The 201,250-nt window shown below is 57.8% G+C and carries 192 protein-coding genes, 4 tRNA genes and 2 riboswitches (1 of these 198 running past the window's edge); of the genes, 94 read left to right on the forward strand and 102 right to left on the reverse strand.

Annotated elements, in window-relative coordinates; all coding sequences use genetic code 11:
• The 3 genes from AC2FH6_RS12070 to AC2FH6_RS12080 form a co-directional block, all read right to left on the reverse strand.
• On the reverse strand, positions 1-554 hold the 5' end (the start) of the coding sequence (locus tag AC2FH6_RS12070) for a hypothetical protein (RefSeq protein WP_496702805.1). It extends 667 nt beyond the left edge of the window; 554 of the gene's 1,221 nt are visible here — the first part of the coding sequence; it begins with the start codon at positions 552-554; its stop codon lies off the left edge, out of view.
• 30 nt (positions 555-584) lie between these two features.
• The gene (locus AC2FH6_RS12075) at positions 585-1,322 is read right to left on the reverse strand and encodes a hypothetical protein (protein ID WP_496702807.1); all 738 of its coding nucleotides are present in this window, start codon (positions 1,320-1,322) and stop codon (positions 585-587) included.
• A 782-nt stretch (positions 1,323-2,104) separates the two neighbouring features.
• Positions 2,105-2,365, reverse strand: a complete 261-nt coding sequence (locus AC2FH6_RS12080) for a helix-turn-helix transcriptional regulator (RefSeq protein ID WP_496702809.1) — start codon at positions 2,363-2,365, stop codon at positions 2,105-2,107.
• A gap of 56 nt (positions 2,366-2,421) precedes the next feature.
• Between AC2FH6_RS12080 and AC2FH6_RS12085 the strand changes: the two genes are divergently transcribed.
• The 6 genes from AC2FH6_RS12085 to AC2FH6_RS12110 all read left to right on the forward strand — a co-directional run bounded on the left by AC2FH6_RS12085 (position 2,422) and on the right by AC2FH6_RS12110 (position 4,679).
• Complete coding sequence (locus tag AC2FH6_RS12085; RefSeq protein ID WP_496702810.1) at positions 2,422-2,658, forward strand: hypothetical protein; 237 nt, start codon at positions 2,422-2,424, stop codon at positions 2,656-2,658.
• A complete protein-coding gene (locus AC2FH6_RS12090) occupies positions 2,655-2,846 on the forward strand; it encodes a hypothetical protein (protein WP_496702812.1) in 192 nt (63 codons plus the stop codon). The genes AC2FH6_RS12085 and AC2FH6_RS12090 overlap by 4 nt, the downstream gene beginning before the upstream one ends.
• 62 nt (positions 2,847-2,908) lie before the next feature.
• Entirely contained in the window at positions 2,909-3,400 is a 492-nt protein-coding gene (locus AC2FH6_RS12095; protein ID WP_496702814.1) for a hypothetical protein, read from the forward strand.
• A 111-nt stretch (positions 3,401-3,511) separates the two neighbouring features.
• Complete coding sequence (locus AC2FH6_RS12100; protein WP_496702816.1) at positions 3,512-3,997, forward strand: Panacea domain-containing protein; 486 nt, start codon at positions 3,512-3,514, stop codon at positions 3,995-3,997.
• Between the two features lie 85 nt (positions 3,998-4,082).
• Positions 4,083-4,382 (forward strand): MAG6450 family protein, encoded by a 300-nt coding sequence (locus AC2FH6_RS12105; protein WP_496702992.1) that lies wholly within the window; start codon positions 4,083-4,085, stop codon positions 4,380-4,382.
• Between the two features lie 224 nt (positions 4,383-4,606).
• Positions 4,607-4,679: transfer RNA gene (locus AC2FH6_RS12110), tRNA-Ala, on the forward strand.
• Positions 4,680-5,139: 460 nt separating this feature from the next.
• Here the strand turns inward: AC2FH6_RS12110 and AC2FH6_RS12115 are convergent.
• A tRNA-Lys gene (locus tag AC2FH6_RS12115) sits at positions 5,140-5,215 on the reverse strand.
• A 212-nt stretch (positions 5,216-5,427) separates the two neighbouring features.
• Between AC2FH6_RS12115 and dapF the strand changes: the two genes are divergently transcribed.
• Together dapF and mtaB are read left to right on the forward strand one after the other, a co-directional pair.
• Positions 5,428-6,270: a diaminopimelate epimerase gene (gene dapF, locus AC2FH6_RS12120; RefSeq protein WP_496702818.1), complete on the forward strand. Its 843-nt coding sequence runs from the start codon at positions 5,428-5,430 to the stop codon at positions 6,268-6,270.
• Positions 6,267-7,523: a tRNA (N(6)-L-threonylcarbamoyladenosine(37)-C(2))-methylthiotransferase MtaB gene (mtaB, locus tag AC2FH6_RS12125; RefSeq protein ID WP_496702820.1), complete on the forward strand. Its 1,257-nt coding sequence runs from the start codon at positions 6,267-6,269 to the stop codon at positions 7,521-7,523. The genes dapF and mtaB overlap by 4 nt, the downstream gene beginning before the upstream one ends.
• 79 nt (positions 7,524-7,602) lie before the next feature.
• Here the strand turns inward: mtaB and AC2FH6_RS12130 are convergent, their stop codons facing one another.
• The 3 genes from AC2FH6_RS12130 to petA are packed head-to-tail and all read right to left on the reverse strand — an operon-like array spanning position 7,603 to position 10,333.
• Positions 7,603-8,388: a cytochrome c1 gene (locus AC2FH6_RS12130; RefSeq protein ID WP_142640228.1), complete on the reverse strand. Its 786-nt coding sequence runs from the start codon at positions 8,386-8,388 to the stop codon at positions 7,603-7,605.
• 17 nt (positions 8,389-8,405) lie between these two features.
• Positions 8,406-9,737, reverse strand: a complete 1,332-nt coding sequence (gene petB / locus AC2FH6_RS12135) for a cytochrome b (protein ID WP_142640230.1) — start codon at positions 9,735-9,737, stop codon at positions 8,406-8,408.
• A gap of 11 nt (positions 9,738-9,748) precedes the next feature.
• On the reverse strand, positions 9,749-10,333 hold the full coding sequence (gene petA, locus AC2FH6_RS12140; RefSeq protein WP_142640296.1) for a ubiquinol-cytochrome c reductase iron-sulfur subunit: 585 nt from the start codon (positions 10,331-10,333) through the stop codon (positions 9,749-9,751).
• Positions 10,334-10,818: 485 nt separating this feature from the next.
• Between petA and AC2FH6_RS12145 the strand changes: the two genes are divergently transcribed.
• Complete coding sequence (locus AC2FH6_RS12145) at positions 10,819-11,262, forward strand: c-type cytochrome (RefSeq protein ID WP_142640232.1); 444 nt, start codon at positions 10,819-10,821, stop codon at positions 11,260-11,262.
• A 13-nt stretch (positions 11,263-11,275) separates the two neighbouring features.
• Here AC2FH6_RS12145 and AC2FH6_RS12150 read toward each other — a convergent pair whose 3' ends face one another.
• Positions 11,276-11,890, reverse strand: coding sequence for an FMN-binding negative transcriptional regulator (locus tag AC2FH6_RS12150; RefSeq protein ID WP_496702822.1), 615 nt, complete (start codon positions 11,888-11,890; stop codon positions 11,276-11,278).
• Between the two features lie 54 nt (positions 11,891-11,944).
• Positions 11,945-12,090, forward strand: a riboswitch (FMN riboswitch).
• Between the two features lie 128 nt (positions 12,091-12,218).
• Here AC2FH6_RS12150 and AC2FH6_RS12155 point away from each other — a divergent pair.
• The 5 genes from AC2FH6_RS12155 to cobO all read left to right on the forward strand — a co-directional run bounded on the left by AC2FH6_RS12155 (position 12,219) and on the right by cobO (position 16,146).
• Complete coding sequence (locus AC2FH6_RS12155) at positions 12,219-12,659, forward strand: 6,7-dimethyl-8-ribityllumazine synthase (protein ID WP_496702824.1); 441 nt, start codon at positions 12,219-12,221, stop codon at positions 12,657-12,659.
• A gap of 94 nt (positions 12,660-12,753) precedes the next feature.
• Entirely contained in the window at positions 12,754-13,854 is a 1,101-nt protein-coding gene (aroC, locus tag AC2FH6_RS12160; protein WP_496702826.1) for a chorismate synthase, read from the forward strand.
• Complete coding sequence (locus AC2FH6_RS12165) at positions 13,838-14,500, forward strand: HD domain-containing protein (protein WP_496702828.1); 663 nt, start codon at positions 13,838-13,840, stop codon at positions 14,498-14,500. The genes aroC and AC2FH6_RS12165 overlap by 17 nt, the downstream gene beginning before the upstream one ends.
• 54 nt (positions 14,501-14,554) lie before the next feature.
• On the forward strand, positions 14,555-15,490 hold the full coding sequence (locus tag AC2FH6_RS12170; protein WP_142640242.1) for a DMT family transporter: 936 nt from the start codon (positions 14,555-14,557) through the stop codon (positions 15,488-15,490).
• Between the two features lie 56 nt (positions 15,491-15,546).
• Positions 15,547-16,146, forward strand: coding sequence for a cob(I)yrinic acid a,c-diamide adenosyltransferase (gene cobO, locus AC2FH6_RS12175; RefSeq protein ID WP_496702830.1), 600 nt, complete (start codon positions 15,547-15,549; stop codon positions 16,144-16,146).
• 104 nt (positions 16,147-16,250) lie between these two features.
• Here cobO and AC2FH6_RS12180 read toward each other — a convergent pair whose 3' ends face one another.
• The 3 genes from AC2FH6_RS12180 to AC2FH6_RS12190 form a co-directional block, all read right to left on the reverse strand.
• Entirely contained in the window at positions 16,251-16,616 is a 366-nt protein-coding gene (locus AC2FH6_RS12180) for an SPW repeat domain-containing protein (RefSeq protein WP_496692648.1), read from the reverse strand.
• A gap of 109 nt (positions 16,617-16,725) precedes the next feature.
• The gene (locus AC2FH6_RS12185) at positions 16,726-17,676 is read right to left on the reverse strand and encodes an AraC family transcriptional regulator (RefSeq protein WP_496702832.1); all 951 of its coding nucleotides are present in this window, start codon (positions 17,674-17,676) and stop codon (positions 16,726-16,728) included.
• 125 nt (positions 17,677-17,801) lie between these two features.
• On the reverse strand, positions 17,802-18,668 hold the full coding sequence (locus tag AC2FH6_RS12190; protein ID WP_282022321.1) for a branched-chain amino acid aminotransferase: 867 nt from the start codon (positions 18,666-18,668) through the stop codon (positions 17,802-17,804).
• Positions 18,669-18,828: 160 nt separating this feature from the next.
• On the opposite strand from AC2FH6_RS12190, the gene AC2FH6_RS12195 reads away from it, so the two are divergent.
• The 6 genes from AC2FH6_RS12195 (at position 18,829) to dxs (ending at position 24,085) form a co-directional block, all read left to right on the forward strand.
• On the forward strand, positions 18,829-19,341 hold the full coding sequence (locus AC2FH6_RS12195; protein WP_142640252.1) for a MarR family winged helix-turn-helix transcriptional regulator: 513 nt from the start codon (positions 18,829-18,831) through the stop codon (positions 19,339-19,341).
• Complete coding sequence (locus tag AC2FH6_RS12200) at positions 19,338-20,039, forward strand: response regulator (RefSeq protein ID WP_142640254.1); 702 nt, start codon at positions 19,338-19,340, stop codon at positions 20,037-20,039. The genes AC2FH6_RS12195 and AC2FH6_RS12200 overlap by 4 nt, the downstream gene beginning before the upstream one ends.
• 68 nt (positions 20,040-20,107) lie before the next feature.
• Complete coding sequence (locus AC2FH6_RS12205; protein WP_496702834.1) at positions 20,108-21,034, forward strand: histone deacetylase family protein; 927 nt, start codon at positions 20,108-20,110, stop codon at positions 21,032-21,034.
• A complete protein-coding gene (locus AC2FH6_RS12210) occupies positions 21,031-21,273 on the forward strand; it encodes an exodeoxyribonuclease VII small subunit (protein ID WP_142640258.1) in 243 nt (80 codons plus the stop codon). The genes AC2FH6_RS12205 and AC2FH6_RS12210 overlap by 4 nt, the downstream gene beginning before the upstream one ends.
• Positions 21,274-22,140: a polyprenyl synthetase family protein gene (locus tag AC2FH6_RS12215; RefSeq protein WP_496702836.1), complete on the forward strand. Its 867-nt coding sequence runs from the start codon at positions 21,274-21,276 to the stop codon at positions 22,138-22,140.
• Between the two features lie 16 nt (positions 22,141-22,156).
• Positions 22,157-24,085 carry a 1-deoxy-D-xylulose-5-phosphate synthase gene (gene dxs, locus AC2FH6_RS12220; protein ID WP_496702838.1) on the forward strand — a complete coding sequence of 643 codons (1,929 nt, stop codon included), beginning with the start codon at positions 22,157-22,159 and terminating at the stop codon, positions 24,083-24,085.
• A gap of 223 nt (positions 24,086-24,308) precedes the next feature.
• On the opposite strand, the gene AC2FH6_RS12225 is transcribed toward dxs, so the two are convergent.
• A complete protein-coding gene (locus AC2FH6_RS12225; RefSeq protein WP_496699288.1) occupies positions 24,309-25,505 on the reverse strand; it encodes a BCCT family transporter in 1,197 nt (398 codons plus the stop codon).
• A gap of 139 nt (positions 25,506-25,644) precedes the next feature.
• On the opposite strand from AC2FH6_RS12225, the gene AC2FH6_RS12230 reads away from it, so the two are divergent.
• The 3 genes from AC2FH6_RS12230 (at position 25,645) to msrA (AC2FH6_RS12240) (ending at position 27,572) form a co-directional block, all read left to right on the forward strand.
• Positions 25,645-26,523: a DMT family transporter gene (locus AC2FH6_RS12230; protein ID WP_282022323.1), complete on the forward strand. Its 879-nt coding sequence runs from the start codon at positions 25,645-25,647 to the stop codon at positions 26,521-26,523.
• 93 nt (positions 26,524-26,616) lie between these two features.
• Positions 26,617-27,066 (forward strand): peptide-methionine (R)-S-oxide reductase MsrB, encoded by a 450-nt coding sequence (gene msrB, locus AC2FH6_RS12235; RefSeq protein ID WP_496692641.1) that lies wholly within the window; start codon positions 26,617-26,619, stop codon positions 27,064-27,066.
• Positions 27,063-27,572, forward strand: a complete 510-nt coding sequence (msrA, locus tag AC2FH6_RS12240) for a peptide-methionine (S)-S-oxide reductase MsrA (protein WP_282022325.1) — start codon at positions 27,063-27,065, stop codon at positions 27,570-27,572. The genes msrB and msrA (AC2FH6_RS12240) overlap by 4 nt, the downstream gene beginning before the upstream one ends.
• Positions 27,573-27,593: 21 nt before the next feature.
• On the opposite strand, the gene AC2FH6_RS12245 is transcribed toward msrA (AC2FH6_RS12240), so the two are convergent.
• From AC2FH6_RS12245 to AC2FH6_RS12280, 8 genes are all read right to left on the reverse strand, one after another.
• Positions 27,594-29,597 (reverse strand): hydantoinase/oxoprolinase N-terminal domain-containing protein, encoded by a 2,004-nt coding sequence (locus AC2FH6_RS12245; protein WP_496702840.1) that lies wholly within the window; start codon positions 29,595-29,597, stop codon positions 27,594-27,596.
• A gap of 72 nt (positions 29,598-29,669) precedes the next feature.
• Positions 29,670-30,707 (reverse strand): tRNA epoxyqueuosine(34) reductase QueG, encoded by a 1,038-nt coding sequence (queG, locus tag AC2FH6_RS12250; protein WP_496702842.1) that lies wholly within the window; start codon positions 30,705-30,707, stop codon positions 29,670-29,672.
• Positions 30,708-30,783: 76 nt separating this feature from the next.
• A complete protein-coding gene (gene fzlA, locus AC2FH6_RS12255) occupies positions 30,784-31,449 on the reverse strand; it encodes an FtsZ-binding protein FzlA (protein ID WP_496702844.1) in 666 nt (221 codons plus the stop codon).
• 58 nt (positions 31,450-31,507) lie between these two features.
• A complete protein-coding gene (mtgA, locus tag AC2FH6_RS12260; protein WP_496702846.1) occupies positions 31,508-32,242 on the reverse strand; it encodes a monofunctional biosynthetic peptidoglycan transglycosylase in 735 nt (244 codons plus the stop codon).
• Positions 32,243-32,281: 39 nt separating this feature from the next.
• Positions 32,282-33,196, reverse strand: coding sequence for a Hint domain-containing protein (locus AC2FH6_RS12265; RefSeq protein ID WP_496692636.1), 915 nt, complete (start codon positions 33,194-33,196; stop codon positions 32,282-32,284).
• A 185-nt stretch (positions 33,197-33,381) separates the two neighbouring features.
• Positions 33,382-37,914 carry a glutamate synthase large subunit gene (gene gltB / locus AC2FH6_RS12270; protein WP_496702848.1) on the reverse strand — a complete coding sequence of 1,511 codons (4,533 nt, stop codon included), beginning with the start codon at positions 37,912-37,914 and terminating at the stop codon, positions 33,382-33,384.
• Entirely contained in the window at positions 37,911-38,345 is a 435-nt protein-coding gene (locus AC2FH6_RS12275) for a GFA family protein (protein WP_496702850.1), read from the reverse strand. The genes gltB and AC2FH6_RS12275 overlap by 4 nt, the downstream gene beginning before the upstream one ends.
• Before the next feature lie 23 nt (positions 38,346-38,368).
• The gene (locus tag AC2FH6_RS12280; protein ID WP_271951679.1) at positions 38,369-39,802 is read right to left on the reverse strand and encodes an NAD(P)-dependent oxidoreductase; all 1,434 of its coding nucleotides are present in this window, start codon (positions 39,800-39,802) and stop codon (positions 38,369-38,371) included.
• 230 nt (positions 39,803-40,032) lie between these two features.
• Here AC2FH6_RS12280 and AC2FH6_RS12285 point away from each other — a divergent pair, with 230 nt between their 5' ends.
• On the forward strand, positions 40,033-40,836 hold the full coding sequence (locus tag AC2FH6_RS12285) for an undecaprenyl-diphosphate phosphatase (RefSeq protein WP_142640289.1): 804 nt from the start codon (positions 40,033-40,035) through the stop codon (positions 40,834-40,836).
• Here the strand turns inward: AC2FH6_RS12285 and AC2FH6_RS12290 are convergent, their stop codons facing one another.
• Positions 40,837-41,820 carry a complex I NDUFA9 subunit family protein gene (locus AC2FH6_RS12290; protein WP_496699306.1) on the reverse strand — a complete coding sequence of 328 codons (984 nt, stop codon included), beginning with the start codon at positions 41,818-41,820 and terminating at the stop codon, positions 40,837-40,839. It lies immediately after the preceding gene.
• Between the two features lie 198 nt (positions 41,821-42,018).
• Here AC2FH6_RS12290 and AC2FH6_RS12295 point away from each other — a divergent pair.
• A tRNA-Leu gene (locus tag AC2FH6_RS12295) sits at positions 42,019-42,105 on the forward strand.
• Between the two features lie 133 nt (positions 42,106-42,238).
• Here AC2FH6_RS12295 and mutT read toward each other — a convergent pair.
• Genes mutT through AC2FH6_RS12310 form a run of 3 tightly spaced genes read right to left on the reverse strand, consistent with a single transcriptional unit; the run spans position 42,239 to position 44,713 of the window.
• Positions 42,239-42,637: an 8-oxo-dGTP diphosphatase MutT gene (mutT, locus tag AC2FH6_RS12300; RefSeq protein ID WP_496692631.1), complete on the reverse strand. Its 399-nt coding sequence runs from the start codon at positions 42,635-42,637 to the stop codon at positions 42,239-42,241.
• Positions 42,634-43,860: a bifunctional glutamate N-acetyltransferase/amino-acid acetyltransferase ArgJ gene (gene argJ, locus AC2FH6_RS12305; protein ID WP_496702853.1), complete on the reverse strand. Its 1,227-nt coding sequence runs from the start codon at positions 43,858-43,860 to the stop codon at positions 42,634-42,636. Before argJ ends, mutT begins: the two co-directional genes overlap by 4 nt.
• Before the next feature lie 4 nt (positions 43,861-43,864).
• A complete protein-coding gene (locus tag AC2FH6_RS12310; protein WP_496698758.1) occupies positions 43,865-44,713 on the reverse strand; it encodes a peptidylprolyl isomerase in 849 nt (282 codons plus the stop codon).
• Positions 44,714-44,889: 176 nt separating this feature from the next.
• Here AC2FH6_RS12310 and secA point away from each other — a divergent pair, with 176 nt between their 5' ends.
• From secA to AC2FH6_RS12325, 3 genes are all read left to right on the forward strand, one after another.
• Positions 44,890-47,607, forward strand: coding sequence for a preprotein translocase subunit SecA (gene secA / locus AC2FH6_RS12315; RefSeq protein ID WP_496692629.1), 2,718 nt, complete (start codon positions 44,890-44,892; stop codon positions 47,605-47,607).
• A gap of 100 nt (positions 47,608-47,707) precedes the next feature.
• Entirely contained in the window at positions 47,708-48,634 is a 927-nt protein-coding gene (locus AC2FH6_RS12320) for a hypothetical protein (RefSeq protein ID WP_142637323.1), read from the forward strand.
• Positions 48,635-48,659: 25 nt separating this feature from the next.
• Positions 48,660-50,216, forward strand: a complete 1,557-nt coding sequence (locus AC2FH6_RS12325; protein WP_496702855.1) for a phosphate ABC transporter substrate-binding/OmpA family protein — start codon at positions 48,660-48,662, stop codon at positions 50,214-50,216.
• Between the two features lie 3 nt (positions 50,217-50,219).
• Here the strand turns inward: AC2FH6_RS12325 and radC are convergent, their stop codons facing one another.
• The 13 genes from radC to dnaK all read right to left on the reverse strand — a co-directional run bounded on the left by radC (position 50,220) and on the right by dnaK (position 61,817).
• A complete protein-coding gene (gene radC / locus AC2FH6_RS12330) occupies positions 50,220-50,975 on the reverse strand; it encodes a RadC family protein (RefSeq protein WP_282022167.1) in 756 nt (251 codons plus the stop codon).
• A gap of 35 nt (positions 50,976-51,010) precedes the next feature.
• On the reverse strand, positions 51,011-51,745 hold the full coding sequence (locus tag AC2FH6_RS12335; RefSeq protein WP_496702857.1) for an ABC transporter permease: 735 nt from the start codon (positions 51,743-51,745) through the stop codon (positions 51,011-51,013).
• Positions 51,742-52,470 (reverse strand): ABC transporter ATP-binding protein, encoded by a 729-nt coding sequence (locus AC2FH6_RS12340; RefSeq protein ID WP_496702859.1) that lies wholly within the window; start codon positions 52,468-52,470, stop codon positions 51,742-51,744. Before AC2FH6_RS12340 ends, AC2FH6_RS12335 begins: the two co-directional genes overlap by 4 nt.
• On the reverse strand, positions 52,467-53,141 hold the full coding sequence (tenA, locus tag AC2FH6_RS12345; protein WP_496702861.1) for a thiaminase II: 675 nt from the start codon (positions 53,139-53,141) through the stop codon (positions 52,467-52,469). Before tenA ends, AC2FH6_RS12340 begins: the two co-directional genes overlap by 4 nt.
• Positions 53,138-54,073, reverse strand: a complete 936-nt coding sequence (locus tag AC2FH6_RS12350; RefSeq protein ID WP_142637333.1) for an ABC transporter substrate-binding protein — start codon at positions 54,071-54,073, stop codon at positions 53,138-53,140. The genes tenA and AC2FH6_RS12350 overlap by 4 nt, the downstream gene beginning before the upstream one ends.
• A 19-nt stretch (positions 54,074-54,092) precedes the next feature.
• Positions 54,093-55,058, reverse strand: a complete 966-nt coding sequence (locus AC2FH6_RS12355) for a ThiF family adenylyltransferase (protein ID WP_496702863.1) — start codon at positions 55,056-55,058, stop codon at positions 54,093-54,095.
• The gene (locus AC2FH6_RS12360) at positions 55,055-55,651 is read right to left on the reverse strand and encodes a thiamine phosphate synthase (protein WP_281995832.1); all 597 of its coding nucleotides are present in this window, start codon (positions 55,649-55,651) and stop codon (positions 55,055-55,057) included. The genes AC2FH6_RS12355 and AC2FH6_RS12360 overlap by 4 nt, the downstream gene beginning before the upstream one ends.
• Positions 55,648-56,412, reverse strand: a complete 765-nt coding sequence (locus AC2FH6_RS12365; RefSeq protein ID WP_281995831.1) for a thiazole synthase — start codon at positions 56,410-56,412, stop codon at positions 55,648-55,650. The genes AC2FH6_RS12360 and AC2FH6_RS12365 overlap by 4 nt, the downstream gene beginning before the upstream one ends.
• 2 nt (positions 56,413-56,414) lie before the next feature.
• Positions 56,415-56,609, reverse strand: coding sequence for a sulfur carrier protein ThiS (gene thiS, locus AC2FH6_RS12370; protein ID WP_496702866.1), 195 nt, complete (start codon positions 56,607-56,609; stop codon positions 56,415-56,417).
• Complete coding sequence (locus AC2FH6_RS12375; protein ID WP_496702868.1) at positions 56,593-57,570, reverse strand: FAD-dependent oxidoreductase; 978 nt, start codon at positions 57,568-57,570, stop codon at positions 56,593-56,595. Before AC2FH6_RS12375 ends, thiS begins: the two co-directional genes overlap by 17 nt.
• Positions 57,567-58,370 carry a bifunctional hydroxymethylpyrimidine kinase/phosphomethylpyrimidine kinase gene (gene thiD, locus AC2FH6_RS12380; RefSeq protein ID WP_496692624.1) on the reverse strand — a complete coding sequence of 268 codons (804 nt, stop codon included), beginning with the start codon at positions 58,368-58,370 and terminating at the stop codon, positions 57,567-57,569. The genes AC2FH6_RS12375 and thiD overlap by 4 nt, the downstream gene beginning before the upstream one ends.
• Before the next feature lie 44 nt (positions 58,371-58,414).
• A riboswitch (TPP riboswitch) is annotated at positions 58,415-58,521 on the reverse strand.
• Between the two features lie 165 nt (positions 58,522-58,686).
• A complete protein-coding gene (gene dnaJ, locus AC2FH6_RS12385) occupies positions 58,687-59,835 on the reverse strand; it encodes a molecular chaperone DnaJ (RefSeq protein WP_496692623.1) in 1,149 nt (382 codons plus the stop codon).
• Positions 59,836-59,909: 74 nt separating this feature from the next.
• Positions 59,910-61,817, reverse strand: coding sequence for a molecular chaperone DnaK (gene dnaK, locus AC2FH6_RS12390; protein WP_281973405.1), 1,908 nt, complete (start codon positions 61,815-61,817; stop codon positions 59,910-59,912).
• A gap of 211 nt (positions 61,818-62,028) precedes the next feature.
• Here dnaK and AC2FH6_RS12395 point away from each other — a divergent pair, with 211 nt between their 5' ends.
• Complete coding sequence (locus AC2FH6_RS12395) at positions 62,029-62,631, forward strand: alpha-ketoglutarate-dependent dioxygenase AlkB family protein (RefSeq protein WP_496692622.1); 603 nt, start codon at positions 62,029-62,031, stop codon at positions 62,629-62,631.
• On the opposite strand, the gene AC2FH6_RS12400 is transcribed toward AC2FH6_RS12395, so the two are convergent.
• On the reverse strand, positions 62,628-63,449 hold the full coding sequence (locus tag AC2FH6_RS12400) for an ABC transporter permease (RefSeq protein ID WP_496692621.1): 822 nt from the start codon (positions 63,447-63,449) through the stop codon (positions 62,628-62,630). The two genes, AC2FH6_RS12395 and AC2FH6_RS12400, sit on opposite strands and share 4 nt — an antisense overlap.
• 122 nt (positions 63,450-63,571) lie before the next feature.
• On the opposite strand from AC2FH6_RS12400, the gene cysQ reads away from it, so the two are divergent.
• From cysQ to AC2FH6_RS12435, 7 genes are all read left to right on the forward strand, one after another.
• Positions 63,572-64,369, forward strand: a complete 798-nt coding sequence (gene cysQ / locus AC2FH6_RS12405; RefSeq protein ID WP_496702870.1) for a 3'(2'),5'-bisphosphate nucleotidase CysQ — start codon at positions 63,572-63,574, stop codon at positions 64,367-64,369.
• Positions 64,369-65,169, forward strand: a complete 801-nt coding sequence (locus AC2FH6_RS12410; protein WP_496692620.1) for a 3-deoxy-manno-octulosonate cytidylyltransferase family protein — start codon at positions 64,369-64,371, stop codon at positions 65,167-65,169. The genes cysQ and AC2FH6_RS12410 overlap by 1 nt, the downstream gene beginning before the upstream one ends.
• A 48-nt stretch (positions 65,170-65,217) precedes the next feature.
• Positions 65,218-66,201 carry a UDP-glucose 4-epimerase GalE gene (gene galE, locus AC2FH6_RS12415; RefSeq protein WP_496702872.1) on the forward strand — a complete coding sequence of 328 codons (984 nt, stop codon included), beginning with the start codon at positions 65,218-65,220 and terminating at the stop codon, positions 66,199-66,201.
• A complete protein-coding gene (locus AC2FH6_RS12420; protein WP_496702874.1) occupies positions 66,161-67,255 on the forward strand; it encodes a glycosyltransferase family 2 protein in 1,095 nt (364 codons plus the stop codon). The genes galE and AC2FH6_RS12420 overlap by 41 nt, the downstream gene beginning before the upstream one ends.
• Positions 67,256-67,401: 146 nt before the next feature.
• Positions 67,402-68,388 carry a glycosyltransferase family 2 protein gene (locus AC2FH6_RS12425; protein WP_496702876.1) on the forward strand — a complete coding sequence of 329 codons (987 nt, stop codon included), beginning with the start codon at positions 67,402-67,404 and terminating at the stop codon, positions 68,386-68,388.
• Complete coding sequence (locus AC2FH6_RS12430; protein ID WP_496690220.1) at positions 68,385-70,085, forward strand: DUF5927 domain-containing protein; 1,701 nt, start codon at positions 68,385-68,387, stop codon at positions 70,083-70,085. Before AC2FH6_RS12425 ends, AC2FH6_RS12430 begins: the two co-directional genes overlap by 4 nt.
• 6 nt (positions 70,086-70,091) lie before the next feature.
• Positions 70,092-71,537, forward strand: coding sequence for a nodulation protein NodH (locus tag AC2FH6_RS12435; protein ID WP_496698723.1), 1,446 nt, complete (start codon positions 70,092-70,094; stop codon positions 71,535-71,537).
• Here the strand turns inward: AC2FH6_RS12435 and AC2FH6_RS12440 are convergent.
• From AC2FH6_RS12440 to hslO, 8 genes are all read right to left on the reverse strand, one after another.
• Positions 71,521-72,039 (reverse strand): L,D-transpeptidase family protein, encoded by a 519-nt coding sequence (locus AC2FH6_RS12440; protein WP_142637369.1) that lies wholly within the window; start codon positions 72,037-72,039, stop codon positions 71,521-71,523. The two genes, AC2FH6_RS12435 and AC2FH6_RS12440, sit on opposite strands and share 17 nt — an antisense overlap.
• 58 nt (positions 72,040-72,097) lie before the next feature.
• The gene (locus AC2FH6_RS12445; protein WP_496702994.1) at positions 72,098-72,883 is read right to left on the reverse strand and encodes an ion transporter; all 786 of its coding nucleotides are present in this window, start codon (positions 72,881-72,883) and stop codon (positions 72,098-72,100) included.
• A gap of 20 nt (positions 72,884-72,903) precedes the next feature.
• The gene (locus AC2FH6_RS12450; protein WP_496702879.1) at positions 72,904-74,133 is read right to left on the reverse strand and encodes a class I SAM-dependent RNA methyltransferase; all 1,230 of its coding nucleotides are present in this window, start codon (positions 74,131-74,133) and stop codon (positions 72,904-72,906) included.
• Positions 74,134-74,171: 38 nt separating this feature from the next.
• Positions 74,172-76,004: an ABC transporter ATP-binding protein gene (locus AC2FH6_RS12455; RefSeq protein WP_496702881.1), complete on the reverse strand. Its 1,833-nt coding sequence runs from the start codon at positions 76,002-76,004 to the stop codon at positions 74,172-74,174.
• Positions 76,001-77,839, reverse strand: a complete 1,839-nt coding sequence (locus AC2FH6_RS12460; RefSeq protein WP_496702882.1) for an ABC transporter ATP-binding protein — start codon at positions 77,837-77,839, stop codon at positions 76,001-76,003. Before AC2FH6_RS12460 ends, AC2FH6_RS12455 begins: the two co-directional genes overlap by 4 nt.
• 190 nt (positions 77,840-78,029) lie before the next feature.
• A complete protein-coding gene (locus AC2FH6_RS12465; RefSeq protein WP_496702996.1) occupies positions 78,030-79,181 on the reverse strand; it encodes a CCA tRNA nucleotidyltransferase in 1,152 nt (383 codons plus the stop codon).
• A complete protein-coding gene (locus AC2FH6_RS12470; protein ID WP_496692611.1) occupies positions 79,181-79,786 on the reverse strand; it encodes a CoA pyrophosphatase in 606 nt (201 codons plus the stop codon). The genes AC2FH6_RS12465 and AC2FH6_RS12470 overlap by 1 nt, the downstream gene beginning before the upstream one ends.
• Positions 79,770-80,747 (reverse strand): Hsp33 family molecular chaperone HslO, encoded by a 978-nt coding sequence (gene hslO / locus AC2FH6_RS12475; protein WP_496692610.1) that lies wholly within the window; start codon positions 80,745-80,747, stop codon positions 79,770-79,772. Before hslO ends, AC2FH6_RS12470 begins: the two co-directional genes overlap by 17 nt.
• A gap of 76 nt (positions 80,748-80,823) precedes the next feature.
• On the opposite strand from hslO, the gene AC2FH6_RS12480 reads away from it, so the two are divergent.
• A complete protein-coding gene (locus AC2FH6_RS12480; RefSeq protein ID WP_496692609.1) occupies positions 80,824-81,267 on the forward strand; it encodes an NUDIX hydrolase in 444 nt (147 codons plus the stop codon).
• Here AC2FH6_RS12480 and AC2FH6_RS12485 read toward each other — a convergent pair.
• Positions 81,264-82,535, reverse strand: coding sequence for a PP2C family protein-serine/threonine phosphatase (locus AC2FH6_RS12485; protein WP_496690215.1), 1,272 nt, complete (start codon positions 82,533-82,535; stop codon positions 81,264-81,266). The two genes, AC2FH6_RS12480 and AC2FH6_RS12485, sit on opposite strands and share 4 nt — an antisense overlap.
• Positions 82,536-82,691: 156 nt before the next feature.
• On the opposite strand from AC2FH6_RS12485, the gene AC2FH6_RS12490 reads away from it, so the two are divergent.
• Complete coding sequence (locus AC2FH6_RS12490) at positions 82,692-83,015, forward strand: Hpt domain-containing protein (protein WP_496702884.1); 324 nt, start codon at positions 82,692-82,694, stop codon at positions 83,013-83,015.
• 125 nt (positions 83,016-83,140) lie between these two features.
• Here the strand turns inward: AC2FH6_RS12490 and ilvA are convergent, their stop codons facing one another.
• Both ilvA and AC2FH6_RS12500 read right to left on the reverse strand, forming a co-directional pair.
• Positions 83,141-84,367 (reverse strand): threonine ammonia-lyase IlvA, encoded by a 1,227-nt coding sequence (gene ilvA / locus AC2FH6_RS12495; protein ID WP_496702886.1) that lies wholly within the window; start codon positions 84,365-84,367, stop codon positions 83,141-83,143.
• Positions 84,368-84,424: 57 nt separating this feature from the next.
• Positions 84,425-85,186 (reverse strand): hypothetical protein, encoded by a 762-nt coding sequence (locus AC2FH6_RS12500; protein ID WP_496702888.1) that lies wholly within the window; start codon positions 85,184-85,186, stop codon positions 84,425-84,427.
• A gap of 141 nt (positions 85,187-85,327) precedes the next feature.
• Here AC2FH6_RS12500 and AC2FH6_RS12505 point away from each other — a divergent pair, with 141 nt between their 5' ends.
• From AC2FH6_RS12505 to msrA (AC2FH6_RS12515), 3 genes are all read left to right on the forward strand, one after another.
• On the forward strand, positions 85,328-86,554 hold the full coding sequence (locus AC2FH6_RS12505; protein ID WP_142637390.1) for an argininosuccinate synthase: 1,227 nt from the start codon (positions 85,328-85,330) through the stop codon (positions 86,552-86,554).
• A 147-nt stretch (positions 86,555-86,701) separates the two neighbouring features.
• Positions 86,702-86,983: an SCP2 sterol-binding domain-containing protein gene (locus AC2FH6_RS12510; RefSeq protein ID WP_496702890.1), complete on the forward strand. Its 282-nt coding sequence runs from the start codon at positions 86,702-86,704 to the stop codon at positions 86,981-86,983.
• A 96-nt stretch (positions 86,984-87,079) separates the two neighbouring features.
• Positions 87,080-87,751, forward strand: a complete 672-nt coding sequence (gene msrA / locus AC2FH6_RS12515) for a peptide-methionine (S)-S-oxide reductase MsrA (RefSeq protein WP_496702892.1) — start codon at positions 87,080-87,082, stop codon at positions 87,749-87,751.
• Here msrA (AC2FH6_RS12515) and AC2FH6_RS12520 read toward each other — a convergent pair.
• Both AC2FH6_RS12520 and AC2FH6_RS12525 read right to left on the reverse strand, forming a co-directional pair.
• Positions 87,748-88,617, reverse strand: coding sequence for a ribokinase (locus tag AC2FH6_RS12520; protein ID WP_282022151.1), 870 nt, complete (start codon positions 88,615-88,617; stop codon positions 87,748-87,750). The two genes, msrA (AC2FH6_RS12515) and AC2FH6_RS12520, sit on opposite strands and share 4 nt — an antisense overlap.
• Before the next feature lie 3 nt (positions 88,618-88,620).
• Positions 88,621-90,876 carry an NADP-dependent malic enzyme gene (locus tag AC2FH6_RS12525; RefSeq protein ID WP_496702895.1) on the reverse strand — a complete coding sequence of 752 codons (2,256 nt, stop codon included), beginning with the start codon at positions 90,874-90,876 and terminating at the stop codon, positions 88,621-88,623.
• Between the two features lie 160 nt (positions 90,877-91,036).
• Here AC2FH6_RS12525 and mutS point away from each other — a divergent pair, with 160 nt between their 5' ends.
• Positions 91,037-93,649 (forward strand): DNA mismatch repair protein MutS, encoded by a 2,613-nt coding sequence (mutS, locus tag AC2FH6_RS12530; RefSeq protein WP_496702998.1) that lies wholly within the window; start codon positions 91,037-91,039, stop codon positions 93,647-93,649.
• Between the two features lie 32 nt (positions 93,650-93,681).
• Here the strand turns inward: mutS and AC2FH6_RS12535 are convergent, their stop codons facing one another.
• Positions 93,682-94,245 (reverse strand): nucleotide exchange factor GrpE, encoded by a 564-nt coding sequence (locus tag AC2FH6_RS12535; RefSeq protein WP_142637400.1) that lies wholly within the window; start codon positions 94,243-94,245, stop codon positions 93,682-93,684.
• 10 nt (positions 94,246-94,255) lie between these two features.
• Positions 94,256-95,320: a heat-inducible transcriptional repressor HrcA gene (hrcA, locus tag AC2FH6_RS12540; protein ID WP_496692603.1), complete on the reverse strand. Its 1,065-nt coding sequence runs from the start codon at positions 95,318-95,320 to the stop codon at positions 94,256-94,258.
• 112 nt (positions 95,321-95,432) lie between these two features.
• Here hrcA and rph point away from each other — a divergent pair, with 112 nt between their 5' ends.
• The 4 genes from rph to AC2FH6_RS12560 are packed head-to-tail and all read left to right on the forward strand — an operon-like array spanning position 95,433 to position 98,258.
• A complete protein-coding gene (gene rph / locus AC2FH6_RS12545) occupies positions 95,433-96,146 on the forward strand; it encodes a ribonuclease PH (RefSeq protein ID WP_496702897.1) in 714 nt (237 codons plus the stop codon).
• Positions 96,143-96,757, forward strand: a complete 615-nt coding sequence (gene rdgB / locus AC2FH6_RS12550; RefSeq protein WP_496702899.1) for an RdgB/HAM1 family non-canonical purine NTP pyrophosphatase — start codon at positions 96,143-96,145, stop codon at positions 96,755-96,757. Before rph ends, rdgB begins: the two co-directional genes overlap by 4 nt.
• Complete coding sequence (gene hemW / locus AC2FH6_RS12555) at positions 96,747-97,901, forward strand: radical SAM family heme chaperone HemW (protein ID WP_496702901.1); 1,155 nt, start codon at positions 96,747-96,749, stop codon at positions 97,899-97,901. The genes rdgB and hemW overlap by 11 nt, the downstream gene beginning before the upstream one ends.
• A 3-nt stretch (positions 97,902-97,904) precedes the next feature.
• Positions 97,905-98,258 carry a YbaN family protein gene (locus tag AC2FH6_RS12560; protein WP_496702903.1) on the forward strand — a complete coding sequence of 118 codons (354 nt, stop codon included), beginning with the start codon at positions 97,905-97,907 and terminating at the stop codon, positions 98,256-98,258.
• Here AC2FH6_RS12560 and AC2FH6_RS12565 read toward each other — a convergent pair.
• From AC2FH6_RS12565 to AC2FH6_RS12595, 7 genes are all read right to left on the reverse strand, one after another.
• A complete protein-coding gene (locus AC2FH6_RS12565; protein WP_142637412.1) occupies positions 98,248-99,144 on the reverse strand; it encodes a ParB/RepB/Spo0J family partition protein in 897 nt (298 codons plus the stop codon). The two genes, AC2FH6_RS12560 and AC2FH6_RS12565, sit on opposite strands and share 11 nt — an antisense overlap.
• A gap of 19 nt (positions 99,145-99,163) precedes the next feature.
• Complete coding sequence (locus AC2FH6_RS12570; protein ID WP_142637414.1) at positions 99,164-99,967, reverse strand: ParA family protein; 804 nt, start codon at positions 99,965-99,967, stop codon at positions 99,164-99,166.
• Positions 99,960-100,574, reverse strand: coding sequence for a 16S rRNA (guanine(527)-N(7))-methyltransferase RsmG (gene rsmG, locus AC2FH6_RS12575; protein ID WP_496702905.1), 615 nt, complete (start codon positions 100,572-100,574; stop codon positions 99,960-99,962). Before rsmG ends, AC2FH6_RS12570 begins: the two co-directional genes overlap by 8 nt.
• Positions 100,571-102,439 carry a tRNA uridine-5-carboxymethylaminomethyl(34) synthesis enzyme MnmG gene (gene mnmG / locus AC2FH6_RS12580; RefSeq protein ID WP_496702907.1) on the reverse strand — a complete coding sequence of 623 codons (1,869 nt, stop codon included), beginning with the start codon at positions 102,437-102,439 and terminating at the stop codon, positions 100,571-100,573. The genes rsmG and mnmG overlap by 4 nt, the downstream gene beginning before the upstream one ends.
• 12 nt (positions 102,440-102,451) lie before the next feature.
• On the reverse strand, positions 102,452-103,738 hold the full coding sequence (gene mnmE / locus AC2FH6_RS12585; RefSeq protein ID WP_496698689.1) for a tRNA uridine-5-carboxymethylaminomethyl(34) synthesis GTPase MnmE: 1,287 nt from the start codon (positions 103,736-103,738) through the stop codon (positions 102,452-102,454).
• 31 nt (positions 103,739-103,769) lie between these two features.
• The gene (gene rho / locus AC2FH6_RS12590; RefSeq protein ID WP_142637421.1) at positions 103,770-105,041 is read right to left on the reverse strand and encodes a transcription termination factor Rho; all 1,272 of its coding nucleotides are present in this window, start codon (positions 105,039-105,041) and stop codon (positions 103,770-103,772) included.
• Positions 105,042-105,165: 124 nt separating this feature from the next.
• Positions 105,166-105,615, reverse strand: coding sequence for a CopD family protein (locus tag AC2FH6_RS12595; protein WP_496702909.1), 450 nt, complete (start codon positions 105,613-105,615; stop codon positions 105,166-105,168).
• Positions 105,616-106,019: 404 nt separating this feature from the next.
• On the opposite strand from AC2FH6_RS12595, the gene AC2FH6_RS12600 reads away from it, so the two are divergent.
• The 4 genes from AC2FH6_RS12600 to dnaQ are packed head-to-tail and all read left to right on the forward strand — an operon-like array spanning position 106,020 to position 108,754.
• Positions 106,020-106,619 carry a Maf family protein gene (locus AC2FH6_RS12600; protein ID WP_142637605.1) on the forward strand — a complete coding sequence of 200 codons (600 nt, stop codon included), beginning with the start codon at positions 106,020-106,022 and terminating at the stop codon, positions 106,617-106,619.
• Positions 106,616-107,449, forward strand: a complete 834-nt coding sequence (locus AC2FH6_RS12605) for a shikimate dehydrogenase (RefSeq protein WP_496702911.1) — start codon at positions 106,616-106,618, stop codon at positions 107,447-107,449. The genes AC2FH6_RS12600 and AC2FH6_RS12605 overlap by 4 nt, the downstream gene beginning before the upstream one ends.
• Positions 107,446-108,039: a dephospho-CoA kinase gene (coaE, locus tag AC2FH6_RS12610; RefSeq protein WP_496692596.1), complete on the forward strand. Its 594-nt coding sequence runs from the start codon at positions 107,446-107,448 to the stop codon at positions 108,037-108,039. Before AC2FH6_RS12605 ends, coaE begins: the two co-directional genes overlap by 4 nt.
• Positions 108,032-108,754 carry a DNA polymerase III subunit epsilon gene (dnaQ, locus tag AC2FH6_RS12615; RefSeq protein ID WP_496702913.1) on the forward strand — a complete coding sequence of 241 codons (723 nt, stop codon included), beginning with the start codon at positions 108,032-108,034 and terminating at the stop codon, positions 108,752-108,754. Before coaE ends, dnaQ begins: the two co-directional genes overlap by 8 nt.
• A gap of 27 nt (positions 108,755-108,781) precedes the next feature.
• Here dnaQ and secB read toward each other — a convergent pair whose 3' ends face one another.
• Together secB and AC2FH6_RS12625 are read right to left on the reverse strand one after the other, a co-directional pair.
• Positions 108,782-109,279 carry a protein-export chaperone SecB gene (gene secB / locus AC2FH6_RS12620; RefSeq protein WP_142637430.1) on the reverse strand — a complete coding sequence of 166 codons (498 nt, stop codon included), beginning with the start codon at positions 109,277-109,279 and terminating at the stop codon, positions 108,782-108,784.
• A 54-nt stretch (positions 109,280-109,333) separates the two neighbouring features.
• Positions 109,334-109,834 (reverse strand): FxsA family protein, encoded by a 501-nt coding sequence (locus AC2FH6_RS12625; protein WP_496702915.1) that lies wholly within the window; start codon positions 109,832-109,834, stop codon positions 109,334-109,336.
• A gap of 108 nt (positions 109,835-109,942) precedes the next feature.
• Here AC2FH6_RS12625 and AC2FH6_RS12630 point away from each other — a divergent pair, with 108 nt between their 5' ends.
• The 3 genes from AC2FH6_RS12630 to AC2FH6_RS12640 are packed head-to-tail and all read left to right on the forward strand — an operon-like array spanning position 109,943 to position 112,220.
• A complete protein-coding gene (locus tag AC2FH6_RS12630) occupies positions 109,943-110,602 on the forward strand; it encodes a Tim44/TimA family putative adaptor protein (protein WP_142637434.1) in 660 nt (219 codons plus the stop codon).
• Positions 110,599-111,633, forward strand: coding sequence for a murein transglycosylase A (gene mltA / locus AC2FH6_RS12635; protein ID WP_496702917.1), 1,035 nt, complete (start codon positions 110,599-110,601; stop codon positions 111,631-111,633). The genes AC2FH6_RS12630 and mltA overlap by 4 nt, the downstream gene beginning before the upstream one ends.
• Positions 111,633-112,220, forward strand: a complete 588-nt coding sequence (locus tag AC2FH6_RS12640) for a Smr/MutS family protein (RefSeq protein ID WP_496702919.1) — start codon at positions 111,633-111,635, stop codon at positions 112,218-112,220. Before mltA ends, AC2FH6_RS12640 begins: the two co-directional genes overlap by 1 nt.
• On the opposite strand, the gene AC2FH6_RS12645 is transcribed toward AC2FH6_RS12640, so the two are convergent.
• The 3 genes from AC2FH6_RS12645 to hslU form a co-directional block, all read right to left on the reverse strand.
• A complete protein-coding gene (locus AC2FH6_RS12645) occupies positions 112,217-113,434 on the reverse strand; it encodes an MFS transporter (protein WP_271950632.1) in 1,218 nt (405 codons plus the stop codon). The genes AC2FH6_RS12640 and AC2FH6_RS12645 overlap by 4 nt on opposite strands.
• Entirely contained in the window at positions 113,434-114,528 is a 1,095-nt protein-coding gene (locus AC2FH6_RS12650) for an alpha/beta hydrolase (protein ID WP_496702921.1), read from the reverse strand. Before AC2FH6_RS12650 ends, AC2FH6_RS12645 begins: the two co-directional genes overlap by 1 nt.
• 97 nt (positions 114,529-114,625) lie before the next feature.
• Positions 114,626-115,933, reverse strand: a complete 1,308-nt coding sequence (gene hslU, locus AC2FH6_RS12655; protein WP_142637444.1) for an ATP-dependent protease ATPase subunit HslU — start codon at positions 115,931-115,933, stop codon at positions 114,626-114,628.
• Between the two features lie 180 nt (positions 115,934-116,113).
• On the opposite strand from hslU, the gene AC2FH6_RS12660 reads away from it, so the two are divergent.
• Positions 116,114-117,355 (forward strand): MFS transporter, encoded by a 1,242-nt coding sequence (locus AC2FH6_RS12660; protein ID WP_496702923.1) that lies wholly within the window; start codon positions 116,114-116,116, stop codon positions 117,353-117,355.
• 13 nt (positions 117,356-117,368) lie between these two features.
• On the opposite strand, the gene hslV is transcribed toward AC2FH6_RS12660, so the two are convergent.
• Positions 117,369-117,920, reverse strand: a complete 552-nt coding sequence (gene hslV / locus AC2FH6_RS12665) for an ATP-dependent protease subunit HslV (protein WP_142637447.1) — start codon at positions 117,918-117,920, stop codon at positions 117,369-117,371.
• 198 nt (positions 117,921-118,118) lie between these two features.
• Here hslV and AC2FH6_RS12670 point away from each other — a divergent pair, with 198 nt between their 5' ends.
• Complete coding sequence (locus AC2FH6_RS12670; RefSeq protein ID WP_142637449.1) at positions 118,119-118,313, forward strand: DUF1127 domain-containing protein; 195 nt, start codon at positions 118,119-118,121, stop codon at positions 118,311-118,313.
• Between the two features lie 166 nt (positions 118,314-118,479).
• On the opposite strand, the gene trxA is transcribed toward AC2FH6_RS12670, so the two are convergent.
• The 8 genes from trxA to regB form a co-directional block, all read right to left on the reverse strand.
• The gene (gene trxA, locus AC2FH6_RS12675; protein ID WP_271950641.1) at positions 118,480-118,800 is read right to left on the reverse strand and encodes a thioredoxin; all 321 of its coding nucleotides are present in this window, start codon (positions 118,798-118,800) and stop codon (positions 118,480-118,482) included.
• A gap of 60 nt (positions 118,801-118,860) precedes the next feature.
• On the reverse strand, positions 118,861-122,220 hold the full coding sequence (gene addA / locus AC2FH6_RS12680; protein ID WP_496702925.1) for a double-strand break repair helicase AddA: 3,360 nt from the start codon (positions 122,218-122,220) through the stop codon (positions 118,861-118,863).
• Positions 122,217-125,144 (reverse strand): double-strand break repair protein AddB, encoded by a 2,928-nt coding sequence (gene addB / locus AC2FH6_RS12685; protein WP_496702927.1) that lies wholly within the window; start codon positions 125,142-125,144, stop codon positions 122,217-122,219. The genes addA and addB overlap by 4 nt, the downstream gene beginning before the upstream one ends.
• On the reverse strand, positions 125,137-125,823 hold the full coding sequence (locus AC2FH6_RS12690; protein ID WP_496702929.1) for a nucleotidyltransferase family protein: 687 nt from the start codon (positions 125,821-125,823) through the stop codon (positions 125,137-125,139). The genes addB and AC2FH6_RS12690 overlap by 8 nt, the downstream gene beginning before the upstream one ends.
• The gene (locus AC2FH6_RS12695) at positions 125,820-126,824 is read right to left on the reverse strand and encodes an aminoglycoside phosphotransferase family protein (RefSeq protein WP_496702931.1); all 1,005 of its coding nucleotides are present in this window, start codon (positions 126,822-126,824) and stop codon (positions 125,820-125,822) included. Before AC2FH6_RS12695 ends, AC2FH6_RS12690 begins: the two co-directional genes overlap by 4 nt.
• Positions 126,821-127,294 carry a tRNA (adenosine(37)-N6)-threonylcarbamoyltransferase complex ATPase subunit type 1 TsaE gene (tsaE, locus tag AC2FH6_RS12700; protein ID WP_496702933.1) on the reverse strand — a complete coding sequence of 158 codons (474 nt, stop codon included), beginning with the start codon at positions 127,292-127,294 and terminating at the stop codon, positions 126,821-126,823. The genes AC2FH6_RS12695 and tsaE overlap by 4 nt, the downstream gene beginning before the upstream one ends.
• 41 nt (positions 127,295-127,335) lie before the next feature.
• A complete protein-coding gene (locus AC2FH6_RS12705; protein ID WP_142637463.1) occupies positions 127,336-128,841 on the reverse strand; it encodes a PAS-domain containing protein in 1,506 nt (501 codons plus the stop codon).
• Between the two features lie 63 nt (positions 128,842-128,904).
• Positions 128,905-130,299, reverse strand: a complete 1,395-nt coding sequence (gene regB, locus AC2FH6_RS12710; protein WP_142637465.1) for a sensor histidine kinase RegB — start codon at positions 130,297-130,299, stop codon at positions 128,905-128,907.
• 92 nt (positions 130,300-130,391) lie between these two features.
• Between regB and AC2FH6_RS12715 the strand changes: the two genes are divergently transcribed.
• From AC2FH6_RS12715 to AC2FH6_RS12725, 3 genes are all read left to right on the forward strand, one after another.
• Positions 130,392-131,012: an SCO family protein gene (locus AC2FH6_RS12715; protein ID WP_281973374.1), complete on the forward strand. Its 621-nt coding sequence runs from the start codon at positions 130,392-130,394 to the stop codon at positions 131,010-131,012.
• A gap of 86 nt (positions 131,013-131,098) precedes the next feature.
• Positions 131,099-131,653, forward strand: coding sequence for an ActR/PrrA/RegA family redox response regulator transcription factor (locus AC2FH6_RS12720; protein WP_142637470.1), 555 nt, complete (start codon positions 131,099-131,101; stop codon positions 131,651-131,653).
• A gap of 357 nt (positions 131,654-132,010) precedes the next feature.
• Positions 132,011-133,087: a CapA family protein gene (locus AC2FH6_RS12725; RefSeq protein WP_496702935.1), complete on the forward strand. Its 1,077-nt coding sequence runs from the start codon at positions 132,011-132,013 to the stop codon at positions 133,085-133,087.
• A gap of 6 nt (positions 133,088-133,093) precedes the next feature.
• On the opposite strand, the gene AC2FH6_RS12730 is transcribed toward AC2FH6_RS12725, so the two are convergent.
• On the reverse strand, positions 133,094-133,693 hold the full coding sequence (locus AC2FH6_RS12730) for an HD domain-containing protein (RefSeq protein ID WP_496702936.1): 600 nt from the start codon (positions 133,691-133,693) through the stop codon (positions 133,094-133,096).
• Positions 133,694-133,897: 204 nt separating this feature from the next.
• On the opposite strand from AC2FH6_RS12730, the gene AC2FH6_RS12735 reads away from it, so the two are divergent.
• From AC2FH6_RS12735 to AC2FH6_RS12750, 4 genes are all read left to right on the forward strand, one after another.
• Complete coding sequence (locus AC2FH6_RS12735; RefSeq protein WP_496702938.1) at positions 133,898-134,215, forward strand: hypothetical protein; 318 nt, start codon at positions 133,898-133,900, stop codon at positions 134,213-134,215.
• A gap of 101 nt (positions 134,216-134,316) precedes the next feature.
• Entirely contained in the window at positions 134,317-135,705 is a 1,389-nt protein-coding gene (gene ahcY / locus AC2FH6_RS12740) for an adenosylhomocysteinase (protein WP_282022174.1), read from the forward strand.
• A gap of 13 nt (positions 135,706-135,718) precedes the next feature.
• Entirely contained in the window at positions 135,719-136,468 is a 750-nt protein-coding gene (locus tag AC2FH6_RS12745) for an extensin-like domain-containing protein (protein ID WP_496702940.1), read from the forward strand.
• A 272-nt stretch (positions 136,469-136,740) separates the two neighbouring features.
• The gene (locus tag AC2FH6_RS12750; protein WP_496702942.1) at positions 136,741-137,082 is read left to right on the forward strand and encodes a DUF2853 family protein; all 342 of its coding nucleotides are present in this window, start codon (positions 136,741-136,743) and stop codon (positions 137,080-137,082) included.
• 204 nt (positions 137,083-137,286) lie between these two features.
• Here AC2FH6_RS12750 and AC2FH6_RS12755 read toward each other — a convergent pair whose 3' ends face one another.
• From AC2FH6_RS12755 to tsaD, 4 genes are read right to left on the reverse strand one after another with little or no spacing between them, the layout of a single operon-like run.
• The gene (locus AC2FH6_RS12755) at positions 137,287-137,709 is read right to left on the reverse strand and encodes an EVE domain-containing protein (protein ID WP_281995804.1); all 423 of its coding nucleotides are present in this window, start codon (positions 137,707-137,709) and stop codon (positions 137,287-137,289) included.
• On the reverse strand, positions 137,709-137,978 hold the full coding sequence (locus tag AC2FH6_RS12760; RefSeq protein WP_282027485.1) for a YciI family protein: 270 nt from the start codon (positions 137,976-137,978) through the stop codon (positions 137,709-137,711). Before AC2FH6_RS12760 ends, AC2FH6_RS12755 begins: the two co-directional genes overlap by 1 nt.
• Before the next feature lies 1 nt (position 137,979).
• Positions 137,980-138,942 carry an NAD(P)H-dependent glycerol-3-phosphate dehydrogenase gene (locus AC2FH6_RS12765; RefSeq protein WP_496702944.1) on the reverse strand — a complete coding sequence of 321 codons (963 nt, stop codon included), beginning with the start codon at positions 138,940-138,942 and terminating at the stop codon, positions 137,980-137,982.
• Positions 138,939-140,036, reverse strand: a complete 1,098-nt coding sequence (gene tsaD / locus AC2FH6_RS12770) for a tRNA (adenosine(37)-N6)-threonylcarbamoyltransferase complex transferase subunit TsaD (RefSeq protein ID WP_496702946.1) — start codon at positions 140,034-140,036, stop codon at positions 138,939-138,941. Before tsaD ends, AC2FH6_RS12765 begins: the two co-directional genes overlap by 4 nt.
• Before the next feature lie 85 nt (positions 140,037-140,121).
• Here tsaD and AC2FH6_RS12775 point away from each other — a divergent pair, with 85 nt between their 5' ends.
• The 3 genes from AC2FH6_RS12775 to AC2FH6_RS12785 are packed head-to-tail and all read left to right on the forward strand — an operon-like array spanning position 140,122 to position 143,593.
• A complete protein-coding gene (locus AC2FH6_RS12775; RefSeq protein WP_496698650.1) occupies positions 140,122-140,847 on the forward strand; it encodes a uroporphyrinogen-III synthase in 726 nt (241 codons plus the stop codon).
• 54 nt (positions 140,848-140,901) lie between these two features.
• The gene (locus tag AC2FH6_RS12780) at positions 140,902-142,086 is read left to right on the forward strand and encodes a COG4223 family protein (protein ID WP_496702948.1); all 1,185 of its coding nucleotides are present in this window, start codon (positions 140,902-140,904) and stop codon (positions 142,084-142,086) included.
• A 10-nt stretch (positions 142,087-142,096) separates the two neighbouring features.
• Positions 142,097-143,593 carry a heme biosynthesis protein HemY gene (locus tag AC2FH6_RS12785; protein WP_496693127.1) on the forward strand — a complete coding sequence of 499 codons (1,497 nt, stop codon included), beginning with the start codon at positions 142,097-142,099 and terminating at the stop codon, positions 143,591-143,593.
• On the opposite strand, the gene AC2FH6_RS12790 is transcribed toward AC2FH6_RS12785, so the two are convergent.
• From AC2FH6_RS12790 to AC2FH6_RS12800, 3 genes are read right to left on the reverse strand one after another with little or no spacing between them, the layout of a single operon-like run.
• On the reverse strand, positions 143,590-144,624 hold the full coding sequence (locus AC2FH6_RS12790; RefSeq protein WP_496702950.1) for an ABC transporter substrate-binding protein: 1,035 nt from the start codon (positions 144,622-144,624) through the stop codon (positions 143,590-143,592). The two genes, AC2FH6_RS12785 and AC2FH6_RS12790, sit on opposite strands and share 4 nt — an antisense overlap.
• Complete coding sequence (locus AC2FH6_RS12795; RefSeq protein WP_496702952.1) at positions 144,621-146,018, reverse strand: sensor histidine kinase; 1,398 nt, start codon at positions 146,016-146,018, stop codon at positions 144,621-144,623. The genes AC2FH6_RS12790 and AC2FH6_RS12795 overlap by 4 nt, the downstream gene beginning before the upstream one ends.
• A complete protein-coding gene (locus AC2FH6_RS12800; RefSeq protein ID WP_496702954.1) occupies positions 146,011-146,682 on the reverse strand; it encodes a response regulator transcription factor in 672 nt (223 codons plus the stop codon). The genes AC2FH6_RS12795 and AC2FH6_RS12800 overlap by 8 nt, the downstream gene beginning before the upstream one ends.
• Before the next feature lie 147 nt (positions 146,683-146,829).
• Here AC2FH6_RS12800 and AC2FH6_RS12805 point away from each other — a divergent pair, with 147 nt between their 5' ends.
• The 5 genes from AC2FH6_RS12805 (at position 146,830) to AC2FH6_RS12825 (ending at position 151,541) form a co-directional block, all read left to right on the forward strand.
• The gene (locus tag AC2FH6_RS12805; protein ID WP_142637503.1) at positions 146,830-147,798 is read left to right on the forward strand and encodes a Bug family tripartite tricarboxylate transporter substrate binding protein; all 969 of its coding nucleotides are present in this window, start codon (positions 146,830-146,832) and stop codon (positions 147,796-147,798) included.
• Positions 147,799-147,884: 86 nt separating this feature from the next.
• The gene (locus AC2FH6_RS12810) at positions 147,885-148,316 is read left to right on the forward strand and encodes a tripartite tricarboxylate transporter TctB family protein (RefSeq protein ID WP_271950677.1); all 432 of its coding nucleotides are present in this window, start codon (positions 147,885-147,887) and stop codon (positions 148,314-148,316) included.
• A 10-nt stretch (positions 148,317-148,326) separates the two neighbouring features.
• The gene (locus tag AC2FH6_RS12815; RefSeq protein ID WP_142637508.1) at positions 148,327-149,865 is read left to right on the forward strand and encodes a tripartite tricarboxylate transporter permease; all 1,539 of its coding nucleotides are present in this window, start codon (positions 148,327-148,329) and stop codon (positions 149,863-149,865) included.
• Positions 149,866-150,022: 157 nt separating this feature from the next.
• Positions 150,023-150,475 carry an SRPBCC family protein gene (locus AC2FH6_RS12820; RefSeq protein WP_142637510.1) on the forward strand — a complete coding sequence of 151 codons (453 nt, stop codon included), beginning with the start codon at positions 150,023-150,025 and terminating at the stop codon, positions 150,473-150,475.
• A 91-nt stretch (positions 150,476-150,566) separates the two neighbouring features.
• Positions 150,567-151,541 (forward strand): hypothetical protein, encoded by a 975-nt coding sequence (locus AC2FH6_RS12825; protein WP_281973874.1) that lies wholly within the window; start codon positions 150,567-150,569, stop codon positions 151,539-151,541.
• 41 nt (positions 151,542-151,582) lie between these two features.
• On the opposite strand, the gene nadC is transcribed toward AC2FH6_RS12825, so the two are convergent.
• From nadC to nadA, 3 genes are read right to left on the reverse strand one after another with little or no spacing between them, the layout of a single operon-like run.
• Positions 151,583-152,437 (reverse strand): carboxylating nicotinate-nucleotide diphosphorylase, encoded by an 855-nt coding sequence (gene nadC / locus AC2FH6_RS12830; RefSeq protein ID WP_496702956.1) that lies wholly within the window; start codon positions 152,435-152,437, stop codon positions 151,583-151,585.
• On the reverse strand, positions 152,434-154,002 hold the full coding sequence (locus AC2FH6_RS12835) for an L-aspartate oxidase (protein WP_496702958.1): 1,569 nt from the start codon (positions 154,000-154,002) through the stop codon (positions 152,434-152,436). Before AC2FH6_RS12835 ends, nadC begins: the two co-directional genes overlap by 4 nt.
• Positions 154,003-154,008: 6 nt before the next feature.
• Positions 154,009-155,061: a quinolinate synthase NadA gene (gene nadA, locus AC2FH6_RS12840; protein ID WP_496702960.1), complete on the reverse strand. Its 1,053-nt coding sequence runs from the start codon at positions 155,059-155,061 to the stop codon at positions 154,009-154,011.
• Positions 155,062-155,636: 575 nt separating this feature from the next.
• On the opposite strand from nadA, the gene AC2FH6_RS12845 reads away from it, so the two are divergent.
• From AC2FH6_RS12845 to AC2FH6_RS12890, 10 genes are all read left to right on the forward strand, one after another.
• Positions 155,637-157,580, forward strand: coding sequence for an AMP-binding protein (locus AC2FH6_RS12845; protein WP_496702999.1), 1,944 nt, complete (start codon positions 155,637-155,639; stop codon positions 157,578-157,580).
• Between the two features lie 78 nt (positions 157,581-157,658).
• Entirely contained in the window at positions 157,659-158,477 is an 819-nt protein-coding gene (locus AC2FH6_RS12850) for an ABC transporter ATP-binding protein (protein ID WP_142637523.1), read from the forward strand.
• 77 nt (positions 158,478-158,554) lie between these two features.
• Positions 158,555-159,541, forward strand: a complete 987-nt coding sequence (locus tag AC2FH6_RS12855) for a branched-chain amino acid ABC transporter permease (RefSeq protein WP_142637525.1) — start codon at positions 158,555-158,557, stop codon at positions 159,539-159,541.
• Positions 159,542-159,543: 2 nt separating this feature from the next.
• Positions 159,544-159,801, forward strand: coding sequence for a hypothetical protein (locus AC2FH6_RS12860; RefSeq protein ID WP_496693118.1), 258 nt, complete (start codon positions 159,544-159,546; stop codon positions 159,799-159,801).
• A 3-nt stretch (positions 159,802-159,804) separates the two neighbouring features.
• Positions 159,805-160,881, forward strand: coding sequence for a branched-chain amino acid ABC transporter permease (locus AC2FH6_RS12865; RefSeq protein WP_496702962.1), 1,077 nt, complete (start codon positions 159,805-159,807; stop codon positions 160,879-160,881).
• Positions 160,882-160,954: 73 nt separating this feature from the next.
• Entirely contained in the window at positions 160,955-162,238 is a 1,284-nt protein-coding gene (locus tag AC2FH6_RS12870; RefSeq protein ID WP_271950686.1) for an ABC transporter substrate-binding protein, read from the forward strand.
• A gap of 108 nt (positions 162,239-162,346) precedes the next feature.
• Positions 162,347-163,180 carry an ABC transporter ATP-binding protein gene (locus AC2FH6_RS12875; protein ID WP_496679309.1) on the forward strand — a complete coding sequence of 278 codons (834 nt, stop codon included), beginning with the start codon at positions 162,347-162,349 and terminating at the stop codon, positions 163,178-163,180.
• A gap of 19 nt (positions 163,181-163,199) precedes the next feature.
• The gene (locus tag AC2FH6_RS12880) at positions 163,200-164,420 is read left to right on the forward strand and encodes a phenylacetate--CoA ligase family protein (RefSeq protein ID WP_496702963.1); all 1,221 of its coding nucleotides are present in this window, start codon (positions 163,200-163,202) and stop codon (positions 164,418-164,420) included.
• A 119-nt stretch (positions 164,421-164,539) separates the two neighbouring features.
• Positions 164,540-166,207: an ABC transporter permease gene (locus AC2FH6_RS12885; RefSeq protein WP_271950692.1), complete on the forward strand. Its 1,668-nt coding sequence runs from the start codon at positions 164,540-164,542 to the stop codon at positions 166,205-166,207.
• A 71-nt stretch (positions 166,208-166,278) separates the two neighbouring features.
• Positions 166,279-166,629 (forward strand): DUF2794 domain-containing protein, encoded by a 351-nt coding sequence (locus tag AC2FH6_RS12890; RefSeq protein WP_496699043.1) that lies wholly within the window; start codon positions 166,279-166,281, stop codon positions 166,627-166,629.
• Here AC2FH6_RS12890 and AC2FH6_RS12895 read toward each other — a convergent pair.
• From AC2FH6_RS12895 to AC2FH6_RS12905, 3 genes are all read right to left on the reverse strand, one after another.
• The gene (locus tag AC2FH6_RS12895; protein WP_496702965.1) at positions 166,626-167,363 is read right to left on the reverse strand and encodes a C40 family peptidase; all 738 of its coding nucleotides are present in this window, start codon (positions 167,361-167,363) and stop codon (positions 166,626-166,628) included. The two genes, AC2FH6_RS12890 and AC2FH6_RS12895, sit on opposite strands and share 4 nt — an antisense overlap.
• The gene (locus AC2FH6_RS12900; RefSeq protein ID WP_496702967.1) at positions 167,360-168,742 is read right to left on the reverse strand and encodes a leucyl aminopeptidase family protein; all 1,383 of its coding nucleotides are present in this window, start codon (positions 168,740-168,742) and stop codon (positions 167,360-167,362) included. Before AC2FH6_RS12900 ends, AC2FH6_RS12895 begins: the two co-directional genes overlap by 4 nt.
• Positions 168,743-168,805: 63 nt before the next feature.
• Positions 168,806-169,195, reverse strand: coding sequence for a hypothetical protein (locus tag AC2FH6_RS12905; protein WP_496690522.1), 390 nt, complete (start codon positions 169,193-169,195; stop codon positions 168,806-168,808).
• Positions 169,196-169,340: 145 nt separating this feature from the next.
• On the opposite strand from AC2FH6_RS12905, the gene AC2FH6_RS12910 reads away from it, so the two are divergent.
• The 3 genes from AC2FH6_RS12910 (at position 169,341) to AC2FH6_RS12920 (ending at position 171,689) form a co-directional block, all read left to right on the forward strand.
• Positions 169,341-169,991, forward strand: coding sequence for a carbonic anhydrase (locus AC2FH6_RS12910; RefSeq protein WP_142637545.1), 651 nt, complete (start codon positions 169,341-169,343; stop codon positions 169,989-169,991).
• 104 nt (positions 169,992-170,095) lie between these two features.
• On the forward strand, positions 170,096-170,626 hold the full coding sequence (locus tag AC2FH6_RS12915; RefSeq protein WP_496699039.1) for an SRPBCC family protein: 531 nt from the start codon (positions 170,096-170,098) through the stop codon (positions 170,624-170,626).
• Positions 170,627-170,789: 163 nt separating this feature from the next.
• The gene (locus tag AC2FH6_RS12920; RefSeq protein WP_496702969.1) at positions 170,790-171,689 is read left to right on the forward strand and encodes a type IV pili methyl-accepting chemotaxis transducer N-terminal domain-containing protein; all 900 of its coding nucleotides are present in this window, start codon (positions 170,790-170,792) and stop codon (positions 171,687-171,689) included.
• A gap of 164 nt (positions 171,690-171,853) precedes the next feature.
• On the opposite strand, the gene AC2FH6_RS12925 is transcribed toward AC2FH6_RS12920, so the two are convergent.
• The 3 genes from AC2FH6_RS12925 to AC2FH6_RS12935 all read right to left on the reverse strand — a co-directional run bounded on the left by AC2FH6_RS12925 (position 171,854) and on the right by AC2FH6_RS12935 (position 175,218).
• Entirely contained in the window at positions 171,854-172,876 is a 1,023-nt protein-coding gene (locus tag AC2FH6_RS12925) for an aspartate-semialdehyde dehydrogenase (RefSeq protein WP_496693089.1), read from the reverse strand.
• A gap of 111 nt (positions 172,877-172,987) precedes the next feature.
• Entirely contained in the window at positions 172,988-174,022 is a 1,035-nt protein-coding gene (locus tag AC2FH6_RS12930; RefSeq protein ID WP_496702971.1) for a glycosyltransferase family 4 protein, read from the reverse strand.
• A gap of 23 nt (positions 174,023-174,045) precedes the next feature.
• Positions 174,046-175,218, reverse strand: coding sequence for an MFS transporter (locus AC2FH6_RS12935; RefSeq protein WP_496702973.1), 1,173 nt, complete (start codon positions 175,216-175,218; stop codon positions 174,046-174,048).
• Between the two features lie 141 nt (positions 175,219-175,359).
• Here AC2FH6_RS12935 and AC2FH6_RS12940 point away from each other — a divergent pair, with 141 nt between their 5' ends.
• Positions 175,360-176,502 carry a DUF3095 domain-containing protein gene (locus AC2FH6_RS12940; protein WP_496702974.1) on the forward strand — a complete coding sequence of 381 codons (1,143 nt, stop codon included), beginning with the start codon at positions 175,360-175,362 and terminating at the stop codon, positions 176,500-176,502.
• Here AC2FH6_RS12940 and AC2FH6_RS12945 read toward each other — a convergent pair.
• Together AC2FH6_RS12945 and AC2FH6_RS12950 are read right to left on the reverse strand one after the other, a co-directional pair.
• The gene (locus AC2FH6_RS12945) at positions 176,499-177,266 is read right to left on the reverse strand and encodes an HpcH/HpaI aldolase family protein (RefSeq protein ID WP_281973863.1); all 768 of its coding nucleotides are present in this window, start codon (positions 177,264-177,266) and stop codon (positions 176,499-176,501) included. The two genes, AC2FH6_RS12940 and AC2FH6_RS12945, sit on opposite strands and share 4 nt — an antisense overlap.
• 9 nt (positions 177,267-177,275) lie before the next feature.
• Positions 177,276-178,688 (reverse strand): pyridoxal phosphate-dependent decarboxylase family protein, encoded by a 1,413-nt coding sequence (locus AC2FH6_RS12950; protein WP_496693084.1) that lies wholly within the window; start codon positions 178,686-178,688, stop codon positions 177,276-177,278.
• Between the two features lie 228 nt (positions 178,689-178,916).
• Between AC2FH6_RS12950 and hpaR the strand changes: the two genes are divergently transcribed.
• Both hpaR and AC2FH6_RS12960 read left to right on the forward strand, forming a co-directional pair.
• Positions 178,917-179,369 (forward strand): homoprotocatechuate degradation operon regulator HpaR, encoded by a 453-nt coding sequence (gene hpaR / locus AC2FH6_RS12955; RefSeq protein WP_142637561.1) that lies wholly within the window; start codon positions 178,917-178,919, stop codon positions 179,367-179,369.
• Positions 179,370-179,985: 616 nt separating this feature from the next.
• The gene (locus tag AC2FH6_RS12960; RefSeq protein ID WP_496693083.1) at positions 179,986-180,684 is read left to right on the forward strand and encodes a fumarylacetoacetate hydrolase family protein; all 699 of its coding nucleotides are present in this window, start codon (positions 179,986-179,988) and stop codon (positions 180,682-180,684) included.
• On the opposite strand, the gene AC2FH6_RS12965 is transcribed toward AC2FH6_RS12960, so the two are convergent.
• Positions 180,677-181,891, reverse strand: coding sequence for a winged helix-turn-helix domain-containing protein (locus AC2FH6_RS12965; protein ID WP_496702975.1), 1,215 nt, complete (start codon positions 181,889-181,891; stop codon positions 180,677-180,679). The genes AC2FH6_RS12960 and AC2FH6_RS12965 overlap by 8 nt on opposite strands.
• Positions 181,892-181,894: 3 nt before the next feature.
• Positions 181,895-182,920: a LacI family DNA-binding transcriptional regulator gene (locus tag AC2FH6_RS12970; protein ID WP_142637565.1), complete on the reverse strand. Its 1,026-nt coding sequence runs from the start codon at positions 182,918-182,920 to the stop codon at positions 181,895-181,897.
• Between the two features lie 115 nt (positions 182,921-183,035).
• Between AC2FH6_RS12970 and AC2FH6_RS12975 the strand changes: the two genes are divergently transcribed.
• A tRNA-Arg gene (locus tag AC2FH6_RS12975) sits at positions 183,036-183,112 on the forward strand.
• 430 nt (positions 183,113-183,542) lie between these two features.
• On the opposite strand, the gene AC2FH6_RS12980 is transcribed toward AC2FH6_RS12975, so the two are convergent.
• The 4 genes from AC2FH6_RS12980 to AC2FH6_RS12995 all read right to left on the reverse strand — a co-directional run bounded on the left by AC2FH6_RS12980 (position 183,543) and on the right by AC2FH6_RS12995 (position 188,242).
• Positions 183,543-183,830 (reverse strand): HU family DNA-binding protein, encoded by a 288-nt coding sequence (locus AC2FH6_RS12980; RefSeq protein WP_142637567.1) that lies wholly within the window; start codon positions 183,828-183,830, stop codon positions 183,543-183,545.
• 130 nt (positions 183,831-183,960) lie between these two features.
• Positions 183,961-185,424 (reverse strand): AMP nucleosidase, encoded by a 1,464-nt coding sequence (locus AC2FH6_RS12985; RefSeq protein ID WP_496702977.1) that lies wholly within the window; start codon positions 185,422-185,424, stop codon positions 183,961-183,963.
• Positions 185,421-187,223 carry an adenine deaminase gene (gene ade, locus AC2FH6_RS12990; protein WP_496702979.1) on the reverse strand — a complete coding sequence of 601 codons (1,803 nt, stop codon included), beginning with the start codon at positions 187,221-187,223 and terminating at the stop codon, positions 185,421-185,423. Before ade ends, AC2FH6_RS12985 begins: the two co-directional genes overlap by 4 nt.
• 143 nt (positions 187,224-187,366) lie before the next feature.
• Entirely contained in the window at positions 187,367-188,242 is an 876-nt protein-coding gene (locus AC2FH6_RS12995) for a LysR family transcriptional regulator (RefSeq protein ID WP_496693079.1), read from the reverse strand.
• Positions 188,243-188,358: 116 nt separating this feature from the next.
• On the opposite strand from AC2FH6_RS12995, the gene AC2FH6_RS13000 reads away from it, so the two are divergent.
• Entirely contained in the window at positions 188,359-189,114 is a 756-nt protein-coding gene (locus AC2FH6_RS13000; protein WP_271952596.1) for a class II aldolase and adducin N-terminal domain-containing protein, read from the forward strand.
• 12 nt (positions 189,115-189,126) lie between these two features.
• A complete protein-coding gene (locus tag AC2FH6_RS13005; RefSeq protein WP_271952593.1) occupies positions 189,127-190,116 on the forward strand; it encodes a sterol desaturase family protein in 990 nt (329 codons plus the stop codon).
• Here the strand turns inward: AC2FH6_RS13005 and AC2FH6_RS13010 are convergent.
• Positions 190,113-191,054, reverse strand: coding sequence for a GlxA family transcriptional regulator (locus AC2FH6_RS13010; RefSeq protein ID WP_496702981.1), 942 nt, complete (start codon positions 191,052-191,054; stop codon positions 190,113-190,115). The two genes, AC2FH6_RS13005 and AC2FH6_RS13010, sit on opposite strands and share 4 nt — an antisense overlap.
• Positions 191,055-191,131: 77 nt before the next feature.
• On the opposite strand from AC2FH6_RS13010, the gene AC2FH6_RS13015 reads away from it, so the two are divergent.
• From AC2FH6_RS13015 to AC2FH6_RS13025, 3 genes are read left to right on the forward strand one after another with little or no spacing between them, the layout of a single operon-like run.
• A complete protein-coding gene (locus tag AC2FH6_RS13015; RefSeq protein ID WP_496702982.1) occupies positions 191,132-192,292 on the forward strand; it encodes an acyl-CoA dehydrogenase family protein in 1,161 nt (386 codons plus the stop codon).
• Positions 192,289-194,307: an acetate--CoA ligase family protein gene (locus tag AC2FH6_RS13020; protein ID WP_496690500.1), complete on the forward strand. Its 2,019-nt coding sequence runs from the start codon at positions 192,289-192,291 to the stop codon at positions 194,305-194,307. Before AC2FH6_RS13015 ends, AC2FH6_RS13020 begins: the two co-directional genes overlap by 4 nt.
• Entirely contained in the window at positions 194,304-195,083 is a 780-nt protein-coding gene (locus tag AC2FH6_RS13025) for a carnitinyl-CoA dehydratase (RefSeq protein ID WP_142637585.1), read from the forward strand. The genes AC2FH6_RS13020 and AC2FH6_RS13025 overlap by 4 nt, the downstream gene beginning before the upstream one ends.
• A 6-nt stretch (positions 195,084-195,089) precedes the next feature.
• On the opposite strand, the gene AC2FH6_RS13030 is transcribed toward AC2FH6_RS13025, so the two are convergent.
• Positions 195,090-195,722, reverse strand: coding sequence for a class I SAM-dependent DNA methyltransferase (locus AC2FH6_RS13030; RefSeq protein ID WP_496702984.1), 633 nt, complete (start codon positions 195,720-195,722; stop codon positions 195,090-195,092).
• An 88-nt stretch (positions 195,723-195,810) separates the two neighbouring features.
• Here AC2FH6_RS13030 and AC2FH6_RS13035 point away from each other — a divergent pair, with 88 nt between their 5' ends.
• Positions 195,811-196,656 carry an SDR family oxidoreductase gene (locus tag AC2FH6_RS13035; protein ID WP_496702986.1) on the forward strand — a complete coding sequence of 282 codons (846 nt, stop codon included), beginning with the start codon at positions 195,811-195,813 and terminating at the stop codon, positions 196,654-196,656.
• Between the two features lie 4 nt (positions 196,657-196,660).
• On the opposite strand, the gene AC2FH6_RS13040 is transcribed toward AC2FH6_RS13035, so the two are convergent.
• On the reverse strand, positions 196,661-198,280 hold the full coding sequence (locus AC2FH6_RS13040) for a GMC family oxidoreductase (protein ID WP_496702988.1): 1,620 nt from the start codon (positions 198,278-198,280) through the stop codon (positions 196,661-196,663).
• A gap of 428 nt (positions 198,281-198,708) precedes the next feature.
• On the opposite strand from AC2FH6_RS13040, the gene katG reads away from it, so the two are divergent.
• Positions 198,709-200,910 (forward strand): catalase/peroxidase HPI, encoded by a 2,202-nt coding sequence (gene katG / locus AC2FH6_RS13045; RefSeq protein WP_496702990.1) that lies wholly within the window; start codon positions 198,709-198,711, stop codon positions 200,908-200,910.
• Positions 200,911-201,250: the final 340 nt, after the last annotated feature.

The following is a 201,250-nucleotide window of genomic DNA, read 5'->3' on the forward strand; positions in this document are numbered from 1 at the left end:
GGCCAATCAACCGCGTCTATTTTTGCTCTAATTTTTTCATGAAACGCCTGCTCTCGTCTTGGGTCTTTTGACTTTACGTAGTCGGTTTCCCCAAAACAAATAATATTCGCGCCATGATTGAGTGCTGTCTCAAGTGCGTCCAAGCGCTCTCGTTCCCATTCATCCGGATCAAACAGCGCATCTTCATTTGCATCATCATTAACATCAGGGAACGAAAAACCATTTTTTTCGAACATTTTGAACGGATAGCAGTTTGCGATACCATGTTTCGCTAGGGAGAGGCCTGCGATATCATCACGGGAAAACCCAACTGCGGAAAGAGTTATGCTTTCTCTTGAGAGGAGCTTCTCGGCGCTCAAATTTTTTGACAGGCGCTTTCTCTCGGCTCCGTTTATGTCTGTGGCCGCCTTAAGAAGTACTCCAATTGACGCAGGCTCAGCTAGTTGCTCGTTGTCAAGCGCAACTGTCCCGGCGCGACTATACTCCTGGAGGGTCAAGTGCGCTCTTTGGTAGGGTTTTACTGCCTTAAAAAAACGGTCTTTGAAATCACTCAATCTCTAACCCAACATTGTTACTCAACAAAACTAGTATGCAGACCCGATTTGGGTCGCAAGCTCAGCAGTAGCTCCAACACTTTTAGGTGGTTTTGCCTTGCCTTGATTCTCATCAGAGTATTTTGCACTTCCCGCGTCTACAAGGCCAGCAATGTAGGCGTGGTTATTCTCCGTCGTCGCTACAAAAACCGAGTCGGCTCCGTTGCTCGCATGGAAGGGTACAAACTCTGATTCGTCATAAAGAGTAAACTCAGGAGTCACAGTCGCATCTTGACCAACTTTAGGCATCGATAAAGTGGTTATTCTTCTGAGAGTATCTGCTAGTTCAGAATGGTGAATAGAGGTCGCACCGCCCATCCATGTAAGCTCGGAATAGTGGTCCTTGATTGCGGATGAAATCTCTGCACCAGCGCAATCTACTGCGAACACATCAATGGAACCTGCTTTCTCAAGCCTAATTCTTTCCGATTGCGCAAAGGAGAAGTCTCTTTCGTACAATTTCAATACGGCGTCGTTAGCCGATTCCGCGAAAGCCTTTGAAATACCATGGAGTTCTTTGACATCTCCTTCAGAAAGAGTCTTCGAGTTATAACTCCAGTTGCTGACAACTCGGGTCCAAATTTTACTTTGAGCGCGCCCAGAGCAAACAGTGAGGCATGAGCGTGCCGCGAAGAGCCACTTTCCTGTGTCGATTGTGATTAGCGGAAAGTCCAGAATAAGACCTGGGTCAAACCTGGCGGTGATTTCTTCACCTTCTTTGCATTTCACTGCCGCACCTGATTTCGATGTATAGGCGCCAATTATGGCTCGAATGTACTCGTCTTTTCTAGGGATTATCTGTCGCCCAATCTTTCGGGCGTCTCGGAAGGAGTTGTTAACCCTTTCGATAGGCAGATCCACTCGGTGAAGCATTGCATTTACAATGGTACCGCTTCTGAAAGACGTCGAGAGGAATTCACACAAAGTCCCGATCCTAAGATATTTTGCCAATAATAATCTTGGCCAGCTTAGAGGAGTTTCAAGTCCGGTTGCAAGCTGACGATGTCAAGACCAATCGTCGAAAAGAATCGTGTCGGTAGTTGGGCGTACGTCGAGAAAAACAGGGGGTTATTACATTACGCTGAAAAAATTTGGAAAATTAGTTCACTATCCTTTGGTCAAGTCATTGTGAGACCGTTTGATGCAAGCAAACTTCTGCCGTCGGCATAACTTCGGCACTGGCCCCTCATTTACGCACCAAAGAGATACTGCATGCATGTCCTGGCCATTGAGGGGGGTCGATAAAATCTCGCATTCTTGAATTAACATACGCGCAAACTTACCAGCGTATTCAGTTTAACTGATGCTGGCGCGTCGGTCAGTGAATTTTGCCACACATGGATGCCAAGACGGAGGTGTATAAGGCTATCGGGCGAGTACAATTGGCTAAAGATAATGACTTCTATCACTTAGTTAAGTGGGTAAAAAAAAGCCGCCGAGTCAGGGCTCTGTATACCCAGGCGGAGCGAAGTTTCGGCTCAATTTCTGATAGGGCGCCAAGTGGAATATCACTAACCATCCTTCCTGACCGATACCACACCCGGCCCGCTAGCCGTGTCGCCTTCGTCCAGGAACTGAATGCCTTGGGCTTCGAGAGCTGAGCGTATCGCATCCGCTGTATCCTTGCGGCCACCAATAGGTCCGTCCTTGGTTTCGAGCCTTGCTATGGTTGGATAAGAAACCCCTGAACGCTCAGCCAAGTCCATTTGGGACCAAGCCAAAAGGGCCCTTGCCGCTTTGATTTGCCTAATTGATAGAATTTCTATTGACATTTGCACTGCTCGTTATGATATATTTTCTATCAATACTACAGCCGGAGGACATAGCAATGCAAGAACAACGCGCCAGCGCGAACCGGGAAAGTGCGGCCACGCTCGAAAAATACATCCAGGAATGCCAGGAAATGGCCACAGATATTTCCAGCCTGATTGAGTCGGCTGCTGTAATCGACAACGAAGGCACATATCCCAACGGCGTTACGGCTCTGCTGAAAGTGTCCGGTGGCATGGCAAACCATTTGGCGGCAAGATTGGACAGCGTGAGCTTGCCAAGGGTGCAGCCATGACGGACAGAGAAAAAGCGATGGCTTTTGAATTCAAGCTAATCAGCGTCGGAAATCTAGTTGAAGCCTTGCAACTGGTTTGTTCTGATTTTGCTCAGGCAGCGATTCAGGACCCAGAACTGAATCGGCTCCGCAGCGCCGTCATCGGAATAGGCGATGGCTTAGAAAGGCTGGTTGCCGACAACACCTGAATTTTAAGTACCAAAGAAGGGCGCGGCATTTCCTGCGCCCGTTTTACATTTTGAGATTTGATATGTACCAATACAGCATCAACCGGCATTGGTCGGACCAGTTCTTGCCCGAAATAAAGAGCATCATCGGTTCGCAACTCCTGCAGGCCGCGCCAGATCCACTGGACCATTTCCAAGCCACGGACCTGTTGATGCTGGACGCCAAGGACATGCGGATCGCGGCGAGGGTGCGGCGACATGGTTATGCAGCCAGATACCCGCATCAGTTCACCATTCGGGCCAAGCTGCCAACTGGCGCTGAAACAGAGTTGTCCAAGATAGTAAACGGCTACGGGGACTGGATGTTCTACGGCCATGCAGGACCGGACGGACAATCGATTGTAAGCTGGTGGCTGATTGACTTGCGCGCGTTTCGAGCGGCGCTGATCCGGCAACGAACTACTGGTTCGCAGCTATATATGGGTGACATGCGAAATGCGGATGGCACTTGTTTCAAGTGGTTTGATATTCGATCGTTTCCGAAGGAGCCGCCGTTGGTGGTTGCGCATGGTTAATCGACTATTAAGTACCACAGGTAAGTATTCGTTTTGATTCGTCGATGACTCTTTGTTTCAGTGGATTCCAAATTATGTGCGCAGTTGGTACAATGCCGTCGAGGTATAGACATGCTTGAAAAAAATAGAACAGTCCCAGCAAAGGTCATTGCGCGTTGGTTTCTAAACCACGCGGACCGAAGTGCTGGAGAAGCGATTACACACTTGAAACTTCAAAAACTAATCTACTATGCCGATGCCTGGTTCTTGGCCAATTTCGACCAACCCTTGATCGACGAAGAATTTGAAGCATGGGCGCACGGCCCTGTTGTGCGCGCTATATATGCGAAGTATCGCGGCAATGGTTGGGATGCTTTGCCACCCGAAGCCGGTACGCGACCTCCTGTTGAAATCGAAGGTTTCTTGGAAGCTGTTTTCGATGAGTATGGTCAGTTCGGTGCAAAGAAATTGGAGAGGCTCACTCATAGCGAAGCGCCGTGGGTTGAGGCCCGCGACGGACTTCCGCCTGAAGCAGCTTCGAGCAAAGTTATTTCGAAACTCACCATGCGAAATTTCTACGGCGAGAAAATTGGTAAAGAAACCACAGCAAGCCTTTAGGATTAATTCTGGTCAGTCCGCGAAGCCGGGCTCGCTTGATGTCACAAAAGTTCATTCACACAGGCGAAAGCCTGCGTCTGTCAACTTGAGGTACTATCAGCGATCCAAAGAATGCTTCTCAAAATGGAAGCCAAGAGAACTTAAGGTCTTTTCCGGGTTCATTGAGAAGATGGCAACGAAGACTGAAACAGACGTGACGTCGGTGACCAAAACTTGCCACTCTCACAAAGGTTCGACTTCGAAATTGTTGCCAAAAGAAGTCAGCCCAGACGTTAGAATGTACAGTTTGGATGTTGGTCCAAAAGGCCGTGTACATGGGTTCTTTTCTCAAGGTACTTTCTTTCTAGTGTGGATCGACCGCGAAGGGAAAATCCTCGGCCATTGAAGATTTGAGCGGTGCAGAACTCATAATTGCTTTACTGGCTAGAATTCTGATTTCGGCAACAGCGAATCCCGGCACCAACACCACTGAACAGCCAGATTATTGAAAAGCAGCGGTCATTTGCGCCGTCTACAGCTGGGCACTGTGGGTGAAGTTCACCTACATGTAGTGTGTTCTAACAATAAGTTGTAGAAATGACTAAGAGCCAGTGTTAAGCTGGCTCTTAGGACCTGGTGGCAGAATGGTTATGCGTCCGGGCTTGCATTTCGGTACACGTCGGTTCGATTCCGACCCAGGTCTCACTTCTTATACTATAGCCTCGTTGATGCGGGGCATATTTTTTGACGCTATTTCTAGCTTCAAAAACAACATGACATACTACCAGTTGTAGTGCAAGTGTATTACACTTGTGGTACAAATTCATATGCCAGTAACCCGCTCCAAGAAAGACAAAGGGAACATCTCACTGCGTTTGTCGCAAGCAATCATTGATGCGTTGGATGAATTGGCAGAGCAGGCTATCCACGGGACCAACCAGTCAGAAGTCGCGCGGTATTTGATTGTGCGTGGTCTGGATGATTTGCGTAGGGATGGGTACTTTAGAAAAGAAACTTGAGCAGAATGTGCAAGCCCCGGATTGGCAAGGCTGGTCAGCGCATTTGTCCCCCATTTGTCCCCCAGAGACAACGCGACAACAACCGATGCACCAGCGCTTTGATCAATAGTGCAATGCATTTTACTGTTATCATTCGGTAAAAAGTGGTGAGCCGTGCAGGATTCGAACCTGCGACCCACTGATTAAAAGTCAGTTGCTCTACCAACTGAGCTAACGGCCCACTCTTTTGTTTGGATCCTTTGGATCCGTGGCGCTCTGTAAGGCATTTTCCCGACTGGGTTCAAGGCCTTATTTCACACCTCGTTACGCCTGTAGTTTCTTTCGAAACGGCGTCCCGATAGGCGGCCTACTTAGGCAGGTGGCGCAAGGGGGTCAACCCCTTTTTTCACGAATCTGCGCCACAGGGTGGATTCCCATCCGCAGCAACGTTATATGCCCGCCATGCAAGGAATTCAGAACACCGGATTGCCCTTTATGAAGATGCATGGGCTGGGCAATGACTTTGTCATTGTGGATGCGCGCGCGCATGAGGTCGGGGTGACTCCAGCCTTGGCCCAAGCCATTGGGCATCGGCAATTTGGGGTCGGCTTTGATCAGCTCGCTGTCATCGAAAATGGCGCATCAGATGCCCATCTGGTGTTCTACAACGCCGATGGCTCGACCTCGGCCGCCTGTGGCAATGCCACCCGCTGTATCGCGCGGTTTCTGATGGAGGAAACCGGCAAACAAACCCTTACCCTGACCACCGAGCGGGGAACGCTATACGCAAGCGATGCGGGGGACGGGCTGACCTCGGTAAACATGGGGCCGCCGCAGCTGAACTGGCAGGATATCCCGCTGGCCGAAGACGTGGACACGCTGGAGCTGCCGATTGAGGGCGCCCCAACCGCCACTGGCATGGGCAACCCGCATTGCACCTTTTTCGTCGAAAATGCCGAGGCGATCCCGCTGGCAGAGTTCGGTTCGCGCTATGAATACCACCCGCTCTACCCGCAGCGGACCAACGTGCAGGTCGCGCAGATCATCGGGCCAGATCACATCCGCATGCGGGTGTGGGAACGCGGCGTGGGCATCACCCTGGCCTCTGGGTCATCCTCCTGTGCAACCGCCGTGGCCGCAGCCCGGCGCGGCCTGACCGGACGCAAGGTGCAGATCGAGTTGGACGGCGGCACAATCTGGATCGACTGGCGCGACGATGGCGTCTGGATGACCGGCCCCACGGCCCATGTCTTCTCGGGCCTGCTGACGCCGGAATTCCTGAGGTCGCTGGGATGAACCCGCCCAAATTCACCACGCTGGGCTGCCGCCTGAACGCCTATGAAACCGAGGCGATGAAAGAGCTGTCACAACAGGCAGGTCTGACCGATGCGGTGGTGGTGAACACCTGCGCCGTGACCGCCGAAGCCGTGCGCAAGGCCCGGCAGGAAATCCGCAAACTGCGCCGCGAAAACCCGAATGCCCGGCTGATTGTGACCGGCTGCGCTGCGCAGACAGAACCGCAGACCTTTTCCCAGATGGAAGAGGTCGATGCCGTCATTGGCAACACTGAAAAGATGCGACCCGAAACCTGGAAAGGCATGGCGGCGGATTTCATTGGTGAAACCGAGGCCGTCCAGGTTGATGACATCATGTCGGTTACCGAAACCGCTGGCCACCTGATCGACGGGTTTGGCACTCGTTCCCGCGCCTATGTACAGGTTCAGAATGGCTGTGACCACCGCTGTACCTTCTGCATCATCCCATATGGCCGCGGTAATTCGCGCAGCGTCCCCGCGGGCGTTGTTGTGGACCAGATCAAGCGTCTGGTCGATAAGGGTTATAATGAGGTCGTTCTGACCGGCGTTGACCTGACCTCATGGGGGGCTGACCTGCCTGCCCAGCCAAAGCTGGGTGATCTCGTTATGCGCATCCTCAAACTGGTGCCTGATTTGCCGCGCCTGCGGATCAGCTCGATCGATTCGATCGAGGTCGATGAAAACCTGATGCAGGCCATTGCCACAGAACGCCGCCTGATGCCTCACTTACATCTGTCGCTGCAGCATGGCGACGATCTGATCCTGAAGCGGATGAAACGCCGCCATTTGCGTGACGATGCGATCCGCTTTACCCAAGAGGCCCGCAAGCTGCGCCCCGAGATGACCTTTGGCGCTGACATCATCGCCGGTTTCCCGACCGAGACCGAGGCCCATTTCGAAAACTCGCTAAGGCTGGTTGCCGATTGCGATCTGACATGGCTGCATGTCTTCCCCTACTCCAAACGCGAAGGTACACCCGCTGCCCGCATTCCGCAGCAGGTCAACGGCAATGTCATCAAAACCCGCGCCGCCCGTCTGCGTGCCGCTGGCGAGGTGCAGATTGCCAAGCACCTGACCGCCCAGGTTGGCAAGATACATCACATCCTGATGGAAAACCCGCATATGGGCCGGACCGAGCAGTTCACCGAAGTCACGTTCAAAACCGCTCAATCCGAAGGGCAAGTCGTGACCGCCACCATCATCGGCCGCTCCGCAACACAGCTCAGCGCCTGATCCGCCCCTTCCACCTGCATGCAACAAAAAACCCCCGCTGCCAGTGGCGCGGGGGTTTTTAACTTTTCAGAAAAGGCGCTTAGTGTTTCTTCTTACCTTTAACGCCTGCCCACAGACGCTTGTTGACCAGGTACAACAGGACCGACAGAAGCGTCAGGAAGACAACACCGACAAAGCCCGAATACTTACGCTCCATCATCTTCGGTTCAGCCGTCCACATCAGGAAGGCTGCAACGTCTTCCGACATATGCTCGACGTCATTTGCGTGGCCATCGGCAAACTCGACCTGCTCATCCGAAAGCGGGGGCGCCATCGAAATCCAACCACCGGGGAAGGCGGTGTTTTCGTACAGAACCGTTCCCGCTTCTTCCTTTTCGTGGCCGGTATAACCATCCAGCAACGAGGCGATGTATTCCGGGCCGCCCATGCCGTTGACCAGCTGGTTGATCCCCAGACCGTAAGGGCCGTGGAAACCAGCGCGCGCCTTGGCCATCAGGCTCAGGTCGGGTGCGCCAACGCCATCATTGGCGGGGAAATGGTCAACGGGTTTAGCCGGGCGGAAATCGTCCAGCTCGGGGTCGAACACTTCAAAGTTGCCCGCCGCATAGGCGGTGACTTCGTCTTCCGAATAGCCCAGCGCTTCGAGGTCACGCAGAGGCACATAGCGCAGGCCGTGACAGGCCGCGCAAACCTCGGTGTAAATCTGCAGGCCGCGCTGCAACTGGTGTTGATCCCAGGTTCCGAACGGGCCTTCGAATGAGAATTGGAAGTCCTCGATATGCTGTTCGCCTCCGCCTGCCGCGTTAGACGCGACAGGAGCAAGTGCGATAGCAAACGCGGCACCGATTGCAAGTTTCTTGAACATGTTTCCGGTCCCTCTTCTTACTCGGCCGGCGTGGCATCGGCGTCAGCCTTGCCATAATGCGCGTTGAAGTCTTCTTCGATGGTTTCCGGCTGTGCATCGGGTTTTTCGATGACACCCAGAACCGGCAGGATCACGAAGAAATAGCCGAACCAGTAGGCCGATGCGATTAACGAGAAGGTCGCATAGGGCTCTTCTGCGGGCATCGCACCCAGCCACATCAGGGCAAAGAAGTCGACGATCAGCAGGTAGAACCACCATTTGAACATCGGCCGGTATTTACCCGAACGTACGGTTGACGTGTCCAGCCATGGCGCCAGAGCCATAGCCAGGATCGCACCAAACATCGCCAGAACACCAAAGAACTTGGCGTCAATGATGCCGCCGGTGATGAAGCTGGCGAATTGAACAACCCAGACCTCGCCGGTAAAGGCACGCAGGATCGCGTAGAACGGCAAGAAGTACCATTCGGGCACGATATGTGCCGGTGTTACCAGCGGGTTGGCTTCGATGTAGTTATCCGGGTGGCCCAGATAGTTCGGCATGAAACCAACAATCGCCCAGAACACAACCAAGATGACCGCCAGTGCGAACAGGTCCTTGATCACGAAGTAAGGCCAGAAGGGCAGCGTGTCTTTCTCGGCCTCGGCTTTCGAACCGCGGCGAACCTCAACACCTGTCGGGTTGTTGTTGCCGGTGGTGTGGAAAGCCCAGACATGCACGATGACCAGCGCCGCAATTACAAAGGGCAGCAGGTAGTGCAGCGAGAAAAAGCGGTTCAGCGTGGCGTTGTCCACAGCCGGTCCGCCCAGCAGCCAAGTCTGGATCGCGTCACCCACAAACGGGATCGCACCAAACAGGCCGGTGATCACGGTCGCACCCCAGAAGGACATCTGACCCCAGGGCAGAACATAGCCCATAAAGGCAGTGCCCATCATACAGAGATAGATCAGCATCCCAATGATCCACGTAACCTCGCGCGGGGCTTTGTACGAGCCATAGAACAGGCCGCGGAAGATGTGGATGTATACCGCGACAAAGAACAGCGATGCGCCGTTCATGTGCAGATACCGCAGCATATAGCCGCCATTCACGTTGCGCATGATGTGCTCGATGCTGGCAAAGGCCAGATCAACATGCGGAGTGTAGTGCATCACCAGAACGATACCGGTGACAATTTGCAGGACCAGGCAAAACGCCAGGACGATGCCCCAGATCCACCACCAGTTCAGGTTCTTGGGGGTTGGGATCATCAGGGTGTCATAGATCAGGCCGACGATGGGCAGGCGGCTGTTCAGCCACTTCTCGCCACTTGTCTTCGGCTCATAGTGATCGTGGGGAATTCCGGACATCTGGGTCTCCCTTAGCCGAGTTTGATGGTGCTGGCGTCCGTCCACTCAGCGGGCGGAACGGGCAGGTTTTCAGGTGCAGGACCTTTGCGGATACGGCCAGCCATATCGTAATGCGAACCGTGGCAGGGGCAGAACCAGCCGCCAAAGTCACCAGCATCGCCCAGCGGGACACAACCGAGATGAGTACAGACGCCCATCTGGACGATCCAGGCACCTGCGGCTTCGCCTTCCGGCGACGGCATCACGCGGTTTGCATCCGTGGCCGGTGCATCAGCATTCAGATTGAAGTTACGGGCCAGCGGGTCAGGCAGGGCATCCACGCCATCGGCGTCCTGCTTCTGCGCTTCGTCGATTTCGACACCGGTGCGGTGACGGATGAACACGGGTTTGCCCAACCATTTGACGGTCAGCTGGGTTCCGGGCTCGACACCGCTCACATCCACGCGGATCGAGGACAGCGCCTGAACGTCTGCCGAGGGGTTCATTTGGTTGATCAGGGGCCATACGGCTGCACCCGTCGCAACGACACCTGCGCCGCCTGCGACGTAGTAGAGGAAATCTCTGCGGGTGCCTTCGTGGTCTTCTGCGTGGGACACGAGGTTTTCTCCGATTCCGGCGCCCGGCAATACCGGGCAAACATGCATCAGCACCGCATCAAAGCGGCGTCTCATCGCGGCTATCTATCCGGGAGAAATCGGTTCGTCCAGCGGTCATAGGCGCGCACTACGCCGCATCTTGGCATTCATGTCACAACGAAAGGCGTTTTTTTCAAGGGATGGGCCGGATTACCCGTGAACGTTTGCCCTGCTGCGCGGGTGGTACAGGGAGTGATTCGGATGGCAACCAGGCAACGAAAACACCCTCACAACACAGAACCGAAGACTGTTGATCGGCGAAAATCTGCAAAATTCTGACCTGATTTTGCCACGCAAAAATCCACTTCGATTGAATCTACCTTGGTAAAAATAATGAGTTAAAAATAGATATTTTTCAACACACTAGATGAGTCTCAATTCGATTGCACATTTGGCTGGAATGTCCCAAGGGCCTGTAACAGGACCAACCTTAACGGGATTTTTCCATGCCAAAGCTTTTTACAGCCACTCTGACCTTCGCCCTGACTCTTTCATCGCAATCCATCGCCGCCGGCGATCCGGCAAAGGGAGAAAGCCTCTACAATCGGTGCTCTTCGTGCCATGCAATTATCAAAGATGGAAAAGTTCTGGTCAAAGGCGGCATCACCGGGCCGAATCTCTATGGGGTCGTAGGCCGGGTGGCCGGAACAGAAACCGATTACCTGAACGGAAGCGAACGCCTACCAATCGGGATGTACACCGATGACATGATCCGTGCCGGCCAGGAAGGGCTGGTCTGGACACAGGAAAACATCGTCGAATATTCGCAGGACCCGATTGTTTTCCTGAGGGACTATCTGGATGACGAAACCGCCCGTCCGAACATGAGCGTCAAACTGAAAAAAGGGGCTGAGGATGTCGCCGCTTATCTGGCGACCTTCAGCAACTGACCAGCCCGTCCGCTCACCTAGACCGCATGAGCGCGGCGAGGTGAGTGGTCTCGCTTCCGAACCCGTCTACCGCCACATGATCTGCGGCGGCTAGACGGACATCGTCCGGCTTGTTCTGGTTCAGCTTCCAGGTGCCCTGAATGTCATCTACCTGCAATTTGCAGGGCAGAATCATGCGCATCATCTTGTCCAGAGCCTCCGCGCTCATCTTGCTGGCGCTCCAGGGTGGCTTGGGGTTCAACCGGCGCTCATAAAAATCCGACTGACGATCGAGTAAATCGCGCAACGCGTCCTGCGGAAGAAGCGAAAGCGTTCCGGTCAGGTGCACCGCCACATAGTTCCAAGTGGGCACCTGATCCTCAATCCCGTACCAGTCGGGCGAGATATATCCGTCAGGCCCCGATACAGCGATTCGAACCGTGCGCGGTTCATTCAATGCCCGGACGATCGGATTGGACCGCACCAGATGCAGCGAGGCTTCTGCGCCATCTTCTGACAACAGAAACGGCACATGGCTAAGCAAAGGCCCCTGGTCCGCTGACAAAGCCAAAACACCAAATGCGCGCTCGCGCGCAAAAGCAATATGACTGTCACGATCCTCGGCGCGGAAGGCGGGATTGGGGTGCATGGCGGTCCTCCTGCAAAAGCTCTTGCAGAACCGCGCACCTATTGGCAAGGTGCGCCTCGTTCTCAGGGCGGGGCGGAATTCCCCACCGGCGGTATGCGGGCGATGACCCGTAAGCCCGCGAGCGGCCCCTTTTCGGGGTGTCAGCAGATCTGGTGAGAGGCCAGAGCCGACGGTTACAGTCCGGATGAAAGAGAACGTGCAGTGTGCCGGTAACCCCGCGCGCCTGCTCGTGATCGCCTTGGGTGACGTGTCATGTCGTGCTGGCAGCGAAAAGTGGGAACCGGTTTTCGCAACCGCCAGCAGACCACCAAACCGGAAGGAGATCTTGATGACACACACCCGCTATGCGTTTGTTAAGGCCAGCTGGCATGCCGATATTGTCGACCATGCACTCGACGGGTTTCTGGAATTGATACCCGCCGATCAAGTGGACGTGTTCGACGTTCCAGGTGCATTCGAAATGCCCCTGCTGGCCCGCGATCTTGCCCAGACTGGGCGCTATGCAGCTGTGACCTGCGCGGCCTTTGTGGTGGATGGCGGCATCTACCGGCATGATTTCGTGGCGCAAGCTGTGGTCGATGGGTTGATGCGCGCAGGTCTGGATACCGGTGTTCCGGTTCTGTCTGTTTCGCTGACGCCACACCAGTATCAAGAGACGGACCACCACAATACCATCTACCGCGCGCATTTCGTGGATAAGGGGCGCGAGGCGGCACAGGCGGCGTTGAAAATCACCGCGATGCGGACGCAGCTGTCCTCGGCGGCCTGACCGGAAAGGGTTGGGGTGCTGGGCCCCAACCGCAAATCCGCTTGAGGCTACGGGCCTTGCCCGCTAATCACGATGCTCAGAAGGAGCACCCCTTATGTCGATGAACAGCTTTGGCCATCTTTTCCGCGTCACCACCTGGGGTGAAAGCCACGGTCCCGCCTTGGGTGCCACTGTTGATGGCTGCCCGCCGGGGGTGACCATCGACGCAGAGGTGATCCAGCACTGGCTAGACAAGCGCAAACCAGGACAGAATAAATACACCACCCAGCGGCGCGAGCCCGATCAGGTGAAAATCCTGTCCGGCGTGTTCGAAGGGCAGACGACCGGAACTCCGGTCCAGCTGATGATCGAGAACACTGATCAGCGGTCAAAAGACTACGGCGATATCATGGAAAAGTTCCGCCCGGGCCATGCTGATATCACCTATTGGCAAAAATACGGTATCCGCGATTATCGCGGCGGTGGCCGCAGCTCGGCGCGCGAAACCGCCTCGCGCGTTGCCGCCGGGGGCCTGGCCCGCGAAGCGATCAGGCAGATCGCACCGAATGTGCAAATCACCGGGTACATGACTCAGATTGGCCCGCACAAGATCGACCGCACGAATTTCGATTGGTCACAGATTGAACAGAACCCATTCTGGACGCCCGATGCGACAGCCGCCGAAGATTGGGCCGCCTATTTAGACGGGTTACGCAAGTCCGGCAATTCGGTCGGGGCAGTGGTTGAGGTCGTTGCGCGTGGTGTCCCTGCCGGGATTGGTGCGCCAGTTTATGCCAAGTTAGACACTGATCTTGCCGCAGCGATGATGTCGATCAACGCAGTCAAAGGTGTTGAGATCGGCGAAGGCATGGCCGCAGCTGAACTGACCGGCGAGGCCAATGCCGATGAAATCTTCATGGGGCAGAACGGCCCGCAATACAGCTCGAACCACGCAGGCGGCATACTGGGCGGGATTTCGACCGGGCAGGATATAGTCGTACGCTTTGCGGTCAAACCGACCTCGTCGATTCTGACCACGCGCAAAACGATCACCAAGTCCGGAGAAGAGACCGAGATCATCACCAAAGGCCGCCATGACCCTTGTGTCGGCATCCGTGCGGTTCCGGTTGGCGAAGCGATGATGGCTTGCGTAATCCTTGACCACCTGCTGTTGCACCGGGGTCAGATCGGCGAGAACCGTGGCCATATCGGCTGAGCTGCGCACCCGGCTGCGCGGCATCGTCGCACAGCGCATGAAAACAGATCCTGCCCATGATCTGGCGCATCTGGATCGCGTTTGGATCAATGTACAGGCCATCGCGGACACGCAAGCAGATATTCGGGTTCTGCTTGCGGCAAGCTATCTTCATGACCTAGTCAACTTGCCCAAAGATGACCCCGACCGCCACTTGGCCTCACGCCGGTCTGCTGCCGAGTCAGAGCCTATTCTAGAGGAATTGACGTTTTCACGACCCGAGATCGACGCCATCCAGCACGCCATTGCTGCACACAGTTTCTCGGCCGGGATACCGCCAGAAACACCCGAGGCCCGCTTCCTACGCGATGCAGATCGGCTTGATGCACTGGGGGCCATCGGCATTGCGCGCACCTTCGTAGTGGCTGGCGCATTGGGGCGCGACTTGTATGACGCCGAGGATGCCTTTGCCCGCGCCCGTGATCTGAACGATCAGCAATTCTCGATTGACCACTGGAAGGTCAAACTGTTGAGCCTGCCGGCAGACATGCTGACGCCCAACGGGCGCGAATTGGCACAGGCGCGTGTGGCACGGATGATCCGGTTTCTTGAGGCGTTCAGCGAAGAGATCGGCCAACCCCTGCCCGACACGTGGAAATCTGCCTGATTGGTACAATCCAATCGTTGATCTTTCCCAGTCAAAGGCTCAGGTTCCCGGCCAATGGCACAATCCCTGACTTCCCACCGACCCATGCTTGCCGTGGGCCTGAAACTGGCCGCGTTGGTTCTGTTCACCTCAATGTCTGCACTGGTCAAGGCCCTGTCCGAAGATTTCCCGCCCGGTGAACTGGTGTTTTTCCGGTCGCTCTTCGCCATTCCCGTCATCATTGCCTGGTTGCTTTGGCGCGGAGAGCTGGCGCAGGGCTTTGTGGTCAAAAAGCCGATGGGTCATTTCTGGCGCGGCGTTCTGGGCACCAGCGCCATGGGTCTGACTTTTACGGGTCTCAGCCTCTTGCCACTCCCCGAGGTCACCGCGATTGGCTATGCCACCCCGATCTTCACCCTGATTCTGGCCGCGCTGATTCTGGGCGAGCGCATTCGCATGATCCGCATCGGTGCCGTCGCGCTGGGATTGTTGGGCGTGCTGATTATGGTTTGGCCCAGGCTGGGCACCACCCAGATGGAGATGGCAGCCACAATCGGGGCGCTTTGCGTGCTGGCGGCCACACTCGCCCGTGCCTTTGTTCAGATCCACATCCGGCAGCTGGTCAAGGTGGATCACCCGGCCGCGATCGTGTTCTATTTCTCGATGACCGCTACCCTGCTTTCAGCTCTGACCGCGTTTTGGGGTTGGACCATGCCGACGCTTAATCAGGCTCTAATTATGATCATAATGGGGTTGATCGGCGGTGTTGCACAGATTCTGGTCACCTCGTCCTATCGCTTTGGTCAGGCCTCGATGCTGGCCCCTTATGACTATACCACCATGCTGTTTGCCATATTCATCGGCTATATCTGGTTTGATGAGCTGCCGACGCTTGCGATCCTGTTGGGTGCGACGCTGGTGATTGCGGGCAATGTGGTCGTGATCTGGCGCGAACACCAGCTGGGGCTGGAACGCGGCAAGGCTCGGTCCCTGACCGATCACAAAGCGTGACTTTACCTTTTTCAAACTTGCCCTAGTTTGGGCCCAACAATCACAGAGGTGCCCGAATGAGCGACGCGCAGGATCACAAAGAAAAGATGCAGCAGGTGCAGGCCAAGCACCGCAAAAAGGTCTCTGAGGCCGTCGACCCGGGCCGTGGTCTGGTGCTGATCAATACCGGCAAGGGCAAGGGCAAATCCTCGGCCGCGTTTGGTGTCGTGATCCGAGCGCTGGGATGGGGTCAGAAAGTTGCCGTCGTACAGTTCATCAAGGGCAAGTGGAAAACCGGCGAGCGGCGGTTTTTTGAAGAGCGCAATCTGGTCACCTGGCACACGATGGGCGAGGGCTTTACCTGGGACACCCAGGACCGCGAGCGCGATATCGCCGCTGCCAATGCGGCCTTCGACAGGGCGCGCGCGCTGATGGAGAGCGGTGAGTATGATCTGGTCGTTCTGGACGAGATCAATATTGCCCTGCGTTATGAATATCTGACCGTCGATCAGGTGATCGACGGGCTCAAGGCGCGGTCCGACAAGACCAGCGTGTTCCTGACCGGCCGCGATGCGCCAGAACCACTGCGCGACTATGCTGATCTGGTCACCGAAATGACCGAGGAAAAGCACCCGTTTCAAGCCGGGATCAAAGCCCAGCGCGGCGTAGATTTCTGAGCGCTTTATCAAGGTCACCGCGATAAGCCGCCCGTTGTTTGAACGGGCGGCTTTGTTTTCCGAGTGGGAAGCAATGGTATCGAGGCGTCAGGGCATGTGCCCGTTCAAGCAAACGCCTCTTGCTCTGGCGCGCTGAGCGAGATGACCGCCACCACCGCCGCGCCGTTCAGCCAGTAGAATATCGCATCCAGACCCTGGAACCCAAACAGGCTGGGTGCCGCCAGAAACACCACCCCGACCAGCAGATCGACGCCCAGATGGACGCGATAAGGCAATACCCTCCAAATCCCCAGATGATGATCGGTCAATACGGTCAGGACAAAGGCTGCAATGCCGGTCACAACCGACAGCCACAGGGCCATCGGATTGGACTGACCCAATCCCAGAACAAACGGCAGCGCCATCAGGGCGATGGCAACCGGGTAATCGAGGTAGGCATGAATATTGCGGGTAACGAAACGGAGAGACATTGCATTTTCCTTTCCTTGTTTGAGATGATCTCAAACTAGGACAAGTAGGTCGAACGCTTAATTCTGGATCGTCCATGAAACCTTGCAGATCGTTCAGAATGATGGAGGATCAATGCATGGCTCGATAAGCCGCCGGTGACAGACCGATCTGTTTCTTAAACACGCGGGAAAACGCGGCCTCAGAGGCATACCCCACCTCGGCCGCCGCATCAGAAACGTTCCAGCGGCTTTCGACCAATCCCTGACAGGCGATCTGCATCCGCCAATCGGTGAGGTATTGCATGGGCGTGGCCCCCATCTTTTCAGCAAAGAGCTGGGCAAAGGCCGTGCGGGACATAGCGGCCTCTCGGGCCAGGGTCTCAACGCTCCATTCTACCGCTGGTGCGCGGTGAAACGCGGTCAGCGCGCGTGAAATTCGCGGATCTGCAAATCCTGCCAGGGCCGAGTCACTTGGGCTTTGATGTTCAAGATAAGCACGGATGGCCTGCGCGAACAGCACTTCGGACAGTTTCAACGCGATCAGGTCGCCACCGATACGCGTGCCGCTGACCTCGGATCCGATCATGCGCAGGGTGGACTCGAACCAGGCCCCAGCCTCTTCACCGTAATTCTCGATCAGGATGTAAGGCGGCAACCGATCCAGCAACATATGCCCGGTACCTTGTCGACCCGGAGGGCCGGTGAACGAGAAGTGGCCGCAGATCAGTTGCGTGTCACGACCTTTGTCCTCTCCGCCATAGATCAAAACCCCATCCCCCGTGTAACCCGCATCTTCCAGCACCTGCTCCAGAGGCAAAGCGTCCAACGGCTTGACTTCGTTGCACAGCAACGCATGGGCCGTACCATGGGGAATCAGGATCAGATCACCCTGCTTCAAACGCAGTGTTTCCTCTGTATTAGAGACGAAAACATGAAGCTCACCCCGTTGAACAAAATGAAACCGGGCGACGTTTTCAAAGGCTGGAACCTGAATTCCGAACGGAGGCGTAAAAGAAGTGCGGAAGTAAAACGTCCCGCGCAAGGACAGACGGGTGAGGATATCGCTGAGAAGGTCTAACATTACCGTAACCTACACCCCGCCATGCGTTCGTCCAGTTACCTGTACGATCTGCAATGAATTGCGAATGAACGGCAAAGAAAAGCCCCCGCGAAATCGCGGGGGCTCTATCTGTCTCAAATCTGCGATCAGGCGCGGACCAGCGCCTCATAATCTGCGGCGATTTCGCGGGTGAGGTCACCGACCTCGAACCTATAGTCGCCGATTTGGCCCACAGGCGTGACCTCGGCGGCGGTGCCGGTCAGCCAGCATTGTTCGAAATCGGCCATCTCTTCGGGCTTGATGCGGCGCTCATGCACGGTGATGCCTTTGTCTTTAAGCATCTGGATCACGGTTTGACGGGTGATGCCGTTCAAAAAGCAATCGGCCAGCGGGGTATGGACTTCGCCGTCCTTCACAAAGAAGACGTTCGCCCCGGTCGCCTCGGCAACATAACCACGCCAGTCCATGAACAGCGCATCCGAGCAGCCCTTGGCCTCGGCCTTATGCTTGGAAATGGTGCATATCATGTACAGCCCGGCCGCCTTGGCATGGACCGGGATGGTTTCAGGGCTGGGCCGCTTCCATTCCGCGATATCCAGCTTGGCGCCCTGCATCTTGGCGTCGCCGTAATAGGCACCCCAGGGCCAGACCGCTACGGCCATGCGGACCGGGTTCTTGGCCGAAGCCACGCCCATATCCTCACCCGAACCACGCCAGACCAGCGCACGGACATAGGCGTCCTGCAAGCCACTTGCCTTCAGCGCGTCTTCCTTTGCCGCTTCGATCTGGTCGATCGTATAGGGCATCGGCATGTCCAGCGCCTCGGCCGAGGCGACCAGCCGTTCAGAATGCTCCCGGCTTTTGAAAATTTTGCCGTTATAGGCCCGCTCGCCCTCAAAGACCGAAGACGCATAGTGCATCGCATGGCTCAGAATGTGGACATTCGCCTCGCGCCAGGGCACAAGTTCTCCATCCATCCAGATGACACCGTCACGATCATCATACCCCGCCATGCGAAACCTCCCTGCCTGGGTTGAATATTCCGATTATTGCGCAATATAGGTCCGAAGTGGACATAAAGTTGCGCAAAAACTGCGATTCGATACCTGTCCGCTCTTGGAATGTCAACAACGCTGACATAAACTCGGACCTGTGTAACGAATGAGGCAGAATATGTCAGATACCCGCCCCGCCCAGGCCTTTGGCGGAGAAAGCCTGTTGTTTCTTACGGATGAACAGCTGCGGCAGGGGATCGAGGCGATGTTTTTCGCCTATCGCGGGTTCACGGCGGACCCGGATCGCATTCTGACACAGCTGGCCTATGGGCGGGCACACCACCGTGCTATCCACTTCATAAATCGCGCGCCGGGGACGACCGTCAATAACCTGCTTGCTATTCTTGGGGTGACGAAACAGTCTCTGAACCGGGTCCTTCGGACATTGATTGACGATGGGTTGGTCGAAAGCAGGGTCGGTACAGTGGACAAGCGCGAACGGCACCTGTTTCTGACCGAAGCCGGGAGGGCGCTTGAAACCAGGCTGTCCGAGGCCCAGCGCGTGCGGATGCGCGCGGCCTATAAGGACGCAGGCCCAGAAGCGGTGTCTGGGTTTCGCAAAGTGCTTGAAGCAATGATGGATGCTGATATGCGTCATGCCTATACCAAATTGCGGGATACGACCTCATGAGTGATATGGACGCCCATCTGTTGATCGTTGACGATGACGAGCGTATTCGCGATCTGCTCAAGAAATTCCTGATGCGAAACGGGTTTCTGGTGACCGCGGCGCGGGATGCGGCCCATGCACGTCGGGTGCTGTCGGGGCTGGATTTCGACATGATCGTTCTGGATGTGATGATGCCCGGCGAAGATGGTGTCAGCCTGACCAGAGCCCTGCGCGAGACCCACACCACCCCGATCCTGTTGCTGACGGCGCGGGGCGAAACCGAACACCGTATCGCCGGGCTTGAGGCGGGGGCCGATGATTATCTGGCCAAACCGTTCGAGCCCAAAGAGCTTTTGTTGCGGATCAATGCGATCCTGCGCCGGATGCCGGAAACCCCGGCACAGGATGCCGCAACCAAGATTCTGCATCTCGGCCCGATCCGCTATGATGTTGAGCGCGGTGAGATGTGGCGGGGCGAAGAAACGGTCCGCCTAACCGCAACGGAAAGCCAGCTGATGAAGATCTTCTCGGCCCAACCCGGCGCCCCTATCAGTCGCGCCAAGCTGGTCGAGGATCTGGGCCGTGATAAGGGTCAGGCGCAGGAGCGTGCCGTGGATGTGCAGATCACACGGCTGAGACGCAAGATCGAGCAAGACCCGAAACAACCCCGGTACCTGCAGACCGTGCGCGGGGCCGGGTACATGCTGGCACCGGATTGATTGAGCCGCTGCGTGGCGGTTCTTTGCCTTCGGCGAAGGTATTTTGACCAGATGAACAGGGGATTGTGATGAAAACTGCCCTTTTGACCCATGCGGATTGTCTTGGGCACGTGACACCCGAGGGGCATCCGGAACAAGTCGCGCGACTGGAACATATCCTTCATGCGCTGGATAGGCTGGACCTGGATCGTGTGACTGCGCCGCTTGCAGCCGATGATGACCTGCTGCGTATTCACCCCGAAAGCCATATTCGCGACATCCGCAAAAGTCGCCCGACAGAGGGATTCCGGCAAGTGGACGGCGATACATTCATGTCGCCGGGATCTGTAGATGCGGCCTATAGGGCTGCAGGGGCTGTGGTAAAAGCCGTGGATTTAGTGCTGGGCGGAGAAGCCCCAAATGCGTTCTGTGCCATTCGCCCCCCCGGCCATCACGCCGAGAATGAAACCGCCATGGGGTTCTGCCTGTTCGGCAACGCCGCATTGGGGGTGAAACACGCGTTGGATCATCACGGTCTGCGTCGCGTCGCTGTGGTGGATTTCGATGTACACCATGGCAATGGCACGCAAGACCTGCTGTGGGATGAGGCGCGCGCGTTGGTGATCACCAGCCAGCAGATGCCCTTGTGGCCGGGATCAGGCCGCGCCGACGAGACCGGCGCCTTTAACAACGTCCTGAATATTCCACTGTCCCCCGGAACTGGCGGCGCCGAGATGCGCGCCGCCTACGAAACATTGGCTTTCCCGCGACTGCGCGCCTTCAAACCCGAGCTGATCATAATCTCTGCCGGGTTTGACGCCCATCAGGATGATCCGCTGGCCAATCTGAACTGGGCCACCGAAGATTTCGCCTGGATCACTACCGAATTGTGCAAGATTGCCGATGAGCATTGCGCGGGACGTATCGTCTCGACTTTGGAAGGCGGGTATGATCTGAAAGCCTTGGCCGAGGCCACACGTGCCCATGTGGAAGAGTTGATGAAGGCAGCCCGATGACAGATACACCCGTTGACCAGATGACATTCGAACAGGCGATGAAAGAGCTTGAGGCCGTTGTCGGCCAGCTGGAGCGTGGCGATGTGGCGCTGGACCAGTCCATCGCCTTGTATGAACGGGGTGCAGCGCTGAAGAAACGCTGCGAGGATGAACTGAAGCGGGCCGAGGAAAAAGTGGCCGCGATCACCTTGGACGCCGATGGTCAACCGACCGGGACGACGGTTGTCGAAGGTCAGTAAATGTTTCGCGAAAGACTGGCGCAGGATGCAACGCTGATTCAGGGCCATTTTGATCTGGTTCTGGGCGCGCTGGACGATCTGGATGTGACACAGGCGATGGCCTATGCCACGCAAGGCGGCAAAGGTCTGCGCGGGTTTTTGGTGCTGGAAAGCGCGCGGCTGCATGATGTGGATACAGCGCGTGCGATCTGGCCTGCCACGGGGATCGAGGCATTGCACGCCTATTCTCTGGTGCATGATGACCTGCCCTGCATGGATAACGACGATTTGCGTCGCGGGCGCCCGACAGTTCATGTGAAATGGGATGAGGGCATCGCGGTTCTGGCAGGCGACGCGTTGCAGACGCTGGCATTCGAACTTTGCACCCGTCCCGAAATTGGCCCCGCCGAAATTCGCGCGGAATTGGCCTTGTCTCTGGCGCAGGCAAGCGGAGCGCAGGGCATGGTGCTGGGCCAGGCGCTGGATATCGCGGCGGAATCGGCAGACTCTCCGCTGACGCTGGAAGAAATCACCCATTTGCAGGCAGGAAAAACCGGAACGCTGATCGAGTGGTCTGCATGCGCCGGCGCGCGTCTGGCCCAAGCTGATCTTGCGCCCTTGCGCCAATATGCCCAATCCCTTGGTCTTGCTTTTCAAATCGCAGATGACATCTTGGATATAGAGGGTAACGCCGAAATTGCGGGCAAGCGCCTTCAGAAGGATGCCGAGGCGGGAAAGGCCACGTTTGTGTCTCTGCTGGGCCTCGACGCCGCCAGAACCCGTGCCGCGGAGCTGGTGGAACAGGGCTGCGCCGCGTTGGAAGGCTATGGCGCGTCGGCTGAAACCTTGAAGGACGCCGCCCGCTTCGTTATTGCCCGGGACAGCTAAGCCAGGAACGCGCCATATGTCTGACCGCCCGAACACTCCTCTGCTGGATCTTGTGAACCGCCCGGCCGACCTGCGGCAGTTTTCGGACGCGCAGCTGCATCAGGTGGCGCAGGAATTACGGGCCGAGACGATCTCGGCCGTATCGGTCACCGGCGGGCATCTGGGTGCGGGTCTGGGCGTGGTGGAACTGACCACCGCGCTGCATGCGGTATTCGATACGCCGCGTGACAAAATCATCTGGGATGTCGGGCACCAGTGCTATCCGCATAAAATCCTGACCGGGCGGCGCGACCGGATCCGTACCCTGCGCCAACCCGGTGGGTTGAGCGGGTTCACCAAGCGCAGCGAAAGCCCCTACGACCCGTTTGGCGCGGCGCATTCCAGCACCTCGATCAGTGCGGCCCTTGGCTTTGCCGTGGCGCGCGATCTGGGTGGCGTGACGCCCGAAGGTCTGGGCGATGCGATTGCCGTGATCGGCGATGGATCTATGTCGGCGGGCATGGCCTTTGAGGCGATGAACAACGCAGGCCACCTGAAAAAGCGCCTGATCGTTATCCTCAACGACAATGAGATGAGCATCGCACCGCCGGTTGGCGCCCTGTCCAGTTATCTGTCGCGCATTTATGCCGAAGAACCGTTCCACGATCTGAAGGCCGCCGCCAAGGGCGCAGTGTCCTTGTTGCCGGAACCGTTCCGCGAAGGCGCCAAACGCGCCAAGGAAATGCTCAAAGGCATGGCCGTAGGCGGTACTTTATTCGAAGAACTGGGCTTTTCCTATCTCGGCCCGATTGACGGACACGACATGGATCAGCTGTTGCCGGTGCTGCGCACGGTCAAGACGCGGGCTACCGGCCCGATCCTGATCCATGTGCTGACAAAAAAGGGCAAGGGCTATGCCCCCGCCGAGCAGGCCCGTGACAAGGGTCACGCGACCGCGAAATTCGATGTTGTGACGGGTGAGCAAAAGAAGGCGCCGTCAAACGCACCGTCCTATACTTCGGTTTTTGGCAAGACGCTGGTGGAAGAAGCCGCGCGGGACGACAAGATCGTCGCCGTCACCGCCGCCATGCCCGATGGAACCGGGTTGAACCTGTTTGCCGAACGCTACCCGTCACGTTGTTTCGATGTAGCGATTGCGGAACAGCATGGTGTGACGTTCTCGGCGGCTTTGGCTGCGGGCGGGATGAAGCCGTTCTGCACCATGTATTCGACCTTCCTGCAGCGCGGCTATGATCAGGTCGTGCATGATGTGGCCATTCAGCGCCTGCCCGTGCGATTTGCCATCGACCGTGCTGGTCTGGTGGGCGCTGATGGGGCGACCCATGCCGGATCGTTTGACATTGCCTATCTGGCCAACCTGCCGGGCATGGTCGTGATGGCCGCCTCAGATGAGGCCGAGCTGATGCATATGGTGGCCACCGCCGTCGCCCACGACGAAGGCCCGATCGCCTTCCGCTATCCCCGCGGTGAAGGCGTGGGCGTGGACCTGCCCGAGCGTGGTGAAGTGCTTAAAATCGGCAAAGGCCGGATAATTCAGAAGGGCGCGCGTGTGGCATTGCTGTCTTTCGGTACGCGCTTGGCCGAAGTACAAAAAGCCGCCGAGGCCCTATCCGCACGCGGCATAACCCCTACCATAGCCGATGCACGTTTCGCCAAACCGCTGGACCGCGACCTGATCCTGAATCTGGCCTCCGATCATGAGGCGCTGATCACCATCGAAGAGGGTGCGATTGGCGGTTTCGGCAGCCATGTGGCGCAGCTACTGGCCGATGAGGGTGTGTTTGATCAGGGCCTTAAATACCGCTCGATGGTGTTTCCGGATATCTTCATTGATCAGGCAAACCCGGCGGATATGTATGCGGTTGCCGGTATGAATGCCGAACAGATCGAGGCCAAGGTCCTGTCTGTTCTGGGTGTGGCCACGATTGGTGAAAAACGCGCCTGAGGGACCATTAAGGTTATCAACTCCAAGGAAGAGCGTGCCTCAAGATAGCTCTTCAGTGAGTGAAGATTGAACTAAGCCAACATAAGTAAAAGATATTGCAAGTTTGTGATTTCACACGTGTCGCTCTTGTTTGGCCTTTTTGACTCTTTCCGCATTGCTTACACAGTCGCGGCCAAAAAAAACGGGCACCGAGGCGCCCGTATTAGCTTCTTCTCGATGTTGATCAGTGAACCGTCTCGACCTTGTGGAAATCCAGATCACGGTCTTCGGGCATCCCATTGATGCTCAGCACCTCTTTGCGCTTGGTGATCAGGATATAAACCACACAGGCCAGATAGAGGCCGACAACAACTGCGCCGATCCACTGGATCTGCAACCACTGGCTTTGGAACAGCAAGGTCAGGACGAACAGCAGCACAACATTGCCCGCCACATAGATCGCTTTACCAAAGCGGGCGACTGTCATGTTCAGGTTGTCCGTATAGAGCCTGATCAACGAATCCAGTGAGTTGATCACGAAGGTCACGCCCACAATCACCATCGCAATGTTGGTGATGCCTGCAGTGCTGATGCCGTTCAGGTGGTAATAGTAGAGAACGGTGAACCAGATCGCCAAAGGTATCGACGGAAAGATCAGCAGAGCAGCCAGTAGCTGCCAGGTCTTCAGCCCACCTACAAAGCGAGATGTGAACTGGCCGATCATGATCGACCAGGCAAACCACCAGAACAGGTAGAAGGCGTGATAATCTGTCAGCGGCAGGACAAACTTGTGCAGGTTGGTGAAATAGGCACCAACATTGCTTCCGGTTTCCACAAAGCCATTCACGCCCATGCCCGCAGCAACCCACATGCCCAGGATCAGTGCCAGGAACAAAAAGGTCGAGCCCACCGACAGGATACGCACGTATTTCAGGTCGGTCGAAGAATAGGCCGCTGCCAGAATGACGACAAACACGATGACATAGAAGGTGGTGACCACCGACTCGCCGTCTCCGACCTCGGGCAGGTAGCCGGGCAGGTAGATCAGGAACAGGCTGGCGGTGAAAGCGCAGGTGCCGATGATGACCACATTGTTGATCAGCTTGACCAGCGGGATTTCAAAGAACTTCACGCGCGGCTCGATGACACAGAAATAGAACGCGGTCAGAAAGTAGAACGCCCAGATCAGAAAGCCCCAGAACCCGAATTCGATCGCCAGTGGGTTGGCAAACGCATAGGCGGGATCTTCGGCATAGCCGCCGAATTCGGTCAGCGGAAACATGATCAGGCCGACATCCAACCCGGATGTGAACAGAATTGCGATGAAGGTGAACAGATGAACCGGCGTTACGCCGACGATCCGCAGATTCCACCACTTCACCACAAAGAAGGCAACAAGGCCCAACGCCAGCAAGACGCCAAATGATAGTATGTACTCCAATAGCACCGACAATCCTCCCATTAATGTCAGTTCATGACGCTGTTATAGTTTATTGGCTGATCAATCAATAAAAACAGCACTGCTTGCGGCGCGCGCTTATTCGGTCAACAGTGCGCGAAAATCTGAACAGGGGGTCGCGATGGATTTTCGCGCAATGGCCATGGGGCTGACATTTGCGTTTATCTGGTCTTCGGCCTTCACCTCGGCCCGGATCATCGTGGCGGACGCATCGCCGTTGTTTTCCCTGGCTCTGCGGTTTCTGATCTCGGGTTTGATTGGCGTCGTGATTGCACGGGCGATTGGCCAAAGCTGGCGGCTGACGCGGTCACAATGGCATGCCACCATCCTGTTCGGGATATGTCAAAATGCCCTTTATTTGGGCCTAAACTTCTATGCGATGCAAACAATCGAGGCCTCTGTTGCCGCCATCATCGCCTCGACCATGCCATTGCTGGTTGCCTTGGCCAGTTGGCTGTTTATGGGCGACAGATTACGGCCAGTTGGAATTGTAGGCCTGTGTGCCGGGTTCGCCGGTGTTGCTCTGATCATGAGCAGTCGGATCGGCGACGGCGTTGATCTGTTCGGCGTCATGCTTTGTGGCATTGGAGCGCTTGCGCTGACATTTGCCACGCTCGCAGTGCGTGGGGCGACATCGGGCGGGAATTTCATGATGGTGGTTGGCTTACAGATGCTGGTCGGATCGGCCATTCTGTTTGTTGCAGCACCGGTATTCGAAACGATTCATATCCACTTGACGGTGCCGCTGGTCCTGGCCTTCACCTATACAACTCTGTTTCCCGGCCTTCTGGCCACGTTCATCTGGTTCCTGCTGCTGGATCGGATCGGCGCAACCCGGGCGGCCACGTTTCACTTTCTCAACCCGGTCTTTGGTGTCACCATCGCCGCGATCTTGTTGGGGGAAAAACTGGGGCCGCTGGATGCGGTCGGGGTGCTGATCACCACTCTGGGCATTCTGGCGGTGCAACTGTCCCGCCAACCCGCTGCAAAACCGGCCTGACCCACACATAAGCGCGAGGAACGCAAAACCCCCTTTGCTTTCCGCCGCCAAACCCCATCTATAATGCGAACCACCAAAGCGACCGGAGGAGCCATGACCCGTTACACCAAATCCCCTGAGGCCATCGCCGCATTGTCGCCCGAGGAATATCACGTCACGCAAAACAGCGGCACCGAACGGCCCGGCACTGGCAAACTGCTGAACAACAAAGAGCCCGGCATCTATGTGGATATCGTCTCGGGTGAACCTCTGTTCGCCTCGGCGCATAAATACGAATCCGGCTGCGGCTGGCCCAGTTTCACCAAACCAATCGTGCATGAGCATGTTGAAGAACTGCGCGATGCCTCGCTGGGCATGATCCGCACCGAGGTGCGCTCGAAACATGGCGACAGCCATTTGGGGCATGTGTTTCCCGACGGCCCGCGCGAACATGGCGGGCTGCGATATTGTATCAACTCAGCCTCATTGCGGTTCGTCCATCGCGATCAGATGGAGGCCGAGGGCTATGGCGAATTCCTGATTCATGTGGAGGAGATCGAATGACCGAACATCGCGCCGTTCTTGCCGGGGGCTGCTTTTGGGGCATGCAGGATCTGATCCGCAAACGCCCGGGCGTTTTCCGCACTCGCGTCGGATATACTGGTGGAGACGTGCCCAACGCCACTTATCGCAACCACGGCACCCATGCCGAGGGAATCGAGATCTTTTACGATCCTACCGTGACCACTTATCGCGATCTGCTTGAGTTTTTCTTTCAGATCCATGACCCGACTACGGTGAACCGGCAAGGGAACGACATGGGGATGAGCTATCGCTCGGCCATTTATTATGTCGATGACGCCCAGAAACAGGTCGCCCTGGACACCATTGCCGATGTGAATGCCAGTGGCATCTGGCCCGGCAAGGTCGTGACCGAGCTGGAACCCGTTGGCGATTTCTGGGAGGCCGAGTCCGAGCATCAGGATTATCTTGAACGCATCCCGAACGGCTATACCTGCCATTTCCCGCGCCCGGATTGGGTTCTGCCCAAACGCGACGCGGCCGAGTAAGGATTAGGCCCGGATCTGGGGCTAGTCAGACGCCACCCGCGGCCTTCCACTGGCCTCGACGGTGATCATTGCCTCAACAAAGACCTCCTGCGCTTCGATACGGGCGGTGCGGATATCCCGGTCGACGATCACTCGGATATCCTCTGCACCGGCTCCGCGCACTTCTCCTTCCGCTTCAGCCCTCAGGATGGATTCCAGCAGCGCCATCGCCTCGTCAGAATCGCTAAAGTCCTGAGGCCCGTCTTCAAGATGCACCCTGTACCGCCCTTCGGATGGCGCCGTGACGGTCCCGGCCCGGCGCAGTGTCAGCCTGCCAACAACCGCTCCAATCGCATTGGCCACGCCCGTGTGTTCCGGCAAAATCATGCGGCATCGCAATCTTTCCCCGACTGCGGGGTAATAGCTGGGGGCCGACGCCCCAAGACCGATCACATCCACATTCAGTGCCGCGTCCAGCGCCACCAAACCGCGATGCCCGGCCAGACCTTTCCGCGTCAAAACATGCCGGGCCAGATCGGGTGCCGGAACGCCGAACTCCTCGGCTTCTTCTGAAAAAGCGGTCTCTAACAAGGTCAAAGAGGTCTGTTCGGTCAACTGATCAACGATCATCTGCGCCAACAGATCCGGTGTTGCAGCCAGCATATCGCCGGTGCCAATCCGTTTTCGCGCCACCAGTTCCAGCGCTTTGCGTGCAGCCTCTGCGTCCCAGGCATCCAAACGGCCCAGAACATGGCTGGCATCCGAAGGTGTCACGCCGGATACCTGAACGATTCCACGATCCACCAAACGAGTAAGTGCGCCTGTCTCCATCCGCGTTTTAAGCAATTCAGACAGCGGCAGGACCTTCTGCCCCAAGCGATCCACCAGGGCGGTTTCCCTTGCCCCCAGACCTTCGGCATGAACACCCGGTACCAGACGTGCGAACCGGGTGTCATGTTCACCCACGGTTGGGGCCCGCAACTGCGCATCCAAGGCCGTGTGAACCTCGTCGGGCGCTTCTGACGCGATCAGAGATACGGGCAAAACACGGCGCGGTCCCAGGAAGATGCCGCCGCCCAGCCCTTCGGTTACAACATGTACCTGACTGTCCCCGCCCAACCCGTGGGTCCGCATGGCGACGGCCTCCACCATGGTGCGAAAGCCGCCAACCCTGGCACCTTCTGGATCAATGGCGGGCTTGCCATCCCGGATCAAGGCGACATCGGTCGTGGTACCTCCGATATCTGATACCAGCGCGTTCTCGGCTCCCGTTAGCCAGCGCGCCCCGACGATCGAGGCCGCAGGGCCGCTCAAAATCGTTTCAATCGGTCGATCCCGCGCCTGTTCGGCGCTCATCAACGCTCCGTCGCCGCGAACCACCATCATTGGCGCTGAAATACCTAGCGTCACAAGCTGATCCTGTGCCCGTCCGATCAAGCGGTCGATCATGCCAATCAACCGTGCATTCAATACCGCTGTCACTGCACGTTTTGGGCCATTCAACTTGGCCGACAGATGGTGCGAACATGTCACCGGCGCACCCGTCCGATCAGAAATAATGCGGGCGACCTCAAGTTCATGCGCCGGGTTTCTGGTGGCGAACTGCCCGGCCACCGCGAACCCGGAGATACCAGAATTAGAGTCTAAAAAGGCCTCAATCGCCTGAACATCCAATGGCCTGGCCTCTGTTCCAGCATGCGTGTGACCGCCCGCCACAACCAAAGCAGGATCCCCTTTCAAAGCATCCCGCAGACCATGCTTTTCCAGATCTCCTTCCCTGAACCCGATATAGACAAGGGCAACCCGGCCACCCTGCCCTTCGACCAGCGCATTCGTGGCCAATGTCGTTGACAGCGACGCCATTGAGATCTGCTCCGGTGACACCTGAGCCTGCGTCAGAACCGCGGAAATCGCCTTGCCGACGCCAATCGCCAGATCAGCTCGTGTTGTCAGAGATTTGGCTGAAGCAATCACCACAGTCTCATCCCGGACCAGCACCGCATCCGTATAGGTTCCGCCTGTATCAACCCCCAAAGCCAGCGCCATCGGGTTCTCCTTCCTGTTCGCTGTGATTGGGTTTAGCGGTTTGCACCGACACGTCCAGCCTGTTTGCGGCACCTAGGAGAGTTGTTTGACCGCCCAGCGCGCGGCATCTGCCACGGCTGAATCCGGATCCTCTGTCAAATCCTGTGCAATCGGTATCAACCCCTGCAGGCCCGAGTTGCCAATGGCGTACAGCACATTTCGCACAAACCGGTCCCGTCCAATCCGCTTAATCGGAGAGCCCGAGAATTTCGTTCGAAATTCCGGATCGTCCAGTCCAGCCAATTCCGCCAGCCGAGGAGCCTTCAGATCCTCACGCGCTGCATAGCGCATGTCACTGGCCTTGACTGCGAATTTGTTCCAGGGGCAGGCGGCAAGGCAATCATCGCAACCATAGATCCGATTGCCGAGTTTCGCGCGCAGGTCATGATCAACCGGACCCTTGTGTTCGATTGTCAGGTAAGAAATGCAGCGCCGCGCGTCCAACTGATAAGGCGCCGGGAATGCGTCTGTCGGACAGGCGGCCAAACAGGCCCGGCAGGATCCACAGTGATCCACCTCTGCTTGATCCGAAGGTAGGTCCAGAGTTGTAAAAACAGACCCTATAAAGGCCCAATTTCCCCAATCGCGACTTACAAGATTGGTGTGCTTACCCTGCCATCCCAACCCCGCAGCATGACCCAAGGCCTTTTCCGGAACCGGGGCGGTATCGACAAAGACCTTCACCTCGCCACCAGCCTCGGCTATCAACCAGCGGGCTAACCTTTTGAGCCGCTTCTTGACCAGGTCGTGATAGTCCTTGTTCTGCGCATAGACTGAGATCGCCCCTTTCTCGGGGTGGTCCAGAATCTCGGTTGGATCATGGTCGGGCGTATAGCTTTCGGCCAACATGATCACTGATTTCGCCTCGGGCCAGAGCGCTGCCGGATCGCCCCGCCAATGGGTCCGCTCGGCCATCCATCCCATCTGCCCGTGATATTCGGCCTGCAGGAACGCCTCCAGCCGGGCGGGCACTTCGGGGACATCCCACGGGCGACAAATGCGACAAGACACAAAGCCCTCGCTCAGCGCCTGTGCCACCAGCCTATCCTTTAAACCCGATCCGCTCTTCATCTGGCCCTAAATACCTTCGGGGGAATCGCGCCCCAAGGCGCGATGGGGGGCAGACTGCCCCCCTTACGTGACCCTATCAGAAATCCAGATCTGCGTAATGGGTGGGCGGCCTGAACCCAGGAACCTGATCCGCCAGAATCGACCGGAAAGCAGGTCGGGATTTGATCTTGGCATACCAGTCTTTAACTGCCTGAGACCGATTCCAATCTACGTCCGAGATATAGTCCAGCGCCGATAGATGCGCCGCAGCCGCAAAATCGGCCAATGTCATCTGATCCCCGGCCAGCCAACGGCGGTGATCCAGCAACCAGGCCATGTAATCCAGATGATACTTGATGGCCTTGGCACCTTGTTTGACATTCTTACTGTCGGGATAGCCCTGACCGGTAACTTTCTTGTTCACGCGCTCATAAACCAGTTTGGATGTCACCTCGTGATGGAACTTGTCATCAAACCAGGATACCAACCGGCGCACTTCATATCGCGCCTCGGGCGTTTTGGGCATCAGCGCAGGATCGGGCCGGGTTTCCTCAATATATTCGCAAATAGCGTTGCTTTCGGACATGATCTTTCCGTCCAGACGCAGAACCGGGACTTTTCCGGCCGGGTTGCGGCGCAGGAAATCGGGATCTTTCTCCCAGTATTTCTCCTCGACCAATTCAACCTCAATCTTCTTTTCCGCCAGTGACAGGCGCACTTTGCGGCAATAGGGGGACAGGGGAACATGAAACAGACGCGCCATGGGCTTCCAATCGAACCAGTGATTACACTCAAGCTTTAGCCTTGCAGGGCCTTGGGTTTCAATCCTCGAAACAATCCGCGCGACCATCTGCGCGAATGGTGGCCGCCCCATCGAGGATCGAGGCAGCCCGTCTGCGTGTGCGGACCGACGGATCCCGAACGGACCTGTTTCTGGGAGAAGGCAGGATTGCGGCAATACGTGCGGCCTGAACTGGCGACAGCTGGGCCGCGGTCACATTGAAGTTGCGCTGGGCTGCGGCCTCAACGCCAAACACACCTTCGCCAGTCTCGGCCACGTTCAAATAGACCTCGAGAATGCGCTGCTTGCTCCAGAAAATCTCGACCACGGGGGTGAGAGATGTCTCAAGCGCCTTACGCACCCAACTGCGCCCCTGCCACAGGAACACATTCTTCACCACTTGCTGCGTGATGGTTGAGGCGCCACGTGTACCGCCTTCCTCCAAAGCATCGCGAATGGCATCGACATCAAACCCCCAGTGCAGGCAGAAATTGGCATCCTCTGCCGCCACCACGGATCGCGCCATGACGGGCGAGATCTGTTCAATCGGCACCCAATCGCGCTGAACCTTGCCCAGCCGCCGCCATTCAGACCAGATCGTATGGGTTACCGGGGGATTCACCACAGAAAAAAGCACCACAAGCCCCACAACAAACGCAACCAGACCCAATACCGCGCGGGTCACCCAGCGGCGAATCCGCGATTGTGTCTGGTTCTTTGCCTTCGACGCTTTACTTTTCTTACTGCTCGATTTGCGCGCTGCTTTCTTTGCCATATTGTTGCTATACGACGCGGCGACGATGTTTGGAACGGATTAAATCGCCAAAGCGCGCGCCTCGCGCGGACGTATCACGGGACGGGCGGTTTCTGGCAGGACCGCGTCGCGGGTCTGCAATTCGGGAAACAGGGCCAGAACTTCAGCCTTTGTCTCGGCGTCAGACTGAGAGAGCGCGTGCCCCGGGTAATAACTTTCGCTTTTGGCCCCATTTGCAATGACGATCTCATGGCGCGAAAAGAGAAGATGAATATAGTCGATCTGACCACCCTCAACACGCGTAACAGAATCCCCGTTGACCAGGCAATGCGCTGCGATCAGCACTTCGGAATAGCCGAACAAATACGGCGCCCGCCAGTCCGAGACCAGCATCCGGTGCTGTGGCGACACGATCAAAGGCTGTTCCAGCCCTAGCACGCCAGCCTCAAACCGGATCGGCGCCAGCTTGCCTTCGGCCTCAACCGTGGTCCGCCCCACCCAAAGCAGCGGCTGCGCACCGTTGTCCGATGTGATGACCATATCGCCGGGCTTCAGATCTTCGATAAGACGCGGGCCATCAGGCGTTTCGATCAGCGTTCCGGGGGTGAAACAGGGCGGGCCAAGATTGCCAACATCTAGCGGCCCCTGCGTGTTGACAAAGGTTGATGAGACAAACGTGCCCGGTTGCAGAACCTGCCCGTCTGTTGGTGTAAAGACACGGGTTCCGTCAGCAAGATAGAAGGTCGTGCCGGTATAGGTGACATTGCCAACGCCGGTCACGTTAATCGTAACAACATCACCCGGCCACGACGAAGTAACATCCTGGCCGTTTACCGTATCCCCGCTGGGCGCGTCGATCTCGCCATCGTCATCCACATCGGTGAGGTTGAATTTATCAACAACTACCGATGTACCGCCCGGTGGCGGATTCGCGGGGTCAAACGAATAAAACTGATCAAGATATGTGGTTGGCATCTAACAGACTCCTACGCGTTCGCACGACTGCAAAGCAGCCTAACCGCAACTTCCGAACAAAAAGTGACGAAATCTAGGCTTATTGGGCCCGTTTCGACAAGGCAAACGACCACCTAGGACCAATAAAAGAAAACCCCACGTGTTTTAAAAGACACGCGGGGTTGCCATTTTCATTAGTCCTCAGATTACTCTGCAGGAACCGCTGTTGCCTCGACCGCCAACGGATGGCTGAGCTTGTTCAGCATCTCTTTCGGGCAGACCTGGATAAAGTTCGCCTTCTCGACCTCCCAGTGCTGCAGGATATCCGCAGCCTTGCGGCTAATGGTTTCGGCCTGGTGGGTTTCGATCAGCGATTTCAGCTGGTCTTCCCAATGGCCAATGGTCACGGGGCATGTCACCAGCGTTTCCATATTCATCAGCGCCTGCGCCTTGCCGTCGGGGTCGTACAGATAAGCCATGCCGCCTGTCATGCCCGCTCCGAAATTGGCGCCGATACTGCCCAGGATCACGGCGACCCCGCCGGTCATGTATTCGCACCCGTTCGAGCCGCAGCCTTCGATCACCACCTTGGCGCCTGAATTGCGCACTGCGAACCGTTCTCCGGCGCGGCCTGCTGCAAACAGATACCCGTCCGTGGCCCCATACAGAACCGTGTTGCCAATGATGGTGTTGTCATCCGCCTTCAGCGGGCTGACCTGCGGTGGACGCACAACAATCATACCACCAGACAAGCCCTTGCCGACATAGTCATTGGCATCACCCGAAACTTCAAGCTTGAGTCCCGGCGCTGCAAACGCCCCCAGCGACTGACCGGCAGAGCCCTGCAGCTTCACGTGCAGGTGATCCGACTGGAACGTGTTCCGCATCCCGAAATTTTGCACGATATGGCTGGAAACCCGCGTCCCAACGGTTCGGTGCGTGTTTTGCACTGCGTAAGACAGCTGCATTTTCTCGCCGTCTTTCAGGAACCGGGCCGCATCGCGCACGATTTCCGCGTCCAGCGTATCGGGCACCGCGTTCCGGTCTCTGTCGCGATTATAGACGATGTTATGGGCACCATCGACGGTGATCAGCAGCGGGTTGAGGTCCAGATCATCCAGATGCGCCGAACCGCGGCTGACCTGCGCCAGCAGATCGGCCCGACCGATGATGTCGTCAATCGACCGCGCACCGAGGTTGGCCAGCAGCTCGCGCACTTCTTGCGCGTAGAAGGTGATCAGGTTGACGACCTTATCCGCGTTACCGGTGAATTTGGCGCGCAGGCTTTCGTCCTGAGTACACACGCCAACTGGGCAAGTGTTGGACTGGCACTGACGCACCATGATACAGCCCATCGCAATAAGGGCGGCGGTGCCTATACCGTATTCCTCGGCCCCCATCATCGCGGCCATGACGATGTCACGACCGGTACGCAAGCCGCCATCGGTTCGCAGGGTCACGCGATCCCGCAGGTTGTTCATCGCCAAAACCTGATGCGCCTCGGTCAGGCCCATCTCCCACGGCAGACCGGCGTATTTGATGCTGGTCGCGGGCGAAGCGCCGGTGCCGCCATTGTGACCTGAAATAAGGATAATGTCCGCTTTTGCCTTGGCTACACCTGCAGCAATCGTGCCAACACCCGAGGACGCCACCAGCTTGACCGTCACCTTACAGCGCGGGTTGATCTGTTTCAGATCATAGATCAACTGCGCCAGATCCTCGATCGAATAGATATCGTGGTGCGGCGGCGGTGAGATCAGTGTTACACCCTTGGTCGAATGGCGCAGGCGCGCAATCAGGTCGGTGACCTTCATGCCAGGCAACTGCCCGCCCTCACCGGGTTTGGCACCCTGGGCAACCTTGATTTCCAGCTCTTCGCACTGGTTCAGGTATTCGGCGGTTACACCGAACCGGCCCGAAGCCACCTGTTTGATCTTGGCCGAGGGGTTGTCACCATTGGGTTCCGGCACGAAATGCGCCGGATCTTCGCCGCCCTCGCCGCTGTCGGATTTCGCCCCGATCCGGTTCATCGCAACGTTCAGCGTCTTGTGCGCCTCGGGCGACAGCGCCCCCAGCGACATGCCCGGCGTCACGAACCGTTTGCGGATCGAGGTGATAGATTCCACCTCTTCAATCGGGATCGGCTTGCTCAGCGGTTTGAAATCCATCAGGTCGCGCAGATGGATCGGCGGGTTCGATTGCATCTTGGCCGAATACTGCTTCCACAGCTCATACGACGCTTTGTTGCAGGCCATCTGCAGCATATGCATCGAGGTCGCTTCCCACGCATGGGTTTCGCCCGACTTCCGCGCCTTATAGAAACCACCGATCGGCAGAACATCCAGACCGCTTTCCCAGCCCTTGGCATGGATCTCTTCGGCCTTGGACTGAATACCCGTAACACCGATGCCGGAAATCCGGCTGGTCATACCGGGAAAAAACTCGGCGACCATGGCACGGCTGAGGCCCACGGCCTCAAAGTTCAATCCGCCACGATAGGATGAGATCACCGAAATCCCCATCTTGGCCATGATTTTCAGCAAGCCCTGGTCAATCGCCTCGCGGTACCGCGCGACATTTTCGGTCAGGCTGCCATCCAGCAACCCGCGATCAATACGATCGGCCAGAGAATCTTCGGCCAGATAGGCGTTGACTACAGTGGCCCCGCACCCGATCAGAACGGCGAAGTAATGCGGATCAACGCATTCCGCCGACCGCACGTTCAGCGAGCAGAAGGTGCGCAGACCCTTGCGGGTCAGATGCGAATGCACCGCGCTTGTTGCCAGGATCATTGGCATCGCCACGCGACCCTGACCTGAATTCATATCGGACAACACCAAATGCCCCGCGCCCGAGCGCACGGCCTCTTCGGCTTCGGCTCTAATACGGGCCAAAGCTGCGCCCAGCGCCCCTTGTCCGGCTTCAAAGCTACAGTCAATTTCTGCCAATGGGGCATTGAAGTTTTCTGCCAGTGCTTCCCATTGGGAATTGCCCACAAACGGGCTTTCCAGCACGATAATTTCGGTCTGGCTGCTGTCTTCATCCAGCACGTTTTTCAGGTTTCCGAACCGGGTTTTCAGCGACATCACACGATATTCGCGCAACGAGTCGATGGGAGGATTGGTCACCTGGCTGAAGTTCTGGCGGAAGAAATGGCTGAGCGGACGGTACTGTTTCGACAGAACAGCCGATGGCGTGTCATCGCCCATTGAAGCCAGTGCCTCTTTTCCATCTTCGGCCATTGGCGCCAGAATCTGCTCCAGTTCCTCGATCGAATATCCGGCGGCGATCTGACGCTTGCGCAGCTCCTCGCCCGCATAGATCGGCGCTTCGGTGATTCCAGCCAGAGACTCGTCCAAATCGTTGATCTTGCCGACCCAATCGCCGAATGGCAGTGCGCGGGCCAGCTTGTTCTTGATCTGCGTATCGCGATACAGCTTGCCCTTTTTCATATCCACGGCCAGCATTTGGCCCGGGCCCAACGCGCCCTTTTCGGTCACGCTGGCCTCATCAATCGGGACCATCCCGGCCTCGGAGCCTGCAATTACAAGACCATCTCCAGTGACCACATAACGCATCGGACGCAATCCATTCCGGTCAAGACCGGCACAGACCCAGCGGCCATCGGTCATGGCCAACGCGGCAGGGCCATCCCAGGGCTCCATCACCGAGTTGCAGTAAGAATACATGTCGCGCCAGGCCTGCGGCAGTTCCACCGCCTGCTTGGACCAGCTTTCGGGCACCAGCATGGTTTTCGCCATCGGGGCCGAGCGGCCTGCGCGTACAAGAACTTCGAATACAGAGTCTAATGCGGCAGAATCCGACGATCCACCAGCGATGATCGGTTTGATATCCTCGGCGTAATCGCCAAAGGTGCCGCTGGCCATGCGGATTTCATGGCTTTTCATCCAGTTGACGTTGCCCCTGAGGGTGTTGATCTCACCGTTATGGGCCAACATGCGGAAGGGCTGGGCGAGCCACCATTGCGGGAAGGTGTTGGTCGAATAGCGCTGGTGATAGATGGCGAAGGCGGATTCGAACCGTTCATCCATCAGATCGGGGTAGAAAACCGCGACCTGCTCGGCCAGCATCATGCCTTTGTAGATGATCGAACGACACGACAGCGAAGCCAGATACAGCCCGGAAATCCCGGCCGCTGCGGCAGCCTTTTCAATGCGGCGACGGATGACATAGAGCTCACGCTCGAATGTCTCTTCGTCCACGCCTTTGGAATTCGAGATCAGGATTTGCTCAATCTCGGGCCGGGTCGCGTTGGCCTTTTCGCCGAGGCAGGTGACATCAACCGGAACGTGGCGCCAGCCATAGATATAATAACCCATGCGCAGCACTTCGGATTCCACGATGGTCCGGCACTGTTCCTGCGCACCGAAATCGGTGCGGGGCAGAAAGACCTGTCCAACCGCGATCAGCTGATCCAATTTGGGCTCGTGCCCGGTGCGACGGATCTGGTCATAGAAGAAAGGAACCGGGATCTGCACATGGATACCCGCGCCGTCGCCGGTCTTGCCATCCGCATCTACCGCGCCGCGGTGCCAGATCGCCTTGAGCGCGGCGATGCCAGCATCCACAACCTTGCGTGACGGCTTGCCATCGACTGAGACCACAAGACCCACACCGCAGGACGAATGCTCTTCTTCCTCGGAATAGAGACCGTTTTCGGCCATGAACTGACGTTTGGCTTCTTCGGCCCGTACCCAATCGGCATCATATTTGGTCATTGGCTGTCTCCTTCTTCCGGCAGGCCGTACATGGCTTCGACCTCAGCTTTGGTCATCTGCCGACGCTCGCCTGCGAACGCGTACCCGTCGGGTTTTTTGTCGATATAAAGTTCCAGTTGCAGCGGGTTGTCCGTGTCGTCGAACAGGCCTGCTGCCATTTGGGTATGGCCGTGCATCTGACCTGGCAGGGTAATCCGGTACCAAAGCGCCGATCCGCAATCGGCACAAAACGCGCGTTCCGCCCAGTCCGAGGACGTAAAGGTCTTAACCGGCCCAAGGGCCGCATACCCCTCTTGCGCGGGAAACGTTATCAGCATCGAGCTAGTCCAGCGGCGACACTGGTCGCAATGGCACGCGCCCAACGACTCTTTCGCCGGGGTGGCAGTCACTGTGACCGCGCCGCACATACATTGGCCTTGCAATTCGGGCATCTCTGTCCCTCCTGTCGCGGGGCTTATTCGGCTGCAACCGCAGCCGTGTTGTTGAAACGGTCAAGGATCGCGTCGGCGCAGTCGCGCCCATCGCGGATCGCCCAGACCACCAGCGAGGCACCGCGCACGATGTCACCGATGGCATAGACCCCGTCCATCTCGGTCTCGCCGGTCTCGAATGCTGCTTTTACAGTGCCCCAGCGGGTCACGGGCAGGTCAGGCTGGCCAAACAGGGTGGGCAGGTCTTCGGGCTCGAACCCCAGCGCCTTGATCACCAGATCAGCGTCTTCGACATAATCCGCGCCTTCGATCAACTCGGGGGCCTGACGGCCGGTGGCATCGGGCTGACCCAGACGCATCTTCTGGACCATAACGCCGGAAACCTGATCATCGCCGGTAAAGCCCTTTGGCGCGCTTAGCCATTCGAATACGACGCCTTCTTCCTCGGCATTCTGCGTTTCGCGCTGCGATCCGGGCATGTTCGCGCGGTCGCGGCGATACAGGCATTTGACCGAGGTCGCACCCTGACGGATCGAAGTCCGCACGCAATCCATCGCGGTATCACCGCCACCGATCACGACAACTTTTTTGCCTTCGGCATTCAAACGGCCATTGTCGAAATCTTCGACCTCGTCGCCAAAGCTTTTGCGGTTCGAGGCTGTCAGGAAGTCGATGGCCTTTTCAATACCCGTCAAACCGCTGCCAGGCATGGACAGGTCACGCGACTTGTAAACGCCGGTTGCGATGATAATCGCATCATGTTTGGAACGGATTTCCGCGAATTTGGCGGCGTCCACGTCGCAATTCAGAACAAACTCAACCCCGCCATCAGCCAACAGGTCATTGCGGCGCTGAACAACGTCTTTTTCCAGCTTAAAACCCGGAATTCCATACATCAGCAGTCCGCCTGCCCGGTCATGGCGATCATACACGGAGACCTGAATACCCGCACGGCGCAGCATGTCCGCCGCTGCCAGTCCACCAGGGCCGCCGCCGATGATGCCGACGCTTTCGCGGCGCTCAGCACCCGGTACGACCGGCTTGACCCACCCCTTTTCCCAGGCTGTGTCGGTGATATATTTCTCGATCGAGCCAATGGTAACAGTGCCGTGCCCAGATTGTTCGATCACGCAATTCCCTTCGCACAGGCGGTCCTGTGGGCAGATGCGCCCACAAATCTCGGGGAAGGTGTTGGTGGCCTGACTGGTGTGATAGGCCTCCTCCAGACGGCCCGTTGCGGTCAGGTTCAGCCAGTCGGGGATGTTGTTGTGCAGCGGGCAATGCGACTGACAATAAGGCACACCGCATTGGCTGCAGCGGCTGGCCTGTTCTTCAGCTTTGGCAGCAGCGAATTCGGCATAGATTTCGTCAAAGTCTTCCGTGCGGGCATCTGCGGCCCGTTTTTCCGGCATTACTCGGTCGATCTGCACAAATTTCAGCATCGGTTGCTTGGCCACGGGTCAGACTCCATGAATTGGCTTGGTCGCGCCTCTTTAAAAGATGCGTAGGGGGATTAAAAGTCAAGTGTACTGACCTTTTTTCAAAAACTTTGCGGGATTCCACCGATGACCAGTGAGAAATACAGGATTTTAGTTCCGATTCGGACCTATTTGCATCCTTTTCTTTTCCTTACCGCGCTTATACGCAGGGATCACAAAGAACACGTGACGGCAGCACGGGCAGGTAAATGAGTCTTTTTCAGTTGATTCTTGCAGCAGTCATTCAGGGAATTACCGAATTTCTGCCGATCTCATCTTCGGGTCATCTGATACTTTTACCCAGCCTGACCGGTATGGACGATCAGGGGTTGGCCATCGATGTCGCTGTGCATGTGGGCACTCTGGGCGCCGTAATTCTGTATTTCTGGTCTGATGTGAAAATGGCGATTTCCGGACTGCCGCAGGCTCTTTTGGGGCGCACCGATACACCACAAGCCCGATTGGCCCTGGGGCTGATTCTGGCCACGATCCCAACCGTCATTGTCGGAGCGATCCTGTTCAAAACCGGGCTCAGCCAGTCTCTGCGCTCAATGACGGTCATCGGCTGGACGATGCTGGGGTTCGGCATATTGCTCTACTGGATGGACCAGAAAGGGCCGCAAAGCAAAGAAACCTCTGACTGGGGCCTGCGCGATGCGATGATCATGGGCCTGTGGCAAGTTCTGGCACTGATCCCCGGAACATCCCGGTCCGGGATCACGATCACCGGGGCGCGCCAGCTTGGATACAGCCGCGAAGACGGCGCACGCATCGCGATGTTGATGTCCATACCCACGATTCTGGCATCCGGAGCGCTGCTGTCCACAGAGGTCATCCGCCAGGCAAATGCCCAACTGGCGTTCGACAGTGCTGTTGCTGCCTTCTTTGCGTTTCTGTCCGCGCTGCTTGCCTTGTCGCTGATGATGCGCCTGTTGCGCAGCGTCAGCTTTACGCCATACGTGATCTACCGCGTAGTAGTGGGCGCAATCCTTCTGGTCATCGCCTACAGCTGATCAGGTCCGCATATTGCTGGCCGAGTTCTGTATGTCATCATACTGACCCGAGGGGCGGAACTTCCACAGATAATCCGGCAGGACCGATTCCAGCGTCGCCGGCTCGATCCCCAGATCGGCAAAGCCAAGCGCGCTATCCGAAGCAACATTGTCGTGACGCAGATTCTTGAGTTGATCACGCGTCAAGATATTGTTCGGAAACAACTGAAAGCTCGCAAATTTCATTATGTCCAGCATTCCCGCCATGATCCGGGCCACCCAAAAGGGAATCCCAAGGATAATCCGGTGACGGTTGATCACATCCAGCATCTGCAGCATCAACGCACGGAAGGTTTTCACTTCGGGTCCGCCCAGTTCGTAGACACCCCCGCTGGCCTGCCCCAGCACGCCCTGCACCGCAGCCTTAGCGACATCATCCACATAGACCGGCTGAAATTGCGTCTGGGCCCCGACCAGCGGCAGAAATGGCCCCATCCGGGTCATCGCAGCGAAACGGTTGAAGAACTGATCCTCGGTTCCGAAAATCACCGAAGGGCGCAGGATCATTGCACCCGGCATATGCGCCAGAACACCGGCCTCGCCCTGCGCTTTGGTACGAGAGTATTCGCTCCCCGCCTCGGCATCAGCACCAATGGCCGAGATATGGACCATACGGGTTACACCTTCAGCGGCTGCTAGACGCGCAATGCGTTCAGCCCCTTCGGTTTGAACGGTATCGAATTCATTCCGGCCAATCTCGTTCAACACACCAACACAGTTCACCACCGCATCAGCCCCCCGCATCGCCAAAGCAACCGAAGCGTCATCGCGGATGTTACACAGGACAGGTTCGACCTGCCCCACCGCACCGTAGGGTCTAACAAACATCGCTTCGTTCGGACGGCGCACCGCAACCCGAACGCGCCAGCCTTCATTCGCCAGACGTCGCGCAATATACCGGCCGACAAATCCGGATCCGCCATAAATCGTGACCAGTTTGGACATTTGAGGGCTCCTGCTATTGGGTCCTGATCCGATCTACCGCCCAATGCCCTTTCAAACAAGGCGCAATAACGCCGCGCAGCCACGAAAAAGCAACGCGGCACAGACGGTTGAAAGCGGTGGTCAAAAAACTTTCGAAAAACTTCCCGAATCCGGTTGACGCCTTCCGCCAGTAGGCTTAAACGCCCCTCCACGACACCTGCCCAGGTGGCGGAATTGGTAGACGCGCTAGCTTCAGGTGCTAGTGTCCGTATGGACGTGGAGGTTCGAGTCCTCTCCTGGGCACCAAACTCCAAACATCTCCCTACTTTTCAAGCGATTGCGCTCGTGCGCTTTTCCGTTTCTTGCCTGCGCCTAAGCGCTGCAATAGGTTTAAATCGCGCGCTGAATTCCAGCGTCCAGACAAGATCGAACCGGGACCCTAAAGCCAATCCCGCAAAATCGGGATCAACGGCACATCTGCCGCAGGCATCGGGTAACTGCGCAGATCATTCGCACGCACCCATTTCAGCGCCTGTCCTTCCTTCGATTGTGGAATGCCTTCCCATTTGCGGCAGGCAAACAGCGGCATCAGCAGGTGGAAATCATCATAGCTGTGGCTGGCGAAGGTCAGCGGGGCGAGGCATGAGGCCCAGGTGTTGATGCCCAGCTCTTCTTCCAGCTCGCGGATCAGGGCGGCCTCGGGTGTTTCGCCGGGTTCGATCTTGCCGCCGGGAAACTCCCACAGGCCCGCCATGGATTTACCTTCGGGGCGCTGCGCCAGCAGCACCCGGCCCTCAATGTCTATCAGGGCGACCGCAGAAACCAGAACTGTTTTCACGACCGGTAATCCGCGTTGATCTCGATATAGCCATGGGTCAGGTCGCAGGTCCAAACGGTGGATTTACCCGCGCCCAGCCCTAGATCGACGCCGATTACAAGGTCCTGAGCTTTCATGTATTCGGCGGCGTCTTCCTCGCGGTAATCGGGACTGACCCAACCTTTTTCGGCCACAAGGATGTCTCCGAAAGAAATGCTCAGCAGGTCACGGTCGGCAGCTGCACCCGATTTTCCGATGGCCATGACGACGCGGCCCCAATTCGGGTCTTCGCCCGCAATGGCGGTTTTTATCAGTGGTGAATTGGCAATCGCCAATCCATGCACCTTGGCGTCGGCATCGGTGACGGCCCCGGTCACACGAATTTCTACGAATTTCGTGGCGCCCTCGCCATCGCGTACCACTTGTTGGGCAAGGTCCAGCATCACGGTTTCCAAAGCCTCGGCAAAGGCGGCATTGTCTGTCGCATCCACCCCCGAAGCCCCAGTAGCACACAGCAGCAGGCTGTCCGACGTCGAAGTGTCGCTGTCGACGGTGATGCAGTTGAAAGTGCGGTCGGTTTGCGCACCCAGCATCTGCTGCAGCGCGGATTGCTCGACCTGGGCGTCGGTGAAGATATAAACCAGCATCGTCGCCATATCAGGCGCGATCATGCCAGAACCCTTTGAAATCCCCGCAATAGAGACCGTTTTTCCGTCAATCTCGACCTGCGCCGAAGCTCCTTTCGGAAAGGTATCCGTGGTCATGATGGCCCGCGCTGCATCTTCGATTGCGTGGCGACTGAGGCCGGATTTCAGGGCCTCAAGCTGCGCCACGATGCGGTCATGCGGCAAGGGCTCACCGATCACACCAGTTGACGAGGTAAAAACCCGTTCGACCGGTACGCCTGTGGCCTTGGACACTGCTTGCGTCACCTCGGCGACCGAGCTTTGGCCATAATGCCCGGTAAATGCATTGGCATTGCCCGAATTCACAAGGATCGCCGCCGGCCTGTCACTTGGCCCGCCGATCTTGTCCTGACAATCCAGCACGGGTGCCGCACGTGTGGCCGAGCGGGTAAAGACCCCAGCCACTGAAGTGCCTGGATCAAGGACCGCCAGCATCACATCGGTGCGGCCTTGATAGCGTACGCCGGCTTCGACGGTCGCAAAGCGCACACCGTCAATCGCGGGCAATTCGGGAAACGCCGCCGGGGCCAGCGGAGAGACTTTGGTGATCGAGGCCACGGGGTTACTCCTGAATCAGGTCCAACTGACGCACGATGCCCGGGTTCACATCTTCGAGTGCAGGACGTTCGATCTGTGCAGCCTGGGTCAATTCGCCGATACGGGCCTGAATAGCTTCACTTTGCAGATCCTGTGCCAGCTCGTCGCGTACCGCATCAAGTGCGGGCGCTTCGGATTTGCGCTTGTCATTCAGAATGATCACGTGCCAGCCGAACTGTGTCTGCACCGGGTCCGACACCTGATCCTTCTCAAGCGCGACAACGGCGGTTTCAAACTCGGGAACCATCTGCCCCTTGCCGAACCAACCCAGCACCCCGCCATTCGGGCCGGAAGGACCGGTTGATTTTTCTTTGGCCAGCTCGGCAAAGTCGGCGCCATCATCCAACTGAGCCTTAAGGTCTTTGGCCTCATCCTCGGTCTCGACCAGAATATGGCTGGCATTAAACTCATCTTCGCCTTCAAACTCGGCAAAGCGCGCATCATAGGCGGTCTGAATGGTTTCTGCCGTTACAACTTCGTCGATCAGGGCATTTACGGTCTGAACCGCCAGCAACGACCGCGTCTCGTTCTCGATGGCCAAGGCGTTCAGATTGCTCAGCCCTTCTTGCTCCTGGCCCAGCAACTGCTGCTGAATCAGCTGTTCGATGATGAAATCATACAGAACATCATCTTCGACCTGCTGATAGTTGGGGGGCAGTGTCGCAACTGTTGCGATCACATGCGCCAGAGTGATTTCTTCGCCGTTTACGCGGGCGACCACCGTGCTGGCATCGGGCTTGGTTTCGGCGGCCAATGGCAGCGCCATCACCGTTGCAAGGGCCAGCGATGGCAGAAAAGTGAGGCCTTTGGGCATGGAATCATCCTATTTCTTTGCCACGGCAGGGCGCAGCGTTGACACTCTGGAACCTGCCGCTTACATCGCTTTGAAGCCTTGGACAGGGCCGCCTTTCACCCCCCGTATCTATGGGTTGCGCGCAAGGTGGGCAAGCCTGTCAAAACCAAGACAAGAACAGATCCGCTGGAGTGAACATGCTGGGACTCGGAACGCTCGCCAAAAAGGTGTTCGGAACACCGAACGACCGCAAGATCAAGGCGACCCGCCCCCTGATCGAACAGATCAACGCGCTGGAACCCGAGTTCGAGAATCTGTCGGATGACGGCCTGATCGCAAAGACCGCCGAGCTGCGCAAACGTGCGTTGGAAGGCGAAAGCCTGGATGATCTGCTGCCCGAGGCGTTTGCCAACGTACGCGAAGGGGCAAAACGCGCGCTGGGCCTGCGTGCCTTTGATGTGCAGTTGATGGGCGGCGCCTTCCTGCATCAGGGCAATATTTCCGAGATGAAAACGGGTGAAGGCAAGACATTGGTTGCGACCCTCCCCGCCTATCTGAACGCGCTGACCGGTAAAGGCGTGCACGTGGTCACGGTGAACGAATACCTGGCCAAGCGCGACTCGGAATGGATGGGCAAGGTGTTTGCCGCCGTGGGCATGACCACCGGTGTCATCTGGTCAGGGCAGCCCGATGCCGAGAAAAAGGCTGCTTATGCCTGTGACGTGACCTATGCCACCAACAATGAGCTGGGTTTTGATTATCTGCGCGATAATATGAAGGCGGAACTGGATCAAATTTACCAGAAACACCACAATTTCGCGATCGTGGATGAGGTCGACTCGATCCTGATTGACGAGGCACGGACGCCGCTGGTCATTTCGGGGCCCTCCGAGGACCGGTCGGACCTGTATACCGCGATTGATGCGCTAATCCCATCATTGGGAGAAGATCACTTCACGCTGGACGAAAAGTCCCGGAACGTGACCTTCACGGATGAAGGTAACGAGTTTCTGGAGCAACAGTTGATTGCCAACGGCCTGATCCCAGAAGACCATTCGCTGTATGATCCTGAAAGCACCACAGTCGTTCACCACGTGAACCAGGGCTTGCGCGCGCATAAGCTGTTTACACGTGACAAAGATTACATCGTGCGGGACGGCAATGTCGTTCTGATTGATGAGTTCACCGGTCGCATGATGCCAGGTCGTCGCCTGTCGGAAGGTCTTCATCAGGCCATCGAAGCCAAGGAAAACGTGCAGATCCAGCCCGAAAACGTAACATTGGCCAGCGTGACGTTCCAAAACTACTTCCGCCTGTATGACAAGCTGGGCGGCATGACCGGCACCGCGCTGACCGAGGCTGAGGAATTTGCCGAAATCTACGGTCTGGGCGTTGTCGAAGTACCAACCAACAAACCGATCGCGCGTCTGGATGAGGACGATCAGGTCTTTCGTACCGCGGCCGAAAAATACGGCGCCATGATCGATGAGACAAAGGAAGCCCAGAAAAACGGACAACCGGTCCTTCTGGGCACCACGTCCATCGAAAAGTCCGAATTGCTCAGCCAGATGCTCACCAAAGAGGGTATCCAGCACAATGTTCTGAATGCCCGCCAACACGAGCAAGAGGCGCAGATCGTTGCCGATGCGGGCCGATATGGCGCAGTAACCATCGCCACCAACATGGCCGGTCGCGGTACTGATATTCAGCTGGGCGGCAATGTGGAAATGAAGGTTCTGCAGGCGCTGGCCGAAAACCCCGAGGCAGATCCGGCCGAGCTGCGTGCCGCGGAAGAAGCCCGCCATGCTGAAGAAAAAGAAAAGGTCCTGGCTGCCGGTGGGCTGTATGTCATGGCGTCCGAACGGCACGAGAGCCGCCGTATCGACAACCAGCTGCGGGGCCGGTCCGGCCGTCAGGGTGATCCGGGCCGCACCGTGTTTTACCTCAGCCTCGAAGACGACCTAATGCGCATCTTCGGCTCGGAACGGTTGGACAAGGTTCTGACCACGCTGGGCATGAAAGAAGGTGAGGCCATCGTCCACCCTTGGGTGAACAAATCGCTGGAGCGGGCGCAATCCAAGGTCGAAGGTCGCAACTTTGACATGCGCAAGAACGTCCTGAAATTCGACGATGTGATGAACGACCAGCGTAAGGTGGTATTCAGCCAACGGCGCGAAATCATGTCCGCCGACGATCTGTCCGAAATCGTATCAGACATGCGTGAACAGGTGATCGACGATCTGATCGACGAATATATGCCGCCGAAATCCTATGCTGATCAGTGGGATACCGAGGGTTTGCACGCAGCGGTCAAGGAAAAATTGACCATTGACGCCCCGGTTCAGGATTGGGCCGCTGAGGAAGGCGTGGATGACGAGCAGGTGCGCGAACGGCTGATCAACGCCGCTGACGAGATGATGGCGCAAAAAGTGGCCGCGTTCGGCCCCGAGAACATGCGCAACATCGAAAAGCAGGTCTTGCTGAACACGATCGACAGCAAATGGCGCGAACATCTGCTGACGCTGGAACATCTGCGCTCGGTCGTGGGCTTCCGCGGCTATGCCCAGCGCGACCCGCTGAACGAATACAAGAACGAAAGCTTCCAGCTGTTCGAATCCATGCTGGATTCGTTGCGCGAAACCGTGACCCAGCAGCTGTCCCGCGTGCGACCGCTGACCGAAGAGGAGCAGCGCGAAATGCTGACCCAGATGCAAGCGCAGCAGGCACGGGCGCAGCAGGCGGTAGATCAGGCCACTGGTCACGCCGAAGCGGTGGCCGAGGCCGAAGCCTCGGGTGATGCGCGGCCTGGATTTGTCGAAGACGACCCGGCAACTTGGGGAAACCCGTCGCGCAACGACAAGTGCCCCTGCGGTTCAGGCAAGAAGTTTAAGCATTGCCATGGCCGGTTGACCTAACGTCACCACAATCGAGACACAATGAGTCCGCCTCACGGCCACATATTAGCCGTGATTCAACTGCAGGGTGCGAATCGCTCCTTCAACTGGGGAGGGTGTCTTGTTTGTAATTAAGAACTACGTAACCACTGGCGGCACCGTTGCTTGTGCATTGGCCATTGGCTACCTCATGCAGAACGGAACCCCTGCGCAACCGCGAGGGGAGCGGGCTTCTGTCGATGTGGCATCAGTTACGGATCAGGCTTCAATCATCCCCGGGTTAAGCGAAGTCGTTCTGACCTCATCTGCACCGGTTCACGGAACAAGCAAAGAGACCGGGTCCGACAACCGTTTTATCGAGTCCAGTCGGTCAGAACCTGTCAATCCCATTGACTGCACCCTCAGTGCGCGCGCTACTGCCGTTCCCGGTGCTGCCGCCCGGCTGGTCGTCAACGCCCCCTGCCACAGTAATGAATCCGTGGAAATTCACCACAGCGGTCTGACAGTCACACAGCGCACCGACGCAGTAGGGCGCATGGACATGACAATCCCGGCCCTGTCAGAATATGCGATCTTTCTGATCTCGTTTGAAGACCAGCATGGAACAGTCGCAACCACCCATATCGCTGACATTGCCAATTACGAACGCATTGCCCTGCAATGGCAGGGTGAAACTGACCTGCAAATTCATGCGCTGGAATTCGGGGCCAGCTATGGCGGCAATGGCCATGTCTCGGCCGAGACCCCGACCGAAGGCGCCGGACAGGTAGTGCGTCTGGGCAATACCGGAACCGGGGACATGAAAAACATCGAAATCTATTCGTTCCCTGCTGGTCTTTCCAACCAAAACGGGTCGATAGAAATCACTGTCGAAACCGAGGTGACTTCAGAAAATTGCGGGCGCGACCTGAACATCCAGTCGCTTGAATTGCGGGATGATCGGTTGAGATCAAAAGACAGGACGCTGAGTTTTCCTGAATGCTCCCGCACCGGAGAGTTTCTGGTGTTGAATAATCTCTTCCAAGACCTGACAATCGCCGCAAACTAAATCCGCAGGCAGGCTCGGGCATCTTATGAAATTCTTTCGTGTGGCAGCGGCTGCACTGGCTTCCGTTACAATCGCGTCGGGCGCACAGGCGCAAGACATCTCGCTTATGTCGCATGACGGCAAGGTCGAAATCACCGGTGACCTGCTGGGATTTGACGGCGAGTTCTATCGCGTGGCAACACAATTCGGCACGCTGACAGTTGATGGGTCCGGTGTGACCTGTACCGGACCTGCCTGCCCAAGCCTGACCGATTTTGTGGCTGAAATCCGATTTGCCGGATCTTCGGTCATGGCGGAAAAGGTTCTACCAGCGCTGATTGTTGGCTTCGCACAGCAGCAAGGGTTGTCGGCGACCCCAAACAGGCTGACCGCCAACACATTTTCTTACGAACTGCACCAACCCGGGCGGGCAGCACCGCTGGGTCGGTTCTTCTTTGACGCAGGGAACACTGAGCGCGGATTTAGGGCGCAGGCAGAAAACCAGGCTGATATTGTTCTGGCGTTGCGCGAAATCCGACCCGAAGAGGAGCAAGCCGCACAAGCGGTAGGCCTTGGCGATCTGACCCGCACCCGCCGGGCCCGCGTCATCGCGCTTGACGCTTTGGTACCAATCGTTGCCAACTCGAACCCGTTACAGCAAATCTCGCTTGCGGAATTAACCCGGGTGTTTTCGGGCGAGATTACGAGTTGGGCCGAGTTGGGCGGACCCGATGCGCCAATTTCACTGCACCTTCCGGAAGCCGGTTCGGGTCTGGCCCAGAATGTCGAAGACAGGCTTCTGGGACCCTCCGGCACAGCCCTTTCCGAGGCGGCCATTCGGCATAACCGCAGTACTGATCTGGTGCGTTCCGTTGCTGCGGATCCCTTTTCAATAGGTGTCGCAAGCCAAGCCGAAGCCAGCACCGCGCGTGCCCTGCCTTTGACCGGCGGATGCGGTCATGCGCTGGCGGCAACTCGGCAGTCAATCAAGACCGAAGATTATCCGCTGACCTCGCCTATGTTTCTATACCTGCCGGACCGGCGATTGCCGCGTTTTGCACGCCAATTCCTGGCCTACACCCAGGGAGCCGAGGCGCAGATTGCAATACGCGAGGCTGGCTTTGTCGATCAAACCCCCGAGACTATGGGTCTTGGGGTGCAAGGGGATCGACTTGCCAATGCGATCGCGTCGGGCGGATCAGAAGTTGGTTTGGAGGAACTTCAGCGGCTGGTCGAGATTTTCAGACCCATGTCCCGCCTGTCACTGTCCTTCCGGTTCGAGCCCGGTTCCTCGCGCCCGGATGCGCAGTCACGGTCCAATATCCGACATCTTGCCCTTCTTTTGGAATCCGGGACCCTCGATGCCCGAAAGCTTAGGTTTGTCGGCTTCAGCGATGGCGAAGGGGCAGCGTCAACCAATGCGCGGATCGCATTGTTGCGGGCAAAAACCGTTCGCAATGCCGTATTGGCCGAGATTGAAACCGCTATCGGGGACAGCGTCGAAATCACGGTCGACGCCTTTGGCGAGGCCATGCCCATGGCCTGCGACGACACGGAATGGGGCCGAAAGGTCAACCGCCGGGTCGAGGTCTGGGTTCAATAGCACTCACAGATAGCCTTCGGACCTGAAGCTCAACTCGTTCGACTTTCCAATGATCAGATGGTCATGCAGCGTCAGGCCCAGTGCCAGGCATGCATCCTGAATTCGGTTGGTCATGTCGATATCCGATTGCGACGGGGTCGGGTCACCTGACGGATGGTTATGCACAAGTATCAACGCCGAGGCATTCAGCTCCAGCGCCCGTTTGGCAACCTCGCGCGGATAGACAGGGACATGATCCACCGTGCCCTTGGCCTGCTCCTCATCAGCGATCAGCACGTTTTTGCGATCCAGATAGAACACACGGAATTGTTCGGTCTCACGATGGGCCATGGTGGTGTGGCAATAGTCCAGCAATGCGTCCCATCCGGAAATCACATGTCGCCGCATCACCCGCGCGCGGGCCATACGATGGGCGCAGGCCTCAAGGATTTTCAGATCGGTGATCACAGTATCCCCGACACCTTTGATTTGGCGCAGCCGTTCCTCGGGGGCGGTCAGCACCCGATTGAAATCGCCGAACGTTTCCATCAGCGCACGCGCCAGCGGTTTCACATCCTGCCGGGGGATTGAACGGAACAGGACCAGTTCCAACAGCTCATAATCCGGCATGGCGGCGGACCCGCCAGACAGGAACCGTTCGCGCAGCCGCTTGCGATGATCTTTGATGTAGGAGGGTAACCGACCCGTCGGCAGCGGCTGCGCGGGGGCTTCGTCTGTATCGAACAGCATTGGGGCTTCGGAAAAGGCGTCCTGTGTCATGCTCTCAGCCTGACGCAGAATCGGTTTCCAGATGGTTAACGCACCTCACCTGCCATGCGGGCAGTGGCGCGGCGGACAACCATATGCAACACGATGGAAAACACCCCCAAGGTCAGCATCGCGGCGAACATCAGATCAGTCTTTGCACGGCCATTGGCCAACAGCATCAAATATCCCAACCCTTGGGACGAGCCGACCCATTCACCAATCACCGCCCCGATCGGCGCATAGACGGCGGCCAGCCTCATCCCCGACGCCAGCGAGGGCATCGCCGCCGGAATGCGGATATAACACAGCACTGCACGCGGACTGGCCTGCATCGTGCGCGCAAGGTCCAGATAGCCCTGCGGCGTCCGCATCAGCCCATCGAAGAAAGACGAGGTGATCGGGAAATAGATGATCAGCACCGCCATCGCGACCTTGGACCACAGACCATAGCCCAGCCAAAGCGTCAGCAACGGGGCCAGCGCAAAAACCGGCAGAGCCTGCGTGAACACCAGCATCGGCTGTACCAAAACTCGCGCCGCCCGCGAATTGGCCAGTTGCAGCGCCGTGACCACACCCAGAACCGTCCCAAAAGCCAATCCAATCACCACTTCGACCGCAGTGATCCAAGTGTGTTCGGCGATCAGCCAACGGTTCTGCCACCAGGTCTCGACCACCACGGCGGGGCTTGGCAGGATGAATTTAGGCAGGCCGGTCGTCCAGACGATCCCCTGCCAGATCGCAATCGCAAACACGGTGGCTGCAAGGGCTGAGAGATATTTCATGCGACCGCCTCGCGCAGCAAGCGCAACAGCGCACCTTGCGTCTCAAGCGTCTCAAGGTCGTCCACATGGCGCGGGGCAGGTGCATGCGGCGGTTCACAAGGGGTCAGGCCCTGCTGTGTCATCACCATGATGGACTGGCCCAGCCGGGCGGCCTCACCCGGGTCATGGGTGACCAGCAGAACAGTCCGGCCCTGCAATGCCTCGACCGCAAGATCCTGCATGTCGGCGCGGGTGCGAGCATCAAGGGCCGAGAACGGCTCATCCAGCAGAACAATCGGGCGGTCTTCCATCAACGTCCGGGCCAAGGCCACGCGTTGGCGTTGGCCGCCCGACAGTTCGGCGGGTTTCTTGGTCATATGATCCTGCAATCGCATGCGCTGAATCAGACGGTTGCGCCGCTCCAGATCGACCGACTTGCCCCGAAGCCGCGCACCTAACGAGACATTCTGTGCAACCGTTGCCCAGGGCAGCAGTAGATCATCCTGCGCCATATAGGCCACGCGGTCCTGCATCGGAGCACCGTCACCGGCGGTGATCTGCCCGGTGAACACGGCACCTGTATCAAGCCCGGCAATCAGACGTAGAATTGTGGTTTTACCGACGCCCGATCCGCCCAACAGGCAAGTCCACTGCCCGGCCCCAAGGGTCAGGGTAAGCGGCGCGAACAACGTCGCCCCGTCAATCGTAGCCGTGCCGTTGATGCTCAGATCGGGCGCCCGTGTCATGGGGTCAGGCCCATTTGCCAGAAGTTGACTTCTAGCTCGGTTGCGGTGCGGAAGGTCTGGCACAGGCGGTCCCAGCGAGGCGAGGCTGCAAAGTTCTCACCAATACGCCGTGTTAGAGCCTGATCTAGCAGTTCTCCAACCGCTTTGCACGCGCCTTGGTAGTCGTCGCTGGCATAGGTATCGATCCAATCACGATAGACCTCGGATGTAGCTTCAGAGGCCAACCGCGTGCCGATTTCGCCATAGCCCATCACACAGGGGGCCAAAGCCGCCAGCAGGTCCAGCAAATCGCCACTATACCCGGCCTCAAGCACAAAGCGCGTATAGGCCAGGTTTTCGGCGCGTTCAGGGGTTGCGAACAGCTCCTCCTGGGAAATCCCGGCGGCCTCGCAGATACCGATATGCAGCTGCATTTCCTCGGCAACCAACGCATTTACCGTGGCCACGGCCGCCAGCATTTCCGAATGAGTCTCGGATTTGACAACTGCCAGTGCCCAAGCACGGGAAAAATGGATCAGGAACACATAGTCCTGTCGCAGGTAATGCAGGAACGCCGCGCGCGGCAGCGTTCCGTCTTTCATCCCTTCCACAAAGGTGTGGCGAGTGTAATCCCGCCACGGCCCCTGCGCGGCATCCCGCATCAATGCGAAAGCTTTGCCGTAATTGCTCATTGCGCGGTCACATCGATGGCAATGTCGCTGACCGGGTTCAGGCTGTCGATCATGCCGCTGTTCTTCAGGAACTCCTCGAACCGCGCATAGCGACCCGCATCAAACGCCGCCGGACGCAGTGCGAACCGGGGCAGCGTGTCGACCCAGGCGCGGGCATTAAGCTCATCCTTCAGCTCGGTCGAGGTGGCCGCGAAGATTTCCCAGCTTTTTTCCGGGTTGTTGACGATATATTGGGTCGCTTTCTCGGTTGCAGCCAAGAAACGGGCGATTTTGTCGGCATCCATCGTATCGGGATTGGCGACATAGATCAGCTCGTCATAGGGTGGGATGCCTTCCTCTTCGATATAGAAACAGCGACCCGCGACACCTTCGATATCCATCTGGTTCAGCTCAAAATTCCGGAACGCCCCGATAACCGCATCCACCTGACCGGTCATCAGCGACGGCGACAGCGAGAAGTTGACGTTGACCATCTCAATCTCATCCAGACCGATATCATGCTGACCCAGAAGGGTTGTCAGGATCGCCTCTTCGACACCGGCGACCGAGAAACCGATTTTCTTGCCCCGCAGATCGGCCAGCGACTTGATCGGGCCATCATCCAGCACCAGCAGGCAGTTCAGCGGGGTGGCAACCAGCGTGCCGACCCGTTTCAGCGGCAAGCCCTCATGGATTTGCAGGTGCAGCTGCGGCTGATAGGACACCGCCAGATCGGCCTGACCAGCGGCCACCAGACGCGGCGGCGCGGAGGGGTCCGCGGGCGGAATGATCTCAACCTCAAGCCCCTGGTCGGCAAAATAGCCGTTTTCCTGTGCGACGATAATTGGACCATGGTCAGGGTTCACAAACCAATCCAACAAGACGGTCATCTTATCCTCGGCCCAGGCCGGCGCGGCAGCCAGCAGGGCGATTGCAGCGATCAGTTTTTTCATATCTCGCGGTTCCTTCTGTTCACGAGGTTGAAGCCGCGACAAGAACAATCTCGCCCGGCCAATTCGGTTGAATTCGTTCGGCAGCGCGCCAGGCGCGCAATCCGGTAGCACAGCACAATGCCAGCCTTTTGCCCTTATTAGGGTCTATCTGATTCAGATCATCCGGCGATATCCGTTGCGCATCAGGATGTACCGGGCGCGGGGATTCCTCGGGGCTGCGCAGCTCGATGATCTGGTCATCTGTCGCCAGTTGCCCGGCCGAGAGAAACCGGAAACAGCTGTTCGGCTCGGGCGCATCGTCAAAGCGGAAGGCCGTGCTACGGAGTGTCCGACCATCGTATTGAACCATCTGACCCAGCGCCGAGGGCGTCAGTCCAAGGATCAGGTTCAACGCCATCTGTGCCTGCATCGCGCCGACCGTCCCGACGACCGAACCCAGAACACCAGCGGTGGCGCAGCTGGCCCCGCTGTCCGGCGCATCCGGGAACAGCGCCCGCAAAGACGGCGCGCCGCCGCAGAAACCTCCGACATAGCCCGACAGCCCAAGCACCGAGGCGCTGATCAGCGGCTTGCCCTGCGCCAAGCAAGTGTCCGAGAGGATATAGCTGGCCGCATAGCTGTCTGCACAATCCAGGATCACATCCGCCTGAGCGACCGAGTTACTGGCATTTTCGCCTGTTAGAGCCTGTTTTTTGCCGCTGACGTCTATGTCCCCATTGATCGCCTTGCACCGTGCCGCCGCACGCTCGGCCTTGGGGTGTCCGCAATCCGCCTCAGAAAACAAGGTCTGCCGATGCAGGTTGGACAGCTCAACCTGATCCCGATCCAGGATCGTGATCTGCCCGACCCCTGCCCCGGCCAGCAATGGCAGGGCCGGGGCAGCCAACCCGCCTGCCCCTACCACCAAGACACGCGCCGAGGACAGTCGGCCCTGCCCTTTTGCCCCAACCTCTGGCAACAGCGTCTGACGGGCATATCGGCTCATCTGGTGACCTCGATCCACTGGCGCAAGCGCGCCTCGGGGTCGGTATTCAGGGTGATATCGGTCACAACCGAGACGATATCCGCCCCCGCCTGCAAGACACCCGGCGCACGTTCGACGCTCATCCCGCCAATGCCAACCAGCGGCGTATCTCCAACACGCGCTTTCCATTCTGCGACGCGGGGCAGACCCTGCTGCTGCCATTTCATCTTTTTCAGGATGGTGGGATAGACCGGGCCAAGCGCCACATAGTCGGGGTCCATGGCCAGCACGCGCTCTAACTCATCATCATCATGGGTGGACACGCCCAGTTTCAAACCCGCCTTGCGGATGGCAATCAAATCGGCCTCGTCCAGATCCTCTTGCCCCAAATGCACCCAGTCACAGCCGGCGTCGATGGCCGCCTGCCAATAGTCATTGACCACCAGAACTGTCCCATTTGCGCGGCACAGGTCACGCGACTTGGCAATCTGGTCACGCACCACATCCATGGGCTGGTCCTTGACCCTCAGCTGTACCAACTTGATGCCCAGCGGCAGCATCCGGCGCAGCCAGTCCGAATGATCGAAGATCGGATAAAACCGGTCGAGTGTCATGACAGAAATGCCTTTCCAATAACCGGGGTCGAAGGTTCCGCCATATCGCGCGCCTCGATCGGGTCGGCCTGATGGGCCAGTTGCCCGGCCTCGATCGCGCGGGCCATCGCGCGGGCCATCAAAACGGGGTCCCCGGCGCGGGCCACAGCAGTGTTCAGCAGTACAGCGTCATAACCCAGCTCCATCGCGTGGGCGGCGTGGCTGGGCAGGCCGATGCCCGCGTCAATCACCAAGGGCACATCCGGGAACTCTGCCCGCATCGCACGCAGGGCATATTCATTGTTCAGCCCCCGCCCTGACCCGATCGGCGCGCCCCATGGCATCAGCACCTCACACCCGGCGGCAAGCAGCCGTTCGCCAACAATCAGATCTTCGGTCGTATAGGGAAAGACCTGAAACCCGTCGCTGGTCAGAATGCGCGCGGCTTCGACCAGCTGGAACACATCCGGCTGCAGGCTGTCGGTATGGCCGATCAGTTCCAGCTTGATCCACTTGGTATCAAAGACCTCACGCGCCATTTGGGCGGTGGTTACCGCCTCTTTGACCGTATGGCATCCGGCGGTGTTGGGCAGCACCAACACGCCCAGATCGCGGATCATCTGCCAGAATGCCTGCCCCGCCCCTGATTCTCGGCGAAGCGAGACCGTGGCAACACCCGCCCCGCTTTCGCGAAAGGCCTGCTCCAGAATAGCCGGGCTGGGATATTGCGCCGTGCCCAGCATCAGCGGGTTGGCCAATGTGGTTCCGTAAAAGGATTTCATCCTCAGCCCCCCTGCATCGGCGCGACGATTTCGATCCGATCCCCTTCTGCCAAAGCATGGGCAACACGCAGCCCCGAGGGCACGAATTCTTCGTTCACCGCAGTAGCGACACGGCCCGAGTAGCCGCATTCCATCAGCAATTCCGATAGGGTCTCGGCCCGCACCTCGCGCGGCTCGCCATTAAGCACGATCTTCATCGACCATCTCCGAATGTTTGTGTTCAAGCGCCAGATCGGCAACGCCTTGGGCCAGCGCAGGTGCCAGCAGGTACCCGTGGCGGTACAGCCCGTTGGCGTAAATCGTCCCGCCCCGACGCCTGATCCGAGGCAGATTGTCGGGAAAGGCCGGGCGCAGATCGACGCCGATCTCTAGCACCTCGGCCTCGCCAAAAGCGGGGTTCAACGCATAGGCCGCGCTGAGCAGTTCCAGCATCGAGCGCGCGGTGATGCGGGTTTTATCCTCGGATTCAATCATCGTCGCGCCCAGCATGTAGATGCCATCGCCACGCGGCACGATGTAAAGCGGCATCCGGGGATGCAACAGGCGCACGGGCCGGGTCAGCGTCACATCAGGGCAGCGGATCACCAGCATCTCACCCTTTACGCCCCGAAGATCAGACAAGGCGTCCCGCGCCTGAAGACCACGGCAGTCAATCGCGTTCTCCAACCCAGCAGGGGCGGGTTCGCGATGAAAGGCAACGCCCCGCGCGATAAGATTGTCGAACACATCCTGCAGCGCCATGCGTGGGTCTATATGGGCTTCGCCCTTGAAATACAGACCGTTGCCGAAACCATGTAGATCAGGCTCTAATGCAGCTAGTTCCTGCTGATCTACCTCATGATACCCCTGCGTTCGACGACCAAATCGACGTAAATCCGGCAAGTCGCGCGCACCGCAAACGACCAAAGTACCGCGCTGATGAACCTTGGTCCGGGTCGCCCACCAGTCAAAAGCACCCTGCCCCAGGCGCAAGACCGGCTCTTCGGCATTTTCGAACTCGCACCACGGGGCCAGCATTCCCCCGGCCCACCAAGAACAGCTATGCGGACCCGGCAGGCCGGCGGGGTCAAAGACTTGCACCCGTGCGCCGCGATGAGCCAATTCGGACGCAACAGCCAAACCGGCCACTCCTGCCCCTATGACAGACCAGATCGTCACGCCGGCCAGACCCGATGGAAATGATGCACCGGACCATGGCCCCGGCCCACGCACAGCCCATCAGCCTGGGCGATAGCGCCTTGCAAATAAGCATGTGCCTCTGCCACGGAATCCCGCAAGCTCAGACCTTTGGCCAACCCGGCGGAAATTGACGAGGACAATGTACACCCAGTCCCGTGGGTGTTCTTTGTGTTCCGGCGCTGCGCTGTGAATTCATCCACCAATCCCGAACCGTCGACCAACAGATCATGACATATCTCGCCCTGACTATGCCCGCCTTTCATCAAAACAGACGCGGCCCCCTTTGCGCAAAGGGCCTGTCCCTGAACCACCATTTCATCCGGAGACTGCGCTTCGGACTGTCCAAGCAGGCGCGCAGCCTCGGGCAAATTGGGCGTCAGAACAGTCGCGCGTGGTATCAGAAGGTCCATAAGGGTCCGGATTGCGTCACCCGCCAGCAATGCATCCCCGGATTTCGCTATCATGACAGGGTCCAAAACTATGGGCCCGGCATAGCCCGACAGGGCATCTGCAACGGTCTCGATAATCTCGGGTGTTGCCAGCATGCCGATCTTGATCGCCCCGACATCCAGATCGTTCAGCACGGCGTCGATTTGCGCGCGGATCACACTCAGAGGAATGCCATGAACGGCTGTCACGGCCAGGGTGTTTTGCGCAGTCACCGCCGTAATAACGCTGGCCCCATAAACGCCCAGCGCCGACATCGCCTTGAGGTCCGCCTGAATTCCGGCCCCGCCTCCGCTGTCGGACCCTGCAATGGTCAGGGCAATTGCCGCCATGTCGTTGCTCCATCTTCTAGGGGCAACGGGGCAGGGAAAACGTCTGTATTCATAAGACCGTTCCCTCCGCCGGTATTGCCCGGATCAGGTTCGATGGGTTGATGCAGCAGCACCTCTCAGCCTTGCGAACAAGGCACCCCAACGGTTGCGCGGACCATTTCAGGCGCGGCGACAATAATCAAGCGAAGATTTGCGAGGCGCTGCCTCGCGCTCCGAGGTATTTTTAGCCAGATGAAATGCGGATCACCTGCTTCATCTGGCCCTAAATACCTCGGGGGAGTCGCGGGGGGCAGCGCCCCCTTTTTGGGAAAAGACTTCAGCCCTTCATCCCGTCCCAGAAGGATTTGACGGAGGAGAAAAAGCTGTTGGATTCCGGGTGATTATCTTCACCCAGGTCGTCGAACTCGCGCAGCAGCTCTTTCTGGCGGCTGGTGAGGTTTACCGGAGTTTCCACGGCCAGCTCAATGAACATATCTCCAACACCGCCACCGCGTAGGGCTGGCATGCCCTTGCCGCGCAGGCGCATCTGGCGACCCGATTGGCTGCCCGCTGGAATCTGCACACGCCCGCGGCCACCGTCGATGGTTGGAACTTCGATCGAACCACCAAGCGCGGCTTTGGCCATGCTGACCGGCACGCGGCAATAGAGGTTCACGCTGTCACGCTCGAACAGCCTGTGATCTGAGACCTCTACAAAGATGTATAGATCACCCGGAGGGCCACCGCGCATTCCAGCCTCGCCTTCACCGGCCAGACGAATGCGCGTGCCGGTTTCGACACCGGCTGGAATGTTAACGGACAAAGCGCGTTCTTTTTCAACACGGCCCGCACCCTGACAGGATTTGCAGGGGTTCTTGACGATTTGACCCAGGCCCGAACAGGTCGGACAGCTGCGTTCTACTGTGAAAAAGCCTTGTTGCGCACGCACCTTGCCCATACCCGAACAGGTCGGACAGGTGGTGGGCTCAACACCGCCTTCAGCCCCGGATCCGTCGCAGGACGAACAGGCAACCGCTGCCGGGACATTGATGGTTTTCTGCTGACCTGAATACGCCTCTTCCAGCGAGACGCGCAGGTTATAGCGCAGATCCGAACCGCGTGCGGCACGACGTCCACCGCCCCCGCTCCGTTGGCCACCCATGAAATCGCCGAACAGGTCGTCGAACACATCCGAGAATGCACTGGAAAAGTCGCCCTGACCAAAGCCAGCGCCAGGTCGGCCACCGCCGCCCATGCCATTTTCGAATGCGGCATGACCGAACCTGTCATAAGCCGCCTTGCGTTCAGCATCTTTCAGGACGTCATAGGCCTCGTTCGCTTCTTTGAACTGTGCCTCTGACTCCGGATTGTCCTTGTTGCGGTCGGGATGCAATTCTTTGGCCTTCTTGCGAAAGCCTTTCTTGATCTCGTCCGCTGATGCACCCTTGGATACGCCGAGCACATCGTAATAGTCGCGTTTTGACATCAGTATTTCCTTCTGCCTCAACGTAATCGGGCCGGCCCGGTGACCGGACCGGCCCGAATTGGCCCGGTTACCCGTTAGCTACGCTTGTCGTTGTCCAGATCTTCGAACTCGGCATCGACGATGTCATCCTCGCCCGGTGCAGCATCCGCAGCGGCAGGTTCATCTTCGCCGTCTTCAGCTTGCGCTTTGTAGATGGCTTCGCCCAGCTTCATGGCCGCTTCGGTAACGTTCTGGATGCCCGACTTGATCTTGTCGGCATTCTCGGTTTCCAGCTCGTCTTTCAGCGCGGCAATCGCCAGCTCGATGGCTTCGATGGTTGTTGGATCAACCTTGTCGGCATGTTCTTCCATCGACTTTTCTGTCGAGTGGATCAGGCTTTCCGCCTGGTTCTTTGCGTCGACCAGCTCGCGGCGTTCCTTGTCGGCCTCCGCGTTCTCTTCGGCGTCCTTGACCATCTTTTCGATGTCCTCGTCGGACAGGCCGCCCGATGCCTGGATGGTGATCTTCTGCTCTTTGCCAGTGCCTTTGTCCTTGGCCGAAACCGAGACGATGCCGTTGGCGTCAATGTCAAAAGTCACCTCGATCTGCGGCATGCCGCGCGGTGCGGGCGGGATGTCTTCGAGGTTGAACTGGCCCAGGATCTTGTTGTCCGCAGCCATTTCACGTTCCCCTTGGAAACAGCGAATGGTCACGGCGTTCTGGTTGTCTTCGGCGGTCGAGAAGACCTGAGACTTTTTCGTCGGGATCGTGGTGTTGCGGTCGATCAGTCGGGTGAACACACCACCCAGCGTTTCGATACCCAGCGACAGCGGTGTCACGTCCAGCAGAACAACGTCTTTGACGTCACCCTGCAGAACACCGGCCTGAATGGCGGCGCCCATGGCAACCACTTCGTCCGGGTTCACACCTTTGTGCGGCTCTTTGCCGAAGAATTTAGTGACCTCTTCGATCACTTTCGGCATCCGGGTCATACCACCGACCAGAACAACCTCATCTACATCGCCAGCCGACAGGCCAGCATCTTTCAGAGCAGCCGCGCAGGGCTTCATCGACTTCTTGATCAGATCACCAACCAGCGATTCCAGCTTGGCACGGGTCAGTTTCATGACCATGTGCAGCGGCTGGCCGTTGGCGCCCATCGAGATGAACGGCTGGTTGATCTCGGTTTGTGAGGTCGAGGACAGTTCGATCTTGGCTTTTTCCGCAGCTTCTTTCAGACGCTGCAGCGCCATCTTGTCCTGGGACAGATCGACACCGTGTTCCTTTTTGAACTCATCCGCCAGGTAGTTGACGATGCGCATGTCAAAGTCTTCACCACCCAGGAAGGTGTCGCCATTGGTCGATTTAACCTCGAACAACCCGTCGTCGATTTCCAGAATGGTTACGTCGAAGGTGCCGCCACCAAGGTCATAAACCGCGATGGTTTGGGTTTCTTCCTTGTCCAGACCATAGGCCAGAGCGGCAGCTGTCGGTTCGTTGATGATCCGCAGCACTTCCAGGCCGGCGATTTTACCGGCATCTTTGGTCGCCTGACGCTGTGCGTCGTTGAAATAGGCCGGAACGGTGATAACGGCTTGTGTGACTTCCTCACCCAAGTAGCTTTCAGCAGTTTCCTTCATCTTGCCCAGAGTGAAGGCCGAAATCTGGCTTGGGGAGTACTTTTCACCGCGGGCTTCGACCCACGCGTCGCCATTGCCGCCATCAACGATGGCGTATGGTACCATTTTCTTGTCTTTTTCGACTTCGGCATCATCTACACGACGACCGATCAGGCGTTTGACGCCAAAAACCGTGTTGTCAGGGTTGGTGACCGCCTGGCGTTTCGCAGGCTGACCGACCAGTCGCTCATCTTCGGTGAAGGCGACGATCGAGGGCGTGGTCCGCGCCCCTTCGGCGTTTTCGATGACCTTCGGCTGCGAGCCGTCCATGATGGCAACGCACGAGTTGGTGGTGCCGAGGTCAATCCCGATTACTTTTCCCATATGTTCAATCCCTTTCTCTTCAAGGCGATGTCCCGAGGCCCGACCCGTTATGGCATCTGGCCCCGATCTGATTTGCGCAATGGTCCTACACCATCGCGCGTCCCGGCGTATATAAGGACGGGAACAGGGGCCTGCAAGCATTCACAAATGCAGGTTTTCAGGAATCTGCAGCCTTTTTTGCAAGGTTTTGGCAAGGATTGAGGAATCTGGAATGGCGCGGCTGCTTTTACGCGGTTTTGAAATCAGGAAAGCTTACCTTGACGGAGCTGCCCAGGCACAGCTGATCACGCTGTTGCGTCCGATTCTGAAATCAGCACCTTTGTTCCGCCCGACCACCCCTTCGGGCAAGGAAATGTCTGTTCGCATGACCTCAGCCGGGGCGCTGGGTTGGGTCACTGACAAGAACGGGTACAGGTACCAGCCGCACCATCCAAAGGGCATGGAATGGCCCACCATTCCAGACTGCATTCTGGATATCTGGCGCGATCTTGCCAGCCCCGAACGTGACCCTGATTGTTGCTTGGTCAACTACTATGGCGAAGGGGCGCGAATGGGCCTGCATCAGGATAAGGACGAGGCCGATTTTTCCTGGCCGGTCCTTTCGATCTCATTAGGTGACGACGCGTTGTTCCGCATTGGCAACACGACCCGAGGGGGCAAAACGGAATCGATCTGGCTTGGCTCGGGCGATGTTGTTGTGATGGGCGGACCCGCGCGCCTAACCTATCACGGGGTAGATCGCATTCGTTTCGGGTCTTCAAAACTGTTGCCAAAAGGCGGGCGGATCAACCTGACCTTGCGCGTGGCGGGTTAACGGCGTGCGCTCCAGCTTTGCGACACATGCTGGCGGGTAAAGAAAATTCCAAGCAAGCCGATCAACAACAGAGCCAACCCGACCCAGACAGGATATTCCCAGTTGGTATTGCGCGGATAGTAATTTCGAAAAACGAAACCCCGACACTGGTCGATAATGTGAAACAACGGATTCCAGGCGAACATGGTCAACATGAACCCGCCCAGCGCATTGCCGACGAACATTTTTCCCGAGAACACCATATTCAGGCGCCGGTAAATCGTGCTCATGATCGTGGCAGTGGTCGGAAACCAGGGCTTGATCGCCATGAACACCACGCCGACCGCACAGCCCGTGAACCAGGCCAGCATCAGCATGGCAAAGGCGCCACCGGGCTCCTGAATTTCCAGCGGAGCAACCGATACGCTGTAGACAAACAGGATGATAACGATTGTCAAAACCTGAGTATACAGCGACCCGAAAGCAGCAGCCATAAGCACGACCATCATGTTCATCGGCGAATGCAGCATCATCGGGTTATTACCCGTGTCCACTCCGGAAACCGAACCGACGGCTTTAATGTGCGTCAGAAACAGGAAAACCCCAGACAGCAGATACAGAATGAACTCACCCCGGATTTTGGCAACGCGCGCGCCAAGAAGGGACATGATCACGTAAAACACACTCACCAGCACCAGAACCTGGAAAATATTGATAAGCACCGAAAGCACAGCATTGCTGTGTTGAGATCGGACATTCCGGACCACGGCGTGAAACACCAGTTCCGCCGTCGTAAACGCACCGCCTATAAGCGACCGGTTTCGCTTGTAATAAAACACCCGAAGCGTCTTTCCTGTATTATTGCCTGCAATCTGGCACGAAATTCTTGCCGTTCCGTAACCAGCACAGCATAAGGCCGTCAGGTTATTCGATCAACAAATCACAGGAACGGAGCTTTTTTGTGACCTATGATGCCCTCATCCCCGTCATCCGACGTCTGGCCCTGGAAGCGGGCGATACGATCATGGACATCTATAACTCGGATGAGTTTGACGTGAAGGTCAAATCCGATGCCAGCCCCGTGACCGAAGCAGATGAGGCCGCCGATGCGCTGATCTCGGCCGGTCTGCGCGTGGCGTTCCCCGATATCCTGCTGGTGACTGAGGAACAGGCCGCCTCGCATTCTGAAAAAGGCGATACGTTCCTGATCGTTGATCCGCTGGATGGCACCAAAGAGTTCATCAACCGGCGCGGCGATTTCACCGTTAATATCGCGCTGGTCGAAAACGGCACCCCAACGCGTGGCGTGGTTTATGCGCCAGCCCGCGGCCGGATGTTCTATACTTTGGCCGACGGGCAATCGGTCGAGGAAACCGGCGCGCTGGACAAGGATCAACCCGGCGCCGTGGCTCCGATTTCGGTCTCTGATCCAGACAATTCCGCGCTTTTGGTCGTGGCCTCGAAGTCACATCGTGACCAGGCGACCGACGATTACATCAACAAATATCAAGTGCAGGACAGCAAAAGCGCGGGCTCGTCGCTGAAATTCTGCCTGATTGCGACGGGCGAGGCAGATATCTATCCCCGCGTTGGCCGCACGATGGAATGGGATACCGCAGCAGGTCACGCCGTGCTGACAGGTGCGGGCGGCAAAGTTGTCCGGTTCGACAATCATGCGCCGCTGACCTATGGCAAGGACGGCTATGCAAACCCGTTCTTTATCGCCTACGCTCCGGGTGTAGACCTGAAGGAGGCCTGATGTCCGTTCTGATCGCCATTCCCGCCCGCTACGCCTCGACCCGCTATCCGGGCAAACCTCTGGTGCCGCTCACCGGGGCCAGTGGCAATGCAATGACTCTGATCGAGCGGTCATGGCGCGCTGCCAGTTCGGTCTCGGGCGTGGACCGCGTTGTGGTTGCCACCGATGACGACCGCATTCGCGAGGTGGCCGAAGGGTTCGGGGCCGAGGTTGTGATGACCTCGGAAACCTGTGGCAATGGCACCGAACGCTGCGCCGAAGCGCATGATGTGCTGGGGGCAAGCTATGACATCGTGGTGAACCTGCAGGGCGATGCACCGCTGACCCCGCATTGGTTCGTCGAAGATCTGATCACCGGTCTGCGTGCCGCACCCAAGGCTGGGGTGGCCACTCCGGTTCTGCGCTGCGACGGCGATGCGCTCAACAGCCTGCTGAATGACCGCAAACACGGGCGCGTCGGTGGAACAACCGCCGTTTTCGCCGCCGATCACGGCGCGATGTATTTCTCGAAAGAGGTCGTGCCCTTTACTTCACAGACTTATGCGGGTGGGGAGGAAACGCCGGTGTTTCACCATGTCGGCGTCTATGCCTACCGCCCTGACGCGCTGGCGGCTTATCCGTCCTGGCCTGTCGGTCCATTAGAGCAGCTGGAAGGGCTGGAACAGCTGCGTTTCATGGAAAACGGGCGTAAGGTTCTGTGTGTTGAAGTCGAATCCAAAGGCCGCCAGTTCTGGGAACTAAACAATCCGCAGGACGTTCCCAAACTTGAAGAGATGATGGCCGCGATGGGGCTGGACTGAGTGCCGCAGGCTGTCGCACCCTGAAAAACCGGAATAACGGGATCTGATATGACACATATCCTTGTAACCGGCGGTGCCGGATATATCGGATCCCATGCCTGCAAGGCGCTGGCGCTGGCCGGGTACACACCTGTCACCTATGACAACCTGATCACCGGCTGGCAGGACGCGGTCAAATTTGGCCCGTTCGAACAGGGTGATCTGCTGGATCGGGCGCGGCTGGATGAGGTTTTCGCCAAGTATCAGCCCGCCGCCGTGATGCATTTTGCAGCGCTCAGCCAGGTGGGTGAGGCGATGTCTGAACCCGGAAGATATTGGGCGAACAATGTCACCGGTTCGCTGACCCTGATCGAGGCCGCCGTGGCGGCTGGATGTCTGGATTTCGTGTTTTCGTCGACCTGCGCCACCTTTGGCGAACATGACAATGTGGTCCTGGACGAAAACACCCTGCAAAACCCGCTGAACGCTTACGGCGCCTCCAAACGCGCGATCGAGGATATCCTGCGTGATTTCCAGGCCGCTCACGGGATGAACCACGTGATTTTTCGCTACTTCAACGTGGCTGGCGCCGATCCGGACGGAGAGGTAGGCGAATTCCACCGCCCCGAGACCCATCTGGTTCCGCTGATGTTGGATGCGATTGACGGCAAGCGCGACGGGCTGACTGTGTTCGGAACCGACTATGACACGCCCGATGGCACCTGTATCCGCGATTACGTGCATGTCTGCGATCTGGTTGACGCGCATGTTCTGGGGCTGCGCTGGCTGGAACAGGGCAAAGACAGTCGCGTTTTCAACCTGGGCACCGGGTCCGGCTTTTCAGTGATGGAGGTGATCGAACAGTCGAAATCCGTCACCAATCGCGCGGTGCCCTATACAATCGGTCCACGCCGCGCCGGAGATTGCACCAAGCTGGTTTCGGGCTCGGACCGGGCCGGGCAAGAACTGGGCTGGTCCCCCAAAAGGTCCGTGTTAGAGACGATGATTGCCGATGCCTGGCGCTGGCATCAGAACGGGCATTACGACAGATGAGGGCCGCGTGAGCGATACCCTGCCGCCAATCGGATGGGTGCAACGCTATCGCTTGCGCCTGAAACGCAGGCGGCTGTTGTGGCGATCCTTTCGCAGCCGCCATCAGTTAACCCAACTGGTCGACCGAACCGACCAGATACGCCCGGGTGCGATACTGGTCTTTACCACCCTGCGAAATGAAATCACGCGCCTGCCCTGGTATTTCCATCACTACCGGTCGCTGGGCGTTGATCATTTTCTGATCGTGGACAACGGCAGCGAAGATGGCTCGGTCGCATATCTGCAAGATCAACCGGATGTATCCCTGTGGCAAACCGATGCCAGCTATCGCGCCTCACGATACGGGCTGGATTGGCTGACCTGGCTACAGATGCGATTTGGTCACGGCCATTGGACTTTGATGGTGGATGCGGATGAGTTGCTTATCTATCCCGAATGGGACAGCCATCCGCTGCAGGATTTGACCCAACAGCTAGAGGCACAGGGGCGCGTCGCTTTCGGAGCCTTGATGTTGGACCTGTACCCCAAAGAACAGCTCGGCACACAGCCCTATGACCCCGGAACCGACCCGACCGAAGTTTTGGGCTGGTTTGATCCAGGCCCGTTGCGCGCCAAACGGCAATCGCCGCTGGGTAACCTCTGGGTTCAGGGCGGTGCACGGGAACGCGTGTTTTTTGCTGACCGGCCCGAGCGGTCACCAACTTTAAACAAAATACCGCTGGTACGCTGGTCGCGGCACTATGCTTACGTGAACTCCTGCCATTCCGCCCTGCCCCGAGGTTTGAACGCCACATATGACGGACCGGGGAGCCACGGCCCTTCAGGCGTGTTGCTGCACACAAAGTTCCTGCCCGAGGTGGTCATCAAATCAAGAATCGAGAAAACCCGAGCGCAGCATTTTCACGACCCGGCGGAGTTCGACAGCTATTATGACGGCATAATTAACCGCCCGATCATGTGGGATCCACAATCAGTGGAATATATCGGATGGCGCCAACTGTGTGAGCTTGGCTTGATGGGCAAAACTGACTGGAAAAACAACGTTTCGGACTAACTACTTTTAAATGCGTTGCTTCATTAGATGGTAAAGTGGCATAAAATGGCATTCGCCCGGCTCCACTCTGGCTTGTTCAGGCCCCGGGTATGCTCGCGTATAAACAAAGGTTGGGCAGTCGCGTGAGCCTGTTGGATTCATACCGAATGAGATTGCGGCGCAAGCGCCGCCTGTTGCGTTGCGTTCGCAAACGGCGCGAATTAGAAGCGGTTTCCGACAAAACCAACGCCATTCAACCCGGTGACATCCTGTTGATGAGCGTGGTGCGAAACGAAAAAATCCGCCTGCCCTATTTTCTGGAATATTACCGAAAACTTGGCGTTGATCGCTTTTTGTTTGTGGACAACAACAGCGACGACGGCACCCGCGAGTTTCTGAGTAGTCAGCCGGACGTATCGGTCTGGCAGTCCAACGGCAGCTATAAGCGGGCCACATATGGCACTGATTGGTCGAACTATCTGCTGCGCAAATACGCCGATGGGCACTGGGTTCTGACGGTCGATCCGGATGAGTTCTTCATCTATCCGTTCTGCGACACGCGGCCCATTCGTGCCCTGACCGACTGGCTTGATGGCTGTGCCGTCCGCAGTTTCGGCACCATGCTGATCGACATGTACCCGCAGGGCCCGGTAGATGCCGAACCCTATCGTGAAGGGCAAGACCCCTTCGAGATTGCCCGTTGGTTCGATGCCGGGAATTATGTGATCAGCAAAAACCCTGAATACGGGAATCTCTGGATACAGGGTGGACCGCGCGCCCGTGTCTTTTTCCGCCAGGCTCCGGAAAAGGCGCCTGCGTTGAACAAGATACCGCTGGTCAAGTGGGACCGTCGGTATGTCTATGTCAGTTCGACCCATTCGCTGCTGCCACGCGGGCTGAACCAGGTCTATGACGATTGGGGTGGCGAAAAAACCAGCGGGGCGTTGCTGCATGCCAAGCTGATCAACACCTTGGGCGACAAGGCAGATGAAGAGATGGAGCGGCGTCAGCACTATCGCGGGTCCGGCGAATATCGCGCCTATGCCGAAGGGCTGAACGACCGCCCGGTGTTTTGGTGCGACTGGTCCGAGGCATATATCAACTGGCGACAGCTTGAGATTCTTGGCCTCATGTCGAAAGGGAACTGGGCATGAGCAGCCTTGGCGTCATCATGCTGGTGCACGCCGCGCTTCCAAGGGCGCAACAGGTCGCGCGCCATTGGGCGGCATCCGGCTGCCCGGTGGTGATCCATGTCGACCGCAAGGTTGCGGACACTGTTTTTGATGACTTTGTAGCCTCCTGTGCGGACGAACCTCTGATCCGGTTCTCGGAGCGCCACACCTGCAACTGGGGCGGTTGGGGCATTGTTGCAGCCTCGCAATCAGCGGCTGAACTGATGCTGAAGGCCTTTCCCGATGTACACCATATCTTTCTGGCCTCGGGCGCCTGCCTGCCGCTACGGCCCGTCGATGAGCTGGTCACATATCTAGCGGAACGGCCCCGTGTCGACTTTATCGAAAGCGCGACAACAGCTGATGTAAGCTGGACGATTGGCGGACTGGATCAGGAACGATTTACTCTGAGATTTCCGTTCTCGTGGCGTAAACAGCGCAAATTGTTCGACGCTTACGTAAAGCTACAGCGGACCATCGGAATCCGACGGTCGATACCCGAAGGTCTGGTGCCGCATATGGGCAGTCAATGGTGGTGCCTGACCCGTCAAACGCTGTCGGCCATTCTGCAAGATCCCAAACGCAAAACATATGATCGCTATTTCCGGCGCGTCTGGATTCCCGACGAAAGCTATTTTCAGACTCTAACTCGGCTTTATTCAACACATATCGAAAGTCGCTCCCTGACGCTGTCCAAATTTGATTATCAAGGTCGCCCGCATATCTTTTATGACGATCATCTACAGCTATTGCGACGGTCGGACTGTTTTGTAGCACGCAAGATCTGGCCCCAGGCCAATCGGCTTTATCAGGCGTTTCTGACCAACCAGGCACAGGCGATGAAGCCTACAGAACCCAACCCGGGCAAGATCGACCGGTTGTTCTCGAAAGCGGTCGAGCGCAGGACCCGAGGCCGGGATGGCCTGTATATGCAAAGCCGCTTTCCCCGCCACGGCAGCGAGAACGGACTGACGTCGTTCCCCTATTCGGTATTCCAGGGGTTTACCGAACTGTTCGCAGATTTCGAGCCCTGGCTATCGGAAGCCACCGGAACAAAGGTCCACGGTCACCTCTTCGGTCCCGAACGTGCGGAATTCGCCGGCGGAGCGCCTTTGGTCAACGGCGCACTAAGCGATTGTGCCAGCCTGCGGGACTATAATCCTACGGCGTTTTTGTCGAACCTGATCTGGAATACTCGGGGCGAGAAGCAGTGCTTTCAATTTGGCCCCACGGATACGCAGGACATCAACTGGTTTCTGGCGCGCGACAGAAATGCGCAGATTTCAGTTGTCACAGGCGCCTGGGCCATTCCCCTGTTCCGTTCGAATGGAAATTTCGCGGATATCCGTAACGAAGCCGCCCGCCTGCAACAAATCGAGACCAAACAGCTTGAGGTTTTAACTTCGGTCTGGACCAAGGCCAAAGTGCGCACCTGGTCGCTGGCCGAGTTTGTGGAATCTCCGATGGAGCCTCTGCAATCCATTCTGGAAGAAACCGGATGCCAAAACCCCAGCCACCTGACCCAAGCCCCTACGATGGTTGACCTGTCCGGGTTCGGGAAGTTCCTGCAAAACCTAAAGAACCAGGGTATGCACCCTTATCTTATGGGAGATTTTCCAGCCGATGACATTTTTGGCCGGCAACTCAGGCCTTATCGAAAACCATATCTGGTGCAATAGCGTTTCATGTCATCCAAATTCGACTATTTCGTAATACTTGCCGCCATGCGGACCGGATCGAACCTGCTTGAGGCAAATCTGAACGCATTGGAAGGTGTCTCCAGCCATGGTGAGGCCTTCAATCCTCATTTCATTGGCAGGCTAAAGGGGGACAGCCTGCTGGGCGTCACTCTCGAAGAACGCGACAATGACCCTAAAACCCTGCTGAACGCCATCCGATCAGCTGAGGGTGAAATGAACGGGTTTCGCTTTTTCCAGGGCCATGATCCGCGTGTATTAGAGCCTGTTTTGGATGATCCGAGTTGCGCCAAGATCATTCTGACGCGCAACCCTCTGGACAGCTATATCTCATTGAAGATCGCGCGCGAGACCAAGCAATGGCAGCTGAAAAACGTCAAACGGCGGCGCGCCGAGCAGATCGCCTTCAACCCTCGTGAATTCGAAACCTATCTGGACCAGCAACAGGCCTTTCAACTGACTTTGCTGCATCATCTTCAGGCCAGCGGGCAAACCGCCTTTTTCATCGCTTACGACGATCTGAACCGGCTCGACAGCCTGAACGGCCTGGCGGCCTGGCTTGGGGTATCGGGCCGGTTGACCACGATCGACGACACGCTCAAACCCCAAAACCCTGAGCCGGCCTTGTCCAAGGTGACAAACCCTGATGAGACCGAACAGGCCTTGTCGCGCATCGACAGTTTCAGCCTGCACAGAACTCCGAATTTTGAACCTCGGCGTGGCGCGGCCGTTGCGACCTATGTCGCCACGCCGAAAACCCCGTTAATGTATCTGCCCGTGCGGAGCGGCATTGAAGGGGTTGTGAAGCAATGGATGGCAGCGCTTGATTCAATCAGTGCGGATGACCTGATCACTGATCAAAACCGCAAAAAGACCCGCCAGTGGTTACAGGATCATCCGGGGCATCGCAAATTCACCGTGGTGCGGCACCCGCTGGTACGCGCACATTCGGCCTTTTGTTCCTATATCCTCAGCACCGAGCCCGGCGCCTATCTGAAAATCCGCAATATGCTGCGCAACCGGTTCAAGCTTCCGATCCCCGGACAGTTACGCGCTGAAAACTACCCCATCGAACAGCATTATGAGGCATTCTCGGCTTTTCTGACCTTCCTGCGGCAAAACCTGGCGGGACAAACCCCTGTGCGCGTTGACGGCGTTTGGTGCAGTCAGGCGCAGGTGTTGGAGGGCGTAGTCGGTTTTGCCCTGCCGGATCTGATCCTGCGCGAGGAAGAAATTGCAACTGCCCTGCCTGATCTGGCGCGGCGGCTGGGTCATGACAGCCCGCCCGCGCCCGGCAATACCAGACCAGATATCCCGTTTTCACTGAGCGATATCTATGACACCAAACTTGAGGCGCTGGCGGCCGAAACCTACCAGCGCGACTATATGCAATTCGGGTTTGACGTCTGGAAGCCGGTTACGGGCGCAGCGTAATCACTGTGCCGCGATTCACCATCGCATAGATCTCTTCGATCTCTTCATTCTTGACAGCGATGCACCCTGCCGTCCAATCCGATTGCTTCTTGGCACGCTTTTTCTCGGACCGGGTTTTCGGCTCGCCGTGGATGAAAATGTCACCGCCCGGATCAACGCCCGCAGCCTTGGCCTCTGCGATATCCTTCGAATCCGGATAGGAAATCCCCAGCGACAGGTGATAGCGGCTTTTGGGATTGCGCCGGTCGATCAGATAGGTGCCCTCTGGCGTGCGGCCGTCGCCGCGTTTTGTTTTGGTGCCATTGGGGGCAAAGCCAAGATCGACCTTATATTCCTTGAGGACATGTTCATTGTGCAGAAGATAAAGCTTCCGCGCGCTTTTGTTGATGACCATAGAGGTCACCTCGGGGCCATCATAGGCCAGAAATCTGGGGTTGGCCGAGGCGCAGGCCGAAAGACCCAGCGTAGCCACAGCACCCATTCCAAATGCTCGACGATCCATGTTTAATGCCTGCTTCTGCTTTTTTTTGTGATTATGCCAGAAATCCAGAAAACTGAAATCACTTTTTGCTGTTCGACTGCTCAAGCAAGCGGCGTTCGATGGATTCCAGCCTTTCCAGCACCTCATCACGATAGGCATCGGTTTTCACCTCATCCTCGGCGTGATGGGCATCCTGCATTGAATTCACAATCAGACCAACCAACAGGTTCACCACTGCAAATGTCGTAACCATGATGAATGGCACAAAGAATATCCACGCATAGGGATAAACCTCCATCACCGGGCGCACGATGCCCATGGACCAGCTTTCCAGCGTCATGATCTGGAACAACGTATAGGCCGACAGGCCCAAATCGCCGAACCAGTCCGGGAATGTGCCCGAGAATAGCTTGGTCGAGATTACCGCGCCGATGTAAAACAGGATCGCCATCAGCAGGAAAACGCTGGCCATACCCGGCAAAGCTGAGATGAAACCCTCAACCACCCTGCGCAGCCGTGGCGCGACCGAGATCACCCGCAAGACCCGCAGGATCCGCAGCGCCCGCAGAACTGACAGGCCACCGGCGCTTGGGATCAGGGCAATGCCAACAACGATGAAGTCAAACAGGTTCCAGCCATTGGTAAAGAACCGCCGCCCCGTGGCGACCAGCTTCATCGCGATCTCGGCAACGAAGATGGTCAGGCAGAGGCTGTCCAACACAACGATCAGGGGGCCCGCGGCCTCCATCAGCGTCGGTGAGGTTTCCATGCCGAGCAGGATGGCGTTGAAGATGATGACACCTGTGATGAACCGACCGAAGGTCGGGTTTTCAATGATATCATGCAGGCGCTGGGCAAGCCCCATTCTGAAACTCTCCTGTTTGGTCATGATGCGGGGTTCAGTGCAAACCGCGCGGCAAGTTCCGTGTGTGACGACCATCGAAATTGGTCAACCACCTGTACCCATTCAAGGGTATAGCCTGCGTTAATCAGATTTTTTGCGTCCCGCGCGAAGGTGACCGGATTGCATGAGACATAGGCGATCACTGCCGGTAGCGCCTGCGCCAGCTCGGCCACCTGCACCTCAGCCCCGGCGCGGGGCGGGTCCAGGACAACCGCGTCAAAGTTCTTCAGCTCATCAGGCATCAGCGGGCGTCGGTACAGGTCGCGGGCTTCGGTCGTGACCCGTTTCAGGCCTTGCGCGCGACGCCAGCTTTGATCCAGAGCATCGGTCATCAGGGCCTCGCCCTCAACCGCGTGAACTTCGGCGTCCTGGGCCAGTGGCAGTGAAAATGTTCCACAGCCCGCAAACAGGTCGACAACCCGTTTGGCCCCCTTGGTTGCCTGCAAAACCGCCTGTAATAGAGCCTGTTCTCCATCCTTCGTGGCCTGCAGAAACGCCCCCGGAGGCGGCACAACAGCCGCCGCGCCAAATCGCTGAATCGGGGCGTGACGCGAGGCGATCACCTCGCCGTCCCAGCTGAGCCGCGCAAGCCCATGTGTCTCGGTCGCCTGTGCCAGCGCCAGTTCAAGCGGACCATCCAGCGGTTTGCCCCCTTTGACGGCGACATCCAAACCGCCATCAGAAAGGGTCAGCGTGACCGCCAGCGCCCCTTTGCGGCTACCACCCAAAAGGGCAAGCGCCTCGGCCACGGGGACAGCTGCAATCAGGGCCGGATCAAGCAGATGACAATCGGAAATCTCGGTGATCGTGTCCGAGGCGCGGCCATGGAACCCGGCCATGGTGCCTTTTTTGGTCCGCCGAACCGCAATCGTAGCCCGTCGCCGTGATCGTTCCGGCGAGGTATAGATCGGCCGCATCGGGGCCTCGAGCCCCTGCGCGGCCAGCGCGTTGCGCACGACCTCGACCTTCCAATCCGCGACGAAATCATCCGCGGCATGCTGCAGCTGGCAGCCACCGCAGGCTTTGTAGTGACGGCACGGTGCTTTGACCCGCTGGTCAGAGGGGGTCTCGACCCGAATGTCGCTCAGCACTTGACCAACCAATGTCCCGCTGACCACCTCCCCTGGCAAGGTGCGGGGGGCGTAGATCGGTCCATCGGCGATGCCGTCGCCCTGATGACCAAGGCGTAAAATGCTGTAATGCTGCGTCATGAGGGCCTGATAGCTGGGCTTTACCCACAACAAAACCCTTATTCGGCGGCGGCGGCCTGAATAAACCCGCCCGATTGGCGATCCCAGAACCGGGCATAAAGCCCGCCCTGTTCCAGCAAGTCGTCATGGCTTCCCATTTCAACGATCTGCCCTTGATCCAGAACGACGATCCGGTCCATCTCGCTTAGCGTCGACAGCCGATGTGCAATCGCCAGCACCGTCTTGCCCTGCATCACCCGATGCAGCGCGGTCTGGATTGAGGCTTCAACCTCGGAATCCAAGGCCGAGGTTGCCTCATCCAGCACCAGAATCGGCGCGTTTTTCAGGATGGCGCGTGCAAGCGCAATCCGCTGCCGCTGACCGCCGCTCAGCTTGACGCCGCGCTCGCCCAGATGAGCATCATAGCCCTTGCGCCCATGGGCATCCCGCAGGCCAAGGATAAATTCATGCGCCTCGGCCTTTTGCGCCGCGGCGATCATATCGCCTTCCAAGGCATCAGGGCGGCCATATAGGATATTCTCCCGCGCCGAGCGGTTGAACATCGCAGTTTCCTGCGTGACCATTCCGATTTGACTGCGCAGACTGTCCTGCGTCACCTGTGACACATCCTGCCCATCAATCCGAATTGCGCCGTTTTCCCCTTCATAGAGCCTGAGTAGAAGTGAAACGAGCGTAGATTTCCCCGCACCCGATGCCCCGACGATACCCAGCTTTTCGCCAGGATGTACGGTCATGTGCACGTCGGTTACGCCGCCGATGTCACCGCCATAGGCAAAGCTGACATGGTCAAATTCGATCTGACCTTCTGGCACGCTCAGCCTGACTGCCCCTGTCGCATCCTCGACCCGGTCGCGCTTGGCGAGCGTCTTCATGCCATTCTCGATCTCACCAACATTGGCATAAAGCCCCATCAGGGTGAAACTGACCCAGCCGGTCATCTGCGAAATTCGCACGGACATCGCGCCCGCCGCAACGATATCACCAGCGCTGGCCATCCCGGACCGCCACAGCAGCAAGGTCACCCCCAGCAGCATCACGGGCAACACCCCGGCCAGAACCATCAGTATGAACCTAAAACTGGCGGAGAGCTTGCCAAAGGCCAACATCTTTTCGCGCAGATCGACCATCGAGTTTCGGGCCGCCTGATCCTCGAACTCGGAATGGGCGAACAGCTTGACGGTTTTGATATTGGTGATCGTGTCGACCACCTGCCCCGACACCATCGCCCGCGCCCCGGCCCGCGCCGCTGAGCGTGCCCGGATGCGTGGCAAATACCAGCGGATCAGCAGGAAATAAACCGCCAACCAGGCGGCGAAGGGCAGCATGACCAGCAGATGAATAGACCCTAACAAAAGCAAAGTCCCTGCCAGAGACGCCAGCGCAAAAACCATTGCGCTTATCGTCTCGGACACGACCGAGGCCATCGCGTTCGAAGTTTGCATCTGTTTCTGAGCGATCCGCCCGGCAAAATCGTCGTCGAAATAGGTCACAGACTGACCCAAAGTCCACCGGTTCAGCTTGGCCAGAACCAAGGGCGGGATATTGGGCATGACAATATAGTTGTTGGAAAAGGCCGAAAGACCAAACAGCGCCGGTCGCAGCAGCATGAAAAATGCGGCGACCCCTCCAATTATCCAAAGATTGCCCGCCGTCAGAACCCCATCCGGCCCGCTTTCGTTTGCCATGTCGATCACCAGACCCAGCATCCAGGCGGTTCCGGCCTCCATCGCCCCGGCAGAGGCCGAAAACACGGAGGCGACAAGGATCATCGGCCAAGCTCCGGACAGGCACCAGCGAATGAACGCCCCCAGCCTTTGCGGCGGGGGCGTTTCGGTGGGTTTGAACGGATCTATGAGATCGGCAAGTTTCACTCAGCTGCCTCCGTGTTCAGGAAGCCCCCAGATTGCCGTGCCCAGAACTGGGCGTAAAGCCCGCCCTGTGACAGCAATTCGGAATGGGTGCCCTGCTCGACGATCCGGCCGCCATCCATCACCAGGATGCGATCCATTTGGGCAATGGTGCTGAGGCGGTGGGCAATCGCGATCACGGATTTGCCCTGCATCATGCCATAGAGCGTTTCCTGAATCGATGCTTCGACCTCGGAATCCAGCGCCGAGGTCGCCTCATCCAGCAACAGGATCGGCGCGTCCTTCAGGATCACCCGCGCCAGCGTCACCCGCTGCCGCTGACCACCTGACAACTTCACGCCCCGCTCGCCCACATGCGCATCATAGCCGGTACGCCCCTTCGGGTCCTGCAGGTCAAGGATGAACTCATGCGCCTCGGCCTGTTTGGCCGCGGCAATCATCTGCTCTTCGGAAGCCTCGGGGCGGCCATAGAGGATATTGTCGCGCACCGAGCGGTGCAGCAACGCGCTGTCCTGTTGCACCATACCGATATGGATGCGCAAGCTGTCCTGAGTGACCCGAGCAATGTCCTGATCGTCGATCAAAATGGCCCCCTGCTCCACATCGTAGAACCGAAGTAGGAGCTTAACTAGGGTCGATTTCCCAGCCCCCGACCGTCCGATCAGACCGATCTTTTCGCCCGGCTCGATGGTCAGGTTGATATGATCCAGCCCGCCGGTCTTGCGACCGTAATGATGCGACAGGTTACGAATCTCGATCTTGCCATTGGACAGATGCAGGGGCTTGGCCTGCGGCGCATCCAACAGGTCGATCGGCTGAGCGATCGTCTCCATACCTTCGGCAACGACACCAAGCTGGCGGAAAAAACTGGTCAGCGCCCACATGATCCATCCGGTCATCGCGTTCAGGCGCAGGGTCAGGGCTGTGGCCGCCGCGACCACACCGACCGTAGCACTGCCCTGCATCCACAGAGCAATCGCCCAGCCAACCACACCAACGATCAGCAACCCGTTCAATGCAACCAGAACCGCATCCATGATGGTGAAAATCCGCATCTCAGCCTGAAAGGTACGGCGGGTTTCCTCGATCGCTTCGCGCGCATAATCCAGTTCCTGTGCCCCATGGGCAAACATCTTTACGGAATGGATATTGGTATAGCTGTCCACAACCCGGCCCGTTACGGCCGAGCGCGCGTCTGAGGCCGCCTTCGAAGCCGGTCCCACCCGCTGCACCGTCCAATGCACCAGAAACCCATACAGCACGAGCCAGATCAACAACGGCAACAGCAGCCGGGCATCAGCCGTCATCAACAAAATGGCTGCGCCGATCAGGTATGCCAGCGAGAAGGAAATCGCATCAAACACCTGAAACACGGCCTCACCCGCAGCGGGCGGCGTCTGCATGATCCGGTTGGCAATGCGGCCTGCAAAATCATTCTCGAACCAGCCCACCGATTGCCGCAACACGTGCTTATGCGCGCGCCAACGGATCAGAGTGCCAAAATTCGGCAGGATAGTGTTGTTCAGCAACAGCACGTCAACGACATGCAGCATGGGTCGCAGCAGCAGCACAAAAAGCGCCACCAGGATCAGTTCCGTACTATGGGTCCGCCAAACTTCGTCCGGCGGGGCGGACAGCAAGTCAACAACGCGACCCATATAATAGATCAGACCGACCTCAACCGCGGCCACCACGACCGAAATCAATCCGGCCCAGAAGAACACCCGCATAAAAGGGCGGGAATAGTTCAACATAAAGGGCCACAGCCGTGTCGGCGGTTTGTCGGTTTCTTCGTAGTCGACAAAAGGGTCGACGAGATTTTCGAAATAGCGAAACATAGAGAGTGCTCCGATTGAGCAGATAACAAGTCATGCGAAAAAAGATGGCGCCAGAACACCACCCCTACGGGTCAAGTGTTATGGCTTTAGCCGAACCAGATCCCGTAATACATTCGCATCCCTCCATTCATGTTACAGGCGCAAGAAAACACAAACGATCCGGCTTGTCATCCCCTTTTGAGACTTCAATTTACTCGACCAGCAACTCGGAGCGCGTCAGGGTGAAACCCGAGGCGATCCAGCGCGCCTCAAGCTCGGCCAGTTTCTTGCCCAGCGCCGGGCCGGTAAAGTCAGGGATCAGGTCAGCGGCCCGCACGGGAAAATCCGCTGCTGCCCCGTCCCGGAGCGCTTGCCGCTTATCCTCGGACCAGGGCTGTTCCAACAAAGCACAACGCAGCAGAACTTCGTGCAGGCCGTCCTCTTCGCCATAACGGAACCCAAGCTCGGCAGTGCCCGCGGTTCCCGCGGCCTCATCCCGCATCCGTGTCAGGCGTTGCGTCTGGGCCTTGCTCAGACGCAGGGTCTGGGCAATCTCGGGCGTGGCGATGGAGGAAAGCCGCCGGACCGGCTCGGGCTTTGCACCAGCCTGTTGTTCCAAGGCGATCAGCGGGGCAAGTGATCGATCCTCAACACCCGGCAATATCTGTGCCAGAACGCCCGTGCTGCGCATGGCAGCGACCGAAGGCGCAGGGTCAGGCGCGGTCAGCAATTTCATAAACTCGGCCCCAACCCGTTCGCGCGACAGGCCTGCCAATCCGTCCAGATTGGTTGCGATGGCCGACAGGGCTTCGAGATCAAACCCGGCTTCGGCATCCCCATACCAGGCGTGGAACCGAAAATAGCGCAAAGAGCGCAGATAGTCTTCGCGGATGCGGTGCTGGGCGTTGCCTATGAACCGGACCTTTCGGGCCTTTAGATCGGGCAGTCCGTTCAGCGGGTCCAAAAGCGTCCCATCCGGGCGGGCATACAGCGCGTTCATGGTGAAATCGCGCCGGCTGGCATCTTCATCAACATTGTCCGAGAACGCCACAACAGCCCGGCGGCCATCGGTTTCGACATCTCGCCGGAAGGTCGTGATCTCATGCGGGATGCTTTGGCTGACAACGGTTATCGTGCCATGCTCGATCCCAGTCGGAATGGCCTTCAACCCCGCCGCCCGCATCAAATCCAGCACCTGCTGGGGCGGAGCGTCCGTGGCAATATCCAGATCCGAGACCGGCGCCCCCAAAAGCGCGTTGCGGACGCAACCGCCGACGAAAAGCGCCTGAAAACCGGCATCGATCAAAACGGCGCAGACTGTCTGGGTTGCCGGGTTTGTAACCCAGCTTTCTGATAGCTTCATCATTCACTCACCCGCGCAGCCAAGCCCCGCAACATCCGGGCCGTAGCCCCCCAGATGTAATAAGGGCCATAGGGCACGGTGAAATAATACCGCCGCTGGCCCCGCCAGCGACGCGACTCAACGATATAATTCGCAGGGTTTAGAACATGCGCAAGTGGGACTGAAAAAACTTCGTCAACTTCACCCGGCTCAGGAATTGGGTCGAACCCGTCTCGTAGGATCGCGACAACCGGGGTTACGACAAAAGACGTCACGGTTTCATGGGTAGGCAAATGCCCGAGAATTTCAGGCAAATCCGAGGAAAGGCCAATCTCTTCCTGTGCTTCCCGCAGGGCGGTTGCGGTTACATCCGGATCGGTCTCATCCTGTTTTCCGCCAGGAAAGGCGATCTGGCCGGGATGGTGTTTCAGCGCCGATGAGCGCTTGGTCAAAAGCAGGCGCGGGGCCTCATCCGTTACAAGAATCGGAACCAGAACCCCGGCTGGACGTAGCTTGCGCCCCGCTGGCAAAACCGCATCAGGGTTCAGATCGAAATCACTGGACCCGTTGCCGGGGCGGCTCAGGGCCGCCCGCAGCTGTTCTGTTGGATCAGGCCTCACCGGCATCGAAGCCAACGGTGACGGGGTCCAATACGTAATGGGCACCACAGAACTGACAATCGGCGGTGACCTGGCCCTCGGGGGTTGTCATCTTTTCGATGTCGCGCGCCGAATAGATCGACAGGCTTTGGCGCACGCGCTCTTCCGAGCAGGTGCAGCCGAACTGAACCGATTGCGCATCATAAACCCGTGGCTGTTCCTCGTGAAACAGCCGGATCAACAGGTCGGTTGGCGCAATCGAAGGGCCGATCAGTTCAAGGTCATCAACAGTATCCAGAAGGATGTTGACGCGCCCCCAATTTTCACCTTCCTCACCGTCAACCAGATCATCCGCCGACAGAATCTGACCGTCACCCTCTGCGTTGGCTACAAATGGTGACGCTTTGGGCATGTGCTGCAGCATGATGCCGCCTGCGCGCCAGTGCTCACCGACGCCAGGTTCAGTTGATTTGCCGAAACTCAGTGAAAACCGCGTCGGCAACTGTTCGGACTGTGCGAAATACGCCTCTGCGCATGCGCTGAGAGAGCCGCCAGCCAGCGGTGTGATCCCCTGGTAAGGCTGCGTGCCCTCGCCCTGATCAATCATGATGGCGAAATAGCCTTCACCCACCTGATCAAACGGTGTGGAATCAGTCAGGCGGTCCGGGTCAAAACTGGCATAGGCGCGGATGCGAGCCGGTTCGCCCTCGGCCTGCGGAGCGTAGTAATCGGTTGCGATCATCCGAACGGCGCCTTTGGACTGAACCTGAAGCGACAGCTTCCAGCGCAACGCGACGGTCTGGCCGATCAGAGCAGTCAGCAAGGCCATCTCGGCCACCAAAGCCTCGACCTTTTCGGGATAGTCATGCTGTTTCAGAATGCCATCCAACACTCCGTCCAGCCGCGCCACACGTCCGCGCATATCCGGTATATCAAGTTGAAAGGGCAGGACGGTGTCGTCCCACGCGATTTTTGTTCCAAGAGACATGGGGTTTCCTTAAACGCCACAGATTGGCATACCGCCAGCATATAGGTCGAAGATTTCGGGTTGTAAGGGGCCATACATGATCAGACGGTTCGGTGAAACCCCACAAGCGGGGCGCAAATACACACGACGTGTGGGTGTATACGCATTGTTGCCTCGAGGACGACATCTGTTGCTGACCTGCCAGACAGAGCCCGGCCCTGATCTACAGTTGCCGGGTGGCGGTATTGACCCGGGCGAATCGCCCATCACCGCCCTGCATCGCGAAGTCTTTGAAGAAACCGGCTGGTTGATTGCCGGCCCGCGGCGGGTCGGCGCCTTTCGCCGTTTCACATACATGCCCGAATATGACCTGTGGGCCGAAAAGGTCTGTTTGATATATCGAGCCCGCCCTGTGCGCCGCATAGGTCCACCTTCAGAGCCATTCCACGAAGCCCTTTGGCTGGACAGTGCGGATGCCGCGCAGATGCTGGGCAACAGCGGCGACCGACATTTCGCTTCGGGACACCTGATGGGGCTTTAAGGCCCGCTGTATTCAAAGAAAACCGCAGATACGTCATCATCCATACCCTGGTCCGGATCCATGGCCTGTGTCAGCCGCCAGAACATATCGTCCAGAAATTCGGGCCCGCTGAGATCGGTGGCACAATCCGTCACCATTCTACACAGCCCCTCTTCTTCCAGCAGGGATCCATCCGCCATCCGGCATTCCGTGAACCCGTCTGAATATAGCAACAGCTTGTCACCGGGCTTCATGTAGGTATCGGTTCGCTGAAACGTGACATCCGGCAACAGTCCGATGGGCAGGCCACCTTGCCCCAGATACTCGGTCCCACCATCCTGTCGCAACAACAGCGGATGCGGATGCCCTGCCTGCACCATCTTGAGATGTCCGTTTCGCAGGTCGATAATGGCATAGACCATGGTAAAATACTCTTCGACGCCAGCATCAGCCATAAGGCGGGAATTGAGCATCTCTGCCACCTGATCAGGTGGTAGCAATGCGTAAAATTTATCGAACCGCTTTTCCATCGCCACGTTCTGATCGAAATGTTTGCTGGACAGATACCCGCCCAGCCGTGCTGTCATCATCGCCGAGGTGATGCCGTGGCCGGACACATCGATGCTGTAAAACCCCACACGGTTGACCCCCGGTGAAAACATTCCCACCAGATCGCCACCGATATGCCCACAAGGTTTCAGCAACATGCTGATACGCGACCTACCGAAATCACGCGTGAGTTCGGGGACCAGAGATTCCTGTATCTTACGCGCCTGAATCAGGTCCTTGTCGATCGCATCATGGACCACTTTCAGTTCTTCGAGCGCGGTCTCGATCATTCGGTTCTTATCAGACAGCTCACGCTGCATATCCAATATCCGTGCGCCCGCAGATATGCGCGCCCGCAATTCATCGGCCTCAAGAGGTTTGATCAGAAAATCATCCGCCCCGGCATCCAGTCCGCGCGCAACCTCCTGCTTTTCGCTTTTTGAAGTCAGAAGGATGAAATAGCTGTATTCGTCATTCTCCAACGCCCGAAATGCCTGACAGAATTCCAGCCCGCTCATCCCCGGCATGACCCAGTCGCTCAGGACCAGGTCGGGGGACATGGCCGCACAGATTTCGATGGCGGCCTCTCCGCTATCGGCCTCGAGCACCTCAAAGCCCCATTTCTTCAGCGAGGCCACAAGGATGCGACGTTGCAGACGACTGTCATCAACGACCAGCACCTTGCGAATCGCACCAAAATCCAGCTCTGCCTTTGTTTCTGCCTGACTGACCTCTGCCACCTGACCCTCAGCTCTGCCACATAATGCGGAACGGGACGACCCTAGCGCACGGCTGTTTAACATCCTGTGAAGGTCGTAAATGCATCCATCTTAACCACGGATTTACCAACGGCCTGTAGTGATAATCGGGTCGTTATCTTTAGGGAAAGGATGGCCATGATCGACTGGTCCAGGGTCAGACAGCTGCGGGACGAGGTCGGCGCCGACGAGTTTGACGAGGTAGTGGAAATCTTTCTCGATGAGGTGCAACAAGGCCTGGAGCATTTGCAGGTCGATGATGATCGGTCTGACTTCGAACAGCATCTACACTCCTTGAAGGGCAGCGCGCTTAGTCTGGGATTCAGGACATTGGCCAGGCTCTGCCAGGATGGTGAGCGCCATTCGGCACAGGGTCAGGCCGCAACCGTCGATATCGCCGAAATAGTCGGCACATTTCGGACCTCAGCAACGGAGTTTCAGGCAGGATTGAACGAGCTCTGAGCGGCGCCGTACAGGCAGCAAACAGGTACACTAGCGATGGGTGACAACCCGGCCCTGTATATTGTCTGTTTCAAACGCAGCTGATCCATCGCCGCGACAGACAACTTTGCAGTCTGGTCATTTTCTCAGATCACAAACTGGGCGAGGGTCTCGTCCTCGGTGATATCCGTAAAAGTGAACCCGGCTTCATCCAGATGCGCGAACAGACGGGCAAAGTTTTCGGGCTTGCGGGTTTCGATACCAATCAGAACCGAGCCGAAGTTACGTGCCGATTTCTTCATGTATTCAAACCGCGCAATGTCATCCTCGGGGCCAAGGATGTTCAGGAACTCTTTCAATGCGCCAGGGCGCTGTGGCAAGCGCAGGATGAAGTATTTCTTCACCCCCAGATAGCGCTGCGCGCGTTCCTTGACCTCGGGCAGACGTTCGAAATCGAAGTTGCCACCAGAGGTTACGCAGACAACGGTTTTCCCTCGGATAAAACTCTGAATATCGCTCAGCGCCTCAATCGCGAGGGCCCCGGCGGGTTCCAGAACGATGCCTTCGACATTCAGCATATCGATCATGGTTGTGCATATGCGGTCTTCGGACAGGACCAGAGCATCCGACAGATGACGGGATTTCAGCAATTCGAACGGTTTTTCACCGATCCGACCAACCGCAGCACCGTCAACGAAATTGTCCACCTGATCCAATGCCACCGGATGTCCTGCTGCCATTGCCGCGTGCAGACAGGCACCGCCTTTGGGTTCCACAAACAGGCAATGGGTTCGATCGCCAAACCACGTAGCCACGCCCGCAGACATGCCGCCACCGCCTACTGGCAAAAGGATGTGGTCCGGCAACCCACCCAACTGCGCTTCGATCTCAACCGCAAGCGAGGCTTGCCCTTCGATCACATCAACATCGTCAAAGGGCGACAGAAAATGGCCGCCCTGTTCGGTGCACCACGCCTGCGCGGCGGCCAACGTGTCATCGAAATAGTCGCCGGTCAGATGAATCTCGATATTGTCGCCGCCGAAGATACGAGTTTTCTGGATTTTCTGCTGCGGCGTCGTCACGGGCATGAAGATCACACCCTTCACATCCATGTGCTTGCACATAAAGGCCACGCCCTGCGCATGATTTCCCGCGCTGGCGCAGACAAACAGGTTCTGCCCCTGCTGTTTGCGCATGGCGTTGAACGCACCGCGGATCTTGTAGGACCGCACCGGGCTGAGGTCCTCACGTTTCAGCCAGATATCGGCCCCGAAACGATCAGACAGATGGGCATTGCGCTGCAAAGGCGTCACCGGAAACACAGAGCGCATCGCCTGTTCGGCAGCGCGGGCGCGGGTCATGAAATCACTCATGCCGGTTTCCCTGCCCCATCATCGCTGAAAGAGCAAGGAATACATATGTGTACGAGTTCAGGTCAGCTGGCGCTTTTCAACGAACACGCCGTACATGGTGGTCAAGATACTGACATTGATCAGCGGCAAAACCAGAACCCCAAAGAACAGTGAGAGCAAAACACCCAGAACCGGGATGAAAGCGAGAGCTGTAAAGACCAACTGGACCACGACCTGGAACACAAAGCTTACAAGCAATAGAACGATGATCGCACCACCCGCACCGGCGGTGTTGTTCCAAGCTTGCCCAAGCGTCAACGGTTGCCCAATCGCTGCTGCGGGCAGGATTATGGACAAACGGTAGAAGCAGATGATGAGGAAGACGACAAGGACAATGACAAACACAACTGACAATGCTCCACCGCCCAGCGCTGAAAGTACCGCGCCCGCCGGCAGGAACGCGATAGCCATCAAGATACCCAACAGAAGAACCCGCCCGAAATAGGCCAGAATTCTATCGAACCGGAAGGTTGGGAAAATACCTCTTGGATATTCCTCAAGCAGGACAAAGCGGTGCCACGACACCACAATCCAGAACATCGTCACAAATATCACGACCATAAAGCCCACCAGGAAGCCAATCGCCGATCCGCTCGAAACGCCTGCAGGCAACTCTCCGGTGGTTGTATTGAGTTGATCCAGCGGAACGTCCAATACAAAAAACAGGGCGACAATCACCGCTGTCGCAACCAAAGATGGCCCGAAGGTAATCTGCAAAACCTGTTTGAGATTCCCAAAAACCATCCGCACCGAATGTGCAAAAATCTTCCAACCCAACATCTGAAATCTATCCCTTCAACCAATCCTTGTTTTCTTTCCTTCTGTTTCACCCCAAATCCCGACCTGCGTCAACGCAGATAACTTGCCCCCGCGTTCAAAACCCGCTAGGGGCCAGTCGTTCTACGCATAAAGGGAAGTCAGATGTCCGCGCCCAAGAAAGTTGTTCTGGCCTATTCCGGTGGCCTTGATACCTCGATCATCCTGAAATGGCTGCAGACCGAGTATGGTTGTGAGGTCGTAACCTTCACCGCCGATCTGGGTCAGGGCGAGGAGTTGGAGCCCGCCCGCAAGAAGGCCGAGCTGCTGGGGATCAAGCCCGAAAACATCTATATTGAGGACATCCGCGAGGAATTCGTCCGCGATTTCGTCTTTCCGATGTTCCGCGCGAATGCGCAGTATGAGGGCCTGTACCTGCTGGGCACCTCGATTGCGCGCCCGTTGATCTCGAAACGTCTGGTCGAGATTGCCGAGGCGACCGGAGCGGATGCCGTATCTCATGGCGCGACCGGTAAGGGCAACGATCAGGTGCGGTTCGAACTGGCCGCTTACGCGCTGAACCCTGACATCAAGGTGATTGCCCCGTGGCGCGAATGGGACTTGTCCAGCCGCACCAAGCTGCTGGAATTTGCCGAGGCCAACCAGATTCCGATCGCCAAGGACAAGCGGGGCGAGGCGCCGTTCTCGGTTGATGCCAACCTGCTGCACACCTCATCCGAGGGCAAGGTTCTGGAAGACCCCGCCGATATGGCGCCCGACTATGTCTATCAACGCACCGTTCACCCCGAGGACGCGCCGAATAAACCAGAATTCATCGAGATCGGGTTCGAAAAAGGTGACGCGGTCAGCATCAATGGCGAGGCGATGAGCCCGGCCACCATCCTGACCAAGCTGAACGAATATGGCGGCAAGCACGGCATTGGGCGTCTCGATCTGGTCGAAGGTCGCTTTGTTGGCATGAAATCGCGCGGTATCTATGAAACACCGGGCGGCACAATCCTGTTGGAAGCACACCGTGGCATCGAATCCATCACCATGGATCGGGGCGCGATGCATCTGAAGGACCAGCTGATGCCTCAATATGCAGAGCTGATCTATAACGGCTTCTGGTACTCGCCCGAGCGGGAAATGTTGCAGGCCGCCATCGACAAATCTCAGGATCATGTCACCGGCACCGTGCGCGTGAAGCTGTACAAAGGTCTGGCATCGACCGTGGGCCGCTGGTCGGAGCACTCGCTGTATTCCGAGGCGCACGTGACCTTCGAAGAGGATGCTGGTGCCTACGATCAGAAAGACGCTGCGGGATTCATCCAACTGAACGCCCTGCGCCTGAAACTGCTGGCAGCACGCGACAAACGGCTGTCGAAGTAAGACAGCTGAGATTTTGACCTGAAGACCCGGCAGCCCCTCAGGATGCCGGGTTTTTTATGCGTCCATTTTTGCCACCTCCCGTCAGGTCACTCTTGCTCCACCGCAGGATATGTCTTTACCCAAGTCACAACACTGAAAGGATAGGGCATGTTGCAGGATATCGCAGAAGGTATTCAGAACGGTCTGAATGGCAAGAACTTTGATGGGTCGTTGAAATTCGATTGCGGTGATGCCGGTGTGGTTGTTCTGGCCGACAATCAGGCGACGACGCAGGATCAGGACACGGATTGCACCATCCGTATCTCACAAGAGAACCTGACCAAGCTGCTGACCGGCAAGCTGAACCCGATGACCGGTATTGCTATGGGCAAGCTCAAGATCACGGGCAATATGGGTGTGGCGATGAAGCTGGGGCAGTTGCTGGGCTAAGGCGATAAACTCGTCTCACCAGCGCGTGAGAACAGATGTCAGCGCGTTGCGCCCGGGGGTTTCCCAAGGCAGTCTGATCATGGAAGGAGACCCACCATGATCCGAACCACATACATTGACGCTGTCAAACCTTGGCTTCTGTTTGCGCTGATCCTCATCGTCGCAATGCTGCGCGCCGCGCCTGCACCGGCTGCCGGAACCGAGACGCTGACCGTGGCGGGGGGGTGTTTCTGGTGCGTTGAATCCGATTTCGAATCCGTGCCGGGCGTGGTTCAGGCGGTCTCGGGCTATACCGGGGGCACAACCGCCGACCCAACCTATGGCGAGGTGTCCAAAGGCGGCACAGGCCATTACGAGGCGGTTCAGATTACCTTTGATCCGGACCGTGTTTCCCGTGAAACCCTGCTGAACCTGTTTTTCCGCTCGGTCGACCCTACGGATGCGGGCGGTCAGTTTTGCGACCGTGGAGAGAGTTACCGCACAGCGGTTTTCGTCTCTAATACAGGCGAAAAGGCGTTGGCCGAGGCTGCAAAATCCAAAGCACAGCACGCCCTGCGTCAAACGATTGTCACCCCGATCCTGCAACAGGACCGGTTTTACCCGGCCGAAGCCTATCATCAGGATTACTATAAGGGCGAAAAACTGGTCTTTACGCGGTTCGGTCCCAAACGCCAGCGCAACGCCTATAAGGCCTATCGCAAAGCCTGCGGTCGCGACGCCCGCGTCAAACAGCTGTGGGGCAGTGACGCGCCCTTTGCCGGGTCTTAATCAAAGCGCGCTTCGCGCACCTCTTTCAGATCAGGAATGACATCCGCCGTACCGTGCCGTGTCACCATCAACGCGGCAGCCCGGTTTGCCTGCAATATGGCCTGCTCCATCGGCATGCCACGATCCATTCCTGCCAGAACGTAACCTGTGAACGTATCGCCCGCACCAGTTGTGTCCACCGCCTGAACCTTGTGAGCCAAAAAATCCGAGGTCGTCCCCTTATGATGATATCGCGCGCCCTTTGATCCGAGGGTCACAATGACATGCTCTATCCCCAACTCGGACAGGCCTTGTCCGGTTGCCTGCCGCAGCTGCTCGGCCTCGACCTCATTTAGGATCAGGAAATCCAGATACGGAAGAACCGCCCGCACTGCATCGGCTTGAAAAGGGGCCGCGGCGTAACAGACAGTCAGCCCCATTTCGCTACCCATTTTTGCGGCTTCGACCTGCAAGTTGGTTTCGTTTTGCGTCACAATCAGATCACCCTGATCCGCCGATGACAGCGCCTGGCCCAGTTGATCTGACGTAATTGCATGATTTGCGCCTCGAAACAGGATGATGTTGTTTTCACCCTCGGCGTCTACGGCGATAATGGCGTGCCCGGTAGGATCTGAAACCTCGGCAATCCACCGGGTATCGACGCCATATTCGGTCAGCCTGTCACGCGCCCAGCGCCCGTCGGGCCCAATGGCCCCAATATGCGCCACCCGTGCGCCGGCCCGCGCGCCGGCGACGGACATATTCGCGCCCTTGCCGCCCAGAAACCGATCCAAACGGTTGGCCGAAAGCGTCTCACCCGCGCCAGGCAGGTGTGGCACATCATAAATCATGTCTGCGTTGATCGAGCCTAGATTCCAAATTGTCATGGCTTAACCAATATCGCAGGAGGCCAGAATGGCCATGTTCAGAATGTCATTGGCCGTCGATATGGTCGAACAGATCTGAATCGGCTTGTCGATGCCCGACAAGATCGGGCCGATCACCGTGGCCCCACCCATTTCCTGCATCAACTTGGTCGAGATCGAGGCCGAATGCCGTGCTGGGACAATCAGGATATTCGCCGGTCCGGTCAGGCGCTGGAACGGATAGTTTGACTGCTGGTCGACATTCAGCGCCACGTCCACCGTCATTTCACCTTCGTATTCGAAATCTACGCCACGCTGATCCAGAACGGCAGGAGCGCGGTGCATCTTTTCGGCCCGCTCCGACACCGGGTAGCCAAACGTCGAAAAGCTGACAAAGGCAACGCGCGGCTCCAGCCCCATATGGCGGGCAACGGCTGCTGAACGCTCGGCGATATTGGCCAGATCGTTTTCGTCCGGCCATTCATGGACTAGAGTGTCGCCGATCAGCACGATCCGCCCCTTGTGCAACAGCGCCGTCACACCGGCCGCGCCACGGGCCGCATCTGCATCGAACACATGGTTGATCCGATCCAGCACATGCGCCGATTTACGCGTCGCGCCCGAGACCAAACCGTCGCCATGCCCATGCGCCAGCATCAGCGATGAAAACACGTGCCGGTCGCGCGCGGCAAGTCGATGAATATCCTTTCGATCAAAGCCTTTACGCTGCAGGCGATCGTACAAAAAATCAGAATAGGTATCGAGATGCGCAGTGTTGGCGGCATTCACGACCTCCAGCTCACGCACAGCATCGCCCAGCCCGGCCTCTTCCAGCTTTTGCTTGACGTCATCCGGGCGGCCTACGACCAGCGCTTTACCAAAGCCCGAGCGTTGATACATCACCGCAGCCCGCAGCACACGCGGATCGTCGCCCTCGGCAAAGATCATTCGGCTTTGCGCCTGACGGGCCCGCGCGTTCAGGCCGCGCAGAATGCTGGCGGTCGGATCCATGCGGGATTTCAGGCTCAGCTCATACGCGTCCATGTCGATGATCGGACGCCGCGCCGCGCCGGTATCCATCCCGGCCCGCGCAACGGCGGGCGGAATGCGGTGAATCAGGCGCGGATCGAAAGGTGTCGGGATAATATAATCGCGCCCAAAGGTCAGCGACTTACCATAGGCCATCGCGACCTCATCCGGGACATCCTCGCGCGCGAGGTTGGCCAGGGCGTGGGCACAGGCAATTTTCATCTCGTCATTGATGGCGCGGGCGTGGATATCCAGCGCACCGCGGAACAGGTAGGGAAAGCCCAACACGTTGTTGACCTGGTTCGGATAATCGCTGCGCCCTGTGGCGACGATGGCATCAACGCGCACCTCATGCGCCTCTTCCGGTGTGATCTCGGGGTCGGGGTTTGCCATGGCAAAAATCACCGGGTTATCGGCCATGCTGGCGACCATATCTTGCGTCACAGCCCCTTTGACCGACACGCCCAGAAAGACGTCTGCGCCTTTCATGGCGTCTTCCAGCGTACGCAGATCCGTGGTGATCGCATGTGCCGATTTCCACTGGTTCATGCCCTCGGTCCGGCCCTGATAGATCACGCCTTTGGTGTCACACACGATGCAGTTCTCATGCCGCGCGCCCATCGACTTGAGCAGTTCGATACACGCTATCCCAGCAGCCCCGGCACCGTTCAGAACAATCTTCACATCTTCGATCTTCTTGCCCGAGATACGCAGCGCATTCAGCAGGCCCGCCGCACAGATCACCGCCGTGCCGTGCTGATCATCGTGGAAGACAGGGATATCCATTTCTTCCTTCAGGCGCTGTTCGATGATGAAACACTCGGGCGCCTTGATGTCTTCCAGATTGATGCCACCAAAGGTCGGGCCCATCAGACGCACGGCGCGGCAGAACTCATCCGGGTCTTCGGTGTCCAGCTCGATATCGATTGAGTTTACGTCAGCGAAACGCTTGAACAGGACTGACTTGCCCTCCATCACCGGTTTTGAGCCCAGCGCGCCCAGATTACCAAGACCCAAAACCGCCGTCCCATTCGAAATCACGGCGACCAGATTTCCCTTGTTGGTATAGTCATAGGCCGTTTCTGGATTTTCCGCGATTGCTTCACATGGAACAGCTACTCCGGGGCTGTAGGCCAGCGACAGGTCGCGCTGCGTGGTCATGGGAACGGTGGCTTGTACCTCCCACTTGCCAGGAGTTGGGTCCAGGTGAAAGGCCAGCGCCTCTTCGTTGGTGATCTTCGCTTTGGGCATTTGATACGTCGTTTCTCTGCAACTACGGGGCTTCTGCCTCATAGCGCAGGCACGCGCGCGCCTCAACGAGAATACTTTTGCCTTTCGCACCAGATGGCGGATTTGTAAGGTCGCGACCGAACGCCGTCAAAAGGGATCAGCCTTGTCCACAGTCACGCCGATGATGGCGCAATATCTCGAAATCAAAGAGGCCCATGCCGACGCCCTTCTGTTTTACCGGATGGGCGACTTCTACGAGATGTTTTTCGAGGATGCCGTCAACGCCGCCGAGGCGCTGGACATCGCCCTGACCAAACGCGGCAAGCACAACGACGCAGACATCCCGATGTGCGGTGTGCCGGTCCATGCCGCCGAAGGATACCTGCTGACGCTGATCCGAAAAGGCTTTCGCGTGGCCGTTTGCGAACAGATGGAAAGCCCGGCTGAGGCCAAGAAGAGAGGCTCTAAATCAGTGGTAAAGCGCGGTGTTGTCCGGCTGGTGACACCCGGAACACTGACCGAGGACGCGCTGCTAGAGGCGCGCCGCCACAACTTTCTGGCCTGTTATGCCGAGGTGAGGGATGAAGCGGCGCTAGCCTGGGCCGATATCTCAACCGGGGCATTTCACGTGATGCCTTTGACCTCTGTGCGCCTAAGCCCTGAACTGGCTCGACTGGCCCCGTCGGAACTGATCGTGGCAGACGGGGCCGAACAGGTCCTGCACGAACCTGCCCGCGATCTGGGCATCTCACTGACGCCCATTGGCCGTGCCAGTTTCGACAGCACGGCGGCCGAAAAGCGCATCTGCGATTTGTTTCACGTGGGCGCGCTGGACGCGTTTGGAAATTTTGGCCGGGCCGAAGTGTCCGCTATGGGCGCATTGATTGACTATTTGGAGATCACGCAAAAAGGCAAATTACCACTGCTACAAACGCCGCTGAAAGAATCCGAGGACCGCGTGGTGCAAATCGACGCCGCAACGCGCCGCAATCTGGAGCTGACCCGGTCGCTGTCTGGTGGGCGCGCCGGATCGCTTTTGTCGGTGGTTGACCGTACGGTGACGCCGGGCGGCGCGCGGCTGTTGGAACAGCGCCTGTCCAGCCCCTCGCGCAATCTGGATGTGATCCACGGGCGGTTGGATGCGGTAAGTTTTACAGCCGATGACAGCCTGATCGCCCAAGATCTGCGCGATGCCCTGCGCAAAACCCCCGATTTGGACCGCGCCTTGTCGCGCCTGTCGCTAGATCGTGGCGGCCCTCGCGATTTGGCCGCCATCCGCAACGGGCTGGCGCAGGCCGCAACCATCGCCGAACTGTGCAATGCCGGAGATCTGCCGGTATTGCTGGCCACTGCAGTGCAAAACCTGACGGGGTTTGATGATCTGCTGACCCTGCTGGATGATGCGCTTGTGGCCGAACCGCCCCTGATGGCGCGCGATGGCGGCTTCATTGCCCCCGGCTATGACGCGGAACTGGATGAGGCGCGCACCCTGCGCGACGAAGGTCGATCCGTCATCGCCGGGTTTCAGCAGAAATACTCCGAGCACACCGGCATCACCTCACTGAAGATCAAGCATAACAACGTGCTGGGCTATTTCATTGAAACCACGGCAACCCATGCCGAAAAGATGTTGAACCCGCCGTTCTCCGAAACCTATATCCACCGCCAGACCACGGCCAATCAGGTGCGGTTCACCACCGTTGAACTCTCCGAGATCGAGACCCGTATTCTGAACGCCGGAAATCATGCTCTGGAGATTGAAAAGCGGCTCTATCAAAGGCTTTCTGATGAGATTCTTACCCGTGCTGCGCAGCTGAACCAAGCCGCGCGCGGGCTGGCAGAACTGGACTTAACCACTGCGCTGGCCGATCTGGCACGGGGCGAGAACTGGTGTCGCCCGCAGGTCGATGCCTCTCGTGCCTTTGATATTCAGGGCGGGCGGCATCCGGTTGTTGAACATGCGCTGCGCCAACAAAGCGGTGACGCGTTTATCGCCAATGATTGTGATCTCAGCGCGGAAGATGGTGCTGCAATCTGGTTGCTGACCGGCCCCAACATGGCGGGTAAATCAACCTTCCTGCGGCAGAATGCGCTGATCGCCCTGCTTGCCCAAATGGGCAGCTATGTTCCCGCCGAACAAGCCCATATCGGCGTGGTCAGCCAGCTGTTCAGCCGTGTCGGGGCATCTGACGATCTGGCCAGGGGGCGGTCAACCTTTATGGTTGAAATGGTCGAAACCGCCGCCATCCTCAATCAGGCCGACGATCATGCGCTGGTCATCCTGGATGAAATCGGACGCGGGACGGCCACCTATGACGGGCTTTCCATCGCCTGGGCCACGCTCGAACATCTGCACGCCGCCAATAGATGTCGCGCGCTGTTTGCAACGCATTATCACGAGCTGACCGCGCTGGCCGGAAATCTGGTAGGTGTCGACAACGCCACCGTTGCGGTCAAGGAATGGGAGGGCGAGGTGATCTTTTTGCACGAGGTTCACAAAGGCGCCGCGGATCGATCTTATGGTGTCCAGGTGGCGCAACTGGCTGGCCTGCCGGCATCCGTTGTCGAACGTGCCCGCGTTGTGCTGGACCAGCTGGAGAAAACCGAACGCGAAGGCGGCAAGCAAAAGGCTTTGATCGACGATCTACCGCTGTTCTCGGCTGCCCCGCCGCCACCGCCTCCCCCAAAAGCTTCACCCGTTGCGGATATGTTGGGTGAGATCTTGCCGGATGAGCTAAGCCCGCGCGAGGCATTGGACCTGATCTATAAATTGAAAGAGGCGGCCAGATCCTGACCGCCTCAATAATTGATTGATATCTTAGGTGCTTAGCTTGCCGGCGTGGACGACACACCCACCTGCGCGGGGCGCAAGAGCCGGTCGTACAGCATAAAGCCTTCTGCAGATACCTGGATGATGTCACCAGCGCGTGTTCCGGGCACGGGGGCCTCGAACATCGCCTCATGCACATTGGGGTCAAACCGATCGCCAACTTCTGGCGTGATCACCTGAATCCCGTGTTTCTGAAACACGTCCTTCAGCGCGCGCATGGTCAGTTCAACACCTTCCAGCAAAGCGCCTGCGACCTCTTTCTGCTCGTCGGTTGCGGCCTCAAGCGCGCGTTTCATATTGTCATAGACCGGCAGCATGTCACGAGCCAGTTTCGAGCCGCCATATTGTTCAGCATCGCGCCGTGCCTTGTCGCCGCGCTTGCGCGCGTTTTCCGCATCGGCCAATGCACGCATGAATTTGTCTTTGTAGTCGTCGCGCTCGGCGCGCAGCTCATCCAGCTCCAGCGCTTCTTCGCTGATCTCAGCAAATTCATCAGCCAGCTCTTCGGCCTCGGCCGTTGCGATATCGTCCAGAAAATCTTCGTTCTTGGGCTCTGCCATCTCTTACCCTCTAGCTCCGGTCGGATATCAGTTTGCCGACCAGTTGCGCCGTATAATCCACGATCGGCACGATCCGTCCATAATTCAGACGTGTGGGCCCGATGACCCCAACCGCACCGATTATCTTACGATCAGCGTTCATATATGGAGACACCACCAAAGAGGAACCCGAAAGTGAGAAAAGTTTGTTCTCAGACCCGATAAAAATGCGCACACCTTCGCCTTCTTCGGTCAATTCCAGAAATTCGGCGATGTCGCGCTTGCGTTCGAGGTCGTCAAACAGGGTGCGAATGCGCTCCAACTCATCTGCTTCGCCACGTTCACCCAGCAGATTCGCCCGCCCTCGGACGATCAAACGAGCCGAGTCGCCATCATCCCCGTCCCATGCGGCCATGCCGCTGTCGACCATTTCACGGGCCAGCACGTCAATTTCCTGTTTCCGCAAATCGATCTGGGTCAGCATCTGACGGCGAACCTCGCTGATGGTGCGGCCTTCGATCAGCGCGTTCAGAAAATTCGCCGCTTCCCGCATCGAGCTGGGCGTTTGCCCGGGTGGCGGCTTGAACAGCCGGTTTTCCACCTGACCGTCGGAAAAGACCAAAACCACCAGGGCCCTGTCATGCCCAAGCGACACAAATTCGATATGTTTGATTTCCGCTTCGTGTTTCGGCGTCAAAACCAGCGAGGCCCCTTGTGTCACGTGTGACAAGGCCGCGCCGACACGATCCAGCATCCCGCCGACATCCCCCGAGTTAGCGCCCAGTGTGTCGTCCAGCTTCTGCCGGTCATCCGCGCCCAGATCACCGACCTCCAGCAATCCGTCCACGAACATCCGTAACCCGTGTTGCGTCGGAATCCGCCCCGCACTGACATGAGGGCTGTCGAGCAGGCCCAGAAACTCAAGATCCTGCATCACATTGCGAACCGTCGCCGCACTGACTTTTTCCGACAAAGTGCGCGTCAGGGTACGGCTGCCGACAGGCTCACCGCTATCCAGATAGCTTTCGACGATCAGGCGAAACACCTCGCGCGACCGGTCATTCATCTCGTTCAGAATTTTGCTTGCGTCACTCATCGGCAATCCTCTGCTGGATGGCCATTAAATAGCAGGTAGGCGAAAGGTCAATCAGGGTTGCATCCTGACGCTGCGGGGCGGTATCCCCAAACCAGCAAACAAAGGAATTCCCATGCGACCCTCAGGACGTGATCTAAACGAAATGCGCGCCGTTTCAATCGAAACGGGATTTACCAAACATGCCGAAGGTTCCTGCCTGATTAAGATGGGCGATACCCATGTGTTGTGCACTGCCACGATCGAAGATCGCGTGCCACCGTTCATCAAGGGTTCGGGCCTGGGCTGGGTTACCGCTGAATACGGCATGCTGCCCCGTGCGACCAATACACGGATGCGGCGCGAGGCTGCCAGCGGTAAGCAGGGTGGTCGTACCGTGGAAATCCAGCGTTTGATCGGCCGAGCCCTGCGTGCAGGTGTCGATCGGGTTGCCTTGGGTGAACGCCAGATCACCGTCGACTGCGATGTGATCCAGGCCGATGGTGGCACCCGATGTGCCTCGATCACAGGCGGTTGGGTTGCGCTGCGTCTTGCGGTCAACAGGCTGATGAAAACGGGTGACGTGATCTCGGACCCGCTGGTTGACCCGGTTGCGGCCGTGTCCTGCGGTATTTACGCCGGTCAACCGGTGCTGGATCTGGATTACCCCGAAGACAGCGAAGCCGGCGTGGACGGCAACTTTATCATGACCGGGTCCGGCAAATTGATCGAAGTTCAAATGAGCGCCGAAGGCTCGGTCTTTAGCCGCGTTCAGATGGATCAACTAATGGATCTGGCTGAACAGGGCGTTAGTGAACTGGCTGCTGCGCAAAAGGCCGCCACCGCATGACCCGCAAGTTCGACGGCGACAGGTTGCTGGTGGCCACGCATAACAAAGGCAAGCTTGAGGAGATGGCACATCTGCTTGAACCCTTTGGCGTCAGTGTTATCGGCGCCGCGGACATGGACCTGCCTGAACCGGAAGAGACCGAGGATACATTCGTCGGCAATGCCCGGATCAAGGCCCATGCCGCGGCCAACGCGACCGGCCTGCCTGCGCTGTCGGACGATTCCGGGATCACCGTCGACGCGCTGAATGGCGCGCCGGGCGTCTATACCGCCGATTGGGCAGAAACCGGCAATGGTCGCGATTTCCTGATGGCGATGACCCGCGCGCATGAAGAGCTGGAGGCCAAGAACGCCCCGCACCCCCGCACCGCGCAATTCCGATGCACTCTGGTGCTGGCCTGGCCCGACGGGCATGACGAGGTGTTCGAAGGCATCGCCCCCGGCCATCTGGTCTGGCCCATTCGCGGTGCGGACGGCTTTGGTTATGATCCAATGTTTGTGCCCGAGGGTCATGACATTACCTTTGCCGAGATGGATCGCTGGGAAAAGAACAAGATCAGCCATCGCGGTCGCGCGGTTGAGATGTTCGTGAAAGGCTGCTTTGGCGGATGATTGGCGCAATGGGGGCTTTGGCCTGTATGTGCATTGGCCCTTTTGCGAGGCCAAATGCCCCTATTGCGATTTCAACAGCCATGTTTCAAGAAATATTGATCAAAAGCAATGGCTTGATGCATATCTGGTCGAGCTGCGCCGTAGTGCTTCCGAAACCCCCAACCGTGTCCTGAACACCATCTTCTTTGGCGGCGGCACCCCGTCTCTGATGGATCCCGAAACCGTCGCCGCAGTGATTGATACCGCCCGCGCCCTTTGGCACCCCGCCAATGACATGGAAATCACACTTGAAGCCAATCCCGGCTCGGTCGAGGCGGGACGGTTCGCTGCCTACCGAGAAGCAGGCGTCAACCGTATCTCGATGGGGGTACAGGCGCTGAATGATGACGATTTGCGCCGGTTGGGCCGCATTCACAGCGTGGCCGAAGCGCGGGCTGCTTATGACATAGCCCGTCATTGTTTTGAACGGGTCAGCTTTGACCTGATCTATGCGCGGCAACATCAAACCCTTGATGCCTGGCGCGCAGAGTTGACCGAAGCCCTGTCGATGGCGGTCGATCACCTGTCGCTGTACCAACTGACCATTGAAGACGGAACCGCCTTTGGTGATCGCTATGCCGTGGGCAAGCTACGCGGCCTACCCTTGGATGATAGCGCCGCCGATATGTATCTGGCCACGCAAGAAATCTGCGAGGCTCATGGTCTGCCCGCCTATGAGGTATCGAACCACGCCCGCCCCGGCGCGGAATCACAGCACAATCTGATCTATTGGCGCTATGGTGACTATGTCGGCATTGGCCCCGGCGCCCATGGGCGGATCACCCAGAATGGCCAGAAATACGCGACTGAAACCTATCTGAATCCGCAGCGGTGGTTGGATGCGGCTTCCTGTGGTAGCGGAGAGAAAGAACGCGCCGCATTGTCGCGTGAAGATCAGGCAAGTGAATACCTTATGATGGGTCTTAGAGTTTCCGACGGGCTAGATATAGATAGATATATGGGAATATCAGGCCACCCCTTACCACAAGACCCATTGGGCCATCTTCAGGATATCGGCATGGTTCAAATGCTGGATGGTAGACTGATGGCCACAACCGACGGGCGGGCCGTCTTGAACGCGGTGATCCGCGAACTTTTGGGATAGACCATGCAATATCTGTGGGCAGGGCTTGGATTGTTATGCGTCGGGCTGGCCGCTGTTGGGGTGGTGCTTCCCCTACTACCAACGGTTCCATTTCTGCTACTCGCCGCCTTCTTCTTTGCCCGCTCGTCTTCACGGCTGCATAGCTGGCTGATAACGCACCGACTGTTTGGCCCAATGATCGTCGATTGGCAGAGTTCAGGCGCGATTCGTCCGGCCGCAAAAAAGGCGGCCACCCTGTCGATCGCCGCTGTATTTGGATTATCGGTCATGATGTCTGCGCCGTCTCATGTCCTGATCATCCAGGCGATTGTACTAGGCGGCGTGATGTTCTTTATCTGGACCCGCCCTAGCGGCTGAGCTTGGAACAAAGATCATCCAGTTGATCCAGGTTCTCATAGGTCAGGACCACCTGCCCCGTTTCCGAGCCCGCTTTGTGATTGATCGCCACTTTCATCGCCAGAATCGCGGAAAGATCCTTTTCCAGCGCCCGGGTATCCGCATCTTTACCCGCATTCAGATCCCGAGACCTTGGTGCCGGTCGGGCCGCATCCCCCTGCTGTTGCTTCTTCACCAGCGCTTCCGTTGCCCGCACCGACAGCCCGTCTTTGACAATTTGCTTTGCAAGATCCGAGGCATTCTCGGCCGTGATCAGCGTCCGTGCATGGCCAGCCGATAATTTTCCTTCTATTACAAGGGTTTGTACATCCATTGGCAGGGACAACAGGCGCAGCAAATTGGCAATATGACTGCGGCTTTTGCCCAATGCTTCAGCCAGCTTTTCTTGCGTATGACCAAAGCGGTCCATCAGCTGCTTATAGCCGGCCGCCTCTTCCACCGCATTCAAATCCGCGCGCTGAATGTTTTCGATAATGGCGACTTCCAGAACCTCAGTGTCATCAAAATCGCGAACGATAACGGGGATATCATGCAACTGCGCCATTTGCGCCGCGCGCCAGCGGCGTTCACCCGCGACGATTTCATAATCGCCTTCGGCAATCTCGCGGACGATCAGCGGCTGAATGATCCCCTTCTCTTTGACCGAAGCGGCAAGCTCATCCAGATGCTCCCGGGCAAAGGTGCGGCGCGGCTGATTTGGGTTTGCGTGAAGCTTTTCGATTGGAATCGTCAGGTCCGGCCGCCGTGAATCAGTTGGCACGCGTCCCTGGGGCTCTTGTGTGACATCTGCCATCAACGCCGAAAGCCCGCGACCCAACCCTCTTGGTTTTGATTTTCTGGCTGTCACAGGGTCCTCCTAGTACCGCTCAGACTGCGGTTTTATTGTTCTTATGCATGACTTCCCGGGCCAAATGCCGATAGGCCATCGCGCCCAGAGACCCCGAGTCATATTGCAAAACCGGCAACGCGTATGACGGAGCCTCACTGACCCGCACATTTCTGGGTATTTTGGTTTTAAATACCATCTCGCCCAGATTGTCACGTGCGTCTTTTTCGACCTGACGGGACAAGTTGTTGCGGTTGTCATACATAGTCAGCACAACACCTTCGATTCTGAGGTCTGGATTCGCAGTCTGTCGCACCTCGCGAATGGTCAGCATGAGCTGGGACAAACCCTCTAATGCGAAGAACTCACTTTGCAATGGCACCAGTACGGAATGCGCTGCGACCATCGCGTTTACCGTCAGAAGATTCAGCGATGGCGGACAGTCAATCAGTACGAAATCCAGATCGTACTTATCAATAGCAGTCTGGCGTAACGCATCATGCAGTAAATAGCTGCGTTTTTCGTTCGAAATCAGTTCGATATCGGCGGAACTGAGGTCTACCGTAGCGGGGACAACGAGAATGCCTTCAATCTCCGAGTCCTGAACGACCGCATCCAAAGGCGCATCATCCAGAATCAGGTCATAAGTTGTCCAATCTCGATCCTCGACACCTAAACCGGTTGAAGCATTCCCCTGTGGATCCAGATCAACCACTAAAACCCTGCATCCAGCCTCGGCCAGGCCTGCTGCCAAGTTTATGGCTGTTGTCGTCTTCCCAACCCCGCCCTTCTGGTTGGCTACCGCTATGATCCGGGGGCCTGAGGGACGAGATAGATCAACCACGTGATACTCCTTTGACCTTGAGGATGACGGCTTGGGGTTCTGTTAAACTTGTAATCGGATCACAGGAGAAATTCCATTCTTCCTGCGCATCCTGTACCTCTTTTTTCCAGCTTACACCTTTCGGCAACAAAGCGACGCCAGGATCGCCTAAATGTCTGTCACAAAAAGACAATAACACCCCGAGATCTGCCAAGGCGCGGGCAGACAAAACATCTGCATTCAGGGGGTCCACCGCTTCAATGCGTTTCGCCACCACTTTACAGTTTGCGCCACATTCCCGGGATACATTGCGTAAAAACGCAGATTTTCGCTGATCGCTTTCAACAAAGGTGAATTTTGCGTCTGGCGCTTCTTCGATCGCCATAATTGCACAGACCATACCGGGAAACCCACCACCACTTCCAATATCAACCCAATGCGAAAAGTTCTCGGCACATCGAAAAACCTGAACGGAATCCAAAATGTGCCGTGTCCAGATTTCGGACAAGCTTTTGCGCGATACGAGGTTGATTTTCGGGTTCCAGCGCTCGACAAGGGCAACATATGTTGCCAGTCGATCATATGTTTCACGTGAAACATTCAGACCGTCAAACAGCTCTTCCTTCATGCTTTGCGCACCCTCTGATCGCGGCGAAGCTTGGCCAACACCAGAGTCAGCGCAGCCGGCGTCACACCCTCTATCCGGCTTGCCTGCGCTACATTCTCAGGACGGGCGTTGGACAACTTCTGCTTCATCTCTGACGACAGCCCATCCAATGCGAAGAAGTCAAAATCACGCGGAATCTCATAGGCTTCATCGCGTTTCATCGCTTCGACATCACGTCTTTGCCGCTCGATATAATTCGCATACAGCGCATCGCGTTCCACTTGCTGCCGAATGCCTGAATCAACGTCCTGCAACTCAGGAATCAAGGGAACAAGGTCCTCAAAGTTCACATCAGGAAAGGCCAAAATCGCCATACCATCGCGGCGATTGCCATCCTGATTGACCTCGATACCAGCTTCTCGCACTTCTTTCGGAGTATAGGAATGATCTGTGAGCTTCTTTTTCGCAGCCTCCAACTTCTCCATCTTTTCAGAGAAGTGCTTGCGGCGTGTCTCGCTTACGCAACCTAGGCGTAGGCCAATAGGCGTCAGTCGTTGGTCGGCATTATCGGCGCGCAAAGACAATCTAAACTCTGCCCGTGAGGTAAACATCCGATAAGGTTCCGCCACTCCGCGAGTGGTCAGGTCATCGACCATGACACCAATATAACTGTCGGAACGCGTGAAATGGATTGGATCCCGACCCAAGACCTGAAGGGCAGCATTGAGGCCAGCCACCATTCCCTGAGCTGCAGCTTCCTCATATCCTGTGGTACCGTTAATCTGACCCGCAAGATATAGTCCTGGCGCCTCAGGCAACGACAGTGATGATGTAAGAACGCGAGGATCTACGTAGTCATATTCGATGGCGTAGCCAGGTTGGAGGATCTCTGCCTTTTCCAGCCCCATAATGGATCTGACATAATCGACCTGAACATCCTGTGGCAGTGAGGTAGAAATTCCATTCGGATAGATTGTGTGATCATTCACACCTTCTGGCTCGAGGAAAATCTGATGAGATTCCTTATCCGCAAACCGCACAATCTTATCTTCGATCGAAGGGCAATATCTGGGGCCTATACCGTCAATATGCCCCCCATACATCGCCGATCTGGAAAGGTTCTTTTCAATGATCTCATGTGTTCTGGCATTGGTATGTGTAATCCCGCAAGAGATCTGCGGCGCCACCACCCCCATCGAAAGGAATGAGAACAGCGTAGGTTCATCATCACCGTCCTGACGTTCGAGACCTGACCAATCAATCGTCCGACCATCCAGCCGGGGCGGTGTCCCCGTTTTCAAGCGTCCTAGCGGCAGGTTAAGGCTATCCAAACGCTCGGCCAGCTTTACCGAGGGACGGTCCCCCATACGGCCGCCAGGGCGCGATACGTCACCAATGTGAATAACGCCTCGCAAAAATGTCCCAGACGTCAGGATCACAGCGCCGGCCCGTATTTCAGACTCATCCGCCAATCGAATTCCGGTAACAGCAGGTCCATTCACCAGGAAATCTGTCACCTCGCCGACTACGACGCTGAGGTTCGGCTGTGCCGTGGTTTCTCGCTGCATCGCAGCTCGGTACAAAGCCCGGTCTGCCTGCGTTCTGGGCCCCTGAACTGCGGGACCTTTACGGCGATTCAGCAAACGAAACTGAATTCCCGCCTGGTCTGCGACGCGCCCCATCACCCCGTCCAGCGCGTCAATTTCGCGAACAAGATGCCCTTTGCCGAGGCCCCCAATAGCCGGGTTACAGGACATTACTCCGATATCAGTGGCCGACAGAGTCACAAGGGCGGTAGTCGCACCCATCCGGGCGGCCGCATGGGCCGCCTCTGTTCCGGCGTGGCCCGCTCCAATAACGACGACGTCAAAATCCGAATGTTTCACGTGAAACACTCCTTACTTTCCCAGGCAGAAGCTTGAGAATATTTCATCCAACAAGTCTTCTACACCAATTCTGCCAACCAGAGCTTCCAAAGCGCGGATCGCGGTCCTCAGTTCCTCGGCTGCGATATCATACAGGTCGGGACCTGATTCCAGAACAGCGATTGCAGCACTAAGTGCGTCGCGCGCTGTGATCAGCGCTATACGATGCCTTTCACGCGTGGCGATACCATGGGTAGTAGTACGATCACCCAAAACACGCGATATGTTGGAAATCAACCGATCCACACCCTGCCCGGTTTTCCCTGAGATTCCTTCATCAGAACTGTTTCTCAGATCGGACTTCGGAAGAACCTGAATATCTCCTTCCAACATCTGAACGCCCAGCTCTTTTGGATCATCAGTCAGAAATACGCGCAGGTCGGCGGCCTCGGCGCGCTTTTTGGCCCGCTCAATTCCCAGGCTTTCGACGTGATCGTCGGTTTCCCGCAAGCCCGCTGTATCCAACAAAGTAACGGGAAGTCCCTCAAGGTCCATTCGAACTTCAATCACATCGCGCGTTGTTCCGGCATATTCCGACGTGATCGCTGCATCGCGACCGGCCAGAGCATTCAGCAATGTCGACTTTCCGGCATTTGGCAAGCCAACAATCGCAACCTCGAACCCGGTTCGAATGCGTTCTGCAATACGAACCCCTTCAGCTTCACGTTGTAGATCTGCAATGACATCCGTGATCAACTGGCGCACTTCAGGGGTAACATCGGTTGGCACCTCTTCATCGGCAAAATCAATCACTGCCTCAAGCAGCGATGCGGCGCGGATCAAATCGCGCCGCCAGCGTTCAGCCAAATTCCCAAGCTCTCCGGCCAGAATGATCTGTGCCTGCTTGCGTTGAGCCTCTGTCTCAGCGTCGATCAGATCGGCAAGGCCCTCGACCTGTGTCAAATCCATTTTGCCGTTTTCCAAGGCACGGCGGGTGAATTCCCCGGGATCGGCCAGGCGCAAACCGTCCATGTCCGCAAGGCAGCGCATGACGGCGTTGACCGCCGCTGTACTGCCGTGAATCTGTAGCTCTGCCACGTCTTCGCCAGTAAAGCTGGCCGGGGCCTGGAAGGTCAGAACTACCCCATCATCCAGGCGCGATCCGTCTTTGCCATACAGGCTGCGCACCCGCATCCCGCGGGAGGGCAAAGCAGCACCGGAAAGAGCAGCCGCGGCAGGATGCGCCAAGGGGCCCGAGAGACGGATGACCGCCACCCCTGCCTTGCCTTGTGCGCTGGCCAAGGCGAATATCGTATCCATTCGACCGCCTCGCTTGCGTCCAGGACCTGTGTCAGGTGTTCATCGAATCGAAGAACTCGCCATTTGTCTTGGTCTGTTTCAACTTGGACAACAGGAACTCGATCGCGTCGGTGGTGCCCATCGGGTTGAGGATGCGGCGCAGAACGAAGGTTTTCGCCAAATCGCCTTTGTCGACCAGCAGGTCCTCTTTCCTTGTGCCAGATTTGAGGATGTCGATGGCCGGGAACACACGCTTATCTGCGATCTTACGATCCAGAACGATTTCCGAGTTACCAGTGCCTTTGAATTCTTCGAAGATGACTTCGTCCATCCGGCTGCCGGTATCAATCAGCGCAGTGGCGATGATGGTCAGCGAGCCGCCTTCTTCGATATTCCGTGCCGCACCAAAGAACCGCTTAGGCCGTTGCAGAGCGTTTGCATCTACACCGCCGGTCAGAACCTTACCCGAGGATGGAACCACGGTATTAAATGCCCTACCAAGTCTTGTGATCGAGTCGAGAAGAATAACAACATCTCGTTTATGTTCGACCAAACGCTTGGCTTTTTCGATAACCATCTCAGATACGGCAACGTGGCGGGTGGCGGGTTCATCAAAGGTCGACGACACGACCTCGCCCTTCACCGAACGCTGCATGTCAGTCACCTCTTCCGGCCGCTCGTCGATCAGTAGGACGATCAGATAGCACTCAGGGTGGTTCTTTTCGATCGAGTTCGCAATATTCTGCAGGATCACCGTCTTACCGGTCCGTGGCGGTGCCACAATCAACGACCGCTGACCTTTACCGATCGGCGAAACCAGATCGATGACACGGGCGGACTTGTCCTTGATGGTTGGATCTTCGACTTCCATCTTCAGGCGCTCATCCGGATAAAGCGGTGTCAGGTTGTCGAAAGCAACTTTATGCCTGGCTTTCTCGGGATCTTCGAAATTGATCTTGGTGACCTTGATCAGTGCGAAATACCGTTCGTTCTCGTCCGGCGCCTTGATATCACCTTCGACCGTATCACCGGTGCGCAACGAATGCTGGCGGATCATTTCTGGCGAGACATAGATATCATCAGGACCGGGCAAATAGTTCGCCTCGGGCGAACGCAGGAACCCGAACCCATCTTGCAGAACCTCAAGTACGCCATCGCCGCCCACGGTCCAGCCTTCATCTGCGCGTTCGCGCAGAATCTGGAACATCATCTCGCCTTTTCGCATGGTCGAGGCGTTTTCGATCTCAAGCTCTTCGGCCATCGCCAGAAGGTCTTTGGGGCTTTTGGCTTTCAGATCGGCCAGATTGAGGGATTCATTAGACATGATGATAAGAACCTTGGTCGCATGGATGCGGCTCGGACTGGAATTTCAATACGGAAGATACGCCGCCCGGACGGGCGTGTTACGCGATAAATAAGCACTTACCTACAAAGAGTCAAATAGCTGCTCAGAACTTCAGAACGACCGCCAGAACGATGATAACCATCAAAATAGTGGGCACCTCGTTCATCATGCGATACTGCCGCCCAGTGAGCGTATTTCGGCCCTCTAAAAAGTCCTTTCGACGTACCATCAGCCAGTAGTGGAACCAAGTCATCGCAATCACTGCTGCGCCTTTGACCCAGGGCCAGGCAAAATCCCAGCCGACTATGCCTGGTGTGAATACCATGATCAGGCCGCAGGCCCAGGCCACGTACATCGCCGGGCGCATGATCATCCGCAGCAGCTTTTCTTCCATTTCAAAGAAGATCTCCTGCGCCCCGTCAACGCCTTGGGCTTTTTCTACGTGATAGACGTACAATCTAGGCAGATAGAACAAACCGGCCATCCAAGAGATCACGGCCATGATGTGCAGGGACTTCACCCAGGGATAGATGGTGAAAAGAAGATCAGTCATTCCAGCTCCGGGCGTGGTTTGGATCTCTCCCTATAAAAAAAATAGGAAAAGAGAAAGGATGATGGTTTTGTAGGGAGATTAAATTCCGTGGATTACTTATTTACCCATCTGTTTTCCCCAGGTGGATAGTTTCACCCGAGAACTGGGTGTTTCTGTTGATTTCATAAAAAACTACAATAAAACAATATGTTATGAATGTGTAATGCGTAGACTTCCGGGGATAACTTGATGAATAAGCTGGGATATCCCTCTTGTCCCGATGTTCAAAGTTATCCTTGTCCAGACTGGACAGGGTTCGGGCGACTCATAGAAGTATTTCGCGAAAACACCGGGCTTGCGTGTCAACAGGAAAACCATACAAACCATCCTTGAACGATCAACCATTTGCTCAGGGGGTTTTCCACATTTCTGTCCCCATCATATTGGCCTCGGGGTCATCCATTCGTGCGCAGTTGCTAGAGAATGCGGGCGTGCGGTTTACCGTTCAAACTGCACGCGTGGACGAAGAGACCGCCAAACGGGCTTTGCTGGCCGAAGAGGCATCTCCACGTGATATTGCCGATACTCTGGCAGAGATGAAAGCCCGCAAGGTCAGCGACAAGGTGCCGGGGCCGATGGTTCTGGGATGTGATCAGGTGCTGGATTTCGAAGGTCAGCTTTTGTCCAAACCGCAATCGCCCGAGGATGCGCTGGCGCAGCTCAAAGCGATGCGGGGCAAGCGGCATATGCTGTTATCCGCAGCCGTCATCTATCAGAATGGTGAGCCGATCTGGCGACATGTAGGTCAGGTGCGCCTGCGGATGAGGATGAGTTCGGACGCCTATCTGCGCGATTATGTTGCGCGGAACTGGGACAGCATCCGCCACGCTGTCGGGGCCTATAAGCTTGAGGAAGAAGGCGTGCGGCTGTTCGCAACCATTGACGGTGACTATTTTAACGTTTTGGGTATGCCCCTATTGGAGCTGTTGAATTTTCTGGCGGTCAAAGGGGTGATTGATCAATGAGTGGCAAGCAGATCCCGCTGGCGGGTGTGATCGGGCATCCGATTTCCCATTCGAAATCCCCAATACTGCATGGCCATTGGCTGAAAACTTATGGCCTGGCCGGTCACTATATCCCCATGGATGTCGCACCGGATGATCTTGAGGCTGTTCTACGAACCTTGCCCAAAGCCGGATTTGTCGGGGCCAACATCACAGTGCCCCATAAAGAGGTGGCCTTGGATCTGGCGGATACGGCTTCGGACCGGGCCAGGCAGATCGGGGCTGCTAATACGCTTGTGTTTCAGCCCGACGGTTCGATCCATGCGGATAACACCGATGGGTACGGGTTCATGCAGAACCTGCGCAGCGGCGCCCCAGATTGGATTCCAGCGGATGGCCCCGCGGTTGTCTTTGGTGCCGGAGGCGCCGCACGTGCGGTTCTTCAAGCGTTGGTCGATGCAGGTGTGCCCGAGATTTTCTTGACCAATCGGACGCGCACACGTGCAGATCGCCTGAAGGAAGAGTTTGGTACGACCATAACGGTGGTGGATTGGTTGAAAGCGGGCAACGTGGTTGAAGATGCGGAACTTGTGGTCAACACAAGTTCGCTTGGGATGCACGGCCAGCCCGAGCTGCGGGTGCCTCTGGACGGGTTACAGCCCGGTGCCATAGTCACCGATCTGGTCTATGCGCCACTTAAGACACGCTTGCTGGAAACAGCAGAACAGGCGGGATGCACACCCGTAGATGGCCTTGGTATGTTGTTGCATCAGGCCGTACCTGGATTTGAAAGCTGGTTTGGGGTGCGCCCTGAAGTCACTTCTGATTTGCGTGCTGCGGTACTGGGATGAGCTTTGCACTTGGCCTGACCGGTTCTATAGGCATGGGAAAAAGCACAACTGCCAGCATGTTCGTCGACGAAGGCTGTGCGTTGTGGGACGCAGATGCCGCCGTGCATCGGCTATACGCGCGTGGCGGGACAGCGATCAAGCCGATGCGTAGGGCGTTTCCTGAGGCCATTATCGACGGCGCGGTTAGCCGGGAAGTATTGAAACGGTTCATTTCGGCAGACCCAGCGGCGCTGAAAGCGATTGAGGCCATTGTTCACCCGCTGGTGGCGGCGGATCGAGCGGCGTTCCGGGAACAAGCCACCGCAGATATTCTGGTTTTCGATATTCCCCTGCTATTTGAAACCGATGGAGATGCGGCGATGGATGCAGTCGCCTGTGTCTCGGTCCCGGCTGACGAGCAGAAACGCCGCGTGATGGCGCGCGGTACCATGACCGAGGCGCAGTTCGAGCAGATCAAAGCCAAGCAGATGCCGAATGACGAAAAATGCGCGCGGTCTGATTTTGTGATCGTCACGGACAGTCTGGACCACGCCCGCGCGCAAGTGCAGGATGTGGTCAGACAGATACGGGCAGGGCTGACAGATGCGTGAGATCGTACTCGATACAGAAACCACAGGCTTTGATCCTGAAAGCGGCGACCGGATTGTGGAAATCGGTGCGGTTGAGCTTTGGAATCACGTCGCCACGGGCGAAACCTATCACGTCTATATCAACCCTCAACGGTTCATGCCCGAAGAGGCGTTTGGCGTGCACGGCATTGGCCCCGACCTGCTGGAACCACCCCGCCCGGTGGAAAAAGGTCAGGTCACGCTTAAGGACAAGCCGGTTTTTGCCAAGGTTGGTCAGGGGTTTCGGGATTTTGTCGCTGACTCGAAACTGGTGATCCACAATGCGTCATTCGACATGAAATTCCTGAATGCCGAGCTGGGCTGGATGGGTCTGGCGCCGATCCCGATGGATCAGGCGCTGGATACGCTGGCGATTGCGCGCAAACGGTTTCCGGGATCGCCCGCCTCATTGGATGCGCTGTGCCGGCGGTTCAATATCGACAATTCGAACCGGGTTTTGCACGGGGCCTTGCTCGACTCGGAAATTCTGGCTGAGGTCTATCTTGAGCTGATCGGGGGCCGTCAGCCTGATTTCGGGCTTTCGACCTCTGCGTCGTCTTCCGCTGGCGGAGCAGAAGAGTGGCGGCCATCGCCGCGCAAAGACGCCCTGCCGCCCCGGATCACCCAGGACGAACGCGCGGCACATGAGGAATTTGTGGAAAAACTGGGCGAAAACGCCTTGTGGTCCCGCGCCTGAGGTCAGCCCCGGCGCGGGTAAGGCTGATCAGGCCTGTGTTTTTTGCGTCTCGGCCTGACGGCGCATCAATTCATTCCGGTACAGGCTGACAAAATCGATGTTGTCCAGGTTCACCGGCGGATACCCACCGTCGCGCGTGATGTCGCTGACGATGCGTCGCAGGAACGGGAACAGCATCCGCGGGCATTCGATCATCAGGAACGGATGCAGCTGGTCTTCGGCGACACCTTCCACATGGAACAGGCCGCAATAATCCAGCTCGCACAGGAACAGGATGTCTTCCATGCCCTTGGCTTTGGATTTGAGGTTCAGCTTGATCGACACCTCGTATTGATGCTCAGCCGGGCGCTTTTTGGCGTCCAGATTGACCTGAACCGCGATCTCGGGCTGGACATCGCCAGACACGCCTTTTTGCGCCATCACGTTTTCAAAGGACATATCGCGAATGAATTGTCCCAGAACGCGCATCTGGATCTGGGGTGCGGTCTGGGCCGCGGTGTTTTCTTGGGCGCCGTCTTCGGCCATGGGTCTACTCCGAAACTGAATTTCGCCACTGCTTAGCAAGTTGGGCGAGGCACCTCAATGCTGGTGCGGCCCTTCGACCCATTTCGATGGCTTTGACGGGTTCTGACGGGGGCGAACCTCGGTGTATTCACCGTCGATCACATCGCCCTGGGTCGATGCTTGGGGCTCGGTCCTGAACTGCGTCCAGCCGCCCATCTGAAACTGCGTGATTGTGACCTTCGAGCGGAGATAACGGAATACAGAGACCCGGACGCCAGGGATTAACAGCGCAAATCCAACGGCATCGGTGAAAAACCCCGGTGTCAGCAGCAAGACACCAGACAGCAAGATCATCGCGCCATGGGCCAAAGGTTCGGTCGGGTCGTCAAGCTCTGCAAAGGATCGTTGCAGGTTTTCCAACGCCATGCGACCTTGTGTCCGTACCAAAGCGGTACCCAGAACGGCCGTTAGAACCACGATCGCAAGGGTTGGCCACAGTCCGATTAGCCCACCAACCTGAATGAACAGGCCGATTTCGATGATCGGAACAAGTAAAAAAGCCAGGAACAGGTACATTTGCATTATCCTTTACTGCAGGTCGGGCGGTAGACTTGTCCCGAACTGTCACCTACATAGTGGCAAGAGGCCGTGTATACAAAGTCGCGGTCTGACCAAGAGGATGAAATGAACGAACCAATGATCCAGTTGCTGGTCCTGGCCGGAATTGCCGTTTTCCTGATCCTGCGCCTGAAAAGCGTACTGGGTACACGTGAGGGTTTTGAGAAACCCCCGCTTCAACAACAGTCCGAAGCCAATAAGTCGCGCCGTGATTTTGAGGTGATTGAGGGTGGGCCAGATCACGACATTACCGATCACGTGCCCGAGGACAGCGAACAGGCGCAGACCCTATCCGCTATGAAACGGATCGAGCCGGGCTTTTCGGTGGGTGAATTTGTTCAGGGCTCTCGCGGCGCTTATGAGATGATCGTCATGGGGTTCGAAAAGGGCAATCTGGATGAAATCCAGCCCTTCCTGTCGGAAGAGGTATTTGAAACCTTTGTTTCGGTCGTTGCCGCGCGCGAGGATCAGGGGCTGACCATCGAGGCCGAATTTATCGGTGTGCGCGAAACCACACTGGCAGATGTGAGCTTTGACAAGGATACCAACCAGGCCGAAATCACCATGAAATTTGTTGGTGAGCTGACTTCGGCCGTGCGGGATCGTGGTGGCGATATCATCGAGGGCAACCCAAACACGGTTAAACGTCAAAAGGACAGCTGGACCTTTGCCCGCGTTATGGGCTCGGACGATCCGAACTGGCTGCTTGTTGCCACGGACGCATGATTGCAGCGTTTCGGTCGCTTTTCCTGGTGGCTGTCATGACCACCTCTGCCAGCGCTGAGGTGACACGATCCATACTGTCCTACGATGACCTGAATGGTTGGGCCGCCGATGATCACGGGGTGGCCCTTTCGGTTTTTCTGAACACGTGCGGTGATCTGGATGATCCGGACTGGCAGGCATTGTGCGGCGTGGCACGCACCTATAAGCCCGATGCGGCCCGGTCATTTTTTGAGCTGTTCTTCCGTCCCGTTCTGGTCGAAGACGGGAAGGATGGCCTGTTCACAGGCTATTTTGAACCCGAACTGGACGGGTCCAAAACCAGATCGGAGCGGTATAAATACCCGATCTATAAAATGCCTCCTGAGGCGCGCGGAGCCGAAAAATGGTTATCCCGTCGCGATCTGCTGACCGGTGATGTCATGCAGGGCCGCGGTCTTGAAATCGCCTGGGTGGACGACCCAGTCGAGCTGTTCTTTCTGCAGATTCAGGGCTCAGGCCGTATCCGGTTGCCCGATGGGAGGGCGCTGCGGGTCGGTTATGGGGGCGCCAATGGGCATCCTTATCGTTCGATCGGGTCCGAACTGATCCGGCGCGGTGCCCTAGGTGCGCATCAGGTCAGTGCGCAGATGATCAAATCCTGGGTCCGCAAGAACCCCGAGGCGGGTACCGAATTGCTGTTTCACAACCCGTCTTATGTGTTCTTCCGCGAGGTGAATCGTGTTGCACCCGAATTTGGCCCTCTGGGTGCGATGAACCGTTCGGTCACCACCATGCGCAGCATTGCCGCCGATCCGGCATACACACCGCTGGGTGCTCCAGTCTGGGTCGAAAAGGACGGCAAGGATCCTTTGCGCAGGCTGATGATCGCTCAGGATACCGGGTCCGCAATCAAGGGCGCGCAGCGGGCTGATATTTTCTTTGGAACCGGCGATGCCGCAGGGGCCGCAGCGGGGCGCCTGAAAGATCCGGGTCGCATGGTGGTTCTGCTGCCGATTCAGCGCGCCTATGCTCTTTTACCGGACGAGTTCTGATGTCGCGCCGCAAATTGACCCCTGACGAAATGGATCTGTGGCGCAAGGTGACCAAACAGGCAGATCGCCTGCATCCCGAACTGCCGCAGTCGGTGCACCCCACCTCATTGCCCAAGCCGAAACCGACAAAGGCATTTAAGCCCCGGATCGAGGCGTTTGAAGTCGGGCAGAACGCGGCTGGCAGGGGTGTACGGCATGTGTTGAAACCATCCGTTACCGAAGGGTTACGCGCCAACCCGGTGCAAATGGACAGCAAGGCTTTTGCCCGGATGAAACGTGGCAAGCTCCGGCCCGAGGGCAAGTTGGACCTGCATGGCTTGCGGATGGACACGGCCTATCCGGCGCTGGTGCGCTTTGTGCTGACGGCGCAGGCTTCGGGCAAGCGTCTGGTTCTGGTGGTGACCGGCAAAGGCAAGGACCGGGATGAGCCCGGCCCCATCCCCACTCCGCGCGGCGTCTTGCGCAATCAGGTACCGCAATGGCTGTCACTGCCGCCCTTGGCACAGGCTGTGATGCAGGTGACGCCCGCGCATATCAGCCATGGTGGCGACGGGGCCTATTACGTCTATCTGCGTCGCAGTCGCTAAAGCGTGCGTGCGGCGCGGCTGATGCCAATCCAGGTCAGCAGACAAACCAGCAGGAAGAAGACGCCGATCCACAGGAACTGCGTGTCCAGCGGAACCCCCTGATCAATCAACACGCCGGTCAGTCCGGGGCCAATCGCCGACCCAAGGACCATGACCGCAGTGGCCATGGCCTTGATCGCGCCAATATGACGGGTTCCATAGAATTCCGCCCAGAACGCACTGGGCAAGGTGCTGTTTGCGCCGACGGTAAGCCCCAGAAAGACCAATGCAGCAACCGCACCCCCAATCGAGGTGCTTGCAGCCGCCAACATGAAGCCGATAGCTATTGGCACCTGATAAAAGGGCATCATTCGGGCGGTTCCCCATTTATCCAGTGCCCATCCCGCGACAAACATCGAGATCAGGGAAACACCTGTGTAGACGGGAAACAGCGCCACCAACTCGATATGTTGCCAGCCTTTGACCTCGGCCAGATGGACCTGATGAAAGAAGAAGGCGGTGATAAAGGCAGAAGGACCCAGCAAGGCGGGGGCCATGAACCAGAACAACGGGTTCAGCAAAGCGTCGGTGCGTGTCCAGTGCCGCCCCTGCATACCTGCTGCTGAGTACTCGCTGGCCAGACTTTGCGGTGTGCGCTCTTGCCGAAGCAAGCGCAGCAGAATCGGAATGCCGGCCACACAAATACCTGCCGAGATGATCCAGAGCAGGCGCCAATCCAAAAACACCATCGCAGCGACAAAGATTACCGGCAAAAGCGCTTCGCCAACCGCAAATCCGACCGAGGCGATCGACAAGGCCTTGCCGCGCGTTGTGGTAAACCAACGCGCCATCGCGACCAAGGCAAGATGGGTGCTCATCCCCTGCCCGAACAGGCGCAACAGGAAGATCACCAGCGGTAGCAGGATCAGCCAGCGGTTCAACGCCATCGCTAGCGCCGCCACGGCTAGCCCAGCCAGGACAGCGGGGCCGAGCACACGCACCCGGAAGATATCCGTAAGCCCGCCCGCCCAGATCATGATGATGGCAGATGCGGTCGTACCCAGCGAATAGATCCCACCCCAGGCCCCATGGCTCAACCCGAACGTCGCACGAATTTCGCCGGAAAAGATCGAGATGAAGAACGTTTGCCCAAAACAGGACAGAAAGGTCAGCAGAACTCCGGCGCCAAGCCATGAGGCATTTGCTTTCAGATAATGCCCCAGGTGAAAGGACATTACGGAGAGCTGACCTTGGCCTGCCCGGTCTCGGTCAGCTCAATCTCGGTCGCCCCGGTCGGGTTGCGGACCTCGGCGGGGGCGATCACGTCAATCCCGCGTTGCCTGCCAAAGGTACTGCTGACCCGGCGGGCGGAATTGATAATCGCCAAAAGCGCCGGAGAGGTTGCAGCCACGAAATGAGACGACCCGGCATCGCTGTTGAAGGCGGTCGTATCCAGAATACTGATCTTATATTCGGACAGCGCATCGGCCGAGCTGATATTTCCCAGACGTTCGCTTTTGGCGGTACCGCGCAGGCGTGCGGATATACTCAGCAGCCTGTCTTTGCGTGAGATCATCACAATGAACGGGTCAGGCAGCGTTTTGATGCTGTCCATCTGCGACCGGAACAGATCGACATCCAGATCCGGTGCGATCAGAACAACCCCTTCGATATTCCGATGCGACCAGCCCGGTTCGCGCAGCTCGGCCTGCCGCATCATCTCCATCGTCAGGGCGGTGCCCATGGAATGCGCCACAAGGATAACCCGATCGACCCCCATTGATTTCAGCTGGCGAACAGTTTGTTCCAGACCATCGCGGGCGAACAGCATGCTGTCGATGTCATAGGCATAGCCATAACCCGTTGCCTGGCTTGGCCAGGAATAGACCATGGTTTCACCCGGTATTTCCAGATCATGTTCCAACTGCGCGGCGCGGAACACTGTTTCTGACTGGGTCGTGTTATAGCCGTGGATAAAGATCGAAACCTCGTCCACACCTCTTAGTCGCGAGGCAAGGCCCTGGGGTCCAGCAAGCTCGTCTTCATCAGCCATCACGAACTGATTTTCCGGGTCCGGGTCGGCATAGGAAAAATCCAATGTCCCGGGTGTGTGATTGGGTGGAATCGAGACCGTCATCTCGAGAAACTGCAGCTGATCGCTGCGGCGGTACCCATAGGATCCGTCCGCTTCGCGCGCGCGGGTGGTTGCTGCGTAAATGGTTTTGGGCGTGCCAATCTCCAGTGCCGAGGGCACGGTTTGAGATACGGTCCGGTCGACACATGCGGCTAGCGTTGCCGCAGTCAGGACAAAAATAATATAGCGCAGCACCTGTCGCCCCCTAAGGAATTTGCGCACACGCTACTCTATTCTGATCCCAGGTCCAGCGGGGTCAATGACACGGACCGGCAAAAACCGGCTGGAGATATTACAGAACGTAACGGCTGAGGTCCGTAGACTTTGTCAGCTCACCCAGATTGTCGTCAACGAACTGTGCATTCACGGTGATTTCCAAACCGGCCTGATCGGGGGCTGTGAAAGACAATTCCTCGAATACGCGCTCCATCACGGTGTAAAGCCGACGTGCACCGATATTCTCGACGCTTTGGTTCACATCCGCTGCGATTTTCGCCAGGGCTGCGATGCCGTCCTCGGTAAAGCTGACCGTGACATCCTCGGTGCCCATCAAGGCAGTGTACTGGCGGGTCAGCGCGTTGTCTGTCTCGGTCAGGATGCGGACGAAATCCTCTTCGGTCAGTGCGCGCAGCTCGACACGGATCGGCAGGCGCCCCTGCAGTTCCGGCAACAGGTCGGATGGTTTGGCAATATGAAACGCGCCTGAGGCAATGAAAAGAATGTGGTCGGTTTTGACCGGCCCATGCTTGGTGGAGACGGTTGTGCCTTCGATCAGAGGCAACAGGTCACGCTGCACCCCCTCTCGGCTGACATCACCGCCGCGTGCGTCCGAACGGGCGCAAACCTTGTCGATCTCGTCCAGAAACACGATGCCGTTCTGTTCAACCGATTCCAGCGCCGCGCGGTTTACGGTTTCGTCATCCAACAGTTTGTCGGCCTCTTCTCCGATCAGCATGTCATAGCTTTCGGCGACGGTCAGGCGTTTCTTGACGGTGCGCCCGCCAAAGGCCTTGCCGAAAATATCGCCCAGATTCATCATCCCCATCTGACTGCCGGGTTGGCCAGGGATATCGAACATCGGCATCTGGCTTGAGGTATCCGTCAGTTCCAGCTCGATCACTGTGTCGTCCAGTTCTCCGGATTTGAGCTTTTTGCGGAACATCTCGCGGGTGCCCTCACGTGCGTCTTCCCCGGCAATGGCAGTAATCACCCGGTCTTCGGCGGCCTGATGGGCCTTGGCTTTGACGTCCTCACGCATGAATTCACGGGTCTGCAGGATCGCGGCATCGGCCAGATCACGCACGATCTGTTCCACATCGCGGCCAACATATCCAACCTCGGTGAATTTGGTGGCCTCGACTTTGATGAAGGGTGCGCGGGCCAACTTGGCCAGACGCCGGCTGATCTCAGTCTTGCCAACGCCGGTGGGGCCGATCATCAGGATATTCTTGGGATAAACCTCATCCCGGATGTCATCAGCCAGTTGCTTGCGCCGCCAGCGATTACGCAGCGCCACGGCGACTGCACGCTTGGCATCCTTCTGCCCGATGATAAAGCGATCCAGTTCCGAGACAATCTCGCGCGGGGTCAGGTCGGTCACGGGGGCAGTCCTTTCGGTCGGCATAAGTTGGCTGCGGTCTAGGTAATCACCGCAACGGCGAAAACAACAGCGGCAGCGTTGGTTAGCAATGCCCCACCCGGTTTGCAAATGCTTTCCATAGGTATAGCGCCCGGCCTCTGGTACAGTGATTTCAAAGCGTTGAGAGCCCGGAGCGCGGAAATGACCAAGATTGCCAAGATCACCCTGCTGTTTGTCGTGTTTGTCGACCTGATCGGGCAAGGGTTGGTCTTTCCGATCATCAACTCACTGATCATGGAGACGAAATCGGGGTTCCTGTCTGAAAACACGGCCATGGGCACCCGGCATTTCTACTACGGCTTGGTGATTGGCTGTTTCTTTCTGTCCTGGTTTCTGGGCGTGGTCTATGTCTCTAAGGTTTCAGATTCCATTGGTCGCAAGAACGCGCTGCTAGTGTGTCTGGGAGGGGCATTGATAGGTTATGCGCTGACCATCGCTGCGCTGTATCTCAACAGCCTGTTGCTGTTGATTGTCGGCCGGTCGATCACGGGGTTTACGGCTGGCAACCAGCCGATCGCGCAGGCGGCAATGATTGACGGCAGCACCGATGTCACTGACCGCGACCGCAACATGGGCTATATCGTGACAGGTGTCAGCTTTGGCCTGGTTGGCGGTCCCATTATTGGCGCGGTCCTGTCGGACTCGGCCCTGCTGGGCAGCGCGGCGACGCTGAAAACGCCATTCTACGGCGCCTTTGTTCTGGTGTTGATCGCCATTTTCCTTGTCGCCGCGTATTTCAAGGATACCCGGACCGAGCGTGAGCCCTTTGTCTTTCGCCCCCGCGATATCACCGACAGCCTGATAGCGGTGCGCGAACATCCGATGGTTCTGAAAATCATGCCGGTCTATGGCCTGTTCATGATCGCCAATGTGACCTTCTATGTGTTTGTCGACAACTTCCTGACCAGCGCATTTGGATACGGGGTCATCGGCGGCAGCATGGCCATGGTCGTCATTGGGGTTGCGCTGGCCTTTTCCAGCACCTTCCTGGTCAAACCTGCGCAGGAACGGTTCAGCAAACACCAGATCATCTATGTCTCACTGGTTGTGATGGTGATCAGCGGCCTAGGTTTCGCCTTCAGCCCCAGCGGTGTGCTGAGCTATGTCCCGGTCTTTTTCTTCTATTTCTTCTTTGGCGTCTCATACCCGACACTGCTGGGCCTGTTTTCCTCCAGTGTCAGCGACACCGATCAAGGCTGGGTCATGGGGGTGACCACGGCCGTCTTCTGTCTGGCCGGGGGCGTCATGTCCCTGATCGGCGGCGGGTTGATGAGTATCGACATCCGACTGCCCTACTACATCGTGATCCTGACCGCCCTGTTGGGGCTGGTCGGGATGCATATGCGGTGGAAGGGCAAAGAGATCCGAGAGCTGTTGGCCTGAGACAACTTGCGTCTTAGATCGTCTCAACCGTGAGATTGCCATTGGTATAGACGCAGATATCGGCGGCGATGGCCATGGCTTCGCGGGCGACTTGTTCCGCCGGTTTGTCGCCATCCATCATCGCGCGCGCCGCTGCCAGGGCAAAATTACCACCCGATCCGATGGCAGCCACGTTGTGTTCCGGCTCCAGCACATCCCCTGCCCCGGTGATCACCAGCAGATCCTTGCCATCAGTGACGATCAACATCGCCTCAAGCTTTTGCAGGTATTTGTCGGTGCGCCAGTCCTTGGCCAGCTCGACCGAGGCGCGCGCCAGTTGGCCGGGCGTGGCCTCAAGCTTGGTTTCCAGACGTTCCAGCAGGGTAAAGGCATCGGCGGTTGATCCGGCGAAGCCTGCGACAACCTCGAACCCGCCGGGTGACAGGCGGCGTACCTTGCGCGCGGTCCCTTTGATCACGGTCTGGCCCAAGCTGACTTGCCCGTCCCCGGCAATGACCACCTGCCCGCCTTTTTTGACGCCAATAATGGTTGTGCCGTGCCAACCGGGAAAGTCGCTGTCTGCCATGGGGGCCTCCGTTTTCGCCTGCTGTTCTATATGGGCCGGTCTCATCCGCAGCGCAACAGTTCACAACTTGCTTATAAGATATGCAAAAAACGCAAATCGGGGCTGTAAAACCAGCAATTGTGGGACTCAGTTGAAAATCCTACATGAGGCTCACAACCGACAACGGGTCGGCTGTTTCTGTTTATAAGGAATGCGCAAATGGCAACTACCGCAAATATCCATGCGCCGCTCGGAGCAGCTACCATCCTGCATGTAGTGGACGCGTTTTTTGGCGCTTTTGAAAAAGCCGCCGATTGGAATGAATCCCGCAAAACCCGCAATGCCCTGTCGGCTCTCAGTGATGAACAGCTGGACGATATCGGCCTGTGCCGCGCGGATATCACCACCCTCTGATCCACGAGAATTCGTGAATTCAAGATAAGCCGCCCGGGTCTGGGCGGCTTTTTCTTTTTCTGCGCCGCTTTTTCCAGTCAGACAATTCAGGCGGAAGCGCTTTGCCCCAGATACGAAAAAAGGCGCCCCGAATAAGGCGCCTTCAAACGTTGTTTCCCGAACCGGATCAGAGCGCTTCTTCGATCCAGCTTTGCAGCGCGGCTTTCGGTGCGGCGCCTGCGCGGTTCGAAACGACCTGACCATCCTTGAAGATGAACAGCGCCGGGATGCCACGTACGCCCATGGCGGCGGCAGAGTTCGGGTTGCTGTCTACATCGACTTTGGCGATCTTGACCTTGTCGCCATATTCAGCCGCCAGCTCTTCCAGAGCGGGTCCGATCTGTTTACAGGGGCCACACCATTCGGCCCAGAAATCGACAACTACGGGGATGTCGGAATTCTTGACTTCGGCGTCAAAAGTATCGTCGGTAACAGCTACGGTCGACATATTCTGTCTCCTGAATGGGGAATGCTTGGTCACTGAAACTAGGTGTCGGGTATGCCAAGGTCAAGGCGTCAGCGCACGGGTCAGCGCAGCTTTCACCAGATCGTGTGGCAGCCACATCAGCTGCGCTGTTCGGGTCCACAGAATTGCGGTTCTGACTTCGCGGTCCGGATAGATCTGCGACAATGAATCAGCATAGGCACCCATCTGTCGCAGCAGTCCTTCGGGGCAGGTTGCTGCATTGTCTGGCACTGTCATATTCGATTTAAAATCAATTACCTGGACGTCCGTTTTGGTGACGATCACCCGATCAATGACACCATGGATACGCCGCCCTCCCAGATCGGCCGTTACCGGGACTTCGGCCAAGGTATCGGGGGCGAACACGGCCTTCAGGTGATCCGCCGTCAACACATTTTGCGCCTCGGCCAGCAATCCTTGCCGCTCGGTCTCACGCATATCGGGAAGAACCCGTGCGCAAAGCTGCGGCCAGTTCTCAGGAAGGACCCGCGGCAAATGCTCCAGCAGCAGGTGCAGGCGGGTGCCGCGCAGCTTGGCGGCCTCTTCATCCTGGCCCATGTCCCCGGGCAAGGCTTTGGCCCCGCCCAGATCAGACGGGCTGAGGGTTTCCGGCGCCGCATCAATGGCGGGGGCGGAATTCAGGAAGGTCGGTGGCAATTCGCTGTGGGCATGAACGGCGCCTGTGTGTTCGATAGATTCCGGACCATGCCAATCTCCGTGCGACAAGCGCAGGATCTCACTGTTGGGCAAAGCTGTTGCCCCTGCCCGCGCCATAGCCGCCTGCACCAGTTGATACCAGCTGGTTCCGTCCTTGCCGACATCCCCTGCCGCACCAACGATTAGCCACTTCTCTGCACGGGTCAGCGCCACGTATAACAGGCGCAACCGTTCATTCTCTTCCCGTTCGCGCGCCTCGGCTCGCGCCTGCGCGATCAGCGCCGGGGACGCGTCTGCCGGTACTTTCCATAGTGGCTTAGCATCCGTCACCATGATCTCGGCATCGCGCGGGGCTTGCCGTCTGCCGGTATCCGGCAGGATCACGATGGGGGCTTCCAACCCTTTCGATCCGTGCACGGTCATCACGCGGATCATGTTGCCGACACCGCTCATCTGCCGTTTGATCTCCAGATCGTCCGTCTGCATCCAGACTAAAAAACCTGTCAGGCTTGGAATGTCGGTGCGTTCATAGGCCAGCGCCTGTGACAACAGCGCGTTGATGCCGTCTTCGGCCTCGGGGCCCAGCCGACCCAACAACAGGCGTCTCCCGTGATGACGGGTCAGAATCCGCTCGATCAGGTCATAGGGGCGCAGAAAGTCGATTTGGCTGCGTAGGTCATTCAGAATGGCCAGCGTCTCGGGAAACTCCTCGGCCCGATTTCGCAGCGCTGCCCAAAGGAATTGCTCTTGTCGCCGATGTGCCAGATCAAAAAGCCGCTGTTCGGACCAGCCAAACAGAGGCGATTTCAGTACCGTGGCCAGCGACAAGCTGTCTTCGGGCGTGGCCAAAAAGCTCAGCAGAGCCGCCAGGTCCTTGACCGCAAGCTCGGCTCCGACCTTCAACCGGTCAGCCCCTGCAATCGGCAGTTCGGCAGCCTTGCAGGCGCGGATGATCTCAGCAAACAGGTCCGAGCGGCGCTGGACGAGGATCAGAAAATCCCCCGGCTGTACCTTTCGCCGGACGAAACTGCCCGGTACCTCGCCATCTTCGGGGATGGTTTCCCCCTGTTCGATCATATCCCTGATCGACTGTGCAACCTGCTCGGCCAGAACAACGGTATGGTGGCGCGCTCCAGGGCGGTCCACCGGGTCGGTCCATTCGGTATCTTCCTCGTCTTTGACTTTTTCGACCACCGGCCATAGGTCGACGCGCCCTGGCAGATCGGACTTGAAGGCGCGGTGCTGGCTTTCTTTGTGAAACCCGGCCTCGGCATGGTTTTCGAACAGAATATCGACCAGAGACAGAATGGCGCTGGAGGAGCGGAACGAGTACTCCAGCGTAGAATCCCACAGTTTAGAGCCTGATTCTTCCAGTTTCCGCCCAAATTCGGCCTGCATCCTGTCAAAGGCCTGAGGGTCGGCCCCCTGGAAGGAATAGATCGATTGTTTCTTGTCACCCACCACGAAAATAGTGCGCTCAATCCCGGACCGGGCCCCCTCCCCGCTGGTGAATTCCTGCGCCAACTTTTCGACGACGTCCCATTGGTCCGGGCTGGTATCCTGGGCCTCATCCACAAGAATGTGGTCAATCCCGCCGTCCAGCCGGTACAATACCCAAGACGCTACCGCCGGGTCGTTCAGTACGTTTCGGGCGCGCAAGATCAGGTCGTCAAAGTCCAGCCAGCCGCGCAGTTGCTTGCGCCGCTCATATTCTGGCAGAAAGGCCATTGCGAACCGATGAAGCGCCAGCGTTTTGCGGGCCGCAACCAGTGCAAGCCGCTGTTCACGCGCGGCTTCAATGCGCAACATCAACGCCTCTAGCTGTGGCATCTGACCCGCCAGAACACCTTCGCGCAGGGGTTTGGTCGGGAAAGCGTTAATCTTGGCGGTAAACGGGTCCTTGGCCGCCTTTCCGGTTAGAAATACATCCTCAAGCACTGGCAGCGCGCCGATTTCGGAACGGGTGAAGGCTGCTAGCCTGGTGGCTGCCTTGGCGTTGTTCCCGCCGCTTTCGGTTAGTGCGGGCAGGACGCTGCGAATAAGGTCGACCTCACCCCCCAAAAACACCTGACCCAGCAAGAGCTGTTCGTCAAAACCGGCGGGCAGATTGAATTGCTGCAAAACCTGCGACCAATCGACGGCCTGCGCAAACAGATTGCGCTTTTGCGTGATGGCGGCGGTCAGTTTGTCGAACCCTGTGTCAGTCACAAAACGGGCGACATCGCCGATCAGATTGGCCATAGGCCCTTGGGCAAAATCCTCGACGATTTCTTCGCGCAGCAAGGCGGCGGCCCGATCCTCCATCTCGGTGAATTGTGGGCTTACTCCAGCCTCAAGTGGGAAACGGCGCAGCAGCGAGGCGCAGAAAGAGTGGATGGTCTGAATTTTCAGCCCGCCGGGCGTTTCGATCGCACGGGCAAACAATGTGCGGGCCTGTGCCAGACGGTCCGGGTCAATCGCACCCTGAACGCCCAGATCGGTCAACTGCGCCAATAGCGGAGCATCCCCCAGCATGGCCCACTCACCGAGGCGTTTGAACAACCGGTTTTGCATCTCGCTGGCTGCAGCCTTAGTGTAAGTCAGGCAGAGGATGTGTTGCGGCTGCACCCCGTCCAGCAACAGCCGCGCCACCCGATCGGTCAGAACCCGCGTTTTGCCAGATCCCGCATTTGCCGCCAGCCAGGTCGAGGCATCGGGTCGTGCGGCCTGCACCTGCCGTTCGGTTGCGTCGTTGCGGGTGCTCATTTCAGGTCCTCGGGGGCGCTGTTGCTGGTTCGGTCCCACTCTCCGAAACGTGCCAGATGATCATAGTCCCCGATATCGGTATCCTTGTGCAGCATGCGGCGCGAGGTGAAGCCTTGATAAGGCTCTAAATAGGAGGAAATCAGCTGTTTCAGCTCGGCTAGGACCTTGTCGACCGGCTCTTTGGTCAGAGGCGCGGGTATCTCTTTATAGGTGCCGCCCATGCCGACAAAAATTGCTTCGGCCACAGGCAGCGGGTCAAACCCTTCGATCCCGCCCTGCTCGGCCATTGCGGCTTCGATCAGCAACTGTTTGTCAAACTTGGCCTGCTGGCTTTCGGTCGGAGGCGCACCGGTTTTATAGTCGACCAGCCGCAGCGCCCCGCGGCTGTTCAGGTCAATGCGGTCGGCGCGCCCGACTATGGTGAAATCCAGCGGACTGAGCGCCAGTTTCATCGCGGCCTCAAAAGCCACAGGCCCACCATCGCTGCGCCGGGTGTTCTCGGCCCGCAGGAAATCATCCGCAATCCGTTCCAGCCGCGCGAGCCATAATTTGCGCGCTGTGGGCCATGGGACATGCTGGACCAGCAGGCTTTCGGCGCGTTTCAGGAAGCTTTCGCGTGTCAGCAAGGCCGTGTCCAGCACGCTGTCCTTGACGAATTGCTCCAAAATCTCGTGGATCACGATCCCGCGCAGCAGCGCATCCGGGGCCTGAACCAAAGGGTCCAGAGGTTTTAACCGCAGCACATGTTTGGCGTAGATCGCATAAGGATCACGGATCAGGCGCTTGATCTCGGTGACGCTCAGTCGGCGCGGGCGCGACCCGACCGGAGGGCGCGGAGATGGGCGCGGTGCCGCCTTGATTTCTGGAGCGTATTCTAGTTGTTCGGACCACCCCAGATATTGCCGCCCTCGGCCGCGCATTTCTGCAAGGGCGGTTTGGCCACCCTGTTCTGCCAGGCCACTCAACAGGTTGGTTAACCGATTCAACCAGCGGGAAGGAACGGTTTCGGCATCGTCGGACCGGGTCGACCGGGTCAGCCAGACCTCGGGCGCGCCGATAGCCTGCTGAAAGTCATGTGCCGACAGGCCAATGCGCCGCTCTGGCAGCAACAGCCCGGCCTTATCGCGCATCTGCCTGTTCAACCAGGGATCGGGCGCGGGCGCCTCGGGCCAACTGCCCTCGTTCAAACCGCCAAGGATTAGCAAATCGGCGCCCTGCACCCGGGCCTCGAGCGTGCCCCAGATCATGATCCGGGGGTGTGGCGCGTCGCGGTCGCGGACTTCTTCTCCGGCCAGCAAAGCACCCAGCAGATCGGCAAAGTCATGGGCGGTCATAGTGCCGCCATGCTGAGCCTCATTTCGCAGCTCGGTCACAACCGCCAGCGCCTTTTGACCGGCGTTCTTGTCCCATAGGGTGCCGGAATCGCCGGTGTTGCCCGCGGAAATGGCCTGAGCCAACCCGCAGAGGCGATCAACCCAATCCGCCAGTGGCAACTCATCAGCGATTTGCTGGTCGCAGAAATGCTGCACCAACCACTGGACCCAGCCTTCGGGCACCTCTTTGCGGATGGCAAATGCCGTCAGGCTGGCGGCATCCGGGAATGGTGGCCCGTGGCGGCGCAGGTCCAGTTCCAGATCGCGGGTGTGCAACAGATGAGAGCCACGCTCGCCCCCGTCATGGCAGAGCGGATGTTTCAGCAGGGTCAACAGCGCTTCGCCGTCCAATCGGCGCGCGAACAGGGCCGCGACATGGCGCAGGAACCGTCCGGGCGGGGACAGCTGCAGCGGCAGGCCAGCACTGTCATCGGGCAGGATGTTCCACCGATCCAGCGCAGCGCTGACCTGACGGGTCAGCATGCGGTCGGGGGTGATCAGAGCGGCGGTCTGGCCGGTTTCAGCCGCCTCTCGCAAGCGGAGTGCTATGGCCAGGGCCTCGGCCCGGGGGGACTGCGCCTCGACCAGGGTCAGGTCCTTGGTTGCACCATGCAGATCGGTCAGTTGTGGACCTTCGGACATCCATGCATCCGTGATCGGGGCAGGGCGTAACGCAAGCGATATCAGTTTGTTACGGGCGGGTGAGGGTGGATTGTCCTGGGTCCAGGCTGTGATTTGATCCGGGTTCTGCCCAAGCTGGTTCATCAGCTTCCGGAACCGGTATTGCGGGTGATCCTCAGAGGTTAACGCCGCATCCAGCTGAGCCCAAACCTGATCGGGCTGGTCAAAGTCAAAACCCGGCAGGATCAATGCGCCCTGCGGCAGGCAGGCAACGGCTTGCATCAGCATCAGTGTCGTTCCCCGTGACCCCGTCGAGCCGGCAAGAATGACCGGGTGCTGAGGTGGATCCACTCGCCAATGTTTGATTAGGTTCTCGACCACGCGGCGCTGCCGGGCCTGCGTGTCCAGGATGTCGTCTTCTGAGTCGATGAACTGATCCGCAATCCCGATAAACGCCTGCGCGCGGGCCCAATGCCCGGACATGTCGGTGACATCCAGCCGCCGGATCGCTTCGGGTGAAACGCCTTCGCCCTGCATCTCATCTATCAATGCGGCCAGACTGTCTGACAGGTCAAACAAAGACGAGCGCGCCGCCAGATCCGGTTGTTGATCCAGCAGCTTCGAGACAAGCTGCGTCAATTCCAGCCGCCGTCGCAGGGGCGGGATTGCGGGTGGTATCTGCGCCAGATTCACGCTTTCACCCAGATCAGTCACCAGTGATAGGCGCGGCAACAAACAGGCAGGGCCCTGGTCGAACAGCTCACGCACCCTGCGAGCCATACGCCGCGTGTTAACAACCAGCTCCACTCGGGCCAAAGCCTCGGGCGGAAGAGCGGCACAGCGATTTCTCAACCCCCGGACCAGCGTCTTTGGAAAATCCACACCCGGAGGTACGGCAAAGACGCGGGGCAGGGGTGAGGGGTCAAACATCCGCCAACAGACCTTCAGCAAGGGCGATCCCTTCCGGATGGCCAACATCGCACCAGCGGCCGGGATAGGTCAGGGCAAACAGCCGGTCTTTCTTTTGCATCCGATCCCAAAGCAGGTTCAGCGAAAACACCTTGTCTGGAATTTCGACCAGCCCTTCCGTCTTCATGATCTGCACGCCTCCGTAGATCAATCCGGGGCCGCGGGTAATCCGGCCCGCTTCATCAGCAGTAAAGTCTCCGGCGCCGGCATGACCAATCGCCTGCGCGGTCGCGATGCACATTAGCAATGCGTCCATCAAATCAGGGTTCCAGGCGGCGCGCAGTATTGTCAGCGGGTTCGGGCCGGACCAAATGGCATCTGAATTCAACGTGAACACTGAATCAGACCCTAATAAGGGCAAAGCTGCCCGTAATCCGCCCCCAGTATCCAGAATGTCGGGCTTTTCGTGTGAAACAAGTACGCCTTTCGGTGCCAAATGCGCCTCAAGCTGATCCGGCAGATAGTGCAGGTTGGCCACTTTGCGAACCGGCCCAAGCGCGTCAACCAGATCCAGCGTATGGTCGATCAGCGGGCGCCCGGCTACCTCGATCAGCGGCTTGGGGCGGTTCAGGGTCAGGGTGCCCATGCGGGTGCCGAACCCGGCTGCGAACAGCATGACGGCATTGGGGGGCTGGGTCATCTCAGTATGAGCCTGTTCAGGTTTTCGGGTGTCGGCGCGGGCAGAGCCGCGCGCAGCAGGTCGGCAACATTCACCAGCGCCGGGTGATCCAGATCCCGCATCAGATGGCCCCACGCAGCGGGGATCAAATCGACATAATGGGGTTTGCCATACTCGATCGCAAGCCGGGTAAACACACCAAGAATCCGCAGATTTCGCTGGGCACCCAGCACGGCATAGGCACTGCGGAAATCATGATCGTTGACGCCCGTAGCCGAGATATAGTGGCTGACCATCTGCATTTCCGTACCCGGCGTCACTTTGCGGCGCACATCCTGGAGCAAAGACACAAGATCATAGGCAGGATGGCCCAGCATGGCGGTCTGAAAATCCAGCAATCCAACGCGCTCAACCCCTTGGCGGTCAGGGAGCCAGATCAGGTTTTCCGCGTGGTAATCCCTTTGGACAACAACTTTGGTGCCGGATGTTTCTTGATGCAGGATATCAGCAAATCGGTGTTCGAACCGATCCTGCGCATCCCGGTCATAATCGCCAAGAACCCCTTGGGCGTATTTGGTGAAGGATAAGGCCGCCAGTTCGGTCATCAGTGCCGGGCCGTAAGATTGCAGCGACAGGGTCGGGGCCTCGTGCAACGTGATCAGGACATCTGTTGCGGCCTCGTATAATTCCCGCTCCATATCGGGATGTTTGACCAGAACCCGCGCGAACAGGTCATCGCCAAGGTCTTCCAAAAGAAGAAACCCATATTGCGTGTCTTCGGCGTAGATCTGTGGGGCGCTTAGCCCGATAGATTGTAAATGCCGGGCCATCCGTACGAAGGCTTCGACCGGTTCAGCCTGGCCCGGGGGCGAATCCATCAGAACAGCGGATTTGCCCGTGACCGGGTCGGTCAGGCGCTCGTACCGGCGGTTCGAGGCATCCCCCGCCAAAGGCTCTCGGCGGGCCTTGGACCACGGCGTGTGTGAAATCAGGGCTTCGGCAAGGACGGCGCGGTTTGTCATTCGCTGACCTCCAGTTTTTGAGCCCATTTTTCGTCGGTCCATGTGAGGGTGATGTGGCGCATATCCAGCATGTCCGGGTCTGTTTCAAATGTCATCGTCAGGGCAGAACCGGGTGTCAGCAGGCCCAGTTTCTCAGGCCACTCAATCAGGCAGATCGCTTGTTCCATCGCTTCGGTCAGCCCAAGCTCTTCGACTTCCTCCACCGCGCTCAGCCGGTATAGATCGCAGTGCCAGATCTCACCTTTACGGGTGTCATAGACCTGAACCAGCGTGAATGTGGGCGAGGGCACATCCTCGGACCGGGTCATCAGCGATTGGATTAGACTACGCGCAAAATGGGTCTTACCGGTTCCGATCTCACCCTGCAGCAGCAGGATGTCGCCCGGATGCAGAATTGCACCCAGCCGACTGGCAAATTTGGTCGTATCTTCGGGCGAATTCAGGGTGATCCTGAGGGGTGGTAACGTCATGGCGCCACAATGGCCCCACGCTGGATTGGCTGCAACCCGGTTCAGGCGCTGATTTGCTGTATCTCGTGCTGTGGCAACGCATTGTGCGTGGCAAAGCGAATGATGGTGGCCCCGTTTTGCAATGGGCAGATGGTGCAGTTCAGATCGGTTCCATTACGCATTTGGATTCTGGCTGACCACTCAGCCCGGCTGTCCCGCATTTCGACGAAATCCCGGATTTCACCCAAAATCGGAGTGGCCGTGCAATGTTTCTGCCAGTTGCGGGTCACGTCCAGAACCGTGTCGGGTTCAAATCCGGCACCATCGGCTTCACCCCATAATTTCTGATAGGCATAATTGGTGAAGGCCAAGGTACCGTCATCACCGAAAACGGCAACCGCGTCGGCCAGCTTATCCAGGATGGATTGCATCAAATCCATTTCCGCCCGAAAGCGGCGGGTCAACGTGATCTCGGCCGTGATATCTTCGAACAGAAAGGCCACCGCACCATCCGGGTGCGGGCGGCCGCTGACGGAATAGACCGAGCCGGATGGCAGCGACCATGTTTCCTGGTAATTTCCGTCTTCTGCGGCCTCCAGCAGATCGTTCATCTGATTACGCCAGCTGCGATAGTTCTTGGGTTCCGGCATCATGTGCTGATCGCGCAGGCGGTCAAAGAAACTGGACAGGTTGGGGCGGCAGCTCAGGAAATCCGGGGGCAGGGTGGTCAGGTCAATCAAGGCGGGGTTGAACAGTGCAAGTTGGCGATTTCTGTCAAAAATGGCCAAGCCGATGGACAGCTGTGCAAAGGTTTTGGTCATCGTCTGTACGAATTTTCGCTGCGCTGTCTCGGCGGCGACGATGGCGTTGATGTCCACAGCGTAGCAAAGGCTGCCTTCCGGATGGTCCACCATCGTCAGGTCAAACCAAAGCTTGTTTGCACTGTCTTCGGACGAAATGAATACACGGGTCTTGGCGCTGATACGCGCGCCATTTTCGGGCCCGGGAAAAAGAGGTGCAGTCAGGTCGGTATCGCCACCGCGCACTTTGCGGACAAGCGAGACATAGGCGGCGTTGCACCAGCGGATCTTGTTTTGATAATCCAGATGCCAGACCGGGTAGGGCGCCAGCTCCATCGCCAGGCGGATCGGATCGCTATTCTCGCGCAATACGGTTCTGGGGTAATCAGAGCTTTCCCGCAGCTGTACGCGCACGACCCCGTCGATCCATTCGCACAAAACGTCCCGCTCGACCGAGCAATCAATGGCGGGGATGACAAGATTCCCTTCGTGCCTGACGCGTTCAGGGGTTTCAGGAAAGCCCGGAAAATCCCGCTGCAGCAGCCGACGCAGATCTGACCAGTCGCGCACAGCCTCAAACCCATCCAGAGCGATGTCTGTGTGGCTGATCAGGCGGTCACCGTCGAACAGAAACACGACATTGAACAACGAGGCCGGCTCGGACAGGCCGAAATTGTCACTTGTCTGCTGACGACGGGGCAAAAGCCATTGAACCGCCAGACTGGCAGACACCACACTGATGACGGCCAATATGATCCAGTCGACCATGTGCTCTCCCGCGGTGAATTCATGGGTATAGCTATGGGTGGAAATGGTTAACGGGGTCTTAACTCAGACTTGGATATGCTGATTTACACCTGAAGGAACGGGGGTGTCGCCGGTCTGTGCATCCACAAGTTTTCGCGGCCAGGATACCCGGACGATGGCCCCTATACGTTCGGGATTGTCCGACAAGGTCTGATATGGATCAGAGCCATTGGCGAAGTCCAAATGCGCACCGCTGCGTTCCAGTAGGGTTTTTGCGATGAACAGGCCCAGGCCCATACCTTCATATTCCGGCCGGGCCCGCTTTTCCGATTCTGCCCGCCGTCGGCGCATGAACGGATCCCCGATCCGGCCAATCATTTGCGAAGGATACCCGCGGCCGTCATCCATGATGTTGATCGTAATCCTTTCGGCTGTCCATTCCGCTTCGACCCAGACGTTGCTGCGCGCGAAATCCACAGCATTCTGGATGAGGTTGCGCATTCCGTGGATGATCTCAGGTTTACGCAGGATCGAAGGTTGTTGAACATCGCCATCCCCAACCGGACCTTCGGCAAAGTGTACCTGCTTGCCGCGGTTGATATGTGGCTCGGCGGCCTCATGGATGACAGTGGACAGGGGGGCCTGTCTCAGGTGGAGGTCGTCTTTGCCAGCCCGACCCATGTCGCGCAGAATGTCGCGGCAACGATTGGCCTGTTCGCGGATCAAGGCGGCGTCTTCTTTCAGGTCCGGGCGGTCGTCCAGCTCTTCAATCAGTTCGGCACTGGTCAGTTTGATTGTTGCCAGAGGTGTTCCAAGTTCGTGCGCGGCGGCGGCGACAACTCCACCAAGATCGGTCAGTTTCTGTTCACGAGCGAGGGCCATATGCGTGGCCGACAGCGCCTGAGACATCGACTGCACCTCAGAGCTTACGCGGTGGGAATAGGCCCCCAGGAAAACGATCGCGATAACGATGGCAGCCCAGTTTCCGAACAGAAGGATATCAGGGATCTCAAGATCCACACCGCCATCCGTGTGCAGGGGAAGGTGAAATTCGGCTAGCAGCGTGGTCAGAATGATGGCCACCGTACCGATGATCAGGGTTGACCGGGTGCTCATGACATTGGCCGAGATAGTCACAGGACCCACCAACAGCAAGGCGAACGGATTATTGAGGCCTCCGGTAAGGTACAGCAGGATGGTCAGCTGCAACAAATCGAACAACACCATCAGAAAGTTCTCGAACTCGGACAGGCGTTTGTTGCGTGGAAAGACAAGAATAGCCGTCAAGTTGCCCATGACCGAAATGCCGATGGCCAGATAGCACAGCGTCACATCCAACTGCACATCATAGGTCTGTTGCGCCACGGTGATTGCGGTGATCTGGCCAAAAATGGCCACCCAGCGCAGCAGGATCAGCGTCCGCAGGCGAATCCAGCTGCGTTCCTGACCAGGCCAAAAAGTGATGTTGGAATCTGCCATTGGTCCATTATGTCCTGTTGCATCGGCTGTTCATCTTGATAGGTGTCCCGGCCGGAACGATCAACAACTCCTCTATCGTCAGGTAAGATGCCATGGTCCGTCTATACGCTATCCTTGCAACAGTTGTTTTGGCCGTAGGTCTGGGGGCCATGTGGCTGCTGACGCGCGGCGCAGGCTCGGACGACAAATTCGCGCAGTGCCGGTCCAGCCAGATCGCAGGGGGTACGGCCACCATTGGCGGGCCCTTCGAACTGATCAACGGCAAGGGCGAGACTGTGACCGACAAACAGGTGATAACCGAACCTACGCTGGTCTACTTCGGCTATACCTTCTGTCCGGATGTTTGCCCCTTTGACATGTCCCGCAATGCCGAAGCGGTGGATATTCTGGCCGAACGCGGGCAATCGGTGACGCCGCTGTTTATCTCGATCGACCCGGATCGCGACACACCCGAAGTTATGGCCGATTACGCCTTTAACCTTGGTGGTAAGACCATCGCCCTGACCGGTACGCCCGATCAGGTCAAGGCCGCCAGCAAGGCCTATAAGACCTATTATAAGGCCCATGACAAAAGTGATGAGTACTATCTGGTTGATCACTCGACCTTTACTTATCTGGTCACACCCCAGGACGGGTTTATCGAATTTTTCGATCGCAATGACACAGCCGAGCAGATGGCTGACAAGGTGGGCTGCTTTCTGGACAAGATCTAGAACGCAACGGTCTGTTTGACCTTTGCAATGGCGCTGCTATTACTCATGTTTAAGCCAACGGCGTGAATTAGCGGAAAGAATAGAATATGGCGGACAGCTCTGACCTCGACATCGGCCCGGATAAATCGCTGTTATTGGTGGATGATGACGAACCGTTTCTGAGACGTCTGGCCAAGGCCATGGAAAAACGCGGGTTCGAGGTTGAAACCGCGGGCTCTGTCGCCGCTGGCCGCGCAATTTCCACAGCACGTCCACCTGCATATGCGGTTGTTGACCTGCGGTTGGAGGATGGCAACGGCCTGGATGTGGTCGAAGTGCTGCGCGAAAAGCGCCCCGACAGCCGGGTTGTGGTTCTGACAGGGTACGGCGCGATTGCCACCGCTGTGGCCGCCGTCAAGATCGGTGCCACCGACTATTTGTCGAAGCCCGCCGACGCCACCGACATCACCAACGCATTGCTGGCCAAGGGCGACGAACTGCCCCCGCCGCCGGAAAACCCGATGAGCGCGGATCGCGTGCGCTGGGAGCATATCCAGCGGGTTTATGAGCTGTGTGATCGCAACGTCAGTGAAACCGCACGACGCCTGAACATGCACCGCCGGACATTGCAACGGATCCTGGCGAAGCGCAGCCCGCGATGAGATCGTGAGTTTAGCTTGCGCATACCAGGCCAGAACTCATGAAGCCGGAAAACCGAATTGAGTCTCGACAGGTGGCTATCAAACATATGCTTTGTCGCGGCTGATGGACCGCCACCCCTGAAGACTTTAATTTAGTGTCTGTTAACCAGTTTGTGTTGTCGTTAAGTTCAATAATTATATTTTCCGAACAAATAGTTGAGATGTATCGAAGTGTCGCCGCTCCCTAATACGCCATACGAAAGCCTCCGTATTTCCAACCCTGCCCTTAAAGTCATTGTCTCTGTTGTCACCTGGGCAGCAGAGAGATTTGGGTTTTGGGCGCGACCACGAAAGGGCGCTGCGGGTGAGCTTTCCGAAATGAACATTTTGGACAACCTGTACTGGGTCTATAAAAGTAAGAACCCCATTCAGCAGCCTGAAGCGGAGCTGGATCAGTCCGGCTTTATGACTAAAACGGCCGTACGACTTTCAACCGCTGACATCAGTGACACATCAAATTCGGTCACTCTGAGCTTTGCCGGGGACATTCTAAGAACCCACAGGGCCAGTGTCGCAAAAGACCAGGTATATGCTGAGATCGAAGATCTTTTGTTTCAGGATGATATTTTGGTCGCCAACTACGAGTCACCTGTAACGACACAGCCTTTGATTGACGAAGTGATCGGGGACGCCGGCCCGCCGATCGAATGTGCGTCGGAAGAACAGTTCGATGCTTTGACCAGCCATAACGAGAGGTTCATTGATGTTTTGAACCTTGCAAACAACCATATTCTCGACATGGGTGTTGAGGGGCTTGAGACGACTCTAAACGTCTTAAGTGACAGAAATATCATGCAAATCGGCGTGAATGAGAGTTTGACAGAAGCCACAGCCGTCAAAACGATCGAACGAAAAGGGATAAAGTTCGGATTTGCGTCCTGCGCTTTTGGTACCAACGGCCACGCGCTTCCTGAAGGTCAAAAGCAGAGCATCAATATCGCCAAGCTGACTTCAAAGCATCAAGCGCCGGACACCACCCTTCTAAAGACACAGATCTCGAACGCAAAAGCGGCTGGCTGTGATCTGGTTATTGGGATTATTCATTGGGGTCATGAGTTCGAGCTGTTCCCGCGCCGAGCGCAGCAAGAGGCCGCACAGGACTTGGCCGAATTCGGAGCTGATCTTATCGTCTGCCACCACCCCCATGTCCCTCAGCCGATTCAGCTGTATCGCACGCAGACCGGAGATCGGACGGTGCCAATCGCCTATTCCCTAGGAAGTCTGCTGTGGGGTTTCGCCGATAGAGACATTGCCAGCAGCACGATTATGCAGATTGAAGTACAGAAGACTGAGGGCAAGGCCGAAATAACAAATCTGAAGGCGACGCCAGTGCGTTGGCATGCCCATGAGATTGACGGCAAAGTCTTTCAGAAGGTGGCGCGATCAGAAAGCTGAAAGTGGTCAGGGCTCAATCTCGGCCATCAATGCCGAATGTCTATGCGTATAGGCACATCTTACTTCAACGGGTGGCCGCAATTTGATCTGCAGCCCTTCCATAATAACCCTGTCCGGGCGGCCGAAGAATTTTGTCGCCTCGGTCTCGGAAAAGCCCGCGATCTGGGTGGCTTCCATCCAGGCGCTGATCTTGTCGGCCTTTTTGATTTGCCGTTTTACCGTTTTAGGCACCACAGCGGGCAGGCCGAACCGGATGTGGATTGCCGCAGCCAGCCGGTCATCCAGCGCGCCATAGTCGGGACCGACAGCGGATTTGACCGGAGAGATCATATCTCCGATCACGTATTCCGGCGCATCGTGTAACAGGGCCGCCAGCCGCCATTTGACCGGTGCCTTGGGGGCAATACGACCAAAAAGCTCTTCGACCAACAGCGAATGCTCGGCCACCGAATAGGCGAAATCGCCATGTGTCTGCCCGTTCCAGCGGGCCACAAAGGCCAGCCCATGCGCGATATCCTCAATCTCGATATCCACCGGTGTTGGGTCCAGCAGGTCCAGCCTGCGCCCGGAAAGCATTCTTTGCCATGCGCGGGGTTGTGTTGCCATTCTGCCATGCCTTGTGAAGTGGGACACATTAAATTCGCATTTTTGTGGTAAGCTGTACCTGTCAAGATCACCAGCTGCCAACTTTTTCTTGAGCAATCGTGCTTTGAACAAGCGCGCGGTGATACCGACATTTGTACCGAGGGGGGCGCATGCTCCTCCCGGTGTGCCCCTCTCGGACGTAACTCGTATCGAAAGGAGCTTGCTATGTTCAAGCGTTTGTTAGGAATTGCTCTGGCCTTTGGTATGGCCGCCACTGCACCGCCTGCCTTTGCCCAGCAAAGCTGTGCGCTGCGTGATCAACTGATTTCAACGCTACAGGACAGTTATTCCGAGGAACTGGCCTTTGGTGGATTGCAAAAATCCCGTGGCTCGCAATCGGTGATGGAGGTCTGGACCTCTCAGGAAACGGGTAGCTATACCGTTTTGGTGACACGTCCGAACGGCATCAGTTGCATTGTCGCCGTTGGGACCGACTTTTTCCAAGCGATCCCCAAAATCAAGGTAGAGGGCATACCAAGTTGATTTTGGCGGCTTAAAACCCCGTTTCCGGCCATCTGCGTTGCCACGTCCCGAAAGGGATGCTAGGGCAACCCGGATTGAATTATACCGGAATGGAGCACCTGATGGCCGGGGACTATATCGTCAAAGACATTTCGCTGGCCGGGTTTGGCCGCAAAGAACTGGATATTGCAGAGACCGAGATGCCGGGCCTGATGGCCCTGCGCGCGGAATACGGTAACGCAAAGCCCCTGAAGGGCGCGCGTATTGTCGGGTCGCTGCACATGACCATCCAGACAGCCGTTCTGATCGAGACACTTGTGGCGCTGGGCGCGGATGTGCGTTGGGCGTCGTGCAACATCTTCTCAACCCAGGACCACGCGGCGGCGGCGATTGCCGAAGCCGGAATTCCGGTGTTCGCCATCAAGGGCCAGACGCTGGAAGAGCATTGGGATTATCTGGACAAATCCTTCCTGTTCACCGACGGCCCCAACATGATCCTGGACGATGGCGGCGATGCGACGCTTTATATCCTGCTGGGCGCCCGCGCCGAAGCGGGCGAAGACATTATCCCCGTACCGGGCTCGGAAGAGGAAGAGGCCATCAAGGCGCAGATCGCCAAACGTATGGCCGCGTCCCCCGGTTGGTTCACCAAAATGCGCGACCAGATCCAAGGCGTGTCCGAAGAAACCACGACCGGCGTGAACCGTCTGTACCAGCTGGTCAGGGAAGGCCAACTGCCTTTCCCTGCGATCAACGTCAACGACAGTGTCACCAAGTCGAAGTTCGACAACAAATATGGCTGTAAGGAATCGCTGGTCGACGGTATCCGCCGCGCCACCGACACTATGATGGCTGGTAAAGTTGCCGTGGTCTGTGGCTATGGTGACGTGGGCAAAGGCTCGGCCGCGTCGCTGCGCGGTGCCGGTGCCCGTGTGAAAGTGACCGAAGTTGATCCGATCTGCGCCCTGCAGGCCGCGATGGACGGGTTCGAGGTTACGCTGCTGGAAGACGAAGTTGACAGCGCGGATATCTTCATCACCACGACCGGCAACAAGGATGTGATCCGCATCGAGCATATGCGCGCGATGAAGGACATGGCCATCGTCGGCAACATTGGTCACTTTGACAACGAAATTCAGGTGGCTAGCCTGAAGAACCACAAGTGGACCAACATCAAGGAACAGGTGGACATGATCGAGATGCCCTCGGGCAATCGTCTGATCCTGCTGTCCGAAGGCCGCCTGCTGAATCTGGGCAACGCCACCGGTCATCCGTCTTTTGTGATGTCGGCTTCGTTCACCAATCAGGTGTTGGCCCAGATTGAGCTGTTCACCAAAGGCGATCAGTACGAAAACAAGGTCTACATCCTGCCTAAACATCTGGACGAGAAGGTTGCACGCCTGCATCTGGACCGTATCGGCGTGAAGCTGACGCAGATGGACAGCGAACAGGCATCGTATATCGGTGTGAATCCGGAAGGCCCCTATAAGCCTGAACATTACCGCTATTGATTGCGGGTCAGGCATGACCAAACCTTCTGGACGCCGTCGGATATTGCATCTGGCGGCGTCTTTCGTTTTCTCAGCACTCGCCTTGGTGGTTTTGATGGGTGGGGGTGGCTACTGGCTTTTGTCCCACCCGCAATCACCGGTTCCGGACCACTGGAACCCTTTGCGAGATCTGACCATTACGGCTCGGGTCACGCCGGTCACACCTGTGCAAATGCGACGAGCTTTGGCCGATGAAACGCAGTGCAGGGCCGCATTGGCCGGGGCGGGGGTAAGCTTTTCCCTGGTCGAGGATCTGATTGTCGACGAGAAATGCGGAATAGCCGGGCGCGGGGTTCTCTCGGGCTTAACCACGGCCAGCGTCAATGGCGTCGAGACCCGTTGTGCCACGGCTCTGCGATTGGCCATGTGGGAACACCATGTGGTCCAACCCGCCGCGCGCGAGATGTTTGGCAGCAGGGTGCGCAGCTTGCGCCACCTGGGCAGCTATAACTGCCGGCGAATGCGCACCGCGCAGGGAAAGGACAGCGGTTGGAGCAGTCATGCCACCGCTGATGCCATCGATATTGTCGGGGTCGAGTTGGCAGATGGGCGAAGCCTGAGCCTGCTGTCGGACTGGACAACACCCGGACCCGAAGCAGATTTTCTACACCGGATTGGCCGGGGTGCATGCGAATGGTTTCGGGTGGTACTTGGCCCAAACTACAACCGGCTGCATGCGGACCACTTCCATCTTCAGGGGCCGGGTTGGGGATATTGCAGATAACCACCGGTCGGTTAGCAGGTGCCATGTCGGCGCGCTGCACTGGTTTCAACATTTTCCCGCTGCGCCCTAAATCCAAACCACCTGACCCTTAACAGAAGGCCAGAATCAGGCATTGTGGTACGCAGAGTCTATCTGTGCTGCCATAATTTCGCTTACGGGGAATGACCTGAAATTTTCCCTTTGTGTAAACAGAACAACTGACTAACCTTCCGACACCTGTTCATAGGCGCATTGAAAATCGCAGCCAAAGCTGCTCAACGGGAGAAATATTCATGGGAAAACGCGACGAACTGATCGCCAAATACGCAGATGATCTGAAAAACAAATGCGGGATGGACCCCGACATGGACCTCTTGACCAAGGTCACAATCGGATGTGGTCCGGCGATTTATGACGCCGACGCGTCGACCGTGGCAGCCACTCAGTCAGGTGAGCTTGTGACCGTCAAAAACAACTTCCTGATCAAGAAACTGGGCCTTTCCGACGGCCCCGAGTTGATGGAAGCGATCAACAAGGCGCTGGAAACCTATGGCATGTCCGAGCGCAACAAGTATCGTGCTGTCGTTTACTATATGCTGACCAAGCATTTCGGCAAAGAGTCGGTCTATAGCTAAATCCGGGTTTCGACCAATCAGCGCCCGCCCGATCTGTGGCGGGCGTTTCCAATTTTAGGTACTTGTTGTTTGTGCCAAACCGGCCAAATGGGCTAGTGTCAGTTTGTGACCAGGACGGTCAGAACCGAAATTCTATACGCGTGTGGTGAGTCGGGAGCACGCGGGGTAGGGAAGGTTCTGCATCTGTCAGGACCTTCCCTTTAATCAATCCGATTTCGTCTGCCCCAGATCGCAGATCACCTGCCATTCGGCATCGCTGACCGGTTGTACGGACAGGCGGGAATTCTTGACCAGAACCATCTCATCCAGACGTTCATCCACTTTGATCTGATCCAGTGTGACCGGGATGGTGAACGGGCGCACGGCTTTGATATCCACACATTCCCAACGCTCATCTTCGGTGGTGCTGTCTGGATGGGCTTCGGCGCAAACCTCAACGATGCCGACAATCGCCTTGTCTTTTTGCGAATGATAGAAAAAACCACGGTCGCCCACGGCCATCTGCCGCATGAAATTGCGTGCCTGATAGTTGCGCACCCCATCCCATTCTTCGCCCTCTGCGCCCTTGGCGACTTGCTGGTCCCAACTCCAGGTCGAGGGTTCGGATTTGAACAGCCAATAGGCCATCAGCCGACCACCTTTTTCCAGACGATCAGATCAACCGACTGGAACAGACCTGCTTTGGCATAGGGATCATTGTCGGCCCAGTTTTGCGCCGCCGTCATATCCTCGACCTCGAGGATGATCAGTGATCCGATCATCGCATCGCCTTCCAGAAGGGGCCCGGCCTGGGCAACAACACCGGTTTCTTCGATATAGGCAAGATGGGCGGAACGGTTATCCAGCCGGGTTTGCAGCGCGTCGGGTTTATCCTTGGCGATAAGGGCGATCAGCATGTTATTCCTCCTTCAGGGGTCGGTTCAGCAGCCAGCGCATGGCTTCACCAACGCTGCATTCTCCGGTGCTTATTTCTGACACGATGGTGCTAATGGGCATGTCCAAATCTTCTGCTTTGGCAATTTTGGCCAAAGCCTTGGCCGTGGCAACACCTTCGACGGTTGTGTTTGTGTCAAAAGCATCCTGACGCCCAAGCGACAGGCCAAATCGATAGTTCCGGGACAGTTCGGAACAGCAGGTCAGTACCAGATCACCCATACCCGACAGGCCCATCAATGTTTCAGGGCGGGCCCCGCGCATCAGCGCAAAGCGCTGCATTTCGGCAAAGCCCCGCGTCATAAGGGCGGCACGGGCGCTTTCGCCCATGCCTTCGCCAATGCAGGCCCCGCACCCAATGGCCATGACGTTTTTCAAGGCCCCACCAAGTTCGGCGCCGATAGTATCCGCGGTGCGATAGAGGCGCAGATTTGTGGTGCTCAATTCATGCTGCAGGTCACGACCAATCGCATCATCCGCACAAGCGAGGGTCAATGCGGTGGGAAGGCCGCGCGCGATGTCGTCCGCAAAGCTTGGCCCGGTCAACAACGCAGCGCGTGCCTCTGGGATGGTTTCACGGATAACGGAAACCGGCCCAAGGCCCGAGGTCAGCTCTATCCCTTTGCAGCAGGCGACCAGCGTTTTATCTCTGAGGGTAGCGGAATGCACACACAGCGCGCTCCGCAATTTCTGCATCGGCACGGACAGGAGGATGATTTCGCTTTCTGCCGCCAGATCAGCGTCCGAAGTAACCGTGATCGCCTTGGGCAAAGGTGCATTCGGCAGGCGCGCGCTGTTTACGCGATGGTTCTGCATCATCTGGGCCTGTTCCGGATCCCGAGCCCATAGCGTGACGGGGCCTTTCCCGGCCAGCGAAATCGCCAGAGCTGTTCCAAACGCTCCGGATCCCAGAACCGACACGCTCATGCTTTGGCTCCTTTTTTACCGCTGCCCAACATGGCCGGGCTGGTTTGATCCAGAGGCCAACGCGGACGCGCGGTCAGGGTCAGATCATCGCGGGCACCCGTGCGGAAACGTTCAATTCCGGCATAGGCGATCATGGCGGCATTGTCGGTGCACAGGGCCAACGGGGGGGCGGTAAATCTGGCACTTTTTTCGGCGCAGATAGACTCTAACGCGGTGCGAATGGCCGTATTTGCTGCAACGCCGCCCGCAACAGACACAACCGCCTCCGCAGGGCCCTCCAATAGGTAAAGGTCGATTGCGCGGCGGGTTTTCTCGGCCAAAGTGTCCACGATGGCCTGTTGGAACCCGGCGCAAAGATCGGCGCGGTCCTGTAGCGTCAGGCCACCTTTTTCGGCCACGATCTGGTCGCGCATTCGCATCAGCGCGGTCTTGAGCCCGGAAAAGGACAAATCGCAGCCCGGACGGTCCAGCAGTGGCCGCGGAAACCGGAACCGTTTGGGATCGCCCGTGCGGGCTTCGACCTCGACCGAGGGGCCACCGGGTTGCGGCAGGCCCAGCAGGCGGGCTGTCTTGTCAAAGGCCTCGCCCGGGGCATCGTCGATGGTGCCGCCAAGGCGGGTGAACTCCTCGGGCCCATGGGCAATCAGGTATTGGCAGTGCCCGCCCGAAACCAGCAGCATCAGATAGGGAAACGCGATCCCGTCCGTCAGGCGTGGCGTCAGCGCGTGACCGGCCAGATGGTTGACTCCGATCAATGGCAGGCCCGTGGCGGCACTGATCCCTTTGGCGCACATGACGCCTGACATAACCCCCCCAATCAGGCCGGGACCGGCGGTTACGGCAATAGCGTCCATGTCGGCAAGGCCCAAACCTGCGGCCTCTAACGCCTGCATCACACAGGTATCCAGCTTTTCCGCATGGGCGCGGGCGGCAATCTCAGGCACCACGCCACCAAATGCGCTGTGCAATTCGGTCTGGCCATAGACAACCGAGGACAGCACTTCGGCGGCTGTATCATCGGATTGGCGCACGACTGCGGCGGCCGTGTCATCACAGCTGCTTTCCAACCCGAGGACAGTAAGTGTTTGCACCATTGGCCTGATCCGTTACACCTTGGTTGCCAAGCGGGGTATCACCCTGCGCGGATGCAAACAATCCCAAGGCCGAAGGCGCCAACTGTTGTATTTGTTGATGACCCGCCCGCGCGCTGCGTCTGAAAGGTTCGTCGCGCAGTTGCCAACCCGCATCAGAAGCCGGGTAGAGGTTATCCATTCGCCGATCCTGGAAATAAAACCTTTGGCGGTGCAAGTGCATGCGGATGAAGCAAAGGGGCTGATCTTTACTTCGGCCAACGCCGTAAATGCGGCGATGTCTTTAGATGTATCTCGAAAGATGCCGGCCTTTTGTGTGGGTCCTGTTACCACCGGAACGGCCAAAGGCGCTGGCTGGGATGCCCGGATGGTGGGTGCTACCGCCGAAGAGCTGATTGCAAACCTGCTAAAGCACCGGCCCCAAAGCCCGCTGCTTCATCTTCGGGGGGAGCACAGCCGGGGTAACATTGCTGAACGGTTGACCGAATCCGGTCTGGCTGTGCGTGAACAACCTGTCTATAAACAGCACCTGTTACCGCTCACAGATCGGGCAGGCGCCGTTGCTGAGGGCAATGAACCGGTGATTGCCCCCATATTTTCACCCAGAACAGCGCGACAATTTGCCGACATCTGGGTGGGTTCGGCACCACTTTGGCTGGCTGCAATCAGCGAGGCCACGGCTGAACCCCTTTATTCCTTGGATTATGTCCGCCTGAAGATTGCCAAAGAGCCGACACCGAAGAAAATGCGGAAAGCCGTTAAAAAGCTTGTGAAACATGCGATGCGGGTTGAGGGCGGCGAGGCCACAGATTAACTTAGTCTGGTTAGTTGTTCAGGTTGTTTTGGATTCGAAAAGGGGAACATTGCGGTGGCTGGTAAGAAGAAAACCGATCAAAAGCCGGAAGATGACCCCAAGGCTGACGCAGTCGAGGACATTGTCCAGATCCCGGATGAGGCACCTGTTGACGATGCTGACCCCGTAGAAGAAACGCCTTCCGAAGCCGAAGCCGAAGCCGAAGCCGAAGCCGAAGCCGAAGCCGAAGCCGAAGCCTCTCTTACGTCGCCTGATCAGACCGTCGCAGAACCGCCGGTCGAAAAACGCGGCGGCTTTATCCCGGCGCTGATTGGCGGTGCGATTGCTGCGGCGGCCGGGTTCGCTCTGGGTCAAAGCGGCGCGTTCTCCTCGGGTGAGTCCGACGCAATCGCCGCGCTTGAGGCGAAGCTGACCGCACAATCCGATCAGATATCAACACTGTCGAAGTCTCTGACCGACGGGTCGGACCTGACCCAGAAGATTGACGCGCTGACCAGCCAAATCGCGCCAATCACCGCTGATCTGGATGGGGTGAAGTCCAGCATATCCGATCTGACCAACAAGGTTGATCCGCTTGCCAGCCGTTTGGCCGAGTTGGAAAGTGGCGCGCTGACGCAGGGCGCTTCACCTGAAACCGGCGCGGCCATCGAGGCCGAGCTGAAAAAACTCCAGGACTCTTTGGCCGCGCAACGGGCCGAGGTGGAAAAGATGGTGTCCGACGCTCAGACGCTCGAGGCCGAGGCTGCAGCAAAATCGCTGGCGGCGACCAATGCAGCCCTTCTGTCACGGGTGCATGAACAGTTGAATACGGGTCAACCTTATGGCGACCTGATCGCCGAACTGAAGGCCGCAGGCGTAACCGTTCCCGAGGCGCTGGCAGCACCGGCAACCGAAGGTGTCGCGACGATTGCAGCACTTCAGGACAGCTTTGCGCCCGCTGCGCGCACGGCGTTGGCAGATGCGCGGGACGCGGACAAGGGCACCGGAATTGTCGCGTTTTTGCAGCGCCAGACAGGTGCACGTTCGGTTACCCCGCAAGAAGGTGACAGCCCCGATGCGGTCCTATCGCGGGCTCAAGCCGCTTTGTCGGGCGGAGATGTCTCTGCTGCCCTGGATGAGCTGAAATCCCTGCCCGATGCAGCCAAAGCTGCATTTGAAGGGTGGGAACAGGCGGCCCAGACGCGGGTTTCTGCTGTGGATTCTGCAAATGCGCTTGCCTCAAGCGCGAACTCGAACTGAGGGGCCTGCTATGCTGTGGTCACTGTTTAAGATCCTTGTTTTTGTTGCGATTGTCGGCTTGTTGGCTCTTGGCGCCGGGTTCCTTATGGAAACCAAAGGCGGGGTGCAGATCACAGCGGGTGGCACGGAATACACGCTTGGTCCGCTTCAATCGGTCATTGCGCTGGGCGTGATGATCATTGCGATCTGGCTGTTCTTCAAGCTGCTGACCCTGCTGATCGCCACGCTGAAATTCCTCAACGGGGATGAAACAGCCCTGTCGCGTTATTTCGACCGCAGCCGGGAACAGCGCGGATATCAGGCATTAACCGATGGGATCATGGCGCTTGCCTCGGGTGAGGGGCGGATCGCGATGAACAAGGCGGCCAAGGCCGAAAAGCTGCTGAACAAACCCGAACTGACCAACCTGCTGGTGGCCCAGGCCGCCGAGATGAATGGCGATACCCAAAAGGCATCTGAAACCTATAAGAAACTGGTGACGAATAATGCCACGCGTTTTGTGGGGGTGCGCGGTATCATGAAGCAGAAGCTGGCCGAAGGCGATGATGACACCGCCCGGAAGCTGGCCGAAAAGGCATTGGCCATCAAGCCACGCCATCAAGAAACGCAAGATATCCTGCTGGGCCTGCAGACCAAGTCGCAGGATTGGGCTGGGGCGCGATCAACGCTGACCGCCAAGCTGAAATCCGGGCATTTGCCCCGCGATGTGTTCAAGCGCCGCGATGCGGTGCTCGCCTTGTCCGAGGCAAAGGGCATTCTGGACGAAAGCTCGACCGTAGAACAGCAGGAACAGGCAATCGAGGCCAACCGCCTTTCCCCTGATTTGGTGCCTGCCGCAGCGATGGCTGCCCGTGCCTATATCGAAAAAGGCAAGCCGCGTGCCGCAACGAAGATTCTGAAAAAGGCATGGGAGGCACAGCCACATCCCGATCTGGCCCATGCTTTTGCCGATATTGCACCGGATGAATCACCGGCCGAGCGCATCAAACGCTTTGCGACGTTGACCCGCATACACGCGCAGAATCCGGAAACCTGCCTGATTCTGGCCGAGTTGAACATCGTCGCCGAAGATTTCCCCGAAGCCCGCCGCGCGCTGGGGGATGTGGTCGAAAAACAGGCTGATGCCCGCGCCTACACGCTGATGGCAGCGATTGAACGCGGCGAAGGGGCCTCGGATGTGGTTGTGCAGGGCTGGCTGGCAAAGGCGCTGAACGCGCCGCGCGGGCCGCAATGGGTCTGCGACAACTGCCATGACATTCAGCCGGAATGGGGTCCGGTCTGTCAGAACTGCCACAGCTTTGACACGCTCAGCTGGCAAACGCCTCAAACTCCAGAGATCGCCTCAGCCACCGGTGTTCACATGTTGCCATTGATTGTTGGCGCGCTTGAGGACAAGGCCAAGCCCGACATGGAAGAGGTCGACGAGGCCGATGAGCCTGAGGTTATCGAGGCTGAGATCGAACCGGTTCGGCCTGATATCGAACCTGCCATCGACGAAAAGACCTAGCGCGCACTTTCCACGTCGAAGGCGTCGTTCCACAGCTTAAACAGCTCGGCCCGTCGGTTCTGATCTCTGGCTACCAATAGGGCCGGCGATAGGGCGATGAACCTTCGGGCGCTGGGCGTTAACCCCGTATCGGCGGTGTCCATCTGGGCGACGAGACCCGAAGTTGCCAGCAGGGTTTGCGCCTGTGGCGACAGGAGAAAATCCAAGAATTCCGTGGCGGCCTGTTTGTTCCGCGCCTGGCGCGGGATCATCAGGGCACGTGACAGGACCAGAGTATAGTCTTCTGGCAGAATCACCCCAATGCCCGGGGCCTTGGCATTGGCAACATAAGACCCCAACACGTTATAGGCGATCAAAAAGCGCCCATTGGCCACATCGCGGATGATTTCCGCAGAACAGCAAGTGGCCACCGCGTCGATACGTGCAAAACCTTCGATCAAAGAGCCGAAAGTCGTGGCCTCAAGGCTGTCTCCATAGGCAAACAGATAACCCAGACCCGAGGCCGCGATGTCATAGGTTGCCACGCGCCCACGCAGTAGATCCGGCTGGGTTCGCATCATGTCCAGCAGGGCGAACCGGCTGCGTGGGACGTTCTGATCCTGTAACAAGGTCTTGTTGTAAACGATGACGGCGGGTTCGGTGGTGATCCCCCACAGCTCATCCCGCCAGCGTCGCGCGGCGGGCAGGGCGTTGGTCAGGTCGGATTGAAACCGGTGTCCACAGGCGGAATTCACCAGCCAGACCATCTGTTGAATCGCGGATGAGAACACGATGTCTGCGGGGTTCTCACCTGATTTGCAGACCGTGCGGCTGTGCTGAAACAGCGCGTTTGATCCCCATTGTTCATAAGTGATCTGCAGATCGGGGTTCAGCGCCGTAAACCGTTCAAGCACCGGGGCGATGATCGCAATATCGGTGGTTGAGCGGATCAACATCGGGTCCTGACCTGCGCCGAATTCAGCAATGGCTTCTTGGGCGCGCGAAAGCGACGGGATCAAACTTAGCGCGACAACGGCAAGGGCTCGGATCATGTGCTGCCCTCATCTGTTGTGATCGGAAAGCTTAGCGCGGCGCGAAATCCGGTGTCATCGCGGCCCATCTCGACCCGGCCGTCAAAGGCCTCGGCGGTGGATTTCACGATGGACAGGCCCAGGCCGGTGCTGTCCTCGCCCGAACCGGTGCTGCGATTGAACCGGTCCCCCAGCTGATCGGCGATTATGGTCGCAGGTCCGGGACCCTGATCGCGCACCCACAGAACAGCGCGCGCGCCCTCTTGCGCGGCGCCAATACGGACGGGTGGCAGACCATGACGCAGAGCGTTGCCAAGCAGGTTCTTGGCGGCTTCGCCGATCGAAAAGGCATCGCCATTCACAAGAACTGGCGTATCGCCGATTTCTAGACGCACCTCGATGGTGGGGGCCATCAATTCATGATCGCTGTGTTCCAGCACGTCCAGCGCCACTTCGCGTAGGTCAACGGGCAGCCGCGGCGCACTGTCGATACGGTGGATCACCATGGCGCGCGACAGCAACTGATCCAGCAGCGTGCCCAGTGACCGGGTGCGCCCCAACAGCCGATCCAGCGCGCGCGTGCGGGCTGGAAGGTCAGGATCGTCCTGCGCAATCTCGGCCTGTACCCGGATTGCGGCCACGGGTGTGCGCAGCTGATGGGCGGTGTCGGCAATCAGGTTGCGCATCGTGTCCACTTGCCGATCCAGCCGCCCCATGAACCGGTTCATCGCGCTTAGCATCACCTGCAACTCGTGTGGCAACCCGTCGCTGGCCATCGGTGTCAGGTCATAAGGATCGCGGCGGGTCAGGTCATCGGACAGCGCCTCAAGCGGGCGCAGGGCCGAGCGGGTGACAAACCACGACATGATCAGCAGCAACAGCCCGGCCAATGCCATCGGCAGCAGGGCATCGCGCATCAGGCCCACGGTCATGGATTGGCGCGCGCGTAGGGTTTGGCCGACCAGAATTTCCACCTCGCCCGAGAAATCGCGCTCGGCAAACAGGCGGGTAACGCGGACGAAACGGGCGGGTTCCCCGTTCAGATCAGAGGCGAAATAGACCGGCGCAGTGCCAGTCTGTGGCGGCACCTCGATCACGGTGTCCCGGTCCAGCCCGGTGATGAAGGGGCCATCCGGCACCTGTACCGCATAGAAAATCCGGTCATCCGGCGCCTGTGCCAACAGTTGAAAGGCCGAGACTGGAAGATCGACAAAGGGTTGGCCATCTTGAATGCGAACGGATTCGGCAATGTCACTGGCCGCGCCCAGCAGCAGCCGGTCATAGGCCTGCCGCGCAGCAAGGCGACCATTGGCCCAGATCGACAGACCAACGAGAAACCCGCCCAGAATCAGGATCAAAACCACCGCGCTTAGAACGCGGGCCGTCAGGCTGTGGGGCAGGCGCAGCCTAGTCATTCAGACCGATCCGATACCCCACCCCACGCTGGGTGGTAATGCTGATGGCGCTGCCGGTGAATTTTTTGCGGAGCCGTGCGATATACAGCTCGATCGCGTTTTCCCCCACATCGGCGTCTTCGAACCCGTAAAGCGAGTTATACAGCCGTGATTTCGACAGATACTGACCTTCGTGCCGGATCAGGGCGTCCAGGACCGCCGCCTCGCGCGCGGTTAGGTTCAGGCGTTTACCGTTCAGCGTGGCGCTGCGATCCTTGGCGGCATAGCTCAGCGGACCCAGCGTGACCTGTTCGCTTTTGCGATCGGCATCGCGCCGGACAAGGGCGCGCAACCGCGCCTCAAGCTCGCGCTGGTCAAAAGGCTTGCCCAAATAATCGTCGGCACCTTTGTCCAAAGCGGCGACACGATCTTCGACCGAAGTCAGTGCCGTCAGCATTAGCACTGGGGTGCGGTCGCCGCTGTCTCGGATTTTGCCCAGAAAGTTCAGGCCGGACCCGTCAGGCAGGTTTATATCCAAAAGCATCGCGTCATAGGTTTGAACTGCGCGGAAATCACGCGCGGATTCGACAGTGGTCGCCAGATCGCAGACAACGCCCGACCGCGCCAGATGAGCTATTACGCCTTCGGCCAGATCTACGGCATCCTCGATCATCAATACGCGCATTGTCCCCCCGCGCCCTGCCCTGAATTTCTGTGACAGGTTCGTGACAGCATTATTCTGTAAACAGTACCAGCCCGCAAGGACAGTCCCTTGCGGGAACAGGTTTCGGTTGCAGGACGCAGCCCAAAAAGACCAGAGGAGGAGACACGAATGAAACTGTTTGGAACAAGCGGCGCGATTGCGGCTGCTGTTTTTGCCCTGTCCGGCGTGAGCGCCAGCGCACAGGAATGTATTGCCCCGGCCAACCCCGGCGGCGGTTGGGATTTCACCTGCCGTCAGGTCGGTAAATCTCTGCAGGATCTGGGTCTGATCGACCAGACCATGCAGGTTGTGAACCTGGCCGGCGGCGGTGGCGGTGTTGCCTTTGCCGAGGTCGTCAACAAGCGCGGCGAGGATAATGAGCTGATCGTAGCGGCCAGCGCAGCCACGGCGACCCGCCTGGCGCAGGGCGCCTATCCAGGCAACACCATGGATCAGGTGCGTTGGCTAGCGGCCATCGGTGCGGATTATGGCGTGATCGCCGTTGCAGCCGATAGCGCGGTTAACACGCTGCCCGACCTGTTGGATCAGATCAAATCCGATCCGACGTCTGTGTCCGTGGCGGGCGGTTCCGCCGTGGGCGGTTGGGATCACCTGAAGGTTCTGATCGCGGCCAATGCCTATGGCATCGAGGACGTACGGTCGGTCAAATACATCGCCTTTGATGGCGGCGGCGAAGCTGTGACCCAGCTGTTGGCCGGTTCGGTTCAAGCCTTTACCGGTGACATCTCGGAAGCCAAGGGTTTTGTCGACTCGGGCGATATCAAAGTCATCGCCGTATTGGCGCCTGAACGTCTGCCCGGCGAATTCGCTGATTTCCCGACGGCCAAGGAACAGGGCATTGATGCCATCGGCGCAAACTGGCGCGGGTTCTACGCCCCTGGCGGAATGAGCGATGAGGCCTATGGCGATTGGGTCGGTAAGATCGGTGATCTTTACGCCTCGGATGAATGGAAAGAGGTCATGGCCGCCAATGGTCTGGCCCCGCTGGACCTGCAAGGCGCAGCTTTCCAGGATTTTGTTGCGCAATCCGTGGGTCAGATCCAGACCATCTCGAAAGAGATCGGTATCATCAAATAAGACCAGCACTCACCTGAGAGCGGGGTGTCGCGCCGGGCGCGCGGCACCCCGACCAGGCCCATACTTCCCTTACATAGGAGATACCCATGAGTGATCGCATATTCGGGGTCTTCGGCATTCTTCTTGCCATCGGCTTTGCCCTGTCAGCGCTGGCGATTGAAGAGAGCTTTCTGTCAGACGCGGTTGGCCCCAAGGCCTTTCCACTGATTGTCGCCGCCATCCTTGGCCTTTCCAGCGCGGTCATCGCGTTGCGCCCGGATGCCGAGCCCGAGTGGCCCGCGCTGGGCCGGCTGGTCGAAGTCGGCGCCGCTGTAGTCGTGATGATGTTCTATGCCGAGCTGTTGCCGGTTCTGGGATTTGTAATCTCTACCGCCTTTGCTGCGGCTTACCTGGCCTGGCGGCTGGGATCTGGTCCGATCGAAAGCGTAGTGGTCGGAATCGGTACTTCTGTCGGTATCTACGTCATCTTCCATCTGGTTCTGGGCCTGTCACTGGCTCGCGGACCATTGGGTTTCTAAGGGGAACGTCATGGAAACTCTTGCATCCCTTGGCGATGGATTCGCTATCGCGCTGACATGGCAAAACCTGCTGCTGGCCCTGTTGGGTTGTTTTCTGGGCACGATCATGGGCGCGTTGCCCGGTCTGGGACCGTCGAACGGCGTGGCCATTTTGATCCCTCTTGCGTTCACTCTGGGGCTGGGCGCGACGCCGTCTCTGATCCTGCTGACCAGTGTTTATTATGGGGCAATGTATGGCGGGAGAATCTCATCGATCCTGCTGAACATCCCTGGGGACGAGCCTGCGATGATGACCTGCTTGGACGGGCATCCGATGGCCAAAAAAGGCCTTGCGGGCGAGGCGCTCTCGCTGTCCGGTATCGCCTCATTCATTGGTGCGTTTCTGGCCACATGGGGCCTGATCTTTCTGGCACCGCAGCTGGTCAAGATCGCGTTGCTGTTTGGACCGGCTGAGTATTTCGCCCTGTTCGCGCTGGCCTTCATGACGCTGGGCGGCGTGTCCTCGACCAATCAGGCGAAATCGGCTTTTGCCGCTGCGCTGGGCCTTGGGTTGGCGACCATTGGTGTCGATACCCAGACCGGCGTGCCTCGGTTCACCTTTGGCGAAGTGCACCTGTATGATGGGCTGGATTTCCTTGTCGCCATTGTCGGCCTGTTTGCACTGTCCGAAGTGTTCATCTTTCTGGAAAACCGTCATGGCGGATCGGATGCCGCTGGGCGCAAGTTGAATATCGGGCGGCTTTACCCGCCGATGTCGATGATCAAGCAATGCATGCCGACCATGCTGCGCACCTCATTCCTGGGCTTTCTGGCGGGGGTTCTGCCGGGGGCCGGGGCGTCTTTGGGCTCGTTTATTTCCTATTCGATGGAGAAACGGTTGGTCGACAAGGACAACACATTTGGCACCGGTGATCCGCGTGGCGTCGCCGCGCCCGAGGCCGGCAACAACGCCGCCGCCGGGGGGGCCTTGGTGCCGATGCTGGCGCTAGGCGTGCCGGGGTCAGGGACCACCGCCGTGCTGCTGGCGGTTCTGTTGGCGCTGAATATCACGCCCGGACCGCTGCTGTTCACCCAGAACCCGGATGTGGTCTGGGGCCTGATTGCGGCACTGTTCATTGCCAACTTTATGTTGCTCGCGATGAATATCCCGATGGTGGGCCTGTTCACCCGCGTCCTGATGGTGCCCTCGCGTATCCTGATGCCCGTCGTGGCGATGGTCAGCTTTGTGGGTATTTACGGCATCTCGGGGTCCAGCTTTGATCTGCTGGTGATGATCGGGTTCGGTGTCATGGGCTGGGTTCTGCGCAAGCTGGACGTGCCGCTGGTGCCGATCATTCTGGGCACGCTGCTGGGCAACTCGATGGAGAATAACTTGCGCCGCGCAGTCACCATCGACAATGGCAACTGGTGGACGCTGGTTGACAGCCCGCTGGCCATCGGCTTGTGGTCCATTGCCCTGATCGGATTTGTTCTGCCTCTGATCGTAGGCGCGCGTGTCAAAGCCAAGATGCATCAGCGCCGCGACGAAGAGGGCGCGATCAGCGACTGACCGCATTGGGCGTCACCGCAAACCGGTGGCGCCCGATTAGGTAAGATTTGGGGTCGCGTATCCTGATCTGAAACAAAAATCTGAAACAAAAAATTGAAACATTTGGCAAAAACCGCGTTATTGATAGGCACAAAGCTGTTGTGCGAAGGATGCCAGAATGGAACTCAGTGACGAAATCCGCATCGCTGCCCCGCGGGACGTGGTGTATGAGGCGCTGAACAACCCCGATATCCTGCAGGAATGTATCCCCGGCTGCGAAGAGCTGACCCAATCTTCGCCGCAAGACCTTGAGGCAAAGGTGGTTCTGAAAATCGGTCCGGTGAAAGCGCGGTTCGCGGGTCAGGTCACGCTGGATAAATCCAAGGCACCGGACGGATTTTCGCTGCAGGGCGAGGGCAAAGGCGGGGCTGCGGGGTTTGCCAAGGGCGGTGCCGATGTGACCCTGACCGAAGACGGGTCCGAGACGGTTCTTGCCTATACTGCTAAGGTGGATGTCGGCGGCAAGATCGCCCAGCTTGGCAGCCGTTTGATTGCCGGGACTGCCAAGAAACTGTCGGGGAAATTCTTTACCCGGCTCGGAGAGATCGTCTCAGAACAATCCGGCAGCTAGCCAGTTTCGCGCATTTCAGTTGACGGCGACCTCATTCGGCGCAATCACAAGAAAAACTGGCGGGCCAAACCCGAAGCAGGAGGCCAGAGTGATGGATTACGCGCAGCTGGAACGTCTTGAGAAGCGGGTTTCACTCAAGCCCAATGACCGACAGGCCATCCGGCAGCTTGTGACGATGCTGGAATACTCCAACCTACCGAAACAGCATCTGGGCGCCTACAGCAAAGCGCAGCTTGAGGTGACGGGCGGGTTGAAAAAGGGCTGGCAGGCAGCCCTGGTCGACACCGGACGGCAGACCGCCGCCTATTCTGGTTGGATGAAAGCCCTGGACACACAGAAAATCCAGTTGGCCGTGCCCATCGCCCAGATCTATGTGGGTCAAACCATCACCATCAATGGCGAGCATGGGAATTGCGGCCAACGCCTGAATTTCTTTGAAGAAACCAAGGTGATTTGTGGACTGTGCCACGAGTGCTACAAGGTGCAGATCCTGCCAGAGAACCTTGAGGGGATGTTTCAGGTCTATTTCTTGCTGCTCAACCTGCAGCTGCCCAGGGACAATGCCAGAAAAAGCATGATCGAGCTGCGCGAAGCGGTCAAGTTTCCCTATAAGGCGTATATCTATTGTGAGTCGATCGCAGAGGCGAAAGAGTGTCTTGCGATTTTCCGTGCCGCACAGGCGGAATTTGAGATCACTGGGGTTCACTCAAAAATATCCCACGGATGTTCTGAATACAGTATGGAATACCCCGCGTTTAAGTATTCCGAGGGTGCGGGGGACGACTTTGAAACACCATCCGATTGGAGCGGGATCGAAGAGGCGTATTTCACGGACATTCCGATGCCTGCCCCGGAAAGACCAAGCAATTCCAAACCGATCCTCAGCTTGCGGGACGTTTTTGCCTTTCGGACATGGGTCAGGTTCGCTGAGCTGATCGGTGATAAATCCTGCGAAAAATATGGGACGCGCCTTGGCCCGGAGCTGCCTCAGCCCTTCGTCAAGCGTGTACAGGGGCAGGCGCGGGACCGGCACAGGGAAATGGTGGAGCTTTCTGCACAGGGTTAGCAGCTGTAGCCCATGTGCCAGTGCTGACGCGCGACCGTGGTCTAGACCGGAAAGTCCAATCCCAAATCCACGGTGCGCGCCGAATGGGTCAATGCACCTGAAGAGATATAGTCAACACCCGTTGCCGCGATTGAGGCGATGCGATCCAGCTTCACATTGCCCGAGGCTTCGGTCTTGAGCCTGCCATCCACCATCGCCATCGCCTCGCGCAGCATGTCATTGTCCATATTGTCTAACAGGACGACCGAGGCGCCTCCGACCTCAAGCACTTGGGCCAGTTGGTCCAGACGGTCGACCTCGATCTCGACGGCCATCATGTGGCTGGCATGGGCCTTGGTGGCCTCCAGCACCTGACGCACCCCGCCAGCGGCTGCGATGTGGTTGTCCTTGATCAGGATCGCATCTGACAGAGAGTAACGGTGGTTGAAGCCGCCGCCATGCAGCACGGCCAGTTTTTCAACCAGACGCATTCCAGGGGTTGTTTTGCGGGTGCAGGTGACGCGGGCATTTGTGCCTTTAGTTTCAGCCACGAAGCCGGCGGTCTTTGTGGCGATCCCGGTCAGGCGACCGGCAAAGTTCAGGGCCACCCGTTCGCCCGACAGGATTGAGGCGGCCGATCCCTTGATGGTCATCAGCGTATCGCCTGCCTTACAGGGTTGGCCATCGGCAATATGCGTGGTGATGTCCAATGAGGGGTCGATCAGGCGAAACGCCAGCGCCGCGACTTGCATGCCGGACACGACCGCATCCTCGCGCGCGTTCAGGCAGGCATCATAGGTGGTATCCGCCGGGATCACCGCGCGGGTGGTGACGTCGCCATAGCTGCCAAGATCTTCCATCAGGGCAATGCGGATCATCGGTTCAAGGACAAGATCGGGAACGGTAGAGAAGCTCATGATTGCTCCTTGCAGGCCTGCGCGCGGATGGCGAGTGCTTGGGAAAAGTACATTTCGGACCTTTTGCCGGGTCCGGCCGAGGGGTCGGGAAAATCGGATCGTTCATGCGCGCCGCGGCTTTCTTTGCGTGCCAAAGCGCCCGCGGCGATCAAAGTGGCGGTGGCACACATGTTCAGGAAAGACGGGTTGTCGCTGTTTGCCGCCTCGAGCCGCGCGATGGTGCCAAGCGCTTTGGTCAGGCCCTTGCGATCACGGATAACGCCAACATTGCGAGTCATGGTCTGGCGCAGCTCGGCCACGGCGGCGGGGTCTGACGGAGTGCCGCCGTCCTCGAAACTGATTTCCAGCGGCGGCGTCGCGCCGGTTGCTGGCAAGGTTCCGGCGATGCCTTCCGCGCAGATGCGGGCGTAGACCAGCGCCTCAAGCAGACCGTTCGAGGCCAGACGGTTGGCGCCGTGCAACCCGGTCGAGGATGCCTCACCGCAGACCCATAAGCCGTCGATACTGGCGCATCCGCTGGTGTCGGTCGCGATGCCACCCATGTGGTAATGCGCTGCGGGGGCGACGGGGATGGGCTCCTGCGCCGGGTCGATTCCATTGCGGGCGCAATATTCCGCGACCGAGGGGAACTGAGCCTTGATCTCCTCGCCCAGAACCTCGCGCGTGTCCAGCATGGGGCGGTTGCCCGCCTGAACCTGAGCATAGATGGCGCGGGCGACGACGTCGCGCGGGGCAAGCTCGGCATCCGGGTGGATGGCCTGCATGAACCGCGCGCCATGACGGTTGACCAGAATGGCGCCTTCACCGCGCAGCGCTTCGGTTGCCAGCGGCGCAGGGTCTTCGCCGACATCCATGGCGGTGGGGTGAAACTGCACAAATTCGGCATCCGAAATCAGCGCCCCCGCGCGCGCAGCCATACCGATGACCTGCCCACGGATACGCGGCGGGTTGGTGGTCAGCGCATAGAGCCCACCGGACCCGCCCCCGGCCAGCAACACGGCAGCCCCGCGCAGCATCACTGGGGCTGACCCGCCCTTATCCGCACGCTGAATGCTGACGCCGGTAACACGCCCATCCTCGACATCCAGCCCTAGGGCCATGGTGCCCTCCAGCACCTGGATCGAGGGTGTTTCCCGGACCTGCTCGATCAGGGCGGCCATGATCTGTGCGCCTGCCTGATCGCCCTTGACCCGGACGACGCGGGCAAAGCTGTGCGCGGCCTCGCGCGACAGCACGTAATCGCCGCCCGCGGTCCGGTCGAAAGGCGTGCCCAGCGTGGTCAGGTCCAGAATATAGTCGCGCGCCTGACGCGTCACCAATTCGGCCACCTGCGGGTCAACGGTGCCCGCACCGGCATTTACGGTGTCGTCTGCGTGGCTTTCCGGGCTGTCATGGGCGTCCATCGCCGCAGCCACTCCCCCCTGCGCCCAGGCGGAACTGGCACCGTCGCCCAACGCTTCAGGAGAGATCACCACCACCGGATGCGGGGCCAGTTTCAGCGCAGCATACAGCGCGCCCAACCCGGCGCCCACGATGATAACGCGGTCGGTGGTGAGGGTTTCCATCTCGGATCAGAGACCCAGCTTTCGCGACAGATCGATCATCGCCTGCACCGAATCGCGCGCTTTTTCCGCGATCTCGGCGTCAACCTCGACCTGACCTTCCATCGTGTGCAGCACATAGAGGATTTTTTGCAGCGTGATCTTCTTCATGTAGGGGCACATGTTGCAGGGGCCGACAAAGTCGACTTCGGGCAGTTCATCGGCGATGTTCGAGGCCATCGAGCATTCGGTGATCAGCATCGCCTTTTCGGGCTTCTCGGTGCTGACATATTTGATGATCCCGCTGGTCGAGCCAGAGAAATCGGCCTCGGCCACCACTTCGGGCGGGCATTCCGGGTGGGCAATGAGCCGCGTGCCGGGATTCCATTTGCGAAAGTCACGCAGGTCCTGCGCTGTGTATTGTTCATGCACGATGCACGAGCCGGGCCAGTACACGATGTTCTTGCGGCTTTCATTTGCCACGTTCTGCGCCAGATATTGATCCGGCGTCATGATGACGGTGTCGGATTCCATCGCATCGACGATCTGAACGGCGTTGGACGATGTGCAGCAGATATCGGACGCGGCTTTCACCTCGGCGGTGGTGTTCACATAAGAGACGACCGGCGCGCCGGGATATTTGGCGCGCATCTCCTCGATCCCGTCTGCCGTGATGCTTTCGGCCAGCGAACAACCCGCGGCCATGTCTGGCATCAGCACGGTTTTCTGGGGGCTCAGGATTTTCGAGGTTTCGGCCATGAAATGCACGCCCGCTTGCACGATCACATCGGCTTCGACGTCGCTGGCCTTCATTGCCAGCTGCAAGCTGTCACCCACGAAATCCGACACGCCATGAAAGATTTCAGGCGTCATGTAATTGTGGCCCAGAATGACTGCGTCGCGCTCTTTCTTGAGCGCATTGATCGCCTTGATATAGGGCGCATAGATTGCGAAATCCGGTGGCGCCACCACCCGGTCCATCCGTGCATAGATATCCTGCATATCCGCGACCAATCCGGTCGAAGGTGTCAGGTCATAATGCTGAGAAAGCACATTGGTGATGCTCTGGTGAGTGACATTCATCTCGGCAGTCCTGCCTTGCGTATTGGGGTGGGAAGGGGGTCGGAATTCGTGCTGCCCGACCGTCCAAGAAAACGGTTGATTTCAAAGGCGCACGCCTCTGATCGCACAATTCGAGCGGTTTTGGTCATGCGATCTGGATCATTCCGCATAACCGATGCCTTCGGTCGATACACATGCATAGCAAATCGGCATGAAAAACCGCTCTGAATGTCCTACTCAGTTGCGGGATGCATACGGTGAATTCCAGGCGCGGTAAACATACAAAACCCCAAGCCAATATCGGTATACGCGGATGAATGCGCTTACCTGCTGCAAATTTGCAGTTCGCGGAACAGTTTGTGGTCATCTCGGGCCGGGTCTCTGACGAGGTGTATGGTCCGGGCGGCACGGCCCAACTTGTTACATTTCGTAAGAATTGAGAAAACATCAGGCAAAACTTGACGCTGATCGTGTCGACGTCCCTTAATCGGGGCGTTGGCGTCCGGGCCAGACCTGGACCCGCCATTTCCGGCCCGGGGAGGGGCCGGGTGGGGAGGAGAAAAAGATTGACTCAGACGCAGTCAGGCGCTGAAGGGATGCAGTCTCTTCCGGCGCTGCTACACCGCAATGTGACTCAGTTCGGGGATGCCCCGGCCTATCGCGAAAAGGAATTCGGGATCTGGCAATGCTGGACCTGGGCCGAGGCGGCCAAGGAAATCCGCGCCATTGCGCTGGGGTTTCTTGAGATTGGCGTTGAGAAGGGCGACCATATCGCCGTCATAGGCCGGAACCGCCCGGCGCATTACTGGTCGATGGTTGCGGCCCAAATGGTGGGTGCGATTCCGGTGCCGCTCTATCAGGACGCGGTCGCCGAAGAGATGACATATGTGATGGAACATTGCGGGGCGAAATATGTCGTCTGCGGTGACCAGGAACAGGTCGATAAGGTTATCGAGATTCAGGAAAAAGTTCACCAGATCAAACACATCCTCTACACTGACAAGCGTGGGATGCGGAAATATGATCATTCCCAGATGAACGCGCTGGACGACATCAAGGCCGAAGGCAGCGCAGGTCATGCGCGCTTTGATGCCGAGCTGGACGCGCGTATCGCTGCGATCACCTATGACGACACTTGTGTGATGCTGTATACCTCGGGCACCACCGGCAAGCCGAAAGGCGTGGTGCTGTCGAATCGCAATGTGATCGAAAGCGCCAGAAACTCATCCGATTTTGATCACCTGACCCGGAATGAGGACATCCTGTCCTATCTGCCAATGGCTTGGGTAGGTGATTTCATCTTTTCCATCGGTCAGGCCTATTGGTGCGGGTTCTGTGTGAATTGCCCCGAAAGCGCTGACACGATGATAACCGACCTGCGCGAGATCGGTCCGACCTATTTCTTTGCCCCGCCGCGGGTATTTGAAACGCAGCTGACCAATGTCATGATCCGGATGGAAGATGCGGGCAAGCTGAAGCAGCGTATGTTCCACCATTTTATGGCCCATGCCAAAAAGGTGGGTGGGTTACTGCTGGATGGCAAAGCGGTCGGGTTTGGTGATCGGATCAAATACGCGCTGGGCAATCTGCTGGTCTATGGGCCGCTGAAGGATACGCTGGGGTATGGCCGGTTCCGGGTCGGTTATACGGCAGGCGAGGCGATCGGGCCTGAGATTTTCGATTTCTACCGCTCGCTGGGGATTAACCTGAAGCAGCTTTATGGGCAGACCGAGGCGACGGTCTTCATCACCGTGCAGCCCGATGGCGAGGTGCGCGCCGATACGGTTGGTGTGCCCGCGCCAGATGTCGAGCTGAAGATCGCCGAAACGGGCGAGATCTACTATCGCTCGCCAGGTGTGTTTGTCGAATATTACAACAACCCGGACTCGACCGCCTCGACCAAGGATGCCGAGGGTTGGGTGGCCACGGGTGATGCCGGGTTCATTGAGGAAAGCAGCGGTCATCTGCGGATCATTGATCGGGCCAAGGACGTCGGAAAAATGGTCGATGGCTCGATGTTTGCGCCGAAATATGTTGAGAACAAGCTGAAGTTCTATCCCGATATTCTTGAGGTCGTGCTGTTCGGCAATGGCAAGGATCGCTGCGTGGCGTTCATAAATATCGACCTTACCGCCGTGGGGAACTGGGCCGAACGCAACAACGTCGCCTATGGGTCCTATCAGGAACTGACGGCACATCCGCAAGTGTTAGAGACAATCAAGTCCCATGTGGAAGCGGTCAACAAATCGGTCGCCGCCGATGAAATGCTGTCGGGCTGCCAGGTGCATCGCTTTGTGGTGCTGCACAAGGAACTGGATGCGGATGACGGCGAGATGACCCGAACCCGCAAGGTGCGCCGGGGCTTTGTCGAAGAGAAATTCCACGACATCATCACCGCGCTTTATGACGGGTCTTCAAGCGTTTCGACCACGACCGAGGTGACCTATGAGGACGGCCGCAAGGGTTCGATCAGTGCCACACTTGAGATCGTCGATGCGCCGGTTGTAACGGTCGCGCAACACAAGGTAGCGGCGGAATGAAGTCCGGTCCTGCGCCGCTCGACCTATGGTCATCGCCCGCCCGCCATTCCGTGTATTGCGTAAGTCAAGGAGGGGCTGATGTTGGATAGTTCCGAAGGATATGTCACCGAAGACGGCCGCAAGATCGGCGGCGTCGTGATGGAGATGAAGAACATCACTCTGCGCTTTGGCGGTGTGGTGGCGATCAAGGATATCTCGTTCGACATCCGTGAGGGTGAGATCCGCGCCATTATCGGTCCGAACGGGGCGGGTAAGTCCTCGATGCTGAACGTAATCTCGGGGTTCTATGTCCCGCAAGAGGGCGAGGTCTGGTTTCACGGGGCCAAGCGCCCTCCAATGCGACCCTATGAGGTCGCGCGGCAGGGGATTGCACGAACATTCCAGAACATCGCCCTGTTCGAAGGGATGAGCGTTTTGGACAACGTCATGACCGGGCGCCTGAACTATATGAAGACCAATATCCTGCAGCAGGCTTGGTGGAAGGGTAAGGCCGAGGCCGAAGAGACCGAAAACCGCGAGGCGGTCGAGCGGATCATCGACTTTCTCGAAATCCAGCATATCCGCAAGACGCCCGTTTCACGCCTGCCCTACGGCTTGAAAAAGCGGGTCGAACTGGCCCGGGCGCTGGCCGCTGAACCCAAGCTGTTGCTGCTGGATGAGCCGATGGCCGGGATGAATGTTGAAGAGAAAGAGGACATGAGCCGCTTTATCCTCGACGTGAATGATGAATTCGGCACCACCATCGCCCTGATCGAACATGACATGGGCGTGGTGATGGATCTGAGCGATCGGGTGGTCGTGATGGATTACGGCAAGAAGATCGGCGACGGCACGCCTGATGAGGTGCGCAACAATCAGGAAGTCATCGATGCCTATCTGGGGGTGAGCCATGACTGATCTACGGAACGGGCTGAGAAAATTCGACGAATTTTCCGGGATGACGCGCCAGATGAAATCTGTTCGGAGGACATAGGATGCCTGAACAACTCGTATTTGCGATGGAAGTCATCCTCAACGGTCTTATGGCCGGGGTGCTCTATGCGCTGGTCGCGCTGGGCTTTGTGCTGATCTACAAGGCGTCAGGGATTTTCAATTATGCGCAAGGGGTTATGGCCCTGTTTGCCGCGATGACTCTGGTCGGGATCATGAACGGGCAGGTGCCGTTTGCACATCTGATCAATGCGACTTTCGGGACGCATATCCATTACTTTGGCTGGAGTGTCCCTGCGCTGCTGGCGATTATTCTGACTATGGCGGTGATGGTTCTGTTGGCTTGGGCCGTGCAGCGGTTCGTGATGCGTCACCTGGTTGGCCAAGAGCCGATTATCCTGTTCATGGCCACCATCGGGCTGGCCTATTTCCTTGAGGGCGTGGCCGACCTGATGTGGGGGTCCGAGATCAAGACGCTGGATGTAGGCCTGCCGCAGGGCATCAACCTCTGGCTCGATGAAGCGACCTTTAACGTCTTCGGCTATGGGTTCTTCATCGACAATCTGGACATTGTGGCAACGGTAATTGCGGCGCTGCTGGTGGCGGCGCTGGTTGTGTTCAGCCAATATACCAAGCAGGGCCGGGCGATGCGCGCGGTGGCGGATGACCATCAGGCGGCGCTGTCGGTGGGGATTTCGCTGAACTTCATCTGGATCATGGTCTGGTCTGTGGCCGGGTTTGTAGCGCTGGTCGCGGGTATCATGTGGGGCACCAAGTCTGGCGTGCAGTTTTCACTGTCGCTGATCGCGCTCAAAGCGTTGCCGGTGCTGATGCTGGGCGGGTTTACCTCGATCCCCGGAGCCATCGTCGGAGGGTTGATCATCGGTGTGGGTGAGAAACTGTTCGAGTTCGCCATTGGCCCGATGGTTGGCGGTGCGACCGAGAACTGGTTTGCCTACGTGCTTGCGCTGATCTTCCTTGTGTTCCGGCCGCAGGGCCTGTTCGGCGAGAAGATCATCGAAAGGGTGTAGTCATGACCAAGCTCATCGCCATTCTCAACGTGATCGCATGGGCCGGGTTCTGGGCGTTTGGGTATATCGCCCTGACCTCGGACGATCTGACCGACAGCCAGCTGACGATTGCCGCGATCCTGGCTTTTGCCGGGTTGGTCACGGGTGTCATGGCCTACATGAAACTTGTGCGCGCCTCAGAGGCGAGCGGATATGCCAAAGGCTCCAGCCAACTGAACACTGTCGCCCGCGACCGGGCGCAGGAAGAATGGGGAAAGTAAGACATGTTTTATCGCGAGGCCGGAGATTTCAAAACCTCTTACGTGGAAGACAGCCAGACCTTTCCGATCAAATTTGACCGGTATCGATACTATGTGGTGTTGGCAGTGGCATTTGGGATCATTCCATTCATCATCAATGACTACTGGGCGAACGCGCTGTTGCTTCCGTTTCTGATCTATGCGATCGCCGCCATCGGTTTGAATGTATTGGTTGGCTATTGTGGGCAGGTGTCGTTGGGTACCGGTGGGTTCATGGCTGTGGGGGCCTACGCCTGCTACAAGCTGATGACGGCCTTTCCCGAAACCAGCATGTTCATCCATGTCATCCTTGCGGGCGGGATCACCGCCATTGTTGGTGTTCTGTTCGGATTGCCTTCGCTTCGGATTAAGGGGTTCTATTTGGCCGTGGCCACGCTTGCGGCGCAGTTTTTTCTGGTGTGGCTGTTCAACCGTGTGCCGTGGTTCTACAACTACTCGGCTTCTGGGCAGATCAACGCGCCCGAGCGGGATGTGTTCGGCATCATCATCACAGGCCCGAATGCTCCGGCCTGGGCAACCTATCTGTTCTGCCTGATCTTCCTGACCTTCTGCGCCATCATTGCACGGAACCTGACTCGGGGAACGACCGGCAGGACATGGATGGCGATCCGCGACATGGATATCGCGGCCGAGATCATCGGGGTAAACCCGCTCAAGGCAAAACTGACCGCCTTTGCTGTCAGCTCATTTTTTGTGGGTATCGCGGGGGCGCTATTCTTTGCGGTCTATCTGGGCGCGGTTGAGGTTGGCGAAGTCTTTGGCATCCAGAAATCGTTCCTGGTCCTATTCATGGTCATTATCGGCGGATTAGGGTCTATCTTCGGCTCCTTCGCCGGGGCAGCTTTCTTGGTATTGCTGCCGGTTGTTTTGAAGGTGGTTGGTGTCGATCTACTGGGCTGGCCCACTGATATCGTTGCGCATCTCAATCTGGTGATCGTCGGCGCACTCATCATCATGTTCTTGATTCTGGAACCGCATGGACTGGCGCAGCTTTGGCGTGTGGCGAAAGAGAAACTCAGACTCTGGCCGTTTCCGCACTGACGGGCAGGCCCAAAGACAAGACGGGTGCAAAGCCCGAATTCAACATCGGACCAATCAAGGGAGGAGACACCCGATGAAGACGAAACTGGCAACCCTGGCGCTGGGCGCCATGATGGCCGCAGGTCCGGCCATGGCCGACCTTGTGTTCCCGTCGCTCAGCTATCGGACGGGACCATATGCGGCAGGCGGTATCCCGTTTGCTGACGGCTATGCCGATTATTTTACACTGCTCAACGAGCGTGATGGCGGCATCGGAGGTGTTTCGGCCAATGTGATCGAATGCGAAACCGGCTATAACACCGAAAAAGGCGTGGAATGCTATGAATCCACAAAGGGCGAAGGCGCCTTGGTATATCAGCCATTGTCGACCGGCATTACCTACCAGCTGATCCCAAAAGTGACCGCAGATGGCATTCCGCTGCACACGATGGGCTATGGCCGGACCTCTGCTGCGAACGGCAAGGTATTCAGCCACGTGTTCAACTATCCGGCCAACTACTGGAACGGAGCGTCGGGCGCGATCAACTATCTTCTGAGCGAAAACGATGGTGACCTGAACGGTAAGAAAATCGCACTGGTCTATCACAACTCGGCCTATGGCAAGGAACCGATCCGCACGCTGGAAACCCTGGCTGAAAAGCACGGGTACGACCTGACGCTGCTGCCTGTTGACCACCCCGGTCAGGAACAGAAATCGCAGTGGCTGCAAATTCGCCGCGAAAAGCCTGATTATGTAATCATGTGGGGCTGGGGCGTGATGAACCAGGTCGCGGTGCAGGAAGCTGCGAACATCCGCTTCCCGATGGAAAACTTCATCGGAGTCTGGTGGTCTGGCGCTGAATTTGACGTGCAGCCCGCGGGCGACAAGGCAAACGGCTATAAGGCACTGACCTTTACCGGGCTGGGCATGGACTATCCGGTCTATGACGATCTGCAGAAATACGTGGTGGATGCAGGCAAAGCGGCGGGTGCGGGCGATCAGCTTGGCTCGGTTCAGTATAACCGCGGTCTCTATGCCGCCATGCTGGCCGCTGAAGCTGTGAAGACTGCGCAGGGAATCCACAATACCGCTGATATCGACGCATCCATGATGCGCGATGGTATGGAGGCGCTGGAAATGACCAACGCCAAGATGGAAGCGCTGGGCATGACCGGTTTCGGGCCTGAATTCTCGGTCTCGTGCGAAAATCACGGCGGACCCGGCCTTGTCGGCGTTGTGCAGTGGGATGCTGCGGCCGGAACCTGGAACCCGGTTCAGGACTTCCAGCCGACCGATGCAGATGTGATCAACACGTTGATCGAAGAAGATTCTGCAGCCTATGCAGCGGAAAACAACATCACACCTGGGTGTGAATAAGTGGCTGGCCCCGGTCTTGATCCGGGGCCGCGAAACTGACCAGAGCGGCGGGTAGCCGCCGCTCTATCCCAACGGTCCCTCTCGGGACAGGCATGAGGACACGCGCTGATGCTGGATGCGGCACAAACCACTGACGTGCAGGCGGAAACCCTGCTTGAGGTCAACAATATCGAGGTGATCTACAATCATGTGATCCTTGTGCTGAAAGGCGTCAGCCTAACGGTGCCCAAAGGGGGCATTACGGCCCTGCTGGGCGGCAACGGGGCAGGCAAGACCACCACACTCAAGGCGGTGTCGAACCTGCTGCATTCGGAACGGGGCGAAGTCACCAAGGGATCAATCAAGTATCGCGGGACCAGCGTGCATGAAAGTGAGCCTGCCGATCTGGTGCAAAAAGGCGTCATCCAGGTGATGGAGGGTCGCCATTGTTTCGAACATTTGACGGTCGAGGAAAACCTGCTGACCGGCGCCTATACCCGCAAAGATGGTAAGGCCGCGATCCAACAGGATCTGGACCTTGTTTACACCTATTTCCCACGTCTGAAGGAACGCCGCCGCAGCCAGGCGGGTTACACGTCGGGCGGAGAGCAACAGATGGTTGCGATGGGTCGGGCGCTGATGTCGCGGCCCGAGACGATCCTGCTGGATGAGCCGTCCATGGGGCTGGCCCCGCAGCTTGTCGAAGAGATTTTCGGCATCGTCCAAGATCTGAACGAAAAAGAGGGCGTCTCGTTTCTGCTGGCCGAGCAGAACACCAATGTGGCGCTCAGGTTCGCACATTACGGCTATATTCTTGAATCCGGCCGCGTGGTGATGGATGGCCCAGCTGCCGAGCTGCGCGAAAACCCCGATGTTAAGGAATTCTATCTGGGCATGTCGGATGACGGCCGCAAAAGCTTCCGCGATGTGCGCTCATACCGCCGCCGCAAGAGGTGGCTGTAGGCGGATGGAGGATTTGGCGATGACGAAATTCTACGATGCGCTAGAAACCCGCTCGGCCGACCAGCGCGCCTCTGAACAGGCTGAGGCGTTGCAGGTACAGATCACGCGCGCGAACTCGGCTCCGGGGTTTGCAGCGCATATGGCGGATGTTGATACGGCAGCTGTAAAGTCGCTGGACGACCTTGTGAAGCTGCCAGTTCTGCGCAAGTCCGATATGGCTAAGGCGCAGGCGTCGCGCCCGCCCTTTGGCGGGTTTACCGTCAAACCGGCCCGGCATTTCCATCATGTTTTCCAGTCGCCCGGCCCGATCTATGAGCCCGGCAGCACCGATCACGACTGGTGGCGGATGGGGCGGTTCCTGCACGCAGCAGGTGTCGGGCCCGGAGACATCGTTCAGAATTGCTTTGGCTATCACCTGACCCCGGCGGGCATGATCTTTGAAAGTGGCGCGCGGGCGGTGGGGGCTGCTGTGCTGCCTGCCGGCACCGGCCAAACCGAACTGCAGGTAACCGCCGCGCGCGATGTCGGCTGCACTGCTTATGCGGGCACACCGGATTACCTCAAGGTCATTTTGGACAAGGCCGATGAGATGGGCGTGGCACTGGATTTCGTGACTGCCGTTGTTGGCGGCGGTGCTTTGTTCCCGTCTTTGCGTCAGGAGTACGCCAATCGCGGTATCGCCTGTCTGCAATGCTATGCCACCGCCGATCTGGGCAGCATCGCTTATGAAAGCCCCGCGATGGACGGGATGATCATTGATGAGCATGTCATCGTCGAGATCGTCACCCCCGGAACCGGAAACCCGGTCGCGCCGGGTGAAGTGGGTGAGGTTGTCGTGACCTCACTGAACCCCGATTATCCGCTGATCCGGTTTGCCACCGGTGATCTGTCGGCGGTTCAATCTGGTCAGTCACCTTGCGGTCGTACCAACATGCGCATCAAGGGCTGGATGGGACGCGCGGATCAGACAACCAAGATCAAGGGTATGTTCGTGCGCCCTGAACAGGTCGCGGCGCTGGTCGACAAGCATGATGAAATCGTCAAGGCGCGCGTCATTGCCGCCCGCCAGGGTGAGATGGACACGATGACGGTTCAGATCGAAAGCGCCGGCGGAAATGACTTGGCTTATGCAAAATCCGTCGTCGAGGTACTGAAGCTGAAAGGCGCGATCGAAGTCGTGGCGCCGGGATCGCTGCCGAAAGATGGTTTGGTGATCGAGGATCAGCGCGTCTACGAATGAAGGCTGTGCAACTCTGCGGCAGTATGTGTCGCAGATTTGTTTCGCTGCCCACTGGTGTTTCCGAGCGTTTTGGTCGATTAAAGACGGACTCTGCGCCTTAGCCAGTTAAAGCCGGGATCATGGCCGATATCGAAATCTCTGAGCACGGACGGCGCAACCGCGGCGCTGTAGGTACACGCCTCGTCGGCGTGGTGGCCTGCCTTGTGGCGGCAGCCTGTCTGTTGCCGATGCTTGCGGTTGTTCTGGCCGCAACGACGGGCGGCACGGATACGGTTTCGCATCTCCTGGAAACTGTTCTGCCCGGCTATGCGATGACGACGCTGATACTGGTCGTGCTGGTGGCCACGGGCACGTTTTCCATCGGCGTGGGCGCAGCCTGGCTGGTGACGATGACGCGGTTCCCCGGCGTGCGCATTCTGGAAATTGCGTTGGTGCTGCCGCTGGCCTTTCCGGCCTATGTGCTGGCCTATGCCTATACATTCATTCTTGATCACCCGGGCATCGTCCAGACCACCCTGCGTCAGGTAACGGGCTGGGGCCCGCGCGACTATTGGTTCCCCGAGATTCGGTCGACCGAGGGTGCGGCGGTGATGTTGATCTTGGTCTTGTATCCTTACGTCTACCTGCTGGCCCGGGCCGCTTTTCTGCAGCAGAGTGCAACGGCCTTTCTGGCAGCGCGCGCGTTGGGCAAAAGTCCGTGGCTGGCCTTTTGGCACGTTTCGCTGCCGATGGCGCGTCCCGCGATTGCGGGTGGCGTGCTACTTGCCATCATGGAAACCATCGCCGATTTCGGCACCGTGGCCTATTTCGGGGTGCAGACATTTGCCACGGGTATCTATACCAGTTGGTTTTCGATCGGTGATCGGGTGGGTGCGGCGCAGCTGGCGCTCTGCCTTCTGGGCTTTGCGCTGGTCATGGCCGTGGCAGAACGGATGCAGCGCGGGAAGGCCAAATACTATCAGGCAGGCAAAAGCCACGCCTCGCTGCCATCCGCCCGGCTGAAGGGCTGGCAAGCGGGCGCGGCTTTTGCCCTGTGTGCCATACCGGTGCTGTTCGGATTTCTGTTGCCGGTGTTCATTCTGGTTCAGATGGGGATGGAGTCCGAACAGAACCTTCTGTCACGGCGCTATCTCGGGTTCATTCAGAATTCGCTGACGCTGGCCGGTGTGGCGGCGGTTGTCACGGTTTTTGCGGCCATCAGCGTTGGGTTCTTTCAGCGATTGCGGCCGGGGAGGGTGTCCTCTGGTGCCGGGTACATGGCGCGGCTGGGCTATGCGGTTCCAGGCGGTGTGATCGCAGTCGGGCTGATGGTGCCATTTGCCAGTTTCGATAACGCACTGGATGCATGGATGCGGCAGAATTTCGACCTATCGACCGGGTTGCTTGTTACCGGTTCGATCTGGCTGTTGGTAGCCGCTTATATGGTGCGGTTTCTGGCCGCCGCGCTCAGCGCATATGAGGGAGGGCAGAGCACGGTGCATGCCAATATGGATGCAGCCTCGCGGTCTCTGGGGCAGACGCCGCTGGGGACGTTGCGCCGGGTGCATTTGCCGATTCTGACGCCGTCGCTGCTGACCGCGCTGCTGATCGTCTTTGTGGACGTGATGAAAGAACTGCCCGCGACCCTGATCATGCGACCTTTCAACTTTGATACGCTGGCGGTGCAGGCCTATCGGCTGGCATCAGACGAACGGCTTGAGGGCGCTGCTGTGCCCTCGCTGGTCATATTGGCAGTGGGGTTGCTGCCGGTGATCCTGATCTGTCGGCAAGTCGGGCGACAGCGTTAGACTTGACCAAAAAACCACACCTATTTGCGGATGGGCTTGATTCGAACGCGTTTTCCGGCAAGGCTTGATCCATGAACATGCAGCCTCCCAGCCGGTTTTCTGCAAACCCGACCCAGATGCCCGTCGCGTTCGATCGGCACGAGATGTCCCAAATCCTTTCTGTCTATGGCCGGATGGTCGCCGCCGGAGAATGGCGCGATTACGGGATCTCGAACCTGCGTGATATGGCGGTGTTTTCCATCTTCCGCCGCACGGCAGAGCATCCGATTTATCGGGTCGAAAAAGATCCGCGTTTGCGCTCCCGGCAAGGCATGTATTCGGTGGTCGGTATGGATGGTCGCATCCTGAAACGCGGTCATGATCTGCGCACGGTTCTGCGGGTATTGGAACGCAAGCTGATACGGTCGGTCGACTTGGATTAGAGCCTTTTATGGGTGGTCACGGGCCCATCGCCCTGTTCCAGAATGCGCGTGATTGCAACATCCATCGGCTCAAAGGTCACGTCCATGTGGAACGCATTTGCGTGCAGCAGCATATTGTCGCCGTAGACCCAGGCCACATGCCCTTTCCAGAACAGCAGATCACCGCGCTGAGCGGGTGTGCCAGGGGTCAGCGCCTGACCCAGATCACGCTCCTGGTCGCCACTATCACCGGGGCAGGGCAGCCCACAAGCCAGCATTCCGGCCTGAACCAGACCTGAACAATCCAGCCCGAACCGGCTGTTGCCGCCCCAAAGATAGGGCGTTCCCAGAAACAGTTCGGCCACGGCGACCGGATCGGTCAGGGTTATGTTGATCTGTTTGGCGTGTATGGCCGGGATAAAGCCCAACTCCGTCTCAATAAATCCATTCTGTTCGGACATTGTCTGAACCTTGCTGCCAAAGCTTAACGAGGTTCGGTCCCGGGATTTCATGTTTGGTTGCTCATATGCATGTGTTGACGGTGCCGTGATCCAGTGGGTGGCAGGCACATCTGGGGCCAGACAGTCTGACCGGACCCAGCCCGCATAGCCATCCTTATTCGCGGTGATCCGGCTCCAGCCGTCACGCTCTTCATCTGTGCGAACGCTATCCCCATACAACAGCTGGCGATCGCGGGACCCGTCGGGATCACGCATCAGGTCGATGACCGGCTGTATGATGCGGTGCCGGGTCATATGCCCAAAATCTCAGGCAGGGCCTTCAGAAGGGCGCGGGGCCCCTGACCGAATCCGCCCTTGCTGCGTCCGGGTTCTTTGCTGCGTTGCCACGAGAAGATGTCGAAATGCATATAGGGACTGTCACCAACAAATCTGCGCAAGAACAAGGCGGCAGTAATCGAGCCTGCAAAACCACCCGCCGGTGCGTTATCCAGGTCGGCAATGCCGGGTTCAATCAGACCCTCATAGGGGTTATGGAATGGCATGCGCCAGACAGGATCGGCTGCTCTGCCTGCGGCGCGGTTCAAGGCATCAGCCGCGGCATCGTTGTCGGTATAGAATGGTGCAAGATCGGCGCCCACCGCCACACGTGCCGCCCCGGTCAGTGTCGCCATCGAGATCACCAAATCCGGCTCGCCCTCATCCGCCAGCGCCAATGCGTCGGCCAAAACCAAGCGCCCTTCGGCATCGGTATTGTTAATCTCAACCGTCAGCCCCTTGCGCGAGGTCAGGATGTCGCCGGGCCGGAAGGCGTTCCCCGCAACCGAATTCTCAACCGCCGGGATCAGCACCCGCAGTTGCACGGGCAGCTCCAGCGCCATTATCATCCGGGCCAGCCCCAATACATTTGCGGCCCCGCCCATATCTTTCTTCATCAGCCCCATCGAGGCGCCGGGTTTCAGGTTTAGCCCTCCAGTGTCAAAGCAGACGCCCTTGCCGACAAGGGTCAGCTTTGGGCCTGTCACGCCCCAATTCATCTCAATCAGACGGGGCGCTTGTGCGGCGGCGCGGCCAACCGTGTGGATCATGGGGAAGTTCTGCTCTAGCAGGGCGTCGCCCAGAACAACCTCGAAAGAGGCGCCGAATTCCTGTGCCAGGGCTTCGGCTGCGCTATGAAGCTGTTCCGGTCCCATATCCGAGGCCGGAGTATTGACCAAATCGCGGGTCAAGGCCTCGGCCCCGGCCAGAACCTCAAGCCGGGGGGCGTCGATCCCGTCGGGGGCAACCAAACGAGCCTTGGCCGGGGATTGGCTGGCATAGCGGTCAAAGGCATAACCGGTCAGCAACCACCCCAGGCATTCAGTTTCCAGATCAGCTTGGTCTATGCCCGACGCGATGTGATATGCGCCTTCGGGCAGGGCTTCGGCGGCGGCGGCCAGCGGAAACCGCTTGCGGGACCGGCCAGTGGCTGTGCCATACCCCGCCAAAGCAGACTGTACCGCACCGTCAGGCCCTGGAATCAGCAAAACCTGACCCATCGCACCGGTGAATCCGCTGATCTTGGCCCAGGCCGTCACTGTTTCGGGCTGACCCGTCAGCCAGTCGTCCAGATCCGGCTGGGCAATGACGTGAAGGGGGACAGATGCGTCCGACGATGGTGCGAAAGACAGGGTCATGAAAATCTCGACTGTTGTGGCTTATGCCCAACCTAGCCGTCCATGGACCGTCCGCAAGCCCTGTCAGACCGAAAGATCTTGCTGATCCCAGATCACGGTCAGCGATTTCTCACCCACCCTGATCAGCCGCGACAGCGTGGCCCCGGCGGCGACCGAGTCGCCCGCGTCCACATTCTGCGCCACATCATTCGCCACACAGGCCAGCGCCATCATTCCGATCTGTTCGGCAATGGCCACAATGGATCGTGCACATTTGCGCAGCCCGGCCCAGTCACGCTGTCTCCAGAACCGCTCGCAATTCGACAGGCGCACCGCCAATTCCTCGACCGTGCGACACAGCACGTCCAACGCGTTTTTCTCACCCAGTTGTCGATACAGCCCATTCAGACGATCCGAATCCAGCCGCACTGTTTCTTTGTGTTCAAGCGTGACGATCTTTTCCACCACATTCACCCCGCATTCTATACGCCCCCACGGCATAGCCCGAATGTGGTGCGCAATTCCTTTGCAAAACCTTGCCATGGGGCAGGATAATGGCTCGAATTTTCTTCGAATTCAGGTTACAGCAGTCCACCGAGACATGAACAGGGACACAAGAATGGAATTCGCCAAACCTCTGCCAAACTATCTGGTCAATCGGTATCATGGCTGGAAAGCCACGACATATTCGGAAAATCAGGTCTGGTATCGCCGTCTTGCCACCGAAGGGCAGCGTCCGCGGGCCATGGTGATTTCCTGTTGCGACAGCCGGGTTCATGTCACCTCGATTTTTGGGGCGGATCAGGGTGAGTTCTTTATTCACCGCAACATTGCCAATCTGGTGCCGCCTTATGCGCCCGACGGCGATCATCACGGCACCAGTGCTGCCATCGAATACGCGGTGACCGCGCTGAAAGTGGCGCATCTGATCGTGCTGGGCCATTCCCAATGCGGTGGTGTGCAGGGCTGTATCGACATGTGCAAGGGCCAGGCACCACTGCTGGAAGCCAAAGAAAGCTTTGTTGGTCGCTGGATGGATATCCTCAAACCAAAATATGATCTGGTTGCCGATATCGAAGACAGCACCGACCAAGCGCGCCAGTTCGAACGGCAGGCGGTTGTTGCTTCGCTCGAAAACCTGATGACCTTCCCCTTCATCTCCGCGGCGGTAGAGAGCGGCTCGCTCAGCCTGCACGGTTTGTGGACAGATATCGGTGAAGGTGGCCTTCAGTGTTATGATCCCGGCGAAAAGAAATTCGTGGTCGTCTGACCCGGCGGATTTTCGACAATTTCAGGCAGCGCGGATCAGACTACTGATTCCGCGCTGTTTTTTTGATAAGTTTGGGATGTCATTTTAGGGATTCGGAGCATTCCATGCGATTGATCAAACGTGTTCTTGTCACCTTGCTAGTCTTGATTCTGGTTCTGGTAGGGGTGTCCTTTATTTTGCCAGGCAAGGCAGAAGTTTCGCGTAGCATCACGATTGATGCCTCGCCCGAGGTCATCTTTCCTTATGTCAACTCCATGCAGGAGACCGAGAAATGGTCGCCATGGTTATCTCGTGATCCCGAGACGAAGCTGACCTATGGCGGGCCTGATTCCGGGGTCGGGAATGTGCTGAACTGGTCGTCGGATCACCGGCAGGTCGGCACCGGTTCGCAAGAGATTACCGAAAGCGTTGAAAACCAGATGGTCAGAACCGCCTTGGATTTTGGTCCAATGGGAACTGCCATTGCCATGTTTGAACTGCAGCCGGAGGGCAGCGGCACCAAAGTGACCTGGGGGTTTGAATCCGAATTGGGTATGAATCCCATGTCCCGCTGGATGGGGCTGATGATGGATAAATGGGTTGGCGGAGATTACCAGCGCGGGTTGGATAATCTGAAAGCGCTGGTCGAAGGGTAAACGAGGTCAAACCCTTGACCGGAGTGATCAGCCGAGGGCCGGATTGGCCAGTTGAAACTCAAAAAGCCACCATTATTTCATTTTCTGAACACCGTGTTGGGACATTTAACGCGCTTTTTCCTCGATAAACACATGTTAAAGCAGCAGGGTTAGGTAGACCGCCATGAGTATCAATCGTCGTGTTTTCGCCTCCGGAGCGTTGGGAATCGGGCTAACGGCATTCTTACCGGTTGGGGGCTATGCGTTGGCTATGGCCGCGGGTCAGGTCGCGCACCGAATTCTGGCCGCTGAAAAGCTGAGCTTTCTGTCCGAGAAGGTCGCCAAATCCGCAGTTCTGGTCAGCATCGGCGGAGCAGTTGATCGGAACCTGAGTGAATTGCAGCAGGCGCATGATGAATTTGACGATATCCTGCTTGGCTTCAAAGAAGGCAAAGGGTCGTCCGGTATTGACCGGGAAAGATTCTATTCCGTCAACAAAGCGCTTGAGGAAGTCGCCAGCGTTTGGGTGCCATACCGGACCGCGGTCGAAGACATCGTTGCTGACAAGTCGATCAACGAAGCGCAACTGAACATGATCGTGGGCAATGTCGAGGCACTTGAAGAATCCTGCCACGCCGTGGTCCGCAAGCTAGAAGCGGCCTATGGCGAGGTCGATATTGAACCGTCGATGGCGCTGGCATTGGAATTCGTAGGTCGTCAGCGGATGATCACCCAGAAGATCTGCAAAGAAATTGCGCTGGCCGCCACCGGAAAAGAAACCGCAGAACACCACGAAAAGTTCAAGAAGAATGCAGCCAAGTTTGGCAAGATCGTCGATGCGTTGATTGGCGGCGGCAATGACTATCTCAAGATGTCTGAACCGCCCAGCGATGCCTCGCTTGAGGCGCTGAAACAGGTAAAGGCCCAGTGGAACGATCTGCAGCCAACCGTCGAGGCCCTGAACGCCGCAGAGGTGCCAAGCCTGGAGGACGTTGTGCAATTCTGTGCAAAAATGGATGTGCTCGAGAAAGAATCCGAACGTGCGGTTCTGCTGTACGAGGATGCGATCAAGATCGCCTCTTGATTGGGGCTGCGCCGTACCGGCGGGCTACACGAACACCAATCACTTTAATCTGATCCGGGTCCACTACAGAGATGGGCCCGGATTTTCTTTTGCGGCCTAAGAAAAAACAAACCCCGCAAGCGGCGCTGCGGGGTTTGGTCAATCACATAAAGAAAGGGTATCAGTTATCCCTTCTTCAGGACCTCACGGCCCAGCAATTCGGCGATTTGTACCGCGTTCAGCGCTGCGCCCTTGCGCAGGTTGTCACTGACGCACCACAGGTTCAGGCCGTTCTCGATGGTTGAATCCTGACGGATGCGGCTGATGAAGGTGGCGAAATCACCCGCGCATTCGATCGGCGAGACGTAGCCGCCCGGTTCGCGCTTGTCGATCACCATGATACCCGGCGCCTCGCGCAGGATGTCACGGGCCTCATCTTCGTCCAGGAATTCCTCGAACTCGATATTCACGGCCTCGGAATGGCCAACGAAGACCGGAACGCGGACGCAGGTCGCGGTGACCTTGATCGACGGGTCGATGATCTTCTTGGTCTCGACAACCATCTTCCACTCTTCCTTGGTCGAGCCGTCTTCCATGAAGACGTCGATCTGCGGAATGACGTTGAAGGCGATCTGCTTCTGGAACTTGTTCGGCGGAACTTCGGTGGTGGGGTTGTAGATGGCTTTGGTCTGATCCCACAGCTCATCCATCCCTTCTTTGCCCGCGCCGGAAACCGACTGATAGGTCGACACGACGACGCGCTTGATCTTGGCGCGATCATGCAGCGGTTTCAGCGCGACAACCATCTGCGCGGTCGAGCAGTTGGGGTTGGCGATGATGTTCTTGTTCTTATAGTCGTGGATCGCCTCGGGGTTACATTCCGGCACGATCAGCGGAATTGCAGGGTCATAGCGATACAGGGACGAGTTGTCGATCACCACGCAGCCAGCCGCCGCCGCCTTGGGGGCGTAGACCTTGGTCGCCTCGGATCCCACGGCAAACAGTGCCATGTCCCAGCCGGTGAAATCAAACGTGTCCAGGTCTTTGGTCGTGAGTGTCTTGTCGCCAAAGCTTACTTCGGTTCCCAGCGACCGACGGCTTGCCAGCACGGCAAGTTCATCGATGGGGAACTGGCGTTCTGCCAGAATGTTCAGCATTTCGCGGCCCACATTACCTGTGGCGCCGACGACTACGACGCGATAGCCCATTTCATGTCTCCAAAGTTAAGGACGCGCGTTCATAGCCGCGTTGCAGCAAAGAAAAAAGAGGTTTCACGGGATATTTCCCCCAAAGACACCGATTTGACGCGGTGCATCGTCTCAGGCGTCGTTCAGAAGCCGTTCATAGAGCGCCACCAAGGTCTTTGCCTCGCCGTAGATGTCGAAATTCTGTTCCACATGGACGCGGGCTGCGCTGCCGGATAGCGCCAGCGACTCGGGGTTCGACAGCATTTCAGCGGCGGCATCAGCCAGGGCGGGAATGTTCCCCGGTTCGACCACATGGCCCAGCGAGGGGTCGGTCACGATCTCTGCAAAGGCGCCGACATCGGTGGCCACCACAGGCACGCCGCAGGCCATCGCCTCAAGCGGGGTCAGGCCAAAGCCTTCCCAGCGTTGCGGCGCGATGAACAGGTCCAGCACCTGATACCACTCGGCGATTTGATCCACCGTGACCTCGGGTTTGAATAGGATGCGGTCAGACAGGCCCGCCTTGGCGACCTTGTCTTTCAGCTCGGCCAGAAAGCCGGTGTGTTTTTCGGTCGCGCGGCCCATGACGATGCCATGGACGTCTTCGAAACGGCCACAAAGGTCGATCATCGCATCGACGAAAGCATCGGTGCCTTTCTGGTGCCGGATACGGCCATAGCACCCAAGCAGCAGACCACCGGGCAGGCCAAGTTTGCCCCGCAGGGCGGCTTTGTCCGCGGGCGGGGTGAAATTCTGCAGGTTGATGCCATGCATGATGACCTGCGCGTCCCGCTCAAGATATCCGGCGGTTTTGCGCGAGGTGGCAACCACCGCGTCCATCTGGTCGATCAGCCATTTGGTATAGCCCGTATGCGCCCGCTGCGAGGCGCTTGTGAACAGTAGTTTCAGGCGCAGACGAAAGACATTGCGCAGGATCAGGCCCAACAGCATCTCGGTATTGCGGCGCGCATGCCAGACGCGCGTGGTCTTGCGCGACAGAAAGGGCAGGCGGCCCAGCGGGATATAGGGCAGGTCGGCTGGAAGGCCCGGTCCGGTGGCGGCGATGTCGATCCATTGCACCTGCAAAGGCACCAGCCGCGCAATCGTCGCGGTCACGCCGGACAGCCTGCGTTTGAGGTTGGGTGCGATGACAACAGGGTCGGACATGGGCTCTCCCGATGGTTCCAGCGTCAGTCAACGCTGTCGCGGCTGAATAGGTAAATCGCGCATCCAATGGCAAGCGTGACTGCAAAAAAGCCGAATATCGCTGTGTAGGGCGCGGTTGGACTGATGTCCACTGTCGCGGCATGGACGCGGCCGGTGACAAATTGCGCCAGACCCACTCCGCCGATGCCGAACAGATTCAACAGGGTCATGCCACGCCCGACCAGATGCGGCGGCACGAAGGCGCGGCCATGGGCCATGATGACCGGAAAGCTGGCGCCCATGAAACCGATCACCGCCATCAGACTTACTGACACCCAGACTGCCATGTCGATCCACAGGCACAACAGCCCCAGCGCCGCCGCGCCCAAGGCATTGCCGCCAAAGATCACCCATTTCCGTGTGCCCAAAAGCCGGTCGAGCGGCCCATAGGCAAAGGTGCCGGCAATCATAGCCGCCCCCATGACCAGCGTCGCGGTTCCGATCTGCGTGGTGCTGAGGGCGAAAACGTCGTTCAGATATGGACCTGCCCACAAGCCTCGTGTCGCAGCCGCGGGGGCGTAGGCCACCAGCATCAGCGGCAGGATGGCCCACAGGGCAGGTTCTTTCAGCAGGTCCAGCACTGACCCGCGATGCTCGGTCACAACCGGTTTGGGGTCGTGAACGCTGATCCAGATGCCCGCTGCGATAATGGCCGAAACGACGGCCAGTGTAGCCATTGTGGCGCGCCAGCCCATCAGTTCGACCGCAAGTGCTGTGGGGTAGGAGGCCACCAGATTGCCGACCGACCCAACGCCCAGCATGATGGCTGCTAGCGTGGCAAAGCGGGCGGGCGGGTATTCGCGGGCAAAGATGTAATAGGATGCCATCAGAACGGGCGAGCACCCGACTCCGATCAGCCCCATCGCGACTGCGATATGAAACGGGGTGCTGGCCACTGCAAACAACGCAGCGCCGCCCGCGCCACCTGCCAGCAACAAAACCGCAGCCGTCAAACGCGGCCCGATCCGGTCCAGCGCCCAACCCACTGGCAGTTGCATGGCGGCAAAGACGAGAAACCAAAGCCCCGAGGCAAAGGCCAGATCTTCGGGCCTTGCCCCGATGTCACGCCCCAGATCGACGCTGAGAACGGCAAGAAAGGCGCGAAAAAATTGGCTGAGCACATAGCCCAGACACAGAACCACCAGTCCGGTTTTCATGAGACGCCTCTTTCGCCCAACCCGCCAGCAAATGCTTGGCATGTCCCCGTGATATGTACAAGCGCGTGTGCTATGATGTTTTCAGCGGACATCGAACAAATTTGGGCTATCTGAAGGTCTATTCATATTGTCGAGGAACCAATGAAAGATGCACAGGCCGCATTTTATGACAGCCTTCCGCTGTTGCGGGACTTTAACAATCTGACCGATCCTGAACGCTTTACCGCGGTGCCGACGGAATGGGTTCTTGGTGTCGCAGATGTCGTGGATTCCACCGGTCAGATAGAGCGGGGACGATACAAGGCCGTGAACATGGTTGGGGCCGCGGTGATCTCGGCCATGATCAATGCGCTGCGCGGGCAAGAATTTCCCTATGTCTTTGGGGGTGATGGTGCCGGGTTCGCCGTACCGGCAAGCGCGGCAGAGGCAGCACGTAGCGTTCTGGCCGATTTGCGGCGCTGGGCGGAAGAAGAGTTCGAGATCGCACTGCGCGGGGCCGTCGTGCCCGTCGCCGAAATCCGGCAGGCGGGCAAGGATCTTCGGGTTGCGCGTTACGCGCCATCCGAGGGGGTGGATTATGCGATGTTCTCGGGCGGTGGTCTGGCCTGGGCCGAGGCCGAGATGAAAGCAGGCCGGTTTGAGGTTCCGTACGCAGCCCCCGGTGCGCTGCCGGATTTGACCGGGCTGTCCTGCCGCTGGTCCAACAGCAAGGCGCAGAATGGTCAGATTGTCTCGGTGGTGGTGCAGCCAACTGCCCGCGCTACCGAGACCGATTTCGCCGACCTGTCACGGGCTGTTCTAGTGGCCGCTGAAGGATTGGACCGGTCCGGCCACCCGATGCCGGAAAGCGGCCCTCCGATCCGCTGGCCGCCGCCTGGTTTGGCGCTGGACGCCCATGTGTCCCGTGCGGGTCGCAATCTTTTGCTGCAGAAAATCAAGCTGTTGGCGCAGAATTTGATGATCGGGCTGCTGTTCAAATCTGGCAAGCGATTGGGGAATTTTGAGCCGGAACACTATAAGCGCACGGTCAGTCGCAATGCGGATTTCCGCAAATTCGATGACGGGCTGAAAATGACGCTGGATTGTGACCCGGCCACCCTGAACCAGATTCAGACCGTTCTTGAACAGGCCCGGAAACAGGGCAGGATCCGATACGGGCTGCACGCGCAGGATGAGGCGATGATGACCTGCTTTGTCCCCTCGGCCACCCGTGACGATCACGTCCATTTCGTCGATGGTGCCTCGGGCGGGTATGCTCAGGCGGCCTCGGCGATGCGGGCTTAGGCCTTCCACCTTGCGGCCAGGGCACGCGCCGCCTGTGTCAGCAGCATCACGTCGATCCCCACCGCCTGGAACTGGGCGCCCATGTCCTTATAGGCCTGCGATGCCTCATCCGTGACACCAAGAATGCCCGGGGCTTTGCCTGCTGCAACGATGCGCTTCATCGCGTCGGCGATCACCGCCTGGACCTCGGGCGCGGCACTGTTTCCCTGAAAACCCATGTCAGTGGACAGGTCAGACGGACCTATAAACACGCCATCCACGCCTTCTACCTGTGCAATGGCATCCAATGCGGCGATACCGGCGCGGTTTTCCACCTGTAACAGCAGACATATCTGATCGTCTGCGGTCTGAATGTAGTCCTGAACCGTTCCGTATTGCGTTGCGCGTGAGGCCATCGCGCCGACGCCCCGCACACCTTGGGGCGGATAGTGGCAGGCACGAACCAGATCGCGCGCCTGTTCGGCACTTTCCACCATCGGTACCAGGATTGTCTGAGCACCTGCGTCCAGCACCATCTTGATCAATGCGGTGTCGCCCACCGGGATTCGCACGACGGGATGTGTCGGACTGGCGGCCAGCGCGATCAGCTGATCCCGGATGGACCGGATATCATTCGGCGCGTGCTCACCGTCGATCACCAGCCAGTCGAATCCGGCAGTGCCCATGATCTCGGCTGTTACCGCCTCAGCAAAGCTGGACCAACAACCAATCAGATGGTCGCCGTTTTTCAGGGCTTGTTTGAACGTGTTGACGGGTGCGGACATGTGGAACCTCTAGTTTAGCGAGCGGGCGATTTCAGTGATCACGTCAAATGCCATTTGGACGTCTGCCTGCGTGGTTTCAAACTGACCGGCCTGAAAGCGGATCACCAAGTCGCCATCAACGCGGGTTTGAGTCAAGTAAATGCGGCCATCATCATTGATCGCATTGACCAGCCGTAGGTTCAGATCGTCCAGATCGGTTGACCCAAGGGGGGCATAGCGGAATGTCCACAATGACCACATAGGGTTAGTGGTGATTTCGAAATCGGATTCAGCTTTCAGCCGGTCATGCAGAGCCACTGACCATGTTATATGATTGCGCAACCTTTCACGTAGCCCTTCCAGACCATAGGCGCGGATGACGAACCACAGTTTCAGGGCTCGGAACCTGCGGCCCAGCGGTACCGACCATTCAGAATAATTTATGATCCCGTCCTTGCCGTGGGTCTTCAGGAATTCCGGGCTGATCGCGAGTGTCCGTACCAGGTCATCGGGGTCCTTCAGAAAATGGGCGCAGCAATCGAACTGAACGCCCAGCCATTTATGCGGGTTGAACACGATGCTGTCGGCTTGCTCGACTCCCTCCCAGTAATGGCGGTATTCGGGGCATATCATGGCCGAGCCAGCCCAAGCTGCATCGACATGCGAATATAGCCCGTATTTTTGCGCAATCTTCAGACATTCCTCTACCGGATCGGCCGCGCCGGTTCCGGTGCCGCCGACGCAGAGGATCACGCCGGTTGGTTGATAACCAGAGTCTAAATCGGCTTGGATTGCTGTTTCCAGCGCCTGTGGGTCCATCCCGCGCCAGTCGCCTTGTATGGGCACCCGCACCAGATTTTCCTGCCCGATCCCCGCAACCCATATGGCACGATCAACCGAGGTATGGACCTCGGCCGAGCAATATACGCGCAGCGGTTTCTGTCCGAACAACCCTTGTTGGTTGCCCTGCCAATTCAGCGCCTTTTCCCGCATGGTCAGCACAGCGGCTAGGGTCGCGGACGAGGCGGAATCCTGAATGACACCTGCAAAGCCCGTGGGCAGATCCAGGGCCTGCCGCAACCAATCCATCATCCGCGTCTCCATCTCGGTCGCGGCGGGGGATGTCTGCCACAACATGCATTGCGGAGCGATGGCGCTGGTTAGAAACTCGGCCAGAACCGACGGGGCCGAGGCGTTTGCATTAAAATAGGCAAAAAAGCGAGGATGTTGCCAATGGGTAATCCCAGGCATCACAATCTGTTCGAAATCGTGAAAGATTTCCTCCATCGCCTGGGAGCGCTCGGGAGGGCGCGCGGGTAAGGCGTTAAGAATATCACCGGGTTCCGTTCTGGCCCTAACCGGATTGTCGCCGACAGTCAGATGGTAATCCTGTGCCCACTCAGCAATCTTGGCGCCCCAATCCGAGAATTCATCCCAGTTCATTTTATTTTCCAATCTTCTCTGAACACCGCTTTCGATCCTGTGCCAGTGATGAATATCCGGGTTCAAACGTCAACGCCCTTTGCAGGAATCCAGTGGTCTGAGGTTTTTCTGAATAAGTTTCCGCAGAGAGAAATGGAATAATCTAGGCTCTAATAAGTGATAAATGCCTAGAATTCGGAACACGGAAAGGTCAGTTGAAGAATGAACCGAATTCGGCCAGAATTTAACATGGCTCATGAAATTCCATTGACGTCCCGGTCTTTGCCTATTGCGCTGCTGCGCGCGAGGGAACGGGTTATGGGGCCTATTCGTAGAATGCTTGTCGAGGCGGGCGTAACCGAACAGCAATGGCGGGTTCTGCGGGTGCTGGAAGAGGAAGGCCCGCAAGAGCCCACCCATATTGCTGACCGTGCCTGTCTGCTTTTGCCCAGCCTGACCCGCATTCTGCAAAAGCTTGAGGCCAAGGGCCTTGTCGTGCGGAAAAGCCATCCGGTCGACAAGCGCAGGCAGATTGTTGAGATCACGGTCAAAGGGGCAGGGATTATCCGGGATAACATCGACTATACGTTGCTTTTGGCTGAAGAAATCCGCAACACGCTGGGACCAGAGCGGCATGAGGCGTTGCTGGATCTTCTCAACGATCTGCACCAGTTGAAATTACAATCAGATTCTCGGGACTAACGGTGTGTGGGCTCCGCCAGAGGGCCTTTGTGACCTCTCTGGCGGAGTGGCCAGGCCCGAGTGGACCATGTGCCTGGCCTACAGCCGGATACGAGGGGTGTTCAAACGATCCGGCAACGTTTCAGAGAACATCAGATCCCGAAAATCGGGTTTTCTCAGACGCAAACTTACCCAGGGGGATGGGTGTTTGGCCGTGGTCCTCTGAATACTCGCACCCGGATTTCAGCGATTTCTGCCGTCCACGCGGGTGTCTTCGCAAGAAGGCGGAGGATTGGTGGTCCGCCGCCTTTGTGAGTGGTGACGTCTCAGTGCTGAACGCTTTCTGTTAGCAACAAGCTAGCGCGATACAGCGGTTTTCCAAGGTTTAACGGCTAAAAACTGAATGAGCTGTCGCCGTGTTTTCAGCCGCATGTTGAAAGTAAGCCCAGCGCCATAAGTAGCCATGTCTGCGAATTTTGAAACACGCGCAGGCTTACCGGTTCGATTTGGGCAAGCCTGTGCCGAATTATCCCCGAATTGTCGGCAAAAACCGGCGTGCGGGTTTGCAAGGATTGCGACTTGCTCTGGTTTATGCCCTTTAATATCCACTTTAACTAACCTGTTTTATGGCGGCATGATGATGGGTAGCCTGTTCTCTATTCCTGATCCGATCGCTTTGCCGGTTACCGGCGAGGACGACACATACCCGGTTGGGCGAATCTTTTGTGTGGGCAGGAACTATGCCGCACATGCGGCTGAAATGGGACATGAGGTCGACCGTGAGGCCCCTTTCTATTTCACCAAGGCCGCTGCAAACGCGGTCCTGTCTGGGGTGACGACGGCTTACCCTCCGGGGACCGAAAATTTCCACCATGAGATGGAGCTGGCTGTTGCAATCGGAAAGCCGGTTTTTCAAGCTGATACTTCTCAGGTGCAGGAAGCGGTGTTTGGCTTTGGCTGCGCCCTGGACATGACCCGACGTGATCTGCAAATTCGCGAGCGCAACAAACAGCGCCCTTGGGATCTTGGAAAAGATTTCGAGAATGCAGCCGTATTTGCCCCTCTGACCCGCGTGAGCGATTGGCAACCCGACCCGCAAAAACGCATCATTTTGCGCGTTAATGGCGAAACCCGGCAGGACGCAACCTTGGATGAGCTGATCTGGTCGATTGACGAGATCATAAGTCACTTGTCCGGCTATTATCATCTGCGACCAGGGGATTTGATCCTGACCGGAACGCCGGCTGGTGTAGGACCGGTTCAGCCCGGAGATTCACTGGAGGGGGAGATTGACGGGTTGCAGCCGGTCAAATTGAGTATATCAGACCCTAAATAGGGTCTTTTTGCCAATTCTCGGCAAATTCTATGTCATCCAACCCGGCAAAGCGACGAACCCGGTCCAGTTCGGCCTGTAGGCGGCGCGTGCGGGCATCTGACCACCGTACTGTTCGTTCTGGCCACAGGGCGCTGACCCGCAGCACCGACTGATCGCGATGGGCCTTCATGTCGATCCGGCCAATCAGCCGGTCGCCTTCGAGAAGCGGGAAAACATAATAGCCATAGGTGCGTTTCGGGGCGGGGACAAACACCTCGATCCGGTAGTGAAACCCAAACAGCCGCTGCGCGCGGTCACGGTCACGCAGCATCGGGTCAAACGGGCTCAGCACTCTGATCCGACCCGGCGCTGGGGGGATCTGCGCGGCTTGTTCAGCAACATCCGGGCGTGCAAACAGTTTCCTGACCTGACCATTGGCAAATTCGATCTCGATCTCTTCGACATGGCCCTCGGTCAAGGCGGTTTTGCACCAGCTTCGGGTTTCTGCGGTGCTGACCGTATCCCAAAACGCCGCCAATTCGCCCGAGGTCGCAAACCCCAGCCGGTCAAGTGCCGCATGGCACAACCAATCCACGGTCTGTTCGGCGTCATAAGGCATATTGCCGGGGCAAAGATGCGTCTCGATCACCCGTTCGGTCAGGTCATAGCGTTTCTGAAACCCCTGCCTGCCGATCACGGTCAGCGCGCCCGAGCGCCACAGGAACTCCAGCGCGGTTTTCGACGGGTGCCAATCCCACCAGCCGCCCGAGCCCTTCTTTTCGTCTTTTCCCACATCCGATGAGGAAACCGGCCCATGATCGCGGATATGCTGCAGGACGGTTTCGAACTGCTGCTCGAACCCATCCCTCCGCCAGTTTTTCCAGCGCGATTTCAGCAGGTTGGCGTCGCGTTGAAACCGCAGATGCCAATGGGGGTAGAATTCCATCGGAATGACTGCGGCATCATGGGTCCAATGTTCGAACAGCCCACGGTCACGTTCATACACATGCTTGAGGTTTTTGGCGCGATAGGCGGGCCTGCGCGAAAACAGGATCATGTCATGGGCGCGGGCGACCGTGTTGATACTGTCCAGCTGAACAAATCCCAGACGCCTGATCAATTCAAGCAGGTCAGGCCCTTTCGCAGCCCCGGACGGCTGTTCTGCCAGCGCGTGCCGGTCCATGAACAGGGCGCGGGCCGCCCGATTGTTCAGCCTTTGCATCGCCATGGGTCAGCGGCGTTTCAGCGTATCACCATAACTGATCTTGGGGGTCAGAGTTATGCGGTTTTCGACCTCGGAAGTGGGATCGGAAAGCTGAACGGCGATTATCTCGGCTGCCTTGCGCCCAATCTCGTGTCGACATGCATCCATTGTGGCCAGCTTGCGCGGCAGGCCCTGTAACAGTTCGACATTGTTGAACCCTGCCAAACCGATCTGGCCTGGAATGTCTATCCCCTGGTCCAACAGATACAGCAACCCGCCAGCACCAATCATGTCGTTGGAATAATACAGGAAATCCAGATCCGGTGAGCGTTCCAACATGGCTTGAGTCATCTCGCGGCCTTTGGCCAAGGCCGAGCCCCCGGAATAAAACTCGCGGTCTTCGATCTCGATCCCATGCTTGCCCAGCACTTCGGTAAAGCCTTCGAACCGTTTCCGAGCGCGGTGATCCAGGGGCATTTTGGTGCCCATAAAGCCGATATGTTCATAGCCCGCTTTCAGGATCGCCTGTGCCATCTCACGTCCAGCGCGGCGATGGGAAATCCCGACCATCGCGTCCACCGGCTTACCATCGGTGTCCATGATCTCGACCACCGGAATCCCCGCCGAATCCAGCATGGCGCGTGCGGCATCGGTATGTTCCAATCCGGCGATGATCACGCCCGAGGGCCGCCACGAGAGCATCTCGTACAGGACTTTTTCCTCTTTTTCGGGCAAATAATCGGTGACGCCGACCACTGGCTGTAGCTCGGTATCCTCAAGAATCTGATTGATCCCGGTCAGCACCTCGGGGAACACCATGTTCGACAGCGACGGGATGATCACCGCCACAAGGTTCACCCGGCTTGAGGCAAGCGCACCAGCGATTTTGTTCGGCACGTATCCCAGTTCTTTTGCTGCGGCCAGAACGCGTGTGCGGGTCGCATCCGACACGTCACCTCGATTGCGCAGAACCCGGCTGACCGTCATCTCAGACACTCCGGACGCTTCAGAAACATCACGAAGGGTGAGTGGGCGTTTGTTTTCTGTGGTCACGGGGTGCACCTGCGTTGTTGTTTTGTCCGATGGTAGCGTGAACAGGACGCATTTTACAACTGCCCTTCAAAGCCGATGACAACCCGAAAAAACCACGCTACAGAGAGTTTTGCGCGGCCCCGTGGCTCAACTGGATAGAGCAGCCCCCTCCTAAGGGGCAGGTTGCAGGTTCGAATCCTGCCGGGGTCGCCAAGTTATCTAATGAAATTACTTATTTTCCAAACTTTAGACAATTCATTCGCTTCGAAAGGTGACACATGACGAATAATTGGTTCGGATGAGCCAATCAAATTTTCCATCGCCGAGAATGAATTTCTTTTGGGGCGAGTGCAGCAAAACAAATTACTGGTCCGAAAGTAGACCGGAGATTGTCCGTTCTTGCTCTGTGACGGGGCCAGCCTCGCGAATTTGTGGCATTCGCCAGCTTAGGCCACCGGTCCTGTTGCGCACCCAGCTAATGAGCGCGGCGCTACGTTTATTCTTCGCTGATCTCAGATTGCATAACACCAGGCTGACCACGGCCGGCCTCCCAAAGCCTTACAAAAAATTGGCTTCAATAGGGGGTAAAAGAAAAAGGGCCCCCAAGCGGCGGCCCTTGATCGTTTTGCAGTGAAAGCTGGGATCAGCCGTTCACGCTGTCCTTCAGCGCCTTCGCAATGGTCATTTTGACCACTTTGTCGGCTTCTTTCTTGAACTGCTCGCCGGTGGCAGGGTTACGCACCATGCGCTCGGGGCGCTCGCGACAGTAGATTTTGCCGACACCAGGCAGGGTCACCGCGCCGCCCGCCGACACTTCGCGGGTGATCAGGCCGGTCATGGCCTCCAGCGCAGTGTTCGCAGCTTTCTTGTCGGTTCCCATTTCCTCAGCGAGAGCAGCAACCAGCTGAGTCTTTGTCATAGGCTTTGCCATTTCTTGGTCTCCTTAACGTGCCCGATAAATAGGGCCTCACCGCGTAACTGTAACGGGATATTGTAGGTGAACACAACGAATAGTAGCGTCGAAAACCCTAAAAATAGGGGGAATTCGTTGCTTTTTTGCTTCAGAGAAAGGCCGTTTCATCAAAGGAACGCAATTTCCGGCTGTGCAGGCGCTCCAGCGGCATGCCCCTCAGGTGCTCCATCGCACGAATTCCGATCGCGAGATGGCGGCTGACCTGCGTGGTATAGAAGGCAGAGGCCATGCCAGGAAGCTTTAATTCGCCGTGCAGCGGCTTGTCTGAAACACAGAGCAACGTGCCATAGGGAACACGGAACCGATAGCCGTTGGCGGCAATGGTCGCGCTTTCCATATCCAGCGCGATTGCCCGTGATTGGCTGAGTCGCTGTACCGGGCCGGATTGGTCGCGCAGTTCCCAGTTGCGGTTATCGACCGAAGCGACGGTGCCTGTGCGCATGACCCGTTTCAGCTCATAACCTTCCAGCTTGGTGACCTCGGCTACAGCCTGTTCCAGCGCAACCTGAATCTCGGCCAAAGGCGGAATCGGCACCCAGACCGGCAGGTCATCATCCAGAACCTTGTCTTCGCGCAGATAGGCATGGGCCAGAACAAAATCGCCCAATGCCTGTGTGTTGCGCAGCCCGGCACAGTGGCCAACCATCAGCCAGGCATGCGGGCGTAACACGGCGATATGATCGGTCGCGGTTTTGGCGTTCGACGGACCGACGCCGATGTTGACCAGCGTGATACCCGATCCATCCGCCCGCTTTAGGTGATAGGTCGGCATCTGCGGCAGCTTCAGGGGTTGTTCCAGCGCTCCGCCTTCGGTGGTGATCTCTACATTTCCGGTCGAGACAAAGCTGGTATAGCCACTGTCTGGTTCGGCCAGCTGCGCGCGTGCATAGTTTTCGAATTCCGAGACGTAGAACTGATAGTTGGTGAACAGCACATGGTTCTGGAAATGACTGGGATCAGTCGCAGTGTAATGTGCCAGCCGGGCCAGTGAATAGTCGACCCTTTGCGCAGTAAACAAAGACAGCGGGCCGTCTTCTTCCTCGTGGTCATGGACGCCATTGACGATGTCGTCATGGGTGGTTGTCAGGTCCGGTACGTCGAATACATCGCGCAGGGTAAATCCGGCGGCGCCCTGATGCGGAACGATCAGATCAGGATTGTTGGCCACGGCGAAATGAACCGGAATGGGTGTGTCCGAAGCCCCGATCGTGACCGGCTGGTCATGGTTTCTGATCAAAAGGGCAATCTGTTGGGTCAAATAGGACCGGAACAGATCTGGCCGCGTTACAGTGGTCGAGTGGATGCCCGGTTCCGAGACGTGACCAAAACTTAGCCGGCTGTCGACCCGCGCATAGGAGGAGGTTTTGATGCGAATTTCCGGGTAATAGGCTCTGAAGCGTTCAGTTGGTGCTCCGTGCTCGATCACATTGGCAAAGTTCTCGCACAGGAAGCTGGTGGCTTGCTCGTACAGTTCTTCCAACCTTGCGACCGCGGCTGCGGGATCGGTGAAGTTCTCGGGCGCGGGGGCCTTAGGTGCTCGTATTATTGTCATGCAAGGGGTTCCAAAAGATCGATCTTTTCAAATTTGCGCACATCCACCAGCCCGACATCCGAGATTCGCAATTCCGGGATCACCACCAGGGCCAGCAATGAGTGCTGCATATAGGCGTTGTTCAGTTTACAGCCACAGGCCTGCATCGCCCGAACCATTTGTTCGGCCTTGGCGGCCACTTCGGCTGCCGGGCTATCAGACATCAGTCCAGCGATGGGCAGTTCCACCAGCGCCAGTTCCTCACCGTCTCGGAAAATGGTGATGCCACCGCCGATCTCGGCCAGCCGATTTGCGGCAAGGGCCATCTGTTCGCGGTCGGTCCCAACAACAATCATATGGTGACTGTCATGGGCAACGGTCGAAGCCATTGCCATGCGCCCCTGATATCCAAACCCCGAGACAAAGGCATTTGTGACCCCGCCCGTTGCGCGGTGGCGTTCGACAAGCGCAATCTGGCAGACCTCACCCTCGGCTTCAACCAGGCCGCCAATGATGGGCAGTTCGGCCTTTAACGCTTTGGTCGGGGCTTGGTTTTCGACCACACCAATCACATTGGCCTGAACGCGGTTCGCCCCCTTAGGGGCCTCGATCTGAAAATCCGCGCTGGTCAGGGCATGGCCCAGATGCACGGTGTTTCGAGCGGCTGCAGGCCAATTCAGATGCGGGCAGTCCACAGTGATCTTGCCGTCCTCTGCCACGATTTGGCCGCGCGCTATGACAAGCTCGATGGGCAGGTCCTTCAGGTCCGAGCTGAGGATGATATCCGCCCTGCGCCCGGGCGTGATCGAGCCGATATCGCGCTCCAACCCGAAATGCGTGGCTGTATTGATCGTTGCCATCTGCAGCGCCACCAAAGGGTCGCAGCCACAGCTGATAGCATGGCGCACCACACGATTCATGTGCCCGTCATTTATCAGCGTGCCGGAATGGCAATCATCCGTGCACAGGATGAAGTTTCGAGAATCCAACCCTTTCTCGGTGATGGCGGTAATCTGACTTTCGACGTCATACCAGGCCGATCCCAACCGCATCATCGACCGCATCCCTTGACGCACCCGCGCGATGGCATCGGCCTCGCAGGTGCCTTCGTGGTCGTCGGCAGGGCCGCCTGCGACATAAGCTGCGAAATCAGGCCCTAAATCAGGCGAAGCATAGTGCCCGCCAACGGTTTTCCCTGCCCGTTGGGTCGCGGCAATCTCGGCCAGCATCTTGGGATCGCCATGAATGACGCCTGGGAAATTCATCATCTCGCCCAGTCCGATGATGCCCGGCCAGTTCATCGCCTCGGCCACGTCTTCGGGGGTGATCTCATAACCGGTGGTCTCAAGCCCTGGCGCCGATGGCGCGCAAGAAGGCATCTGGGTGAAAATGTTAACGGGCTGCATCAGCGCCTCGTCATGCATCATTCGAACGCCGTCCAGGCCCAGCACGTTGGCTATTTCGTGCGGGTCAGTGAACATGCTTGTCGTGCCATGAGGGATAACGGCCCCCGCAAATTCGGCCGGGGTCAGCATTCCTGATTCGATATGCATATGCCCGTCGCACAGGCCGGGCAGCATATACCGCCCCTCTGCCTCGATGATCCGGGTGTTCGGGCCGACGCAGTGCGAAGCATCGGGGCCAACATAGGCGATACGTCCATCGACAATCGCGATGTCATGATCGGGCAGGGCTTCGCGGCTGTGCACGTTAACCCAGATCCCGCTGCGGACAACAAGGTCAGCGGCTTGACGCCCTGCGGCGACAGCGATCAGACGGGGGGCGGTATCGGGCCAGCTTGGGAAAGGTGTGAATTCCATGGCCCAACTTTCCCGAACGCACGGAAAGGTGCAACCCCTGCTCGGCAGTTATCATGATTCCGTCATGCAGCGCGTCAGCGCTGTTGCGCCTAGCCCCGTGAAGGTCCCGTAAGAGCCGCTATGCTAGGCAGGAGAGCCACGGCCTAGCCAGGGAACGTTTTCGCAATCTCGCGCCGGACCCATTCGGCAAAGGCAATCGCTCCTGGTGACTCTTCTGCCTGAGGCGACAGCAACAGGTAATAGGCCTCTGGCACAACTGCGCGATACTCGAATGGTGCAACCAATCGACCTTCATCAATCAAGTCGCGCGCGATTGTGTCATGCGTCAGGCACAAGCCACCCCCGGCCATCGCAACCGACAGGCTGACCAGATAGGTGGTGGAATATGTGATCGGAGGATTTTCCCAAATTAGACCCTGATCTTCGATCCAATTCTGCCAATTCGACAGCAGGTTTGAGCAGTCATACAAGGGGGTTCGCTGTAGTGTATCCAGCGACACCTCATAGCCCGGCGCGCAAACCGGATAATAATGATCGGATCGCAGCAGTTCGGTTCGCACCGTGTCCGAAGGTCTGAGCGAAAATCGAATTTCTACCGCAGCCCCCTCCGCCATTTCCCGGGGCTCCCACAACTCGGTGAATATGTTCAGCTGTACAGACGGGTGTTCGGCCTGAAACATTGGAAGGCGGGGGGCCAGCCAGTTGACCGCAAAAGTGATGTTGCATTGTACCTGCACCGCGTTCTGCTGGGCCCCGGTCACGGCCCGCGTTCCGCGCAGTAATGTGCGAAATGCCTCACGCACGACAGGGAGATAGCTGATCCCGGCCCCGGTCAATTCAAGTGCGCGGGGACGGCGCAGGAAAAGCGGTTGGCCAAGATAGGCCTCAAGCGACTTGATTTGCTGGCTGACTGCACTTTGTGTCATGTTCAGGTCGCGCGCTGCAGCGGTAAAGGACAGGTGGCGGGCCGCGGCCTCGAAAGTCCGAAGCCAACCCAACGGGGGCAGCTGTTTTTGCATGGGCATAACCTGGCCATTAGTTCAGCTTATGAAATAGGCGCGATTTTTTCGTTGGTCAATTTTTTCTACTGCGGGCACGATTTTCCAATCAAGCAATCCGCTGACAGGAGACGGAAATGAGCGTTGCCAGCTTGCGCCCCAATATTGACCATTGGCCTGAACGTGTGGATTTGGCGGCCACATTTCGATGGGCTGAACGTCTGAATATGCACGAAGGGGTCGCAAACCATTTTAGCTTGGCGGTGAATCAGGACGGCACGCAATTCTTGATGAACGCCAATCAGATGCATTTTGCACGAGTCAAAGCATCGAACCTGCTATTTCTGGATGCCAAAGACGCTGATGTCATGACCCAACCCGGCGCACCGGACCCAACTGCCTGGGGCCTGCATGGTTCGATTCACCGGCACTGTCCTCATGCCCGCTGTGTAATGCATGTGCATTCCATCTTTGCCACGGTTCTGGCCTCGTTGGCCGACAGCACATTGCCGCCGATCGATCAGAACACCACTACGTTTTACAACCGTTATGTGGTCGATCACGAATTTGGTGGACTTGCTTTCGAAAGCGAGGGGGAACGTTGCGCAACCATGCTGGCAGACCCAAAAAAGAAAGTCATGATCATGGGTAATCATGGGGTTTTGATTTTGGGCAGTAACCCGGCAGATGCCTTTAATAGACTCTACTATTTCGAACGCGCTGCTGAAACGTATATCCGTGCCTTACAGACGGGCCAACCCCTGCGCGTTTTGTCAGACGAGATTGCGGAAAAGACAGCTCAGGAACTGGAAGAATATCCCGATCAGGCCGAGGCACATTTGCGTGAGATCAAGGCCCTGTTGGATGCCGAAGGCTCGGATTACGCAAGCTGACGAGAGACCGTGATGCCGGACACTGACCAAAATCCCGAGGCCGCCCGCTGGAATTACCACCCCGATGGGCCTGTGGCTTTGAACCCGCTGTTTAACTGGCCGCCCCGCCTGTCTGCAGTGTTGAAATGGTATGGTGGTGCATGGCTTCAGGTCACTGCCCTGACCCTGTGCCTGGGGCTTGCGGTGGTGGCCTATGTGCTGTTTTTCCCGGGTTTAGAGACGATGAAGACCTTCCAGCCCGGCTGGATGTTCCGAATCTGGTTGCTGAACATGGTGCCTCAGATTCTGGTCGCGGGCGGGCTGCATTGGTGGCTGTACATGCGCAAAGGGCAGGGCATGTACAAGAAGTTCGACCGCCGGGATCTGACCCGGGACAACGGGACCTTCACCTTTCGCAATCAGGTCTGGGACAATATCTGGTGGACCCTGGGCAGCGCCATGAGTGTCGCCACGATTTACCAATGGGGGATCTATTGGGCGATGGCAAATGGCTATGTCCCCACGGTCACATGGTCCGCCGCACCGGTCTGGTTTGTGATCTGGATGTCGCTAATCCCCATGTGGTCGGGGCTGCATTTCTATTGGGTGCATCGGCTGGAACATCACCCCAAGCTCTATAAACATGTCCACGCCGTGCATCACCGCAACGTCAATATCGGGCCGTGGTCGGGGATATCAAATCACTGGTTTGAGAACCTGTTGTACTTCACCACCTATTTCATCCACCTGATCGTGCCGTCGCACCCGATACATTTGTTATTCCACGCCTATTTCCAGCAGGTCAGCCCGGTTCTGTCCCATTCCGGGTTCGAAAAGCTGAAAGCCGGGGAGACCGAGGCCGCCCGCGCAGGCGATTTTTTCCACCAGCTGCATCACCGGTATTTCGAGTGCAACTATGGCACCTCAGAGATCCCGTTCGACAAGTGGTTTGGCACCTATCATGACGGCTCGGCCGAGGCGACGACACGCACGCGGGCCTATAAAAAGCAGATGTATACCTAGCCGACCCTCAGGGCGCGCGGAGTGATCCCGAACTCGGCCCGGAAGGCACGGGTCAGGGCGCTGGGGTCGTCGTACCCGGCGCGCAGGGCGATCTCGCTGACGGTCAGGTCGGTCTCTGTCACCAGTTTCCGCGCCAGATTCAGGCGCAAGCGGCGATAGACCTGGGCCGGACCTGCGCCAAGCTCGGCCTGCATGCGCGTGGACAACGCCTTGTGCGAGCGTCCGACCTGTCGGGCGATCTCCGTAATGGGCAGCGGAGTTTCAAGATTCTCCTGCATCTGCGCCAAGGCCTTGTTCACATACCCACTGGTTGCCCCGACCCCTCCGGAATGCGACCGCGCGGAATCGCGGGTCATGAACAGTTGCGCCACCTCGAGGGCCAGCGCCTGCCCGTGGTCCTGACCGATCAGGTGCAACACAAGATCAAACGCGGCCATGGCGCCGGAACAGGTAATGCGATTCCGGTCTAGGACATACCGCTCGCGCCGGGCGTCGATCTCGGGGAACCGCTCGGTAAAGCCGGTCAGCTCTTCCCAATGGATGGTGGCGCGATACCCGTCCAGCAGTCCGGCCAGCGCCAGCAGCCAGCTTCCGGTGTCCAGCCCAGCCAGAACGTCATAGCGATTTGCGGCGGATCGCAATCCGGTCAGCGTCGGCCAGCCGCCATGCGCGCGAAACCCATAGGATGGCATCACCATCAATGTACCGCCGCGGGCAGATTGCAGTCTTGCGTGCGGCGTAACCTGCAACCCCGAGGATGATGTGACCGGCCCTTCTGTCAGCGACAGGAATTCCCAGTCATACAGTTTTCGTCCAGCCAGCGAATTGGCCGCACGCAGGGGTTCGACGGTGTTGGCAAGGCAATGGTTTGAAAACCCATCAAAAAGCAGGACCCCGAATTGCTGCATCGCGGCAGGCGATTTTGTCCATCTTCGCATGGTTAACGTCTATTTCTGCACGATGAACTTTGCAACCCGGGCCACGATATCGCATGCCCCAGATGTGGAGACCGCAGATGCAATATGGCCTGACCGACGAGCAAGAGATGATCGCCGCGACTGTTCGCAGTTTCGTCGAGAAAGAGATCTATCCACATGAAGAGCTGGTTGAACGTACCGGCGAAGTTCCGCAGGAAATAGCGGATGAGATCAAGCGCAAGACAATTGAATTGGGTTTCTATGCCTGCAATTTTCCCGAAAGCGTCGGATGTGCCGGGCTGAACCATCGGGAATTTGCACTGGTCGAGCGCGAACTGGGCCGGGGATCGATGGCCTTGAACCACTTCTTTGGCCGTCCGCAAAACATCCTGATGGCCTGCGAGGGCGAGCAAGTCGAACGCTATCTGATGCCCGCAGTTCGGGGCGAAAGGATGGATGCACTGGCGATGACCGAACCAGGTGCAGGTTCGGATGTGCGTGGTATGAAATGTGCCGCAGTTCGAGACGGCGGAGATTGGGTCGTCAACGGGACCAAACATTTCATCTCGGGCGCGGAGCATGCCGATTTCATCATCGTTTTCATCGCGACGGGTGAAGATCAGACGCCAAAAGGTCCAAAGAAACGGATCACAGCCTTTCTTGTGGATCGCGGCACGCCGGGATTCACCATCCGGGACGGGTATAAATCGGTCAGCCACCGGGGCTATAAGAACATGGTCCTGGATTTTGACAATTGTCGCCTGCCCGACAGTCAGGTGTTGGGCGAGGTCGATGGCGGGTTCGAGGTGATGAATACCTGGCTATATGCCACCCGCATCACCGTGGCGACCATGTCGGTCGGACGCGCACGTCGCGCCTTTGACTATGCGCTGGACTATGCAGCCACGCGTGAACAATTCGGTCAGAAAATCGGCAAGTTCCAGGGCGTGTCATTCCAGATCGCCGATATGATCACCGAAATCGATGCCGCTGACCTGTTGACACTGGCAGCGGCCGACCGGCTGGACAAAGGGCTGCCTGCAAACCGCGAGATTGCCTCGGCCAAGCTCTATGCGTCCGAAATGCTGGCACGGGTGACTGACGCCGCGATTCAGGTGCATGGCGGCATGGGGCTGATGGACGATTACCCGCTGGAACGGTTCTGGCGCGATGCGCGTGTCGAACGCATCTGGGACGGTACAAGCGAGATTCAGCGTCACATCATCAGTCGTGAGCTGTTGCGGGCACTTGGCGCATGACAACGGCGCTGGCACGGGCGTTGAACCCCAGCTCCATTGCTGTGATCGGTGGTGGGGCTTGGTGCGCGTCAGTCATTCAACAGGCGCGCAAGTTCGGGTTTCAGGGCGATATCTGGCCGGTCCATCCCAAAGCCGCCGAGGTCGCCGGAGAGCGCGTTTTTGCGCGGCTCGAGGATTTGCCCACAGCCCCGGATGTGGCCTTTGTGGGCATCAATCGTCATGCAACAATCGAGGCGGTTCAGGCGCTGGCAGCGATCGGGGCAGGGGGTGCGGTTTGTTTCGCGTCGGGGTTCACCGAGGCGCGAGCCGAGGATGATCTGGGCGCCGATCTGCAGGACCAGTTGATTGCAGCCGCCGGGGAAATGCCTGTTCTGGGTCCCAACTGCTATGGTTTCGTCAACGGGCTGGACCAAGTCGCAGTCTGGCCGGATCAGCATGGGATGCAACCGGTGGAACGAGGCGTAGCGATCCTGACGCAAAGTTCGAATATTGCAATCAACATGACCATGCAACGCCGGGCCCTGCCGCTGGCGTTCATGCTGACCTGCGGGAATCAGGCGCAGACACATCAGGCTGACGTTGCCTCAACACTTCTGGACGACGACCGGATCACCGCTATCGGTGTTCATATCGAGGGGTTTGGCGATCTGCGAAAATGGGAGGCTTTGGCCGACAAGGCACGCAGACGGGGCGTATCGGTCGTTGCTTTGAAAATGGGCCGCTCGTCCCATGCGCAGGCGGCGACGATTTCGCATACCGCGTCTTTGGCAGGTGGTGATGCGGGCGCGCAGGCGTTTCTGGACCGGTTGGGAATCGCACGGTTGGACGACATTCCCAGCTTTTTGGAATGTCTCAAGCTGTTGCATGTTACGGGGCGATTGCGCGGCAGCGGGTTGGGTACCATCAGCTGCTCGGGCGGTGAGGCCAGCCTAGCCGCAGATATGTCCGAGGGGCGCGATCTGCATTTCCCGCCATTGACCAAGGTGCAGCAAGCTGACCTGCGCGCAGCTTTGGGGCCCATGGTGGCGTTGGCGAACCCGCTGGACTACCACACCTATATATGGCGCGATACCAAAGCGATGACCCGCGCGTGGTCGGCGATGACCGGGCCGGAACAAGCCATTACCATTGCGATTGTCGACTATCCTCATACCGACGCATCGGATTGGGAATGTGCCACCCAAGCGGCGTTGAACTGCGCTGCCCAAACCGGGCGACCTTTTGCCGTTGCCGCGACCCTACCAGAACTTTTGCCAGAGGAAGTGGCGCAGCGCCTGCTGGTCGGCGGTGTGGTGCCTTTTGCCGGTCTGCATGAAGCCTTGGCTGCGGTTGAGGCCGCCGCGCGGCCGGTTGCGGCACCGGCTGATCCGGTACTGTTGCCCTCGCAGGCTGAGGCAAACCATGTCTTGACCGAAGCAGAGGCCAAACGGGCGCTGGCAGATCATGGTCTGCGGATTCCTCAATCCGTAGTGACGCGTCCGGACAAGGCTGCGCATGCTGCATCGAATCTGACGGCTCCATTCGCGGTCAAGGGCGTCGGGCTTGCGCATAAATCCGAACACGGTGCGGTGCGCCTTGGCGTCGGCTTGGACGATCTGAGCGCGGTTGCGACCGAGCTTGGAACCGACGAAGTTCTGATCGAAGAGATGGCCCAAGGCGGTGTTGCCGAGTTATTGATCGGCGTCACCCGTGATCCGGCCCATGGCTATGTTCTGACGCTAGGGGCTGGAGGCGTGCTGACCGAAATTCTGCGCGACAGTGTTTCAGTGCTGATCCCGTCATCCCGGGACGTGGTCCGTCAGGCGCTGGGCAAGCTGAACTGTGCGCCGTTGCTTGCGGGGTATCGCGGTAAACCGGCGGCGGATACCGAGGCGATCCTGAATGCAGCCGAGGCTGTGCAAGCCTATGTTATTGCCAATGCAGCCCATGTCAGCGAAGTTGAAATCAATCCACTCATCTGCAATCCCGATGGCGCTGTGGCCGTGGATGCTCTGATCCGAAAGGCACGTATATGAACCCGGTTAAAACCAAGCGCGATGGCGCGATTCTGCAGGTCACTCTGGACCGACCCAAGGCAAATGCCATTGATCTGGCCACCAGCCGGGTCATGGGTGAAGTGTTCCGCGAATTCCGCGATGATCCTGAGTTGCGCGTGGCCATCCTGACCGGTGGTGGCGAAAAGTTCTTTTGCCCGGGGTGGGACCTGAAGGCCGCCGCGGACGGAGACGCCGTGGACGGAGATTATGGAGTCGGCGGTTTTGGCGGGCTGCAGGAATTGCGGGATATGAACAAGCCTGTCATCGCCGCGGTGAACGGGATTGCCTGTGGTGGAGGGCTGGAACTGGCGCTGAGTGCGGATATGATCATCGCTGCAGAGCATGCCAGCTTTGCCCTGCCCGAAATCCGGTCGGGCACCGTGGCCGATGCGGCCAGTGTAAAGCTGCCAAAACGCATCCCCTACCATATCGCGATGGAACTGCTGCTGACTGGCCGCTGGTTCGATCCGGTTGAGGCAAAAGGTTGGGGCCTGATCAACGAGATCGTCCCAGGTGATCAGCTTTTAGACCGGGCATGGGAACTGGCCCGTTTATTGGCCAGCGGCCCCCCGCTGGTTTACGCGGCGATCAAAGAGATCGTGCGCGACGCCGAAGATTCCAAGTTTCAGGATGCCATGAACCGGATCACCGGGCGGCAGTTGCCGACGGTGGACATTCTATATGGTTCTGAAGACAACCTCGAAGGCGCGCGCGCCTTTGCCGAGAAACGCGACCCGGTCTGGAAAGGGCGCTGAGCGGGTTCAGATCTTCTCGAACATTGCGATAAGGGCGGTATCGTCCCGGTTGGGCCCGGCAGCCAGGTCGCCGTAGATTCGAACTTCGGGCAGGGACAGGTTTTGTATCTGCCCATGGGCAAGCTGGTGCAGTGCGTCAGCAAATCCCAGAGATTCGTAGTGTTTCGCGTTAATCGACAGAGCGAATTGCGCGCCTGTCCGGGCCACGTTCAACAGCGCGGGCAGGGCCTCGGGGCCGAGATGGCCATGGGTAAATGTGCCCGAGGACACAATGCCCGAATAGCTGTCGCGCGGCACCGGGATGCCCTGGTTCAGGTCAGCCTCAATCGCGTCGCGGTAGATGTCTTTGCGCAGGGCCTGATCCAGCATCTCGGCGCTGATATCGGTGGCGTCGATCGGACCAACGCCCAACCCGGCCAGTACCGCACCGCAAAGCCCGGTGCCTGCACCGACATCCAAAACCGGACCCTGTCCCCCGGCGCTGACAAAGGCGCGGGCTGTGTGGATATGCAACTGATAGTCCTCGCGCGCCGCAAAACCGTCATCATAGTCGCCAGCCCATTCGGCATAAAGCCGTTTGTGGTCCTCGGGGCTGTCTAGCGCATAAGCTGCCTGCAGGTCGGGCGATTTTGTACTCATGACTCATGAAAGGCGTATGTGGGGATTCGAATCAAGTATCCAGTGCGGGTGCTTGCATCTTGGACCATTGGCGATCATCAAGAAGGATATGGTTAAGACACTCTTTTCATTCGGTCACGGATATTCGGCGCAGGCCCTGTCGCGGCATCTTGAACCGGCGGGTTGGCGCATATTCGGAACTACGCGCGATCCGGCGCAATCGGGTGCGGTCCGGGCATCCGGTGCCGAACCGGTGATCTGGCCCGGTCAGAAGGTTAATTTGGACGGGGTAACACATCTGTTGATTTCGACCGCGCCGAATGCGGGCGGAGATCCGGTGCTGGCGGCGCTTGGCGACGAAATCGCTGACCGCGCAGGTCAGTTCGATTGGGTCGGATACCTTTCCACAACCGCAGTCTATGGGGACCACAAAGGCGGTTGGGTGGACGAGGCGACCCTTCCTTCACCAATGGCCGAGCGCGGCAGGTGGCGCGTCCGGGCCGAGACACAATGGCAAGACATTCCGGGCCTGCCCGTCCACATCTTTCGCCTTGCCGGGATATATGGCCCCGGGCGCGGCCCATTTTCCAAACTTAAACGGGTGGGAATGCGCCGCATAATCAAACCGGGGCAGGTGTTCTCGCGCATCCATGTGGCGGACATCGCGCAGGTGCTTGCGGCGTCGATGGCATCGCCGAACCCGGGTGCGATTTACAATGTCTGTGACGATGAGCCGGTGCCGCCACAGGATGTCATCGCCTATGCGGCTGAACTGCAAGGCCTGCCTCTGCCCGCTGCGGTTCCGTTCGACCAGGCCGATATGTCTCCGATGGCCCGAAGTTTCTATAATGAAAACAAGCGGGTCAGGAATGACCGGATCAAGGATGAACTGGGTATCCGGCTTTTGTATCCGGATTACCGCGCTGGACTGCAGGCCCTGATGAAGGACGGCTGAGCCCTTATCGGGCGGTGGCTTTGATCAGGTCCGCGGCTTTCTCGGCGATCATGATGGTTGGGGCGTTGGTGTTTCCCGAGACCAGAGTCGGCATGACCGATGCATCGACCACGCGCAGCCCCTCGATCCCGCGCACGCGCAGCTCGGGGTCAACCACGGCCATCGCATCCACACCCATTTTGCAGGTTCCGACCGGGTGATAGATCGTATCGGCGCGAGCGCGAATATGGTGCTCCCAATCCGCATCGGTCTGAGCGTCATCCATGCCGTACATCGCTTTGTGCCGGAATTTACTGAAGGCCGGCGCGTGCAGAATGTCTTTGGTCATACGCGCGCCCTTGATCAGCGTGTCCAGATCGCGGTCATCGGACAGGTAAGCCGGATCAATGGCCGGAGCGGCAAAAGGATCGGCGCTGTGCAGCCCGACCGTGCCACGGCTTTCGGGGCGCAATTTGCACACATGGCAGCCGAACCCATAGCCATAATGCAGCTTCCTTGCATGATCATCGGCCAAGGAAATGACGAAGTGCAGCTGGATGTCGGGGCGATCCAAAGCCGGGGAGGTTTTCAGAAACGCGGCGCCCTCGGCAAATGGCGTGGCCGCCATCGACTTACCGGTCTTACGCCAGCGCCAAATATGTCCTGCCAAATTCAGTGCGGCAGCGGCACCGATGCCGAATGTGTTGGTGTCCCGGGTTTTATAGAGCAGCGTGAAATCCAGATGGTCCTGCAGGTTCTTGCCAACACCCGGCAGGTCGTGCCGCACCTCGATCCCATGTTTGACCAGATCATCAGCGGCACCAATCCCGGATAGCTGCAACAACTGCGGAGTTTGAAGTGCACCGGCGCAAACCAGAACCTCGCGCCTGGCGGAGACAGTGATATCCGCACCTTTGGCCTTTTTCCTGTACACCACACCGGTGGCCCGCTTTCCTTCAAAGGTCAGCTCTTTGGCATGGGCGTCGGTAATGACCGTCAGGTTCGGGCGGTCCATGACCGGAAAGACATAGGCCGCCGCTGCCGAGCATCGCTCGCCATTCTTCGACGGGTCGTGAAACTGTGTGACCTGATACAGACCAACGCCCTCGTTATCGCCCCGGTTGAAGTCCCGGTTTCGGCGGTGCTGCATCTGTTCGGCAGCTTCAATAAAGGCAAGCGTGATCGGGCGCGGCTGTTTCTGGTTTGACACGTGCAGAGGGCCGCTGTCGCCGTGATGGTCGTCGGCGCCATCTTCGTTATGTTCGGACATCTTGAAATAGGGAAGGACGCTGTCCCAGTCCCAACCGGCACAGCCCAGTTCAGCCCAGCCATCATAGTCCTGACGCTGACCCCGGACGTACAACATTGCGTTAATCGCGCTGGACCCGCCCACCGTCTTGCCGCGCGGCTGATATCCTTTGCGGCCGTTCAGCCCCGGTTGGGCCACGGTTTCAAATGCCCAGTTGTTGATTTTCGGCCGCCCCGGCAGCGAGGCCACTGTTGCCGCGGGCAATCTGGTAAGCATGCCGTTGCCGCCGTTTCCGGCTTCAAGAAGGCAGACACGTATTCCAGGATCTTCGCTCAGACGACCGGCAAGAACCGAACCGGCGGATCCTGCGCCGACAATTACATAGTCAAATTGCATTCAGACTCCAAAAATTTTCGGAACCGGCAGTCAAATACGCCGGTCAATCTGTATTAGGCGCGGATCCGAACAAAAGAACCCGCGCTCGTGTCGTTCATAAAGACAGTGGTCGCATACGGATGAAAAACAAGGGCTGTGGTCTATATGTGACCCAAGGTTATTCAGGGATTTGAAAATTGCTCCGATTGCACGGGATCCGGGGATGTTCTCTTCATAATTATTTCCTATGGTTTTCATCATTAAACAAAACTTTTATGCATGAATGCAATTTGCTATTTCTGACTAGGTCAGGACTTCAGGAATACCGATACCCTTGCCAGATGCTCAGTGTATTTGGATGGGGAAAACGTGTCTTGAATCTGTGTTCTTGATTACCACGAATTTCACTGCGCAAGATCGCCGGATATTAGCTAGGATTGGAGACCGATATGGACGGAAGTGATAACCCCAAAGCAGGCGGATGCCCTGTGATGCACGGCGCTGGAACCCGTTCCAACCGGGATTGGTGGCCGAACCAGCTAAACCTGTCGATCCTGCACCAGCACGGAGCGGCTTCGAATCCTCTGGGTTCGGATTTCGACTATGCCGAAGAGTTCAAAAAGCTGGATATGAAGGCGCTGAAAGAAGACCTATATGCGCTGATGACGGATTCACAGGAGTGGTGGCCGGCGGATTATGGCCATTATGGTGGTCTGTTCATTCGGATGGCCTGGCATAGTGCAGGCACCTACCGGACGGCAGATGGCCGTGGCGGGGCCTCGACCGGGAACCAGCGTTTTGCGCCGCTCAACAGTTGGCCGGACAACGGTAACCTCGACAAGGCGCGTCGTCTGCTGTGGCCGATCAAGCAAAAATACGGAAACCAGATTTCCTGGGCTGACCTGATGATCCTGGCAGGTAACTGCGCCATCGAATCCATGGGTGGCAAAACCTTTGGTTTTGCCGGCGGCCGTGCCGATATCTGGGCCCCCGAAGAAGACATCTATTGGGGAACCGAGACAGAATGGCTGGCCCCGACCGACAATCCGCAGAGCCGGTATTCCGGTGAGCGCGATCTGGAAAACCCTCTGGCCGCAGTGCAGATGGGCCTGATCTATGTAAACCCTGAAGGTCCGGACGGAGAGCCCAACGTTCTGGCTTCGGGTCGTGACATCCGCGACACCTTTGGCCGTATGGCAATGAATGACGAGGAAACCGTTGCTCTGGTTGCTGGTGGTCACACCTTCGGCAAGGCGCATGGCGCGGGCGATCCCGATCTGGTCGGCCCCGAACCCGAAGCCGCCCCGATCGAAGAGATGGGCTTTGGTTGGATCAACAAGTTTGGGTCCGGCAAGGGTGACGATACCACCACTTCAGGGGTCGAGGGCGCATGGACCGCAAATCCGATCCAATGGGATAACGGCTATTTCGACCTGCTGTTCGGATATGACTGGAACCTGACCAAAAGCCCTTCGGGCGCGTGGATTTGGGAACCGGTAAATGTCAAAGAAGAAGACATGGCCCCGGCGGCGCATGACGCGTCGAAGAAGGTCAAAACCATGATGACCACCGCCGACATGGCGATGCGCATGGACCCGATCTATGGTCCGATCTCAAAGCGTTTTCACGAGAACCCGGAAGAATTCGCTGACGCTTTCGCCCGTGCATGGTTCAAACTGACCCACCGCGACATGGGCCCGCGTTCGAATTACATCGGCGAGGAATCTCCGGCCGAGGAACTGCTGTGGCAAGACAATGTCCCCGCCGTGGATCACGAGCTGATCGGTGACGCGGATGTGGCCGAGCTGAAGGCTAAGATCGCGGCCACTGGCCTCTCGGTGTCCGAGCTGGTTTCGACCGCATGGGCTTCGGCCTCGACCTTCCGCGGCTCGGACAAGCGCGGCGGTGCCAATGGCGCACGTATCCGTCTTGCTCCGCAGAAAGACTGGGACGCGAACGAACCGATGAAGCTGGCCAAGGCACTGACCGCGCTTGAGGGCGTTCAGGCGGCGTTCAACGGCGCACAATCCGGGGGCAAGAAAGTGTCTCTGGCCGACGTGATCGTTCTGGCCGGTAATGTGGGTGTCGAGCAGGCCGCCAAGGCCGGCGGTCAGGAGGTTGAGGTTCCGTTCACCCCGGGCCGCACCGATGCGACGCAAGATCAAACCGATGTGGACAGCTTTGCCGTGCTCGAGCCCGAGGCCGACGGCTTCCGCAACTATCAGAAGACGGATTATTCGGTTTCGCCCGAAGAGCTTCTGGTCGACAAAGCCCAGCTGCTGACGCTGTCGGCGCCTGAAATGACTGCGCTGGTTGGCGGTCTGCGCGTGATCGGCGCCAATTTTGGTGACACCAAGCATGGTGTGTTGACCGAACGCGTCGGCACGCTCAGCACCGACTTCTTCACCAACCTGTTGGACATGGGCACCGAATGGAAACCCGCGGGTAAAGGCGTCTATGAAGGTCGGGACCGCGCCAGCGGTGAGGTCAAGTGGACCGGTACCCGCGTCGATCTGGTCTTCGGCTCCAACTCGCAGCTGCGGGCTCTGGTCGAGGTTTACGGTCAGGCAGGCGCAGAAGGCAAATTTGTCTGCGACTTCGTCTCGGCCTGGAACAAGGTCATGAATGCAGACAGGTTCGATCTGAAGTAAGCCTGCGACCTTCGCAGAATTTGCGCCGTCCGAGGAGACTCGGGCGGCGTTTTGTTTGCCCTGGTTCCGGGCGCATACCCAGCATTGGGTACGATTCCGCCCAGGGGCTGTTCTTTCCCCCGTTCCGTGCGGTCCGTTACCGGCTCGGAAGAGAGAATTATTAAGCTAACCTATTGTTTTCATTAACCTAGAGAAGTTTCTGTTAAGAAATGCAAAGTTTTTTCAGATTGGGGGTTGCAGGTCCCAGACCTAATCCGTAAATACCCCTTCACCGGCGCTGCTGAGGCGCTTGGGACACACTGGAGAGACGGTGGGACGGGTTGGAGAGACGGCCGGACGC

The sequence above is a fragment of the Ruegeria sp. CDSC045 genome, from assembly GCF_059610725.1.

Bases quoted from the DNA above. Each gene is read 5' to 3' on its own strand.
- AC2FH6_RS12080 (WP_496702809.1), bottom strand. From the start codon at position 2,365: ATGTCAATAGAAATTCTATCAATTAGGCAAATCAAAGCGGCAAGGGCC.
- AC2FH6_RS12085 (WP_496702810.1), top strand. From the start codon at position 2,422: ATGCAAGAACAACGCGCCAGCGCGAACCGGGAAAGTGCGGCCACGCTC.
- AC2FH6_RS12090 (WP_496702812.1), top strand. From the start codon at position 2,655: ATGACGGACAGAGAAAAAGCGATGGCTTTTGAATTCAAGCTAATCAGC.
- AC2FH6_RS12095 (WP_496702814.1), top strand. From the start codon at position 2,909: ATGTACCAATACAGCATCAACCGGCATTGGTCGGACCAGTTCTTGCCC.
- AC2FH6_RS12100 (WP_496702816.1), top strand. From the start codon at position 3,512: ATGCTTGAAAAAAATAGAACAGTCCCAGCAAAGGTCATTGCGCGTTGG.
- dapF (WP_496702818.1), top strand. From the start codon at position 5,428: ATGCCCGCCATGCAAGGAATTCAGAACACCGGATTGCCCTTTATGAAG.
- mtaB (WP_496702820.1), top strand. From the start codon at position 6,267: ATGAACCCGCCCAAATTCACCACGCTGGGCTGCCGCCTGAACGCCTAT.
- AC2FH6_RS12130 (WP_142640228.1), bottom strand. From the start codon at position 8,388: ATGTTCAAGAAACTTGCAATCGGTGCCGCGTTTGCTATCGCACTTGCT.
- petB (WP_142640230.1), bottom strand. From the start codon at position 9,737: ATGTCCGGAATTCCCCACGATCACTATGAGCCGAAGACAAGTGGCGAG.
- AC2FH6_RS12145 (WP_142640232.1), top strand. From the start codon at position 10,819: ATGCCAAAGCTTTTTACAGCCACTCTGACCTTCGCCCTGACTCTTTCA.
- AC2FH6_RS12150 (WP_496702822.1), bottom strand. From the start codon at position 11,890: ATGCACCCCAATCCCGCCTTCCGCGCCGAGGATCGTGACAGTCATATT.
- AC2FH6_RS12155 (WP_496702824.1), top strand. From the start codon at position 12,219: ATGACACACACCCGCTATGCGTTTGTTAAGGCCAGCTGGCATGCCGAT.
- aroC (WP_496702826.1), top strand. From the start codon at position 12,754: ATGTCGATGAACAGCTTTGGCCATCTTTTCCGCGTCACCACCTGGGGT.
- AC2FH6_RS12170 (WP_142640242.1), top strand. From the start codon at position 14,555: ATGGCACAATCCCTGACTTCCCACCGACCCATGCTTGCCGTGGGCCTG.
- cobO (WP_496702830.1), top strand. From the start codon at position 15,547: ATGAGCGACGCGCAGGATCACAAAGAAAAGATGCAGCAGGTGCAGGCC.
- AC2FH6_RS12180 (WP_496692648.1), bottom strand. From the start codon at position 16,616: ATGTCTCTCCGTTTCGTTACCCGCAATATTCATGCCTACCTCGATTAC.
- AC2FH6_RS12185 (WP_496702832.1), bottom strand. From the start codon at position 17,676: ATGTTAGACCTTCTCAGCGATATCCTCACCCGTCTGTCCTTGCGCGGG.
- AC2FH6_RS12190 (WP_282022321.1), bottom strand. From the start codon at position 18,668: ATGGCGGGGTATGATGATCGTGACGGTGTCATCTGGATGGATGGAGAA.
- AC2FH6_RS12195 (WP_142640252.1), top strand. From the start codon at position 18,829: ATGTCAGATACCCGCCCCGCCCAGGCCTTTGGCGGAGAAAGCCTGTTG.
- AC2FH6_RS12200 (WP_142640254.1), top strand. From the start codon at position 19,338: ATGAGTGATATGGACGCCCATCTGTTGATCGTTGACGATGACGAGCGT.
- AC2FH6_RS12205 (WP_496702834.1), top strand. From the start codon at position 20,108: ATGAAAACTGCCCTTTTGACCCATGCGGATTGTCTTGGGCACGTGACA.
- AC2FH6_RS12210 (WP_142640258.1), top strand. From the start codon at position 21,031: ATGACAGATACACCCGTTGACCAGATGACATTCGAACAGGCGATGAAA.
- AC2FH6_RS12215 (WP_496702836.1), top strand. From the start codon at position 21,274: ATGTTTCGCGAAAGACTGGCGCAGGATGCAACGCTGATTCAGGGCCAT.
- dxs (WP_496702838.1), top strand. From the start codon at position 22,157: ATGTCTGACCGCCCGAACACTCCTCTGCTGGATCTTGTGAACCGCCCG.
- AC2FH6_RS12230 (WP_282022323.1), top strand. From the start codon at position 25,645: ATGGATTTTCGCGCAATGGCCATGGGGCTGACATTTGCGTTTATCTGG.
- msrB (WP_496692641.1), top strand. From the start codon at position 26,617: ATGACCCGTTACACCAAATCCCCTGAGGCCATCGCCGCATTGTCGCCC.
- msrA (WP_282022325.1), top strand. From the start codon at position 27,063: ATGACCGAACATCGCGCCGTTCTTGCCGGGGGCTGCTTTTGGGGCATG.
- AC2FH6_RS12245 (WP_496702840.1), bottom strand. From the start codon at position 29,597: ATGGCGCTGGCTTTGGGGGTTGATACAGGCGGAACCTATACGGATGCG.
- queG (WP_496702842.1), bottom strand. From the start codon at position 30,707: ATGAAGAGCGGATCGGGTTTAAAGGATAGGCTGGTGGCACAGGCGCTG.
- fzlA (WP_496702844.1), bottom strand. From the start codon at position 31,449: ATGGCGCGTCTGTTTCATGTTCCCCTGTCCCCCTATTGCCGCAAAGTG.
- mtgA (WP_496702846.1), bottom strand. From the start codon at position 32,242: ATGGCAAAGAAAGCAGCGCGCAAATCGAGCAGTAAGAAAAGTAAAGCG.
- AC2FH6_RS12265 (WP_496692636.1), bottom strand. From the start codon at position 33,196: ATGCCAACCACATATCTTGATCAGTTTTATTCGTTTGACCCCGCGAAT.
- gltB (WP_496702848.1), bottom strand. From the start codon at position 37,914: ATGACCAAATATGATGCCGATTGGGTACGGGCCGAAGAAGCCAAACGT.
- AC2FH6_RS12275 (WP_496702850.1), bottom strand. From the start codon at position 38,345: ATGCCCGAATTGCAAGGCCAATGTATGTGCGGCGCGGTCACAGTGACT.
- AC2FH6_RS12285 (WP_142640289.1), top strand. From the start codon at position 40,033: ATGAGTCTTTTTCAGTTGATTCTTGCAGCAGTCATTCAGGGAATTACC.
- AC2FH6_RS12290 (WP_496699306.1), bottom strand. From the start codon at position 41,820: ATGTCCAAACTGGTCACGATTTATGGCGGATCCGGATTTGTCGGCCGG.
- AC2FH6_RS12310 (WP_496698758.1), bottom strand. From the start codon at position 44,713: ATGCCCAAAGGCCTCACTTTTCTGCCATCGCTGGCCCTTGCAACGGTG.
- secA (WP_496692629.1), top strand. From the start codon at position 44,890: ATGCTGGGACTCGGAACGCTCGCCAAAAAGGTGTTCGGAACACCGAAC.
- AC2FH6_RS12325 (WP_496702855.1), top strand. From the start codon at position 48,660: ATGAAATTCTTTCGTGTGGCAGCGGCTGCACTGGCTTCCGTTACAATC.
- radC (WP_282022167.1), bottom strand. From the start codon at position 50,975: ATGACACAGGACGCCTTTTCCGAAGCCCCAATGCTGTTCGATACAGAC.
- AC2FH6_RS12335 (WP_496702857.1), bottom strand. From the start codon at position 51,745: ATGAAATATCTCTCAGCCCTTGCAGCCACCGTGTTTGCGATTGCGATC.
- AC2FH6_RS12340 (WP_496702859.1), bottom strand. From the start codon at position 52,470: ATGACACGGGCGCCCGATCTGAGCATCAACGGCACGGCTACGATTGAC.
- tenA (WP_496702861.1), bottom strand. From the start codon at position 53,141: ATGAGCAATTACGGCAAAGCTTTCGCATTGATGCGGGATGCCGCGCAG.
- AC2FH6_RS12350 (WP_142637333.1), bottom strand. From the start codon at position 54,073: ATGAAAAAACTGATCGCTGCAATCGCCCTGCTGGCTGCCGCGCCGGCC.
- AC2FH6_RS12355 (WP_496702863.1), bottom strand. From the start codon at position 55,058: ATGAGCCGATATGCCCGTCAGACGCTGTTGCCAGAGGTTGGGGCAAAA.
- AC2FH6_RS12360 (WP_281995832.1), bottom strand. From the start codon at position 55,651: ATGACACTCGACCGGTTTTATCCGATCTTCGATCATTCGGACTGGCTG.
- AC2FH6_RS12365 (WP_281995831.1), bottom strand. From the start codon at position 56,412: ATGAAATCCTTTTACGGAACCACATTGGCCAACCCGCTGATGCTGGGC.
- thiS (WP_496702866.1), bottom strand. From the start codon at position 56,609: ATGAAGATCGTGCTTAATGGCGAGCCGCGCGAGGTGCGGGCCGAGACC.
- thiD (WP_496692624.1), bottom strand. From the start codon at position 58,370: ATGGCGGCAATTGCCCTGACCATTGCAGGGTCCGACAGCGGAGGCGGG.
- dnaJ (WP_496692623.1), bottom strand. From the start codon at position 59,835: ATGTCAAAACGCGACTATTACGATGTGCTCGGCGTATCCAAGGGTGCA.
- dnaK (WP_281973405.1), bottom strand. From the start codon at position 61,817: ATGGGAAAAGTAATCGGGATTGACCTCGGCACCACCAACTCGTGCGTT.
- AC2FH6_RS12395 (WP_496692622.1), top strand. From the start codon at position 62,029: ATGGCGCGGCTGCTTTTACGCGGTTTTGAAATCAGGAAAGCTTACCTT.
- AC2FH6_RS12410 (WP_496692620.1), top strand. From the start codon at position 64,369: ATGTCCGTTCTGATCGCCATTCCCGCCCGCTACGCCTCGACCCGCTAT.
- galE (WP_496702872.1), top strand. From the start codon at position 65,218: ATGACACATATCCTTGTAACCGGCGGTGCCGGATATATCGGATCCCAT.
- AC2FH6_RS12420 (WP_496702874.1), top strand. From the start codon at position 66,161: ATGCCTGGCGCTGGCATCAGAACGGGCATTACGACAGATGAGGGCCGC.
- AC2FH6_RS12425 (WP_496702876.1), top strand. From the start codon at position 67,402: ATGAGATTGCGGCGCAAGCGCCGCCTGTTGCGTTGCGTTCGCAAACGG.
- AC2FH6_RS12430 (WP_496690220.1), top strand. From the start codon at position 68,385: ATGAGCAGCCTTGGCGTCATCATGCTGGTGCACGCCGCGCTTCCAAGG.
- AC2FH6_RS12435 (WP_496698723.1), top strand. From the start codon at position 70,092: ATGTCATCCAAATTCGACTATTTCGTAATACTTGCCGCCATGCGGACC.
- AC2FH6_RS12440 (WP_142637369.1), bottom strand. From the start codon at position 72,039: ATGGATCGTCGAGCATTTGGAATGGGTGCTGTGGCTACGCTGGGTCTT.
- AC2FH6_RS12445 (WP_496702994.1), bottom strand. From the start codon at position 72,883: ATGGGGCTTGCCCAGCGCCTGCATGATATCATTGAAAACCCGACCTTC.
- AC2FH6_RS12450 (WP_496702879.1), bottom strand. From the start codon at position 74,133: ATGACGCAGCATTACAGCATTTTACGCCTTGGTCATCAGGGCGACGGC.
- AC2FH6_RS12460 (WP_496702882.1), bottom strand. From the start codon at position 77,839: ATGTTTCGCTATTTCGAAAATCTCGTCGACCCTTTTGTCGACTACGAA.
- AC2FH6_RS12465 (WP_496702996.1), bottom strand. From the start codon at position 79,181: ATGAAGCTATCAGAAAGCTGGGTTACAAACCCGGCAACCCAGACAGTC.
- AC2FH6_RS12470 (WP_496692611.1), bottom strand. From the start codon at position 79,786: ATGCCGGTGAGGCCTGATCCAACAGAACAGCTGCGGGCGGCCCTGAGC.
- hslO (WP_496692610.1), bottom strand. From the start codon at position 80,747: ATGTCTCTTGGAACAAAAATCGCGTGGGACGACACCGTCCTGCCCTTT.
- AC2FH6_RS12480 (WP_496692609.1), top strand. From the start codon at position 80,824: ATGATCAGACGGTTCGGTGAAACCCCACAAGCGGGGCGCAAATACACA.
- AC2FH6_RS12490 (WP_496702884.1), top strand. From the start codon at position 82,692: ATGATCGACTGGTCCAGGGTCAGACAGCTGCGGGACGAGGTCGGCGCC.
- ilvA (WP_496702886.1), bottom strand. From the start codon at position 84,367: ATGAGTGATTTCATGACCCGCGCCCGCGCTGCCGAACAGGCGATGCGC.
- AC2FH6_RS12500 (WP_496702888.1), bottom strand. From the start codon at position 85,186: ATGTTGGGTTGGAAGATTTTTGCACATTCGGTGCGGATGGTTTTTGGG.
- AC2FH6_RS12505 (WP_142637390.1), top strand. From the start codon at position 85,328: ATGTCCGCGCCCAAGAAAGTTGTTCTGGCCTATTCCGGTGGCCTTGAT.
- AC2FH6_RS12510 (WP_496702890.1), top strand. From the start codon at position 86,702: ATGTTGCAGGATATCGCAGAAGGTATTCAGAACGGTCTGAATGGCAAG.
- msrA (WP_496702892.1), top strand. From the start codon at position 87,080: ATGATCCGAACCACATACATTGACGCTGTCAAACCTTGGCTTCTGTTT.
- AC2FH6_RS12520 (WP_282022151.1), bottom strand. From the start codon at position 88,617: ATGACAATTTGGAATCTAGGCTCGATCAACGCAGACATGATTTATGAT.
- AC2FH6_RS12525 (WP_496702895.1), bottom strand. From the start codon at position 90,876: ATGCCCAAAGCGAAGATCACCAACGAAGAGGCGCTGGCCTTTCACCTG.
- mutS (WP_496702998.1), top strand. From the start codon at position 91,037: ATGATGGCGCAATATCTCGAAATCAAAGAGGCCCATGCCGACGCCCTT.
- AC2FH6_RS12535 (WP_142637400.1), bottom strand. From the start codon at position 94,245: ATGGCAGAGCCCAAGAACGAAGATTTTCTGGACGATATCGCAACGGCC.
- hrcA (WP_496692603.1), bottom strand. From the start codon at position 95,320: ATGAGTGACGCAAGCAAAATTCTGAACGAGATGAATGACCGGTCGCGC.
- rph (WP_496702897.1), top strand. From the start codon at position 95,433: ATGCGACCCTCAGGACGTGATCTAAACGAAATGCGCGCCGTTTCAATC.
- rdgB (WP_496702899.1), top strand. From the start codon at position 96,143: ATGACCCGCAAGTTCGACGGCGACAGGTTGCTGGTGGCCACGCATAAC.
- AC2FH6_RS12560 (WP_496702903.1), top strand. From the start codon at position 97,905: ATGCAATATCTGTGGGCAGGGCTTGGATTGTTATGCGTCGGGCTGGCC.
- rsmG (WP_496702905.1), bottom strand. From the start codon at position 100,574: ATGAAGGAAGAGCTGTTTGACGGTCTGAATGTTTCACGTGAAACATAT.
- mnmE (WP_496698689.1), bottom strand. From the start codon at position 103,738: ATGGATACGATATTCGCCTTGGCCAGCGCACAAGGCAAGGCAGGGGTG.
- rho (WP_142637421.1), bottom strand. From the start codon at position 105,041: ATGTCTAATGAATCCCTCAATCTGGCCGATCTGAAAGCCAAAAGCCCC.
- AC2FH6_RS12595 (WP_496702909.1), bottom strand. From the start codon at position 105,615: ATGACTGATCTTCTTTTCACCATCTATCCCTGGGTGAAGTCCCTGCAC.
- AC2FH6_RS12605 (WP_496702911.1), top strand. From the start codon at position 106,616: ATGAGTGGCAAGCAGATCCCGCTGGCGGGTGTGATCGGGCATCCGATT.
- coaE (WP_496692596.1), top strand. From the start codon at position 107,446: ATGAGCTTTGCACTTGGCCTGACCGGTTCTATAGGCATGGGAAAAAGC.
- dnaQ (WP_496702913.1), top strand. From the start codon at position 108,032: ATGCGTGAGATCGTACTCGATACAGAAACCACAGGCTTTGATCCTGAA.
- secB (WP_142637430.1), bottom strand. From the start codon at position 109,279: ATGGCCGAAGACGGCGCCCAAGAAAACACCGCGGCCCAGACCGCACCC.
- AC2FH6_RS12625 (WP_496702915.1), bottom strand. From the start codon at position 109,834: ATGTACCTGTTCCTGGCTTTTTTACTTGTTCCGATCATCGAAATCGGC.
- AC2FH6_RS12630 (WP_142637434.1), top strand. From the start codon at position 109,943: ATGAACGAACCAATGATCCAGTTGCTGGTCCTGGCCGGAATTGCCGTT.
- mltA (WP_496702917.1), top strand. From the start codon at position 110,599: ATGATTGCAGCGTTTCGGTCGCTTTTCCTGGTGGCTGTCATGACCACC.
- AC2FH6_RS12640 (WP_496702919.1), top strand. From the start codon at position 111,633: ATGTCGCGCCGCAAATTGACCCCTGACGAAATGGATCTGTGGCGCAAG.
- AC2FH6_RS12645 (WP_271950632.1), bottom strand. From the start codon at position 113,434: ATGTCCTTTCACCTGGGGCATTATCTGAAAGCAAATGCCTCATGGCTT.
- AC2FH6_RS12660 (WP_496702923.1), top strand. From the start codon at position 116,114: ATGACCAAGATTGCCAAGATCACCCTGCTGTTTGTCGTGTTTGTCGAC.
- hslV (WP_142637447.1), bottom strand. From the start codon at position 117,920: ATGGCAGACAGCGACTTTCCCGGTTGGCACGGCACAACCATTATTGGC.
- AC2FH6_RS12670 (WP_142637449.1), top strand. From the start codon at position 118,119: ATGGCAACTACCGCAAATATCCATGCGCCGCTCGGAGCAGCTACCATC.
- trxA (WP_271950641.1), bottom strand. From the start codon at position 118,800: ATGTCGACCGTAGCTGTTACCGACGATACTTTTGACGCCGAAGTCAAG.
- addA (WP_496702925.1), bottom strand. From the start codon at position 122,220: ATGAGCACCCGCAACGACGCAACCGAACGGCAGGTGCAGGCCGCACGA.
- addB (WP_496702927.1), bottom strand. From the start codon at position 125,144: ATGTTTGACCCCTCACCCCTGCCCCGCGTCTTTGCCGTACCTCCGGGT.
- AC2FH6_RS12690 (WP_496702929.1), bottom strand. From the start codon at position 125,823: ATGACCCAGCCCCCCAATGCCGTCATGCTGTTCGCAGCCGGGTTCGGC.
- AC2FH6_RS12695 (WP_496702931.1), bottom strand. From the start codon at position 126,824: ATGACAAACCGCGCCGTCCTTGCCGAAGCCCTGATTTCACACACGCCG.
- tsaE (WP_496702933.1), bottom strand. From the start codon at position 127,294: ATGACGTTACCACCCCTCAGGATCACCCTGAATTCGCCCGAAGATACG.
- AC2FH6_RS12705 (WP_142637463.1), bottom strand. From the start codon at position 128,841: ATGGTCGACTGGATCATATTGGCCGTCATCAGTGTGGTGTCTGCCAGT.
- regB (WP_142637465.1), bottom strand. From the start codon at position 130,299: ATGGCAGATTCCAACATCACTTTTTGGCCTGGTCAGGAACGCAGCTGG.
- AC2FH6_RS12715 (WP_281973374.1), top strand. From the start codon at position 130,392: ATGGTCCGTCTATACGCTATCCTTGCAACAGTTGTTTTGGCCGTAGGT.
- AC2FH6_RS12720 (WP_142637470.1), top strand. From the start codon at position 131,099: ATGGCGGACAGCTCTGACCTCGACATCGGCCCGGATAAATCGCTGTTA.
- AC2FH6_RS12725 (WP_496702935.1), top strand. From the start codon at position 132,011: ATGAACATTTTGGACAACCTGTACTGGGTCTATAAAAGTAAGAACCCC.
- AC2FH6_RS12730 (WP_496702936.1), bottom strand. From the start codon at position 133,693: ATGGCAACACAACCCCGCGCATGGCAAAGAATGCTTTCCGGGCGCAGG.
- AC2FH6_RS12735 (WP_496702938.1), top strand. From the start codon at position 133,898: ATGTTCAAGCGTTTGTTAGGAATTGCTCTGGCCTTTGGTATGGCCGCC.
- ahcY (WP_282022174.1), top strand. From the start codon at position 134,317: ATGGCCGGGGACTATATCGTCAAAGACATTTCGCTGGCCGGGTTTGGC.
- AC2FH6_RS12745 (WP_496702940.1), top strand. From the start codon at position 135,719: ATGACCAAACCTTCTGGACGCCGTCGGATATTGCATCTGGCGGCGTCT.
- AC2FH6_RS12750 (WP_496702942.1), top strand. From the start codon at position 136,741: ATGGGAAAACGCGACGAACTGATCGCCAAATACGCAGATGATCTGAAA.
- AC2FH6_RS12755 (WP_281995804.1), bottom strand. From the start codon at position 137,709: ATGGCCTATTGGCTGTTCAAATCCGAACCCTCGACCTGGAGTTGGGAC.
- AC2FH6_RS12760 (WP_282027485.1), bottom strand. From the start codon at position 137,978: ATGCTGATCGCCCTTATCGCCAAGGATAAACCCGACGCGCTGCAAACC.
- AC2FH6_RS12765 (WP_496702944.1), bottom strand. From the start codon at position 138,942: ATGAGCGTGTCGGTTCTGGGATCCGGAGCGTTTGGAACAGCTCTGGCG.
- tsaD (WP_496702946.1), bottom strand. From the start codon at position 140,036: ATGGTGCAAACACTTACTGTCCTCGGGTTGGAAAGCAGCTGTGATGAC.
- AC2FH6_RS12785 (WP_496693127.1), top strand. From the start codon at position 142,097: ATGCTGTGGTCACTGTTTAAGATCCTTGTTTTTGTTGCGATTGTCGGC.
- AC2FH6_RS12790 (WP_496702950.1), bottom strand. From the start codon at position 144,624: ATGATCCGAGCCCTTGCCGTTGTCGCGCTAAGTTTGATCCCGTCGCTT.
- AC2FH6_RS12795 (WP_496702952.1), bottom strand. From the start codon at position 146,018: ATGACTAGGCTGCGCCTGCCCCACAGCCTGACGGCCCGCGTTCTAAGC.
- AC2FH6_RS12800 (WP_496702954.1), bottom strand. From the start codon at position 146,682: ATGCGCGTATTGATGATCGAGGATGCCGTAGATCTGGCCGAAGGCGTA.
- AC2FH6_RS12805 (WP_142637503.1), top strand. From the start codon at position 146,830: ATGAAACTGTTTGGAACAAGCGGCGCGATTGCGGCTGCTGTTTTTGCC.
- AC2FH6_RS12810 (WP_271950677.1), top strand. From the start codon at position 147,885: ATGAGTGATCGCATATTCGGGGTCTTCGGCATTCTTCTTGCCATCGGC.
- AC2FH6_RS12815 (WP_142637508.1), top strand. From the start codon at position 148,327: ATGGAAACTCTTGCATCCCTTGGCGATGGATTCGCTATCGCGCTGACA.
- AC2FH6_RS12820 (WP_142637510.1), top strand. From the start codon at position 150,023: ATGGAACTCAGTGACGAAATCCGCATCGCTGCCCCGCGGGACGTGGTG.
- AC2FH6_RS12825 (WP_281973874.1), top strand. From the start codon at position 150,567: ATGGATTACGCGCAGCTGGAACGTCTTGAGAAGCGGGTTTCACTCAAG.
- nadC (WP_496702956.1), bottom strand. From the start codon at position 152,437: ATGAGCTTCTCTACCGTTCCCGATCTTGTCCTTGAACCGATGATCCGC.
- AC2FH6_RS12835 (WP_496702958.1), bottom strand. From the start codon at position 154,002: ATGGAAACCCTCACCACCGACCGCGTTATCATCGTGGGCGCCGGGTTG.
- nadA (WP_496702960.1), bottom strand. From the start codon at position 155,061: ATGAATGTCACTCACCAGAGCATCACCAATGTGCTTTCTCAGCATTAT.
- AC2FH6_RS12845 (WP_496702999.1), top strand. From the start codon at position 155,637: ATGCAGTCTCTTCCGGCGCTGCTACACCGCAATGTGACTCAGTTCGGG.
- AC2FH6_RS12850 (WP_142637523.1), top strand. From the start codon at position 157,659: ATGTTGGATAGTTCCGAAGGATATGTCACCGAAGACGGCCGCAAGATC.
- AC2FH6_RS12855 (WP_142637525.1), top strand. From the start codon at position 158,555: ATGCCTGAACAACTCGTATTTGCGATGGAAGTCATCCTCAACGGTCTT.
- AC2FH6_RS12860 (WP_496693118.1), top strand. From the start codon at position 159,544: ATGACCAAGCTCATCGCCATTCTCAACGTGATCGCATGGGCCGGGTTC.
- AC2FH6_RS12865 (WP_496702962.1), top strand. From the start codon at position 159,805: ATGTTTTATCGCGAGGCCGGAGATTTCAAAACCTCTTACGTGGAAGAC.
- AC2FH6_RS12870 (WP_271950686.1), top strand. From the start codon at position 160,955: ATGAAGACGAAACTGGCAACCCTGGCGCTGGGCGCCATGATGGCCGCA.
- AC2FH6_RS12875 (WP_496679309.1), top strand. From the start codon at position 162,347: ATGCTGGATGCGGCACAAACCACTGACGTGCAGGCGGAAACCCTGCTT.
- AC2FH6_RS12880 (WP_496702963.1), top strand. From the start codon at position 163,200: ATGACGAAATTCTACGATGCGCTAGAAACCCGCTCGGCCGACCAGCGC.
- AC2FH6_RS12885 (WP_271950692.1), top strand. From the start codon at position 164,540: ATGGCCGATATCGAAATCTCTGAGCACGGACGGCGCAACCGCGGCGCT.
- AC2FH6_RS12890 (WP_496699043.1), top strand. From the start codon at position 166,279: ATGAACATGCAGCCTCCCAGCCGGTTTTCTGCAAACCCGACCCAGATG.
- AC2FH6_RS12895 (WP_496702965.1), bottom strand. From the start codon at position 167,363: ATGACCCGGCACCGCATCATACAGCCGGTCATCGACCTGATGCGTGAT.
- AC2FH6_RS12900 (WP_496702967.1), bottom strand. From the start codon at position 168,742: ATGACCCTGTCTTTCGCACCATCGTCGGACGCATCTGTCCCCCTTCAC.
- AC2FH6_RS12910 (WP_142637545.1), top strand. From the start codon at position 169,341: ATGGAATTCGCCAAACCTCTGCCAAACTATCTGGTCAATCGGTATCAT.
- AC2FH6_RS12915 (WP_496699039.1), top strand. From the start codon at position 170,096: ATGCGATTGATCAAACGTGTTCTTGTCACCTTGCTAGTCTTGATTCTG.
- AC2FH6_RS12920 (WP_496702969.1), top strand. From the start codon at position 170,790: ATGAGTATCAATCGTCGTGTTTTCGCCTCCGGAGCGTTGGGAATCGGG.
- AC2FH6_RS12925 (WP_496693089.1), bottom strand. From the start codon at position 172,876: ATGGGCTATCGCGTCGTAGTCGTCGGCGCCACAGGTAATGTGGGCCGC.
- AC2FH6_RS12930 (WP_496702971.1), bottom strand. From the start codon at position 174,022: ATGTCCGACCCTGTTGTCATCGCACCCAACCTCAAACGCAGGCTGTCC.
- AC2FH6_RS12935 (WP_496702973.1), bottom strand. From the start codon at position 175,218: ATGAAAACCGGACTGGTGGTTCTGTGTCTGGGCTATGTGCTCAGCCAA.
- AC2FH6_RS12940 (WP_496702974.1), top strand. From the start codon at position 175,360: ATGAAAGATGCACAGGCCGCATTTTATGACAGCCTTCCGCTGTTGCGG.
- AC2FH6_RS12945 (WP_281973863.1), bottom strand. From the start codon at position 177,266: ATGTCCGCACCCGTCAACACGTTCAAACAAGCCCTGAAAAACGGCGAC.
- AC2FH6_RS12950 (WP_496693084.1), bottom strand. From the start codon at position 178,688: ATGAACTGGGATGAATTCTCGGATTGGGGCGCCAAGATTGCTGAGTGG.
- hpaR (WP_142637561.1), top strand. From the start codon at position 178,917: ATGGCTCATGAAATTCCATTGACGTCCCGGTCTTTGCCTATTGCGCTG.
- AC2FH6_RS12960 (WP_496693083.1), top strand. From the start codon at position 179,986: ATGATGGGTAGCCTGTTCTCTATTCCTGATCCGATCGCTTTGCCGGTT.
- AC2FH6_RS12965 (WP_496702975.1), bottom strand. From the start codon at position 181,891: ATGGCGATGCAAAGGCTGAACAATCGGGCGGCCCGCGCCCTGTTCATG.
- AC2FH6_RS12980 (WP_142637567.1), bottom strand. From the start codon at position 183,830: ATGGCAAAGCCTATGACAAAGACTCAGCTGGTTGCTGCTCTCGCTGAG.
- AC2FH6_RS12985 (WP_496702977.1), bottom strand. From the start codon at position 185,424: ATGACAATAATACGAGCACCTAAGGCCCCCGCGCCCGAGAACTTCACC.
- ade (WP_496702979.1), bottom strand. From the start codon at position 187,223: ATGGAATTCACACCTTTCCCAAGCTGGCCCGATACCGCCCCCCGTCTG.
- AC2FH6_RS12995 (WP_496693079.1), bottom strand. From the start codon at position 188,242: ATGCAAAAACAGCTGCCCCCGTTGGGTTGGCTTCGGACTTTCGAGGCC.
- AC2FH6_RS13000 (WP_271952596.1), top strand. From the start codon at position 188,359: ATGAGCGTTGCCAGCTTGCGCCCCAATATTGACCATTGGCCTGAACGT.
- AC2FH6_RS13005 (WP_271952593.1), top strand. From the start codon at position 189,127: ATGCCGGACACTGACCAAAATCCCGAGGCCGCCCGCTGGAATTACCAC.
- AC2FH6_RS13010 (WP_496702981.1), bottom strand. From the start codon at position 191,054: ATGCGAAGATGGACAAAATCGCCTGCCGCGATGCAGCAATTCGGGGTC.
- AC2FH6_RS13015 (WP_496702982.1), top strand. From the start codon at position 191,132: ATGCAATATGGCCTGACCGACGAGCAAGAGATGATCGCCGCGACTGTT.
- AC2FH6_RS13020 (WP_496690500.1), top strand. From the start codon at position 192,289: ATGACAACGGCGCTGGCACGGGCGTTGAACCCCAGCTCCATTGCTGTG.
- AC2FH6_RS13025 (WP_142637585.1), top strand. From the start codon at position 194,304: ATGAACCCGGTTAAAACCAAGCGCGATGGCGCGATTCTGCAGGTCACT.
- AC2FH6_RS13030 (WP_496702984.1), bottom strand. From the start codon at position 195,722: ATGAGTACAAAATCGCCCGACCTGCAGGCAGCTTATGCGCTAGACAGC.
- AC2FH6_RS13035 (WP_496702986.1), top strand. From the start codon at position 195,811: ATGGTTAAGACACTCTTTTCATTCGGTCACGGATATTCGGCGCAGGCC.
- AC2FH6_RS13040 (WP_496702988.1), bottom strand. From the start codon at position 198,280: ATGCAATTTGACTATGTAATTGTCGGCGCAGGATCCGCCGGTTCGGTT.
- katG (WP_496702990.1), top strand. From the start codon at position 198,709: ATGGACGGAAGTGATAACCCCAAAGCAGGCGGATGCCCTGTGATGCAC.